Source organism: Mesorhizobium sp. 131-3-5, assembly GCF_016756575.1.
Taxonomy (GTDB): domain Bacteria; phylum Pseudomonadota; class Alphaproteobacteria; order Rhizobiales; family Rhizobiaceae; genus Mesorhizobium; species Mesorhizobium jarvisii.
Map to the genome: position 1 here is coordinate 460,993 of NZ_AP023255.1, position 193,779 is coordinate 654,771.

The 193,779-nt window shown below is 60.1% G+C and carries 150 protein-coding genes and 28 pseudogenes (1 of these 178 only partly in view); 106 read left to right on the forward strand and 72 right to left on the reverse strand.

Features of this window, described 5'->3' with window-relative positions:
- Positions 1–132, forward strand: a pseudogene (locus tag JG747_RS34690) (IS110 family transposase) (it extends 1,156 nt beyond the left edge of the window).
- Positions 133–323: 191 nt separating this feature from the next.
- Here JG747_RS34690 and JG747_RS34695 read toward each other — a convergent pair.
- Positions 324–1,013 (reverse strand): annotated as a pseudogene (locus JG747_RS34695) (leucine zipper domain-containing protein); the annotation flags it as partial.
- A 279-nt stretch (positions 1,014–1,292) separates the two neighbouring features.
- On the opposite strand from JG747_RS34695, the gene JG747_RS34700 reads away from it, so the two are divergent.
- Positions 1,293–2,024, forward strand: a complete 732-nt coding sequence (locus tag JG747_RS34700; RefSeq protein ID WP_244748464.1) for an XRE family transcriptional regulator — start codon at positions 1,293–1,295, stop codon at positions 2,022–2,024.
- Positions 2,025–2,633 (forward strand): RES family NAD+ phosphorylase, encoded by a 609-nt coding sequence (locus tag JG747_RS34705; RefSeq protein ID WP_019856492.1) that lies wholly within the window; start codon positions 2,025–2,027, stop codon positions 2,631–2,633. It begins immediately after the preceding gene.
- A gap of 63 nt (positions 2,634–2,696) precedes the next feature.
- Here the strand turns inward: JG747_RS34705 and JG747_RS37965 are convergent, their stop codons facing one another.
- From JG747_RS37965 to JG747_RS34715, 3 genes are all read right to left on the reverse strand, one after another.
- Positions 2,697–2,927 carry a DUF6527 family protein gene (locus tag JG747_RS37965; RefSeq protein WP_394811861.1) on the reverse strand — a complete coding sequence of 77 codons (231 nt, stop codon included), beginning with the start codon at positions 2,925–2,927 and terminating at the stop codon, positions 2,697–2,699.
- Between the two features lie 143 nt (positions 2,928–3,070).
- Entirely contained in the window at positions 3,071–4,330 is a 1,260-nt protein-coding gene (locus JG747_RS34710; protein WP_019856493.1) for a HesA/MoeB/ThiF family protein, read from the reverse strand.
- A 135-nt stretch (positions 4,331–4,465) separates the two neighbouring features.
- A complete protein-coding gene (locus JG747_RS34715) occupies positions 4,466–5,137 on the reverse strand; it encodes a multiubiquitin domain-containing protein (protein WP_199201287.1) in 672 nt (223 codons plus the stop codon).
- A 131-nt stretch (positions 5,138–5,268) separates the two neighbouring features.
- On the opposite strand from JG747_RS34715, the gene JG747_RS34720 reads away from it, so the two are divergent.
- The 4 genes from JG747_RS34720 to JG747_RS37395 all read left to right on the forward strand — a co-directional run bounded on the left by JG747_RS34720 (position 5,269) and on the right by JG747_RS37395 (position 9,150).
- On the forward strand, positions 5,269–5,862 hold the full coding sequence (locus JG747_RS34720; RefSeq protein WP_019856495.1) for a hypothetical protein: 594 nt from the start codon (positions 5,269–5,271) through the stop codon (positions 5,860–5,862).
- Positions 5,855–6,250, forward strand: a complete 396-nt coding sequence (locus tag JG747_RS34725; RefSeq protein ID WP_020628768.1) for a hypothetical protein — start codon at positions 5,855–5,857, stop codon at positions 6,248–6,250. The genes JG747_RS34720 and JG747_RS34725 overlap by 8 nt, the downstream gene beginning before the upstream one ends.
- Positions 6,251–6,338: 88 nt before the next feature.
- Entirely contained in the window at positions 6,339–7,775 is a 1,437-nt protein-coding gene (locus JG747_RS34730) for a hypothetical protein (protein ID WP_199201288.1), read from the forward strand.
- A 1,183-nt stretch (positions 7,776–8,958) separates the two neighbouring features.
- Positions 8,959–9,150, forward strand: a complete 192-nt coding sequence (locus JG747_RS37395; protein WP_109671438.1) for a hypothetical protein — start codon at positions 8,959–8,961, stop codon at positions 9,148–9,150.
- Positions 9,151–9,166: 16 nt separating this feature from the next.
- Here JG747_RS37395 and JG747_RS34735 read toward each other — a convergent pair whose 3' ends face one another.
- A complete protein-coding gene (locus JG747_RS34735; protein ID WP_199201289.1) occupies positions 9,167–9,346 on the reverse strand; it encodes a hypothetical protein in 180 nt (59 codons plus the stop codon).
- Between the two features lie 303 nt (positions 9,347–9,649).
- Between JG747_RS34735 and JG747_RS34740 the strand changes: the two genes are divergently transcribed.
- A complete protein-coding gene (locus JG747_RS34740; protein WP_244748465.1) occupies positions 9,650–10,282 on the forward strand; it encodes a ProQ/FINO family protein in 633 nt (210 codons plus the stop codon).
- 278 nt (positions 10,283–10,560) lie between these two features.
- Here the strand turns inward: JG747_RS34740 and JG747_RS34745 are convergent.
- Positions 10,561–11,009 (reverse strand): annotated as a pseudogene (locus tag JG747_RS34745) (Tn3 family transposase); the annotation flags it as partial.
- Between the two features lie 367 nt (positions 11,010–11,376).
- Between JG747_RS34745 and JG747_RS34750 the strand changes: the two are divergent.
- The 16 genes and pseudogenes from JG747_RS34750 to JG747_RS34820 form a co-directional block, all read left to right on the forward strand.
- On the forward strand, positions 11,377–11,550 hold the full coding sequence (locus JG747_RS34750; RefSeq protein ID WP_199201290.1) for a hypothetical protein: 174 nt from the start codon (positions 11,377–11,379) through the stop codon (positions 11,548–11,550).
- Between the two features lie 122 nt (positions 11,551–11,672).
- Positions 11,673–12,875, forward strand: a complete 1,203-nt coding sequence (locus tag JG747_RS34755) for a cytochrome P450 (RefSeq protein WP_199201291.1) — start codon at positions 11,673–11,675, stop codon at positions 12,873–12,875.
- A gap of 94 nt (positions 12,876–12,969) precedes the next feature.
- Positions 12,970–14,256: a cytochrome P450 gene (locus JG747_RS34760; RefSeq protein ID WP_199201292.1), complete on the forward strand. Its 1,287-nt coding sequence runs from the start codon at positions 12,970–12,972 to the stop codon at positions 14,254–14,256.
- Between the two features lies 1 nt (position 14,257).
- Positions 14,258–14,383, forward strand: a pseudogene (locus tag JG747_RS37710) (ferredoxin); the annotation flags it as partial.
- Between the two features lie 174 nt (positions 14,384–14,557).
- Positions 14,558–15,382: an SDR family oxidoreductase gene (locus JG747_RS34765; protein WP_342216827.1), complete on the forward strand. Its 825-nt coding sequence runs from the start codon at positions 14,558–14,560 to the stop codon at positions 15,380–15,382.
- Positions 15,382–16,725 carry a cytochrome P450 gene (locus JG747_RS34770; RefSeq protein WP_199201294.1) on the forward strand — a complete coding sequence of 448 codons (1,344 nt, stop codon included), beginning with the start codon at positions 15,382–15,384 and terminating at the stop codon, positions 16,723–16,725. The genes JG747_RS34765 and JG747_RS34770 overlap by 1 nt, the downstream gene beginning before the upstream one ends.
- 145 nt (positions 16,726–16,870) lie before the next feature.
- On the forward strand, positions 16,871–17,878 hold the full coding sequence (locus tag JG747_RS34775) for a polyprenyl synthetase family protein (protein WP_199201295.1): 1,008 nt from the start codon (positions 16,871–16,873) through the stop codon (positions 17,876–17,878).
- 307 nt (positions 17,879–18,185) lie between these two features.
- Positions 18,186–19,736 carry a hypothetical protein gene (locus JG747_RS34780; protein WP_199201296.1) on the forward strand — a complete coding sequence of 517 codons (1,551 nt, stop codon included), beginning with the start codon at positions 18,186–18,188 and terminating at the stop codon, positions 19,734–19,736.
- Positions 19,733–20,635 carry a terpene synthase family protein gene (locus tag JG747_RS34785; protein ID WP_199201297.1) on the forward strand — a complete coding sequence of 301 codons (903 nt, stop codon included), beginning with the start codon at positions 19,733–19,735 and terminating at the stop codon, positions 20,633–20,635. Before JG747_RS34780 ends, JG747_RS34785 begins: the two co-directional genes overlap by 4 nt.
- A gap of 85 nt (positions 20,636–20,720) precedes the next feature.
- Complete coding sequence (fni, locus tag JG747_RS34790) at positions 20,721–21,776, forward strand: type 2 isopentenyl-diphosphate Delta-isomerase (RefSeq protein ID WP_199201298.1); 1,056 nt, start codon at positions 20,721–20,723, stop codon at positions 21,774–21,776.
- A gap of 405 nt (positions 21,777–22,181) precedes the next feature.
- Complete coding sequence (locus JG747_RS34795) at positions 22,182–23,834, forward strand: MFS transporter (protein ID WP_199201299.1); 1,653 nt, start codon at positions 22,182–22,184, stop codon at positions 23,832–23,834.
- Between the two features lie 1,499 nt (positions 23,835–25,333).
- Positions 25,334–27,079 (forward strand): type IV secretion system ATPase VirD4, encoded by a 1,746-nt coding sequence (virD4, locus tag JG747_RS34800; protein ID WP_199201300.1) that lies wholly within the window; start codon positions 25,334–25,336, stop codon positions 27,077–27,079.
- A gap of 12 nt (positions 27,080–27,091) precedes the next feature.
- Positions 27,092–32,362, forward strand: a complete 5,271-nt coding sequence (locus tag JG747_RS34805; RefSeq protein WP_199201301.1) for a Ulp1 family isopeptidase — start codon at positions 27,092–27,094, stop codon at positions 32,360–32,362.
- 166 nt (positions 32,363–32,528) lie between these two features.
- Positions 32,529–34,095 (forward strand): annotated as a pseudogene (gene istA / locus JG747_RS34810) (IS21 family transposase).
- Complete coding sequence (istB, locus tag JG747_RS34815; RefSeq protein WP_199201302.1) at positions 34,028–34,756, forward strand: IS21-like element helper ATPase IstB; 729 nt, start codon at positions 34,028–34,030, stop codon at positions 34,754–34,756. Before istA ends, istB begins: the two are co-directional and overlap by 68 nt.
- Positions 34,757–34,983: 227 nt before the next feature.
- A pseudogene (locus tag JG747_RS34820) lies at positions 34,984–35,446 on the forward strand (IS66 family transposase); the annotation flags it as partial.
- 89 nt (positions 35,447–35,535) lie between these two features.
- Here JG747_RS34820 and JG747_RS34825 read toward each other — a convergent pair.
- Positions 35,536–36,261 (reverse strand): response regulator, encoded by a 726-nt coding sequence (locus JG747_RS34825; protein ID WP_027033428.1) that lies wholly within the window; start codon positions 36,259–36,261, stop codon positions 35,536–35,538.
- 1,302 nt (positions 36,262–37,563) lie between these two features.
- Between JG747_RS34825 and JG747_RS34830 the strand changes: the two genes are divergently transcribed.
- From JG747_RS34830 to virB11 (JG747_RS34880), 11 genes are read left to right on the forward strand one after another with little or no spacing between them, the layout of a single operon-like run.
- Positions 37,564–38,346, forward strand: a complete 783-nt coding sequence (locus JG747_RS34830) for a type IV secretion system lytic transglycosylase VirB1 (RefSeq protein WP_006329137.1) — start codon at positions 37,564–37,566, stop codon at positions 38,344–38,346.
- Between the two features lie 14 nt (positions 38,347–38,360).
- On the forward strand, positions 38,361–38,726 hold the full coding sequence (gene virB2, locus JG747_RS34835; protein WP_199201303.1) for a pilin major subunit VirB2: 366 nt from the start codon (positions 38,361–38,363) through the stop codon (positions 38,724–38,726).
- On the forward strand, positions 38,726–39,052 hold the full coding sequence (locus JG747_RS34840) for a type IV secretion system protein VirB3 (protein ID WP_006329140.1): 327 nt from the start codon (positions 38,726–38,728) through the stop codon (positions 39,050–39,052). Before virB2 ends, JG747_RS34840 begins: the two co-directional genes overlap by 1 nt.
- Positions 39,052–41,421: a VirB4 family type IV secretion/conjugal transfer ATPase gene (locus JG747_RS34845; RefSeq protein ID WP_199201304.1), complete on the forward strand. Its 2,370-nt coding sequence runs from the start codon at positions 39,052–39,054 to the stop codon at positions 41,419–41,421. Before JG747_RS34840 ends, JG747_RS34845 begins: the two co-directional genes overlap by 1 nt.
- Before the next feature lie 13 nt (positions 41,422–41,434).
- Positions 41,435–42,109, forward strand: coding sequence for a hypothetical protein (locus JG747_RS34850; RefSeq protein ID WP_006329143.1), 675 nt, complete (start codon positions 41,435–41,437; stop codon positions 42,107–42,109).
- A gap of 57 nt (positions 42,110–42,166) precedes the next feature.
- Positions 42,167–43,054, forward strand: coding sequence for a type IV secretion system protein (locus tag JG747_RS34855; protein WP_027056320.1), 888 nt, complete (start codon positions 42,167–42,169; stop codon positions 43,052–43,054).
- Between the two features lie 26 nt (positions 43,055–43,080).
- The gene (locus JG747_RS34860) at positions 43,081–43,239 is read left to right on the forward strand and encodes a type IV secretion system lipoprotein VirB7 (protein WP_199201305.1); all 159 of its coding nucleotides are present in this window, start codon (positions 43,081–43,083) and stop codon (positions 43,237–43,239) included.
- Positions 43,236–43,949, forward strand: a complete 714-nt coding sequence (locus tag JG747_RS34865) for a type IV secretion system protein VirB8 (RefSeq protein WP_006329145.1) — start codon at positions 43,236–43,238, stop codon at positions 43,947–43,949. Before JG747_RS34860 ends, JG747_RS34865 begins: the two co-directional genes overlap by 4 nt.
- Entirely contained in the window at positions 43,946–44,827 is an 882-nt protein-coding gene (locus tag JG747_RS34870; protein ID WP_006329153.1) for a TrbG/VirB9 family P-type conjugative transfer protein, read from the forward strand. Before JG747_RS34865 ends, JG747_RS34870 begins: the two co-directional genes overlap by 4 nt.
- Positions 44,824–45,963: a type IV secretion system protein VirB10 gene (virB10, locus tag JG747_RS34875; protein ID WP_199201587.1), complete on the forward strand. Its 1,140-nt coding sequence runs from the start codon at positions 44,824–44,826 to the stop codon at positions 45,961–45,963. Before JG747_RS34870 ends, virB10 (JG747_RS34875) begins: the two co-directional genes overlap by 4 nt.
- Entirely contained in the window at positions 45,947–46,987 is a 1,041-nt protein-coding gene (gene virB11 / locus JG747_RS34880; RefSeq protein ID WP_069091240.1) for a P-type DNA transfer ATPase VirB11, read from the forward strand. Before virB10 (JG747_RS34875) ends, virB11 (JG747_RS34880) begins: the two co-directional genes overlap by 17 nt.
- A 122-nt stretch (positions 46,988–47,109) precedes the next feature.
- Here the strand turns inward: virB11 (JG747_RS34880) and JG747_RS34885 are convergent, their stop codons facing one another.
- The 6 genes and pseudogenes from JG747_RS34885 to JG747_RS34910 form a co-directional block, all read right to left on the reverse strand.
- On the reverse strand, positions 47,110–49,629 hold the full coding sequence (locus JG747_RS34885; RefSeq protein WP_199201306.1) for an ATP-binding protein: 2,520 nt from the start codon (positions 49,627–49,629) through the stop codon (positions 47,110–47,112).
- Positions 49,630–50,613: 984 nt separating this feature from the next.
- Positions 50,614–51,224 (reverse strand): annotated as a pseudogene (locus tag JG747_RS34890) (ISKra4 family transposase); the annotation flags it as partial.
- Between the two features lie 220 nt (positions 51,225–51,444).
- Positions 51,445–52,332, reverse strand: a complete 888-nt coding sequence (locus tag JG747_RS34895) for a dihydrodipicolinate synthase family protein (RefSeq protein ID WP_167434266.1) — start codon at positions 52,330–52,332, stop codon at positions 51,445–51,447.
- Positions 52,333–52,350: 18 nt separating this feature from the next.
- Positions 52,351–52,989, reverse strand: coding sequence for a LysE family translocator (locus JG747_RS34900; protein ID WP_010914002.1), 639 nt, complete (start codon positions 52,987–52,989; stop codon positions 52,351–52,353).
- A gap of 84 nt (positions 52,990–53,073) precedes the next feature.
- Complete coding sequence (locus JG747_RS34905; RefSeq protein WP_199201307.1) at positions 53,074–53,763, reverse strand: B3/B4 domain-containing protein; 690 nt, start codon at positions 53,761–53,763, stop codon at positions 53,074–53,076.
- 398 nt (positions 53,764–54,161) lie between these two features.
- Positions 54,162–54,914, reverse strand: a complete 753-nt coding sequence (locus JG747_RS34910) for a carbonic anhydrase (RefSeq protein WP_199201308.1) — start codon at positions 54,912–54,914, stop codon at positions 54,162–54,164.
- Positions 54,915–55,595: 681 nt separating this feature from the next.
- Here JG747_RS34910 and JG747_RS34915 point away from each other — a divergent pair.
- Together JG747_RS34915 and glmS are read left to right on the forward strand one after the other, a co-directional pair.
- Positions 55,596–56,240: an acyl-homoserine-lactone synthase gene (locus tag JG747_RS34915; RefSeq protein WP_199201309.1), complete on the forward strand. Its 645-nt coding sequence runs from the start codon at positions 55,596–55,598 to the stop codon at positions 56,238–56,240.
- Between the two features lie 456 nt (positions 56,241–56,696).
- Complete coding sequence (gene glmS, locus JG747_RS34920; protein ID WP_199201310.1) at positions 56,697–58,520, forward strand: glutamine--fructose-6-phosphate transaminase (isomerizing); 1,824 nt, start codon at positions 56,697–56,699, stop codon at positions 58,518–58,520.
- A 395-nt stretch (positions 58,521–58,915) separates the two neighbouring features.
- Here glmS and JG747_RS34925 read toward each other — a convergent pair whose 3' ends face one another.
- A complete protein-coding gene (locus tag JG747_RS34925) occupies positions 58,916–59,110 on the reverse strand; it encodes a hypothetical protein (RefSeq protein WP_199201311.1) in 195 nt (64 codons plus the stop codon).
- A gap of 401 nt (positions 59,111–59,511) precedes the next feature.
- Complete coding sequence (locus tag JG747_RS34930) at positions 59,512–60,675, reverse strand: porin (RefSeq protein ID WP_199201312.1); 1,164 nt, start codon at positions 60,673–60,675, stop codon at positions 59,512–59,514.
- 1,333 nt (positions 60,676–62,008) lie between these two features.
- Here JG747_RS34930 and hemN (JG747_RS34935) point away from each other — a divergent pair.
- Positions 62,009–63,334: an oxygen-independent coproporphyrinogen III oxidase gene (gene hemN, locus JG747_RS34935; protein WP_199201313.1), complete on the forward strand. Its 1,326-nt coding sequence runs from the start codon at positions 62,009–62,011 to the stop codon at positions 63,332–63,334.
- Between the two features lies 1 nt (position 63,335).
- Here the strand turns inward: hemN (JG747_RS34935) and JG747_RS37970 are convergent, their stop codons facing one another.
- Complete coding sequence (locus JG747_RS37970) at positions 63,336–63,650, reverse strand: ZinT/AdcA family metal-binding protein (RefSeq protein ID WP_446720625.1); 315 nt, start codon at positions 63,648–63,650, stop codon at positions 63,336–63,338.
- 245 nt (positions 63,651–63,895) lie between these two features.
- Here JG747_RS37970 and JG747_RS34945 point away from each other — a divergent pair, with 245 nt between their 5' ends.
- From JG747_RS34945 to JG747_RS37720, 5 genes and pseudogenes are all read left to right on the forward strand, one after another.
- Positions 63,896–64,294, forward strand: coding sequence for a hypothetical protein (locus tag JG747_RS34945; RefSeq protein ID WP_199201316.1), 399 nt, complete (start codon positions 63,896–63,898; stop codon positions 64,292–64,294).
- Positions 64,285–64,674 (forward strand): hypothetical protein, encoded by a 390-nt coding sequence (locus tag JG747_RS34950; protein ID WP_199201317.1) that lies wholly within the window; start codon positions 64,285–64,287, stop codon positions 64,672–64,674. The genes JG747_RS34945 and JG747_RS34950 overlap by 10 nt, the downstream gene beginning before the upstream one ends.
- Positions 64,675–65,140: 466 nt before the next feature.
- Positions 65,141–65,524: pseudogene (locus tag JG747_RS34955) on the forward strand (TrbI/VirB10 family protein); the annotation flags it as partial.
- Between the two features lie 12 nt (positions 65,525–65,536).
- Positions 65,537–65,665 (forward strand): DUF2274 domain-containing protein, encoded by a 129-nt coding sequence (locus JG747_RS37715; RefSeq protein WP_342216820.1) that lies wholly within the window; start codon positions 65,537–65,539, stop codon positions 65,663–65,665.
- A gap of 13 nt (positions 65,666–65,678) precedes the next feature.
- Positions 65,679–65,807, forward strand: a pseudogene (locus JG747_RS37720) (DUF2274 domain-containing protein); the annotation flags it as partial.
- A 538-nt stretch (positions 65,808–66,345) separates the two neighbouring features.
- Here the strand turns inward: JG747_RS37720 and hemN (JG747_RS34965) are convergent.
- The gene (gene hemN / locus JG747_RS34965; protein WP_199201318.1) at positions 66,346–67,695 is read right to left on the reverse strand and encodes an oxygen-independent coproporphyrinogen III oxidase; all 1,350 of its coding nucleotides are present in this window, start codon (positions 67,693–67,695) and stop codon (positions 66,346–66,348) included.
- 157 nt (positions 67,696–67,852) lie between these two features.
- Between hemN (JG747_RS34965) and JG747_RS34970 the strand changes: the two genes are divergently transcribed.
- Positions 67,853–68,608 carry a Crp/Fnr family transcriptional regulator gene (locus tag JG747_RS34970; protein WP_136622685.1) on the forward strand — a complete coding sequence of 252 codons (756 nt, stop codon included), beginning with the start codon at positions 67,853–67,855 and terminating at the stop codon, positions 68,606–68,608.
- 3 nt (positions 68,609–68,611) lie between these two features.
- Here JG747_RS34970 and JG747_RS34975 read toward each other — a convergent pair whose 3' ends face one another.
- Positions 68,612–69,130, reverse strand: coding sequence for a hemerythrin domain-containing protein (locus JG747_RS34975; protein ID WP_006329234.1), 519 nt, complete (start codon positions 69,128–69,130; stop codon positions 68,612–68,614).
- Between the two features lie 150 nt (positions 69,131–69,280).
- Here JG747_RS34975 and ccoN point away from each other — a divergent pair, with 150 nt between their 5' ends.
- From ccoN to JG747_RS37410, 13 genes and pseudogenes are all read left to right on the forward strand, one after another.
- Positions 69,281–70,891: a cytochrome-c oxidase, cbb3-type subunit I gene (gene ccoN, locus JG747_RS34980; protein ID WP_199201320.1), complete on the forward strand. Its 1,611-nt coding sequence runs from the start codon at positions 69,281–69,283 to the stop codon at positions 70,889–70,891.
- Between the two features lie 11 nt (positions 70,892–70,902).
- Positions 70,903–71,634, forward strand: coding sequence for a cytochrome-c oxidase, cbb3-type subunit II (gene ccoO / locus JG747_RS34985; protein WP_027033461.1), 732 nt, complete (start codon positions 70,903–70,905; stop codon positions 71,632–71,634).
- A 10-nt stretch (positions 71,635–71,644) separates the two neighbouring features.
- On the forward strand, positions 71,645–71,794 hold the full coding sequence (locus JG747_RS34990) for a CcoQ/FixQ family Cbb3-type cytochrome c oxidase assembly chaperone (RefSeq protein ID WP_027033462.1): 150 nt from the start codon (positions 71,645–71,647) through the stop codon (positions 71,792–71,794).
- A gap of 2 nt (positions 71,795–71,796) precedes the next feature.
- Positions 71,797–72,660 (forward strand): cytochrome-c oxidase, cbb3-type subunit III, encoded by an 864-nt coding sequence (gene ccoP, locus JG747_RS34995; RefSeq protein WP_019856557.1) that lies wholly within the window; start codon positions 71,797–71,799, stop codon positions 72,658–72,660.
- Positions 72,661–72,863: 203 nt separating this feature from the next.
- Positions 72,864–74,429, forward strand: coding sequence for a cytochrome c oxidase accessory protein CcoG (ccoG, locus tag JG747_RS35000; RefSeq protein WP_436175218.1), 1,566 nt, complete (start codon positions 72,864–72,866; stop codon positions 74,427–74,429).
- Positions 74,426–74,923: a FixH family protein gene (locus JG747_RS35005; protein ID WP_069091264.1), complete on the forward strand. Its 498-nt coding sequence runs from the start codon at positions 74,426–74,428 to the stop codon at positions 74,921–74,923. The genes ccoG and JG747_RS35005 overlap by 4 nt, the downstream gene beginning before the upstream one ends.
- The gene (locus tag JG747_RS35010; protein WP_199201322.1) at positions 74,920–77,211 is read left to right on the forward strand and encodes a cation-translocating P-type ATPase; all 2,292 of its coding nucleotides are present in this window, start codon (positions 74,920–74,922) and stop codon (positions 77,209–77,211) included. The genes JG747_RS35005 and JG747_RS35010 overlap by 4 nt, the downstream gene beginning before the upstream one ends.
- Positions 77,208–77,363, forward strand: a complete 156-nt coding sequence (gene ccoS / locus JG747_RS35015) for a cbb3-type cytochrome oxidase assembly protein CcoS (RefSeq protein WP_136622694.1) — start codon at positions 77,208–77,210, stop codon at positions 77,361–77,363. The genes JG747_RS35010 and ccoS overlap by 4 nt, the downstream gene beginning before the upstream one ends.
- A gap of 20 nt (positions 77,364–77,383) precedes the next feature.
- A pseudogene (locus JG747_RS35020) lies at positions 77,384–77,648 on the forward strand (glutamate synthase-related protein); the annotation flags it as partial.
- 291 nt (positions 77,649–77,939) lie between these two features.
- A complete protein-coding gene (locus JG747_RS35025; protein WP_199201601.1) occupies positions 77,940–78,152 on the forward strand; it encodes a hypothetical protein in 213 nt (70 codons plus the stop codon).
- Positions 78,113–78,295, forward strand: a pseudogene (locus tag JG747_RS35030) (fumarylacetoacetate hydrolase family protein); the annotation flags it as partial. The gene JG747_RS35025 and the pseudogene JG747_RS35030, both read left to right, overlap by 40 nt.
- 4 nt (positions 78,296–78,299) lie before the next feature.
- Positions 78,300–78,900 (forward strand): annotated as a pseudogene (locus tag JG747_RS37405) (MBL fold metallo-hydrolase); the annotation flags it as partial.
- 43 nt (positions 78,901–78,943) lie between these two features.
- The gene (locus tag JG747_RS37410) at positions 78,944–79,213 is read left to right on the forward strand and encodes a type IV toxin-antitoxin system AbiEi family antitoxin domain-containing protein (protein WP_244748507.1); all 270 of its coding nucleotides are present in this window, start codon (positions 78,944–78,946) and stop codon (positions 79,211–79,213) included.
- A gap of 297 nt (positions 79,214–79,510) precedes the next feature.
- On the opposite strand, the gene JG747_RS35045 is transcribed toward JG747_RS37410, so the two are convergent.
- Both JG747_RS35045 and JG747_RS37415 read right to left on the reverse strand, forming a co-directional pair.
- A complete protein-coding gene (locus tag JG747_RS35045) occupies positions 79,511–80,698 on the reverse strand; it encodes a Fic family protein (RefSeq protein ID WP_199201324.1) in 1,188 nt (395 codons plus the stop codon).
- Positions 80,699–81,763: 1,065 nt separating this feature from the next.
- Positions 81,764–81,982: a hypothetical protein gene (locus JG747_RS37415; protein ID WP_244748511.1), complete on the reverse strand. Its 219-nt coding sequence runs from the start codon at positions 81,980–81,982 to the stop codon at positions 81,764–81,766.
- 452 nt (positions 81,983–82,434) lie between these two features.
- Between JG747_RS37415 and JG747_RS35055 the strand changes: the two genes are divergently transcribed.
- From JG747_RS35055 to JG747_RS35065, 3 genes and pseudogenes are all read left to right on the forward strand, one after another.
- Complete coding sequence (locus JG747_RS35055) at positions 82,435–82,890, forward strand: Lrp/AsnC family transcriptional regulator (protein ID WP_199201326.1); 456 nt, start codon at positions 82,435–82,437, stop codon at positions 82,888–82,890.
- 226 nt (positions 82,891–83,116) lie between these two features.
- Positions 83,117–84,077 (forward strand): annotated as a pseudogene (locus JG747_RS35060) (aminotransferase class IV).
- Between the two features lie 353 nt (positions 84,078–84,430).
- Positions 84,431–85,663: pseudogene (locus JG747_RS35065) on the forward strand (ISNCY family transposase); the annotation flags it as partial.
- Between the two features lie 430 nt (positions 85,664–86,093).
- Here the strand turns inward: JG747_RS35065 and JG747_RS35070 are convergent.
- Together JG747_RS35070 and JG747_RS35075 are read right to left on the reverse strand one after the other, a co-directional pair.
- Positions 86,094–86,552, reverse strand: a complete 459-nt coding sequence (locus tag JG747_RS35070; protein ID WP_199201327.1) for a hypothetical protein — start codon at positions 86,550–86,552, stop codon at positions 86,094–86,096.
- 57 nt (positions 86,553–86,609) lie between these two features.
- On the reverse strand, positions 86,610–87,212 hold the full coding sequence (locus tag JG747_RS35075; RefSeq protein WP_199201328.1) for a hypothetical protein: 603 nt from the start codon (positions 87,210–87,212) through the stop codon (positions 86,610–86,612).
- Positions 87,213–87,328: 116 nt separating this feature from the next.
- Here JG747_RS35075 and JG747_RS35080 point away from each other — a divergent pair, with 116 nt between their 5' ends.
- Positions 87,329–87,835, forward strand: a complete 507-nt coding sequence (locus tag JG747_RS35080) for a helix-turn-helix domain-containing protein (protein WP_244497654.1) — start codon at positions 87,329–87,331, stop codon at positions 87,833–87,835.
- Between the two features lie 90 nt (positions 87,836–87,925).
- Here JG747_RS35080 and JG747_RS37725 read toward each other — a convergent pair whose 3' ends face one another.
- From JG747_RS37725 to JG747_RS35090, 3 genes are all read right to left on the reverse strand, one after another.
- Positions 87,926–88,186 (reverse strand): ATP-binding protein, encoded by a 261-nt coding sequence (locus JG747_RS37725; RefSeq protein WP_342216821.1) that lies wholly within the window; start codon positions 88,184–88,186, stop codon positions 87,926–87,928.
- Positions 88,187–88,288: 102 nt separating this feature from the next.
- Positions 88,289–89,314 carry an RcgR family putative quorum lactone hydrolase gene (locus JG747_RS35085; RefSeq protein ID WP_199201329.1) on the reverse strand — a complete coding sequence of 342 codons (1,026 nt, stop codon included), beginning with the start codon at positions 89,312–89,314 and terminating at the stop codon, positions 88,289–88,291.
- Complete coding sequence (locus JG747_RS35090; protein WP_199201589.1) at positions 89,304–90,917, reverse strand: RcgA family putative transporter; 1,614 nt, start codon at positions 90,915–90,917, stop codon at positions 89,304–89,306. Before JG747_RS35090 ends, JG747_RS35085 begins: the two co-directional genes overlap by 11 nt.
- 338 nt (positions 90,918–91,255) lie before the next feature.
- Here JG747_RS35090 and JG747_RS35095 point away from each other — a divergent pair, with 338 nt between their 5' ends.
- Positions 91,256–91,600, forward strand: coding sequence for a hypothetical protein (locus JG747_RS35095; RefSeq protein ID WP_127415129.1), 345 nt, complete (start codon positions 91,256–91,258; stop codon positions 91,598–91,600).
- Here JG747_RS35095 and JG747_RS35100 read toward each other — a convergent pair.
- The 3 genes from JG747_RS35100 to JG747_RS35110 are packed head-to-tail and all read right to left on the reverse strand — an operon-like array spanning position 91,597 to position 92,905.
- Entirely contained in the window at positions 91,597–91,761 is a 165-nt protein-coding gene (locus tag JG747_RS35100) for a hypothetical protein (RefSeq protein WP_164753924.1), read from the reverse strand. The genes JG747_RS35095 and JG747_RS35100 overlap by 4 nt on opposite strands.
- Positions 91,758–92,306: a thermonuclease family protein gene (locus JG747_RS35105; RefSeq protein ID WP_095776128.1), complete on the reverse strand. Its 549-nt coding sequence runs from the start codon at positions 92,304–92,306 to the stop codon at positions 91,758–91,760. The genes JG747_RS35100 and JG747_RS35105 overlap by 4 nt, the downstream gene beginning before the upstream one ends.
- Positions 92,303–92,905 carry a hypothetical protein gene (locus JG747_RS35110; RefSeq protein ID WP_095776129.1) on the reverse strand — a complete coding sequence of 201 codons (603 nt, stop codon included), beginning with the start codon at positions 92,903–92,905 and terminating at the stop codon, positions 92,303–92,305. Before JG747_RS35110 ends, JG747_RS35105 begins: the two co-directional genes overlap by 4 nt.
- 87 nt (positions 92,906–92,992) lie before the next feature.
- On the opposite strand from JG747_RS35110, the gene JG747_RS35115 reads away from it, so the two are divergent.
- The 12 genes from JG747_RS35115 (at position 92,993) to JG747_RS35170 (ending at position 106,009) form a co-directional block, all read left to right on the forward strand.
- On the forward strand, positions 92,993–93,646 hold the full coding sequence (locus JG747_RS35115; protein ID WP_202362404.1) for a lytic transglycosylase domain-containing protein: 654 nt from the start codon (positions 92,993–92,995) through the stop codon (positions 93,644–93,646).
- A 12-nt stretch (positions 93,647–93,658) separates the two neighbouring features.
- Positions 93,659–93,973, forward strand: a complete 315-nt coding sequence (locus tag JG747_RS35120) for a TrbC/VirB2 family protein (protein ID WP_199201332.1) — start codon at positions 93,659–93,661, stop codon at positions 93,971–93,973.
- 3 nt (positions 93,974–93,976) lie between these two features.
- On the forward strand, positions 93,977–94,270 hold the full coding sequence (locus JG747_RS35125; protein WP_006339854.1) for a type IV secretion system protein VirB3: 294 nt from the start codon (positions 93,977–93,979) through the stop codon (positions 94,268–94,270).
- The gene (locus JG747_RS35130; RefSeq protein ID WP_199201333.1) at positions 94,267–96,669 is read left to right on the forward strand and encodes a VirB4 family type IV secretion system protein; all 2,403 of its coding nucleotides are present in this window, start codon (positions 94,267–94,269) and stop codon (positions 96,667–96,669) included. The genes JG747_RS35125 and JG747_RS35130 overlap by 4 nt, the downstream gene beginning before the upstream one ends.
- Positions 96,653–97,810: a transglycosylase SLT domain-containing protein gene (locus JG747_RS35135; protein WP_199201334.1), complete on the forward strand. Its 1,158-nt coding sequence runs from the start codon at positions 96,653–96,655 to the stop codon at positions 97,808–97,810. The genes JG747_RS35130 and JG747_RS35135 overlap by 17 nt, the downstream gene beginning before the upstream one ends.
- A gap of 9 nt (positions 97,811–97,819) precedes the next feature.
- The gene (locus tag JG747_RS35140) at positions 97,820–98,554 is read left to right on the forward strand and encodes a type IV secretion system protein (RefSeq protein WP_057143243.1); all 735 of its coding nucleotides are present in this window, start codon (positions 97,820–97,822) and stop codon (positions 98,552–98,554) included.
- Between the two features lie 182 nt (positions 98,555–98,736).
- Entirely contained in the window at positions 98,737–99,780 is a 1,044-nt protein-coding gene (locus tag JG747_RS35145) for a type IV secretion system protein (protein WP_199201335.1), read from the forward strand.
- An 83-nt stretch (positions 99,781–99,863) separates the two neighbouring features.
- Positions 99,864–100,571, forward strand: a complete 708-nt coding sequence (locus JG747_RS35150) for a virB8 family protein (RefSeq protein WP_199201336.1) — start codon at positions 99,864–99,866, stop codon at positions 100,569–100,571.
- A gap of 8 nt (positions 100,572–100,579) precedes the next feature.
- Complete coding sequence (locus tag JG747_RS35155) at positions 100,580–101,368, forward strand: TrbG/VirB9 family P-type conjugative transfer protein (protein WP_202362405.1); 789 nt, start codon at positions 100,580–100,582, stop codon at positions 101,366–101,368.
- A complete protein-coding gene (virB10, locus tag JG747_RS35160) occupies positions 101,365–102,828 on the forward strand; it encodes a type IV secretion system protein VirB10 (protein ID WP_199201338.1) in 1,464 nt (487 codons plus the stop codon). The genes JG747_RS35155 and virB10 (JG747_RS35160) overlap by 4 nt, the downstream gene beginning before the upstream one ends.
- Positions 102,825–103,850, forward strand: coding sequence for a P-type DNA transfer ATPase VirB11 (virB11, locus tag JG747_RS35165; protein WP_199201339.1), 1,026 nt, complete (start codon positions 102,825–102,827; stop codon positions 103,848–103,850). Before virB10 (JG747_RS35160) ends, virB11 (JG747_RS35165) begins: the two co-directional genes overlap by 4 nt.
- Positions 103,851–103,861: 11 nt before the next feature.
- Positions 103,862–106,009, forward strand: a complete 2,148-nt coding sequence (locus tag JG747_RS35170) for a type IV secretory system conjugative DNA transfer family protein (RefSeq protein WP_199201340.1) — start codon at positions 103,862–103,864, stop codon at positions 106,007–106,009.
- A 96-nt stretch (positions 106,010–106,105) separates the two neighbouring features.
- Here the strand turns inward: JG747_RS35170 and JG747_RS35175 are convergent.
- Positions 106,106–106,408: pseudogene (locus JG747_RS35175) on the reverse strand (LysE family translocator); the annotation flags it as partial.
- Positions 106,409–106,446: 38 nt separating this feature from the next.
- Positions 106,447–107,583: pseudogene (locus tag JG747_RS35180) on the reverse strand (trans-sulfuration enzyme family protein).
- Between the two features lie 87 nt (positions 107,584–107,670).
- Between JG747_RS35180 and JG747_RS35185 the strand changes: the two are divergent.
- A complete protein-coding gene (locus JG747_RS35185) occupies positions 107,671–108,336 on the forward strand; it encodes a helix-turn-helix domain-containing protein (RefSeq protein WP_199201342.1) in 666 nt (221 codons plus the stop codon).
- 28 nt (positions 108,337–108,364) lie between these two features.
- On the forward strand, positions 108,365–109,003 hold the full coding sequence (locus JG747_RS35190; RefSeq protein ID WP_199201343.1) for an FMN-binding negative transcriptional regulator: 639 nt from the start codon (positions 108,365–108,367) through the stop codon (positions 109,001–109,003).
- Positions 109,004–109,214: 211 nt separating this feature from the next.
- On the opposite strand, the gene JG747_RS35195 is transcribed toward JG747_RS35190, so the two are convergent.
- Positions 109,215–111,440 carry a relaxase/mobilization nuclease domain-containing protein gene (locus tag JG747_RS35195; protein WP_199201344.1) on the reverse strand — a complete coding sequence of 742 codons (2,226 nt, stop codon included), beginning with the start codon at positions 111,438–111,440 and terminating at the stop codon, positions 109,215–109,217.
- Complete coding sequence (locus tag JG747_RS35200) at positions 111,437–111,844, reverse strand: hypothetical protein (RefSeq protein WP_199201345.1); 408 nt, start codon at positions 111,842–111,844, stop codon at positions 111,437–111,439. Before JG747_RS35200 ends, JG747_RS35195 begins: the two co-directional genes overlap by 4 nt.
- Positions 111,845–112,339: 495 nt before the next feature.
- On the opposite strand from JG747_RS35200, the gene JG747_RS35205 reads away from it, so the two are divergent.
- On the forward strand, positions 112,340–113,020 hold the full coding sequence (locus JG747_RS35205; RefSeq protein WP_199201346.1) for a ParA family protein: 681 nt from the start codon (positions 112,340–112,342) through the stop codon (positions 113,018–113,020).
- The gene (locus tag JG747_RS35210) at positions 113,017–113,424 is read left to right on the forward strand and encodes a hypothetical protein (RefSeq protein WP_199201347.1); all 408 of its coding nucleotides are present in this window, start codon (positions 113,017–113,019) and stop codon (positions 113,422–113,424) included. Before JG747_RS35205 ends, JG747_RS35210 begins: the two co-directional genes overlap by 4 nt.
- 117 nt (positions 113,425–113,541) lie before the next feature.
- Here JG747_RS35210 and JG747_RS35215 read toward each other — a convergent pair whose 3' ends face one another.
- Entirely contained in the window at positions 113,542–113,883 is a 342-nt protein-coding gene (locus JG747_RS35215; RefSeq protein ID WP_199201348.1) for a hypothetical protein, read from the reverse strand.
- Positions 113,884–113,940: 57 nt separating this feature from the next.
- Positions 113,941–114,264, reverse strand: a complete 324-nt coding sequence (locus tag JG747_RS35220; RefSeq protein ID WP_006205585.1) for a DUF736 domain-containing protein — start codon at positions 114,262–114,264, stop codon at positions 113,941–113,943.
- A gap of 360 nt (positions 114,265–114,624) precedes the next feature.
- Between JG747_RS35220 and JG747_RS37975 the strand changes: the two genes are divergently transcribed.
- On the forward strand, positions 114,625–114,921 hold the full coding sequence (locus tag JG747_RS37975) for a DUF736 family protein (protein ID WP_446720631.1): 297 nt from the start codon (positions 114,625–114,627) through the stop codon (positions 114,919–114,921).
- 40 nt (positions 114,922–114,961) lie between these two features.
- On the opposite strand, the gene JG747_RS35230 is transcribed toward JG747_RS37975, so the two are convergent.
- Positions 114,962–115,495 carry a hypothetical protein gene (locus JG747_RS35230; RefSeq protein ID WP_199201349.1) on the reverse strand — a complete coding sequence of 178 codons (534 nt, stop codon included), beginning with the start codon at positions 115,493–115,495 and terminating at the stop codon, positions 114,962–114,964.
- A gap of 139 nt (positions 115,496–115,634) precedes the next feature.
- Here JG747_RS35230 and JG747_RS35235 point away from each other — a divergent pair, with 139 nt between their 5' ends.
- On the forward strand, positions 115,635–116,672 hold the full coding sequence (locus JG747_RS35235; RefSeq protein WP_199201350.1) for an IS110 family transposase: 1,038 nt from the start codon (positions 115,635–115,637) through the stop codon (positions 116,670–116,672).
- Positions 116,673–117,184: 512 nt separating this feature from the next.
- On the opposite strand, the gene JG747_RS35240 is transcribed toward JG747_RS35235, so the two are convergent.
- The 5 genes from JG747_RS35240 to JG747_RS35260 form a co-directional block, all read right to left on the reverse strand.
- Positions 117,185–117,604: a hypothetical protein gene (locus JG747_RS35240; protein WP_199201351.1), complete on the reverse strand. Its 420-nt coding sequence runs from the start codon at positions 117,602–117,604 to the stop codon at positions 117,185–117,187.
- Positions 117,594–117,854 (reverse strand): type II toxin-antitoxin system prevent-host-death family antitoxin, encoded by a 261-nt coding sequence (locus tag JG747_RS35245; RefSeq protein WP_057143280.1) that lies wholly within the window; start codon positions 117,852–117,854, stop codon positions 117,594–117,596. The genes JG747_RS35240 and JG747_RS35245 overlap by 11 nt, the downstream gene beginning before the upstream one ends.
- Positions 117,855–117,917: 63 nt before the next feature.
- Entirely contained in the window at positions 117,918–118,859 is a 942-nt protein-coding gene (locus JG747_RS35250) for a DUF2493 domain-containing protein (RefSeq protein WP_199201352.1), read from the reverse strand.
- 248 nt (positions 118,860–119,107) lie between these two features.
- Positions 119,108–120,151: a DUF7146 domain-containing protein gene (locus tag JG747_RS35255; RefSeq protein ID WP_199201353.1), complete on the reverse strand. Its 1,044-nt coding sequence runs from the start codon at positions 120,149–120,151 to the stop codon at positions 119,108–119,110.
- Between the two features lie 12 nt (positions 120,152–120,163).
- Positions 120,164–124,720, reverse strand: coding sequence for a strawberry notch family protein (locus JG747_RS35260; RefSeq protein ID WP_199201354.1), 4,557 nt, complete (start codon positions 124,718–124,720; stop codon positions 120,164–120,166).
- Between the two features lie 185 nt (positions 124,721–124,905).
- Between JG747_RS35260 and JG747_RS35265 the strand changes: the two genes are divergently transcribed.
- Complete coding sequence (locus JG747_RS35265; protein ID WP_199201355.1) at positions 124,906–126,099, forward strand: DUF1173 domain-containing protein; 1,194 nt, start codon at positions 124,906–124,908, stop codon at positions 126,097–126,099.
- A 36-nt stretch (positions 126,100–126,135) separates the two neighbouring features.
- On the opposite strand, the gene JG747_RS35270 is transcribed toward JG747_RS35265, so the two are convergent.
- Positions 126,136–126,819 (reverse strand): transposase, encoded by a 684-nt coding sequence (locus JG747_RS35270; protein WP_244748466.1) that lies wholly within the window; start codon positions 126,817–126,819, stop codon positions 126,136–126,138.
- A 468-nt stretch (positions 126,820–127,287) separates the two neighbouring features.
- On the opposite strand from JG747_RS35270, the gene JG747_RS35275 reads away from it, so the two are divergent.
- Positions 127,288–127,683 (forward strand): hypothetical protein, encoded by a 396-nt coding sequence (locus JG747_RS35275; RefSeq protein WP_199201356.1) that lies wholly within the window; start codon positions 127,288–127,290, stop codon positions 127,681–127,683.
- Positions 127,684–127,791: 108 nt separating this feature from the next.
- Here JG747_RS35275 and JG747_RS35280 read toward each other — a convergent pair whose 3' ends face one another.
- The 5 genes from JG747_RS35280 to JG747_RS37980 form a co-directional block, all read right to left on the reverse strand.
- Positions 127,792–128,472, reverse strand: coding sequence for a DUF1419 domain-containing protein (locus JG747_RS35280; RefSeq protein WP_342216823.1), 681 nt, complete (start codon positions 128,470–128,472; stop codon positions 127,792–127,794).
- A gap of 83 nt (positions 128,473–128,555) precedes the next feature.
- Positions 128,556–128,804 (reverse strand): hypothetical protein, encoded by a 249-nt coding sequence (locus tag JG747_RS35285; RefSeq protein WP_244748467.1) that lies wholly within the window; start codon positions 128,802–128,804, stop codon positions 128,556–128,558.
- 234 nt (positions 128,805–129,038) lie between these two features.
- Positions 129,039–131,189: a ParB/RepB/Spo0J family partition protein gene (locus JG747_RS35290; RefSeq protein WP_199201358.1), complete on the reverse strand. Its 2,151-nt coding sequence runs from the start codon at positions 131,187–131,189 to the stop codon at positions 129,039–129,041.
- Positions 131,190–131,408: 219 nt separating this feature from the next.
- A complete protein-coding gene (locus tag JG747_RS35295) occupies positions 131,409–132,605 on the reverse strand; it encodes a DUF932 domain-containing protein (protein WP_199201359.1) in 1,197 nt (398 codons plus the stop codon).
- Between the two features lie 176 nt (positions 132,606–132,781).
- A complete protein-coding gene (locus tag JG747_RS37980) occupies positions 132,782–133,090 on the reverse strand; it encodes a GGDEF domain-containing protein (protein ID WP_199201360.1) in 309 nt (102 codons plus the stop codon).
- A 296-nt stretch (positions 133,091–133,386) separates the two neighbouring features.
- On the opposite strand from JG747_RS37980, the gene JG747_RS37985 reads away from it, so the two are divergent.
- The 3 genes and pseudogenes from JG747_RS37985 (at position 133,387) to JG747_RS35305 (ending at position 134,659) form a co-directional block, all read left to right on the forward strand.
- Entirely contained in the window at positions 133,387–133,539 is a 153-nt protein-coding gene (locus tag JG747_RS37985) for a hypothetical protein (protein ID WP_446720632.1), read from the forward strand.
- Between the two features lie 70 nt (positions 133,540–133,609).
- A pseudogene (locus tag JG747_RS37425) lies at positions 133,610–133,872 on the forward strand (antitoxin Xre/MbcA/ParS-like domain-containing protein); the annotation flags it as partial.
- 325 nt (positions 133,873–134,197) lie between these two features.
- The gene (locus JG747_RS35305) at positions 134,198–134,659 is read left to right on the forward strand and encodes a phasin (protein ID WP_199201361.1); all 462 of its coding nucleotides are present in this window, start codon (positions 134,198–134,200) and stop codon (positions 134,657–134,659) included.
- Between the two features lie 159 nt (positions 134,660–134,818).
- On the opposite strand, the gene JG747_RS35310 is transcribed toward JG747_RS35305, so the two are convergent.
- From JG747_RS35310 to JG747_RS35325, 4 genes are all read right to left on the reverse strand, one after another.
- A complete protein-coding gene (locus tag JG747_RS35310) occupies positions 134,819–135,031 on the reverse strand; it encodes a hypothetical protein (protein ID WP_199201362.1) in 213 nt (70 codons plus the stop codon).
- Positions 135,032–135,095: 64 nt separating this feature from the next.
- Entirely contained in the window at positions 135,096–135,305 is a 210-nt protein-coding gene (locus JG747_RS35315; RefSeq protein WP_199201363.1) for a hypothetical protein, read from the reverse strand.
- 15 nt (positions 135,306–135,320) lie between these two features.
- Positions 135,321–135,554: a hypothetical protein gene (locus JG747_RS35320; RefSeq protein ID WP_199201364.1), complete on the reverse strand. Its 234-nt coding sequence runs from the start codon at positions 135,552–135,554 to the stop codon at positions 135,321–135,323.
- A gap of 224 nt (positions 135,555–135,778) precedes the next feature.
- Complete coding sequence (locus JG747_RS35325) at positions 135,779–135,964, reverse strand: hypothetical protein (RefSeq protein ID WP_199201365.1); 186 nt, start codon at positions 135,962–135,964, stop codon at positions 135,779–135,781.
- Positions 135,965–136,145: 181 nt separating this feature from the next.
- Between JG747_RS35325 and JG747_RS35330 the strand changes: the two genes are divergently transcribed.
- Together JG747_RS35330 and JG747_RS35335 are read left to right on the forward strand one after the other, a co-directional pair.
- Positions 136,146–137,597 carry a CYTH and CHAD domain-containing protein gene (locus JG747_RS35330; RefSeq protein ID WP_199201592.1) on the forward strand — a complete coding sequence of 484 codons (1,452 nt, stop codon included), beginning with the start codon at positions 136,146–136,148 and terminating at the stop codon, positions 137,595–137,597.
- 471 nt (positions 137,598–138,068) lie between these two features.
- A complete protein-coding gene (locus tag JG747_RS35335; protein ID WP_202362406.1) occupies positions 138,069–138,269 on the forward strand; it encodes a hypothetical protein in 201 nt (66 codons plus the stop codon).
- A 383-nt stretch (positions 138,270–138,652) separates the two neighbouring features.
- Here JG747_RS35335 and JG747_RS35340 read toward each other — a convergent pair whose 3' ends face one another.
- From JG747_RS35340 to JG747_RS35365, 6 genes and pseudogenes are all read right to left on the reverse strand, one after another.
- Positions 138,653–138,862 (reverse strand): hypothetical protein, encoded by a 210-nt coding sequence (locus tag JG747_RS35340; RefSeq protein ID WP_199201367.1) that lies wholly within the window; start codon positions 138,860–138,862, stop codon positions 138,653–138,655.
- Between the two features lie 163 nt (positions 138,863–139,025).
- Positions 139,026–139,737: pseudogene (gene scpB / locus JG747_RS35345) on the reverse strand (SMC-Scp complex subunit ScpB).
- 5 nt (positions 139,738–139,742) lie between these two features.
- Positions 139,743–140,153: a DUF1403 family protein gene (locus JG747_RS35350; RefSeq protein ID WP_274609731.1), complete on the reverse strand. Its 411-nt coding sequence runs from the start codon at positions 140,151–140,153 to the stop codon at positions 139,743–139,745.
- The gene (locus tag JG747_RS35355; RefSeq protein ID WP_446720626.1) at positions 140,110–140,445 is read right to left on the reverse strand and encodes a DUF2958 domain-containing protein; all 336 of its coding nucleotides are present in this window, start codon (positions 140,443–140,445) and stop codon (positions 140,110–140,112) included. Before JG747_RS35355 ends, JG747_RS35350 begins: the two co-directional genes overlap by 44 nt.
- 451 nt (positions 140,446–140,896) lie before the next feature.
- Positions 140,897–143,317, reverse strand: coding sequence for a bifunctional diguanylate cyclase/phosphodiesterase (locus JG747_RS35360; protein ID WP_199201368.1), 2,421 nt, complete (start codon positions 143,315–143,317; stop codon positions 140,897–140,899).
- A gap of 330 nt (positions 143,318–143,647) precedes the next feature.
- The gene (locus tag JG747_RS35365; protein ID WP_199201593.1) at positions 143,648–145,606 is read right to left on the reverse strand and encodes a putative bifunctional diguanylate cyclase/phosphodiesterase; all 1,959 of its coding nucleotides are present in this window, start codon (positions 145,604–145,606) and stop codon (positions 143,648–143,650) included.
- A gap of 821 nt (positions 145,607–146,427) precedes the next feature.
- Here JG747_RS35365 and JG747_RS37990 point away from each other — a divergent pair.
- Positions 146,428–147,650: pseudogene (locus tag JG747_RS37990) on the forward strand (DUF1173 domain-containing protein).
- Positions 147,651–148,547: 897 nt separating this feature from the next.
- On the opposite strand, the gene JG747_RS35375 reads toward JG747_RS37990, so the two are convergent.
- Positions 148,548–148,811, reverse strand: coding sequence for a DNA -binding domain-containing protein (locus JG747_RS35375; RefSeq protein WP_199201594.1), 264 nt, complete (start codon positions 148,809–148,811; stop codon positions 148,548–148,550).
- A gap of 493 nt (positions 148,812–149,304) precedes the next feature.
- Here JG747_RS35375 and groES point away from each other — a divergent pair, with 493 nt between their 5' ends.
- On the forward strand, positions 149,305–149,601 hold the full coding sequence (gene groES, locus JG747_RS35380) for a co-chaperone GroES (RefSeq protein ID WP_006333965.1): 297 nt from the start codon (positions 149,305–149,307) through the stop codon (positions 149,599–149,601).
- 65 nt (positions 149,602–149,666) lie between these two features.
- Positions 149,667–151,322: a chaperonin GroEL gene (groL, locus tag JG747_RS35385; RefSeq protein WP_199201369.1), complete on the forward strand. Its 1,656-nt coding sequence runs from the start codon at positions 149,667–149,669 to the stop codon at positions 151,320–151,322.
- Between the two features lie 599 nt (positions 151,323–151,921).
- On the opposite strand, the gene JG747_RS35390 is transcribed toward groL, so the two are convergent.
- From JG747_RS35390 to JG747_RS35395, 3 genes and pseudogenes are all read right to left on the reverse strand, one after another.
- Positions 151,922–152,599, reverse strand: coding sequence for a ProQ/FINO family protein (locus JG747_RS35390; RefSeq protein ID WP_244748468.1), 678 nt, complete (start codon positions 152,597–152,599; stop codon positions 151,922–151,924).
- A 478-nt stretch (positions 152,600–153,077) separates the two neighbouring features.
- A complete protein-coding gene (locus tag JG747_RS37440; protein ID WP_244748469.1) occupies positions 153,078–153,269 on the reverse strand; it encodes a hypothetical protein in 192 nt (63 codons plus the stop codon).
- A gap of 2,020 nt (positions 153,270–155,289) precedes the next feature.
- Positions 155,290–155,462, reverse strand: a pseudogene (locus JG747_RS35395) (Tn3 family transposase); the annotation flags it as partial.
- A gap of 466 nt (positions 155,463–155,928) precedes the next feature.
- On the opposite strand from JG747_RS35395, the gene JG747_RS35400 reads away from it, so the two are divergent.
- The 6 genes from JG747_RS35400 (at position 155,929) to JG747_RS35425 (ending at position 162,281) form a co-directional block, all read left to right on the forward strand.
- On the forward strand, positions 155,929–157,350 hold the full coding sequence (locus tag JG747_RS35400) for an alpha,alpha-trehalose-phosphate synthase (UDP-forming) (protein ID WP_244748470.1): 1,422 nt from the start codon (positions 155,929–155,931) through the stop codon (positions 157,348–157,350).
- 479 nt (positions 157,351–157,829) lie between these two features.
- Complete coding sequence (locus tag JG747_RS35405) at positions 157,830–158,783, forward strand: LysR family transcriptional regulator (RefSeq protein ID WP_244748471.1); 954 nt, start codon at positions 157,830–157,832, stop codon at positions 158,781–158,783.
- Positions 158,784–159,014: 231 nt separating this feature from the next.
- On the forward strand, positions 159,015–159,749 hold the full coding sequence (locus JG747_RS35410; protein WP_199201597.1) for a helix-turn-helix domain-containing protein: 735 nt from the start codon (positions 159,015–159,017) through the stop codon (positions 159,747–159,749).
- Between the two features lie 132 nt (positions 159,750–159,881).
- Positions 159,882–160,757, forward strand: a complete 876-nt coding sequence (locus JG747_RS35415) for a hypothetical protein (protein WP_199201371.1) — start codon at positions 159,882–159,884, stop codon at positions 160,755–160,757.
- 291 nt (positions 160,758–161,048) lie between these two features.
- The gene (locus tag JG747_RS35420; RefSeq protein WP_244748472.1) at positions 161,049–161,465 is read left to right on the forward strand and encodes a glutamate acetyltransferase; all 417 of its coding nucleotides are present in this window, start codon (positions 161,049–161,051) and stop codon (positions 161,463–161,465) included.
- 117 nt (positions 161,466–161,582) lie between these two features.
- On the forward strand, positions 161,583–162,281 hold the full coding sequence (locus JG747_RS35425; RefSeq protein ID WP_199201372.1) for a glycoside hydrolase domain-containing protein: 699 nt from the start codon (positions 161,583–161,585) through the stop codon (positions 162,279–162,281).
- A gap of 431 nt (positions 162,282–162,712) precedes the next feature.
- On the opposite strand, the gene JG747_RS35430 is transcribed toward JG747_RS35425, so the two are convergent.
- The 4 genes and pseudogenes from JG747_RS35430 to JG747_RS35445 form a co-directional block, all read right to left on the reverse strand.
- Entirely contained in the window at positions 162,713–163,753 is a 1,041-nt protein-coding gene (locus JG747_RS35430; RefSeq protein ID WP_199201373.1) for a type III secretion protein, read from the reverse strand.
- 504 nt (positions 163,754–164,257) lie between these two features.
- A pseudogene (locus JG747_RS35435) lies at positions 164,258–164,456 on the reverse strand (type IV secretory system conjugative DNA transfer family protein); the annotation flags it as partial.
- A gap of 925 nt (positions 164,457–165,381) precedes the next feature.
- Positions 165,382–165,651 (reverse strand): annotated as a pseudogene (locus tag JG747_RS35440) (OB-fold nucleic acid binding domain-containing protein); the annotation flags it as partial.
- A 306-nt stretch (positions 165,652–165,957) separates the two neighbouring features.
- The gene (locus JG747_RS35445; RefSeq protein WP_199201374.1) at positions 165,958–167,877 is read right to left on the reverse strand and encodes a potassium transporter Kup; all 1,920 of its coding nucleotides are present in this window, start codon (positions 167,875–167,877) and stop codon (positions 165,958–165,960) included.
- Positions 167,878–168,818: 941 nt separating this feature from the next.
- Here JG747_RS35445 and JG747_RS35450 point away from each other — a divergent pair.
- The 3 genes and pseudogenes from JG747_RS35450 to JG747_RS35460 all read left to right on the forward strand — a co-directional run.
- A pseudogene (locus JG747_RS35450) lies at positions 168,819–168,998 on the forward strand (IS110 family transposase); the annotation flags it as partial.
- 429 nt (positions 168,999–169,427) lie between these two features.
- On the forward strand, positions 169,428–170,093 hold the full coding sequence (locus JG747_RS35455) for a DUF6088 family protein (protein ID WP_199201376.1): 666 nt from the start codon (positions 169,428–169,430) through the stop codon (positions 170,091–170,093).
- Positions 170,090–171,132: pseudogene (locus JG747_RS35460) on the forward strand (nucleotidyl transferase AbiEii/AbiGii toxin family protein). Before JG747_RS35455 ends, JG747_RS35460 begins: the two are co-directional and overlap by 4 nt.
- Here JG747_RS35460 and JG747_RS35465 read toward each other — a convergent pair.
- Complete coding sequence (locus JG747_RS35465) at positions 171,091–171,558, reverse strand: GNAT family N-acetyltransferase (protein WP_199201377.1); 468 nt, start codon at positions 171,556–171,558, stop codon at positions 171,091–171,093. The pseudogene JG747_RS35460 and the gene JG747_RS35465 sit on opposite strands and share 42 nt — an antisense overlap.
- A gap of 421 nt (positions 171,559–171,979) precedes the next feature.
- Between JG747_RS35465 and JG747_RS35470 the strand changes: the two are divergent.
- Together JG747_RS35470 and JG747_RS37445 are read left to right on the forward strand one after the other, a co-directional pair.
- Positions 171,980–172,549 (forward strand): annotated as a pseudogene (locus JG747_RS35470) (type IV secretory system conjugative DNA transfer family protein); the annotation flags it as partial.
- 12 nt (positions 172,550–172,561) lie between these two features.
- Positions 172,562–177,880: a Ulp1 family isopeptidase gene (locus JG747_RS37445; protein ID WP_244748475.1), complete on the forward strand. Its 5,319-nt coding sequence runs from the start codon at positions 172,562–172,564 to the stop codon at positions 177,878–177,880.
- A 2-nt stretch (positions 177,881–177,882) separates the two neighbouring features.
- Here JG747_RS37445 and JG747_RS37995 read toward each other — a convergent pair.
- Positions 177,883–178,036: pseudogene (locus JG747_RS37995) on the reverse strand (ISKra4 family transposase); the annotation flags it as partial.
- Positions 178,037–178,172: 136 nt separating this feature from the next.
- Between JG747_RS37995 and JG747_RS35485 the strand changes: the two are divergent.
- Positions 178,173–178,571, forward strand: a complete 399-nt coding sequence (locus JG747_RS35485) for a hypothetical protein (protein WP_244748476.1) — start codon at positions 178,173–178,175, stop codon at positions 178,569–178,571.
- A gap of 18 nt (positions 178,572–178,589) precedes the next feature.
- Here the strand turns inward: JG747_RS35485 and JG747_RS35490 are convergent.
- From JG747_RS35490 to JG747_RS35500, 4 genes and pseudogenes are all read right to left on the reverse strand, one after another.
- A pseudogene (locus tag JG747_RS35490) lies at positions 178,590–178,958 on the reverse strand (DDE-type integrase/transposase/recombinase); the annotation flags it as partial.
- Between the two features lie 213 nt (positions 178,959–179,171).
- Positions 179,172–180,857, reverse strand: a complete 1,686-nt coding sequence (locus JG747_RS35495; protein WP_199201379.1) for an NAD(P)/FAD-dependent oxidoreductase — start codon at positions 180,855–180,857, stop codon at positions 179,172–179,174.
- 221 nt (positions 180,858–181,078) lie between these two features.
- Complete coding sequence (locus JG747_RS38000; RefSeq protein ID WP_446720633.1) at positions 181,079–181,192, reverse strand: hypothetical protein; 114 nt, start codon at positions 181,190–181,192, stop codon at positions 181,079–181,081.
- Between the two features lie 106 nt (positions 181,193–181,298).
- Positions 181,299–181,769, reverse strand: a pseudogene (locus tag JG747_RS35500) (IS630 family transposase); the annotation flags it as partial.
- A gap of 53 nt (positions 181,770–181,822) precedes the next feature.
- Between JG747_RS35500 and JG747_RS35505 the strand changes: the two are divergent.
- The 4 genes from JG747_RS35505 to JG747_RS35520 all read left to right on the forward strand — a co-directional run bounded on the left by JG747_RS35505 (position 181,823) and on the right by JG747_RS35520 (position 192,361).
- Complete coding sequence (locus tag JG747_RS35505; protein ID WP_274609726.1) at positions 181,823–182,179, forward strand: MFS transporter; 357 nt, start codon at positions 181,823–181,825, stop codon at positions 182,177–182,179.
- 450 nt (positions 182,180–182,629) lie between these two features.
- On the forward strand, positions 182,630–188,593 hold the full coding sequence (locus JG747_RS35510; protein WP_199201380.1) for a DUF3320 domain-containing protein: 5,964 nt from the start codon (positions 182,630–182,632) through the stop codon (positions 188,591–188,593).
- A 13-nt stretch (positions 188,594–188,606) separates the two neighbouring features.
- Entirely contained in the window at positions 188,607–189,731 is a 1,125-nt protein-coding gene (locus tag JG747_RS35515; protein ID WP_199201381.1) for a metallophosphoesterase family protein, read from the forward strand.
- Positions 189,728–192,361, forward strand: coding sequence for an AAA family ATPase (locus tag JG747_RS35520; RefSeq protein ID WP_199201382.1), 2,634 nt, complete (start codon positions 189,728–189,730; stop codon positions 192,359–192,361). Before JG747_RS35515 ends, JG747_RS35520 begins: the two co-directional genes overlap by 4 nt.
- Positions 192,362–192,382: 21 nt before the next feature.
- Here the strand turns inward: JG747_RS35520 and JG747_RS35525 are convergent, their stop codons facing one another.
- On the reverse strand, positions 192,383–192,760 hold the full coding sequence (locus JG747_RS35525) for a DUF5615 family PIN-like protein (RefSeq protein ID WP_126057625.1): 378 nt from the start codon (positions 192,758–192,760) through the stop codon (positions 192,383–192,385).
- 4 nt (positions 192,761–192,764) lie between these two features.
- On the reverse strand, positions 192,765–193,415 hold the full coding sequence (locus tag JG747_RS35530; RefSeq protein ID WP_199201383.1) for a DUF433 domain-containing protein: 651 nt from the start codon (positions 193,413–193,415) through the stop codon (positions 192,765–192,767).
- Positions 193,416–193,779 lie beyond the last annotated feature (364 nt).

Genomic DNA, 193,779 nt, shown 5'->3' on the forward strand with positions numbered 1-193,779 from the left:
TTACCGCCAAGATGGCGCGTGTCGTGCACGCCGTCGTCAAAGGTGGTTCCGACTACCGGCCCTTCGTTGAGGGGCGGGTGCCAGGTGGAAGAACCTCTGTCAGCTAGGGCCGTGAGGGCATCGCTTCGATGACCCTGTAGATAATGTTCGGGTCTTCCGCCTGGATCAGAAGCTCGTGTTGAGGACGGTGAGGGCCGCCTTCGTGCGTACCCTGTGTTTGCTATGGACGAGACCTTTTCCCTTGCCGGTGGAAGCCGCCTGGTTCGACGACTTGACCAACGTCACGCAGCAAGAGCATGCTGACGAACAGGGAGACCTTGACTGCAGGCTCCCTTTCCTTCCGCGCTTAGGACGTTGTCAGTCATGACGCGGGCTATCGCGACGCCGAGGCTGGCGTAGTAGGCGACCGCCGCCTTGAGGAAGGCGATGGCGCTTTCTTTTTTCTCATCGGGCAGTATCTGCGAGAAGGCGATGCGGGAGGCGTCGTCGATGCAGACATGGACGAACTCCCAACTGCTGCCGCGCGAGCTGGCATTGCCGGTGCGCTTGCCGGTAATGCGATGACCGATGCGCTCGAAACGACCGAGCTTCTTGATGTCGATATGGATCATCTCGCCGGGATGCTCGCGCTCGTAGTGTCGGATCGGCTCGGCCGGTTCGATATCCCGCAACCGCGACAGTCCGGCACGCTTGAGAACGCGGCTAACGGTGGCGGGCGAGACGCCGACCTCATGGGCGATGTGCTTGCCGGTCCAACGTTGCCGCCGCAGCGCCATGATGCGCTCGGCGATCAACGCAACGGTGGCCTGTGGCATATGGGTGGGCCGCGACGAGCGGTCGACCATGCCTTTGCTACCCTCGGCCCTGTAGCGCTCGACCCAACGAGCCACGATCTTGGCCGACACGCCATACGTCCGCGCCGCATCGGCTTTGGAAAAGGCGCCTTCTATCACCGAAAGCGCCATCTCCTCTCGACGCAGCGGCGTGAGACGGGCATTCTTGTGGATGTTCATTCGGACCCTCCGATGAGTGCTGAAGCTTGGTAACTCCAGTCTCCTCGGTTCGGTCCGAATGGACAACCTCCTGAAAGCTCACAGCTAGCTCCCCACGCGTGGCAGGGCAGTCTGTAGGATTTAGGGCCGGGAGCCGCGTGGGGCAGAGGCATTGTTCCAGCATCCTCCAAAACGAGCGCGCGGTCCGAACGGTCACACAACCCTAAAGAAGACTAGATCGATTCTTACGAACTTGACGAACTTGACGAAAGACGCCATATGGCATCCAAGAGGTACGATATGGTTCAAGCCAAAAACAAACAGAGCCGCAGCACCAAGAGGCCCAAACGAGCTTCTTCGCAAGAAACGCTCACGACCGCCTTCATGACAAGTGCGGGCGCGGCTCTGCCTAAGGGCACTGCCGGAGTTACCTTCCGTGCTCCACGTAACATTGTCGATGTGATCTCCAAGAAACCTGCTAAGATAAAGGCCCTTTTGGCTGGTTACGGCAGGGCGATGGCCGAAAGTCAGGCGGCGGGCCGAGCTGTCAGTTTCCGTGTCAACGTCGATCCGACGGGCGATACTACTGTCACCCGACTGACCAATATGCCGGCGGATGCCGCCCAAGATTTGACAGTAGCGCTCGATCAGGCGCGCGCGCGCGGCAAGATTCACGCAGCAGCAATCTTGGCTCAAGCGGACATGCTGAGCGCGGACAGGTTCGCGTCGCTGTTAGGTATCAGCCGAATGACCGTCAACACCAAACGTCAAAACGGTCGGGTGTTGGGTCTCGACGGCGCTAAGCGCGGCTTTCGCTTTCCTTCGTGGCAGCTCGGTGAGGACGGAAAGCCGTTTGAAGCGCTTCCAGGTCTCTTCGAGCGATTGGGTGGAGGGCCGTGGTCAGTATATCGTTTTCTCGTACAGTCGCATCCAGAACTCGATGGGCTGACGGGTCGTGAGGCATTGCGACGCGGCAAAACGGAGGAGGCGTTAGCCCTCGCCGACAGCATTGCCCATGGTACCTTCGCCTGAGTGCCGCGGCTCCATCCACCATCTGGGTTCGCGGCCGTTTCGCTCGATAGCGCGACAGTCGACGTCGGTCTGCAATTCGGGCGCATTCTGCTCACACGCTTCCGGGACCCGCTTGGATTTGGTAAAGGCCCAAGCCGATTTAGCGATCCTCGCCGTCGATCGCCCGATCGTCGCTTCGGTGTCGTCTATCTAGGCAGCAGCATAAAGGTCTGCTTCGTCGAGGCGGTGCTGCGCGACCAAGGCGATGGCCGGATCGGCGATCTCCTGTTGGACGAGTACGATCTTGCAGCACGCAGCTACGCGTTGGTCGAGGTCACCGCAGCGCTGTCACTCGTAGACTTCCGGGGCGACGGACCATTGAGAATGGGCATTCCCAGCGATGTAGCCCGAGGCTCGAGACAGAGTTTGGCACGCCGATGGTCGCTCGCCATATATGAGCACCCAGCTCGACCGGACGGAATAATTTATCCCTCACGTTTGAATGGTGAAACAAATCTGGCGATCTACGACCGCGCAATCCCGAAGCTTCATTCGATTAAGCATGGTCCACTTCTCCAGGAAACCGGGATCGCGACAATCCTGAGCGACCTGAAGGTCGGACTACAATGAGAACTCGAGATTAGATGCCGCGCCTACTTTTCAACGCGTATCTCTCCATTGTCGGCGGACTGGCTACGAACGTGGCCGAGTTCCATGTCGGGGGGGCTGCGCAATGCCACTGTCTCGAGCCCAAACGATACGACCGGCTCGAACAAAGAAATGTGCTCGACAGTCTTTCACTCGCCAAATCGACGGCTTGAGTGTAACCACACCAGCGCATCCCACTTCCGCCTTCCAGCTTGGCTTGTCGCGAGGGACCAAGCTCAGTTGGATGCGTGCGCGACATCCACATGGGCAAATCATAGCCGCCTGCCACGAATCTCGATCTTCACCCACAAGGTATATCCGGCGTTCCTTCAGTCGATCCGGCAAATCGTCTACGAATACCGCGCGGTAGCGCGGTAATAACCGATCGCCAAGGGACCGAAAAAGGCGTCGAATCCAGTTCAAGCAGCCTCCCTCTGTTCACTCAATTCGGCCCAATCGAGCAATGGCGTCACGTCGCCCCGACCGATGTGGCGTTCAAGGGCCAAACATGGGCTGCCGTCCTCAAGGTGCTCGAAGATACCGTGGCTCAAGGAAATCCGGTGGATCGCGTAGTCACTGTTCGGGTCGATGCGATAGGGGTGCAGTCGGGCGAGCAGCTCGTTAACGGCTAGGCTCGCAATCAACATATTCAGCTGGATAACCGCCGGCCGGTCTTCAGCCACACCTCGTATGTAGCCTTGTGCAAGTTGAGCCTGATACGCAGCACGGTCGGTGCGAAACAACCCAGCAGCGCGGACCTGCTCCATCGTATAGACGTTTCGGCTCAGCAAGCTGGATCCGCCAGGTTGCAGATAATGAACCGTGCCACAGACTTGATCGACGCTTCCTTGCCCATCGGCCTCAAGCTTTACGCCGAGATCGAAGTAGGGGAGGAGATAAAAAGTCGCCAGTTTGTTGAGCAGGTGCCGCCCATCAATGCTGTCCATACATCCAAACACAATGTCGCAACCTGCAATCGCGCGAACGACGTCCGGGTGGAACAAATCGGCGCAGTATGTCTCGACTTCGGTGCCAAGGCCGATTGAGCGGATTGCTTCCGCAAGAACATCCACTTTCGGTCGCGCCGCTGCGGCATCGGCCATAGTTGAGTTAAGAATGCGATTTAGGTTTTTGTCTTCGACGTGATCGGGGTCGACGAGAACGAGCCCTCCGACACAGTTTCGCGCAAGCTGCTCGACAACAGGGCTGCCGGTTCCAGAACATCCCACCACAGCAATCCGGAGTCGACGCAGTCGCGAGTAGGTGCCGGCGCCGAAGGCCTGGGCGACCCGCTTGCCAAAGGTCTCAACACAAGTTTCGCCATCAGAATACCAAAAGGAGAGGTCGTCTCCGACGACGTTCACATGAGAAAACGGTTCGAAATGACCTGCATCATCCACCACGCGACCGAAAATGCGGCCGTCATCCATCAATATCGCGCTGCCGTGCGGACCGCCATCGGTCCAGCTGTAGATGCTCGGGAATAGTTCCTTATCCGAAGCGTCATCGACGCTGGAAAATTGATCGTAGCCAAAATGGCCGTGTATCTTGACGACCGCCAAGTCGCGTTGCGCTGCTTCGTTGAGGAGCGGCTCAAGTTTGGCTGTTGACCAGGTTACGCGATCAGGTAGTCGAACACTGCATTGATCATATGGGATAGTAACGACCTTCTGGACCATCAGCCGATGACGGGATTGGCCCGCTCGGCGACCGCACAGCAACAGCGCGACGGCTTCACACCGGTCACTGGGAAAGAGATGCTGCACAAGTGCGTCCCTTTGAGCAGATGTAAGGGTAAGCGAAACAGCCATCGTTTAAGCTTTCGCAAGTTCACGTGACAGCCAGCTGTCGACGAGGCCAAAATGGGTGGAAAGATTGTCGACTCCCGGACGCCAGGGGTTAGCGGGCGTTCGATGGCGACTCCACCTCTGCCATACCTTTCCATCGAACGATTCTGCAGCGAGTGCGCCAATTGAGCGGCCGTCGCTCCGTTGCAGTTCTGGGTAAAAGTAGGCCATATCGATTTGCGCTTCGGGGTAGCCCGTGTCGATGCGCACGTTCACGTCCACTGCGCTTACATTGTAGCCAGGCGGCAATGGGTAACCGTAAATAACAACCCTAAGCACGCCCCCTTCTCTTACCAGTTCATAGCGAAGACCGGTTGCCACAAGCCACTCAACGTCCTCCGCCGGGAGGTCAAACTCCCGGCGGTCGGTACCCAGTCCTTCAGTTTGATCGAGCGGCAAGGTTACGAACCGTTCGACGCCAGGCTCGCGCAAGTCGACTTCCTTGTCGATCTCGATCCGCTCGGGCGCCCCGCGCTTGGGTTTGAAGTAGAGCGCGAAATGCTCCGGAGGCGACTTTCCGGCGAGAACCAACAGCTCACGGGCTGTTGGCTGCGCCTTATTGCTCTCGTAGTGTTCCTTGTCGATCTGGACCTTATAGGACTTCTTGTCCTTCACGTCCTTCTCATCATCATCGCTCATCGCGCAGCTCCTTGCTATTTTCTCTGCATCAGATGATGCTGACGGCGCTTCGTGTTGCAGACAGCAAAACGCCGCCAAATTTTTTTCAGGGCGGCTGTCCGAGACCCGCGGCTTCGTCAGCATAGGGAAACATGCGCACGCAAGCTAAGGTAGTATCTGAGGGCGACGAGGTCGCAACAAGCGATGAAGTCGCGCAAGCTTTGGCAGCGCTTGACATCACTGAAATCGCTCGCCTCAACCTGATTGCCAAGCTTCGGGCCCGTTATGCTCCCGGGTTCGAGTGGCGGGATTTGCTACATGACGCGATCGACAAGGCTCTGGATGGCACACGCAAATGGCCGCGTAGATTGCCCTTTCTTCTGTTTATGCGGGAGGTGATGAGAAGCCTCGCAAGCGAACACCGCCGCAAATGGCAGTTTGGACCGATTACCATTGAGGCCGATCTCCTGACACGCTCGGGTCAGGAATCGGTCCTCACGACAACTGCAAGTGACTGTCCTGGACCTGAACGGGATATCCACGCGCGTCAGATGATCAGCCAAATCTTGTCGCTTTTCGATGGGGACGCTGCGGCACTCGCAATCCTTGATGGCCTAGCCAAGGGACTTGAGCCGCATGAAATCCAGGCGCAAGCCGATCTAACGGCAAAGCAATATGCGTCGGCGCAGCGTCGAATCCGACGCTGTCTTGTCCGCGCATATCCGGAAGGAGTTGAGCATGAGTAATTTTGATCCTGCAGATCGCCTCGACGCGCTGTTGCGAGGCTGTGAGGACATTGTTGCTGGCACTGTCAATGGCGACATGACGGCGACTGCGCGAGGCGAGGCTGATGAAACCTCTTCTTTCATCGCAATGAGGCTAGCGCAGTTCAGATCCACCGTTTCACACGCATCGGTCGGGCACGCCCCAGCCTACCCCAAAGTAGCTGCGAGGCGCGCGGTTCCCCGTGACGCGGCTGGACGACGTCGGCTTCTCGGTCGCCTTATCGCTTCGCGACCTGAACTGCCGACGCGGATCAGCATGGCATTCAAGAGTCGAGAGCCGGAGGATGCCGAAATTGCAGAAATGCTGGATGAGTTGTTGCGCACGGACGACGGGTCAGCAATGGGATGAGCGAGCTGTTTAGGCGTTATTATTTCCAAGCCCGCGCTTTGCCGCGGGCTGTGGCGTTTGGGTATCGGTGGTTTGACGAGCCCACCCGATGACATCCGAGGTCGTCGTAATGAACAGCCTTGGCGTCGCGCTTGCCAGCGATAGTGCTGCGACAGTCAACAATGGCGAGGGTGACAAAGTCTTCAACTCTGCCGACAAGCTGTTCATGCTATCTAAGCGCCACCCTGTCGGAGTGATGGTTTATGACAACGCAGCCCTGCTTGGAGTGCCGTGGGAAACGATCATCAAGGTGTTTCGGCGGCAGCTCGGCAACTCCAGGTTTGCGACGTTAGAAGAATATGGCAGCGCGCTGATCGGCTTCCTTGATAGGAACGAAAGACTGTTTCCTGCGGCGTTGCAGGATCGTTTTTATCTTCGCTCAATTGAGACGCTTTTCGCATTACTTGAGAACCGCATCGAAGACGCAATCTACGCATCGTTCGTTGATGGCACCGATCCGCCGCCGGCCTCGAGTGACATCGCGCGACAGATCATCAATAAAGAGCGAAACAGCTGGAAGAGCGAGGCGGAGGCATCGTGTCTCGCTGAAGGTGTTGGAGCGCGCCTTACCGGTCGCTTCTCGGGCGAAATAAGCAAACGTATTGCGGCTGCGTTCGGTCCATTTCGGATCGATTCGGAGACCATGCAGGCGCTTTACGAACTGGCGAGGCTGATCGTCTCCAAGGAGAGAATTCCCAGCTTTTCGCTGAGCGGCATCGTGGTTGCAGGCTTCGGAGAAGATGAGCATTTCCCTGTGATGCAGTCTATGGAGATCGGCGACGTTTTCGAAGGTCGGCTCAAATATCGCTGCTGTGAGGTTCGAAGGATCGATTGCGATACGCCATCGGTTATTGTCCCTTTCGCTGATGGCGACATGGTCAACACCTTTCTCCATGGGATGAATCCCGGCTTTGAACTTCGTATGACGAAGGAGATTGCAGACCTCGTGACCAATCTGCCGGACGCCATCGTCGATGCGATCGCGGACTTGACTGATGAACAGCGCGCCAAGTGGAAAAGTCAGTTTCGTCCCGAAAGCAAAAAAGCCATCAAAAGCTTGATCCAAAAGTTGAATGAGCAGCGAGAAGAAAAACACCTCGGCCCTATCAAACAGGCGATTGCGAATATGCCGAAGGATGAGCTGGGTTTTGCAGCCGCGCGGCTAGTCAGCTTGAACTGGTTTCAAAAGCGCATGTCATTAAGCACCGAGACGGTCGGCGGACCGGTTGATGTTGCTGTTATCTCCAAGGGAGATGGCTTCATTTGGATCGACCGCAAGCACTATTTCCGACCGGAGCTGAACCAACATTTCTTCGACAACTATCACTTCGACCAGGAAACGAATGGAGCCTCACATGATCAAGGAGAAAAAGCCCGTAAGCACAAAAATGCCCGGACGCGAGAAAAATCTGACGGACGAAGTGCTGGACGAACTGATCGAGCGATATCCTCACCTCAAAGCCGCCCGCGACGCGATGCGGACTGAGGGAGTATCATGCAATGAATTCTCACAGGACGCGTTGGGTGTGTTCCGTCAGCGTTTCCGTGTTTGACAGGACGTCGTGAGCCGTAGGAGATACGGTTTCAACGACCACAATTAGGTGGTCTTGGAGACGGAATTCGCATGCCTTGGCGTCGGCGAGGGGAGACGTCAACACAGGAGGATCTGTGCTGGTGCAAACCTCTTAATGTTCGCGTTCTGTGCTTCTAAAGTCGCATAAAAGGGCATTATCGAATTGGGAGTGATGTCCCGAATAATTGGCATCGTCCAGTTGCCGCCCGGATAATCATTGGCGACGAACACCTCGACATGGTCGACACCCTAAGCTTCATCGGTGAATCATATTTAAGCGGCAAGGGATCCTTCCCGAAATCGAGCGGCAGCGCGGGTTTTGGCCGGCCGCATCGACTCGCCACGCCTCCGCTAGATCGAGCGGCGTAGCGCCTCCAACATTGAGTTCGCAGTGCCGCTGTCCTAGCCGGCGAAGGTCGTGTTCGTCATCCCCGCGGTTCCGGCGGCGATGCACCCACCGCTGGCCCTCATCTGATGCGCGCTTCGGCCTGCGGACAGCAGACAGCGAAGCCGCCACGGCCGCGAAAATCTCGCAATGTCGGCTCGATTCCAGGTCCCGTCCGCCACTTTTGCGGGGTGATCCGTGCAGGTGCCTGGCGTGGATCGTGCCAACCATCCCCTGACCGCATCATTGCCAGCGTCCTCCTTCAGCCGGCCGAGCCTCGCGACGCCGGATCGATCATAACGATACTCTTCGAAGAACATTCTCTTTGTAGCAAGCGTGACGGTCTGCGCTGTCTTACCGAGTTTCAGCCTTTGCCATCGCCTCCTGTCCTCCCTGCCGCGCGTCACTCTAACCTGCTCTCATCACCTCACCTCACGCGGGAAAGAGTGTCATTAACGTCATCCTGTGCGGGAAATGTCACAGCGATAAGACAGAACGCAGAAAAGCCATAGTGGCGTCCTGCCAAGCAACCCTATTGCAGAGTCCACCGGGCCCGCCGGCGACATAATCAAGGAGCTCTCGGATAGGACAAGCCGGTGTTTGGTTCTCCCGGGTCATCTGCGATTTAAATCAAATCCGTCTGTGGATATTGACGATTGCGTGACCCTCACCTCGTAGACGGCTAACGCGGGCGGCAACTGAGAGGGTCATATGACAAGCGATTTTTCCGCCGCGCGAGTGCATCTAGATCGAGCATATCATTACCTGCGAGGCGATGACCCGATCAGCCAGAGAGGGCGCGAAGCCTTGGATCTGCTAATTGAGGCAGTTGCCGTCGAGGAGTTCAAGCAGCCGAGCCAAAACGCGGAGGTGCTAATGTTTCCGATTGGGCGCCGCTTCTGAGGCCGAATATTGCCCGTCAAGGCATGAGCCGAGTCGGCAATCGAATGGGAGTCCGAAGCCTGTCGCCCACAACCTTCTGAATTTCGCTGCGCCTATTGTCATCGGCGGCAGCTATTCCGAAATGGCCGCCGCCCGGCAGTTCCGCCGCGCCCGCGCCAGGTGCCGGGTTGTGGCGGAACGCTTTTTTTTCAGCCATTCGCCTGCCTTCCTGTCCCAGGACGGCGTCGATCCGGCCGAGATCACGGAACGGTCGCCTGAGTAGCTTTCGCGCTACGCGACGCCCTGGTACGACGGAACGGCCGAACGGGTGAGAGGAGCCGCGACGGTTTCGGGTCCTACTCGCTGACGGCCCTCCGCGGAGGGCCGTCGAGTCTTTTTCGCTGCCGGCGTTTGATATGCGCTGCCAAGGGTCAATGAGCTGGCGGAGATATTGGAGAACAGCATTCCACCGACCCTGATGTATGGCTGTGAACTCTAACGGGACGGCTCGGCGTGATTGGTGCCGATCCTGCTCGGCTCACCAGGCACCTCGCGTGTCCGAATGAGGAGGTCTTTGCCCTGCGGAGCGAATGCTCATTTTTCCATAATCATTGCATATATCAGTGCTAGGAAGGTCCGAATTGGAAACGAAAACAATGGGGCGAGGCTTATGATGTTGAGCTGTAGCCGAGGCAAATCGCCTGCACAGCTTTTCCGCTATCTATCGGCCAAGTGGCCTGCGGCGTTCAATCCGAAAGCGCCCAGGCCGCTCAAGATCGGCATCCATCATGACATTCGGGTGCTCGACGGCGAACTGTCCGATGATGAATTGAGGAGAGCCCTGCTGGCGTATACCAAGATGGCCAAATACTTGGCGAGACTGGATGCCGGCGCCGCACGGGTCAATCTCGATGGCAAGCCGGCCGGCGTGGTCTCGGATGCGGACGCCGCGACCGCCAAGGCTTTGCTTTGCTCCCGCAAGGACAAACAAAAGGGCAAGCAAACGCCGGAGCCAAGGGTTGAGCCTCAAGCGCCACCCAAACCAAAACCGAAGCGAACCGCCGTGTTCAAGGCGAAGAATACGGCCGACAGCCCGACCGGCATAATCGTTGAGACGAAGCGTCGCCGGTCATTCCGAAAGCCGATGACTTGATCGCCGCTGAGCGATAGCTCGCGCCGACCGGGACAGCCCTCAGGGTCGGAGCACATGGCGCCCCGCGCCAATCCGAATTGCCGCGATCGCAATGGAGTTGCCGCATTCGCGCTGGCGAAACGGAGTGGTCGGTCAACCCTTCTTCGGGATGAACGAAGGCCGGAGGCTATTCCGATGGTCGTTCTGGCTACCGCTGCGACCGTGATATTTCGGGATGGCAGTCAGATCGATGCCGGCCCAGATTGACTGTGGCCATACTGCTGCTCAACCTCCTCTCAGTTGATAACGTTGGAAAGAATGGGAAGCAGATTGGGAAATTCAGCGCGCAGGCATGGCGGCGCCAGCTTCTGCTGGGCGATCGCCTTCAGGCGTGGCGGCAGGTGAACCCGAGCAGGCGGCAAAAAGCCACGCCGACGGCGGTCGAATATTGGCCCTGAATCTCGACGTTGGTGCAGTGTCGCAGAACGCCCTTGATCATCGCGGCGACCTCCGAAGACGAACAGCGCTTGAGCTGCGAGAAAATGCAGGTCGAGCCCTTTTCGACATGCCATTAGATCATCACGCCACGACCGCCATAGCGGACATGCCATTCCGTCATCAGGTTGCCGTCCCAAGCGCCGAACTTCTTGGAGTCCGACGCGCAGGCCGTCCCGGCTTCGCCCCAGATGGCGGTGTTGCGGATAGCCAGTGTTGTATTGGCAACGCGCCCGCAAGCCGCCTCGAGCGCGCCCCTTAGCAAGCACGTGAACCCTGAGCCAACCTCCTATGGGTCAATATAGGGTCAGGTGGCCTGCCATCATTCCAGGACAGGACAACTGACAAAGAAGGTGTCGCCTATCCGACACTCTTCTGTCGTCTTTGTTGGGTCCGCGACACCGGCCTATTTCGCCGAGCTCTTGTCTAGCCTCAGGCTAATCCGCTGAAAAGCAATCACAATGTTTTTCTTCTGCTGGGTCGCCAAATTGGCACGAGTTTTGAAACTCCTTCGTTGGGAGCCGGGAGCCGCGGACCGACCTTCATTTCGTGGATGACACCGCGATTGATGAAACGGAGAAAGAAAAGCAAAATGTCAAATCCGCATCAGATAACATTCTATGCAAGGGGGCCTCGGCGAAACCGCCCCGTACCCAAACAGGCTGCCGCCCTTGTCGACCCTTGCGCAGGAAATCTTGATGGCCGGCTGCGACTCAAAGGCCCACCACACTCGTCTTATCCTGAACTCGAAGGCGCAGGATAAAGTTCTGCATCTCGCCGCGCGGTATGCCTAGGCAGTTACACGTTGGCCGATCTTGATAATCGAGTCGGGCTACGCCGCGGAGGACGTCTACATGCCATCGTCATTCGCTGCCTGCAGCGCCTTCCGCCCTTCCATCGCTAGAGAAGTGCCACCATGTCCGAACAACCCTTGCCGACGCTGCCGATGTGGCGCGTCGACCACATCGAGCCCTCGCCTGAGATGTTGGCGCTACGCGCCAACGGTCCGATCCACCGCGTGCGCTTCCCCTCCGGGCACGAAGGCTGGTGGGTGACAGGCTACGACGAGGCCAAGGCGGCGCTGTCCGACGCGGCGTTCCGGCCGGCGGGAATGCCGCCGGCGGCATTCACCCCGGATTCGGTGATTCTCGGTTCGGCGGGGTGGCTGGTCTCGCACGAGGGGGGCGAGCATGCCCGGTTACGCACGATCGTGGCGCCGGCCTTCAGCAACCGCAGGGTGAAGGTGCTCGCGCAGCAGGTCGAGGCGATCGCCGCGCAGTTGTTCGAGACGCTGGCGGTCCAGCCCCAGCCCGCCGACCTGAGGCGCCACCTCTCCTTTCCGCTGCCGGCCATGGTCATCAGCGCGCTGATGGGCGTGCTCTACGAGGATCACGCCTTTTTCGCCGGGCTGTCCGACGAAGTGATGACGCACCAGCATGAAAGCGGCCCGCGCAGCGCGTCGCGCCTGGCCTGGGAAGAACTGCGCGCCTACATTCGCGGCAAGATGTGGGACAAGCGCCAGGATCCGGGCGACAACCTGCTGACGGATCTGCTCGCGGCGGTCGAGCAGGGCAATGCGACCGAGGAAGAGGCGATCGGCCTGGCGGCGGGCATGCTGGTGGCGGGGCACGAGAGCACCGTCGCGCAGATCGAATTCGGCCTGCTGGCCATGTTCCGCCATCCACAACAGCGCGAACGCCTAGTCGGCGATCCATCCCTGGTGGACAATGCGGTGGAGGAAATCCTGCGCATGTACCCGCCGGGCGCGGGCTGGGACGGCATCATGCGCTATCCGAGGACCGACGTGACTATCGCGGGCGTGCATATTCCCGCGGAGAGCAAGGTGCTGGTCGGCCTGCCGGCGACGTCGTTCGATCCGCGCCATTTCGACGACCCGGAAATCTTCGACATCGGACGCGACGAAAATCCGCACCTGACGTTCTCGCACGGGCCGCACTACTGCATCGGCATGGCGCTGGCCAGGCTGGAACTCAAGGTGGTGGTCGGCTCGATCTTCCAGCGCTTTCCCGCGCTGCGCCTGGCCGTGGCGCCCGAAGAACTGAAGTTGCGCAAGGAGATCATCACTGGCGGGTTCGAGGAGTTCCCGGTGCTCTGGTGACGCGCGGACGCCGCCCGGAATCGCGATCTTATCCGCAATTTGCCGGCGCGCCTAGCACGCGCCGGTCAGATCAGCCAGCCAACGGGTAACCAAGATGGACGTGCAAGAAACCAAGGCAGCATGCCGGGACGCCTTCGCCGAACTGGCGTCGCCAGCGTGCATCCACGACCCGTATCCGTTCATGCGGTGGTTGCGCGAGCACGATCCGGTGCATCGCGCGGCGTCGGGCCTCTTTCTGTTGAGCCGCCACGCCGACATCTACTGGGCACTCAAGGCCACGGGCGATGTGTTTCGGGGACCGGCGCCGGGCGAACTGGCGCGCTATTTCCCGCGCGCGGAGACCAGCCTGTCACTCAATCTCCTCGCGTCCACGCTAGCGATGAAGGATCCACCGACGCATACGCGTCTGCGCCGGCTGATCTCGCGCGATTTCACCATGCGCCAGATCGACAACCTGCGGCCGAGCATCGCGCGCATCGTCGCGGCGCGCCTGGACGGCATGGCGCCCGCGCTTGAGCGCGGGGAGGCGGTGGACCTGCATTGGGAATTCGCGCTGGCCTTGCCAATGCTGGTCTTCGCCGAACTGTTCGGCATGCCCCAGGATGACATGTACGGGCTCGCTGCCGGCATCGGCGCCATTCTGGAAGGCCTGAGCCCACACGCCAGCGATCCCCAGCTCGCCGCGGCGGACGCGGCCAGCGCCAGGGTGCAGGCCTACTTCGGCGATCTCATACAGCGCAAGCGCACCGATCCCCGCAACGACATCGTGTCGATGGTGGTCGGCGTACACGACGACGATGCCGACACGCTGTCGGATGCGGAGTTGATCAGCATGCTGTGGGGCATGCTGCTAGGCGGCTTCGCCACCACTGCTTCGACCATCGACCATGCGGTCCTGGCGATGCTCGCGTATCCCGAACAGCGGCACTTGCTGCAGGGAGACGCCGTAGGGGTGAAGGCATTCGTCGAAGAAGTCCTGCGCTGCGACGCGCCTGCCATGTTCAGCTCCATTCCGCGTATCGCCCAGCGCGACATCGAACTGGGCGGCGTGGTGATCCCGAAGAACGCGGACGTGCGCGTGCTCATCGCGGCCGGCAATCGCGACCCGGACGCCTTCGCCGATCCCGACCGCTTCAATCCCGCGCGGTTCTACGGCACCACTCCTGGCATGTCGACCGACGGGAAGATCATGCTGAGCTTCGGCCACGGCATCCACTTCTGCCTCGGTGCGCAACTGGCCCGGGTGCAGTTGGCCGAGAGCCTGCCGCGCATCCAAGCGCGCTTCCCCACACTGGCATTGGCCGAGCAGCCGACCCGGGAACCGTCCGCGTTCCTTAGGACGTTCCGCGCGCTGCCGGTGCGGCTGCATAAGGGGGGCTGAGATGCGCGTCGTGATCGACCAGGATCTATGCGGAACCACCGGGCAGTGTGTGCTGACGCTGCCGGGCATCTTTCGCCAGCGCGAACCGGACGGCGTGGCGGAAGTGTGCGTGGCGAAGGTCCCGCAGGCGCTGCACGCCGCCGCGCGGCTCGCGGCCAGCCAGTGTCCGGTCGCCGCCATTCGGGTCATCGAAAGCGACGCTGGCGAGCGCGCCAGCGCCGACCCTGCGCCTTCTCCGGCGCAGGCTGAGCGGCATGCCGCGAAAGACCAACGCAACCCAGGAGGACGGTTTGAAGGCAAGGTGGCCGTGGTGACCGGCGCCGGCGCCGGCATCGGCAAGGCATGCGCCCTCGCCATCGCGCGCGAGGGCGGCAGAGTGGTGGTGGCCGACATTGATGGCTCGGCGGCCATCGCCTGCACCGCGAAGATCGCGGCCGAAGCGGGCCACGCGCTGGCCCTGGCCATGGACATCGCCGATGCGCAGGCGGTGGCAGCGCTGTTCGAGACGGCGGAGCGGCACTTCGGTGGGGTCGACCTGCTGGTGAACAACGCGAGCGCCATGCATCTGACACCGCGCGACCGCACGATCCTCGACCTGGACCTGGCGGTCTGGGATCAGACCATGGCGACCAATCTGCGCGGCACGCTGCTCTGCTGCCGGCAGGCCATCCCACGAATGATCGCCCGCGGCGGTGGCGCGATCGTCAACATGTCGTCGTGCCAGGGGCTCAGCGGTGACACCGCGCAGACGTCCTACGCGGCGTCGAAGGCGGCGATGAACATGCTGTCGGCCTCGCTCGCCACCCAGTACGGTCATGCGCAGATCCGCTGCAACGCGGTTGCGCCGGGTCTCATCATGACCGAGCGTCTCCTCGCCAAGCTGGACGAGTGCATGCAACGGCATCTGAGCCGGCACCAACTCCTGCAGCGCGTCGGCCGCCCCGAGGACGTGGCCGCGCTGGTGGCGTTCCTGCTCTCCGACGATGCCGCGTTCATCACCGGCCAGGTCCTGTGCATCGACGGCGGCATGCTGGCGCATGTGCCGACGTACGCCGACGGTGGCAACAGCCGCGCCGCGCGGCCTGCCGGCGACACCGCCGAAGCGGCCGCGGCGCCGCGCTGCTGATGGACATGCTGCTCAACCCGCTGGACCGTCGGCACCGGCTGCGGGACGACATCCCGGTCGTGCCCGGCGCTTTCCCCCTGGTCGGACATCTTCCCGCCATCGTCTGCGACCTGCCGCGCCTGCTGCGGCGCGCGGAACGGACGTTGGGCAGCCACTTCTGGCTGGATTTCGGCCCTGCCGGACACCTGATGACCTGCGTGGATCCGGATGCGTTTGCACTGCTCCGGCACAAGGACGTGTCCTCGGCGCTGATCGAAGAGATCGCCCCCGAATTGCTTGGCGGAACGTTGGTCGCCCAGGACGGCGGCGCGCACCGGCAGGCGCGCGACGCGATCAAGGCGGCGTTCCTGCCCAAGGGGCTGACCCAGGCCGGCATCGGCAACTTGTTCGCGCCCGTCATCCAGGCGCGGGTGCAGGCGTGGCGCGACCGCGGCGACGTAACCATCCTGCGCGAGACCGGCGACCTGATGCTCAAGCTCATCTTCAGCCTCATGGGAATCCCAGCGCAGGACCTGCCGGGATGGCATCGCAAATACCGGCAACTGCTGCAGTTGATCGTCGCGCCCCCGGTCGACCTGCCCGGACTGCCCTTGCGGCGCGGCCGCGCCGCCCGCGACTGGATCGACGCGCAGTTGCGCCAGTTCGTCCGCGACGCGCGCGCCCATGCCGCGCGCACTGGGTTGATCAATGACATGGTGAGCGCCTTCGATCGCGGCGACGATGTGCTCTCCGACGACGTCCTGGTCGCCAATATCCGCCTGCTGCTGCTTGCCGGTCACGACACCACCGCCTCGACGATGGCCTGGATGGTGATCGAGCTGGCGCGGCAGCCTGGGCTGTGGGACGCCCTGGTCGAGGAGGCGCAACGCGTGGGCGCGGTGCCGACCCGGCACGCGGACCTGGCGCAGTGTCCGGTCGCCGAGGCGCTGTTCCGCGAGACGCTGCGCGTGCATCCGGCGACCACGCTCCTGCCGCGTCGCGCGCTGCAGGAATTGCAACTCGGCCAACGGCGCATTCCTGCGGGCACCCCTCTGTGCATCCCGCTGCTGCATTTCTCGACCTCTGCGCTGCTGCACGAGGCGCCTGATCAGTTCCGCCTGGCACGGTGGCTGCAACGCACGGAGCCGATCCGGCCGGTGGACATGCTGCAGTTCGGTACCGGCCCACACGTCTGCATCGGTTACCACCTGGTATGGCTGGAAATGGTGCAGTTCTGCATCGCCTTGGCACTGACCATGCACAAGGCCGGGGTGCGGCCGCGGTTGCTGAGCGCCGTCGAAAAAGGTCGGCGCTATTTCCCGACCGCACATCCGTCCATGAAAATCCGCATCGGATTCTCATGAGCTGGCATCGCATGCCCCGTGTGGCGAGGCAGCGGCGCCGGCGACCCGCAGCATTGCTCCACTCGGCGCGCGCGCTCGGTGCGACGCCGGCAACGCCGCGGCGGCTCGCCGCTCGCCGTGGCCGTCTCCTGTCAGGTACAAGGACATGAAAAACATCCAGACCGGTTCCACGCGACACGACGACCGAACTGGCGTTTCCGCGCTCGGCGGATTGGGCGCGCAGGCGCGCGGCGCATCCGGCAGGCTGCCGCCGGAGATCTGGACGCAGGACGGCGCAAAGCGGGTCGAACAGGCGCTGGCGCGTCTTCTCTGCGCCGAAGACGACGGTGAGACCGAGCTGATGGCGGCGATGCGCTACGCCAGCTTGCATGGCGGAAAGCGCACCCGCGCCTTGCTCTGTCTGGCTACCGGCGCACTGGCCGACACGCCGACGCACATGCTCGACGATGTCGGCGCCGCCATCGAGATGATGCACGCCTGTACCCTGGTCCACGACGACCTGCCCGCAATGGACGATGACGTGCTTCGCCGCGGCCTTCCGACCGTGCACGTCAAGTTCGGCGAAGCCACTGCGATCCTGGTCGGCGATGCGCTGCAGGCGCACGCCTTCCTGACCCTGGCGAACCTGGATGCGCCGGGCGACAACCGTATCGCGCTCGTGCGCGAACTGGCGCAGGCGGTGTCCGCCGAGGGTGCCGCAGGCGGGCAGGCCATGGATCTGTCGCTGGTCGGAAAGCACGTCGATCTGGACAGGATCGTGGCGATGCACCGGATGAAGAGCGGAGCGCTAGTGCGCGCGTCCGTTCGCATGGGCGCGCTATGCGCCATCGCGGAGGATGCCGCCCACGCTGCGCTGTACTGTGCGCTCGATCGCTACTCCGCCTGCTTCGGCCTGGCGTTGCAGGTGGTCGACGACATTCTCGACGCGACAGCGGATACCGCGACGTTGGGCAAGACCCCCGGCAAGGACGCGGCGGCGCAGAAGCCGACCTGTGCGTCCATCATGGGGCTGCAGGCAGCGCGCCAGTTCGCGCTGGATCTGTTGCGCGACGCCGGGGAGGCCATCGTCCCGCTAGGGCCGCGTGCGGAACGGTTGGCGCAGATGCTGCGGCGGGCCAACGCGTATCTGTTAAAGCACGCGCCATGCGCATGAGCGCGCCCGTCCGCATGGAGTCGCCCCTGTGCCGCTGCGATCGGCCGGCGGTAGCGGTGCATGCTGCACTGTGTCCGAATCCGCGGCACCGCTCGCAGCGGTTGCCCAGCACGGCCGCGGCGCACGCGGCGCGCTACGCGCAAGCCTATGCAGCGGACCGGCGCCAGCATCGGGGTGCGTCGCCGCGCCGGAGCAGGGCGGCCGTCCGGCGCTGCCCATGCGCCGGGCCGCGACGGGCCTGCGGCGACGTGCGCGGAGTCTGCCCGATCCTGGTTCCCGTCAACTGTCTGCAGAAGGAACATACCGCGTGAACGCGCTGTCCGAACAGATCCTTTCCGAATTGCGCCACCTGCTGATCGAGATGAGCGACGGCGGCAGCGTCGGTCCGTCCGTCTACGACACGGCGCGAGCTCTGCAGTTCCACGGCAACGTCGCCGGTCGGCAGGACGCATACGCGTGGCTCATCGCGCAACAACAGGCCGATGGCGGATGGGGAAGCGCGGACTTCCCGCTGTTCCGCCATGCGCCCACCTGGGCGGCGTTGCTGACATTGCAGCGTGCCGATCCTCTTCCCGGCGCTGCCGACGCAGTCCAGGCTGCAACCCGGTTCCTCGAGCGCCAGCCCGATCCCTACGCGCATTCGGTGCCGGAAGACGCGCCGATCGGCGCGGAGCTGATCCTGCCGCAGTTGTGCGGCGAGGCCGCATCCTTGCTGGGCGGCGTGGGGTTTCCGCGCCACAGGGCGCTGTTGCCGTTGCGGCAGGCGTGCCTTGTCAAGTTGGGGGCGGTGGCGACGTTGCCGAGCGGCCATCCGTTGCTGCACTCCTGGGAAGCCTGGGGAACGTCGCCGACCACCGCATGCCCGGACGACGACGGCAGCATTGGCATCAGTCCGGCGGCCACCGCCGCGTGGCGTGCGCACGCCGTAACACATGGGAGCACGCCGCAGGTCGGGCGCACCGACGCGTATCTGCAGGCGGCATCGCGGGCGACGCGCAGCGGCATCGAAGGTGTCGTTCCCAACGTCTGGCCGATCAATGTGTTCGAGCCATGCTGGTCGCTGTACACCCTGCATCTGGCCGGGCTGTTCGCGCATCCCGCGTTCGCCGATGCCGTGCGCGTGATCGTCGCGCAGCTCGACGCCCGCATGGGCGTGCGCGGTCTGGGCCCGGCCTTGCACTTCGCAGCCGATGCCGACGACACCTCAGTTGCGTTGTGCGTCCTGCGCCTTGCAGGTCGCGACCCGCCGGTCGATGCGTTGCGCGATTTCGAAATCGGCGAGCTATTCGTCACCTTCCCCGGCGAGCGCAATGCCTCGGTGTCGACCAACATCCATGCCCTGCATGCGTTGCGACTGTTGGGAAAGCCCGCCGCCGGCACCAGCGCCTACGTCGAGGCCAATCGCAACCCGCACGGTCTATGGGACAACGAAAAATGGCACGTTTCGTGGCTGTATCCCACCGCGCATGCGGTCGCTGCACTGGCGCAAGGCAAGCCCCATTGGCGCGACGAGCGCGCGCTGGCGGCGCTGCTGCAGGCGCAGCGCGATGACGGCGGCTGGGGCGCCGGTTGCGCGTCCTCATTTGAGGAAACCGCCTATGCGCTGTTCGCGTTGCACGTGATGGACGGGAGCGAAGAGCCGACAGGGCGCCGGCGCATCGCGCAGGCGGTGGCGCGTGCGCTGGAGTGGATGCTCGCTCGCCATGTGGCGCATGCATTGCCGCAGACGCCGCTGTGGATCGGCAAGGAACTGTATTGCCCCACCCGGGTCGTGCGCGTGGCCGAACTCGCCGCGTTGTGGCTGGCGCTTCGTTGGGGGCGGCGCGTCCTGGCCGAGGAAGCAGGAGCGGCGCTATGATCCAGACCGAAAGCGCGCTGCAGCAGGTGCTGGAGTGGGGGCGTTCCCTGACAGGGTTCGCCGACGAGCATGCCGTGGAAGCGGTCAGGGGCGGCCAGTACATCCTGCAGCGCATCCACCCGAGCCTGCACGACACCAGCGCCCGCACTGGCCGCGATCCGCAGGACGAAACGCTGATCGTGGCGTTCTATCGCGAACTGGCGCTGCTTTTCTGGCTCGACGATTGCAACGATCTTGGCCTGATCGCGCCGGAGGAACTCGCTGCGGTGGAGCAGGCGCTGGGGCAGGGCGTGCCGTGCGCGCTCCCCGGATTCGAGGGCTGCGCTGTGCTGCGCGCTTCGCTGGCCGCGCTCGCCTACGATCGTCGCGACTATGCTCAGCTTCTCGACGATACCCGGTGCTACTGCGGGGCGCTGCGCGCCGGACACGCGCAGGCGGCAGGGGCAGAACGCTGGTCCTACGCCGAGTACCTGCACAATGGCATCGATTCGATCGCCTACACGAACGTGTTCTGTTGCCTTTCGTTGCTGTGGGGGTTGGACATGGCGACCTTGCGTGCGCGTCCGGCGTTTCGCCGGGCCCTGCGGCTCATCTCCGCGATAGGGCGCCTCCAGAACGATCTGCATGGACGCGACAAGGACAGGTCGGCCGGCGAGGCCGACAACGCGGCGATCCTGCTGCGGCAGCGCTATCCGGCTATGCCTGTGGTGGAGTTCCTCAACGACGAGCTGGCCGGCCATACGCGCATGCTGCACCGGGTGATGGCGGAAGAACGCTTTCCCGCGCCGTGGGGACCGTTGATCGAGGCCATGGCGGCCATCCGCGCGCAGTACTACCAGACCTCGACCAGCCGCTACCGCAGCGACGCTGCGGGGGGAGGCCAGCGTGCGCCCGCCTGAACGGCGTGATGTGGCTGCGTGCGCACCGCTGCCGTCGGTCCGATCCGACGCAACGCCGTCCCCCGATGCGACGGATGGAGCGAGCATGAGCGATAGCGACAACGTCCCGAGCCGGCGCAAGGACGACCATCTGGACATCGTGCTGGATCGGCGAACGGCGCCGGCCACGGTCGCCGCCGGCTGGAAATACATCCGTTTCGAACACTGCGCATTGCCCGAGTTGGACCTGACGCAGATCGACCTGCGCGCCTCGCTGCTGGGCAAGACCATGCGCGCGCCGCTGCTGATCAGCTCCATGACCGGCGGCGTGCCACGCGCCGAGGCCATCAACCGGCATCTGAGCGAGGCAGCACAAGCCTTGGGGATCGCCATGTGCGTCGGTTCGCAGCGCGTGAGCCTGCAATCCCGCAACTCCCAGGGGCTGACGCGCGCGCTGCGCCGCATGGCCCCAGACATTCCCTTGCTGGCCAATATCGGCGCCGCGCAACTGCGCGAGGCCGACGGCCTGGACCTGGCGCGCCGGGCGGTGGATGCGCTGGAGGCCGATGGACTCATCGTCCATCTCAATGCGCTGCAGGAAGCGGTACAGCCGGAGGGCGACCGCGACTGGCGCGGCGTCCTGGCGCAGATCGCTCGCGCCGCGCGAAGCGTGGACGTGCCGATTGTGGCCAAGGAAGTGGGGTCGGGCCTGTCCGCCTCGGTGGCCTGCGCGCTCGTCAAGGCGGGCGTGGCGGTCATCGATGTCGCCGGCGCCGGCGGCACCAGTTGGGCCGCGGTGGAGGGCGAGCGCGCCCGCGATGCCGCCGACCGTGCAGTGGCGATGGCGTTCGCCGACTGGGGGATTCCGACCCCCGCCAGCGTGCAGGCGGTACGTCGGGCGCTGCCAACTGTGAAGCTGATCGCGTCGGGCGGGATCCGCGACGGCGTCGACGTGGCCAAGGCCATCCGCCTGGGCGCGGACATCGCCGGGCAGGCGGCCGGCGTGCTGCGCGCGGCGACGGTGTCCACCGAGGCGGTTGTCGCGCATTTCGAGATCGTCATCCGCCAGTTGGCCGTCGCGTGCTTCTGCACCGGCTCGGCTGATCTGGCGGCGTTGCGTCAGGCGCGCTTGCTGCCCTCGGCGCATCTGCCCCCCGGTTGATACCGGCGTCTCCCGCACGTGGCGGCGGGCGCCTAGCAAGCTGCTGAATACCTACGCCAAAGATAGACTACTGATCCACCTTGGCGAGGCGGTTCAATGCGCGAGAGCTCGTGGTCACCAGAAGGGAAGTCGATGCCCAGGACGTGGCTTGGTTGGAGACGCCAAGGATCGTCAAACTGACGATCCTTGTAACGTGGTCGGGGATCGACAACGACAGGATCGAACCGGTCTCGTCACGCATAGCGGAACGATCGCGCCAGAGGAAGCATTCGGTTCTGTCGCAGCATCGGCCAGGCAAAAATAACTTGCGTTGCGCAGATAAAATGCCCTGATCCTGCCATTCCTCCAGAGCAAGTGGGCGGGGAGAAATCTCATACAACTGGCAGCGAAGGGAGGCTCGGCCCAATGAGCGGGGTGGCGCGTGAAGAAGTTAATCCGGTGTCATCGGCAACGTTTGCGCCGCTCGAGAATTCAACTGTCCGTCCGATCTGGATTGCCACGCAGGTATCCAGTCTAGGGTGGCTGATTCAAATGGTTGCCATCAGTTGGCTGATGGCGACCATTTCGACATCGGATGTGATGGTCGCCTTGGTGCAGGCTTCGACAACCTTGCCCACATTCCTCCTGTCAATTATCGCCGGCGCCCTAGCCGACAATTACAGCCGCCGCAATCTCATGTTCGCTGGCTGGTGCGTGATAGCATTGTCCTCGACGATGCTGACTGTTCTTGCAGGTCTCGGAATTTTCAATCCATGGATGGTTCTTGCATTCAGCTGTTTGGCCGGAGTAGGCGCCGCTTTCACCGACCCCGCCTGGCACGCGTCGGTTGGCGATATCCTGCGAAAGCGCGATGTTCCGGCCGCCGTCACGCTTATCTCGGTCGGATATAACGCCGTCCGAAGCATCGGTCCCGCTCTCGGTGGCGTCGTCGTTGCTTCCTTTGGCCCTTTGACGGCTTTCGCAGTGGCGACGCTTACATATCTGATGCTGCTGTGGACCATAGGGCGCTGCAAATGGCATGTTCGCTCGTCACCGCTGCCGAGTGAACCATTAACCACGGCGATCCATGACGGAGCGCGCTTCACTGCCCTGTCATCCGAAATCAAGGCAGCAATTGCCCGCGGTGCCCTTTTTGGGCTGACGAGCATCTCTATACTAGCGCTCTTGCCTCTCGTCGCCCGCGATCAGCTGGGGGGAGGGCCAGTCGTTTACGGCATCCTGATGGCCGGCTTCGGGACCGGCGCCTTGTTCGCCGGCATCTGCAACAACATTCTGAGACGGAGGCTGTCCCAGGAACGTTTGACGACACTGTCGTGCATCGCCTGTGCGGCTTGTTGTCTATCGCTTGCTTTCACCCCCTCGGTGGCGGTGGCGGCTATCGCGCTGGCGCTCGGCGGCGCGGGCTGGGTCGTGACCTGGACCGGGCTGGACGTAAGCGTCCAGTTGGCGAGTCCAAGGTGGGTCGTTGGTCGCACGCTCTCGATCTATTATGCCCTTTCATCCGGCGGCATCGCGGCTGGCAGCTGGCTGTGGGGTACGGTGGCCGAGAGCTATTCGCTGAGCGCGGCTCTGGAGCTTTCAGGTGGCGCGCTGGTGCTGGTCGCTGGCACCGGCTTCCTGCTGCCCATCCGTCAATGGAAAGATTCCGATCAGGCTCCTCTTGGCTTCGAAACGCCTCAGGTTGCCCTGGATTTGAAGCCCCGAAGCGGGCCGATCGTCGCCAAGATCGAATATTCAATACCCGAAGCAAATGTCGAAGCGTTCCTGGAGCAGATGCGGGAACGGCGGCGAGTACAAAGCGGCGTTGGTGCGCGACACTGGAATCTCCAGCGCGACCTCCAGCAGCCTTCGCGTTGGACAGAAACCTTCCGCACCCCGACCTGGATGGACTACCTTCGCCTGAACCACCGCCTTACGGCAGCCGACAAGGAGTTGGACCAGCGTCTCCTCGCATTGCACCTGGGAGAGCTTCCTCCTCGAATCACGCTTGCGATCGAGCGGCCGACTGGAGCTGGCCGCAAGCGGGACCAATCGATGCGGTTCTTTTTCCGGCGTTGACATCCGTCCAGGCGTCCGCGCTGGTGAGACAGGATGGGTTGGAAACGAGCCAACGCTCTCACCATCCGTTTTGCAGATCGGCTTCGATCCATTCGGGTGGTTGCCGAGCCGGCATACTGGGCGGCTCAGACGTATCCTTGTCGGAGAGATTCCTCGGCACTCGAGCACTCTCTTATACGAGACGATCCTGATGCGTCACGCAAACGGTGAATCACGAACGCTCTCGCCGCAAACCCTTCCGCCCGGAAATCTGCCCCGGTTACGGCTCTCGGCGTATCCCAGAGTTGGGAGAAGCTTCTGACAGACTACAACTGTAACCTCATATCGGTTTAGCAGGTCAAGCGTCGGTGGTACCCTGATTGGGTAACTTAACGACTTTGGAGGCCGAGCAATGGATCGCGATAACAAACGGGCACGCGCAGCTGCAAGTTCATCCCAAGACGTGGGGAATCGCAGTACCCTCCGTGACCTTCCATACGGACCATTGACCGATGTTGCAGAACGGCTGGTAAGCGCTAACCCGCGCGATACAGCGCGAAATCTTGGGAACTTCAAAGAACTCGGGAGGCGAGAGCGCATAGCCGTTCGGGGCACTCAAACCGAGCCAGAAACTGACCTCGCGAGATTTGAAACGCGGACCAATCAGCTTGGACGATCAGCCGTCGATCTGGGGGACAGATTGACTGCCGGGTTGGGGCACACCCCGGATGAAGTAGCATTGGAGCAATTCAGAGCAGTCAGTAATGTGTCCCATTACCTTCGGCCAGAGACACAAGATAGTATTGTTAATCGCATTGGCAACATGGACCCACCTTCGCAAGCTATCGGAGCGCTTTACGCTGCGCAAAACTTCAGCAAGTTTAACGCTGAAAATAAAGCTCGCATTTTTGATCAGGCCGCTGAATTGGCTACCGATCCGGATGGCCACGTCAGGTCGACAGCATCCAATGCTATGTACGCCATGTATCACCAGTTAGATCCAAATCAACAGGCCCAAGCTCACTCAATTCCCGGCATGCATGACATCTTGCCGCAGATGCCTCCTCCGCGGCATGCAGCAGAGGAACGCAGTGCGGATCTGGACGCCCACATAGCAGGTATTGGGGCTGCAGTCCGTGATACAGTTGGCCCGCAAACCTCCCACGAACAGCTGCAGCGGGGTGGTCAAGTCGGCCGGGACATAAGCCACTCCTACAATCACGCCCGAGAGGATCTAATGGAGGCCAGGAGAAGCAGGGATCGCACCGGCCGTTGAGGTCTTGGCCATGGCAGTAACGCTTCCTCTCCCGAATTCCGTTCACGGCCTTGCCGTTTCCAATTCGCTGGCCGTCGACGTACCTGCTTCGTGAAACTTTCAAAATCCACGTCTGCCGGGTGGCGCGATGCAAGCATCGCACCACCCGCTGCGGCATCGATCTGTCGAGCGTCGGCATCGCGCGACCTCGGTTCGGTGTCTAAAGCAAGCGCAGCATCAGCACGGCTAATTCGGCCATGGAACAATGTCTTCTACAAAAACGACGTCCCCCAACATAGCCATTAGCATCGCGTGCTCACTCGCCTTGGGGTTCTGTGCGGCAAGTCTGTACGCAACCTTCCGCCACGGGGGTAGCGGCGAGGCTCTGATGGCGTTTGATGTCCGTGCCTTTTGGTTTGAGACGCCCTTCTATTTGGGTTTCGCAACCCCCGTTTTCTATCAGGGCGCGGCTATCGTGCTCTCGACATCCGCGGTTGTCTTGCTGATTCAGCAGTTCGTATTGCGCCGCAAGCTCGAACACCACGGGACCGCTCGTTGGGCTCGAGTGGATGAAATGCGACGCACGGGATATCTGCGACGATACCGTGGCGTGACAGGACCGGTCTTTGGGAAGACGAGTGGCCCTTCATGGCCTGGCTATTACCTGACCAATGGCGAGCAGCCTCACAGCCTCATCGTTGCGCCGACCCGCGCTGGCAAGGGTGTCGGCATAGTCATTCCAACGCTACTTACATTTAAAGGCTCTGTGATAGCTCTGGACGTCAAGGGGGAGCTCTTTGAGCTCACATCGAGGGCGCGTAAAGCCGCAGGCCACGAAGTGTTCAAATTCGCGCCACTGGATTCAGAGCGGCGCACAAACTGCTACAATCCACTGTTGGATCTCATAGCACTGCATCCACAGCAGCAATTCACCGAAGCCCGCCGCTTGGCCGCGAACCTGATTACGGCCAAGGGGGAGGGGGCGGAAGGTTTCGTCGCGGGCGCCCGAGATATCTTTGTCGCGGGGATCCTTGCCTGCATCGAGCGGGGCACGCCAACAATCGGCGCCGTCTATGATCTGTTCGCTCAGCCGGGGGAGAAGTTTAAGCTCTTCGCGCAGCTCGCCATGGAGACCCGGAACAAAGAGGCACAACGCATCTTCGACGACATGGCGGGGAACGACACGAAAATCCTAACCTCCTACACGTCCGTGCTCGGCGATGGCGGGCTCAACTTGTGGGCGGATCCGGCTGTCAAGGCGGCTACAAGTCGCTCGGACTTTTCGGTCTATGATCTTCGCCGTCGCAGAACGTGCATCTATCTTTGCGTTGGTCCGAACGACCTTGAGGTGATCGCGCCTTTGATACGCTTATTTTTTCAGCAAATCGTTTCAATTCTACAGCGGTCGCTGCCCCGCCAGGACGAAAAGCACGAGGTTCTCTTTCTGCTCGATGAGTTCAAGCACTTGGGGAAGCTGGAGGCGATCGAGACCGCAATTACGACTATCGCGGGCTACAAGGGGCGTTTCATGCTCATCATCCAAAGCCTTTCGGCACTAACGGGGGCTTATGGAGAGGCTGGTAAGCAGAATTTTCTCAGCAATACCGGACTGCAAGTGTTCATGGCCACGGCCGATGACGAGACTCCGAACTACATTTCCAAAGCCATCGGTGAATACACGTTTGAAGCCAAATCGATTTCCTACAGCCAGTCGCGAGCGTTCGACCGGAACATTCAGAATTCGTTTCAAGGTGCGCCGCTGCTGCGTCCCGAACAGGTTCGGCTGCTCAATGACGAGTACGAGATTGTTCTCATCAAAGGTCTGCCGCCATTGCAACTGAGGAAGGTGCGATATTTTTCGGACCGCATTCTGAAACGCATCTTTGAAAGCCAGACAGGCGCCCTCCCGGAGCCGGCGCCCTTGACGGAAGCAGAGGAGGGATTCTCCGCAGAATCTCGACTCGATGAGCCGCTGCGCGGATTGGCGCAAGACTTTGACGATACAGTTTGATGCGAGGCTAATGTGGACCAGCGAAAAAATCCATCCCGTGTAACAGCTTTGCCGCAGGTGGTGCAGGACGCCGGCTTGGAAGAGGATCAAGCGGTCCAGGCCAGGCAAGTGGGCGTTGAGCAGCACCTTGCCGAGGCCCGGAGGCTGTTCGATCAAGCTGACGAGTCGCCAACCAATCCAGAGGAGCTTCAGCGACTGGACCAGGGGTTCCGCGAAGTGCTTCAGCAATGGCAGGATGAGCAAGCCGCCTCGTCTTCTTTCAGCGCTGAGGTTCCCGAGGCGCTCCGGCCGCTGTTCGATGATCGAGCTCACCAGCCGCCAACCAATGCAGAGGAGCTTCTGCGACTGGAACAGGGGTTCCGCGAAGTGCTTCAGCAGCGGCAGGATGATCAAGCCGCCTCGTCTTCGCTCAGCAACCCAGGGATGCGTGCTGGACCGGAGGACCCCAATAGAAGCGTGTCGGACTCTTTCGCAACATCTGGGCACGCCGGAGTTCAGGCCCCCGCTCCGCCAGTCTTGGCTGCCAGCCAACAGCAGATCCGGCCCTCGCCGGATGCGCTTGACCAGGGCAACCACCTGCCACCCCAGGGGGGCATCATCAACAATGAACATTCCACACCGCTGTTGCGGCCAGCGAAGAGGCAGAGGGCCGTGGATAGGCCGCAAGCCGTCGCCATTCAGCAGCAGCCGAGCGAAATCGGCAATTCAGACGGCCGCATGCCGATGCAGCCCCCCATGCAGCAATTGGGTGAATTGCCATTGCAAGGGGTACCGGTTCAAGGGACAGGGTCCGAACACATCGGAAGGCTGCATGCGGGAGCCGCGCCCTCAGCAAGGTCCGAGGCGCCCCCGGCTGCGATCGAGGACTCCATAAACGTTTCGTTCGCCGTCCCCCAAGGGTTCTCCCATGGGACCCAACGCGTCCCAGACGCGATGCTCTCTTCCTTGGACCGCCCTGGCCCCTTGCCGGATGCTGGCCAAGCGCGGCAAGCGGGCTTTGAGCAGCACGTGGCCGAGCCGCGCCGAGCCGATCCTGTCGCGAGTGGCGCCCGTGCTTCCCGCTATCACCATCTGTCCGGCGAACACCGGGACCTTATTGATAGAGCGATCGCCCACTCCCAGGAAGAATATAGCGAGACCACGGCCCGAAAATACACGTTTGCACTTCGCCGGTTGGCGAATGATCTCAGCGCTCGTGGCCAAGCGACCGATCTAAGAGATCACAAATCCCTGGTCGATCACGTCGGTGCTTTCTTTCCGAAAGACGTTGATATGAAGAGCGCGTTGAAGGCCCTGCGTGCGTATCATGAGCCGGGCTATTCAGCGACTGCTGGCGGCCCTGCTGCCAGCTATCCCCATCTGTCCGCCGAACACCGGGACGTTATTGACAAGGCGATCGACCGCGCTGCGGCTCAGCAAAACCAGAGCGCGGACACGCTGCGAATATACTCGAATGCGCTTCGCCGATTGGCGAATGATCTCGGCGCTCGTGGCCAAGCGACTGATCTAAAAAATCACCAATCCCTGGTCGATCACCTCGATACTTTCTTTCCGAATGACCAGAACATTAAAACGGCGTTGAACGTCCTACGTGCGTATCATGATCCGGGCAATGCAGCGACTGGCTGGTGGCCAGCGGCGGTGCCGTCAAAGGCAGATGCGCGTATCCTGGAAAAATTAAGCAGTGACAGCGGGTTGGCCTTAAGCACCCGTGTCGTCTATGGTCGTCTTCTTCGCAGATTTTCTGAGGAGCTTGAGAGTCGGGGCCAGACGATCTCTGGGCTGGATCACAATTCGCGGACCGAACTCGCCGAGGCGTTGTTTCCAGGCAACAAGAAACTCCGCTTGGCGCTGCAGCGGGTTCACAATGCGGAGGTTCCCGAGGCCTTGCGGCCGCTGTTCGATAATCGAGCTCACAAGCCGCCAACCAATCCAGAGGAGCTTCTGCGACTGGAACAGGGGTTCCGCGAAGTGCTTCAGCAGCGGCAGGGTGATCAAGCCGCCTCATCTTTGTTCAGCAATCCAGGGATGCGTGCTGGACCGGAGGACCCCAACAGAAGCGTGTCGGACGCTTTCGCAACATCTGGGCACGCCGGAGTTCAGGCCGCCGCTCCGCCAGTCTTGGCTGCCAGCCAACAGCAGATCCGGCCCTGGCCGGATGCGTTTGACCAAGGCAACCACCTGCCACCCGAGCGGGTGATCATCAACAATGAACATGACACAGCGCTGTTGCGGCCAGCGGAGAGGCAGAGGGCCCTGAATACGCCGCAAGCCGCCGCCATTCAGCAGCCGCTGAGCGAAATCGGCAATTCAGGCGGCCGCGTGCCGATGCAGCCCCCCACGCAGCAGTTGGGTGAATTGCCATTGGAAGGGGTACCGGTTCAAGGGACAGGGTCCGAACACATCGGAAGGCTGCATGCGGAGGCCGCGCCCTCCGCAAGGGCTGAGGCACCCCCCGCTGCCATCGAGAACTCCATAAACGTCTCATTCGCCGTCCCCAAAGGCTTCTCCCATGGGACTCAACGCGTCCCAGACGCGATGCTCTCTTTCTTGGACCGCCCTGGTCCCTTGCCGGATGCTGGCCAAGCGCGGCAAGCGGGTTTTGAGCAGCACGTGGCCGAGCCGCGCCGAGCCGAACCTGTCGCGAGTGGCGCCCGTGCCACCGGCTATCGCCATTTGTCCGACGAACACCGCGACCTTATCGATAAGGCGATCGCCCACGCTGCGGCTCAGCAAAAATATAGCGAGAGCACGGTCCTAAAATACAGGTATGCACTTCGCCGATTGGCAAATGATCTCGGCGCTCGTGGCCAAGCGACTGATCTAAAAAATCACCAATCCCTGGTCGATCACCTCGATGCTTTCTTTCCGAAAAACGATGATATGAAGAGGGCGTTGAACGTCCTGCGTGCCTATCATGAGCCGGGCTATTCAGCGACTGTTGGTGCCCCGGCTAACCGCTATCCCCACTTGTCCGACGAACACCGGGACGTGATTGATAAGGCGATCGCCCATGCTGAGGCTCAGCAACACCATAGCGCGCCGACGCTCCGAATATACTCGAATGCGCTTCGCCGATTGGCGAATGATCTCGGTGCTCGTGGCCAAGCGACTGATCTAAAAAATCACCAATCCCTGGTCGATCACCTCAATACCTTCTTTCCGAAAGACACTGACATAAGGGATATAAGGCCGGCGTTGAACGTCCTGCGTGCGTATCATGAGCCGGGCTATTCAGCGACTGGCCGGTGGCCAGTGACGGTGCCTTCAAAGGCAGATGCGCATGTCTTGGAACAAGTGACCAGTGACAGCAGCTTGGCCCCAAGCACCCGTGTTGTCTATGGTCATAGTCTTCGCAGATTTTCTGAGGCGCTTGACAGGCGGGGCCGGACGATCTCTGGGCTGGATCATGATTCGCGGATCGAATTCGCCGAGGTGTTGTTTCCAGGCAACGATTATCTCCGCTGGGCGCTTGAACGGGTTCGCGATGCGAAGCCTGCGTCAGACAGGATCGTGGCGGACGCTTTGGCAGCGGCCGGCTCTGGGCACGCCGGAGTTGAGGCCGCCGCCCCGCCAGTCTTGGCTGCCAGCCAACAGCAGATCCGGCCCTGGCCGGATGCGCTCGACCAGGGCAACCTCCTGCCACCCGAGCGGTTCATCATCAACAATGAACATTCGACGGCGCCGTTGCGGCCGGCGGAGAGGCAGAGGGCCCTGAATACGCCGCAAGCCGCCGCCATTCAGCAGCAGCCGAGCGAAATCGGCAATTCAGGCGGCCGCGTACCGATGCAGCCCCCCATGCGGCAATTGGGTGAATTGCCATTGCAAGGGGTACCGGTTCAAGGGACAGGGTCCGAACACATCGGAAGGCTGCATGCGGGGGCCGCGCCCTCAGCAAGGTCCGAGGCGCCCCCGGCTGCGATCGAGGACTCCATAAATGTTTCGTTCGCCGTGCCCAAAGGCTTCTCCCATGGGACTCAACGCGTCCCAGAGGCGATGCTCTCTTCCTTGTACCATTATGGCCTCTTGCCGGACGCAGACAAGCCGGAATGGAACTACGAGATTAAAGGCCACGGCTACACCGCCCGGAGGCCAGAGGAGGGCAACGACGTTTGGCTCCTCCATCGCGGAGCGATAAGGGAAGCTGGAGCGGCAGCAGTACCGGCAAGGGCTCCGGGACCCGCCTTGCCAGCGACCGCCAGGCTCTCAGACACCCATCTCGGGGTTCCGTTGGTCGATCTGACCACCTCCTCCGATGCACACATCGAAGCCCTTCCGTCAGGCTCGTCCAATCTCCCCCGGGGGGCGGTGCTCGGGGCCACCGAACTGCTGGGCGACGAACATATCCAGAGGGATTACGAATTCCTCGAGCAGCTGCTGCAGCAGGCCGATCCAGCGCTCGCCGCCCGGACGCGGCTGGTCGATCCGTCGGTCTCCCATCTGCTGCGCCACATGGAGCAGCAAGACGCGCGAGGCACATTGCAGTCGATTTATAATCGAAACGCCGGCCCATCCGACTTCCTGTTCGTGCCAGTGAACGATGGGGTGGGTATTGACCGCGGCACCCATTGGTCGCTGCTCCTCGTAGATCGCCGCGATCCGGAAAGAGCGGTCGCCTATCACTACGACTCCATCCAGCAAAATGAACAGCGATACAACGACGCGCCTGCACGAAAGCTCGCTACAAGACTGGACGCGACCCTGGTAACACCCGACATGGCGCAGCAGAAAAACGCTGTTGACTGCGGCGTCTTCGTGGTGGACGGCACGCGCGAGCTGGTTCGTCGATTGGCGAACGAAGAGCGGCCAGACCAGCAGCTGCCGCTGCACCTCAACTACCTCGTCGCCGATCGGCAGGCGCTGCAAAACCGACTGAGAGAGGGGCGCTTGCCGCACGAGCTTGCCGCAAGCCCTGCCGAAGCTTTGGCAGCAGCCGGGTCGCAGGTGCAACACGCCGCCTTGCAAGAGCAGCAAGCCAGACAGGTCGCGCCAGCGCCGTTGGAACGGCACTTGGGCCAGACGCGCGAGGCCGAGGACAAGCTGACGAGTACACTGCACAGGAGCAACCGCGTGAACAGCGAGGGCGTCATCATCAACACTGAACGTTACACAGCGCCGTTGAGACCAGCGAAAAGGCAAAGGACTGACAATTCGCAAAGCCTCGCCATCGGGCGGCAGCCGAGCGAGGCAAACACAACGTCCATCGGCCAAGCCTCCGATCAAGCCCGAGCGGACCTCATGGCTTCCTTCAGAAGCAGAGAGCGCTCCGACGCTGGGCGTTGAGCTCGACGGCTAAGCAGAACAGCTCTTTTGGCGACGGAGAGGCTGATGCGTGTGAATCGGCGTGCAAAATTGACCCCATAAGCCGGGGAATCGGCGTCCAATTTTGACCCCCCTGATGCTTTGATTTGCGACCATCAGCTCGTCGTGGCGAGCGGATGGTGTGGGGATGAAGTCGGTGGATACGATTGCCCGGGTTCGGCGCGCCTTCCATGTGCAGGGATGGTCTCTCAAGCGGATTTGTCGCGAGCTGCATGTGTCGCGGAACACCGTCCGCAAGATTCTTAGATCCAATGAGACATCGTTCTCCTACGAACGCGAGCGGCAGCCCAAGCCGAAGATCGGTCCGTGGCAGGATCAGCTTGACGGGTTCTTGAATGGCAACCGTGGCAAGGCGGCGCGCGAGCAACTGACACTGATCCGGATTTACGAAGAGCTTTGCAGTCTCGGCTACGAGGGTGGCTATGACGCCGTCCGCCGCTACGCGAAGAGCTGGGCGAAGGCGCAGGGGTCGGCGACGGCGGACGCCTATGTGCCGCTGTTCTTCGCGCCGGGCGAGGCCTACCAGTTCGACTGGAGCCACGAGATCGTCCTGATCAACGGCGTGACGGTGACCGTGAAGGTCGCCCATGTCCGGCTCTGCCACAGCCGCATGATGTTCGTCAGAGCCTATCCGCGGGAGACGCAGGAGATGGTGTTCGACGCCCACGACAGGGCCTTTGCCTTCTTCGGCGGCGCCTGCACGCGCGGCATCTACGACAACATGAAGACGGCGGTGGAAACGATCTTTGTTGGCAAGGACCGCCAATACAATCGCCGCCTCCTGCAGATGTGCAGCCATTATCTGGTGCAGCCGGTCGCCTGCACGCCGGCGTCAGGCTGGGAGAAGGGTCAGGTCGAGAACCAGGTCGGGCTGGTGCGCGAGCGCTTCTTCACGCCCAGGCTGCGCTTCAAGACCTATGAGGAGCTGAACGCCTGGCTGCAGGACAAGTGCGTCGCCTACGCCAAGGCGCATCGTCACGTCGAGCAACCGGAACGAACGATCTGGAACGTGTTCGAGGAAGAGCGCGGCAAACTGGTCGAGTATCGCGGCCCCTTCGACGGATTCCACACGGTGCCGGCTTCGGTGTCGAAGACCTGCACGGTTCGCTTCGACACCAACAAATACTCGGTCCTGTCGACGGCCGTCGGCCGCCCGGTCGAGATCCATGCCTATGCCGACAGGATCGTCATCCGCCAGGACGGCGTGGTCGTCGCCGAACATGCCCGCTCCTTCGGGCGGAACGAGACGGTCTACGATCCCTGGCATTACGTCCCTGTACTTGCCCGCAAGCCCGGCGCGCTGCGCAATGGCGCGCCATTCCGGGACTGGGCTCTGCCACCAGCGATGGAGCGTATCCGACGCCGATTAAAAGCGGCGCATGACGGCGATCGGCAGATGGTGTCAATCCTGGCCACGGTGTTGACCGACGGCATTGATGCCGTGGAGGCTGCCTGCCAGGACGCGCTCGATCAGAATGTCTGCTCATCCGCCGTCATCATCAACATCCTGGCGCGGCAGCGCGATCCGGCGCCGGCAGTCACCATTCTCACCCCGGACGCTCTTCGCCTGCAGCACGAACCGCAAGCCGACTGCGCCCGCTACGACAGCCTCAGGAGGGCAAGCTGATGGAACGCACCCAGGTTCTGGAACTGATGGGCACGCTGAAGCTCTACGGGATGCGGGGCGCCTATGACGAGGTCATGGCGACAGGCATCAAGCGTCAGCATGAGCCGCCGAGGATCATCGGCGATCTGCTGTCGGCCGAGATCGCCGAGAAGCAGGCCCGCTCCATCAAATACCAGCTCACCGTCGCCAAGCTGCCGATCGCCAAGGACATCGATGAGTTCGACTTCGACGGCACGCCGGTCAATGAGGTGCTGGTCCGGGACCTTGCTAACGGCACCTTCGTCGCCGACCAGCGCAACGCCGTGCTCATCGGCGGCACCGGAACCGGCAAGTCGCATCTGGCAATCGCCATTGCCCGCTCCCTGATCCGCAACGGCTCACGTGGCCGCTTCTTCAACGTCGTCGATCTCGTCAACCGGCTCGAGACCGAGCACCGCGGCGGCAAGCAGGGCCGTATCGCCGACTACCTCACCCGGCTCGACTTCGTCGTGCTCGATGAACTCGGCTATCTGCCCTTTGCCCAGGCCGGCGGACAATTGCTCTTCCACTTGATCAGCAGGCTCTATGAACGGACCTCGATCATCGTCACCACCAACCTGGCGTTCGGAGAATGGCCCGCCGTCTTCGGCGACGCCAAGATGACGACAGCGCTGCTCGACCGTCTCACCCATCATTGCGAGATCATCGAGACCGGAAACGAATCCTGGCGCTTCAAGAACCGCGCCTGATCACCCCATCAAGCTGCCAGCGCCATCCGCGTTCGCCCGGGCTGCGCAACCCTGACCAGCTCCGCCCGGGCGAATGCTGACCGCCGCGCACTGCATAGGGGGTCAAAATTGGACGCCGATCGAGGGTCAGTTTTGGAAGCCGTTTGACATGATGCGATCTCCGGACCGGTAGCTCTCGCCGTAATTGATCAGACTGGCACTGTTGGAAGGCGATGTAGGCCTGGAACTCGCCGATCGCCAGCGAGGCGCTGAGACGATCGCCCACCTCAATAAGATCGAGGACGATATCCGCGGCCGATCGGCCGATGAAGGCCGTGCGACGCGTCGGGAAAATAGCCGCGCTATTGTCGCCATCTTGAACCTTGGCTGCGTGAAAGCTCGGCCTGATCGGTCAGAAGACCAAGGTTGCCGAGGCAATCCGCTACACGCTCTCACGCTGCGAAGGCCTCTCGCGCTTCGTTGACGACGGTCGCACCGAGATCGACAACAACACCGTCGAGCGCTCAATCCGTCCGCAAGAACGCGCTCTTCGCCCGCTCGAACCGCGGTGCCGAACACTGGGCAGTCATTGCGTCGCTGATCGAAAGCTGCAGGCTCAATGGTGTCGAGTCACTCGGTTATCTCGCCGACGTCCTCACCACCAGGATCGTCAACAGCCATCCCAGCCAGATCGACGAGATGCTGCCTTGGGTCCGACATCCAGGCGCCGAGCTAAAGGCCGCCAGAAAACACCGCCACGCTTCATCAGCCTCGTCAGCCAATCTCCAGAATAGCTCCTGTCACGCGGCCAAGGTGCCTCCGTAGCTAACGTCTACGTCAGCGTTGAAGAAATACCCTGCACCACGGCATGTCTTGACTAGCCTTGGATTGGCCGCATCAGCCTCCAGCTTTCGGCGCAAGCGCAAGATTAGGACATCGATACTTCGATCGTAGACCTCTTCTCCACGCACACGGCTCGCGAGCAAAAGCCGTTCTCTGGATAGGACATTGCGGGGGTTCTCCAGGAACGCGATCAGCAGGTTGAACTCACATGCGGTAAGCTTGACTTCGCCACGCTCCGCACAGATCAGTCGCCGCTGCTTGACGCTGAGCTTCCAGGCTCCGAACCGAAATGAGCGATGATCTTTCGTTCGCGGACTGGAAATGCGCTGGCGTAGCCCTACTCGAATGCGGGCCAAGAACTCGCGCAGCCCGAAAGGCTTGGGGATGAAATCGGTTGCGCCGAGCTCCAGCGCAACGACTTTTTCCGCCTCATCAAGCCGGTCGCCGCTGATCACTATGATGGGTAAATCCGATTTTGTCGCCAGGTTGCGGACGATGGCAAGCCCATCCTCCCGGCCTAGGTTGAGGTCAACAACCACGAGATCGACTGGCTCATGCGATAGAACGTAGTTAAACTGCTTGCTATCGTTGACTGCGGTCACCTTCAAGGCATGCATCATGAGATACTGGGAGATGAGGCGTCGCATTGCGGCATCATCGTCAATGACAAGAACATGTTTCAACGGCTCACCTTCAATCTTGAATCCCCTTGTCTAAAGCTGTTGCCGAGCAACCCTTGGGGCACCGACGCAGAACAGCTGCCCCTTGCTACCACTCGCGGGTGCGTGCGGCCAATGTGAGGCCGTTGCTCGGCCTGGTCTTTTCATCCACAGCGAATTGACCGCATCCAGGCAGCCGGTGGCCACCACACATCTGCAAGCGCCGGTGTGACCCTGCCGTGTGGTCCTTCGCTTATTCGCGAGCTCCGCCGTTGGTGCAGGCCTGCCAACACCACTTGATTACGACGGCACGGACGCTCGGTCGCTTGCCATGTCCTTGCATCTTCTTCGCGTTTCTGGCGCTTGCGGACCTGGATCACCTCGAAATCCTCCCGCTCGTGCGTGCGGCTCGGACGCGGTGGAGCAGCGCGGCGTTTGACTGATCGCAGAGGCGGTTGGCCGAAGAACGGCCGTGATTCGGTATAGTGACCTTGTGCCAACGGTATGTCTCCTGCCCAAGGCAGGTCATTGGGAGGTGGCCGGCGGCGCCAATCCTGTTCCGAGCGATCGGCAGGTCCGGTTGCGGTTACCTTGCGAGCTAACATTTCTCGGTTGAATGCAATACCTTTCCTTTTGAGCCTGTCACTGTACTTGTCGAGAGCGCTGTCGGACTGCGTCAATCCGCCTGCGGTTTCTGCCGATGGGACTGTGCGTGACCCACCAGTTCGCGGCGCGGCCGAACAGCTGAACCAGGTCTCGCACCAGGCCGGCTGCGCCGCCACGTCTTCCCAGTTGACCCTCGTCCCGCGTATTTGCGCCTCCGACGAGCTTCGCGGACGAACTCGCGGTTTCAACCAATGCCTGAGTATGCAGGGCGCATGGCTGTCTCTTGCAACAACGGCAGCATGTCGCAACATTGGGCATCTCGGCGCCCTAGTCGGTTCTCGCGTTCGATCGACCCAAGCTTCCGCAGCCTGAGATGAACCCGCCAAGCTCCCCATTTTGTCCTTCGGCCAGGCGCTGACACAAGATTCCATCACCGCCCATGCCAAGTCGCGGTTGACGCTGCAAGAGCAACGGACAGCCGGGACGGGCAATCCCGCGCTGGAATGATCCACCGCGATGGTCGAGATGTGCCGGCTGATCGCGCCCGCGCAACCCGCGCATGCGCAAGGTGCCCATGCACCCGGACACGAACAAGCTCTTTGCTTCAGTTGAAACCGAAAAAGCTGAACTTGAACATCACGCAGTAACAAACCTGCCCGATAAGCGCGTGCCGGACAGGGCCAGAACCGGTCCGGACGCTTCGAAAGGTAGGGGATAGGAATGTTTATTGCAGCTTGGCCGCTGGCCATCGCCCTGTTGACATCCATGTCATTCCCAGCCGAGCCCGCGCCACTTTCGCCCCGTGAATTCCACGGCCTGTCGCGCAAATGCGCTCCCTGGGTTGCGCCGTCCACGCTCGCCGCGATTGCCAAAATTGAAAGTGGCTTTGAAACGCTGGTGGCTCATGACAACACCACAGGTGAGCAGCTTCGCTGGATAGACCGCCTGGAAGCGACGCGGGGCATCAAGAACCGCCTCGAAGCACAACATTCTGTCGATGTCGGATTGATGCAGATAAACAGCAAGAACTTTTCCTTCCTCAATCTCACGCCGGAAAAGGCTTTCGAGCCCTGCGCCTCGCTATCGGCCGCCGCCCACTTGCTTGAAAGCCGGTATGCCGGCGGCACGACTGCTCCGGCGCAGCAACTGGCGCTTCGCCGTGCCATCTCGGCCTACAACACGGGCGACGTCACGCGTGGCTTCACCAACGGTTATGTACGCAAGGTCGAGTCGGCCGCAAAGGACATCGCGAGTCATCTCGAGCGAACGCTGGAGCCGACCGCTCCAGATGCGCCACACCTTGAGGCATCCGGTCGGAAAGCCGTGCCGGCTCTGCTCCAACAGAGCCAACAGGCCAATGGAAAGCAGCCCAAACAAAATTCTTGGGACATCTGGGGCTCGTATGAGTCAAACCGCTCCGGGGCCGATCCCTCCGGTCCGACAGGCAGCCAGGCTGCGGAAGAGCGGGAACCCTCGAACCCGAACAAACTCGTATTCGATTGAACCATGGAGATACAATGATGAAGCCATTCAAAATAATTCGTGCGCTTAAAACGCGTGTTCCTTCGCCTTTTTCCATGCTGCGCACGACGGCTGAATATGTACCGGCGGCTGCTGCAGGCGCCGCGTGGACGGTCTTCTCCATCGGGCCAGCCTCGGCTCAGGTGACCGGAGGGACGGATCCCGCCAAGATGGTCCAGAATATCTGCACCTTCATACTTGGCCCCTTCGGACAATCACTGGCCGTGCTCGGACTCGTGGCCATCGGCATCTCTTGGATGTTCGGTCGTGCTTCACTTGGCTTGGTTGCGGGTGTCGTTGGAGGGATCGTCATCATGTTCGGCGCAAGCTTCCTGGGCAAGGCGCTCATAGGCGGTGGCTGATGAGCGACCGGTTGGAAGTGAGCACCCTCTATGTGGCGGCGACACGTCCCGCACTGTTTCTGGGGGTGCCGCTGACGCTGGCCGGATTGCTGATGATGTTGGCTGGTCTCGTCATCATTGTCCTTCAAAACCCACTTTATGAAATCGTGCTCGTGCCACTCTGGTTCGGGGCACGGCTGGTGGTTGAGCGTGACTATAACGCCGCAAGCGTCGCGCTCCTCTATTTGCAGACGGCCGGCAGAAGCGTGGACGGGCCGGTCTGGGGTGGCGCGAGCGTCAGCGTCAATCCGATCAGAGTGCCGAAACGCGGAAGAGGAATGGTGTAATGTTTGGCGCCAGTGGCCGGACCGAGAGATCTGGCGAGATCTATCTTCCGTATGTCGGTCATCTCAGCGATCAGGTTGTCCTGCTGGAAGACGGATCGATCATGGCCATGGCACACGTGAACGGCCTGCCCTTTGATTTGGAAGACGCAGAGATGCGCAATTCGCGCTGCCGCGCGTTCAACACTCTTTTGCGCAACATCGCGGATGACAATGTCACGCTATACGCTCATCTTGTGCGAAACAACGATGTGCCGGAGCCGGCATCGCGCCAGTTTCAAAGTGCATTTGCTGGCAGTCTGAGCGAGGCCTATGAGCGCCATGTGCTGTCGGGCAAGCTCTTTCGCAACGATCACTTCCTCACTATCGTCGTGTCCCCCCGCACCGCAATCGGTAAGATCGGCTGGCGCATTGCCAAATCCCCCAGCCGGAATGACAACGATCTGGCCACACAACTGCGAAGCCTGGAGGACCTCTGGCAGATCATTGCTGGCTCACTCGGCGGTTACGGTCTGCGCCGGTTGGGTATTCGCGAGAAAGGCAACGTGCTCTTCACGGAAATTGGTGAGGCGCTTCGGCTGATAATGACTTGCCGGTTTCTTCCGGTTCCGATGGTTACCGGCTCGCTTGGCGCCTCGATCTACACTGATCGGGTCATCTGCGGGAAGCGGGCGCTTGAGATTCGAAGACCCGGGGATAGCTCCGTGGGATCATTGTTTTCGTTCCGTGAATATCCGGCGACGACGCGGCCAGGCATGCTAAATCCCTTACTGTCCGCCAACTTCCCGCTTGTCCTGAGCCAGAGCTTTTCCTTCCTCACTCGGCCACAAGCTCATGCGAAGCTTAGCCTTAAATCCAGCCAGATGACGAGCGCCGGCGACAAGGCTCTCACCCAGATCAATGAACTTGCCGAGGCAGAGGACGCACTGGCAAGCAACGAGTTCGTCATGGGTTCGCATCATCTGAGCCTGTGCGTCTATGGCGACAGCCTCAATAGCCTTGCCGATCGCGCAGCAAATGCGCGCGCAAGGCTGGCCGACACAGGCGCCGTTATCGTCCAAGAGGGTATCGGCATGGAGGCCGCGTACTGGTCCCAACTCCCGGGGAACAACAGGTGGCGCACGCGCCCCGGGGCGATCACCTCGTACAATTTTGCCGGGCTTGTCTCATTTGAGAACTTCCCCAGCGGTTCCAGCTCCGGCCACTGGGGCAAAGCTGTTGCGCGCTTTCGCACAAACGGTGGAACGTCTTTCGACTACATCCCCCATGAGAATGACGTCGGCATGACGGCGATATTCGGACCCGTCGGCAAAGGCAAGACGACGCTGATGACCTTTATCCTCGCGATGCTTGAGCAAAGCGTGGTCGATCGCAATGGCGCCATCGTCTTTTTCGATAAAGACCGGGGTGGTGAACTGCTGGTGCGAGCCACGGGAGGGACATACCTTGCGTTGCGCAGAGGCGCTCCGAGCGGCTTGGCCCCTCTGCGCGGACTGGACAACACCTCCGCCTCGTTGGATTTTCTGCGCGAATGGCTGATGGCCCTCATCGAGAGTGACGGCCGTGGTCCGATCTCGCCGGAGGAAAGCCGTCGACTGGAACGTGGCATTCTTCGTCAACTTTCGTTCGAACCCGCCATGCGCTCACTTGCGGGCCTGCGCGAATTCCTGCTGCACAGCCCCTCGGAGGGCGCGGGAGCACGGCTGCAGCGGTGGTGTAGAGGGAATGCGCTTGGATGGGCCTTTGACGGCGATGAGGACGAAGTCAGGCTGGATGCCTCCATTACCGGCTTCGACATGACGCAGCTCCTGGAATTTGAGGAGGTCTGTGCGCCGGCCGCCGCATATCTTCTGCACCGCGTGGGCGCTGTTGTCGATGGCCGTCGGTTCGTCATGAGCTGCGACGAATTTCGCTTCTATCTGCTCAACCCGCAGTTCTCGGCTGTTATCGACAAGTTCCTGCTCACCGTCCGCAAGAACAACGGCATGTTGATACTCGCAACGCAGCAGCCTGAACACGTGCTTGAATCGCCCCTTGGAGCCAGTCTCGTTGCACAATGCATGACCAAGATCTTCTACCCATCACCGACGGCCGACCGGGCCGCGTATGTCGATGGCTTGAAGTGCACCACGCAGGAGTTCGAGGCAATCCGCCAGGGAATGGCAATTGGCAGCCGCAAGTTTTTGCTCAAGCGCGAGAGCGGGAGTGTTGTTTGCGAATTCGATCTTGGCCAGATGCGCGAGTATGTAGCCGTACTCTCGGGGCGGGCCAACACCGTGCGCTTTGTCGACCAGCTTCGTGACCAGCACGGAGATGCCCCAAGCGGGTGGCTCGACAAGTTCATGACTCGTTACCACGAAATTCAAGACTGACGGAGGAATATTCATGAGATTTCCCACGCTTGCAGCAACGACGCTTGCCGCTTCCTTTCTGCTTAGCGGACAGGCCCGGGCGCAATTTGTCGTCATCGACCCGGCGGTAGTAACACAAGCGGGCTTAACAGCGGTTTCCACTGCGCAGATCCTGATAAAGTCAGCCCAGACGGTCGCTACGACGATGGAAATGGTGGAGATACTAAGGTCGTCATTCGGTGTCACGGGGCTGCTAAGTTCACTGAACCAAGGAAATCACTACCCGTCGGGCAATCAGCTTGAGAGGCAGATGTTTGAGGGTCAGGCGCCAACTTCGATTAAAGCGCGTGCAATTGCGGACAACCCAAACCGGAAAGTCGACGGCACGGATTCAGAAGCGAAACTGTTACAGGGACAAATCGCTGGTGCCATCAATGCCGCAGCTCTTGCGGCCGACACTCTGGGCGTAATGGACAAGCGCCTTAAGGCCAACGACAACACGCTTGGTCAGCTTTCCCGCTCGGGAAATATTGTGCAGGCCACCGTCACCAACGGTCTGGTCCTCAAGCAGATTCATGATGCGATTATCCAAAATGTCCAGGCCACGAGTCTGCTGACGATGGCCACTGCACAAGCGAGCCTTCACGCCGCAGAGGAGGCCGCGATGCAGCGTCGCGAACGCCAGGACACCGCCAGAATGTTTGAGTAGCGACGCTTAGTTCATCCGGCTCATCTGCGCTGATCAGGGGCAAATAAGGTTCACGCAATGGTTTTCAGAATTCCTGCGCCATTCACGGCCATACACGCGATCTTTCATGGGGCCTTTACGGTGGGGCTGCACAAAGTGATTGGAAACGTCCAAGAGGCGGTCAGTGCGCCTCTGGTTGCGTGCGTCACGCTCTGGATCATAATCCAAGGCTTTCTGGTCATGCGCGGTCAAGTCGACGCGCGCGGAGGTATCTCGCGCGTAGTCACGGTATCGATTGTCGTCGCCCTCATCCTAGGGCAGGCCAACTATCAGCTGTACATTGAATCGGTCTTCGACGACACGATTCCAAAGCTTGCCCACCAGATCAGCGGAAGCACCTTGCCCTTCATCGGTATCCCCCAGAAGCTCGACGTAATGTTCGCTGCAAGTCAGAGTGCCTTTCAGCGGATTGCTTCCGAAATTGGGCCAATGAATCAGCAGGACATACTTGCCTTCCAGGGAGCGCAATGGATTTTGTACGGCTCGCTCTGGACAGCGTTCGAGATCTATGATGCCGTTGGAATTCTGACGAAGGTGCTCCTGGCGATCGGCCCCCTCGTTCTTGTAGGCTATCTTTTTGATCACACTCGAGACATGGCTACCAGATGGATCGGGCAACTGCTCTCATACGGGCTGCTGCTTGTCCTCCTCAACATCGTTGCAACGATAGTTATCGCGGCCGAATCAGTCGCGCTGGGAGTCATGCTTGCGGTGATCAAATACAAGGGTACGACAGCAGCCAAGATCATCGGGCTTTACGAGCTCGATATGCTTTTCCTAGCTGGTGACGCCTTGATCGTCGCGCTTCCGACGATCGCCAGCAGCATAGCCGGCGGTTCTTGGGCAGGTGCGAACCAATCTCTTAGCAGCCTCAATCGCCGCATTGCCAAAACGGCAGGTGGTTAATCAATCGACAAGCGCGGTACCTCAACATGAAATACTATCTACTTTTGTCAATACTGGCTTTGGCGGCCTGCAAGACAACCGATAAGCTTGCCACCTGCTCGGGTTCGCCTTTCCAACTGAACGTGGGACAATGGGAAACCTCCCCTGAAGATCTTGAAGTCGAATGTGCGAAAGAGCCCAAGTGAAATTTCCTGAACATGCCCTTCTGGTGGAGAGAGAAACGCTAGCCGCCCACTATAAGAAGGTGGAAGCGTTTCAAACTTCACGAGCGAAGTCTGCGCGGCGCCTGTCAAAGGCCCTCATAGCCTTTGCGGCAGCGGCGGTCCTAGGAAATGTTGCGCAGGCATTTACCATCGCTGCCATGGTCCCGTTGGCCAAGCTCGTACCTGTGTTCCTCTGGGTACGCCCGGATGGAACAGTTGACAGCGAAGTGTCAGTCTCTCGACTGCCGGCAACCCAAGAGCGAGCCGTCATAAATGCTTCGCTGTGGGAATATGTACGCCTGCGCGAGAGCTACACAGCCGATTCCGCCCAATACGGCTATGACCTCGTATCCAGTTTCAGCGCACCGGCTGTGCGGCAGCAATATCAAGAGTTCTTCAATTATCCGAATCCCACCTCGCCGCAAGTCACAGTCGGCAAGCTCGGCAAGCTCGAAGTCGGGCATATTTCCTCAAACGACATCAGTCCGGACGTTCAACAGATCCGATACAAACGCACCCTTTCCATCGATGGGCAGATGCCGTTGGTGACCACCTGGACAGCAACCATCCGCTACGAGCGCCTGACAGATCTGCCTGCCCAATCAAGGCTCACCAATCCGGGAGGTCTACTCGTCACTTCCTATCAAACCTCGGAAGATAGCGTGTCGAACCTGGGTGACGTGCAGCCATGACAAAAAGAGCGTTTCTCGCACTGGCCTGTTCACTACTCTTAACGCTGGAGGCTTCCGCGGAAGACACCCCGCTTGCCGGCAAGCATGATGCGCGGATGCGCTACTTGGCTTACCGTCCCGACGAAGTGGTGCGCCTGTCGACCGCGGTGGGGGCAACGCTGGTCGTCACATTCGCGGCCAACGAGACCGTTGCAGCCGTGGCCGTTTCCAATAGCAAAGACCTGGCTGCGCTCCCACGCGCCAACTACCTGTTCTTCAAGGCCAGCCGGATCCTGCCGCCGCAGCCGGTCGTCGTTCTGGCCGACAGTGAGTCCGGTACCCGCAGATATGTCTTCAGCATTTCAACGAGAGCGATGCCAAAATTAGATGAGCAGCAACCTGACTTATACTACAGTGTGCAGTTCACCTATCCCGGTGATGAGGCCGCTGCTTTGAGACAGGCAGCAGAAAAGCGCTCGATTCTTGGTCAGGCCCGGGCAAAGGTGCTGCAGGAACAGAGGGTTCAGGATTTGTTGAATCGGCCCGGTACAACTGCCAGTTCCGACGAAAGCAATTTTCACTACGTCGCAAAGGGCGATCGATCGCTGGCGCCGCTGCAGGTTTTCGACAATGGCTTTACCACCGTATTTGGCTTCGCAAGCAATTCCCGTATACCCTCCCTCTACATTATCAATCCCGACGGCAAGGAAGCCGCTGCCAACTTCACAGTCAAAGGCGACTATGTTGAAGTATCCGCAGTCGCCCGGGAATGGCGTCTGAGAGATGGCAATACGGTATTGTCGATTTTCAACAGGGCATATGATCCTGTTGGACGAGCGCCGGGGACCGGTACAGTGAGACCCGACGTGTGGCGCGTTTTGAAAGGCTCGGGCCGATGAATGAAACCGGCCCACAGTCGGGACACGATGTAAATGCATCCGCATCGTTGGTCTCGGAGCCGGCCCGCCGGCATGTTTCGGGACCACAGAAATTGGCCGTCGCCGGTCTTGTTCTCATCTCATCTCTGTCGCTCATCTGGCTCGGAAGTCGTCCCAGCACACAAGACGAACCCTCTCAGCCAAACCCGCCAATTTCCCCCAACGCCGAGCCGTTCCGCCCCGTGCCTATTGAGCTTGCTCCCGAACCTCCAGCACCTGCAAAGGCGGCGCAGGCGGCAGATCCTGCGCCATCCACACCGCAACCCGCGGCAGCTGAACCGCCGCCCGAGGAATCACCAATTTTCGCCTACAGCAGCGGCAGTCAAAAGCCCGGCGTGGCTCAGCGGAGCGAAGACGACCACAAGGATGCTCCCGCGACCGCGGATGAGATCTCGATCGGTGGCGATCTGTCAGGCCGATTGAAGCCAGATATACAGGAGCCGAGCCGGGCCACACTTTTGCCGCACCCTGATCTCGTGATTACTCAGGGAACGATCATTCCTTGCCTTTTGCAAACGGCGGTCGACACAAATTTACCCGGCTATGTGAAGTGCGTCTTACCTAAAGACGTCCGCGGCGCCACCAACAATGTCGTGCTCTTGGATCGTGGGACGACCGTGATTGGCGAGATCCAGCACGGTCTCGAACAGGGGGATGCGCGTGTCTTCGTGCTGTGGACGCGCATCGAAACACCTGACCATGCCCTCGTTTCGATAGCATCGCCGGGTGCTGACGAGCTCGGCCGCTCCGGAGTGCCTGGCACGGTGGATAATCACTTCCGGGAACGCTTTGGCGGAGCAATGCTGATGAGCGTCCTTCAAGGCGCGTTCCAGGCGGCCGGTCAATACGCGGCGAGCTCTGGCGGAGGAAGCGGCATCAACAGCTTCCAGAGCAATGGCGGACAAGCCGTCGAGACGACACTGAGAGCGACGGTCAACATTCCGCCAACCCTGAAGAAAAACCAGGGAGATGCTGTATCCATCTTTGTGGCTCGCGACCTCGATTTCTCGGATGTATACGGTCTCACGGCAACTGTCGTGGCGCCAGCCCCCCAACATCGCCAACGCCGGAGAGACAACAATGCGATCGGAGGCTGACCCTCAATTGCGTTTGCTTCTCGACCCCGTTCTGAAATGGCTTGAGGAGCCGAGGACCGAAGAGGTCGCTATCAACCGGCCTGGGGAAGCGTTTGTGCGACAAGCCGGCGTCTTCACGAAACATCCGCTACCGCTAGGTTATAACGATCTGGAGGACATCGCGATTCTCGCTGGAGCGCTGCGCAAGCAAGATGTCGGACCGCAAAGCCCCCTCTGTGCGACTGAGCTGCCGAACGGAGAGCGGCTGCAGATCTGTTTGCCGCCCGCTGTTCCCTCAGGAACAGTAAGCCTGACGATACGGCGTCCTTCAAGTCGTGTGACCGAACTGAAGGAAGTTTCTTCTCGCTACGAATACTCACGTTGGAATCAATGGCGGTCACGAAAACAGCGCCAAGAGCGGCAGGACGAAACTATTCTTCAGCAATACGACGATGGTGACTTGGAGAAGTTTTTGCAAGCGTGTGTTTCGGGACGGCTCACGATGCTGCTTTGCGGACCTACTGGAAGCGGCAAAACGACAATGAGCAAGACTTTGATCAACGCTATACCCCCGCAAGAGAGACTGATAAGTATCGAGGACACGCTGGAGCTTGTAATCCCGCACGAGAACCATGTCCGGTTACTCTATCCAAAGGACCGAGCCGGCGTAGGTGCGGTGACAGCCGAGCAACTGCTGCAAGCGAGCTTGCGCATGCGCCCTGATCGAATATTGCTCGGCGAGATGCGCGATGATGCTGCATGGGCCTACCTTAGCGAAGTCGTCTCCGGCCATGCGGGATCAATATCAACGATCCATGGGGCTGATCCGGTCCAGGGCTTCAAAAAGCTCTTTTCCCTCGTCAAGAGCAGCCCGCAAGGAGCCGCTGTGGAAGATCGAACGCTTCTTGACATGCTGTCGGCTGCCGTTGACGTCATTGTGCCGTTCCACACCCAAGGTGACCTGTACGAGGTGGGAGAGGTATGGCTTGCCGCCGATGCCCGGCGACGGGGAGAGACAGTAACCGACCTCCTTAACAAGCACTAAGGCTAGAACAACGTCTCTGCATCGATAAGTCCATTGTGATGCGACGCGTCGTTTTGTTCTGCTTCGATGTCTTTTGCCAGGCCTTCTCACATTACTTGCATAGAATGAGCGCGTCGGCGGCATCACGCCATCATCATTATACGAATCGCATGCTCTATTGTCCTGGACGAGACCGGTCTCGCTAGCCGAAGGACGAAGGCCTGATTGTCAGATGTGACCGGCATGGGGTCGATGTCACCGATGACTATGAAAGGCACCGCCATGATGGTGGGGCATACGGGCTCGGCCCGTCCTCGCTCGAGGAAAGGCGTCTTCGCCAAAATCAGCAGGTCAGCTGCCTTCCCGCTCTCGATCCAGCCGCAAAGACTTTCGAAGGTCGCGAAGCCGATCGGCTCATAACCCAGCGCGGCGATATTGTCCTTGTGAATCTCCAACTCTGCTGGATCGGGCTCCACGACTGCAATGATTCCGCCGTTGGCCGGTGATCCGTTGTATGGGCCGAAAGTGACGTCAGCGCTGACTGGCTCCTCCTCGGAGGCTGGCAAGTAAATATCAAAGCGCGTACCTCGGCCAACAACCGAGCTGACGTCTAGGCATCCTGCGAGCGCGCACACCTGCCTGTCCACTGCAGCAAGACCCAGCCCGGTCCCGCCGACGCGAGAGCGTGTGGTAAAAAAAGGCTCAAAGACATGCGGAAGTACCGAACCTGCGATTCCTGGGCCATCGTCGCTGATGGAGAGCAGAACGTAATCTCCAGGTCTCAAGGTGCCCTGAGCCAACCGCTTTGTTTCGCAGATGCGGGTCCGAGAAACGCCAACCTCGACACGGCCGTCGTTCAAGACAGCCTCCGATGCGTTCTTGCACAGATTCATAAGGATCTGCTGTATCTCAGTTGGGCTGCCCTCGACAACCGTTTGCCACTCGTTGATCTTGAAATGCAACTGAACATCTGCACGAACTGTAATGCGCAGCAGTGGCGCAAAGTCCATTACAATTTCGGAGATATTGAAAGGCACTGCCACGCGCTTGCGTTTTTGGCTGAGTGCCAAAATCTGGTCAACGATCAGCTTGGCTCGGTGTCCAGCTAAGATGATTTGGTTGATGGAGTTTTGAATTCTCGAGGGCCGACGCACAAGACCTAGTGCGATCTCTGAAAATCCAATTATTGATCCTAAAATATTATTGAATTCATGTGTAGCGCCGCTTGCGATTGTGCCGACAGTCCTCAGCCTTTCCACATGCTCCCATCGATTCACCAGAAGGTCGCGTTCCGCATTTATACGCTGCATTTCAAGATGGTTGCTTAGACGCGCAATAGAACTGGCAAGAACCCGGAGGTCGTCGGCTGAAGGGAGTGAGCGATCTCCTTCAAAGACGAGGATGCAAACGGCAACCTGCTGACCGGAGGCGCTGCAACCAACAATTTGACAAACACCGGAAGAGCCTCTGGCGGTCCGAACCATTTCCGCCGCCGGGATGACGCGAAACACTGGCCGTCCGGCGCGGACAAGTGAAACGAGTTCATCAATAAGCGCGACGTTCCAGACGCGCATGCACGTGTTCGCCACAAAGTACTCGGTATGCCTGATGAGACTCGGATCCACCAGAGTAAGCGCGCATTGGTCCGCATCGAAAACGCGTTGAATGAGTCTAAGGGCTGCTTCGGTGGAACAGCGCGCCGAGGCATTCTTTGCTATACTATCGTTGAAGCGAGCTTCGATCGCGCTCAATTCCTCTTCAAGCTCCAACCTTTTTTCTAACCGGTTGGTCCGCAGATGCTGCCTGAACGCCCTAATGATCGCTGCCAAGCAAAGGCATATGGACACAGAGCCAAAGAAAAGCCACGTACGCTGCGCCTGCGCGCCGGCCAAACTGTAGCCTTTCAGATGCTCTCGCTCCAGTTCGGCAGCCTTGGAGAACGTGTCGAGGGATGCGATCTGATCGGCAGCTTGCTCCAAGCTCCATAAAGAAGACAGGACAGGGCGGAACCTGGCCACGACATCCGCGACAGCTCGGGCCTGGCCCGGAGTAAATCTTTCGAGAAGCTCCATCTGTGAGGCGAGGGTAAGCCCCGGTTCGACTGAAAACACGATCAGTTCGGAGAGTTCAAGCTTGCCGCCCTCAAGGCGGTCAATTGAACGAGCAAGATCTGCGAGAGAGCTTTGCATACGCTGATTATGCTTGACCAAGGCTGAGATGGCAGCCTGCGTGTTTTCGATCGAGTTTACGAGCTGCGCGAGCAATCTGGATTGCCCGGAGGCCTCATCGGGCGAAATCTCGAAATCGCGCTGCAAGTCTGCAAGATTCCTTTGCAATGCCTGTCCGGTAGAAGCAACCGAGTGGTCCACTTCCATGTCGGTCCGAGCACGGGCGACGTCGCGCTGGAGCAATGCATCGTTGATCTGAATCGTTCGCAGCTCGCTTATGACCGCGTCGTTGATCTTGGGGGCCTGCCTCTGCGTCCCGACCAAGAGCGCAATCGAGGCGGCTAAGGCGAGGACAAATGCTTTGTCGCCACTGAGCCATGTTTCCCAAGGAAACGGCGTTCGACCCGCAGCGCATGGGTTGCGAAAGTCTGACCTGAATTCTAGCTCCGCATCGGTTCGGTATGCGGCCGGATGCTGCTGGAACAGGAAAGCCATGTGTACCTCTCCCCTCATAAAGACGGCTTAGACACCGTCGCACTTTGCCCCCTTGGCCCCGCTGACCCTCCGTTGAATTTCGCGGCGATTAGACTTCGACCGTTCTGTTCCGAACTCTGGCCACTCGCGAGCTCGACGCGAACGTGGAAACTGAAGGCACGGCGTTACGGCACGTGAGAACGATCACTGGGCTATCGTGAATGCTGATTTGATAGTTGTTGAGAAGGGAAGGCACCAATGCCAGGCTGACACCGCGTGACGGATTCAATCGAGATTTGCCTGTTTTCGCGCGGCGAGTCGAACCACGCCGATGTTGAAGGTACCGTTGGGTCTCGTCATAATGACCGCAGGAACCGAATACTCGTGAGCCTTCGTTGCGTCAGTCCGCTCAAGCCATCACGCACGCGGCAGAGCTAACTTCCGGCAAGAGTTTCATAGCTGGGCCAACAAATTGCGCCCTATGCCTGACCAGAGTAAGCAGGACGTACGTACGATCGGCATGATCCCCGAGAGCGTTCGCACTGCATCTCTTATCCGGCGAAGGATAGCCCATTGAGCAGCTCACCATCGGTTATGAGATCGAGGCGACACACAAGGCGGGCAACCGGTCGCAGTATTCGGAACTGTCTTCCGAGAGATCATGGAGGGACAGACAAGCCGCACGCTGCAGCAGCCTGGGGATGACACCGGTCGGCCAGCCATTATGCCGCTAACCCGCTTGCGATCTCTGTGCATTGTATCTCCTGCGTGCAGCCCCTGCATTAAGCCAGCGTCGACGACCAGAGCCCACGTTCCACCAAACAAGGGTTAGCTTTCAAGAAGCTGATTGAACAAATTGATTGTTTGGATCGCACGCATCCGAACAATGGATGCAGCTAAATGCAGCGGCGGTTTTCGTTAGATGCGAGCGAGCGTCTCTTGGCAAGAACCACCGCGGGGCGCGGGCGAGGTGAGGGGCTGCACGCCAAGCGCGTCGGGACGGTCATCGAGGATCTGCGTGCGGGTTTGCAGCAGAAGATGTGCGCCGATCCTGCTCCACTGCATCTGCCATTTGTTGGCGACCCGCTTGGAACGGCGTTGACGGTGGCCTTGACGAGGGCCGAAGAGATGCGATCTCCGGACCGCTAACGCTCGCCGTAATTAATCAGGCTGGCACTGTTGGAGGCGATGTAGGCCTGGTGAACTCGCCGATGGCGGTCAGGAACTTGCGCATGTTCGGCTAGCCGTTTCGAGACCTTCCGCGTCGAATTGCAGGTCGGCGATTTCGTGACGGGCCCGATAGACGACAACATGCCAGAGATGCCATTTGATCCTGAGCAGAGTGTCGAGCAGGTCCTGTCCGGTCTGCTCGTCCTGGTTTTCGAGCCCTTGCACGAACTACCGAAGGACCCTGATGCGCACGGTGATATGGAGCCAGTCGGCGATTCTTCCCCACCGTCGGTGATGAAGGTGATATCCTGATTGGCTTGGACGGGCTGCTTCTTGAGATGGTCGAGAATGCGCCGTTGCGGCTCGCGATCATAGCCATAGACGAAACCGATGTAGCGCGGAGCACCCTCTTCAGGCAGCGAGCGGCCTACGATCAGCTCGAAATTCTACTTCTCGTTTGGTCGCGGATGAAAGTTCGATGCGGCTGCAGAACGCGTTTGCGACGGCCGCCCATCTTCCCGGCGCTACCGGAGCACAATAACGTTGCCAAAGCGCGACCAACCCGATCCAATTCTGCGCCGCCCAACTTCCATCTCGAACGGTGCGCGGAACGCCCGCGCGCCGGGGGCCTAACTAGCAGTTGCACTGGGCATGCCCTGTGCTCGGCTATTCGAGCTTCTCCAATGCCTGCCTAATGTCATCTCCGGCGTCCTCCGGCAACGGCAAAATAGGGCGCGGTGGCTGGACGTGCGCCAGACCGAGGTAGTCGGCGATGACGAACATAACGCGGAAGCTGCCGTAGCGTTTGAACAAGGTCCAGAGCGGCCCGAAAGCGCGGTTCAACCGAGTGGACTCCACCGCGTCGCCGGACTGCGCTGCACGCGTCAGCGCAAGCGCCGGGACCGCCAGCAGACCTGCTGCAACGCTGTACCAGGTGTCACATCCGGCAAGCAGGGCATCCGCCGCGCCCCAATCGCCGCTGTATCCGATTGTGAACGTGTCAGGCGTCATCGACCGCAAACGTGCCAGTTCCCCCGCGTAATCGTCATTCGCCGCCAGAGGCATTTTCACCGCGACGATGTTGGACACCTCTGACAGCCGGGCGATCAATGCGTCGCTGAATGTGAAGCGCGTGGTGCTTGGATTGTTATATATGCACAAAGGCAATTCCCCCGCCTCGGCCACCGCGACGAAGTGCTGGAAGACTTCGTCCTCGTTCAGGGGAACGTAGGACATCGGTGCCAGGAGCAGGCCGTCAGCGCCAGCGGATTTGGCATCGCGCGCCAGAGCCTGAGCTTCGTCGGTACGCAATGCACCCACACCCACGACAAGAGGCGTTTTGCCGCCGATGCATTCCACGGCAGCCTGAACGGCACGCTTGCGTTCTTCCCTGGTGAGGTAAGCATAACCGCCCGTGCTCCCCAGAAGGCCGATGGAGTCCGCTCCGGCGCGTTGAATACGCTCGAGAAAACGAGCCAGACCCTCGGTGTCGACATGCCCTTCCGCATCGGTTGGCGTAAGGGGGAACGCCGACAGGCCGCGAAACAAAGTCATCATCCATTCCTTTCGAAACTACATACGGGAAAGCAGCATACGCAGCCCGGCGAACGCGAAGAACATCGCCAACAGACTTTCGATCCAGCGGCGGCAACGGCGATACAGAGCCACCATAGGCGGTGTGGAGAAGACAATGGCGTAGCCGCAGAATATCGTGACACTTAGGATGGCGCAGCCACCCAATATCGCCGCGATGCTCTGCCACGATGAATTCGGGCCGATCCCCAGCGTGACGAGGGCGATCCACGCTAGCACGGATTTTGGGTTCGCCAAATGCATCAAGAGGCCCTTCCTATAGAGCTCACCCCGCGAAAGAGCGACTTGGTCGGTCGATGCGCGCACCGCCAGCTTCTCGTTCGACGTAAGCGCCGACCGTCCCGCCCTGAAGGCGAGGAATAGCAGGTAAAGCCCCCCGAAAACCTGCAGAACGAGCAGTGCCTGGGCGTACCTGGCCAACAGGGCGGAGATGCCGGTGGAGGCCATAAAACCCCAAAAGATCGAGCCGCTGACGACGCCGGAGGCGAGCATGAGCGCAGCACCTCTGCCGCGCGCCATCGCAACCCCCATAATGCGCATGTTGCTCGGGCCGGGGCTCCCTGCGGCAATGACATATGCAGCAAAGACGATGAGCAACTGATGGAGATCGACATTCATTCTCTCAGCCCTTGATAATCTCGATCGGATCGATCGCGCCGGATGCCCCGGGCGGCCATGGATCCGCTCGCTCGACCGGAAACCTCATCGGGCGATGGCAATTTCTTGGCTCGCGATTTTGCAGCCAGGCATCAAGGCATTCAGCCCTCCGACCATGGCATCCGTCGCCTCTGCCAATGCATCGTCCGGCATGGTCTCCAACGCCTCCAGTACGAACCACATCCGGCCTGTTAGGGTCTTCAGGCGGGTTCGAGTGCCCTGTCGCCAGTTCCAGCGTCGGCAGGTGACGCCAATGTCGTCGCGCCAGATGACCTCACCGGGCAAGGGAGGATCGTTGACCGCCTCTCCATTCATCATGGTGTCGAACGTCTCACTCCCGTCAGCGATCGTCAGGTGGGGTCTTCCGACATAGGCGTCAAAATTCTCTCCACCCACCGGGACTGCGTATTTCAGGCTGATGGCGTTGTAGAGATCGACGATCGGGTTGATCGTCGAAAGAGTGCCGTCTTTCAGAACCCGCTTTCTGAGGGCCTGGGCTGAGCACGGCGTACGGTTAGGCTTCGCGCCAAAGACGACGTAGGCGTCGGACCAACTCGCCAGATGAGCTTCTGCCCAAGCCGGGCCATCCGCCAACGCGCAATCGCAGGCTTCACCAAGCAATCGGGGATCGAAACATCCTTCTCCAGCTGAAGTGGCATCGACGTAGACGCTCACGGCTCTAAATCCCGATGCAATATTCTTAATTCGACCGTCGATGATGGGACCCTCAAACATCCAGGCAACTCCATCAGTTCGCGCGCAAGCAATCCATGACCGGCGCGACCAGTCACGATCGCTTCCCTGACTGCAAGCCAATATTGCAGTTTACTGGTCCAAACTAAACTGCCACTTTTGGAGATTTTAATTGGTCCAGTATAAGGAAGGTTCTCGCAGCACGGGAGCGACCCGTCGAATTTATCAATCCCTGATCAAGCAGATCCAGGCCGGAGTGTACGGGTGTCGGTGACGCCACCCAGTTCTCCGCAGCAAGCGGCCCACAAGTTCCCCATGATCCGGTCATGCTGTTGTGAACCCTAGGGCATTATGGTCGATGCCAGCGCCACCAGGGTGGCGTCGTACTGTTCGAAACCCCCCGATTGTTACCGCGGTTTTGCTTGACGCGCGCGATGACCTTAGCTGAGGCCTAGGATGAAGCGCCGATTGGAGGGACGGATCGACCGCGCGTTAGATGCGTAAAGCGTCGTAAACCGCTTGATGTCTGCGGTGTCGACCTCGACCGGTTCCATTGCAACCATCCACTCCACGTTTTCGGTGCAGGGCGGAGTCGTTAATGATCCCTCATAGGTCCAGTAGCCGAGCGAGGCCGGCAAAAGCCCGTTGGGATCGAACTCGTCAACTGCCATCTCCTCGCCGGGCCGGGCCGGAAAGACCTTGGCGAGACCGGCAAAGCTGATATTTGTCGCGCCAGGCGTAAGAAGGGCGCTCAGCACACCCAGAGTATCGCTCTTTGTGTCTTTATGGACAAAATGCGCTTCCATCGGGAAGCTCATGCCCGCCACGTGATGCTCGCTCGGCGCGTGGAAATGCAACTGTGCCAGTTGGTAGACGCGATCCCCGCGGGTCAAGGTGCTGCCTTCCGGCATGTTGATTTGAATGGTGTGGCCGTTGTTCACCATCCTGCCGCCGCCCTTGAGCCAACTGATGTCGATGCGCGGTATATCCGCCTTTACCGTGCCGGCGATGTCGATGGGTGACTGCTGCCTGCCCGCCGAACAGGCGAAATTTCTCGTGTCCAGATCGGCCCAATGCTCCGGCCCGACCGAGCCGCCATATCCCCAATGGGCGCTGGCCGCACGCGCGGTCTGGGCGCAGATCGGGCACACGCCCAGCGCGATGAATCCTCTAATCAGGGTACGACGATGCATATTGCCTCGCTCCTTGATGCGAACCTTATGTCCTTGCTTCCAATTGGTGCAGTCAAGGCACAGCCGCAAGGGCGGGCGTAGGTTGAGCCGCGCCACCAGCGTACACGCCAGCCAGTCCTCGTCGAACTGGTAAACTGGAAGAAGCGTCGCCGCCGGCGATCGTTGGAGGCTACGCTCGCCGGTCCTTGGAAATGGCTGGCGACGTGGCTCAGATTCACCGTGCTGCCGCTGATCAGGCCAACAACCAGCACAGCCGGCGTCGCCGGTCCGGCTGTTACTCGGCGGTATGTGGCGCGTAACGTTGAAGCGGGAGTGTCGGGCAGGCAGTGCATTGCAAAGGATCCCCTCTTTGGCGAGACGAATTCCTCCATTCCAACTGATTCCCGACCTCTCGGCCACCCACTGTGTAGCCTGCCCGCCACGCTCTCCAAGACCATAAAGGCATGGATAAAACTCGCGAATACGCCTTGGAAAGCAGGTCTCAAAGGCCAAGGGGACCTTCCATCTGGAAAATGCCAAGCAAAGCTCGCGTTCGGACGATCCATGCGGTTGCCAGGCTGGCTGCCTCCGGTCAGGCGAGATCCGGATCCTTCCGCGAGGATAGCTGTAAACGTCGACAGGCTGCATCGCTGTGCGCTTTGCCCTTCGATGGCGGGAACACAACCCGCACGGAGGCGACGAATGATTCAGCTGATCACACCTGGCCTCTACAGCGAATTCGCAGGCGAGCTCAAAGAGATGCACGGGCTCAGATATCGGGTTTTCAAGGAGAGGCTCGATTGGGAAGTTCAGACCGGAGGCGAAATGGAAACAGACACCTTTGACGACTTGAAGCCTGTCTATCTGCTGCTCAAGGGATCCGATTGGCGAATTCGTGGCTGCGTGCGCCTCTTGCCAACCACTGGGCCGACCATGTTGCGCGACACATTGCCGGCGCTGCTGGGTGAGGCTGTGGCGCCCGCGAGTCCCGACATATGGGAAAGCAGCCGTTTCGCGCTCGATTTGCCCCCATCAACGCCCAAGGCGGCAGGCGGCCTTGCCCAAGCAACCTACGAGCTCTTCGCCGGCATGATCGAATTCGGCTTGGCCAACAATCTCACCCGGATCGTGACGGTGACCGATACGCGTATGGAACGGATCCTTCGCCTCGCAACGTGGCCATTGTCGCGCATCGGAAAGCCGCAGCCCGTCGGCAAAACGGAGGCGGTGGCCGGGTTTCTCGAGATCTCTCACGCCAGCCTGTTGCGCATCCGCTGGAGGGGACGTCTGAATGGGCCGGTACTGTGGCAACCGATTCTCGGCCTGCCGCACGGCCCATGCGGATAGCCAAGACGTGATGCGTGGCCCCAGGGATCGGAAGAGGGTTTGCTTCTCGTCGCCGAAAGGCGTCATTGCGTCCGGCCTGGAGAAGCAAACCGAGGAATGATGCATGAAGCAGCGTCCGCACAATTGAACGGCGAGATCAAAGAGTGCGCTGGGGCTACCCATTAGCACTCGGCCCAAGTATTCCCCGTCTCCTCCGGCCGGCTTGCATGTTATTAACGCAGGTGAGGGCGCCGGCCATGATATGCGCAGCCCGTTGAAGGCGGAAGCGTACGCCCCGGTTCACATCACCCGCATTGGACTGAGGTTTAGTTCATCCATGGCGTGGATGATGGCTATCCCAACAATCAATTTTACCGAACTGACTGGATTCCATTAGAAGACTCTAACTGAGCGCATGCCGGGCGGTGTCCATCGTCTGCGTCGGCTAAGGCTGCCGGGAAGAATTCGGAGAAGAACATGTGCGGAATTGTTGGCATCGTTGGGCAACAGCCGGTGTCGGAACGCCTGGTCGACGCATTGAAGCGTCTGGAATACCGCGGCTATGATTCGGCCGGCATTGCGACGATCACCGAGGGCACCTTGCACCGCCGGCGCGCGGAGGGCAAACTCGTCAATCTCGAGAGGAGACTCAAGGAAGAGCCGCTGGGTGGTACCATCGGCATCGCCCACACCCGCTGGGCAACCCATGGGCCACCGACGGAACGCAATGCACACCCGCACTTCACGGATGGTGTGGCCGTTGTCCATAACGGCATCATCGAGAATTTCGCCGAACTGAAGGACGAATTGGCGGCGACGGGAGCCGAGTTCCAGACCGACACCGACACTGAGGTCCTTGCGCATCTCTTGGCACGGCACCGCCGGGAGGGCAGGAAGCGTGGTGAGGCGGTGCATGCCATGCTGAAAAGCGTCAGGGGTGCCTACGCGCTTGCCATCCTCTTTGAGGATGATCCGTCGACCATCATTGCGGCGCGCAATGGACCACCGCTGGCGATCGGTCACGGCGACGGCGAGATGTTCCTGGGCTCCGACGCGATCGCGCTTGCTCCATTCACGAATGAAATCACCTATCTCATCGACGGTGACTGGGCCGTTGTCGGCAGGACGGGCGCTGATATCTTTGATTACGACGGCCACCCCGTCGCGCGTCCGCGCCAGACCTCCGTGGCCGTGGCCACTCTGGCCAACAAGGGCAACCATCGCCACTTCATGGAGAAGGAAATCCTCGAGCAGCCCGAGGTCATCGCCGATGCGCTCGGTCATTATATCAATTTCATCGAAAATGGTGCCGATGCGGTTTTTGGCATCGACTTCGCCAAGATCCCGAGCTTGGCGATCTCTGCCTGCGGCACCGCATATCTCGCCGGGCTGATCGGAAAATACTGGTTCGAGCGCTATGCGCGCCTGCCGGTCGAAATAGATGTTGCATCCGAATTCCGGTATCGCGAGATTCCGTTGTCGCCGCAGTCTGCGGCTCTGTTCATTTCACAGTCGGGCGAAACCGCCGATACGCTGGCATCGCTGAGGTACTGCAAGCAGCTTGGGCTGAAAATTGGCGCTGTCGTCAATGCGCGCGAATCGACCATCGCTCGGGAGGCCGATGTGGTCTTCCCGATCCTTGCCGGCCCAGAGATCGGCGTCGCCTCCACCAAGGCCTTCACCTGCCAGCTAGCCGCTCTTGCCGCACTCGCCATCCACGCAGCCAAGGCCCGCGGAACCGTGACCGAAGATGAGGTGCAGGCGCTCGTCGAGAGCCTCACCGAAATGCCGCGCCTCATGAGGCAGGTACTGGACAGCATCCAGCCGGAGATTGAGCTTCTGTCGCGCGAACTGTCAAAGTGTCATCATGTCCTTTATCTCGGCCGTGGCACAAATTTCCCACTGGCGATGGAGGGTGCGCTGAAGCTCAAGGAGATTTCCTACATCCACGCCGAAGGCTATGCGGCGGGTGAATTGAAGCACGGTCCTATCGCATTGATAGACGAGAACATGCCAGTGATCGTCATCGCGCCACATGATCGCTTTTTCGACAAGACCCTCTCCAACATGCAGGAAGTGGCCGCCCGCGGAGGGCGCATTATCCTCATCACCGATGGAAAAGGGGCAGCCGCATCGAAACTCGATACGATGCACACGATCGTGCTGCCGGCCACCGACGAGATTATCGCGCCGATGATCTTCTCCCTGCCGATACAGCTTCTTGCGTACCACACGGCGCTCCTCATGGGCACAGATCTCGACCAGCCACGCAACCTGGCAAAATCAGTCACCGTCGAATGATGTGACGCCTTCATTAGTCGCAACGCTCGCCCATTCGGAAAAACTCCAAGCACTTCAACCGGCGCTCGAGCGCGCCGCTACCGTCTTGCCGTTATTTGCTGGAGCATGCCGTTTAGCGACGATTGGTTATCCCTTTGGCCTCCCCTCACGCTGCTTGGCTGTGCCTACGGGCAAACCCGGTCGAGAAAAGCATCGAATACGCAGCAATAGCGCTAACCACAAAGCGATCCTCCTGCCGCATGCGGATAAAACCCTTCGCTGTCCACTATTTCGTCCTCGCTCGATGATTGCGGCTCGCCGCGGTCTTCGTCGGTGAGACGGTTGCCCTTTGACTTTGCCAGGCGGCCAGCTGCGATGTGCGGGCTGTAGGAATCCCGTGTAACCTCGTTCTGGATCTAACGCTCACCGATAGGCCCGGCCAGTCGCAAGAGGACCTGGCGATGATCGGACACTTCCAGGAACCGCTCGATGGTTCGGTCGAGCGCGAGAATCATGAAATCGTGGCCGCACGGCACGAGATTGGGCGAGACAAAGACATGGTCGATCAGCGACTTGAAGGGCGCCTTGACGCAGGTGATTTGCTTGTCCAAAGCATCCTGCGCGGCGAGCGCGGTCAGGCCGGCGGCGGTCAGCGCGGTCTCCGGAAGTCAAGGTTGCATTGAGTCGCCGCCGATTCAGTCGTTATCGAAGCTGGGATACTGGGCGAGTTCGGCGATTGCTTCGGCGATCACGCGCCCACCCATCTGCCGGCGGCCTCCACCGTGTCGCCGGACTGCGCCGCACGCGTCAGCGCAAGCGCCGGGACCGCCAGCAAACCTGCCGCAACGCTTTACCAGCTGTCACATCCCGGCAAGCGGGGCATCGGCCGCGCCCTAATCGCAGCTGTATCCGATTGCAAACGTGTCAGGGCTTATCTGCCGCAGGCGTGGCAGGTCCCCCGCATAATCGTCATTCGCCGCCTGAGGCCACCGAGATGAAGCTCTTCCTCCCGTTAGAATGAACGTTCGAAACGGAGGATGCCGCCGACACTGCTCTTTTTGTTGGCATTAGCCCAGCTAATGGAAGGGTCGACCTTGCCGACGGCGAAGTCGCCGTAGCGGTCATAGTCGAGTTCGGCTGTAATTGTGAAATCTGCAAGAAACGCATAGGCAACGTTTGCAGCGACACCATAGTTCCTGAGCTGATCACCCGAGAGCTGAAGATTCAACGAAGTTGTCTCATTGAGCTTGTAAGTGGCGCCGGCCCAGAAAGCCCAGTTACCGCCCCAACTTTTGTAGAACCCGCGACCATGAGCGTCGATTGCGTTAGTGACGTCATCGTTGAGCTTGCCGCTGAAGCCGTAGCCGAACATTCCGAATAGCGAGAGTTGGTCGGTAACATAGACGTCGATGCGGACCTTGCCGGCGACCGATTCGTAGTTGCTATCATAAGCGACAACGCCGGTGATCGCGCCCCAGTGTTGTGTGTATTTCACTCCGCCGACTAGGTGCGGAACGTAGCTGTCGATGGTGCCGACCAGGCCCGAGCCTTCTTCGAGTGAAACCACAGCCGAAAAGCCGTTACCGGCGTCAAAGTAGTACTGAACCACATTAGTATCGAAGGCGCCGTGCGGGATAAGCATCTGATTGAGCACGTCGCCCGCGTAGCCAATAAACATGTCGAAGGCGGACCAGTCCTTGCCAACTCGGAGGCCACCAAGCTGAACCCAGGCAAAAGTCAACGTGATGCCTTGGCTGAAGGCATAGTATCGAGGACTGTCCGAACCGGAATAGGCGGTGTGCTTGCCGTATTTCATGCGGGTCTCGATGTAGGTCTGCAATGTACCGAGTTCGGTCTCTTGCCCGGTCCAAGTTTTGAATGTGAAGCGCGTGTTGTTTTGCCATATGCCCTGGGCCTCGCCAGTCTTCACATCCGTGGTTCTAGCTTGGTCATACGATACGACATCGCCGAGGCCGATGTCGTAACGGACATAGCCGCCGATGCGCAGGCAGGTCTCGGTGCCGGGGATGTAGTAGTAACCAGCGCCGTAAACGTCGCAGATCTTGACGTATTCAACGGGCTCAGGCTCGGCCAGGACGATGGCGTCGGCGGCTCGGGCACAGGAAACGGCGATCAGGGCCGCAGCTGAGCCGAGCAGGAGGCTCCTGATGTTCATTCTTGATCTCCGTTCAAATATTGAAGAAGGGGACGTCAACGAACGAGCCAGCCCTTCCTGTCCCCACAATCGAAAACGATGCACATCGCGCTGCGCCTATCGCAGTGTGACACACGGATCATAATAATTATTCAACAACAGGGGCGATGAAGCTGAATCATACTTTCACACGATAAGTTGTTGTTCTCATATCACCTGCTTGAAATGCCCGGGGAGGAATCAAACACTTCCGAGTCGATCGCCATGATTATCTCCGATAGCTGCGGGCGTACCGTCACAACGGCTTCGAAAATCACCCCGCAAGTGACGTGCCAACCTCACGACCAAGCTACGATTGACACTCAAGTTGCCGTCGGACCTTGGTTTGCGTTTCCTTTTTTGCTCTGAGGGTCAAGCTGAGCACGAAAAGCAAATGTTTCGGACATGGTTCGTCTGTTCGCTTCGCGACAGTATCGTTCAATGGCGATAGCTTTTGTTTGTTTTGAGCCTCGACATTGTTGACATCATGCGAGTGCACCGCTCGGTACGTCAGCCGAGATGCCCCACTGATGCCGACATGCCTAGGCGTAGGCGTCCTCGTTAGGCGAAGGGCCACACCTCGGCGGTGGCGAGGTGCACCAGCTTTCCAGTTAGTCCGGACAAAGTGGTTCCGAAAGGCGGGAAGGTCGAGACGAGCCGTTGTAAGCCCCTCTCTGAATCGGAAGCCGTGCATGGGCCATTTTTGTTTTTACGGAAGCACATGCGAATTCGCTCGATTGTCAGTTGCCAGCGATGCTTGAGTTGCGCTTCACTCCGGCGCTTTGCCGGGCCACAGGAGCGCGATTTGTCGGTGATCATGCGCCTGGCGTAGCGCTACTTTCTAAATTGGTTCATCAGGCTTGCAGCCTTGGCAGGGGCGGACCGGGACGGTCTCCTCGAGCACAATTCCCGCTCTGACAGACGGTGCGCCACAGTGCCGGCAATTAATACGACGAACTCATCGAGATGCCAGGTATCGCTACGTGACGCCGTCTTACGCACCAGCCGGCGAGCAAAAGTCTGGTCCCAACGCCGAATCGACTGGTCGGATGGGGCATGCTGCGTTCCATCGGACGCTGAAGGGAGGGGATAGGATAGGATAGTAGCACCAAACGGTGTGCGGGAAAGTCTCGACGGGAAACCCATGGCGCTTGTCGCTGACCAGCGCGTGCTCATACCATCGCTGTCCAGCCAAGGCTGAATGGGGCTATCGCTGCGAAATAATCGGGCCCAAAGCGGACCGGACTGATATAGCGCAAAGACACAGGAGAGCGCAGTGGTAAGGATGGAAGGCAACAACATGGGACGGTAACTGTTGCAGATCACAAAACATCGCGAAGCCCGCCTGCCTTGGTACACCATCTATCCGACTGTCGCGGAGTTCTCTGGGGCGGTCGGCGCCGACGCTTATGAGGAATGGCTCAGGAACCTACCGGCTAACGATCCGGCGTCACTCTACTTGCACGTTCCGTTCTGCCGATCAAAGTGCTGGTATTGCGGCTTCCCCACCACCATCACCCGCCATGATGCGCCGATCGTTAATTATCTGGCGGCGCTGCGTGACGAGATACTTTTGGTCTCGGAGCACGCGCCGCAGGCGCTGCCCGTGAGCGATGTGCATTTCGGCGGCGGAACGCCAACTCTCATGGGGCCAGTTGAGTTCCTCGCCCTGACGGAATTCCTGCGCCGCCACTTTGCGCTTGCGGAAACAGCTACGATCGCCGTCGAGATCGATCCACGCACGTTCACGGCCGATATGGCCGAAGCCTTGCAAGCAGCCGGCGTGAACCGCGCGAGCCTCGGCGTGCAGAGCTTCGATCCCATTGTTCAAAAAGCGATCAACCGGGTCCAGAGTGAGGCGCAGACGGCGGCTGCCGTCGAAATGCTGCGTCGGCATGGAGTGACAAGCATCAACTTCGACCTCATCTTTGGTCTCCCGCATCAAACGGTGCAGTCTTGCGTCGAGACCACGAGGGCGGCGGTCGCCATGCGCCCCAACCGGCTTGCGGTGTTCGGCTACTCGCACATTCCGTCCTTTATTAAGAATCAGCGCCTCATCGAGGAGGCATCGCTTCCGGGCAGCGCTGCCCGCGCCGAACAGGATGCGGCCATTGCCGTGACGCTGATTGCCGCCGGCTACCGAGAGATCGGGCTCGACCATTTCGCCTTGCCGGACGACGATCTCGCGCTGGCACAGAAAACCGGTCGCCTGCGGCGCAACTCGCTGGGCTACTCGGCCGACACCTGCAAAACCCTGATCGGTTTCGGCGCGTCGGCTATCGGGCGTGTCGGCGAGGGCTACGTCCAGAACGAGGTTACACGGGATTCCTACTGCCGGCACATCGCAGCTGGCCGTCTGGCGACGTCAAAGGGCTACCGTCTCACCGACGAAGACCGCGCGCGAGCCGCAATCATCGAGCGACTAATGTGCGATCTCGAGGCCGATGTGCCGGCAATCTGTGCCGCCCACGGATCTGATCCGATCCATTTTCTCGATTCAGCTGAACGCTTGGCGATGCTTGCCAAGGACGGGATTGTGGACATCGAAAAGGGTTTTGTCCGCGTACGGCGGCAGCATCGCTTTGCGATGCGCGTTGTCGCTGCCGCATTCGACGCTTTTCTCGACCGGGTTGCCCGCTGAGTCAGCCAACCAAGTGTGAGGAGGCCAAGGCGACGCCCATGCGGTTTCCTTTCTTCGAGGTCAGGATTTCACAGCCGTCGCCGGCGTAGCAGGCCTCAAGCGGCTTCCCGCCCTCGAAGAAAGCCACGGTGTCGCCATCGATCGTGATCCGCTGGAATTGGTGCGATAGCCGATCTCGTAGTAGGCGCGTACTCATCTGCGCTCTGGTCGCCGCTCTCCGCCTTATAAGCCATGACTGGATCGAGGGTTCCATCGTCAGGAAGGGATAGACCAACCGCCAATCCCGGATCCAAATTCGACAGGGCGTCGTCCTCAAATGTAGATCGGCTGGACCGCGGGATCGTGGCTATATGCGTGATCTTTCTCAGCTGCTTGATCGTGGATCTTGCCGCTCCCGCCGACGGCCACGATGTGGAAGGGCTTGCCCTCCACGGCGATCTCGCCGTTCCTGGTGAACGATCCCGCCGACACGATATAGGGCTTGAGGGTCGGTCACGACGATGTTGTCCCCTGCCGCGGCGATGCACGGCCGTGCCCGTCCATCGAATAGAGGTCGTGAGCTTGAGCGAGTTGGCGATCTTGCCAGCCACGAAGCTTGGCGTTCTGGCGACGCTCAACAAGGCTACCGCAGCAATGGAACGTGCTGCCAGAGAAGCCGAATCCGTTGAGGCGGGCGGCAAGCTGCGGCCGCGCGTGCAAATCTGTAGGGTCAGGGAACTATTGAAGGGCAGAAAGCCCACGCTTCCACCTGTCTATGACATTATCTCTGCCGCTGCCGCCCGGCAGGTGGCCGCCGGGGTTGCCAACGCGACAGGAAATACGGGACCCGCCGTCCTTCAAATATTCTTTCGCCGGCAGCGGACAGAAAGCCACGAACGATCAGTCGCCGACACCTGTGAACAAGCCGTGTGCGACATTGCAATCATCCATCTATTGGCTCAACTGCCCACATGGCCGTGAATGAACTGGATTTGTTGGTTTTCCAGATGGCAGTGGAAAGCGTCCGCTCACTCTGCTTGAGCTTCAATGACAAAGCGGCGGAGATAGCCGCGAGGAGCCGCGGAACCCTGCTTTTCGATGTGCGGATCGATGATGACGCCGAGGTCCAACGGCTCGCAGCCATCCGATATCGAGGCGGGCAGATTGGTGTGCTGGCGTTGGACAGACAAGGCCTTATTAGCCGCTACTGCGTCGTCGACGGTACCTTCTCCCGCTTCATTGCACCGTTGGAGAATTGGACCAGCATGCCGGTGTCAATGCAGGCCAAAATCGATGTCACTCACCATGCCGGCCTCTTCCTAGGCGCGTTGCGAAATGCCGGTCATATGCTTGGCAACTAGCGCTGGCGGAACGCGTCTGTGGATCTTTGCATCCGCCTGGGCGTTTGAGCCGGCGGCTCATCGAGGTTCTGCAGCGCGCGGATGTGCCACGGCCGGGGTGATAGCCGCCTCTGCCCAACAGATTGCCGGCGAGGGCTTGTCGGACAATGAATGTCGTCAATTCACCGTCCGAGAAATGGTGTCTGGCTCACAAGAAGCACAGCGAATTGAGACTGAAACGCAGTCCAGCTGGGAAACCCAGCGCGAAGGCCGGAAGGTAACTTATCTGCGATAGAGGCAACGGGAAGGCGCCTTCCACTTATAAGGCAGCGCCCAATATGTCGGTACTCGCCTGAGGAATTCCCATGGCAGGCAGGGCTACCTCGCGATCCGATCTCGATAGGCTTGTTGTACCTCAGACCGGGCTCGATGTTCAGAATTTCCTCAGCGGCTTGCCCGCACGCCCCCGCCAGCTCCCCGACCACGTGCTTTTGGGCAGAGGCGCGCATTGCTGGTCTGGCAGCGAATAATCCTGCCCGACGGTTGCTCGATCGAAATCGACAATCTGCCAGCGACGGATACTGCCGGCTATGCCGGGCTTGAGGACAAGGTCGATTTTCACACCTGGCAGCTGATCAAGGGAGTTGCTCTAGCGACGCTACTGGGCGTTGGTACCGAGTTGAGCTTTGGGAAAAACGAAAGCGACCTAGTTAAGGCGATCCGGGAATCCACTCAGCAAAACATCAGTCAAGCCGGCCAGCGCATCACCGAAAAGAACCTGAATTTTCAACCCACCATTATCGTCCGCCCCGGTTGGCCCCTACGCGTGATTGTACACAAGGATCTTGTGCTGCGCCCATACCCGACTTGAACAGGAGTAATCATGGCAGATCTGAAACTTGGAAATCTTCCAGACCGGACACCTTCGAAGATGACCATCACCGTTAGCGCGGACCTGAACCAAGCACAAGGACTATGCGGCGCTTTACCGCCAGACCTATGGCGAGTCTGAAACGGTAGCGGAACTCATACCTTTCATGCTGGCAGGGTTTCTGGAAGGTGACAGAGCGTTTGCCAAGGCCAGAAAGGAAAGCTTGCCTGCCGCCGGCATGTCAGAGAAATCGCGACGCGTGTCAGATTCAGATTCCGAGTAATCGAAGCATAAAGTTGGTCAATTGGCGCAGCCGCCCGGGTGCCTAATTTCCCGGCGGTCGCGGCCTACCGATCCGTCATGTAAGGCCTATGCGCGAACTTCGAGCAGCTGGAGGTCAAGTAATTGCCTGGGCGGCCCGGAAACCGCGAACAAGGCGCAGGGCGTGCTAGCCGCACTGATGCATGGTTTCAGACACGTGGGAACGCCGTGCGGTTGTTACTCAGAATGAGCTCATCTCAAAGGGGCATTCAAGAGCCGCAGCGCTGAGTAGCGGAAGCCGCAATGGGGTGCGTCGCTGACATTCAGTGAAAGACTGGGCCGAACAATCCAACCTGCTTGGGCGGATACGAAGTGGAGCCCTGCCTGCAGGGTTCCGGCCGGTCCCAGCCCTCTGCCATGCGACCCCCTTTGGGAAATACCCGCGTCGTCACAGCATCGTAAAGTGGCGCCATATGCACTATCGAATTGTTAGCTGCTGGTTTCGGCGATTTTGAGGAGGTTCGCGATCGACTGAAGACGGTGACGTTCGTCTGTGGCACTCAGACTGCCACTGAGTGCCTGGCCGTTCCACTTTCGAAATATTTGTCGAACTTCGCTGCAATGCTCCTTACAAAGGGACGACTTTCCGCCGATACGACATAACTGTCACCTTGGAGTTCAAGCGGTCGAGCAGGGTCGCCAATGGCGATGGAGCTTGCTTGGAAAAGAAGCTTTTGTCCGGCTTCCCCGAAGCGTTCCACCAGATCGGCTGCTGAAAAGCCGAAATCGCACATCAAGCGCTCGATGATCCAGCCGCGAACACGGTCATCTTCGGAAAACGCGATGCCGCGGACCGTGGCCAGATGTCCCCCCTCGACCATGCGTCCATATTCGGCTGTCGACGGCATGTTCTGCGAATAGCCCTGTCGAAACCGGCTGATCGATGACGGCCCGAGCCCGATCAGTGTTTCGCAGCGATCCTCGGTGTAGCCCTGGAAATTGCGGCGGATTGTTCCCGCGCGAGCCGAGACTGCAAGCGCATCATCCGGCTTGGCGAAATGGTCTATTCCAATCGCCTCGTATCCGGCGCCCATGATCAGACGGGCGGCAATTTGCCACTGAGCGAACCGTTCGGCCGGACCCGGCAACCATGCCTCGTCGATCATAGTCTGATGCTTCTTGAACCAGGGCACATGCGCGTAGCCGAACAGCGCCATCCGGTCCGGCTCCAGAGTCAGCGCCTGCGCCACGGTGGAACAGACGCTCTCCCTGGTCTGATGCGGCAGGCCGTAAAGCAAATCGAGGTTCACGGACCCTACGCCGCGAGAGCGAATGCCGTCGACAACCGCCTTGGTCTGCAAAAAGCTCTGCTCGCGGTTGATCGCCTTCTGCACCTTCGGATCGAAATCCTGAACGCCGAGGCTTGCCCGCGCCATGCCGATCTCGGCAAGTGTATCAAGGCGGGCTTCGTCCATGTCGTTGGGTTCGATTTCGACGCTGATCTTCGCATCGGCAAGAAAATCGAAGCTATCCCGCAGGACAGTTCCCAAGGCTATCATATCCTCGGGCTTCAGCATGGTCGGGGAGCCGCCGCCGAAATGCACGGCGCGGACATGGGCCTTGCCGCCGACAAGACCGGCGACAGTCGCGATCTCCGCGTGAAGCGAGCGGAGATACGAAGCCACCGGCTCGTAGCGGCGGGTCTGCTTTGTATGGCACGCACAGAACCAGCACAGCCGGTCGCAATAAGGGATGTGCAGGTAGAGCGAGACCTCGTCACCGCTTTCGAGCGCCTTCAACCAGCTTCGATAGACATCGACGTCGACGCCAGGATGGAAATGCGGCGCGGTCGGGTAACTGGTATAACGCGGGACGTTCTCGCCAAGCCTGGCAGCTAATTCCGGTCTCATTTGGTGGTCCGCCGTTTTTGCCTCGCCGGAAGTCTGGACGCGTCGAAGAGCCAAAGCCCTGATTTCGGTCAGCCTCCAGCACGGACAAACTGCCGCAAGGATTTCTCTGCCATCGCTTGCTATCCTGCCGAAACTTGGGATCGGTAGCGCGAGCGTAATGACAGTACGGCAAGACATTCACAGTTCCGGCATTCCCGTTCTTTGCCTGTCTTGCGCAGCACGACATCGCGGCGTCTGCGGTGCGCTCGATCCAAACCATTTGGTTGGGCTCGCCAAAACTTCGTCGCGGCACAAGCTCGAGCCGGGGGTCGAACTGATCGCCGACGCCGAGGCCGTCGACAGCTATTCAAACTTGCTTTCAGGCGTTGTGAAGCTGACGAAGTGCCTTTCGGACGGCCGCCAGCAGATTGTCGGTCTTCGGTTCGCACCGGATTTTCTGGGACGGCCCTTCAAGGTGAAAAGCACGATCAATGTGGAAGCGGCAACCTCCGTCTCGCTGTGCTCGTTTCCGAAGGCGGCCGTTGAACGGATAATGAAGGAATCACCGGGACTCGAGCATCGCCTGCTCAAGCAGACGCTGGACGAACTCGACGAGGCACTTGAATGGATGGTGACTCTCGGGCGCAAGACCGCACCGGAGAAGGTGGCGAGCTTTCTCCTCATGATCGCCCGGAATATGGATTCCAGTATCGACCCGGCGGCTGGGTCGGCATGCTTCGATCTGCCGCTGACACGTGCCGACATCTCTGATTTCCTTGGACTGACGAACGAGACCGTGAGCCGCCAGCTTACGCGATTGCGGGCTGACGGCGTGATCCGGATCGAGAACAAACGCCATGTAACGGTCGACAGCATGAGCCGGCTGGAGCAGCGCTGCGGCGGCCGAGGCGCGCGGCAACCGGCCTTTGAATGAGACCTAAGCGTCGGGGCCTTCGTCGCTTATTACGATCCGCGGCAGGACATGCTCGCGTTCGAAAGCGATGTGTCGCCGCAAGCCTTCGAAGAAGCCGCGTAGCATGAATCCGACAGCTTCCGCGCTCTCTATCGGATCACCATGACCGATCGCTAGGAGCGTTTCGGCCACCTCGCCAGCGAAGCATTGATCCTCAAGGTGCTCGATGCGCAACCGGCTGGTAGAGGCAAGTTTGGCCTCGGCCGGAGTCAAGTGCGCCTCATACGCAGGGAAAATCACCCTCTCCTCAAACCCATGAATGTCACGGAGCAGCGGAACGATCTTCTTGGCCGTTCCAAGACATTTGAGGCGGTCGACGTTCGGCAGTGCATCGGCAATGCTTTCCAGCGAGAAGCAGAGCTCCAGCTTTTCCCGATGGGCAAGCTTCATGACCTCGCCCGGAATCGCCTCTGTGCCGGCCTGGCGCGAGAAAGCCGCACTTGTCCATGAGCGGGTTGGCCCGTGCTGCGTTTCCTTGTTCAAATCGCCACCTTCTGATTGCCCCGAACTCGATGCTGCCCGAAGCAAAATCGTGCGGCTCTGACATGGATCAGGGCGAGCAGGCGGCAACTACGGAATTAATGCACCGCGGATTTGGCGTCCGCGCATTGGAATCCTGGTCGGGGACATGTCATGAAATTCGGCACGGAGATCGTCGTTCTAAGCCTGTTTGCTTTTGCGGCCCTGGTGGCTGCCGGCTTCGGCGTAGAAGGACCTTTTCGCCAGCATATGGGGGTTTTGTTCTTCGCCGTGGCTGGCTTTACCGCGATCCTGCTGCGCAACACAGATTTCAAGCCGGCGGCTCCGATCGACACCTCCGCCTACATGGATGGCCCGATCCGCTACGGAGCCATTGCAACGGTATTCTGGGGCGTCGTCGGCATGCTCGTCGGTGTGATCATTGCCCTGCAGCTGGCATACCCTCACCTCAATATCCAACCCTGGTTCAATTTCGGCCGTTTGCGGCCGCTGCACACATCCGGCGTCGTCTTCGCCTTCGGCGGCAACGCTTTGCTTTGCACGTCTCTCTATGTCGTGCAGCGCACGTGCCGCGCCCGGCTGTTTGGCGGCAAACTGGCCTGGTTTGTGTTCTGGGGTTACCAGCTGTTCATCGTCATGGCCGCGACCGGCTACCTGCTCGGCATCACCGAAGCCCGCGAATACGCCGAACCCGAATGGTATGTGGATCTCTGGCTGACCATCGTCTGGGTCGCCTATCTCATCCTGTTCCTCGGCACGATCCTGAAGCGCAAGGAACCGCATATCTACGTCGCCAACTGGTTCTACCTGTCCTTCATCGTGACAATCGCGATGCTGCATGTGGTCAACAATCTGTCGATGCCGGCCTCCTTCCTCGGCTCGAAGAGCTACTCCGCCTTCTCCGGCGTCCAGGACGCCTTGACGCAATGGTGGTATGGCCACAACGCCGTCGGTTTCTTCCTCACCGCCGGGTTCCTCGGCATGATGTATTATTTCGTGCCAAAGCAGGCGAACCGGCCAGTCTATTCCTACCGCCTGTCGATCGTCCACTTCTGGGCGATCATCTTTCTCTACATCTGGGCCGGCCCGCATCACTTGCATTACACCGCCTTACCCGACTGGGCGCAGACGCTCGGCATGGCGTTCTCGATCATGCTGTGGATGCCGTCATGGGGCGGTATGATCAATGGCCTGATGACGCTGTCTGGCGCCTGGGACAAGCTGCGCACCGATCCGATCATCCGCATGATGGTGATGGCAGTCGCCTTCTACGGCATGTCGACCTTCGAAGGTCCGATTATGTCGATCAGAACGGTCAATTCGCTGTCGCACTACACGGACTGGACCATCGGCCATGTCCATTCCGGCGCGCTCGGCTGGGTTGGCATGATCTCGTTCGGCGCAATCTACTACATGGTGCCGAAACTGTGGAACCGTGAACGTCTCTATTCGCTGCGGCTCGTCACCTGGCACTTCTGGCTGGCGACGCTCGGAATCGTCGTCTACGCCGCGGTGATGTGGGTTTCCGGCATCATGCAGGGCCTGATGTGGCGCGAGTACGACGAGCAGGGTTTCCTCGTCTACTCCTTCGCCGAAACCGTCGCCGCCATGCATCCCTTCTACGTCATGCGTGCCATCGGCGGTGCGATGTACCTCACCGGCGCCCTGCTCATGGCCTGGAACGTGACCATGACCATTCTTGGCCACCAGCGCGAAGAGCAACCAATGCCAGGTTCCGAGCCCGCCCTCCGGCCTGCCGAATAGGGAGCCAGACAATGGGCTTGATGGACAAACACGCGATCATCGAGAAGAACGCCACGCTTCTTCTCGTTGGCTCTCTTCTTGTCGTGACCGTCGGCGGCATCGTCGAGATTGCGCCGCTTTTCTATCTCGACAACACGATCGAGAAAGTCGAAGGCATGCGGCCCTACTCGCCACTGGAACTCGCCGGACGCAACATCTATGTGCGCGAGGGCTGCTACCTCTGCCACAGCCAGATGATCAGGCCTTTCCGGGACGAGGTCGAGCGCTACGGCCACTACAGCCTGGCCGCCGAGTCCATGTACGACCACCCCTTCCAGTGGGGCTCGAAGCGCACCGGCCCTGACCTTGCTCGAGTCGGCAACCGCTATTCCAACGAATGGCACGTTCAGCACCTTATGGATCCACGTTCGGTGGTGCCGGAATCTATCATGCCTCGCTATGCCTTCCTGAAGGACGCGCCGATCGAGGTGAAGGACTTCTCGACGCATCTGGTTGCGAACGCGCGTGTTGGCGTCCCGTACTCCGATGAGATGATCGCGCACGCCAATGCCGATCTGATGGTCCAGGCCGACCCGAATGCCGATGCCTCCGGCGTCGAGAAACGCTATCCGAAAGCCAAAGTCGGTGATCTGGACGGCAATCCGCAGCAGGTGACCGAGATGGATGCCCTCGTCGCCTATCTGCAAATGCTGGGAACACTGGTCGATTTCAAGACCTATGACGATGCAGCCGGCTACCGCTGAGGGGGACGCAATGAGCTATAATTTGATGCGGGAATTCGCGGACAGCTGGGGTCTGCTTGCCATGGCGCTCTTCTTCGTCGGCTGCATTGCCTTTGCCTTGCGTCCCGGCGGCAAAACACAGGCCGATCAAGCCGCCCAGATTCCACTCAAGGACGACTGATCATGAGCAGCGAGCATATCGACGAAGTCTCGGGCATCTCAACGACCGGTCATGAATGGGACGGGATAAGGGAGCTCAACAACCCATTGCCCCGATGGTGGGTGATAACCTTCTACATCACCGTCGCTTGGGCGGTGGCTTATACAATTGCGTATCCGGCTTGGCCGATGCTGTCTTCCGCGACCAAGGGTGTGCTTGGCTATTCCAGCCGCAACGCTGTCAAGATTGAGCTGGCGGCTGCCGAAGCCGCCAAGGGCAAATATGTCGCGGCCATCCAGCAGAAGACCGTATCCGAGATTGCAGCCGACGACGCGCTGCGTGAATTCGCGGTAGCGGCCGGCGGAGCTACCTTCAAGGTCAATTGCGTGCAATGCCACGGCTCGGGCGCCCAAGGGTCGAAGGGCTTTCCAAACCTGAACGACGATGACTGGCTGTGGGGCGGCACGACCGAGCAGATCCAGCAAACGATCGCGCACGGCATCCGTTTCGCATCCGACCCGGATACTCGGCAGTCGGAAATGCCCCCCTTCGGTGACATCATCACGCCCGAACAGATCGCACAGGTCGGTGCCTATGTCGCCAGCCTCTCGGGCAAGGTCCAGGATGCAAGTCTTATCGAGCCCGGCGCCAAGGTATTCGCGGAAAACTGCGTCGCCTGTCATGGCGATAATGCGAAAGGCAACAAAGAGCTCGGCGCGCCCAATCTGACCGATGCGATCTGGCTCTACGCACCCGGCGAGACAGCCATCGCCGTCCAAGTCCGCGCGCCGAAGCACGGTGTCATGCCGGCCTGGATCGGGCGTCTCGGCGAGACCAAGGTTAAGGAACTTGCGGTTTATGTCCATTCGCTTGGCGGCGGAGAATAGGAACGGAAGCCTATTCTCGGCCCTCCCCGCCAAGCGACGGGGCCCGGCACGAGTCGGGCCCCGACACCATTCCGGCATGCGGCGATTGACCTGCAGCAAGGCGGCGCGGCCCACACGGCGAAGCGGGCTCACTGCAGACCGGACGTCTGTCGAAGCAGACAAGTCCGTCGCACAACGATGTCATAGGCCGCGCGCGAGTGGAGATGCACGTGCTGGATAAAACGCAGATGGAGCGGCTCGAGGCAAAAGCGGTCAACTCCGCCAAGACACGACAGCCGCTCTATGCTCCGCGCAAGAAAATCTTCCCTAAACGCGCCTCGGGCAGCTTTCGCCGCTTCAAATGGCTGGTGATGGCGATCACGCTGGGCATCTATTATCTGATGCCCTGGTTGCGCTGGGATCGAGGTCCGTTTGCTCCTGATCAGGCCGTGCTGATCGATCTTGCCAACCGCCGTTTCTACGTCTTCTTCATCGAGATATGGCCGCAGGAATTCTACTATGTCGCCGGCCTTCTGATGATGGCCGGCATCGGCCTCTTCCTGATCACGTCCACCGTCGGCCGCGCCTGGTGCGGCTATACCTGCCCGCAGACGGTATGGGTCGATCTTTTCCTAGTTGTCGAGCGGGCGATCGAAGGCGATCGCAACGCTCGCATGAAGCTCGACGCCGGCCGATGGACCGCGCGCAAACTGGTGCTGCGTGTGTCGAAACACGCCATCTGGCTGGTCATAGCGGCAGCTACCGGCGGCGCCTGGATCCTCTATTTCGCCGATGCGCCGACGCTGATCGGCGACGTATTCAACGGCACCGCCGCTTCGGTCGCCTACGTCACCATCGCGGTGCTGACGGCGACCACCTACACGTTCGGCGGGCTGATGCGCGAGCAAGTCTGCACCTACATGTGCCCGTGGCCGCGCATCCAGGCTGCCATGCTCGACGAGAATTCGCTCACTGTGACCTACAATGACTGGCGTGGCGAACCTCGTTCGCGGCACGCCAAGAAGGTCCAGGCTGCGGGGCAGCCGGTCGGTGACTGCGTCGACTGCAATGCCTGTGTCGCAGTCTGCCCGATGGGGATCGACATTCGCGACGGCCAGCAACTCGAATGCATCACTTGCGCGCTGTGCCTTGATGCCTGCGACGGCGTCATGAACAAGCTCGGCAAGGAGCGCGGGCTGATCTCCTATGCGACGCTGTCCGACTACAACGCCAACATGGCGGTGGCGACCGCAGGCGGCTCCGGTCCCGTGAAACCTTCACTCGTCAGAACGGCCGACAGCACATTCTCCGCCAGGTTGGCGCATTTCCATATTCGCAAGATCTTCCGGCCGAGGACCTTCTTCTACATGGGCGCGTGGACGGCGGTCGGGCTTGCCTTGATCTATTCGCTGCTGACGCGCGACCGACTCGAGATCAACGTCCTGCACGACCGCAATCCGCAATTCGTGACCCTGTCCGACGGCTCGATCCGCAACGGTTACACCGTCAAGCTGCTTAACATGATCCCCGAGCCAAGGACGATCGTCGTCACGATGCAGGGCTTGCAGGGAGCCGAAATGAGCGTCGTCGGCAGTGATCTGCCGGCAGCTCGCTTCTTCGCCATCGCGGTCGAACCCGACCGGCTGAACATGCTGAAGGTCTTCGTGCGCCAGCCAGCGGGTGAGGTTCGGCACGCTGCACAAACCTTCAAGTTCCGCGTCGAGGACAGAGCGAGCTTCGAATCGGACGAATACACCGCCACCTTCAACGCCCCGGAGATCGCCAGATGAGCACCAATACGCAAAAGACGCGTGAGTTCACCGGCAGGCACATGCTGCTCACCATTCTCGGCTTTTTCGGCGTGATCATCGCGGTCAATCTCACGATGGCGACACTCGCCAGCACGAGCTGGACCGGCCTTGTCGTCGAGAACACCTATGTGGCCAGCCAGCAATTCAACAAAAAGGCCGAGGAAGGGCGCGCGCAGGCGGCACTCGGCTGGACCGGCAAACTGACGATCGCTCGGGGTGAGGTCCGCTACAGCTTGAGCGATACCACCGGCAAGCCGGTCCCCTTGCATGGCGTCAAGGTGCTGTTTCGCCATCCCGCATACGAGAAAGAGGACAAGTCCGTTACGCTCGCCCTCGCCTCCGGCGAGGAATTCGCGGCGCGGCACATGCCGAAGGACGGCGTCTGGATCGTCGAAGTCGACGCCGATGCCGGCCTGGCGCAACCCTATCGCGACGTCCGCAGGATCATGATTTCGCAAGGAGCGCTGCAATGAGCTGCTGTGCACCCGGCGCGGAACAGGCAATGGATCTGACCGGTACCACATCGGTCCTGCCATCTGGCCAGGAGATCAGGTTGGCGAGCCGCTTGGTTGGCGATGGTCTTCGCCAGACCGACCTTTCAGTACCGACGGTTCATTGCGCAGCCTGCATCCAGGCGATCGAGACGGCGCTGGCAAAGCTCGACAATGTCGAAGACGCGCGTGTCAACTTGTCGACGAAACGGGTGTCGGTCCGGTGGCGCGGCGAGGAGGTTCCATCATTCGTCGCCGCGCTTGGACGGCTGGGCTATGACGCGCACCTGTTCGATCCAGAGGCTGCCGGCAAGGACAAGACGCTCTCGGAACTGATCCGCGCCGTCGCCGTTGCCGGCTTTGCCGCGGGCAACATCATGCTGCTTTCGGTCTCGGTCTGGTCCGGCGCCGAAGGTGCTACCCGCGACCTGTTTCACTGGGTCTCTGCATTGATCGCCATCCCGGCGCTCACCTTTGCCGGCGGCATCTTCTTCCGCTCGGCCTGGAATGCACTGCGCCACGGCCGCATGAACATGGACGTGCCGATCGCGGTTGGGGTGTCGCTCGCTTATGCCATGAGCCTCTACGAGACGATCAATCATGGCGATCACGCCTATTTCGACGCCTCGGTTTCGTTGCTGTTTTTCCTGTTGATCGGCCGCACCCTGGATCACGTCATGCGCGAACGGGCACGGACCGCCGTGAAAGGCCTGTCCCAGTTGGCCGCACGTGGCGCCATGGTGCTGCGCGGCGATGGCGCGCGCGACTACCTGCCGGTTGGCGAGATCGAACCGGGCATGCACCTTCTGGTCGCCGCAGGCGAAAGGGTCCCTGTCGACGGCCGGATCATTCGGGGCGCGTCGGATCTCGACTGCTCGCTGGTTTCTGGCGAGAGCACACCAAAAACCGTGACGTCCGGGCAACAGGTTCAGGCCGGCACGCTCAACCTTACCGGCCCCCTGACCATCGAAGCGACCGCTGCGGCAAAGGACTCCTTCCTGGCGGAAATGGTCCGGCTGATGGAAGCCGCCGAAGGTGGTCGTGCGCACTATCGGCGGATCGCCGACCGTGTCTCGGCGCTCTATGCGCCGGTGGTCCATCTCACCGCCTTCGTGACGTTCCTTGGCTGGATGGCGGTAACCGGCGACTGGCACCGGGCAGTGACGATCGCGATCGCCGTTCTCATCATCACATGCCCGTGCGCGCTCGGCCTCGCCGTGCCGATCGTGCAGGTGGTGGCGGCGCGGCGCCTGTTCGAAAACGGCATCATGGTCAAGGACGGTTCGGCCATGGAACGCCTGGCCGCGATTGATACGGCGGTGTTCGACAAGACCGGCACACTGACGCTCGGACAGCCCAGGCTGGTCAACGCGTCGACCATCGATCCGGCGATGCTGGCGATCGCAGCCGACATGGCGGCGCACTCCCGTCACCCGTTCTCGAAGGCCATCGCCGCATTCGCGGGTTTTGCCGGCCAGCCGAAGCTGGAAGCCGTCAGCGAGCACCCGGGTCTCGGCATCGAAGCCACGACCGCGGACAGCACCTGGCGTCTTGGCCGGCGCGGCTGGGCCGGATGGAAAGCCCGGACCGGTGGCGAAGGCAAGTATGGCGGCTATGGCGGGACGGTGCTTTCGAAGAATGGGAGGATCGTCGCCTCCTTCACGTTCGAGGACGCTACGCGCGCCGACGCCAAGGCGGCGGTCGGACAATTGAAGGATGCCGGCGTGTCGGTCGAAATGCTGTCGGGCGATACCCCGGACGCTTGTGGCGATGTCGCAAGAATATTGGGCATCGACCGTTTTGTTTCGGCGCTGCTGCCGTCCGAGAAGGCTGAGCGGATCGAAGTGCTGACCAAGGCCGGCCACAAGGTCCTGATGGTGGGCGACGGGCTCAACGACACGCCAGCGCTGGGCGCGGCGCACGTCTCGATCGCTCCAGCCACCGCCGCCGATATCGGCCGCAACGCCGCCGATTTCGTGTTCCTGCGTGAAAGCCTTTCGGCAGTACCCCTTGCGCTGGACGTCTCGCGGAAGGCAGGGCGGCTGATCCGCCAGAACATAGCCATCGCGATCATCTACAACGCTGTTGCCGTGCCGATCGCCATTCTGGGGCATGTCACGCCGTTGATCGCCGCGATCGCGATGTCGGCCTCATCACTGCTTGTCATTGGCAATGCATCGAGGCTGCAAAGTTTTGTGCCAGACGAGCCAAGGAGAACTGCTCCGCCAGACAGGCGCCCCCACACTGGCACATTGGCGCAACCCTCATGACAATCCTGGTTTATCTCATACCTGTTGCTCTGTTGGCGGGCGGGCTTGGACTGTCTGGCTTCCTGTGGGCCTTGAGGTCTGGTCAATACGAGGATCTCGACGGAGCGGCCGAGCGTATCCTCATTGACCGGAACGAGCGGCCGGAACGCTGATTCAAGCCGCGTGCAGACGGTTACGTCGGGCACTGCCAACTGTGAAGCTGATCGCGTCGGGCGGGATCCGCGACGGCGTCGATGTGGCCAAGGCCATCCGCCTGGGCGCGGACATCGCCGGGCAGGCGGCCGGCGTGCCGCGCGCGGCGACGGTGTCCACCGAGGCGGTTGTCGCGCATTTCGAGATCGTCATCCGCCTGTTGGCCGTCGCCTGCTTCTGCACCGGCTCGGCTGATCTGGCTTCAGGCGCGCTTGTTGCCCTCGGCGCATCTGCCCGCCGGTTGATGCCGGCATCGCCCGCACGTGGCGGCGGGCGCCTCGGCTAACAGGGTAATTAGACGGCCTCATGTACTCAGGCGTGATCTGTAGAGCAGACGGTTCGTCTATTCTCACCTATTCGACGACTGTCTTACAGTTCAGCCGTGGGCGGCTAAGACACGTTTGTTCGAAAACCGACGTGGGCGGGGCCGTGCCCATGTTTTCCCGTCTTTCAAGGAAGGTCCGCAAAACCTCTGTTGGCATGCCGGTTGCAAGGACCGTAAAGGACCCGCACGACCACGGCGGTCTAGCAGTAGCATGGCCGGCGAAGTTGGAAATCGCGTTGGCCGAAACGGCAAGTGCGCTGGTGCCGATGGCGATATGGAGGATGGAAACGCCGACGACGTAAAGCAGGAGCGGCGCGGCAAGGATCGAGCCGCCGCCGCCCAGAAGAACAAGCTCGGCGATGGGCGGGCAAACCTGTCTGTTAAGGCGGCGTCCGCTATTCCTGCATTGCCGAGATCCGCATGATCGAGACTATCGAGCAGGGTGCGGCAAAGGCACCTTTCATGCGATTCGGCGACACGGTCCGCATCGAGATGAGAGACAAGGCCGGCGACTCGATCTTCGGCGCGATTGAGCAGACGGTGACGCAACACAACAAGGAAGCCTGAGACCATGGCCAAGCAATTCGCATCTGTCGGAGATGTGGCAGAGAAAAAGATCTCCTTCACCGAGATCGGCCGCGACCTGTGGGCCTTCACCGCCGAGGGCGACCCGAACACTGGTGTCATCATCGGCGACAAATCGGTGATGGTGATCGACGCCCAGGCCACGCCGCGGCTGGCCGGCAAGGTGATCGAGAAGGTCAGGACCCTCACCGACAAGCCGATCAACTATGTCGTGCTTGACGCACTATCACGCTGTGCGGGTTCTCGGCGCTTCGGCCTATGGCGCGCAGCAGACGATCATGTCGGAGAAGGCGCGCGCCATGGTCGCCGAGCGCGGGCCTGAGGACTGGAACTCCGAGTTCGGCCGGTTTCCGCGCCTCTTCCAGGGCCACGAGTCGATCCCCGGCCTGACCTGGCCAACGCTGACCTTCAACGACCGGTTAACGCTCTATATGGGCAAACGGCGGGTGGACCTTGAATTCCTTGGTCGCGCGCATACGGCAGGCGACATCGTCGCCTTCGTGCCCGACGCCAACGTCATGTTCACCGGCGACATCGTCGAGTACCATTCGGCCTGCTATTGCGGCGACGGCCATTTCGCCGACTGGTGGCGCCATCTCCTTCGAGCATGCCGACCAGCTTCTACAGGGTATGACGACGCTCTCGCCAAGGCGCATGGAGCAACTCTTGCGCAAATGCACGAGCGTCAAATTATGCAGACTGTTCTATTGGATGGCCGAGCGCCATTCCTACGCATGGCTGAAGAAGCTCCCCAAACCCGAAGCGCTCGACGAGCTTGGCCTTGGCAGGGGCAACAGAGTGCTGGTCGGAGGCGGCAGACTCGATACAAAATACCGCATAACGGTCCCGGAGGAGATGTGGGCGCGGCCAGCCCTTACTACAATCAAGTCCGGCTCCTAACGCGTGTCTTGCCGCTCGTTGCGGCGGAGACGTGTTTCGCCCTCAGAGGCGGAATCCGATCCGAGAAGATTTCGCTTTGTTTCCAAATAGTTGTGATTTGCGCAGCGGCAGCGCTAACCAACATAGGTACCAAAATATTTCTGTGGATTGTTTCGGTTCCCAATATCTATCCATCCTGCGCCCAATCGAACGGAGGTTTAAGCTTGCGGACCACGAACTCACCGAGCGCCCGAGCCGCGGCTGGACTCGCTTGAGTGACAAGGGCATCGGCAACACTATAGGCGCAGTTATGCAACGCTAAGTTTCCGGAAATAGCTTAGGAAACAGTTCGTCCAACGTGTCGACCGGGAAGCGTAGCGATACCGGTCCTTTCGGGGTATCGGACGCAAGCAGGCCAAGCTCGAGCACCTCGGTAAACACGCGGCGGGCCGTACGTTCCGGCAAGCCAGCGATACGTGAGGCCTCACCGCGATCGAACTCGCCGCGCAGAAGCGCCTCCTCGAGCAGCCGGAAAGCTTCTGGCTTCAGGTCGTAGCGTTGAACGAACCGCTGCAGACGCCGGGCAAGTTGGTTCAAATCGAACAGGCTGGACATGAAACTGACCTGATCGATGCATACGCGTAGAAACCATAAGGTAAAATCCGCCAGCGCCCGCATAGAAAGATTACCGCGGCCGTCGCGATCGCCTTGGCGTGGCATGTCGGCGTGATCCATCATGCGTTTATAGTCGCCGCGGCTTTCCAGACCCCGCGCCAGGCCTCGGGAAATCGACCACAGCCCGTGCGCGGCAATTCCTGCCTCATGGGCCATGGCGTGACTCATCAAGCGGCTGACGCGTCCATTGCCGTCAGGGAAGGGATGAATGTAATTGAACCGATGATGCGCGGCCGGAATCGCCAATATCCTAGCCGCTTTGCCCGTACGTTGGAAGCGGTACCGGCTAGCGAAATGCTCCATGAACGCTTCAACGCGATCGCTTGACGGCGGCTGGTGGCGGCCGACAGTGACATCATGTTCGGGCTGTGATCGCCACCGACCCGGAACCATCAAGAATTCTCTGTCTGCGCCGCGAATGCGCAACATCGCCTCATCGGCGTCACGGTAGAATTCCGCATGCAGCCAGCGCAAAAAATCAAGCGAAGCCGGTTCTGGGAGCTGACCCTCTGCGGCCAGGCAATCGATTTCCCCCTGCAGTCGAACATGGGCCGCGGCTTCCACCTGCAGGTTGCGTCGTTCCTGGTCTTTGTCGAATTCGCCGGCGAGGGCGCGTTCGATGTCGCGGGGGCGCGTGTTGTGGCCCTCGATCAGGTTGCTGTAATAGGTGTTCATGATGCGCACGAGATCCGCCAGGTTCGCGGCCGTGCGCGGATGCAGCTTGGCGCCGAGAACCGCCGAGCTTGCTGACAGCTCAGCCAGCGCGTCGGAGATAGGCTCCGCAACGTCTTCCAGGCGCGCCGGCTCGATGCGCTGTACGGTCTCTTCCATAATTGGCCGATGTTAGATCGCGCTAAGTACGTATATGTCAACAGAAATTTTAGCTGAGCGCCCATAACTGGCCGATCATTTGGCCGATGTTTAGCGCTACCTCAGCTTCACCGAGACGGTTGATCGACGACGCCAATGCCGATGCCGATGATGGCCGATATTCGCTATGCTTAGCGCATTGATAGCATGTACAAATTTGCGATCGGTAGGTCGATTTGGCCGATCGCTTGGCCGAACTTCGCCGGTCGCGCTGACTAGGATATACGACCAGGAAAATATAGGCGACTCCAAATGATTCTCCAGAGATTGCGGAGGCACGCGACGCTGCGACCAGGCTGCGCGAGGACTCGAACGAGGCAGCCCAATATCTGCTGAGCTCTGCGAGCGCGTGTGGAAACCCGATGCGGGCCGCCAGGTTCTCACGTTTGCGTTTGAGCGCGATCCATTCGCTCTCAAATCGCAACTGGCGTCTTTGACGCTGGATTTGAACCCACAATAAGTACGCGCCGACAAGAGCAAATACGCCTGTAAGCAACGTCTGCCAGTCATAGGCGCGCCGATGAACGGATTATGGAATTTCGGTAGCGGCTCCGCGCAGCGCTCGAACAGGCTCTGGGCAAGCGCGTTTTCGCAAGTTCGGCAGATTCACGCTATACAACCTCTGTCTTCTGCTCACGCGATACAGCTAGGCAGCGTGGGCAGTTCAGTCACCAATTCTGCGAAGCGTCAGACATGCGACGGCTCGCCGGCAATATATTCACCGGCGTTGGATGCCGGCTGGCGTAGCTCCGTTGCGTCGGACCACCAGGCTTGATCTCCGGTCTCTGCCTCCAGCAACCTGAGCAAAGCGCGATTGGCGGGATCGCGCAGAAACACCCGATAGCCTTCGGCAATCTCCGTAGGCAATCGGGTCGCGTTAGCGAGGCTGAGCAAAAGGGCCGAGCTGACGCGGATCGTAGCTGCAGACCGGATTGTCCGATGTGAGGAAAGGCGTGCTTGTCCTGTTGTGGAGCACCTCGAAGCCGAGGCGGAAACAGAGGTCGCCGAAATCCTTGAACTCACCTTTCATTGCCAGCAGGGTTGACGCCTATCGGCACGGCGCTCGAGCGGCGGAGGAAGGACGCCGAGTTCTTCGCCGATCTTGTGCTCGCAGCGAATTTTGGCCTCGATCATCAGCGCGTGCCGATCGCGCGTCGCCGGAACACGCGCGCGCAAGATCGTTTGCATGCCGAGCACGTTGAAGGAGATGGCGGCCGACAGGCGGCGTGCCGCGAGCGCCCGCACCGTTTTCCGGCCATCCGGTCTCGATGGTGTTCCACAGGTCCTCGAAACAATGGTTTTCCTGACATTCCAAAGGACGCTAGTTTGTCCACAACGAACCGAGCCGTTTCATGCACAGCGAAATCCAGCTCTGGGTTTTGATGAAGATGCCTGCGCCAGACTGTGACTTCGTCGGCCAGGTGATAAAACTCTTCGACTGAGTGCATACTGAATCCATTCATCGACGTCTTACGTCCGTCGCTGGGCCAAGTGGTTGGCATCATGTGCAGAAATTTGCCGCAAGCGTTTGGAATAGTTTGGGCAAAATTTGCAGTGAAAAGAAATGGCCGCGTTTCCGCGAGGATTGCAATGATAGCACCCTAGGATTGAGCTAGCATTTCATTGAGCGTCCGATCTTGCAACGGCCGTTTCGAATCGATAACGCCACATCGGGGTTTCGCATCTAGGGTTTTGGTATGATAGATGATCTTGACCGGCGGATACTCGGCGCCCTTCAAAGGAACAACAGGCTGTCGTTCTCCGAGCTTGCGGACCTCGTGGGTTCGTCTGCCGCTTCATGCATGCGCCGTGTCAATAAGCTCCGCGCAGACGGAATCATCACCGCTGATATCTCCTTAGTCGACGCCAAGGCGCTCGGGAAGTCGCTGACCGTGGTCGTGACAGTGGAACTCGATCGTGAGCGTTTAGACCTTGTTGACGACTTCAAGCGGGCTATGAGGGCGGCAAAAGAAGTCACTCAATGCTATATGGTCACAGGCGATGCCGACTTCGTTCTTATTGTAGCGGTGGAGGACGTCGAGGCCTTCGACGTTTTTGTAAAGACCAAACTCTACACAAATCCCAATGTCCGCAAATTCAAGAGCATGATTGCCCTAGATCGGGTGAAGTTTGAGCCACGGGTGCTAGTGTAGCCCTTTAACGTTTCCCTCACTTCGATCCCGTTTTTGAAGCGTTCATTGCGGCGGAGGCGCCACTTTGATCGCAATCAATCCATCGAAGTCTGCGATTTAATTGTATCGGCGGCCGTACCCAAAGGCGGGCACGCGCGGTGTGCTGCCGTTTCGGAGCCGCTGGGGCAGTTTCGCGGCGGCGATTCGTGACCGCTTGTGCGGGATTGCAAGATTGGAGAACTAGGGAATGACAATTGCTGCGGCCGAACCTGCAACGGCTCTCCCAGCCATAGAGCAACGGCACCGGGATCTACGACATTATCCTCATGGCATAGCCTTCATGGATAGGTCAGTACCTGCCGATGTCCGAAGCCAAAGTGTCCGTCCTGGACTGGGGTTTTTTGCATTCCGATGCCACCTACGATACCGTTCATCTATGGGACGGAAGGTTCTTCAGGCTGGACCTGCACCTGGACCGGTTCTTCCGCGGGATGGAAAAGCTCCGCATGAAGGTTCCCTACGACCGTAGTGAGATCGAGAAAATCCTGTCTACCTGCGTGGCGCTATCCGGGCACAAGTCGGCGTATGTGGAAATGGTCTGCACGCGAGGTGGCTCGCCCACCTTTAGCCGTGACCCACGCCAGTCGGAGAACAGGTTCATCGCATTCGCGGTGCCTTTCGGGTCGGTTGCCAGCAAGGAGCAGCTGGAGCGCGGCCTGCATGTCGCAATCAGCAACACCGTTCGGATCCCGCCCAAGTCGATCGATCCGACCATCAAGAACTATCACTGGCTCGATCTGGTGAAGGGACTGTTCGACGCGTACGACTACGGTGCCGAAACGGCATTGATCGTCGACATCAATGACAACATTGCCGAAGGGCCTGGCTTCAACGTTTTCACCGTCAAGGACGGCCGCTTGAAGACCCCGGCTTATGGCGTTCTTGCCGGCATTACCCGGCAGACCGTATTCGACCTATGCGATGAATTGGGCCTCTCCGTCAGCGCCGGCGACATTGATCGCGACGAATTGAAGGGCGCCGATGAGGTTTTCATCACGTCTACAGCGGGTGGGATCATGCCGGTGTCCAAGATTGACGAGACGGTTCTAGGCAACGGCAAGGTTGGCGCTCTAACACGCCAGCTGACCGACCTGTATTGGGAGAAGCATGCCGATCCGGCATGGTCGACCGCGGTAAATTACGCATAGTACGGCGATATATTGTCGAGCGTTCCTCCCCAGTGCGGGAGGGCTGTGCTGCCTTGAGTCTGCCGATGACCGACGCTTTCATTTCCCATCTCTCGAACGAACTGGCCGGCCTGAAGGCGGGGGGCCTGTACAAATCCGAGCGGGTGACGGGCCGCTACGCTCCTCTATTGAGGAGCTCCGCTTCGCGGCCCGCAACCACCTCATTCAACGCTGCGAATGCGTCGACGAAGCAGTCTTCCTCCGGAAGAAAGGAAGCCGATGCGCAGATACGCTCGCGGCCTGGGACTGCAACACTTCTGAAACTGCCGGCAAGTTCCATAAGATAGATTATGCGACTTTCACCAACGCATAGACAGGCCGATGGTGCTTCCGGACTGCGCCACAAGGCGCGCGGCCGACGCTCGAACCGTCAGATTGTCGACGGCGTTCGGGACTTCACTCTATCGCTCATCCAAGAACACTATCTGGACTTCGGCCCGACGCTTGCGGCTGAGAAGCTGGCTGAGGATCATGGTGTCACCGTATCGCGTGAGACGGTTCGCAAATGGATGGCTGAGGCCGGAATCTGGCTGTCGCGTAAGCAGCGCCGGACATTCCATCAGCCGCGCTTGCGCCGCGAAGCCTATGGCGAGTTGGTGCAGATCGACGGCAGCGAGCATCGATGGTTCGAGGAGCGGGGCGGTCCATGCACCCTGCTCGTCTTCATCGATGACGCGACCGGCAAGCTTCAGCAGCTGCGCTTCGTGAAGTCGGAGAGCACGTTCAGTTACTTCGAGGCCTTGGATCTTTATCTGAAGGCGCACGGCTGCCCAGTGGCATTCTATTCCGACAAGCACACGGTGTTTCGGGTGGCGAAGGCCGAGGCTCGTGCCGGCCGCGGCATGACCCAATTCGGCCGAGCCTTGTCCGAGCTCAACATCGAGATCCTGTGCGCCAATTCGAGCCAGGCCAAGGGCCGGGTCGAACGTGTCAATCGCACGCTGCAGGACCGGCTTGTGAAGGAACTGCGTCTTGCTGGCATCTCAGATATCGAAGAAGCCAACGCTTTTCTGCCGGCATTCACGACCAGCTTCAACGACAAGTTTGCGAAGATCCCTACCCGGCCGGACAATCTGCATCGTGTCTTGAACATGCCGGCCGATCGACTCCGCGACCTTCTCTGCAAACGCGAGCAGCGCTATGTCGGCCAGCAATTGTCTTTCTCCTACGAACGCAAGCAGATCATGCTGGAGAAGAACGATATCTCATGCGGCCTGGTCGGCAGATATGTCGATATTTACGAGTTCGCCGACGGTCGCCTGGATATTCGGTGGAAGGCATGCTCCCTGCCCTACACTGTCTTCGACAAAGAGCAGCGCGTCACCCACGCCGCGGTCACCGAGAACAAGCGGCTTGGCGAGGTTCTGTCCTGGATCAAGAGCCAGCAAGATGAGGCTCGGCCCGCGCCGAAGATTAAGACGAACAGCGAACAGACTGGCTATCAGAAGCGCGACAGGAAGCCGGGGCGTAGGAAGGATTTCATGAATGATCCTGCTGTCATCGCGCGTCGACAACAAGCGCTGGCAAGGCTGGATGCTGCCGAGTGAAGTCAGCTCTCAAAGCTAAAGCCGATGGAGATCTACTGGATCGCCCCCGATCGGGCTGCGCAACCCCCACCAGCTGACGCCCGATCGGGCGCTGGCGTCGCAGCCGGCAGCACCGGATTGCGACATTTCTACTTTGCTGGCGGCGCGACATTCGAACTTGGTTGCAACATCACCAGTGTAAGTTAATATTTCTTAACACCGCGAAGTATTTATAATACTTTACCCCGGTCTTTCCAATTGTAATCGACAGAAATACGATCAGTTTCCACAGTCAAGCCTACTCCAAGCCTCAGATCAACAGATCGATGTTAATGGCCCCATCTCACCGCCTGATCAAAACTTGGCGGGCGACTATGGCCTCTTCTCAACCGCCGGCGTCCCAGGTCAGACCATATCGGCCTTCGCTCGCTCGCCACCCCTCTCGGTGCACTCACTTGTGCGGCATACAATACACGCCCTCGGATTCCATCAGTACCGCGCCACCCTTCAACTCGCTCAGTGCGCCGACCCACGCTTGCGAATAAGTGCGGCTGGCATCCACCGCCGTCAGCCAAAGAACGCGATTGTCGGCCAGTTCCACTCTAACTTCCTGCTGCAAAGGGCTCCCGTGCACGGTCTGTTGATAGTGGCGTTTGATCCTGACATTGCTGGCCGGGAACTCAGCTTCGTTGCTACCGTAGTTCAGCACAAATCCGGTGTGGTCCTCAGCCACCGAGCAACTGCCATCGCGCTCACACACGATTTTGGCAGCGGTCTTGCAGTCCCATTTCAGTGAAGCGGGCCACATAGGATTGTCTACGTTTGATCGGGGCTTGTCGCTCTGACCAGCCGCCGTCAACACAGCGCCTGTGTTCAAAATCACCGTGGACAGGAGAAGCACCTTGAACACTACAAACCTCCGTGAATTGTGACCCTCATAGTGCCTCGTCCTGCTCGATCGCCTGGCTTAGCGCATGTTGAGATTGAACCAGCTTTTCTGGCGCACGCCGTTCGCGTCATCATACTCGATGAACCAGGGCTTTCCGCGCATCGGTCGAGGGAGGGTGTAGTAGGTGGGGCCATTACCAAGGGAATGCCCTCGATCGTTTCCCGCAGGCTGGATTGTTGCCGCAACCACCTTACCGTCGATTTCGATTTGGACCGGACGTGATCCGTCTCGATGATGCCCGCCGAGGGCGTTGTTTTTGAAAACAACGGGCAAGGAGAGCCTGTCGGCCGCGATGCGGCAGATGTTCCGTTCTTGACCTAAGCCCGGCCGATCGGATTCGGAGCTGCCAACTGCTTGCCAGCCAGACGGACAATCCTCATACTTCTCAAATCTCGCCGCGCTGGAGTTGGCTTGCGGACAGGTCGGCCAATTAAAACCCGGGGCTTCCATCGCCGCAATCAACTTGTAAATTGGCGGGTGGCACGAGGGGGTGCCTTGCCAGTCGCCGGAAAGACATAGGAGGACCTGACAGCCCCATTCCGACGCTTTCGATTGGGATGGAAGAGCTGCGGCGCCCGCGATGGCGACGGCACCCCCTAGTAGGAATTTGAGTATGGTCATAGCCTTTCCTCGCTACAGATTTGACAGTTTACTATGGACGATCGGCGCGAAAAAGGACAGGTCGAAAAGGCAGGTTTGTGCGACTACATCGATTTATGAAACGAGACGACGGAGGCGTGGTCGACAACCCGTTGCGCGCCAACATTGCACTAACGCTTGAGCGGGAGAGAGCCAGACGCGGCCTAACCCATATGCACATGGCCGAACTGTTTCGGACCCCCGAGGGCGAAAAACTGGCCTATCGAACCTACATTCAGACTGTGCGTCACAAAAACAATGTCACATTGACGACGCTGCAGATCATGGCAAACGGCTTGCAACTGTCTTTTGCATCACTGCTCGCCGGCGGCAAGAAAGTTCCGGAATGGGCGCATCGGTTGGACGACAATGCGATTCGCAAGCGGCTGGCGCACATCATCGATTTTGAGCGACAACGACGTACTTTGCACCGCTATGAGATGGCCGAACTAATCGGCGTGGCGGAGGCGACATTCACGAAACTGGAACGCGCGAGCGGCAATATCAGCGTGGACACGATTGCGGCGATCGCCAAGGCGTTGAAACTTGATCCAGCGACCTTCCTCTTTTCCGAAAAGATGCCGCCTGGCGGAGCCGACATCTAGCCGCCTGACGAGTGTTCCTAAAGGGCCTGTAATACGCCCCCAGCCGGCGACCGCTCCCATGCCCCTGCCCGTCAGGCCCAGCGGCCGACTTTAGACTAGCACCCCCGCCGCGGCTGTCGAGCCGCTGCTGTCATCGTCGGCTGCTACCCTGTTGCAGCGGCGGGGATGATAAGGGACTACATGGACGACTGTGCCGGCGTCGGGAATTCTGCTGATGAAGAGCTTCCTCTTGAGGGTCGAAACCATATGAGAACAAGCCGTCAAACCTAGCCCGGTGTGATTGCCGGCGCGTGTAGAGTAGAAGGGTGTCGTGACTTTTGCCGGTGTCACGCCTGCGCCGTTGTCGGCCAATTCCAGGGGTCGGTTCCGGTAGGGGGCGACCCAGATTCATCACTTTAGTGTCGTGATGCCCACCAGAGAATTTGCTGGTGAACTGACCGGCCAACGCCAAACTCATGCTTGCCGGGCAGACTTGTCAGCACGCGACAGAAACCGCTTCAAGCTCAAACCGGCCAACAAAATGTATGGCGGCATGGCGAGCGAATAATGACCACAGTTTAATTCCAAAATATTTGGCCTAGCTCCGGCGTCCTTCAGCCTCTGCATGAACCTCTCCGATAGCTCTGGCAACACCACTTTGTCTCTCTTAGCCAACACAACGTGAAGACCGAGATCAGGCCGTGCCAAACTATCTGCGTAATTCTCCAAGTTAAGTGGACCCCAAGCCCTTCTGAGCTCGGTCAGCTTAATCGCTGGCTCGAGACTAGCACGTATCAATCGTGTCGCGCGACCCGCCCAAACCATATCCGCTAGACTCCCCGCCGTGAGAAACAACGAGGCTTTCGACACAGCCGAGTCGTGCGCCGCGAGAAGGCCCGCAACCCAGGAGCCTAAGCTCATACCGAGAACTGAAATGTCTCGATAGCCTTCGATCTTCAACCAACGTATGAGCTTTCGCCCATCTAACACTGCCTGCCTTACAGATTGAATCGTTCGACCGAGATTAGGGCTAAGCATATAGTCAGCGTGCGCGGAGCCGGGACGGCTGCGCTCGAAGTGATAAGGCATAGCGATCTCGACAACCGTGATGCCACGTTGCGAGAAAAAGTTGGCGATCTGACGATTCCGGAAGGTTGCATTCCAATGGTGAAAAATCACCATCGCCTGATCGAACGACCCGCTTTCTGTGATTTTCGCCGAGACGACATTGTTCTGTTCGATATCAGTAGATATGTCCGATGGAAATTTGAGCCACCCATCTAGCCTTTCAAACCCCTGAACACTCACATTCGGGTCATCGAAAAAGGCTGGATCAGCCACGGCTTGGTCCGCAAGGGCACAGAATTCCTCGATACTTGTTATCTTATCCGCACCTGGAAAGGCGCGTTCCGCGTCAAGGGCGAAATCGGTTGACTTCTTCCCTTCCTCACCGCGTCGCGCCCGCCGCTCATCCCAATGATCAAGCCAACTATGATACACTCTGATTGTTTCCCAACTTAATCGCTTGCCGTCGCCCCAACCCTGGATCAAACAAGCCATATATTGCGAACAGCACTCCAACGCCCAGAAGGATCGAAAAGCCAGCAAATGCATCGATCAGCAAGTAGCTAGCCACGAGTAACGCTACGATCGCTGACATCTTCCACAAAGACATACGAAACCGAGGTTCGACACCTACACGGATGGAGCCGTACAGAAATACAGCACAGGTCGAAATAGCGATGAGAAGGCTACTATAATGGGTCGGCCTACGGTAGCTGATCACGGCGGTCACATCATTTCGCCCATAGAAGGCGGAAGACATATCGCCGACCAACCACGCCACAATATTCTCCCCACGCGATGTCAGGTAAGCACTCTGGAGCTTCATGACTATGGCGATCAGAAGACCCAAAACAGTACACCGAAAAATCGCACGCATAACTCTGAGGCTGGCTTCATGTAAGCCGTATTGATAATCCACCTCGGGCGAATTACTCGCTGCCTTTCCAATTCTCCAAAGATCATGGATCACTGTATAAAGCAAAATTAGACCTACGAAGAACAGATAAAAACATAGGCACATGTATAGGTAAGCGAGCCCCGTGAACACGATCGCTTCCGGCACCGATATAATGTCAGGGCGCACAATCGCTAACGAGCCCCAGTCCGTCGCATAGCTGCCACCACCTTTGAGCAACGGGATTAAAGACACGCCGATCCACTGAAAAAGACCGGCGAATACCACACAAATCAAAAGAACCGCCCAATATGAATACGAAGAAGCTTGTACGCTGCGCGCCCAGGCATCGTCGCTTTCCATCTTGTCGCCCTGCGCTACAAGCTTTGGGCGGCCTTCATCTTTCCAAAAGGTCACCAGCTCTGTCACGAAGGCAAAAAACAGTGGCAAAAATACCATGAAGACGAATGTCCAATTCGCTGTCCAAAGAAACCCAACCTGCTTGACGACGCCATCCGCCCGACCATATGTCACGCTGTGAATCCCCGTAAGATACGACAAAAACCCAAGAGCGGTGACACCCGCAAACACCGACGCCGGTAAATTCAGGGGAGATCCGCGACTAAAAAACGCCTCCGATTTTCTCGCCAAACTAAAACGCCGGCTCGGCCCTTTGGGGTCAGTATCCCGTGTCAGCACTGCTGGGGAGTCTGTCTCGTCGTCGAAGGTCGCCGTCAGTGCCGTATCTGGAATCTCCTGTGTAACGCTGCTTCCGGCTCTCTTCCATCCTCGTCTCTTGATCGATAGCCGCGATTGCGCCGCACTAAGCTCCATCTGCCATTCGCTAGTTGCGACCGGATCATCGCATCCGAGAATCCTCGCCAGCCAACGAATGTTGGCAGTGCTAATACCCTTCTCGTTCTCTTGAAACCAAAGCTGCACCGTTCGTAGATCGACCCCAACCCGGTTGGAATCAATCTGTGAAATCGCCTCTGCAAGGAGCTCGGGCGTCCATGGGCCGGCAGGAAACCCGTCTTTGCCCAGTAGTCGACCCGCGCCCGCCGCCGCCAATCGTTTGAATAATTCTTTGAAATCACTCCCGTCTCTGGGCGGAGGGAGAAATAACTTTCCGTTCTTAAACAACAACTTATAGGCTCTAGTTTCGTTCCGCTTCGCTAGGCTTCGTATCTTATCGTGCCTTCGTGCTCAATCAACGCTTTTATCAACTGGATTTGGCCGGCACGGGAGACGATCGATGACTGGTGACCCGCTGGAGAGGCTGCACACGGTTGTTGCGGGGGAGATGTTTCGCAAACCGCCGGCCAAGGCACTGAGCTGCCCGGATCGGTCGCGACCGCATGAGCGAAAAGTAGGGGAAGCCAGGGCTTCGGGAGTCTGAGAAGCAGAGGGATGAAGCCATCCCTATTTTTCTCGCCTCCCCAGGTATCAATTACGAATTGTCATGAGCGTGGAGCCAATCGATGCCCATTCAAGTGGTCTGTAACAACGGAGTGGTGGAAGAGGCCGACGGGGTCCCGAATCTGATCGCGGCGCATCGTCAGGCAGTCGCCATGGTTGAACGTCTCGGCAAGCGATGGATGGGGGCAGAAGGGCCGGACGCGACCCTGACCGGCCGGCGATTGGATTCGGTCATGGCGGAAGAGGTTATCGCGCGTCGGCGCGCGGCCGCTGCGCCGGTGGCCGATGTCGTTGAGATGAAAATGAAGGCAGCTTATTTCTGTCGGTTGTTGGGGAACGACTGGTGCGAGATTGACGTCGACGATATGCGCGCGTTGCTCGGTTCTTTCGCGAAACTGCAGGCCTAGGAGAAGAGCGCTGAAATCCATGAGGCCACGGTATTCCAGGCCGCATAGAGCCCTGCAGGCACCAAGATGATTGCCAAGAACGCCGCGGCTCCGCCAATAGCGCCGTCACCGCGTCCTTCCACGGGATAGTAATATTTGTGCGCCTCATCGTCGTGCTTCATTCTTGTCTCTCCGATCGCTTATTTAGCAGCAGCTGAACAGGGTGCTGAAACGTCGTGCCCCACAAACCTGCACGTTTCATCTTAGCGTTGATTTCCGCGACGAGGTAGTTCTCATTGACGGCTTTGCCCTTTGCTGTCGTTGCGGCAAACGCGTATCCGGTCGCTATGAGCGCGGTGCCGACGTCGATTGTGTCGCCATTCAGCTGCGCACCGCAGACGACAAAGGCCGCCTTGTCGAGGGCGTAGCCGATTGGCTGGCATGTCACCGCCGCGCTATCGAACAGTGCTGCCAGATGCGCCAGCGAGATGTTCCCGCAATCGAGTTTGTTCCCATTTGGCTGTTCAGCCGACGTGCCGCGAAGACATGACTGCACGCCATAGAGGCGGAAAAGATGGTCGCCGTCACGCCAGGTATCTCCAGTCAGCAGTTGAGCCGATTTCGATACCGCGAAGGGCGTTTGCGCAGCAGATTCGGATGCATCCTGGGCCTGTGCCGATGCGCACAAACCAAAAGCGGCCAGCACTGCAAAGCGCGCCTGTTTCATTCCTGGAACTGTCCACCGAGGTCGGCGGAGTGCTCCAGATCGGGGCGCAGCGACTTGCCGTCCTTGTTGCGTCCGATTGCGGCCATGCCGAAGAAAACCATTTCGTCATCGTCGTAGGCGACGTTGTACGGGTCGTTTGTATTGCCCGCACCCACGAGAGAAAAACACGACACGGCGTCGGGTTCCCCCTTCCTGCTCTGCAGCACAAGCGTTTTGCAAAGCACGACAGAAGCACGATGGTTGTAGATTCCTTCTTCATAGTCCTGCGCGGCCTTCGTGCAGTCCCACGCCTGCGTCTTGTAGGTAATCTTTGGATTTGGGCAGGCGGCAAGGCCGCGCAGTCGATAGGCCACGCCGTTGATGACGCGCTCGGTCGCCGACGACGCCTTAACCGGCGAACTGAGGGTCGCCGCGTCGCGCTGAAAGAGCGCGCCTTTGGCATCGTAGCGCTCATAGACGAACACCTTCTCGCCCGGCTTGGCAAACTGGAGCAGGTAGTGTTCCGACGGCTGCGCGAAGGCATTTGGAGCGTCGGCGCCGGCAGCATAAGCTGCGGTGCCCTGGAGCAGCAAAGCCGTGCAAAGGGCAATCTGTTTCATCGAAATCCGTCCCTGCGGTGCATATGGTGTTGACACTTTACTAGGGCTGCGTGTAGCCATAGTAAAGTGTTAAATTTTGGCGACAGTATGAACACTCGAACAGCTCTTCTGCTCACCCTGTGTGCCGCTACAATGCCCTTGGAAGCGCACGGCCGGGATCTGGCATCAGACCGCGTCGCGGTCGCCTTTGCAACGCCGGCGCAAGCCCTTACCTCAGTCGGGGCGCAGAGGCCTGGGGCGTGCAAGACCGGAAACCGTACTGAAGTCGTCGAACTTGTGCGTTCAGTCGCGCTGGACGAAGGCTTCGACGCCGATCTGGCCGAGGCGATCGCATGGGCTGAAAGCGATCTCGGCGCCAATCAGGGTCCGTCCAAGGCCGGAGCCCTTGGGATCATGCAGTTGATGCCGGGCACGGCGGCCGATCTCGGCGTGAGCGACCGTTGCGATACGCAGGTGATTGTTCGGGCTGGCCTGCGCTATCTGAAGTCCCTTTATGACGAGTTCCAGGATCCGCTGCTGATGCTGGCGGCTTATAACGCCGGGCCCAACAGCGTCTACAAGGCGCAGGGCATTCCGGTGAATCCGGAGACGGCTGAATACATCGTGAAGATCCTCAACCGCTGGAAGTTCGGCGGTGTCGTGAAGAAGTCCGCCCTAGCCAAATCCGAAATGCTCGCGGCCGCTCCGCCAGCAAGCGAGGACGCCTGGCAGGATGGTCACGTCATGGATTTCAGCAACTGAAAGGAGCCAAGGGTGGAATACAGGAAAGCGGGCAAATTTGCCCTGAAACTGGGCTTGGCCTCGGCGGTCGGAATAGCTCTCGCGCCGGCCACTGCGTACGCCCAATCGGCGGCACCAGTCGAAAACGTGCTGGAGTGGTTCGTCGGCGTTCTGCAGGGCAACATAGCGCGCTCATTCGCCATCATCGCGGTCTGTTTTCTCGGCTTCCTCGCCATGACGGGCCGGCTGGCGTGGATGATGGCTTTTTCCATCATCATTGGCATCGCTCTGATCTTCGGCGCTGCCCAGCTGGTGGATGCGGTTCGCGCCACCGCGGGAGGCAGCTGAGCCATGGACGACGAGGAAGTCTATGTCGAGCCGGTCAGCCTGCCCCTGACACGCCCCCCGATGAAATGGGGGGTGCGCTATGAAGTTTTTGCACTGAACGGCATCCTTGCGGTGATCGGCTTTATCGCCACGAGCAGCTTCATGCTGGGTCTTGGCGTGTTCGGCGTGGTGCATCTGGTCAGTGCCTATCTGTGCCAGCGCGATCCCTACATCTTTCATATTTTCGAGCGGCGCGTCTCCAAACGCGGAGCCGTGGCGAACCTCACTTTCTGGGGGGCGAGGAGCTATTCGCCATGAGCCTCGACGCGGACCTGAAATTTGGCCGTGAGCGCCGCCGCGAAAAGCCGGCTGCGATGCACATCCCCTACCTTCGCCATGTCGATGACAATCTGATCGTGACGAAGAGCGGCTTTCTGGTCGGCGCCATCCGGCTCAGCGGCTTGCCATTCCAGACGATGGACCAGGCCGAGTTGAACAGCCGAATGTTCAACCGCAACACCACGTTCCGCAATCTTTCGACCTCTCGGTTTGCGGTCTACACAACGATCATCCGCCGTCACGTGACCCCGGAAATCGAAGGCGACTTTGACAATCCTTTCGTGGCCGAGCTCGACGCCCGCTACATGGACGAGCTTGGCTTGAAAAACCTTTTCGTCAACGAGGCGTATCTGACGGTCATACGGCGCCCGATGGTCGGCCGGGTCGGCTGGGTGGACAAGGCGCTCAATGCATTCCGTATCAGCACCGCTGGCGAAGAAACCCGCGAAGAGGCAATAGCCGAACTGCATGACATCCTCGACGGCATGGTCAAGGATTTCAGCGCATATGGGGGACGTCTTCTCGGTGTCGTGAAGCGCCGCGACAGCTTCTTTTCCGAGCCCGCCGAATTTCTGGCGAAAATCCTCGCCGGTGGTGGCGACGTGGAAATGCCTTTGCCGCGCATGTCCCTTGGCGATGCGCTGGCGACGCGGCAGCTGTTTTTCGGCAAGTCGGCGCTGGAACTTCGCGGTCCGGACCAAGCCAAGCTCGGCGCCATGGTGTCAATCAAGGAATATCCGCCGTTCACCGCGCCGGGTTCTTTGGACGGTCTGTTGCGACTGCCGCATGAGTTTGTCCTGACGCAGAGTTTCGCGATCGAAGACCGTGTCACGGCGATGCGCAGGATCAACACTATCGCCAACCAGGTCGAGGGTTCCGACGAGGCGGGCACGACGGTCGAGGTCTCCGTCCACGACGGTGCCGACAAGCTGGCTGGCGGCGAAGTCGTATTCGGACAACATCACATGAGCGTTATGGCATTGGCGCCGGACATGACTGGTCTCAATCGTGCGCTATCCGACATCACGGCCGAACTTTCGCGCATGTCGATCGTGCCGGTCCGCGAGACACTGAACACGGAACTGGCCTTCTGGGCGCAGTTGCCGGGAAATTTCAGCTACATCGCGCGACGTGCGTTGATCTCGTCGCTGAATTTCGCCGGCCTTTTTTCCGGACACAATTTCCCGTCCGGCCAACGTGACCGGCTGCATTGGAAACGGCCCATCGCCTTGCTCGAGACGACCAGCCAGACAGCCTACTATTTCAATTTCCACGTACACGATGTCGGGCACTTCACGGTGTTCGGCCCGACCGGCTCGGGCAAGACCGTGGTGCTGTCGTTCCTGATGGCGCAGGCCATGCGCATCATGCCGCGGCCGCGATGTGTTTATTTCGACTACATGCGCGGCGCCGAGATCTTCGTTCGGGCGCTCGGCGGTCGTTACGAGGTGATGGAACCCTCTCAGCCGACCGGGTTCGCGCCATTGCAGCTTGATGACACGGCGGAAAACCGTTCTTTCCTGGAAGATTTACTCCTCTACATTCTGACGCCGGAAGGCGGCGCGCTTGATGTGGCCGAGATGCGCGTCATCAACGCGGCCGTCGACATGATCTACAAGATACCGCGCGAACAGCGGACCTTCGACCTGCTGCCGGAAGTGCTGCGGGGCTCGCTGATGCCTGGCATGAATGATCTGGCGGCGCGGATACAACCCTGGCTCGACCCGAAGGACAAGGGCTGGCTTTTCAACAATCCCGTCGATCTGGTCGATTTCTCGAAACCCGTTGTCGGGTTCGACATGACGAAGATCCTGGGCGACCGAAAGCTGCGCTCGGCGGCGTTGCTCTACATCTTCCATCGTCTCGAGGACGTCATCGACGGCTCGCCGATCATGCTTTTCCTCGATGAAGGCTGGAAGCTGCTGGACGACGAGGTTTTCGCCGCTTTCATCAATGAGACGCTGAAGACCATTCGTCGCCGCAACGGCGTGGTCGGCTTTGGCACGCAGACAGCGGAAGACGTCGTCAACTCCTCCATCTCGTCGTCACTGATCGAGCAAACGAAGACCAACATTTTCTTCCCCAACCCCAAGGCGAGCAAAGAATCCTACGTGGAGCGCTTCTCGCTGACAGCGAAGGAATTCGAGTTCGTGCGCCGAACCGCGAAGGAAACACGCACCTTCCTCGTCAAGCACGACAGCGACTCGATCGTAGCGAAGCTCGATTTGTCGGCGATGCCCGATCTTATCAAGGTCTTGTCCTCGAACGAAGCCAACAGCAAGGAATGCGCACGGCTCCGGGAAACCTTCGGCGACGAGCCGCAGATGTGGTTGCCGTACTTCTGCGGATGGGAGGACGAGCATGACGAAGCGGCTTAGCAGCTTTTGTCTGGCCGTGGCTCTCGCGACAGCGGAAAGCATGACCGTGGCTGTCGCCCAGATCGCGGTCATCGACGGGCCGAACCTCGACAAGCGGCAAGAGGACGAGCAGCACAGCACGAAGTCGGATGAGGCCAAGAAGGACGAAACCGACAAGAAGAAAAGCGTCGTCTGCACCTATTCGAACAAATACCGCTCACAGATGTTTCGCCGATCCCCGGCCGAAGCGTTGCAGCGCGACGCGGGCAACGTGAAGATGATCCGCTACTATGCGCAAAAATATGGCGTGCCCGAAGGCCTGGCGCTGTCCGTTGCCTATCAGGAATCGCGCTTCGATACATGCGCCGGGAGCCACACCGGCGTCAAAGGCGTGATGCAGCTGACCAAGGGCACTGGCAAGTCCATGGGACTCGACCGCGACGTGAACGAGCAGAATGTCGAAGGCGGCGTCAAATATCTCGGAATGGGCGTGAAGCAATGCGGCGCGACGAGTTACAGCTGTCTCGCCTCCTTCTACAACGGATCGAACGCAGGCGAGCAGAACCAATGGGCCGGCGGCGTCGGCCGCTGGAACAGCTACTTCAACGACTATGTATCGAGCGGCAAGGCTCCCGCCGCCGCGCCGCCACCATTCTCGATCGTAACGGCCGACGGCGCCGGCGGCACGGCTCAGGAAGCGGCCATGGGCACGGTGAGGAAGGCGGCTGGCGGCCTTGATGCAAGCTCATCGCAGATGGGCGCCAACAATGCTGCAATCGACGCGCTGGCGGGCAACGTTGGCCAGGTTACCGAATACAAGGATGCGTGGGAGCTGAACTCGTCGGCTCGTGGGATCAACGCCGATGTCACCAACCAGTACCTCGCCCAGGTGGGGGATTTTACGACGTTGCTGGGCCAACTTCTATCGTTGCAGAATGTTCAGGCATCGCAGTCGTCCAAGCTGGTGCAACAGCCGAACAGCGGCTCTCCAAACCCGTTCTCTTGTGATCCCGCGGAATTGGAGCGGTTGAGGATCGATCGCGGCCGGTGGCTACCATGCGCACTTGAGAACGCGGCGGCAAGCTCGGCCGACAGCAGCTCGATGACCATCACCACAGACCCTGCTGGCGCTGCCAGCGTGATCAATTCTCTACAGCAATAGGAGGCTGACATGAAGACATTCGCGATTGCTGCCAGTCTGGCGCTTTGGGCAAGCACGGCCCACGCACAGATTGCCGTCATTGATGGCGCCAATCTCGATGTCGCCCGCAAGAATGCGGACAACACCAACTCCATCATGGATTCGAACAAGGATATCCTGAAAAAGAGCGAGGAGATCCTGCAGGCTCTCAGCGGCAGTCGTGATGGTTCGCTCGGCATCGGACAAATGGGTCTTGGCGGCAACATGTCGATTGCCCAGGCTCCCTCGTTCGGATCGATCCTGAACGGCGGTGCGCTTTCGTTTGGTGGCCTTTCGCCCGAAATCCAGAAAATCGCCGGCGCCGTCATCAATGGGCTGCAGCTGGTGAAGCAGCTCCAGCAGATTGCTGGCAAGGAGACAAGCGCCGTCAACACAGCCTATGGCGGCAGCGTCAACGTGGCCTCGCTGCTAAGCGCGCTGACTTCGCAGGCCTCGCAGGGCGTCACCCAGCGCCAACAGTCCCTCCAGTCCGCGAGTGGGCAGATCGGGCAGTCGCAGGACGTGAAGGGATCGGTGGACCAGAATACCCGAATGCAGCTGGAAAACGCGCGCGCGGTCAACGAATTGATCGGTGTCCAGAACGGCGCGGTCGCTGCCCTGAATGAGAAGCTGAAGGGGGACCTTCTTCGTCAGAGCCAGGTGCAGAAGATGATGACGCCGCGCAACGTCAATCCGTTCGCGGAATTTGGCAAGAGCGGAGGCTAGCGCTTGTCGAGGCGAGTGCTGCGCATATGCGCTGTAATTGGGCTCGGCGCAGTGCTGTTTGGATGCGCAAATCGCGAACGGAAAGCGCCGTGCGGGCCTTTGGCGTATGCCCGCACCGACGAATGCGGCGCGCTAAAACCGGTCAATTCAACGCCGTTCGCCAGCATCATTGACGAGGATCCATGAACGGTCTCGCCGCAAGCATTCTGGGTGGCATTGACAACATCGGTGAGGACTTCGTCCGCACCGTCTATATGCAGTTGGGCAATGCGATGGGCAACGTCTTCACCCTCATGCTGACCCTCTATATCGTGTGGTGGGGCTATTCGATCCTGAGCGGGCGGGAGTCGATCTCGCCGCTCGAGGCGGCCTATCGCCTCGGTCGCGCCGTCATTATCTATCTGCTGCTGACTGGATGGGGCACATTCTCCGCGACGATCTACCAGCTTGTTCAAAGCATTCCAGATGAGGTCGGCAAGGTCATCGTCGGCGCCGTGTCGAGAGCCACTGGGAGTCAGCTCAACGACCAGGCGGCAATTCCAGCACTTATCGACAACCTCTACCAAGGGGCGCAGGACGTCGCCAATCAGGTCTATAGCGGATCCTTCTACGACATTTTTGGCGCGCTCTTGTCGCTGCTCGTCCTGCTGTCGGCCATCATCTTCGCAGCGCTTGCCATTGCCGCGATCATCGCCGCCAAATTGATGTTGTTCATTACGCTGGCCTTGGCGCCGATATGGATCATTCTTTGGCTTTACCGCTGGTCCTCGCGCATGAGCGAAGGCTTCCTTTCGCTCACCACCTTTCTCATGATCCAGCAAATCCTGATCTATGGCTTTCTCGGTTTCTACTTCTCGCTCGTTAATGCGGCGCTGAACACCGCCACATCAGGCGGAGCGACCATGGACAGCAAAATGTCGCTGGTGCTGCCCCTGGTGCTGGTGACGATCATCGGCATCTACGTTCTCATGCAGATACCCTCGATTGCTTCGATCCTGAATGGCGGCGGGTATCTCAGCACCGTGGGCGCATACAACCCTTATAGAAACTTCGGCACAAACGCCGTGCGCTACTCCGGCGCGCGATGGGCCGCAGGCCGCGCCGCTCGGGGCGCCCGGCAGCTCGCGACAAATAGTTTTCGATCTTCGCGAGCAGCAAGGGCCGATGCCGCAACCCGGTCCGCCATCCAGCAAGGTGCGCGCGATAACTCCAGGCCTCTGGCCTAGGACACAAGAACTATCACGGACCGCGGCTCTCGATCGGATCGAGACCGTCGCGTAAACGAGGCAATACTAAAGTGTCAATCTCAATGGAAACACCTGCTAGCAGCAGCCGCGAGCTTGTCGACAGACGCTATTACAGGGCGGGCGCGACCTGGGAAGACGACACGCACAGGTCAATGCGCCGATCGCGCACATTGGCCTGGATCGTCAGCGGCATTTCAGGGCTGGTTGCGGTGCTGTCGCTGTTGGCGCTCGTGCTGATCCTGCCGCTCCGGCAGTTCGAACCGTATGTTGTCGAGGTCGACAAATCGACGGGCTACCTCGAGATCATGCGCGCGCTCAAACCTGGAGACTTGTCACAGAACGAAGCCGTCACGGCGGCAAATCTCGTCCGCTATATTCGTGCTCGCGAAACATACGATTCCCGTGAACTAAAACAGAATTACGACCTGGCGCAGCTCTACTCCACCGACGCGGCGTCCAAGGATTTGACGTGGCTTTACACGCCAGCAAATCCGCAATCGCTCGACAAGATCTATGGCCGCAATGTCACCGTGGCGGTCGAGATCAAGTCGGTTTCCCTGCTCAATCGCAACACGGCCTCGGTGCGCTTTGCCACGACGACGCGGCGGGACAATTCGTCCACGGCCGACAATTGGGTGGCGGTGATAAAATTCCGTTACACCTCGACGCCGCTCAAGAACGAATGGCGTTTCGACAACCCGTTGGGATTTCAGGTCACGGATTACCGCCGCGACCAGGAATCGGCGCCGGCCGCGGGGAGCCTGCAATGAGATGGCGCGTGAGACTCGCCCTGGCGACCGCCCTTCTGCTCGGGACGATCCACGGCGCCGCCGCACGCGATAGCCGCATCCGATATGTCACCTTCAACAACGACGACGTGACCACGGTGCGCGCCGCTCTCGGTATTTCAACCATGGTCGAACTCAGTCCGACCGAAGTCATCGAAACTGTCTCCGCCGGCGACACGAAGGGGTGGTCGATCATTCCCAAACGTGGATCCAGATTCTTGTTCGTCAAGCCGCTGGAGCGCGATGCGTGGACCAATGTCAACGTTGTCACCAACCGTCGTGTCTACTCGTTGCTACTGCAGGGGACTGACAATGATCGCGACCGGGCATCCTTCCAGGTCCGGTTCAAATACCCGGACGAGGATATCAACGCGCGCCTGCTCTCGCAGGCCAAGGAGAGCGCCGCCGATCCGGATTTGAAGGACCTGAACTATGCCGATCTCAACTACGACTATGCCTACAAAGGCGACGACAGCTTGAAGCCGCGCACCGTGTTCGACGACGGCACCAAGGTGTTTCTGGAGTTCAAGGGTGACATTCCGGCGATTTTCGTGGTCGACGACAAGCGCCATGAGTCGCTGGTCAACGTTGGCACGCAGGGCAAATACACCGTCATCGACAAGGTGGCACGGCAATTCACCTTGCGAGCCGATGGCAAGACGCTCTGCCTCTACAACCGCGCTCGACCCAACGCTATCGATCCAGTCGAGCAGGTCTACGGTCCAACGAAACTGACAGGCGGTTCCACCTTGTTCGGGTCCAGCGGGGGGCGGGAATGACGCAGATCGACTATAACCAACTGGACGGCAGCCCGACGGTCGCGCGCCGCGGTGCGGGCGTGGGAACCAGGATCGCCCTGGTCGGCCTCGGCGTGGTGCTGGTGGGCGCGCTGATATGGCTGAACTGGCCTCGGGAGCCGGTATCGCGCGATCTTCGCAGCGATGGCCAGGAAAACTTCAACCCGCCGGAGTTTCGCCCGCCGGCGTTGAACGAGCCGCCTCAACCGGCCGACGGCACGATCGACCAGATTGTTGTGCCGCCACCGGCCGCCGACCAGAGTGGCACGCAGCAAGCCGATAATGTCGATCAGACCGTGCAGGAGGGTGCGGATCTCGATGCGCAGCGGCGCGCGCTGGAGGCACAAATGGCGGCCGAGGAAGCTCGCCGCAAGGCCGAGGCGGAAGAAGCCCGCCGCAAGGCCGCGGCTGAGGACGAGGCTCGCCGCAAGGCTGAGGCGGCGGAGCACGAAAAGGCCGTGTGGGAACGCCTGCGCTCGAACCAGATGGTGACGAACGACGAAACCGGATCGACGAATGCCGGCGCTCAGGCGGCACAGGTCGAAATCGCGCCCGACGGTCAGATCGTCCCGGTCCCCGGCGCCGACAGTGATCCCAACAAGGCGTTCCTGGCGCAGTCCGAGGCAAGTTCTTCCGGCATCGTCAAGGCCAGGGTCTTCCGGCGTACCGACGCGTTGATCCCTGAAGGAACGATCCTTCGCGGCTATTTGGAAACCGCTGTTAACACCGACCTTCCCGGCGCAGTGCGCGCTGTCGTGCGTGAGGATGTCTTTTCGCTGGACGGCAGGCGGGTCCTCATTCCAAAAGGCTCGCGCTTGACCGGAGAATACCGCTCGGGGCTCGCGCGCGGTCAAAAGCGTGTGTTCATCGTCTGGAACAGGGTCATTCGCTCGGACGGCATTTCCGTCGATATCAAGTCGCCCGGTGCAGATGCACTCGGCCGCGGCGGCATGGGCGGCCGTGTCGATACGCATTGGGTTGAACGGTACGGCAACGCCATCATGCTTTCGGTCGTTGGCGGCGTCTCTGAATATCTGTCCTCGCTCGGCGACAGCAGCCAGGATGGACAACAGCGCCAGGTGTCGACGGTCGATCCCGTAACCGGTGAGACGACGACCGTAACTTATGGTGGCAATGGCTCGCAGCGCGACGCCCGCGGCATCGCGTTCGATAAGTCATCGACCGCCCTGCAGCAACTCGCGCAAGAGGCGTTTCGCGACACCCAGAACATTGGCCCGACAGTCTATGTGGACCAGGGCACATCGGTCGTCGTGCTGGTGCGGCGAGATCTCGATTTCTCGGATCTGTACGCCGATCCCGTTCAGGAAGAAGTTGCACGAATGAAGGCTGGTGGGCGGCCGAAGGCCGCGATCGATCCGACGCCTCTTTACGCGACGCCAAAGGATCATTTTTATTCCGGCTATGGGAGCCCGGTGAAATGAACGCCCTGCATCCTCTCCCCGACCCTTGGGCAAGAGCCCCGGTCCTGCGCGCGCATCTGGAGCCAGTATGGTCCTATTTGAACGAAGACTCGGTTTCCGAGATTGCGATCAACAGGCCAGGTGAATTGTTCATCGAACGCCTCGGCGCCAAGGAAATGGAGCACGTCGTCAAGCGCGAGGTCACGCCCGGCTGGATTAGGCATATCTCGACGGGTGTCGCCTCGGCGACAAATCAGGTCATCAACGAAGAAAAGCCGGTCCTGTCGGCTGCCCTACCCTCAGGTGAGCGCATCCAATGCATCTTGCCGCCCGCGGCTCCCGAAGGCGGGGCTATCTCTATCCGCAAGCAGGTCATCATGGATATGAGCCTTGATGCCTACAAGGATCTCGGCGCCTTCGAGAACACGGCGATGGGCGCCGGCTTGGCGCTTTCAACCGAAGAAAAGCGACTTGTCGAGATGTTGCAGGACACGTCGCCGATGGAGTTCCTGCAGTATGCAGTGCGCAACCGCGTCTCGATCGTCGTTTCAGGCGGCACGTCGACCGGCAAGACGACGTTCTTGAATGCACTCCTGAAGGAGATCCCGCCTCATGAACGGATCATCACGATCGAAGACACCCGCGAACTGAGGCTGCCGGCTCCCAACAACGTCACGCTGATAGCCTCGAAGGGCGACCAGGGCCTTGCCAAAGTCTCCGCGCAACAGCTTCTCGAAGCCTCGCTTCGCATGCGACCCGACCGTTTGTTGTTGGGCGAGTTACGCGGCGCCGAAACCTTCGCGTTCCTCCAGGCGATCAACACCGGCCATCCTGGTTCGCTCACCACCGTTCATGCCAATTCCGCCCGCTCCGCCTACGAGCGGCTGGCGCTCATGGTCATGCAGGGCAGCTCGGGCCTCTCACGCAGCGAAATCCTCGACTACCTGCGCGAGGTCATTCCGGTGGTCGTCCAGATGGTCCGTACCGAAGGCGGCCGGCGCGGCATCAGCGAGATCAAGTTCACCAAGGCGGAGACAATCTAACGGGGACACCTATGCAGAAAGTCGCAACAGCAATTTTCATGGTGCTCATGGCGATGGCCATGGGCGCCCTGCTCTTCACGGTCGCCTATGTCGCGACAGATTGGTACCGGACTGGCTCCCACGTCCTGTTTGACCAGCTGAACGCCAATCCCTTGCCGGTTGTTCGTCTGGCCTGGGCTGACGTGACTGCAAGAAATTTTGACCGGGTGCAATACGCCATTGCGGCGGGATTTGTTGGGTTTCTCTTGCCACTTGTCAGCTTGTTTCTCATGCGTCCGAGAAAGCGCAATGACTCTCGCTTCATGACTATGAGCGACATATCGAAAACCGGCCTTACGAAAGTGGGCGGCGTCTTCGTCGGTCGAGCTGGCGGCAAGCTCGCCGAAATTCTGTCGCCCAGGCGCGATCAGCGCTCCGGCAAAATCCACTTGACGCAGCGCAAGCTGATTGGTGGCAAGAAATTGTGGATTGATGGCGATGATATCGGCGGCTTCGTGATAGGGCCGCCGCGCTCCGGTAAGGGTACGTCTCTCATCATCCCGAACGCCTTGACCTGGCCGCATTCGCTGGTGGTTCTCGATCTGCGGGGCGAGACCTATGCGGCGACTGCTGGTTACCGTTCGACCATGAGCCGCGTGGTGCGTTTCGCGCCGGCTGATCCGGACGGAAATACCGCATGCTACAATCCGATGGACTTCATCTCGCTGGACTCAGCACAGCGCGACATCGACCTTCGCAACATCGCTGCGGCATTGTTTCCGCGCCCCCCTTCGAACGCGGATCCCTACTGGGTTAACGATGCCCGCCTCCTTTTTACCGGCATCGCGTCCTTCGTCATGGAATCGCATGCGATCCCGAATGAGAAGAAGACCTTTGCCACAATCCTCGAGATCATGAACGGCGCCGAGCAGCCGCTCCTCGAATTCATCGGCTCGCTGCGCGAGGAACGCCGCCGCGAATGTTCGCATTTTACGCTGCAAACCCTGTTGCCCTATTTTGAAATGTCTGAGCGGCAGTTTTCCGGAATCTACGCCGGCGTGCGGACCGGCATGGCCCCCTTTCTCAACGAGCGCCTGATGCGAGCTACCTCGCGCAGCACGTTCGATATTCGCAATCTGAAGCGCGACCGGATCTCTCTTTATCTCGACGTACGGCGCGAGCAGATCACGTCGCTTGGACCGTTGTTCAACGTCCTGATCACGCAGATGATGAACTTCATGTCGGAAACTATCCCGCGTGCGGACGAGCATCCGGTGCTTGTGCTGCTCGACGAGTTCCAGAACCTCGGCAAGCTCGAAAACGTGACCGAAATGGCGAGCGTGCTCGGCGGCAACGGCGTTTCCATGTGGTTTTTCGTGCAGTCGCTGAAGGCCGTAGACGAGATCTATCGCCAGGAAGGACGCAAGACGCTCATCAACGCCGCTCGCGTGCAGATCTTTTTCGGTGCGCAGGACGCGGACGATCTGCGCTATGTTTCCGAGCAGCTCGGCGAAACGTCGGACGTGCAAAAGGACGTGACGCGCACCAAGGCAACATTGTTCGACACCTATTACACGCGCTCGGAACACCGCAAGGAAGTACGGCGGCCGCTGATGCGGCCAGATGAAATCCGTACGCTCGACAAGAACAAGGTCATCATATTGCCGCGCGGTGAACTGCCGATCCTCGGTACCCGCAATTTCTATTTCGCCGACGGCCAGCTCGCCAAACGCGCGTTCCTGCCCCTGCCCGCCTCTAACGACGCTTCGCGCACGAAAAGCCCTGCATTGGACGCTTCCGCGGCGGTTCCATCTCCTGTTGTCCCGACGATTGTGCCGACAGCACCGGCGTACCGCTCCGGTCTCCTGCAAGCCCGCCTGCGACGCGGCGCGACATTTGCCGCAAAAGCAGGCCGCATAGCACCGACTCCAGGCCGGCGCGCAATAGCAAAAGAACGACTGAAAGCGACAGACGCTGCAGCTGTGCCAGCCTATGCCGCCGTTGATTTTTCCGCTTTGGCGGCCAAAGCGGTCACAACACGTATAGCGCCCGACAAAGAAGCGGCGGTTGCGGCCATCCTGAACAAGGTGCGGTCTCTGCGCGCCAACGCAGCCGACACCGAGACTTTCGATCGAAATCTCAGCATCGTCGAAGATGCTTTGCCTGATCTAGTCGATTAGCCGAGAATCTACGGCGATCGCCGACCACGAGCCTCGCCAGCGGCATGTAAACAAGCCGGCCACCGGCCGGTTGGCCATAGTGGTGGCACTGTCGGGCTTGTCGGGTGTCAAAGCTCCCCGCGCCGCCTTGAACGCAAGAGAGAGCAGATAACAGCCCCCTAGAATTTTCAGAACGACGAGAGCCTGGGCATAGCTGGCTAGAAGGGCGGAACCGCCGGTGGCGGCCATGACGCCCCAGAAAACCGAGCCGGTGACAACGCCGGCGGCCAGAGCGAGGGCAGCCTGGCGGCCTTGATGCATCGCCGTTCCCATGATCCGCATGGTGCTCGGGCCCGGGCTGCCGGCTGCGATAACGTAGGCGGCAGAGACGAGTAAGAGAGGGCTTAGGTTATGGCCCATCACAGATCCTTGCCCGACGAAGGCCATCTGGTCTTGCTTTACACATTGAGGCTTGCGCCTAGAGCCTGCATCAGGTCGTCGATAATGTCCTGAGGGTGCTCGAGCCCCACGGACATTCGCAGCAATCCGCCCGGCGCTTTGGACTTTGCACCCTCAACGGATGCGCGATGCTCGATCAGGGAGTGCGTCCCGCCAAGGCTTGTCGCCCGCACGACAAGCTTGAGGCGGGCGGCCACCGCCATCGCAGCATCGGCTCCACCTTCGACGATAAAGGAAAGCATCGCGCCGTAACCGCTCATTTGCCGCGTAGCCAGATCGTATCCCCGATCATCTTGCAAGCCAGGAAAGAGCACTTTCTCGACGCGTGGATGGGACGCCAAGGCCTCCGCAACCTTCTAGGCGCCTTCGCAATGAGTGCGCATGCGTATCGGCAATGTCTGCAGCCCCCGCAACGCCAACCAACAGTCGAAGGGTGCTGCGACGCTGCCCTTGTGTTTCTGGACCATCCGTAGCGGCCGTCCGAGTGGCGACGCGTGCGGGACAACAACGACGCCCGCCATCAGATCCGAGTGGCCGCCAATGTACTTTGTCGCCGAGTGCATGACCGCATCCGCCCCAAGTTCAAGCGGCCGCTGCAGCACAGGCGTGGCCCAGGTATTGTCGACCACCGCCAAGGCACCCGCGTCATGCGCGATTTTGCAGATGGCCGAAATGTCGACAACGCGGATCATCGGGTTCGACGGCGTCTCGACCCAGACGAGGCCAGTCGGCTTTGAGGTGACCGCGGGGCGTACCGCATCGAGATCGCGCATATCGACGGCGGCGAAGTCGAAGCGAGACCCGATATCGGTTTCGTCAATCAACGAGCGAATGCCAAAATACATATCGTCGGGAAGGACGATCCGTCCCGTCGAGGGATGGCTTTCAAAGACCGCAGCGATTGCAGCCATGCCCGACGCAAAGGCTATTCCTTCATGTCCTCCCTCGAGCGCGGCCATCGCCTTCTCGAATGCATTGCGCGTCGGATTTGCATCGCGAATGTACTCGAACCCAAAAGGAAACGAGCCGTCGGCACCGCGCTCGAAGGTCGTGCTGGTATGAAGCGGTAATGAAACTGCGCCGCTGGATGGATCGACAGCTCGACCGCTATGGATTGCCTTCGTTTCAAAGCGCACTGGCCAATTCCTTTTTTAAGGCGCGGTTGCAATTTTGCGCCGGTCATTATATTGACCGTAAGCGATGAGAAAACCCAAGTCAATATAATGACCGAGACCACCACACCTTTGGAGACCGAGCACGAGCTTGGCCAGGCGATCGCTACCCGGATCCAGAATCTGAGACGCGACCAAAACCTGACCCTCGATCGATTGGCCAAATTGACCGGCCTGTCGAAAGGGACGGTTGTAGCGCTTGAACAGGGTAAGGCAAACCCGAGTATCGGCATCCTTTGCCGTCTGGCGGCGGCGTTCTCGCTCTCCGTTGCCGATCTGCTGAACGACGCACCTTCCACAGCACCCGACCACCCGATCGAACGGAGTATTTCCAGGACGCTTTGGACGAGCGCCAAAGGCAGCCACGCAAAACTTCACACATCGACCTCGGGACGCACGATGTTCGAACTTTGGAGCTGGATGCTCATGCCGGGTGATGTATTTGCCGCCGATGCGCACAGTCCCGATACCCGCGAACTGCTCTCGGTTACCCAAGGCTCGCTCAAGGTCAGGGTGGGGAGCCACGAGATCATTCTAGATGCAGGCGAGAGTGCGCGCCTCGTTACCGATCAACCCCACTCTTATGCTGCGGCATCCGACGTGCCCGCCCACTTCTCGATGGCCGTTCTCGAGCGCGGCGGACAGCGGGTTCCGACATCCTCTCCGCCGGCAGCGACGTCCCCCTGGCTGTTGCTCCAAGACCTCGCTGACCACTGACAACTGCCCTTCAATAGGAGATTCCCCCTTGTACGTTCCTCCGCATTTCGCCGTACCCGATCAGAACGCCCTCTTCGATCTTATCGAAAAACACCCGTTTGGTATTCTGATCACCCACAGCAATGGCTCCCTCGACGCGAACCATATCCCCTTCGAGCTGGATCGCTCAAAGGGCGACAAGGGCGTCCTCAATTGCCATGTCGCTCGCAAAAATCCTGTCTGGGAGGAAGTCGCCAATGGCGACGAAGTCCTCGTCGTCTTCCGAGCGGTCGACGCTTACATCTCGCCGAACTGGTATCCCAGCAAGCACGAATTCCATAAGCAGGTGCCGACCTGGAACTATCTCGTGGCCCACGCCCATGGTCGCATCACTGTTCGTGATGATGAGCGCTATGTGCGCCGCAACGTCGCGAAGCTTACTCACATGCAGGAGGCCAACCAGCCAGCCCCGTGGAAGATGGGCGACGCACCGAAGGATTTCATAGACACGATGACAAAAGCGATCGTGGCCTTGGAGATCGAGATCACCAGCCTGGTTGGAAAATTCAAACTCAGTCAGAACAAGGAGCTGCGCGACATCCAGAACGCCGGGGAGACGCTGATTGCGCAAGGCGCTGATGAGTTGGGACAGGCGATGCTCGCGGCTGCAGCGGCCAAATCCGAATAGCAGCTATCTTGTCCCGACAAAGCACAGGTGCTGGATTTCCCAACGGGTGACCTTGAGAGACAAATGCTTCGGCACGCTTGAAACGGGACCAGCATCTGACTGCCCCGCAATGAGATGCGTGGCTATCGATCCTGGACCTCGGAGGCACGAACGAGCCTCGGCGACTTTGTCCCTGCGCTCTCCCGCGCCTTAAAGGGCCGGCGATCTTTGTTTAGCGCTCGTAATCGTTATCGTTCGAGCGCTGTGTCTTGCGGTCCTGCTCTTCCGCCTGCTGAGCCTTCTGCTTTTTGGCATCCTTCTGCTTGGCTCTCATCTCCTGTTCGGTGCCGGTGCTCGGCTGCTCCGGCTGGCTGGGATCGTCCCGAGTTGGAAGGGCTCGCCCTCGCGCCTCGCGCTCGGGGATCGGCTCGCCACTGCCACCACCACGACGCTGTTGCTGCCGCTCGAATTGCAGCCGCGCGAGACGGTCGTGCATCTTGTCGTTGACCTCTTCACGATACTGTTCGAACTGTCCTTGATGCGCCGGCGGCAGCGTCTCGCGCATATTGTCGAGAGCCTGATTGACGCGGGCCATCTGACGCCGCATTTCCAATGGGGTTTGCGCCATGTTCAAATCTCCTATCAGTGCATTCAATTCTCTCATACCGGGATGGGACAGGAAAGACTTCTGCCCCGATTGATCAGCTCCGCGACCCGCGGCAGGACCTGGTTGCCCCTCCCCTGTCCGATCGCGACGGAACTGCAGAAAATTGTTGCCGATCGACTCCGCTGCCGTGAGAGCCTGACCGACTATGCCCGCGGTCCGCATCGTCGTCACAGTCTTTTGCCATGCGGCAGCGATTGCATCGCCGTTAACGACAAGGGATTGTCCATCCAAAAGGCGTTGCCGCTTGGCCTCCACCCGCTCGATCGTTTTCGCGCTGACCTGGTAGCGCGGATCGCTCTGGGCCCGGCTGTATGCTCCGGCATGCTCCTTCGTGAATGGCCGCGTCGTCGCATGATCCATGCGCCGCGTCGCCACCATCGCGATGCCGTTCTCGCGTGCTTTTTCCGCAAAGGTCTCGCGCCAGGCTGCGAGATCTGGCTTGTAGAATTTCAGGCGCTCACCGTCGGCTGACCGCGCCTGCACCATCGCATGGATATGGACGTGCTTGGTGTCCTTGTGATGCGCCAGGACGAACTTGTATCCTGGCGCTCGCTCGTCCATCACGGCGCGCGCCGCGGCCATGACGGCGTTGGCATCGGTGCCGGCCTTTGCGGAGAAAAGCAGGTGATAGGCATTGCGGCGCTCACGTCCCGAAAACTGCGGGCGCCATTGTTCATAGACCGAAGCCGCCGCCTTGGCGGGGTTCCTCGCGCCCCGAATTGGCTCGTCGTTCGCAGTGCGGACGTCTTTGTTTGTACGGATGAACTTTTGCAAAAAGTATTTCGCCTTGGGTTCGCGGCTCACGGCCGCCGTTACCTCTGCCTTGGCGACCACCCCCGCCGCGCCCATGGCCTCGAACAACCGCGCCTCGATCTTGTCGAGAGCCTTACTGCGCGAATTCTCCCGACCACCGGCAAGCGCCTTGGCGAGCGGTCCTGCCCGCTCATCGGTGTGCGCGTAAACCTGCACCGCCTGACCATCCTGTGCATAGATGAACGCTTTTCCGCCGAAGGCCTTGTTCAAGGCCTCGCTCAAGGCGGCATCGGTGACCTCGCCGGCGAGCTCGAACCGAACCTCCAAGAAATTGGTGTTTTCCAAGGGCGGTTCGAACGTCTCGCAAAACTTTTCCAGGAACGTCTTTCGTGCGCCGCCTGTCGCGAGGACCTGCCCGTCCTCGTCAAAAATCTCGATGTCGTGTTTCTCGCCTTTTTCGTCCTCGCGCTTTCCAATGTAATTGAGCAGCCGAGCGGCTGCTTCCTTGGTCGATGGCGGATTCGGCATGACCTTGAACACAGCAGGCTGCGCGCCCGCCGCATAGCCTGCCCGTGCCGCCACGGCCCGCGCCTGATAGGCGACCCGCGCCGCTCGGCCTGTACCGCTCGGGCGACCAGCACCACGGCCGCCGCCGCCGCCGCGCCGCTTCCAGTCTTCCTCCTCCTCTTCCGGCCGGAAACCGGCGAGCGTGGCGCCATAGACCATGATCGGCGCGCTAGAGGTCGCAGCAGCCGTCGCGGATTTCGCAGCACCGCTGGAGACGGAGCCTCCTCCTGTCCCTCCCGGCGACGAACGAGGGGCGTTCCTGCGCCCACCTTGCGTCGAGCCGGCTTGTCCTTGCCCGAGGCGTCCACCGCCACCGGTCCGCTCATAACTCTTCATCGGCTGAAATTCACCGGCCTCGCGTCGGGCGCTCGTCGCGGACTTGTCGTCGTCCAGGTCCTCGCGCTTCACGCCGGACCCGCCTCGAAGGTAGCGTTCGATTTCGGCCGCGTAGCCAGCAAGACGACCGCTCATGGCCTGGCCTCCCTCGCCTTGCGAGACTCGACGGTCATCGTTTTCAGTTCATCGCGAAACTGCCGCACAAGGTCGCCCACCGCGATCAGCGCCTGCTCAAGATCCTCATCGTGGGCAACACGGCCGTCGTTCATGGCGCGCACGGCCTGATTGAAATTGATGGCGACACGCCGCAGCTGATCGGTCATGTCCAAGATCGCCGGCCCCAACGCCTCTGACGCGATAGGTAGATGCCCGACCTCTGCCCGCACGAGACGCCGGACGACCTCGCTGACGGTAACGCCGTCCCGCGCCGCAATGGCTTTGAGGTTGGCCAGCTCGTCAGCCGAAAATCGGATGTGCGTCACCTCGCCGTAGCGTCGTGACGCGCTCTTCACCGCTGCTTTCTGGGCGTCTGCATCCATCTCTCAAGCCCGCTTGCGGGCGCTAAGGCCCGCCAGGGCCGCGCCGCCTATTTTGTGTGTATCACAAAATAGGCTATCCTGCCAATAGAAAGGGAGGAAAGGGGCGCGTCTTCTCACCAGCCTCTCACCAGCCCAGTTGTCAGCGGCAGCAGCGCGGGCGAAATGTTCCCATCGTGATTTGATGCGATGTGTCTATGATGCGTTGGCGACTTGTATCCATGTTAACATGGATACAACGGGCCCTATGCGCAGCCGGCAAAGCTTAGTCGGAAATGCGCAGTCGATGGGCCACCGGACCTTCTTTTCTGACGAAAGCAGCTGCGCAAAAACTGCATCTTTAGCGAGCCCTTATCTGTGCGCGCCTGGGTTGCCAAACCAGGCTTCCCCGTCGACTATGTCATGATGTTTCGACCGTGATTTTGTTTCATGTGTCCATGATGACTTGTCTCCATGTTAACATGGAGACAAGGAGACAACGCCGGGAAGGAGGCCCCCATGATCATCTCCGCTGCGATCCCCAAGGGCGGCACTGGCAAATCGACGATGCTGCGTGCCCTCGCATCCGTCGCGCTGCATAGGGGCTATTCGGTCACTCTCATCGACGGCGACCGGCGGCAGAACATGAACCGCTGGTTCCAGATGCTGGGCGAAGCTGGCAATCGTCCTGACAGGCTCCAGATGGTGAGCGCGATGACCCCGCAGGAAATCCTTCGCGCGGCAGCCACTCACAACGGTGAACGCTCGGTCGTCTTGATCGATACGGAAGGCACCACAAACGATAACCTCATGGCCGGGCTCTTCGCCGCCGATATCGTCGTCGTGCCGGTCTATTTTGCCCTCGACGATGTGACCGCCGCCATCCAGATCACCGACCACTACATCCCGCTGGCGGTCGAGAGCCGGGGGAGACCGCTGCCTGCGATATTCGTGCTGACCAAGCAGACCATCATCGATGGCAGGGCGCGAGCCCTGACCGAACTGCGCGCCATCATCCAGGCCAACGGCACGCCGATTGCAGAACACGTCCTGCACAATCGCGTTGCCTACCGTGACCTCCAGACCGGGCAGACCCTTTACAGCCCCGATGTGCCCGATGCGAAGGCGATTGCCGAGAGTGAAGGGGTCTTTGACGACCTTCTGCAAACCTTCATCGAAGCCACAAGGAACGCGGCATGAGCGAAGAAACCGCACCGAAACCCGGTGACGACAAGAAAGCCCGCATGATGAAGGCGATCTCCACGCAGCCGCCGGCGCTGCCCAGCATGTTCATCCCACCGAAGGCCGAGCCGTCAGGGTACAAGGAGCAAGCTGCGCCACAGATGCAGGTACCGACAAAGCCGCCCCCGGCAGTCGGGCCCGATTTCCGCCAGCTGCTGCGGCAGGGTCAGAAAAAGGACCCCATCGCCGGAAAGAAGATTCGCGAGGAGGAGATGATCCGCTGCGGCTACTACCTGACGGCTGCGGAGCAGCGGCAGTTCAAGTTGCTGGCGATCAGCAACGGGCACAGCATGACCGAACTGCTGCGAAAGGCTGTCCAGGACTATATCCGCATTTATAAGCACAAACTGCCGAAGGAATAATCGGCGGTTTGGAGTCGCTGTCTCTTGCTGTAGCGGGTGATGTTCGTGGCTCTTTTGCGACGCGCAAAAAAAGGGCCCGCGACGGAACACTCCGTCGCGGGCCCTGAGACGTGTTGCCTACTTGGGTTGGTTGAGGTGTTTCAGCACCTGGCCGAGGATTGCGTTTTGCACCGGACGCCCGCTGGCTGCCGCTTTGTCGTCGGCCAGCTTTGCGGCCAGTTTGGGCGACAGCGGCATGAAGTCGTAGCCGTGTGAGATGGCAGCGCGGTGAAGATCCTCAAGCGTTTCGAAAGCGCGATCGTGGGTGCCGAGCCAAAGACCGGGCTCGTCGGTTTCTTCGTGCGGGAACGCTTGAAGGAAGTAGGTTCGAAGTGGCGGGTCGTAGCCGATGACAGCGTCTGGGTCCGAGCGGCCCTGTCCGGTGACGGTGCCAGTGACAGTGATGGTGTAGCGGCTCATTGCAACCTCCTTTTGCCGGTGGGGAGCCGGCCCCTTGCGGGGCCGGCCACCGATGCCTCACTGGGGGTTGTTCCAGAGGATGACCTTCTTGTTTTCCTCGCCGCCGGGGGCGGGAGCGAGGTTGCCGAAGATCACGCCGATCTCGGGGGCTTCCAGCTTGACCGAGAGGTACTCCTCTCCCGAACGCTGGGAGATGCGGTGCCAGCCGGCTCCGATCTCGAAGCCCGTGCGCTTGTTGACGATCCGGTAGTCGGGGGCGTCCTCGCGCGACTTGTTGGTGTTCGGAATGAGGGTGATCGGGGCATTGACCCGGAGCGTGGCAAAGACGCCTTCCATCGAGCCGTCGGCCTTGGTGGTGAGGTTTGCGATCGTGGTGGCCATGGTAGTTCTCCTTCGGTTGCATCGGGACCATTCCCGATGGCGCCAAAGGAGAGGGCCGTCCTGCTGCGGTCATCTCGGCGAAAATTCTGGAAAATTCTATTTGCCGAAGAATTGCGGGCAGGCCCTTCGCCTGCCCGCAGACCAAAAACAGAAATCGAATTTTCCTGAATATTCGCCGAGTGTACCCCCAACGGGGGGTTGACCGCACAAAGCAGGCGGTCGTCTACAAAGGCGACATGAAACGGGAATGGCCCCGGATGCGGCAGATGGACAAGAACCCAGGCCGCCATCGCTTGACCGCCGACGCAACGCTGCCGGATCGCAGGAACATGCTGCAGCCTCTCGGGTCATGTCGTCGGCATTGCCAACACATCGAACAGCAGCCCGGCGCGTGACCTCCTTGCGTGTTCGGAATGGCGGCATAGCGGTTTCGAGATCGGAGCCGGCTGGCAGCGAACTTCACGCCCCTCGGGACGATACCGCGCAGTCAGGTTGGATGACCCGGCAAGCCAGGATGTTGTTCGGCAGGCTTGCACCCGCTTCAGAGGCGAGACGGGTCAAGATGATCATCCGCACAACGCCCGGCGCTCTGCGCGTGGAAAAGGGGCCGGCTCCGCCCGCTCATACAAGTGGATTAGGCGGCGAGGAGCCGGATGAACATAAGGACCCCGCCGGGCTGTCGGCTGGACCGCATCCATCATCCTGGCAACGCCAGACGCTCGTCCGGCATCATGCGGGCTTCGACCTGGCGGCGAATGTCCGGACCGGCATGGCGGAGCATGGCGCACCAGTCCTTCACATTGTATGTCGTCGCCATCCGGCCCCTGGTCAGATCGTAAATCACGCACGGCTTGTTCGCGATGGCGAGCCGAAACACGTTGACGGCCGTACCGGGTGATGCGCCGTCCCAGACCATCATGCCAAAGTCGGCGCGCTGCGCCATCTCCCGGTCCTTGGCGGCGTGGAACCAGTGCTCGTGAACTCCTTCAGGAGAAGGAACATGGTAGGCGGCCCAGTCGCCGAGATTGTTGCGGGGTTCCTTGTCGGCATGGAAGACGCCGACATGCTCATACTTGTACCCGGCGAGCAGGCCCTGCGCCTCGGCATCGGCTCCAGGCGCGTCGCCAACCAGCACGCCATGCTCGGCAGCAACGATTGCGCCGATGCGAGCGATGGCAGGTTCCGGCAGCTCGAATATCTCGCGTGATCCACCTATGAATATCATCGACATGGTGACTTTCCTTCTCTCCAGCGTCCCCCGCCCCGCGCTAGCCGCCCTCTCCCGCGGGCCCTGCGCGAGATGGGGTAATCGGTCGTCAGCGCCAGCACCTGCTAGTGTTTCTGCCGATTCCCCAAGACAGGAGCCTGGTATGCGCAAAGTAGTAGGACTCGATATCTCCCTGAATAAAACTTCTATCTGCATTCTTGAGCTTGACGGCACAATCGTCTGGCAAGGGAAGGTGGATAGCGAACCTGGTCCCATCATCGACAAACTCACCGCTTGGCAGGTCGACATTGACAAGGTCGGGCTGGAAGCCTGCCCCTTGTCTGAGTGGTTGCATCGTCATTTGACGGAAGCAGGCTTTACGGCTGTTTGCGTTGAGACGAACCATGCTCAGCGGTTTCTTTCCACGCGGCCCGTCAAAACGGACAAGAATGATGCTCGCGGCCTCGCCGAAATGATGCGCATCGGACATTATAGAGCCGTCCATGTGAAATCATTCGAAGCGCAGATGGTGAGAACAACACTTCAGGCGCGGCGGCAAATCGTGGCGGCCTTGCTTCAAATTCAGGGCACGATCCGCGGGCTCCTACGAATGCACGGGCTGAAGATGGGAACGACGCATCACAGCAAGTTTTCTGAACGCGTACGCGAATTGCTTGCCGAAAAGCCGGCTTTGGAGATCGCGATCGGGCCGCTTCTGCGATCGGCTGAACAACTCGGAAACGAACGGAAAGAGATGGACAAGGTCCTCCAACGCGCAGCTCGACGTGACGACGTCTGCTTGCGGCTGATGACGATCCCCGGCGTAGGTCCCATCACAAGCCTTGCTTACCGAGCGACAGTTGATGATCCCGCTCGCATCTCTTCATCGAAGGCAGCAGGAGCGCTCCTTGGTCTGACCCCTCGGATTTATCAGTCTGGAGAAATCGATAGAGCAGGCCGGATCAGTCGAGCCGGCGACGGGATGATGCGCCATTTGCTTTACGAAGCTGCATCGGCCCTGATGACCCGGATCGGTAAACAGTCACGGCTTCGCTCCTGGGGAATCGCAATCGCGCGCCGTCGCGGTCTAAAAAAGGCAACTGTTGCGGTCGCGCGAAAACTCGCGGTCATCATGCACCGTATTTGGATATCCGGGAGCCGGTTCGAGCCGGGGGATGAGGTGCAGATACCGGCGACATAGCCGATACCCTTCGCACTCTCAACCTTGCGCTAAAACCCAGCCTGGACGACGGGAAAGCCAGTCCGTGACGATCCTAGCGGCACATTGCGATGTAAACCGCGCCCCTGCGAGATTGGACGGCTGACCCTCGTAGCCCATCATGGGGCCGCGCTTAGCGACGGACCCCGAACAGAAGAGAGATCCAGGATGCGGTTAGAACCGCGCAAATCGAACGGCAACCGAAACAACCCTTTTAAGAGGTCATGCCCTTGATCTGACCATTGACTAGGTACCACCGATTACAGAAGAAGGGATCGTCACCCGAAGGCCGAGACGGCCAAGCCGGCTCGGGGAGCGGCGGGACGCCGCGACTAGAGCCCGACCGGCCGCAGGCCGGCGCGCCCGGACCTTGCCGCTGCCGGAGGCGCTACGCGCATCTGGCTAGTGGCGCTTCGCGCTTGGAGCTAGTTGTCTTTGTCAGCCCGCCAGAGGCTCACGCCCTGGATCGAGCGCATGGCCGCAAAAAGAGAACGTCAATCCAGACGGCTGACGCGGCGGCCCTCGCTGCGCGCTTCGATAAAGGCGCCTGCGATCTTCATCATGAATGCCTTGCTGAAACGACCGAGGGGCTTGCCGTCGGATTCGATGTACCAGGAGCGTTCGGCAATATCGTAGTTGTATTCGTCAACCACGATCCAGCAGCGTTTGAGATCGGTCAGACCGGCGCGGCGGCACTCGATAGCGGAGACTTCCAAACCGACCCGATCACTGGTCGGTGGCTGGGTGGTTATCGCCAGGAGCGCGAGATGGGTCAGGCCATCTCTTGCGCCGCGGACAGTGATGACGACGCAGGTCGGCCGGCTCTTGCGGCCTTCCGTTTCGCCGCGCTCGTGTTGCCATGCCCAAAGATACGGGTAGGAGATCACCTGACCAGGCAGAAATCTACCGCTCATCATCGTATCCTTCCCCGCGCGCCAAGCGGTCGATCTCGGCGGCGAAGAGTTCCGTGTGTTCCTCCGGCATCTCGGAGACATGATATGCGCGGCGGGGATCGCCGCCGATGCGCATCCGTTCGTAGTGCTCGTAGCTCATCAGCACGAACCGGGGTTTCCGGTGCTTGGTGAGAATAACGGGTTCGCGGCTGGCAACGTCGGTGACGTCGCCTACCTGCTTGTTGAGATCCCCCGTCGTGAACTGGCGCATGGCTGGACTCCTTGATCAGTCTCCATATTATCTGGATTTTCTGGATTTGCAAGAAAACGGCGCTCACGCGCCGCCCTCCGCGAACCGCCAGACGGGAATGCCCAGCCGACGCGCCTTGTCGGCAAGGTTGTCGGTGATGCCGGAGCCGGGAAAGACGATCAGGCCGTAGGGCACCACCGAGAGAAGCTGGTCGTTGCGGCGGAACGGAGCGGCCTTGGCGTGCCGGTTCCAGTCCGGCTTGAAGGCGATCTGGGTGACCTTGCGGTTCTCGGCCCAGCAGGCGGCGATGCGTTCGGCGCCGCGCGGGCTGCCGCCGTGGAGCAGGACCATGTCCGGGTGCTTCTCGCGGGCCTTGTCGAGCGCCTCCCAAATCCTGTCGTGCTCGTTGCAGTCGAGACCGCCAGCGAAGGCGATCTTGGTGCCGGCCGGGACCAGCACCTCGGTTTCGGCGCGACGGCGTGCCGCGAGGAAGTCGCGGGAGTCGATCACCGCCGCGGTCATCGCCTGATGGGAAACCTTGGAGCCGGTGCGCGGCCGCCATGCTGAGCCCGTCTGTGCCTCGTAGAGGTCGGCCGCCTCGTCGCGCATGATTTCCAGAACGTTGCGGCGCTCGATGTAGGTGATGCCCTCGGCCGTGAGCCGTTCCAGCTCGACGGACTTCACCTCCGAGCCGTCCTGCTCGTTCTGGCTCGAGCGCTGGGCGTCCTCGTTACGGTCGAGGCTGCGGGCGACGCGCTCGGCGGCGCGGTGGAAGACGTTTGCGAAGGACCAGAGCAGGTCGTCGAGGTCGGGTTCGAGCCTGGTGTCGCCGAGCATGCCGGCGAAGGTCTCGACGATCCCGGCGAGGCCGGCCCGGATCACTTCGTCGTCGGGAAGTGGCCGAGGATCAGGTTCGTCCTGATGCGGGCGATGGCCGTACATCTGCAGTTCGAGGATGACGCGGTCAGTCGGCGAGGAGGCGTGGTAGGGCTCGTAGGCGTCGTCGAGAGGAAGGTCGTAGGTCATGGCGGTGTCTCCGTCGGTTGTGGCCGCGCCTATCGCGGCCTGACAGCGCATCCCGGCCGCGCGCCGGGCGCGGCCGCACCGAAGGCCGGAGCGCGAGCGGAGGACGGCGAAGCCGTTGCGGCCGTGACCGGGGGGTGGCAGGGGTCGCCTCTCAGGCAGGCCGCTGGCGCGGCCTCTCCGGTGGACCGCCGCCATGCCTGCAGGCTATCCGGCGACGTCGCGCCGGCCCGCGTGCCGGCCCGACCCATTCATCCGGGTGGCAGGAAGCGACGGGCATCCTCCGGGACAAGCTGGTCGCTGAGCCATGCCGCGAGATGGGCCGGGCCGAGATGACGCAGATCGTCATTGAAGTCGCCGAGCTGCGGCCGCAACACCAAGGCGAGAATCCCGGCCTCGGCTGCCCGCTGGCTGAGACGCTCGATGCCGTGCCGGCCGGCGGCGTCGGCATCGGCTGCGATGTAGAGGCGACGGCAGCCAGGCGGCAAGATCAGGCCGGCGAGGTGATTGGCCGAAGTGGCGGCGGCAACCGGCAGCGCCGGCATCACCACCTTAAGCGACGCCATCGTCTCGAACCCCTCGCCGGCGGCCATGACCGGGGCGAGCGCACCGGGCTCAAGGCCAAGCCAGATGGCGTTGCCCAGGAGATGACCCAGAGAGCGGCGTGGATCGGCGAGTTGCGCCTTGCCCTGACCCGAGGGATCAAGCCAGGTGCGTTGCAGGCCGGTGATCTGCCCGTCGAAGCTGGTGACAGCGGCGATGAGGGCGGGAAGGGTCCGCGTCTCGCCGGTCACGAAATCCCGGTAGTAGCAGCCGGGATGGAAGCGCAGCGCACGCTCATGCACGGAGAGCAGAATGCCGCGGCCGGCCAGATAGCGTTCGGCCAGCGTGCCGGCGATCGGCTGCGACATGCCGAACAGGCGACGAGCCGCTTCGGGGGAGCCGCGTATCGCGGCAGGCTGGCGCTGCGCGCCCGGGTCTTGGGCCTGCGGTCGCGGCATGGCGAGGAACCGACGCGCTTCATCCGCGACGTCGCGGAACTCGATGAGGCCGCAGCTTTCTCGGATGACATCGAGCAGATCGCCATGTTCACCGTTTTGCTCATCGACCCACTTCCCCGCAGGCCCTTTGGCGTTGCCGTTCAGCCGCACGTGCATGGAGCGGCCGCGCGTGTTGCGGACATCACCGACGATCCAGTAATTGCCGGAGCGATGACCGTTGGAGAGATATTCGCGGCACACCGCCTCGGCATCTTCGCCAAGACGGCGTGCCAGCTCGGAGGCTGAGCCGGTCATGATCGCCTCCCATCACCGTGCCGCAGTGCGGTCGGTGACCCCGATCAGCGTGTGGCGATCGAGAAGTGAGGCAAGGATGGCGGAGCCTTGCGCGCCGGTCGGGATGAACAGCCTCAACTTCCAGGAGATGATTTCGGAGATCAGCCCCAGCGCCTTCAGCCGCGGGACCATCGCGTCGGTAAAGCCGATCAGCTCGACGCGGTAGTCGTTCATGACGCGACTGCGCCGCAGGATCATGCCGTCGGCAAGCTGCAACCCGATCCGGCCCTCGATCAGGCCGGTCCACGCCTCGTCCGGAGCGAGGGTCGGCACATCGTCGAGACCGAGATTGCGCAACAGGGTCGCGATCAGCGTTGGCGCGATGTGACGCCCGATGATGCGTTCGCCGGCATCGGTCTGGATCCGGTAGACTTGACAATCATGGTCCGGCAGCCGCCGCCAGATCGGCAGCAGCAGACCCGTCACGATGTGGAACGTGCTGGTGGTGAACTCCGGGACGGCGGCGACTTCTGCCTGCCACAGATCGCAGAACAGTTTTCGGTCGGCCGGTTGCCAGTGGGTTTCGGCAAGGGCGTCGAGGCCGAAGCGCAACTCGTCCGTCGGCCGAAGCAGGCGCACGCGGTGCTCTATCGCCCCGTCATCGAGCATCAGGCTCGCGGTCGGTAGTTGGATCGCCGCGCGGCTCGATCGCGTGTTGACCAGCAGGACCGATTGCGGCTCCGCCCGGACGATGGCCAGCGCGTCGACGAGGCCGAGCGGCCGGACACGGTCCTTGCGCGCGACGGTTAGCACGTGCGACTGCGCGCCCGAGACCGGATGCGTGTAGACGGTGCGACGATCGGTGACGACGATGCTCTCCGCCGCAATCGTCTCTAGGCCTTTGTCATAGGAGCCGGCAGCGATCGCGCCCTCGACCTTCGCCGTCATCAGTTGCTCGAACACTTCGAACAGCAGGTTCTGGGTCTCGATGCGCAGCGCCAGCAGGCGGTTGAGCCAGGTCGTGATCGGCGGCAGCTCGTCGCGCAACCCGCCCTCGTCGGTCGTCAGCGACAGACCGGTGACGGTCTCGAAGGTCGTCAGCGAGCAGCCTTCGATCTTCCCCTGGTGCAGCAGCCAGTAGAACTGGCGTAAAGCTGCGCGGGCGTAGGGGCTTTCGAGATTGTCCTCGGACCGGAAGAGCCCTGCCCCGCCGGTTTGGCGCTGGCCGCGCGTGATGGCGCCGAGTGTGTCCAGCCGTCGTGCGATCGTCGACAGAAAACGCTTGCCGGCCTTCACATTGGCGGCCATCGGCCGGAATAAGGGCGGTTGCTTCTGATTAGTGCGGTGCGTCCGTCCGAGACCCTGGATGGCGTTGTCGGCGCGCCAGCCGGCTTCGAGCAGATAGTGCTTGCGCAGCCTCTGGTTCCTGACCCCGAGATCGGCGTGGTAGGAGCGGCCTGTGCCGCCGGCGTCGGAGAAGATCAGTACGCTTTTGTCGTCATCCATGAAACTCTGGGTCTCGGCGAGATTGGCTGAGCCAGGGCGGTTTTCCACGGCCAGCCGCTCGATGCCGTCGCGGCCGGTCTTCTTCAGGATGCGGCGCGACCGGCCGGTCACCTCGGCGACGGTGTCGGTGCCAAAGTGGTGGATGATCTGGTCGAGCGCGCTGCCGACCGGCGGCAGCGATGCGAGTTTTTCGACCATCTCGTCGCGCCGGCGAACGGCCTCGCGGCATTGAACCGGATTGCCATCTTCGTCGTGGACAGGCCGCGAATAGACGTTCCCTTCCGCGTCCGAATATTCCTCGAACAATTGGGTTGGGAAGGAGTGCATCAAGTAGCCGCCGACGTACTCGCGCGGCGTGATGTCGACATGCAGGTCCGACCACTCCTCGGTCGGGATTTCGGCCAGCCGTCGTTCCATCAGCGCCTCGCCGGTCGAGACGATCTGCACGACCGCCGAATGACCGTCGGCGCGGTCCTGCTCTATCGCGCCGATCAGGGTCGGCGTCATCATCGAGGTGATGAGATGGCTGAAGAAGCGCTGCTTGGTGCTCTCAAAGGCTGAACGCGCCGCCGATTTTGCGTCGCGGTTCAGCGTGCCGGCCTTGCTGGTGATGTTGGTCGCCTCGAGTGCAGCGGTCAGGTTGTTGTGAATGACCTGGAATGCATCGGCATAGGCGTTGTAGATGCGGATCTGTTCGTCGCTCAATGCATGCTCGAGCAGGTCGTATTCGACCCCGTCATAAGAGAGCGACCGCGCCGCATAGATGCCGAGCGATTTGAGATCGCGGGCGAGCACTTCCATCGCCGCGACACCGCCATCCTCAATCGCGGCGACGAATTCGGCGCGGTTGGCGAATGGAAAATCCTCGCTGCCCCAGATGCCGAGACGCTGCGCATAGGCCAGGTTCTCGACCGCGGTCGCACCGGTGGCCGAAACATAGACGATGCGGGCGTCGGGCAGCGCGTGCTGCAGACGCAGGCCAGCCCTGCCCTGCTGCGAGGGAGCCACGTCACCGCGCTCGCCTTTGCCGCCAGCGGCGTTGGCCATGGCGTGCGCCTCGTCGAAGACGATGACGCCATCGAACGATTTTTTCGCCCCCGACGGGTTTTCTCCAATTCCTGTCTGGCCTTCGGCCCTTCCCGCCGAGTTTTCTCTGTTCCCCGTCGGGCCTTCGTCCCTCCTCGCCTCTTGTCCGACCCAGTCGAGGATCTGAGCGATCCGGGATTTCCTGCCCTCCCGTTCCTGCGAGCGGAGCGTCGCATAGGTCGTGAACAGGATGCCCTCGGCAAGGCGGATCGGCGTGCCCTGCCGATAGCGCGACAGCGGCTGGACGAGAAGTTTTTCCTGACCAAGTGCCGCCCAATCGCGCTGGGCATCTTCCAGTAGCTTGTCCGACTTGGAAATCCAGATCGCACGGCGGCGCCCCTGCAGCCAATTGTCGAGTATGATGCCTGCGACTTGCCGTCCCTTGCCGCAGCCGGTTCCATCGCCCAAAAACCATCCACGGCGGAAGCGGACAGCGTTCGCAGCCCCTTCTGGTGCGGCCGAGACGACCTCGCAGGTCTCGTCAACCGTCCAGGCGCCGGCGAGATGGCCGCAATGGGCTTCGCCGGCATAGATGACGCTTTCGAGCTGGGCGTCCGACAGCAGGCCCTCGTCGATGATCGCATCAGGAAGAAGCGGCCGATAGGAAGGTTTTGGCGGCGCGACGGCGGCCATTGCGGCTGACTGCACGAGCGGCGTCGGATGCGGCTTTGCGCGGGGAATATCGATCGACTGGAGCGCGTAGGGCTCGTAGATCGTGTCGGTGAGCCGGCCGCTCTGCTGCGGCATCCAGTCGCGCAATTCATAGGCGAGGGGGACCGCCGGTGTGCTGTTTGCCATGTCCTGGCGAGTGGGCTTCGCCCGCGCGATCGGACGGACCGATTGGATGGTCTTCGGAGCAGCCGAGACAGCCAGGGGTGCGATCCTCGCCCGCGATCGGGCGCCCATACGCATGGCGGCATTGCGCAGGATGCCGCTGGACAATGCACCGATCGAGTCCGGGAAGCCGCCCGGTGTCCGGGGCGGCAGCGCGGAGATCCAGGAGAGCAGCGTCCCGACATCCATAGCCTTGCCGGGCGACGGGACGAAGCCGGTCGGGTCGCTAGCAGGAACTTTGTCGATGATGGTCAAGCGGGTCTCGGCCGTTGTCCCATGGCGGGCGTAGACACGGCCGTCGATTGCTGCGGTGAAGATGACGGTGCTCTGCTCCTGCAGCCGTTCGAAGGCGGGCCGCCATTTGGGGTTTTCGGGAGACAGTTCGGTGCCGGTGATGGCGACCAGGCGCCCGCCGGCGCGCAGGCGCGCGAATGCGGAAGAGAGATGCCGCCATGCCGCATCGGCGACATGCCCGTCGACATAAGCGCCGACGCTGAAGGGTGGATTCATCAGCACGACAGACGGCTTCATAGCCGCGTCGAGAAGATCGTCGATATGGGCGGCGTCGTGCCGCGAGACCGGGAACCGTGGAAACAGCAGGCCGAGGAGATCGGCCCGCGTCGCGGCAAGCTCGTTGAGGGCGATCGAGGCGCGCGTCATCTCGGCATGGACAGCGAGCAGACCGGTGCCGGCGGAGGGTTCGAGAACGAGGTCGCAAGATGCGATCGCCGCGGCGTGCGCCGTGACGAAAGCCAGCGGCAAGGGCGTGGAGAGCTGCTGCATGGCCTGGCTCTCGTCGGAGCGCCGCGTATGGGTGGGAAGAAGTTCCGCGATGCGCGTCATCATCGCCAGCATTGCCTGGGACGTGCTCGACCGGGACAGGATCGCCGAACCGAACCGGCGCAGAAACAGCACCTGGGCCACTTCGAGCGCCTCATAGGCGTCCTTCCACACCCAGAACCCTTGCGCATCGCTGCCGCCAAAACTTGTCGTCATGGCGGTGCGCAGTGCGGGGGTGGTGACAGGCTCGCCCTGCTCGAGGAAAGGCAGAAGCCGCATTGCCGCCTTATAAATCGCCTGGGCGATGTTGACGGCGTCTTGTGCCGGCGCGACGAGGGAAGCGGCCGTCCGGGCGACGATCGATGTGGGCGAAACGATGTTCATGGAGATGTCCTTCGCGAGAGGGAGAGCGGCCCTCACGCCGGCACTCTCTCCGCGCCAGCCGGGCCGCACTTCTCCCGGCTCCCCTCTGCCTCTAGCGCTGATGCAACAAACGGGTTGCGCTCTGCGCAAAGCCATGACTTGAATGCCGGACAGGGATGCGGCGGCGACCTGGAGCTGTGGAGGTGATGCGACGGTTCAAAATTGGCAGTGCGGTCTATGAGGAGGGAGCGCCTGACCTGCAGGCGGCGCTGGCGAACGCCTATGCCCGCACCGAGCGTCCGCTATGCCTGTGCCGCGAGCCGGGCTGCCCGATGTACATCGCCCGCATCGGCGATCTCCATCTGATCAAGCGCATGCCGTTGAGCGGCGGTGGGCATGATCCGTCCTGCGATTCATATGAATCACCTTACGAATTGTCCGGCCTGGGCGCCTTGATGGGCAGCGCGATACAGCTCGATCCGCAAAGCGGCCTGGCGGCCCTCAAGTTGGACTTCAGCCTGTCGAAGACAGGGAGCCGGGCCGCATCCGTGCCTGCAGGGCAAAGTTCCGCCAGTCTAACCGCCGATCCCAGGAGGATGTCGCTGCGTGGCCTCCTTCATTTTCTCTGGCACGAAGCGGAATTGACGGTCTGGACATCCCGCTGGGCTGGCAAGCGACATTGGTGGAATGTCCGCTGGCATCTGCTCGAGGCTGCCGGGCAAATGACGGTGAGGGGCGGCCCGCTCGCGGATATCCTGTTCGTGCCCGAGCCATTTCGCGCTGAGAACAAGCAAGCCATTGAGCACCGTCGCAACGCGGTTCTCGGCACGGCGCTCCCGCCGAAATCCGGCCCCCGAAAACTGCTCGTCCTGGTCGGCGAGGTGAAAGAGATTGTTCCTGCTCGTTCCGGTCAGAAACTTGTCATCAGGCATTTGCCCGGTTTTCCCTTCATGATCGACGATGCATTGCATCGCCGCTTGCAGGCGCGTTTTGAAAAAGAATTGTCCCTTTGGGCAGCGGATTCCAGCTCGCATCTCATGACGATCGCGACGTTCGGACTGAACCCGGCCGGCCTCGCCATTGTCGAGGAGATTGCGTTGATGGTGGTCTCCGAGAACTGGATTCCTTACGAGACGGTCCCGGAGAAAAGGCTCGTCGATGGGCTCGCCTGCCTTCGCGAGAAGAGCGTGAAGGGATTGCGCTTTGACCTGCAACCCGACCAGCCGATCGCCAATGCGTTGCTTCAGAACAGGGACGACCCGATAGCGCTCTTTGTCGTTCCGGCCGGAGCGGACGAAAACTACGAAGCGTCGCTCGACGAAATGATCGCCGCGCGACCGGAGATCGGCTCTTGGGTGTGGCGGGTCGGCGAAGGCGATATGCCGCCGCTACCCCTTTGAGCGTCGGGCGGAATTTCCAACGTGGCTCAGTATGTCTTACGCAAGGCCCAGCTTGTTCTTGAGCTCGGCATTTTCCTTGCGCAGACGGTCGGCAAGCAGGTTCTTGAGGCGCTTGTTTTCTTCTTCGAGCGCGACAAGATCACGGAGATCGCCGCTGTCCGAAGCGGGCGCCACAGCCCTCTTCCAATAATAGTAGGTCTGCTCCGATATGCCGGCCTGGCCGACCGCAATCTTGCTGGTCGCACCGCCAGCGATCGACTTCTCGATCTGGGCGAGCTTCTGGGCGCGTTCTTTCTCAGAGTAGGTCTTCCGGGCGGTCTTCACTGCCACCGCAGGTTCGGCCGCCTGGGGCGCAGGTTTCGCTCCGTTCTTGCGGACCGGCTTTACGAGCTCTGACTTCGCTTTCTTTGCTCGCGGAACTTTCTTCTTCGATTCAGGCACTTCCACTTTGGCTGGCGCTACTGTCGTCTGAACAGTCTGAGCGTCCTGAAAATCGGCCATCATATACTCCGCTTGTGGTTTATCCCCTTCTTCAGCATCAAGTGGTCTTATACTGAAGTCAATGACCTCCGAATTTGGGAGCGGAGCAGCATAGCCCGGCTGCGTCATCTCCGTGGCAATCTTGGACAGGTCGAGATCGCCCCAGATCGAATGGCTTGGCTTCTGCTTACCGCGCCTCTGTTTCAGTTCCACGATAAATGGCCGGATCTGGCGCTTCATAGTCCCTTCCTTGATGTGAGGACGACTTGCAAGCCAAGTCGCTGTTTCGCGTTAGCGAGTATCCTGCGCCTAGGCATCTTATCGCTCTTGCAGAGCTTTATTGGAGAAGGCAAGCGACGAGCAAGCGAGATTCCACTGATCTCGGGGACTGGCTCGATCACCGCGACGCAAACAGTCTATTGCGAGCCGAGGGCTCATTTGACGCGACCTCCAGAGCGCATCCATGCCCGCCATCCATAGGCGCCACTTCGCTCGATCCACCGGCAGCTGAAAAATTTCGACACGCTGACAAGGCTCGCATGCTCCAGGTTCGGTAAAGAACCCCTCCCCGCATCGAGCGCCGCCCACGCCATCATTCGTTGCCGGCGGGCAAACGCACAAGGGACTAACAGCCGCCGGCATCCGATGGACTGTGCACAACCGGCTGCATCGATTGCAATCCTGATTTTCTTGGGTGCAAATCTTCTCATGGCGGCGGATGAGCTGGACGCGATTGTTTTCGGGATGGCAGTCGAAAGCGTTCGTGCGCTTCCTCTTGGATTCACGGAAAAAGTCGCAGAAATTGCCATCAGAAGCCACGGCGTCCTGATTTTTGATTTGCGCATCGATGGCGACTTTGAAATGCAGCGGATCGCCGCCGTCCGATATCCAAGCAACCAGACAGGCATTCTTGCGCTGGACAAGCAGGGCGCGGCCATCAGCCATTTCATGGTCAATGGCACTTTCTCCAGCTTTATCGCTCCGTTGGAGGACTGGAACACTCTGCCGCTGCCGATGCAGGCCAGAACGAGTATCGCCGGCCCGGCCAGCCTCTTCATCGGCGCCTTGCGCAATGCCGGATACATCCCGCGCGGCAGGTCCTGATCCGAAGTATTGTTCGGCGATCATATCGTCGAGCCAGTCCGATGCCCGCCCATTTCAGTGGAGAAGGTGGACCATGCTATAGGGACGTTTCGCTTCCGAGCGGCGCTCTCAGGGATAACCTCTATCGTCGCCTCCCTTCTTGGAGCTCTGGCTTGATCTCGCGGAGGACAGGAGCTCGTCAATCTCGAGATCCGACAGATCATCGAGCCGCTTGAAGACAGCATCATGCCTTCCGGCGTTAACGAGAATTGTGCGTTTACCGCGATGTTCGGCCCACCCGGTCTCGGGCTCTGCATTGCGGGGGATCCCCCTGAGTTCGACAGGAGTTATGTTCCAGATCGCCTCGAGCTTTTCCTCGCGAGTCATGCTGTCGCTCGCGCCGGTCTCGTGGGCGATAATGGCGGCTCGCATCTTGTCTGGGGACTGCCGATCCGTGAGGTCGCAAAAGCCGTGGAACCAGCATTCGCGGCCTCGGATCCGGATCGCGAAGAATACGCTGGTCACGTTGCCGGCCTTGAACTCCGACATGCCGAACATGCCGGTGCGCATGAAGAGCGGCGGCAGCAAATCGAGCATGAAGTGGTATTCTGACGCGGGAATCTGGAACCACTCGCCTGAATAGGGTGTGCCGGAAAGCGGATCGATGCCGGGTGTGTCTTTGTGTCGGCTGAACAGTTGGAACATCTGCTCGCGGGTGGCGACGCCGTCGAGCACCTTCCTGAAGGGTGGATGTGAGGTCATGGGGCTCTCCTGAACGCAGGTAGGCCACGCGCGGCATGACCGCGTCATCGCAACTCCGTGATGGTGTTGTGGGTGTCGACTGTTCGACCTTGCGGTCGGCGCGTACATCAGCGTCGATGGGGCTTGCGGATTCAGGCGGCGCGGTGATTGGAGGAACGCAAAGCGTCTCGACCAACCCCGGTGATGGCACGGACAGCCGCCGCGAGCGCCGGAATGTCCTCAAGCATACCAAGTGCGACGAAATGATTGGCTCCGCCGGTGTAGTCCTTGCGCCCCTTGCAGGTGCGTATCAGGATGCCGTGACCTGAGGACATTCCGAACTGGCCGACCTGGATGTAGGCGCGTTCATGGTGCAGGGTAATCTCACCGGAAACGGCCATGCCCGCCCTGTTTGAGCGCAGGTCAAAGCTTCCCTGCGGCAGGGCAAAGTTCGGTTCGTGTGGAAGCGTCTCTTCTGCTGCTCGTCATAGGAGCAGCTTCTGTTCCAATCGAACATGTGAACCTCCATGAAACGAAAGCGCCCGGGCGCACCATGGCGATCCCGGGCTTGAGAGTGAGTTGCAACTGGAACGGGTCCGGCGGAGGTGCCGGACCCGTTCGGAGCGGGAGCCTGATTATTCGGCGGCCTGCAGCTGGTCCGTTTCGTCGCCGTCGAATGTCACCGGCTTGTCGGAGGACTGATCCGCATCGTCGGCAAGGAAGGCCGGCAGCTCGGCGGCATCGCCGTCAAGAGCCGCCTCGTCCGACATGTTGCCGGGGACCGCGTCACCAGCATCGGCAGCCACTTGATCGACCTCGAGGCGCAGCGGCTCGGGCAGCCAGTTCGATCCTTCGAGAAGACGGGCGGCTTCGCGGGCCATGATGTCCTTCTTCATGTGGTCGATCAGCTGCGCGGAGTCTGCGCCACGGGCTTCACGGACAGCCTGCAGGATCCGCGCTTTGGTAAGTCGCCCGAGGAACTCGACAGTAGGCGTCCAGCCGGCGTCGACCATGTCGAACTGGAGCGAGCGTGCAAGCACGTCTGCATGATCGAGCGCCTTCACTCGCCTGTTCCAGGGTTCGACCACCGCATTGAGGGTCAGCGAGATGCAATGCGCGAACAGCGCCTTTCGGCTCGCTTCGTCGAGACCGAGGAGGAAGTCCCACAGGGCTTCCGCTTCATCGGGCAAGTCGCGGTCCCAGGCTTCGTGCCGCTCGGCGATCTCCTTGGCCCAGGATGTCTCGGCAAGCCCGTCGACCTGGCTGAAGCTGGCGCTCTTCAGGCTGATCTCCAGGCACGTGTCCGGCGCGAAGCGATAGAAAACCTGCAGGACGAAGGCATGGAGTGCGGCGACGAAGGCGATGTCGACGTCACCGGCGAGTGCGTTGCGCAGTGCCAGCGTCCGCTGCGCGGTCAGGTCGAAGACGAGCCGATCGGGCAGTGGCTTGATGCCGTCGTCCTCGCCGTCGTCGCCAGAGGCGTCGTTCACCAGCTTGCCGTTGACGACAACACCGTCGCAATCGTCGTCGCCATTGGAGCGGGTTCCGCCGGCAGCGCCTCCTTCCTCGCCCTCATCGACATCGCCGGTTTCGGTCCGCGGCTCGTCCTCGGACCGCACGAAACCGGCGTCGACCTGGAGCTTGCCATTCGCGGCAAGGGTAACGAACACACCGGCAGTGGCCTTCTGGGCGGGATCGTAGCTTTGAGGACGATCATCGATCGCATCGAGATCAGAACCCAGCTGGTCGAGCTTCGCCTCGATTGCTTCGTCGGCATCCTCGGCCTTGGCATAGTCCGCATCCAGCTTGTCATATTCAGCCTTCAACGCATCGTAGCGTGCGATCTCTTCGGCGCTGAGCTCCTGCGCCTCGGCGTAGATGCGCCGCATGCCGGAGGTGTGGCCATAGGGAAAGCTGATCGCCGCCTCGGCCCATTTCCAGCCTTCGGCGCGGATCGCGTCGGCATCCACCTTCAGCCTGTCGAAGACAAGCTGCTCGAGGAGTGCGGCATCCTGGTACCAGCCGCCGGAATCCTGCTCGAACAGGTCGCGCAGGATGACGCCGCCGGCCGCCTCATAGGCGTCGGCACCGACATAGACGGCCCGGCGATCATCGGCCCGCACCGTCGTCTCCGTCAGCAGGCGTCTGATGTAATATGGTTCCTGCATGTGCGAACTGGAAATCCGCTCCCAGACCTGCTCCTGGCGCGCGTGATCGTCCGAGATCGAAAACGCCATGAGCTGTTCGAGACGGATTTCGTCCTTCTCGTAGAGATCGAGAAGTTTCGGCGACACCGAGGCCAGCCGCAGACGCTGTCTCACTGTGGCCGGCGACACGAAAAAGCGGGCGCCGATCTCGTCCGGATCGAGGCCCTGGTCGCTGAGTGTCTTGAAGGCCCGAAACTGGTCGAGCGGGTGCAGGTCGGCGCGCCGCAGGTTTTCGGCAAGCGAATCCTCCTCGGCCGAGGTCTCCTGCCCGCGGTTGACGATGCAGGGGATCGGCTCGTTCTTCGCCAGGCGCTTTTGCTTGATGAGGATGCCGAGCGCGAGATAACGCCGGCCGCCGGCGGGTACCTCGAACGTGCCGGTCTCCTCGCCCTCGCCTTCGAGCACGGGACGGACGTTCAGGCTCTGGATCAGCTTTCGCCGTCCGATGTCTTCGGCCAGCTGCTCGATCGACACCCCGTCCTTGATGCGCCGGACATTTTTCTGCGACAGCATCAGCTTGTCATAGGGAATATTCTCCGCAGCGTTCATCGCGATCTTCTGAATGGCGTTCTTTGCCATGGTCAGGTTCTCCATGACGGGCGGCCCGGGGCCTCTCCCCGAACCTCCAAGCCCGTCAAAAACCCTCCCCTCCCCCCTCTGCCTCCAGGCCTCGCGCCCCTTGGCCCCGGCTCGCGGATCTCACGCGACCGAGCAGCCCGGCGGGCCGCGCTGGGATTGATGGAGACGGCGCGGAGGCGAGGCCGGCGACGAGAGTTTTCGCTGCCGGTCTCCGCAGGATCAGGCGGCGAAATCGAGAAGCTTCTTGGCCTTGCCCTCCATTTCCAGGCGAACATCCTGATGCGGCTTGTCGCGCGCGATCCGCGTGATGCCCTGCACGAAATCGAATATAGATTCTGGCGGTCTGCCTTCCTCCAAGAGAACAGTATCGATGATCTTCGTGGTCTCGGACTTGGAGAAGCCCCGCTTGCGCAGGAAGCCCTGTCGGTCTTCGTCGTCTCGGGCAACGATCCGTTGCCGCGCCGTCTTGATGCCGTTGACGAACGGCATGGGCGAGGAATCGGCAAACTGGATCAGGGCCGGCTCGGCTTCCAGGGCGAAACGGGAGGCCGCGTATTTTGAATGGCGGATGGTGATTTCCTCGAAATCTTCCACGCCCCACAGATTGCGATTCTGACAAACCGCGCGCAGATAGAAGCTGGCGATCCCGAGGGTGCGCGCTCCGACTTCGGAATTCCAGCAATAGAAACCGCGAAAATAGAGATCCGGTTCCCCATTCGGCAGCCGCCCGGCCTCGATCGGGTTCAGATCGTCGACGAGGAACACGAAGATATCGCGATCAGACGCGTAGAGCGTCGTGGTGTCGTTGGAGATGTCGACGTGCGGATTGTAGATTCCCGTTGACCAGTCGAGCACGCCGGGCACTTTCCAGCGCGTGTCGCCGGTACCGTTGCCGGCGATCTTTTGCACGGCGTCCACCAGCTCTGAGTCAAATATTCTGCCGTAATCAGGGCCTGTTACCGCCCGCAACTCGAGGCGTCCGTTCTCGATTTCCAGCGTCTTCACCTGCTCAGCACGGTGGTTGAGGAGACCATGCTGAAGGTTGATCGCCGCCAGCGGAGCCGGAAGCTGACGCAGATAGGTGGCCGGCGCGCCGACCAGGCTGGCGAGTTGGCCAAAACTCCAATGCGTGGGAGCAACAGGCGCACGCGCATCGGGCAGCATTAGCCTCAGGCGCTCGGGATCGTCACGGCTGGCCTCGACGCGGATCAGCTCACTTTCAACGATGCGGGTCTTGCTACGTTCGGACCGCCGTTTCACCGAATTGTGGAGATCGGTAAGCGACAGGTATCGCTCGTCCGCCGGCCGGTTGAACCATTCTGAGGACACGCGGCCGATGCGCTGGCCGCGGCTGACGTCGACCTTGTAACCGGCATGCTCGGTGCGCTTGGGCGTATGAATTTCCATCTGGGTCATGGGTGTCGCTCCTCGGCGGGCGCCGGAAGACTCTCTCCCGGACCTTTACCCGCCACCGCCACCCGCCCGCCCTCCTCCTCTGCCTTCACCCGCGCGCCACTAGAAGCCGCCCCACTGTCGGTGCAAACAGCCTGCCGGGTGCATTTTCCGCCGCCCCCACGCGACCGGCTACGGTGTCACGACCCGCAACTTGGCTGCTTCATAGTCGAACGAAACGCGGTTCCGCACCCGCGTTGTTTCGCTTCAAAAAGGCAGCGTCCGGCAGTGCGCAGGACATCCTGAGTGTCTGCATCGCGAGCGATCTCTGCGCCTCCGATGCTGACAGTCACCTTCACGCCGTCTTGTTGCCCTTTGACCCGAGGAAGGCCTTCAATAAGCCGACGGATGTTCTCCGCAATCGTACCGGCCTGCTCTTTGCGCACGCCGCGTAACAAGACGCCGAACTCTTCCCCGCCAAGCCGTCCAACCGAGTCGCCTGACCGCACGTCACCGTTGGTGTTCCGGGATTTCTAAGATCTTAGAGCCGACAAGCATGCTTCCTAGAAAGCCTAGGCAATCCAGGACAAGATCATGTCGAGTGGAACTGGCTCAACGTCGAAGCAGACTTGAAGCCGGCCAAGGTTACTTATCTGGCGCGATCCCTCCCCTGGGCCGTCAATTCGCTGTAGCCGCTTTGCCGCCTGCGTGGCGTTCAAGTCGATCATGAATGACCCAGACGGTATAAAAGGGATTGATGCAGCGCGGCTTCTCACTGGACGCAGAAGCGCTCGTTTCCGCCAGCATGATCGCCGAGAGCGTCGCTGCCGCGCTTCCCTTCCTGCCACAGCCTCAGTGGCTCGCGCTCGGCTCGTTCAGAGGCGATTGCCCGCGCTCACCTCCAGTTCTTCGGCATGATGGCGAAAAGGATCTCCCGCTGCGATTCGGGTGCGTCTGATTGCGCCTGTGAAAGCACCGCACCGACGGATGGGAAGCCTGTATCCAGACACATTGCCGATCGCGCCTCCGACCTCCAGGTGGTGCTCATCGAAGACTGGGCCGGTGAGGTTGCCGGGTCGACCTATCTGGAGGAGAAATTCCGCATCCCTCGCTCGACGCTGCATCGCTGGCAGCGGCGCAGGGCGAAGTTGTGGCGCTGCGCAAGGGCGGTCGCAAACATGTCTTCCCGCTCGCCCAGTTGGTCGACGGTCGGCCAGCCATGGGCATAAGCGAGGTGTTGGCGGCGATTAGCAATCCGAGACTGGCCTGGTTCTGGTTGACCCGGCCCTCTCCAGACTCGACAAGGCATACAAGGGCTGCAGTCGACCCTTCTCTGCCCTTCGTTCGGAGAACATCTAACGGCAGGCTTGACCCGAAGCAGACCGTGGCTGCGAATCGCGTGAGAGTCGTCAAACGGGTCGCAACGGGACATTTGGAGTGCCGGGGCGCCAAGGAATCCCGGCTCTGTGGTCATGTCCTCGCTGATCTCCATTCGCGCAGCACCGGGGCAGCCCGCTCGCGCAAATTCATGGCAGCTTCATAAATCCGTTGCGGCGATTTCGTAGATGAAGGAGGCGGCTTTGCTTTGCGGTCGCCCCTGGAAAAGGATGGAAAGAATGTCCAAGATCACCGGCAAGACTGAAACGATCGAGAACGTCGAATTCCCTACCGTCGACCCGTCCAAGGTTGCCGGCCAAATCCGCGCTGTCGCCGATCAAAGCGTTGAGCAGTCGAAGGAAGTATTTTCCAAATTGAGCTCGGACGCCGAAACGACTCAAGGGGCTTTCGAGTCGACCTTTGAAATGGCCAAGACCACCGGCAACGAGATGCTCCTGCAGACGATTGCCGCTCTGCAAGCCAATGCCGAAGCCGGCTTCACGCTCCTCGAAGCACTGGTTGCCGTGAAGTCGCCGTCCGAGTTTTTCGAACTGCAGACCGCATTCCTGCGCAAACAGATCGAGAAGTCCGCCGAGCAGGCCAAGGCCATTCAGGCATTGATGTTGAGAGCTAGCGAGGACGTATCCAAGCCGATCAAGGATGCCTTTGACAAGGCTTTGAAGGAACGCAAGGCCGCCTGATTGCTTCATGCAACCGAGACCGGAGGACAGTTCTCTACGCTCAGGAACCTGGCGCCGGTCTTCTTCCATCTGGTCGGACGGCTTTGCCTGCCCGACCGCATCGCAATGACGTCGGCCTCACGGTTTTCGGCGCTTCTTGTCCTCTAGGTCCGGTGGGCATTAGTCGCGGTTCTCCCCGCTGTAGCGGACAAGCCGCGCGATTTGTTCATGCAATAAGGTGGTTCGCGGCAAGTCGGAGAATGCACCGCTTGTCGCCGTCTCGACAATCGCGCAGCGCACCGCTTCGGGGATCTCCTGCCAATGCACCAACGTCGCGGCAGCAAGATGCTGTAGCGGTATCTGAACGTCCTTCTCGAAGGATCTCGACGGCACGCTGCTTTCTCCAATGCATTGCGATAACGCGTATAGGAGTTCGGCCTATCGCGCGACGCCTGTTTCATTCGCTGGTTTCGAGGTTTCTCAGCCCGTCCGCAATAAGTTGCAGAGTGGCGATCAAGCGCTTGTATTCCTCGATGATATCGGGAGAGAAACGCGCCAACTGAACGGCATCGCCCCAATCGTGTGACGCTTCCCATTCGATCATGTCGCGGCAAATCTCAATCTGTTGCTCGCGGATTGCTATTCGGTCGGCATTGGTTGGGCGCAAGCGCCATGCTCCTGATCAAGAGCCGCCGTCTAGACGCTCGGCTATGGCGAAGGCCTGTAGGTTCTTGACCTTTCCGTGGTCTTGGTCGGCATTGGCGATAATCGAGAAGAACGCCGCGCGGGCGATGTCTTTCTTTGACGCGTTCGGGTGCTCTTTCCGTGCCGCCTTGATCAATTGCTTGGGCGTCATATCCGGCGTCACGATCCGCATCAGAGCGTCGCTGATCGCCTGCAATTCGGTCGCATCCATTAGGAGACACTCCGTCGCTTGGCTCCCCACTAGCAAGTCTAGCAGAGCGCCTTTATTAGCTGAAGCTAAATTCACGCTCATGAGGCGCCTCGCCAGCGCGCGTTCCGGCTGGCCCGCTGTCTAATACGGGCGAAGCGGCCCTTCGCTGACATAACCAGCCAGGCCGGTCAGTGCCGCTCCGCAATGAGGCGGAGAGACAGAAAGAAGAAGCCGCGCCGAGAATTTCAGTCTTCCTTCAAATCTTCGGCTTCATCTTTGAGCCTGGGCCAGTCGGCACCATGCTTACGCAACAAATCGCGCGCTTGTTTCGGCGAGACGTCGGTAACTTCCGTCAGGTGCTCCACCTCCAGCTCTTGCCCCTTCACCACGCGGCTCGCCTGCTTCTCTTCTTTCTTTTCCTTGGTAGCCATCTCTGTGTCCTTCTCCCGCATCCCAGGATCAACGAGGACTGAGAAGTGTGGTTCCGTCCCGCGCATTATGGTCGCCGGTTCGAGGTCTGGCCGCAGTTGCTCGAGGCGGGCGGTTGTTTGTGACAGTCTTGTGGCGCATCATCGGTGGAGTCCTGTGAAGCGACGCTGCGCCGAGGACATCATGCAGGAAACGGAACTGAAGCTCGAACTCTCCCAGTCGGGTGCGGGGTCGCTCCTCAAGAAAAATCCGTTCGGATGCTCGCCCACCATTCTTCAGCACAGATCCATCTATTTCGACACCCCCGAGTGGGATCTGTCCAAGCGCGGCCTGTCGTTTCGCATTCGGCAATCGGGAAATGAACGGATACAAACCGTCAAGGCCGGCGACGGCGCCGCGGTCGGATCGTTCACACGCCAGGAATGGGAGCGACCGGTTGCTGGCGATACACCGATACTTGACGATCCGCAGGTCCAGGACCTGCTTGCAGGGGCTGGCCCAAGCCTCGCGCCTGTGTTCGAGGTTCACGTCAAACGGTATTCCTGGAATGTGATGGATGGCGACGCTACGATCGAAGTTGCTTTGGATCTTGGCAAGGTCGTTGCAGCCGATCGCGAGGCGCCGCTATGCGAGATCGAGTTGGAAAAGAAGGCGGGCTCACCGACAGCGCTGTTTGCGCTCGCCCGGAAAGTCGACTTGATCACACCGGCGCATCTCGGGGTGCTGAGCAAAGCGGAACGGGGCTATCGTCTACTTGGCTCGGCGCCCGGTGCTGTGAACGCGGCTTCGACCCCACTCACGTCCGAGATGAGCGCGGCAACGGCTTTCGCGCGCATCGCAGCGGCCTGTCTCAAACAGTTTCGTCTCAATGAAACGGCGCTGGGCTGGTCCCGCGATGCCGAGGTCCTGCACCAGGCTCGCGTGTCGCTGCGACGGCTCCGCTCGCTGTGCTCGATGTGCAAGTCGCTGTTCGACGACAGCCGTTTCGACCGCCTGCGCGAAGAATTGACATGGCTCGCTTCGGAATTTGGCGATGCGCGCAATATCGACGTGATGATCTACCGCACTTCGAGCGAGGCTCTTTCAAGCCGTCTTCAAGACGCGCGCGACGACGCCTATGCGGCGGTCGAAGCATCGCTCTCCTCGGTGCGCGCCCGCTCGTTGATGATCGATGCCGCCGAGTGGATTTCCATCAGGGACTGGCGAACCGACCAAACGGACACAACCTGGCACGAGCAGTCATCACGGGATTTCGCCTCCGGTGTATTTGATAAACTTTGGAAAAAGGTGGCGAAAGGCGGCAATAATCTCGTCGATGCCAATGACGAGACTCGCCATGAAGTGCGCATCGCCGCAAAGAAGCTGCGCTATGCGGCGGAGTTCTTCGAGCCGCTTTACGAGAGCAAGGCGGAAGCCAAACGCCATCGATGGTTCATCGAGGCGATGAAGGGCCTGCAGGATCAGCTCGGCAGCCTAAACGATATCGCCACCGCGCCCGATATGTTGGCAGCGCTGGAGCTTTCGGATGTGGCTGGTGCGAAGGATCTCTTCAGCACCGAAGACAAGTTCAAGCTTCTTGAGGACGCCGAGGAAGCGCATGACGCCTTTGTCAACACGAGGCGCTTCTGGCGTTGAGGCAGCATGCAGAACCACAGGGACCGACGAAGTTCCAGCACCTCTTGCCAGCAGGCGACGCGGAGGCGGATCGCGCGGACGGGAGAGAAGTCGTGACGGTTGTTTTTGGGCTTGATGCAGTGCTCGAGCCGGCCGGTGCCGGCACCTGCCCCGGCTACGCATGGAACCGAGTTCCCAGCATAACCGTAACACCACGACCCGATGGCTAAACGCTGGCGACGGGCTTTAGTCGTGGATGAGGTAAGGCAGCTACATCCCCAAGGAATCGACCGCTTACAGGGTTGATTCGAGATGAGCGGAACCCGACAATTTACGACCGGATTTGCAAATCGCTTGAGACCGGGCAGTTGGTGGCAGAATAATGGGCTGGGAGGGCGGCTCTGTGCTACTCTCAGGATATTTGACTAACCGGCCCTCACGAAACCTTCATGAACGACGGCTAATATGCTCCCTTGGGAAGCCTTATCGTTGGTGGACGAAGACAATCCGCGCCGTGATGCCTACCGCCTTGAGCGTGTCGTAGATGATCATGCCATAGCAATAGCAATCTTCTATTCGGCGGGAGAGGCAAGCATCGTTATGAGCCATTTGGGCAAGGGTTACCGTGTGATGCTTGGCGACAGGCAAGTCTGGCCTGATGAGGCCCATTTAGCGGTTCGAATTCAATTTTGAACGGATTGCGTTGATAGCTTTCACGATAGCGTCCGCAGTTTGCCTATCGAGCGCAACATCCAAGCGGCCTTCCGTCGTCTGGATTGAGAGGATGCCGAGAACTTCTTCTTCTCATCGGTGACCGTCCCGACATGAATTTCGTTCGGCACGAAAGGTGCCTTTCCCATCCGGTTCATTGGGTGCACGCGTCACTTGGGCAGCTGCGACAATCGCGCAACCCGGCAATGCGTTCAAGCGGGCTTAGCTCGCCGCTGCGGCGCTGTCATCCGCCGCTCAATGACATTTGACAGAACCTCGATGCGCTGCTCGCGTTCGCTCATCACAATCAGTCCCGACCTGGAATCTCCGGCGCTGCCGAAAGGGTCGCGGCCTGCTACGCGCGCCTATCGTTGCCGGTGTCCCATCGGCGAGGACGTTGACAAATCTGTCAACGTTCTCGGCGTATCCGCTGCCTCGAATGGCTCGCGGACAAGCCTGCCGGCTGGTTGACGGCAGATGAGGACGATGCTGTTGCCCGGCGGCGTCAACTCGTCCTGGCTGCAGGCGGCCATGATCGGTTGATCGCGCACTTCGCGGATTTCATGGAGAAGCATCAAGGATCGCCGAGGTCTGGGCGATCACCCCCGACCGGCGCTGACCTTGCGACTCTGCTCGAGGCCTATTCGCGCGCCACTGACGGTGGGATCAGAACGAAGCACCACTTGATTTTGCGATCCTGCGTGGATAGAATCCCGCCCATCCTTGGCGAACAGCATGCTACTCATCACCGGCGACGCCTGCATCCTCCCCGTCATTGGAAAACCCCGGCATGATGTCGCCCGCCAGCAGCTTCTCCTTCGACAGCAGACCTGCATCCTCGAGCGCTTCGATTTCGGGGAGGTCGCGCAGTGTGTCGAACCCGAACTGCAGCGAGGAATGCTTTGGTCGTAACGTAGGTGTATGGCGCGCCTGGGGTCGGGCTGCGTGGGCCTGAGGCGATCAGGCCGAAGCCGCGCAAATTGCCGATCAGGTCGCGGCTGATTTCCTTGCCAAAGAAGGAGGACAGCTCGGCGCGGGTGATTGGCTGGAAGTAGGCGATCGTCAACAGCACGAGTACCTCCGACTGCGAGAGGTCTATCTTGCGCTCGCTGGCGCCGACGGCGGTGCGGATGGCGTCGGCATAGGCCGGCCGCGTCAGATGCTTCCAGCCGCCGGCGACGGCGACCAGATCATAGGGCCGGCCGCGGAGTTCCTCGCGGATATCGTCGATGAGGAGATCGATGCTGCAGCTCTTGCCGACGATCCGGGCAAGCGTGTCGCGGCTGACAGGCTCACTGGCAGCAAAAATGGTCGCCTCAACGCGATGCATCCATTCGCGCCAGCGTGCTTCCGGTGGCAGGTGATCCAGCTCGCGATCAAACAAATGGTCATTTGGCCGGCTGTCGCCTCCCGGTCCCCTCTTTCGTCGCCTAGTCTCACTCTCCGCCATGATTGTCAGATCCCGTAGATGCGGAAGGTCGATCGACCGGACAATTCGCGGACGGCGCCAAGTTCGACCAGCCGGTCGAACAGGCGGCGCAGGCCACGGTCGCTCATGCCTGCGATCTTTTCCGAGGCGACGATCGCATCGTCCGACAGGAGCTTTTCGACAACGGCGTCCGCGGCCTTGGCCCTGAGTTTTGGCGCGACGGCAAGCAGCCGGTCCGCCCGGCGCTCGAACTCCACGAAAAGATCGATGGCTCGCAGCGCGGCGCGCGCCTGAGCCACGAGCAGGCCCTGCACCCTAACGGCGCTTCTGGCAACGCAAATGCGAACAAACCGCCGCCCCTGTCGACATCGCTTTATGTCCGGTAAGCTTGCCTTATCGGCGCTCTTGCTCCGCCGTGTTCGGCGGAAGCTTGGAATGGGGTTGCCAAGGGCTTCTGCCGTCGCAGAGCCGCTCGGCTTCGGTGATGTGGCCGGCGCTGCACGCTGCTTGGGCGCAAACGGAGAGCGGAAAGCGCGCCTTGAACCCGAGGTCGCGCTCAATGCCGAGGCCAAGCCGCCCCTTGACGCTTGCAAGCTCGGCGAGGCTGACGCTGCCGAGTTCGGGGAAGCCTAAGCCGAGGTCGCACGGGCCGAACAGGGTGTCGCCGTCGGCGTCGATTTGGGTGAGAAGCCAGGTTGCTGACCCGGAACAGTTTTGCCACTGGGACATGGTCGGTGGCATTAGCAATGGCGTATTGTATATCGTCAACCGGTGCCATGTTTCGCTTCCGAGCCCCCCGGTCAGCCCGGCGCGTGCTGACCTACCCCGCTAGAGGGCCGGTCCATCCCAAATTGGCGCAGGTGACTTAGCGTCAAGACTCAGCTAAGGGTGCTGCGTACACTCCCAGCTAGCCGGCGTCCATTTCAGGCAACCTCCACCAAACGGCGCCGGCCCTTTTTCCTATTCGTCCCGCCAGATCTCCCAACGCCGAGTGCCGGAGGCAGATCGTGTGCTGCTCCGGTTGGGTGGAATAGCTCTGCGCTCATCGCACTCGCGGCTCTTGCACTGCTGGCATCGAACCTTTCCCTCACCTCATTGATCGTGACCTTGCCGATCACCTCCCGCAGCTCGAGCGGCTTGTAGCAGCGCGTGACGTTGCAGCGTGCGACCCGCTGCCGCATTAAGCCGCGCTGTTCTTGATCACGCGCAGTTCGTGGTTCCCCAGCCGCCGGGAAGCGGCTGTCCTACCATTGCCGATCGTGTGCTGAGCGAAGTCGGAAATCGGGCAAGGTCGGCCGAGAAGATAACCCTGGATCGCATCACAGGCTTCTCCACGAAGGAAGGTCAATTCCGCGTCCGTTTCGACGCCCTCTGCCAAGACGGGGAGCTTGAGGCCCCGGGCGAGGCCAAAGACAGCACGCATGACGGCAGCCGCCTCGACGCTGCTATCGACCGCCCGCACTAGAGACCGGTCGACTTTGATCTTGTCGAACGGGAAGGCCCGCAAATTCGACAGCGACGAGTACCCGGTGCCAAAATCATCCATTGCGATTTGGACCCCAAGGCTTTTGAGCTGGCGCAGCGCGGCGAGCGCGCGCCCCATGTCCTTGATCAGGCAAGTTTCGGTAATTTCCAGCTCGAGGCGGAATGGATCGAGACCGGTCTCTTTCAGCACTGCGCCGACCAACTCGGACAAATTCCCGCCATGGAGTTGCATGGCCGAAACGTTGACGCTGATTGCTAGCGGTTGTTGCCAGCTTGCCGCCTCGGCGCAGGCGGTCCGCAGCACCCATTCACCGATCTTTAGAATGGCGCCACACTCTTCAGCGATCGGGATGAACACCGCCGGCGGAACGGCGCCGCGTTCAGGATGATCCCACCGGAGCAGCGCTTCGAAACCGAAGACCTCGTTGGACACGAGTTGCGCCTGCGGTTGATAGACGAGGCGGAGTTCCTTGCGCGAGATCGCGTGACGGATGTCGTGCTCGAACTGACGGCGATCGCGCAGATGCTCACCCATGGCCGGCTCAAAAACGCAATAAAGGCCACGCCCCTGCATTTTGGCCTCATAGAGCGCAGCATCGGCATGGCTCAAAAGCGTCTCCCGATCGGGTGCATCGTTCGGGAATACGGCGATGCCGATGCTGGTGCCGATGGTGACGCCGGCGGGCAGGTTGCCGCCTGTGTCGTTGAATGCGTCCAGGATGGCCTCAGCAGTGCGCGTCGCATAGCCCGCGCTCGGCAGACCGGGAACAATCACAGCGAACTCGTCGCCGCCCAAGCGCGCAACCATTTGCCCGGGCTTAAGGACGCCCCTGATCTTCTCGGCCACACACTGCAGCACGGCGTCTCCGACAAGGTGGCCGAAGAGGTCGTTGATCTCCTTGAAGCGGTCGAGATCGAGGAAGAGCACGGCAAGGCACCGCTCAGTGTCGAGATGTGCCGTAAGCTCGGCCTCCAGCTTTTCGTTGAAGCTCGTGCGGTTCGGAAGCTTGGTCAAGGGATCGTGGTGGGCAAGGAAGTGAATTTCCTCCTCCGCCCGCTTGCGCCCGCGGATATCGCGCACGGCAAACACCTGATGCGGCTTGCCGGCATAGAGGATGCTGTGCCGGATCAGCTCCGCCGGGACCATGCTGCCATCCGTCGCGCGGAGCCCCACCTCAAGCGGCGTTTGCGCAGCGCCCGTGAACTCGCCTTGGGAAACGGTGGGAAAGAAGGACGCGAGCGGGCGTCCGACCGGCTGAGAGCCGTCGACGCAGGCAAGCGCGGCGAAACTGCGATTGGCTGCCACGATCTCGGTTTCGTTGCACACGATCAGCCCCTCGACGGCCGCGTCGGCCAGCTCCTGCATACGCGCTGCCTCGCCAGCGCGACGGAGATCGCGCACATCGAGGGCGAGGCCGATGATGGCCAAAAGGATGATGAGGATCGAAACGAGGGCTACGCCAGCCGCCATCCAGTCCGCGGGCAACGCCGTTGCGGAAAGAACAATGCGCGGGTCTGGCATGATTGCCGCCGCGGCCATCGCGGTGAAATGGTGGCTGCAAATCGCTACCGTCAACACGAGGGCACCGAGCGCCTTCCATTTGAGCGTGTTGGAGTGAAGGGCAACCGGCAATGCGGCCGCGCCGAACAGCCCGCCAAGAATGATTGAGGCGGCGACGAGCGGCACATCCCACACGACGCGGCCCGCGATCTCGAATGCGGCCATGCCAGTGTAGTGCATCACCGCGATGCCGCCTCCGACGATAGCACCGCCGATCCAGCGTCCATGTGGAACGCGTGGCGAGATGCCGATCGTGAGACCCGTGCCGGTCAAAGCGATCGCGGCCAGCAACGACATGATCGTCAAGGCGATGTTGTAGCCGCTCGGTACGGCGGGCTGGAAGGCCAACATAGCTATGAAATGCGTCGCCCAGATGCCGAAGCCGGTGGCGACCGCGGCGACGGCTAGCCAGATCCGTCGCATCTCGCTTTCACTGCGCCCGACATGGTGGAGGAGGTTCACGGCCGTGAAGGAAGCCAGGGCGCAAATGAAGGCGGCCAGCGCAACCAGACGCAAATCATGCTGCGTCGCAATGCAAGTGTAGACTTTCAACATGCTCTTCCCCCAGGCAGGATGATCACCCCGTTGGGGAGAAATCTACGCCCAAAACTTGAATAAAGCGCTTAAGCGGCAAATCCGCTTTGAATCATCTCGTCTCTCAAATCCGGTCATCTCTTGCGCCCTCAAAGGCGATTACGCGGCCTAGGCAAGGTTCGTCTTCTTCCCGAGCCGGGCGCAATTCCGGCCGTGATCGCGAAATCTCGACGCAATGCCTTCTCGATGTGTCGCGCCAGCGTCACATACGTGGGCGACGGCCAAGGCGGCCGTTCTCATCGAGATAGGAGGTAACCAGACCATCGCCGGTTAAGATGCCGGTCCTGCTATTCAAACACCTAGCTCCTGACCAAACTGCTTCGCAGCAATGCCAGGAATGTCGTCAATCCGGTCAGGTTTCCCGATTAAATAGCCTTGAGCTTCATCACATCCGACGCGGCGCAGGTAGTCGAGCTGGTCGAGAGTTTCCACGCCTTCGGCTGTCACCTCAATTCGAAGCTCATGCGCCAACTCAATCAACGATCTTACAATGGCGGCGCAATCCGCATCGGCCAGCATATCCTGGACAAAAGATCGGTCGATCTTGAGCCGCGAAAGAGGCAATTTACGGAGGTAAGTGAGGGATGAATAGCCGGTGCCAAAATCGTCAAGAGCAACTGTCACAGATAATGAACTTAACGACTGTAATAACGAAATCGTTTCTTCAAAATTCGAAATCAGCACCGTTTCTGTGATCTCGACCTCGAGTCTTCGGGGCTCCAAACCGGCTTCAGCCAAGGCCGCTACAATTCCATCCAGCAAGGCCTTGTTCTTAAGCTGCATTACCGACAAGTTGACGGATACCCGCAAGTCGCGCGGCCAGCGCGCCGCTGCCAAACAAGCTGTTTTGACGACCCAGTGTCCGATGGCGTGAATCAAACCCGTTTCTTCAGCGATGGATATGAACTCCGACGGAGGGATAGGGCCAAGGGTCGGATGCTGCCACCGCAGAAGTGCTTCAAAACCTCGGATGCGATCGCTCCCGAGGTCGAGAAAGGGTTGAAATGCGAGCCAAAGCTGGTCATTGGCCAGCGCAGATGGGAGATCGCGTGCAAGGGCATGGCGCCTTGCAGCAGCTTCATCGTCGCCTGGGCTGAAAAACTGGATGGAGCCCGCCCCCGGCGTCTTGGCCCTGTATAGCGCGGTGTCGACGCACCGCAGGAGTTGGTTGGTATCCAAACCGTCAGCGGGGGCCAAAGCGATACCTATAGAGGCCCTGCAATATATTTCGCGCTTTTCGATCAAGAACGGCGCGCACATGGCATCTACGATCTGTTTGGCCAAGGACCTGATCTGATCTGGCCTGATATCGCGCGTAGCAATTATTGCAAATTCGCCGCCCTCCAATCTGGCAATGCCATCGCTCTCCCGCGTCGATCTCCGAAGTCTCGCAGCCACTTCGACCAAAAGGGCATCCGCCATGGCTCGGCCAAAGCGATCATTCACCTCGGCAAAATTGTTAAGATCGAACAAAAGCAACGCACAGTGCTGGTCAAACTGCTTTGCGTCCACCAACGCGTTCTCCAGCCGCTCGTTGAAGCTGAACCGGTTTGGCAGTCTCGTCAGAACATCCCTGCGAATGGCATTTTCGCTTTCCGCCTGCAGAATAAAGCGCTGGGTAAATTCGAAGGCGTGAGCAAGCACGGCATGAAACAGCGTGATGGCGTAACTCACCATCAGGATTGCGACGGGCAGGTTGACCGCGTCTTTCACCCACACGATCGCCACCGCTGAACCGACGAAGATCGGTAGTGTATACGCGATGGCCGCAATAGGAATCGTGTAAAAGGAAGCGGCGCCGCCTGCGATCATCCCCGCGCTCAGGCAGGTAATGACGACCTGGGCGGCACTTGTTGCCCCGCTGAAGAACAGAACGGGAAGTGCTCCCCACCAGGTGCCGAACAAGAAGGCGTTCCGCACCAGGTTTTGCGTTGTCCGGCGAGACACCGATCTTGGTTTGACGGACTGAAATGATGATCTCGCTCTTAGGCCGACGAAACCAGCGGCGACGATGATCACACTCGCCCAGAGGATGGCTTTGGTTTGGTCAGGCGAGCCCCAAAACGCCATGACAAAAGTGGCCGCATTGAGGATGTTCGCAACCATGGCAAGAAGCGTGTTGCGAAGCACGATACTGACCTGCTCCGCCCTGATACGGCCGGCAAGTGGTTCGATCGTCGAGGGCCCGCCAAAAACACGCAGGTCTCCCGCCAACAGGTCACCGAGCCTTGCGGCTGACAGACGCTGCATCACTCTTTCACTCCCGCCCTAGAGTAGTAGCTGCGTGTTGATCTCCTAGCACCGAACAATTCGGAAAAAGTAAATTTCGACGGCAAATTTGGACAGCCCAGTTGGGGAAACCAAAGGGCTCCGGAATTCGAAGATAGTGAAAGACACGATGCTCCCTATCCGGGATGTCGCGACGCAAGCCTAGGAATTCTGCCTCAAGTCTGTTGCCGGCCTCCGTGAAGGACTTGGCCTTGTTGCATTCTGAGACTCACGTTGCCCTAATCCGATCGCTGGTTCACGGCCGCGATGTCCTATCTATCTGCGTCCCCACAAAGGGGCCGCCCGGTAGCCGTTCCTGGTTGGAGCGTGGCTGTCGCGACACAACGAATGCGCGCGCGGGGGCACTTCAATCTTCGAGGCCGTCACCGGCGCCCGTCATCCGAGGATACGCCCTGAAGCAGGGGCGTCGCCTTCCTTGTCATCAGCATCGCGCCGGCCCGCGCGGAAGCCAGACTGAGCCGGTCCCGTGTGCGCCGGTAATCTCTCCCAGGCAAGGGCGGCGCCCGTCCTCACATGCCGGAACCGACACCTGCGCTCCGGCGTCCTGCCATTGTCGATAGGTGTCCATAGGCCATCGCTGTAACCGTTGACGATGGCTGCGACCCGCAGCGCCACGGTGTTGATGCCGCGGCAGCGCCTGCCTGATGCGACGTTGGTCGCTGGTTTCCGTTTTGGAACCACGACGCGCCCCAATCACCTGCATCTTCTTCGATTGCAGCGATGATCTCGGCGGTGATGCGCGTGTATGCCGTGGCAAACAGCCCGTTTTCGATGGCAAAAGCATGACTCAATGGGCATGGGGATGCGGCGGCGTCCGGAGGAACGGAGGGCCGCCTGATCTACAGGCTGCGCTTGCGGATGCATACCGCAGAAAGCTGCGACCGCTTTGCTTGTGCAAAGAGCCCTGCCCGGCGATGTATATTGCGCAGGTTGGCGACCAATACATGGTCAAGCGGATGCCGCTGTCGGGTGGCAGCCATGATCCGTCCTGTTCCTCTTACGAGCCGCCCGACGAACTGTCCGGCCTCGGCGTGCTGATGGGCAGCGCTATCCAGGTCGATTCCGAGAGCGGCATGGCCGCGCTGATGCTGGACTTTCGGCTGTCGAAGGTCGGCACGCGATCTGTGCCGGCAGCTGGCGCCGTAGGCTCGAACAGCGTGGTCGGAGACACCAGGAAACTCTCGCTGCGAGGCCTGCTCCATTACCTCTGGCACGAAGCGGAGCTGACGGTCTGGACGTCACGATGGGCTGGCAAACGGCATTGGTGGAATATCCGTTGGCACCTCGTCGAGGCCGCTGGCCAGATGACGGTCAAGGGCGAGCGCCGAGCGAAATCCTGTTCGTGCCCGAGCCGTTCCGGTCCGCCGATAAAATCGCGATCGAGCAAAGGCGCGGGCAGGCGCTTGCACCTGCGCTGCCCCCGAAGAGCGGCCCCAGAAAGCTGATGATCCTGGTCGGCGAGGTCAAGGAGTTCAGCCCGGCTCGGGGCGGTCACAAGTTGATCGTCAAGCACATGCCGGGGTTCGTGTTCCTGTTGGATGAGAGTCTTCATCGTCGGCTTCAAACCCGCTTTGAAACCAAGATGGCACTCTGGAGCGCGGATGAGGCATCGCATCTAGTCGCGATTGCCACCTTCGGGTTGACCCCGGCGGTGCTGGCGGTGATCGAGGAAATGGCCATCATGGTCGTGGCGGAGAATTGGGTGCCTTACGAGTCCGCCTATGAAAAGAAGCTGGTCGACGCCCTTGCAAGGACCAGGAAGCGAAGCATGAAAGGACTGCGCTACAATCTACCATTGGACAGGCCAACCGCGACGGCGATATTGCAGACACAGCCGCGGCCGGTTGGCCTTCATATCGTCCCCCCGTCTTCCGATGGCACATATGAGGAAACGCTGAGCGAACTGATCGCGTCGCGACCGGAGTTCGATTCCTGGATCTGGCGGACGGCCGATAGTGAGATGCCGACTTTGCCTGGTCAGCAAGACGGTGGGCCCGTCATATGAGGCACCGTTCGCGGCCGGTATTTCAGGTACGCTGGTATTATCATCCAATTCGCTCGTCTGAGCGGATATTCCCGGCAAATGATGTATCCGCCCTGGACCACAGAGCGGGTTGCAGTGCGGACGTGCAGGCGATCCCTTCCGGTTCGCAAGTTGGGCGGGTACGCCGTGTTCGTAGCCGCTGATGAGCTTCATCGCCTCTGGCGCGCAACAAAAGGGCCGGGCTTGCAGCACCCGGCCAAGCAAGAGGGCAAAAACCTCCAGAGGGGAACGCGCCGGACGCAATGGGAGGAGAACGCCCGACGCACAACGGCATATAGGTCAGCAAGGATGACATCTCAACGACATGCCAGTAGACCACGAGGCCTGATCATCTTGGTGCACTGAAGCTTGCGAGCCCGGGCGTTTGCCAAAAACCTCATTTCACGTTGCTTTCGGAATTACAAAAGCTCAAGACGGCATGGCTGCATATATCGGTTCCGGCGCCTAGCAGCCGAAACGATTTCCGGGGCGAACGCGTATTAGTAATAGTTTATGACGATACTTATGCTGCCGAGACATTTATTGCCTTCCGCCACAACCATTACTATGTCGCGAGGCTTCGCCTGCTGCCTTCAAGCCAACCGGAGAATTTCATGACAGAAGAAGCCGAGCACAGCCTCAGAACACGGCTTCATCTTCTCCGCCTTAGCTGCGCCGGCCAGGTATGACGAGCGGCCGCCGCTGACCTGCATGGCCACGCCAGACGCATCGGCGCAGCGAACATTCTGCCTGTACGAGCAGCGGAGTTTGACAATGAATAGACGTATCCCGCAGGCCCGGATGTCATGCCATTCTTGTGGCGGACGGCCGTGATCACGTCTGAACAAGCAGCGTGTGTCGCCGCCCGTTCACCCTTATTTACGCGAACAACTCCTTGTAACCGGTGGTCATCATCCAGTTCGCCCGATCGAGATGGCTTCTCGCGGCTTTCCGCGCGCGCACCGGCTCTTCCGCCGGATCGATGCCGAGGATGACCTGCGCCATCTCCTCATAACTGGCATCGTCGGCGGAGGCGTCCAGGAACCTCAAGTAGGTCTTGAAGTGCTCCTTGTCGTAGGCGGTTAGGCTTTCCGACCAGGGGACTTCATCTTTAAGACCTGGTTCAACGTCTGTGTATTTCATCACGATATCGGGCTCCGGAAACTGGTCGAAGATTTCGCTTCGACAGGCTACCCGGACCGAGGGGAATATCATCCTCAAGGCGACATTCCGATCATCGTCGGCAAGAGCCCGCTCGAAGCGAGAAACGCTCCTTTGGCGATGCAACCCGAGGTTAGGGATGAATTGCAAAAAGCTCAAGACTGTTCGGCTCGCCGTCGATTCCGGCCGACTGCTCGGCCGTTAATTTCACATAATTTCACATTCCAAATAAGACACAAAAGTCGGCCCAGAGCTGCCGGCCGAAACGCGCTAAGGCATTGGGATGCGCCGCAATGGGGGCCAGGCTTCCGGGCCGATTCCAAATCTTTTGGCTCTTCGGCCGTCCGCTCATCCGTCTTGACCAGGACGAACCTACAGCCTATCTCACCGCCACGTTAGCACTCCCCACTGGCGAGTGCTAACCCAGGCTTCGGCAACGAAGAACCGTTCAACCTCCGCACCAGGGATATCCAAAATGGCAAAGTCGAAGTTCCGCCCGCTTCATGACCGCGTGGTCGTTCGCCGGGTCGAATCCGAATCCAAGACCGCCGGCGGGATCATCATCCCGGATACGGCGAAGGAAAAGCCGCAGGAAGGCGAGATCATCGCTGTCGGCTCGGGCGCCCGCGACGAAGCTGGCAAGCTCGTCCCGCTGGACGTCAAGGCCGGCGACCGCATCCTGTTCGGCAAGTGGTCGGGCACCGAAGTCAAGCTCAATGGCGAAGACCTTCTGATCATGAAGGAAGCCGACATCATGGGCATCATCGGCTAACACGCCGCTGCCTTTCATCCGTACCATCCAATCTGAATTTCGGGCGAAATGCCCAGGAGTACAAAATGGCTGCCAAAGACGTAAAATTCTCCCGTGACGCCCGCGAGCGCATGCTGCGCGGTGTCAACATCCTCGCCGACGCGGTGAAGGTGACGCTCGGTCCCAAGGGCCGCAACGTCGTCATCGACAAGTCGTTCGGCGCCCCGCGCATCACCAAGGACGGCGTCACCGTCGCCAAGGAAATCGAGCTTGAAGACAAGTTCGAAAACATGGGCGCGCAGATGGTCCGCGAAGTTGCTTCGAAGACCAACGACATCGCCGGCGACGGCACCACGACCGCGACCGTTCTGGCGCAGTCGATCGTCCAGGAAGGCCACAAGGCTGTTGCTGCCGGCATGAACCCGATGGACCTGAAGCGCGGCATCGACCTCGCGGTTAGCGACGTCGTCTCGACGCTGATCAAGAACGCCACGAAGATCAAGACCTCGGAAGAGGTTGCCCAGGTCGGCACAATCGCCGGCAATGGCGACGAGTCGGTCGGCAAGATGATCGCAGAAGCGATGCAGAAGGTCGGCAACGAAGGCGTCATCACGGTTGAGGAAGCCAAGACCGCCGAGACCGAACTCGAAGTCGTCGAAGGCATGCAGTTCGACCGCGGCTACCTCTCGCCCTACTTCGTCACCAACGCCGACAAGATGGTTGCCGATCTCGAGGACGCCTACATCCTGCTCCACGAGAAGAAGCTCTCCAACCTGCAGGCGATGCTGCCGGTTCTCGAAGCCGTCGTGCAGACCTCCAAGCCGCTGCTCATCATCTCGGAAGACGTCGAAGGCGAGGCCCTGGCCACGCTGGTCGTCAACAAGCTGCGTGGCGGTCTGAAGATCGCCGCCGTCAAGGCGCCGGGCTTCGGTGATCGCCGCAAGGCCATGCTGGAAGACATCGCCATCCTCACCGGTGGCCAGGTCATCTCGGAAGACCTCGGCATCAAGCTCGAGAACGTCGGCCTTGACATGCTCGGCCGCGCCAAGAAGGTGTCGATCTCCAGGGAGAACACCACCATCGTAGACGGTGCCGGCAAGAAGGAAGAGATCCAGGGCCGCGTCGCCCAGATCAAGCAGCAGATCGAAGAGACCACCTCGGACTACGACAAGGAGAAGCTGCAGGAACGTCTGGCCAAGCTGGCGGGCGGCGTTGCCGTCATCCGCGTCGGCGGTGCGACCGAGATCGAAGTCAAGGAAAAGAAGGACCGCGTCGATGACGCCCTCAACGCGACCCGTGCGGCCGTCGAAGAAGGCATCGTTCCCGGCGGCGGCGTCGCTCTGCTGCGCGCTTCGCTGAGCATCAAGGCTGTCGGCGTCAACTCCGACCAGACCGCCGGCATCAACATCGTGCGTCGCGCGCTGCAGGCCCCGGCCCGCCAGATCGCGGCCAACGCCGGTGCGGAAGCATCGATCGTTGCCGGCAAGATCCTCGAGAACAAGGGCGCGACCTTCGGCTACAACGCCCAGACCGGCGAATATGGCGACATGATCGCCATGGGTATCGTCGATCCGGTCAAGGTCGTTCGCACGGCTCTCCAGGACGCGGCCTCGGTCGCCGGCCTGCTGGTCACCACCGAAGCCATGATCGCGGAGGCTCCGAAGAAGGAGGCGGCTGGCGGCGGCATGCCTGCCGGCATGGCTGGCGGCGGCATGGGTGGTATGGGCGGCATGGATTTCTAAGGTCCACGCACCTCAACAATCTCGAGGGCGGCAGCGATGCCGCCCTTTTCCTTGAAGTCGGATCCGGCCGGAAATGTTCGGCGCGTACACCGACCGTATGGCCGTAGTAGCGCTGGTCGTGAAAGCTGGACTAGAAGCGAGCGCGGGCACGGATACGGCGGAGAGCCGCTGGCGTCGGGGCTTCGAAGACAATCAACGATTCGAACCCTTTCATGAGTATGAGGGAGCGGTGGCGAAAACGTGCAATCGGCCTAGATAATGTTCGCACCTCCCCAAGTCGCCGAGAGCATGAGGCAGCAGCGGCCCCTTGCCGTCGAGATCAAACAGAAGCGTGGGCTCGTGAAGCGGCCACAGTCAATCTGGGGGGCATCGACCTAACTGCCATCCCGAACGATAGAGGTCGCGGCGGTGGCCAGAACGACCCTCGGAATAGCCTCCGGCCTTCGTTCATCCCGAAGAAGGGTTGACCGACCACTCCGTTTCGCCAGCGCGAATGCGGCAACTCCATTGCGATCGCGGCAATTCGGATTGGCGCAGGGCGCCATGTGCTCCGACCCTGAGGGCTGTCCCGGTCGGCGCGAGCTATCGCTCAGCGGCGATCAAGTCATCGGCTTTCGGAATGACCGGCGACGCTTCGTCTCAACGATTATGCCGGTCGGGCTGTCGGCCGTATTCTTCGCCTTGAACACGGCGGTTCGCTTCGGTTTTGGTTTGGGTGGCGCTTGAGGCTCAACCCTTGGCTCCGGCGTTTGCTTGCCCTTTTGTTTGTCCTTGCGGGAGCAAAGCAAAGCCTTGGCGGTCGCGGCGTCCGCATCCGAGACCACGCCGGCCGGCTTGCCATCGAGATCAATCCGTGCGGCGCCGGCATCCAGTCTCGCCAAGTATTTGGCCATCTTGGTATACGCCAGCAGGGCTCTCCTCAATTCATCATCAGACAGTTCGCCGTCAAGCACGCGAATGTCATGATGGATGCCGATCTTGAGCGGCCTGGGCGCTTTCGGATTGAAGGCCGTCGGCCACTTGGCCGACAGATAGCGGAAAAGCTGTGCAGGCGATTTGCCTCGGCTACGGCTCAACATCATAAGCCTCGCCCCATTGTTTTCGTTTCCAATTCGGACCTTCCTAGCACTGATATATGCAATGATTATGGAAAAATGGGCATTCGCCCCGCAGCGCAAAGCAGCGGTCTCATTCGGACAGACGAAGTGCCTGGTGGACCGAGCAGGATCGGCAGCAACCCACGCCGAACCGTCCCGATAGAGTTCACAGTCATACATCAGGGTCCGTGGAACGCTGTTTCCCCATATCTCAGCCAGCCCATTGACCTTGGCAGCGCATCTGAAACGCCGGCAGCGACAACTCGACGGCTCTCCGCGGAGGCCGTCGGGTAGTAGGAGCCGAAACCGTCGCGGCTCCTCACCCGTTCGGCCGTTCCGTCGTACAAGGGGGTCGCGTAGCGCGAAAGCTGCTCAGGCGACCGTTCCTGGTCTCGGCCGGATCGACGCCGTCCTGGGACAGGAAGGCAGGCAAATGGCTGGAAAAAGCGTTCGGCCGCAACCCGGCGTCGATCACCAGGAACCTAGCGCGGGCGCGGCGGAACTGCTGGGCGGCGGTCATTCCGGAATAGCTGCCGCCGATGACAATAGGCGCAGCGAAATTCCGAAGTTTGTGAGCGATAGGCCTCGGACTCCCATTCGATTGCCGACTCGGCTCATGCCTTGACGGGCGTTCATGATTGCCACCTTGGAGATCGCCTCAGAAGCGACGCCCAATCGGAAACATTAGCACGTCCGCGTTTTGGCTCGGCTGCTTGAACTCCTCGCCGGCAACTGCCTCAATTAGCAAATCCAAGGCTTCGCGCCCCCTCCGGCTCATCGGGTCATCACCTCGCAGATAATGATACGCTCGATCTAGATGCACTCGCGCGGCGGAAAAATCGCTTGTCATTTTACCCTCTCAGTTGCCGCCCGCGTTAGCCGTCTACGAGGTGAGGGTCGCGCAATCGTCAATATCCTTAGACGAATTTGATTTAAATCGAAGATGATCCGGGAGTAACCAAACACCGGTTGTATGCGAGAGCCCCTGATTGCGTCACCCTGGCCCGGTTGACTCTGCAATAGGGTTACCACAAGCCTTGCCAATGTGTCCCCAGCATCATCCATAAGCCGTCCCGAGTTTCTGACCTGTCGAGCCATGGCACGCGCAGGCTTGCGGCGGCAATCAGCCGGATGGCGAAGATCGCGGCGAAGGCGGCAGCAAATCGGAAGCAGACTCCCGTTTGTGCGGTCGGGCATTGATTCCTAGATAGGAAATTCCGCCATTACATCTCGCTGATGGGACAGCTTGCGAACGCAAATGCAGCGCGCCCTCGTGACTGACACCCTAAACGGCGAAATCGTCATCCAGTGACCCATGAACGCAATAACGCCGGCACATTGTCCGGGACATATGGGTTAGTCCCGGCGCCAAGAGACCTATGTGGTCGCTCTTCTCGCCGAATAGAAGCTGAGGAATGCCGCGCAGTTAACGGCTCGTTAATCATGCGGGGCGTAGCCAAGAAGCGTCACATCACCTACCCAATCACATGTGACCTTAAAGACCCGGCACCCAGATTGTGCCGAGTCTTTTTGTTAGGGTAGCCTGATCCAATTGAGCGGGTCAGGAATAATGTCGCAGTGCGGGGATCAGGAAGCTTCTTAGGCCGGTCACCGACTTCATAAAGCCGACTGGAACTGCAACCACTTGACTAGGAATGCCCTCCGAGCTTGACGGTGTCAGGCCCGGAACGCGCCGTGCCAGTCCCTGACCGACAGCGGATTGCGACATGCAACTTCTCCACACCGGAGGTAACCGTGGCGAAAGTGCCGGCGCGTGAGCGCGAGGGAAGGCTGGTTAAAGAGCCGGCCCGCTTGCAGGAATCGAACTCATGGCTGACCGAAGCCTCCGCATCCTCGAGGCCCATTGCTTGGCGGACGCCATTATGGCGTTCTGCGTTCTGTCTTATCGCTGTGCCATTTGCCGCACAGGATGCCCGTAACGACATTGTTTCCCGCGTGAGGTGAAGCGATGCGAGCAGGGTAGAGTGACGCGCAGCAGGGAGGGCAGGAGGCCCTAGCAAAGGCTGAAACTCGGTGAGAAATGATCCACCGGCACCTGCACGGATCACCTCGCAAAAGTGGAGGGTGGGACCTGGAATCAAGCTGACATTGCGAGATTTCGCGGCCATGGCGGCTTCGCTGTTTGCTGTCCGCGGGGGCGAGGCGCATTAGATGGGCCAGCGGCGGATGCACGCGAACCGCGGGGATGACGAACACGACCTTCGCTGGCTAGGACTGCGGCACCGCGAACCCAATGTTGGAGGCTCTACGCCGCTCGATCTGGCGAGGCGCGGCGGTCGATGCGGCCCGCAGAACCCGCGCTACCGCGAGGCGCTGCCATCTCGACATAGGAGCTGCTGACTTGCAGAACACTGCACTATCTGCGAACGAACGCATCGCGACATGCCCCCCTGTAACCGCTTTCGCGCTGTTCTTGATTGACCAGGCGCAGTTCGACGCAGGGCGGCTAGCGCTCGGCCGATGTGTCGGGCGCCAGCAAAGTTGAAATGTTGCATGGCCGTGGGGACGGCCACAACGAGAGAGCCCGATCGGGCGTCACCTGGTCGGGATTGCCAGCCCGACCAGGTACCGTTCAGTCAGGCACCCCTCGGCTTAGAGAGCCGCCGCTATGAACTAGCTTCGTTGGCCGGGGCCGGCTGCAGCGGGATCGCTAAGCATCGTGACGACGTCAGCGATAGGATTCTTGTCACTCTCCGTCAGCCGCAGATCGACGTCCGCGAACGGCGCACCCGACTTCCGGTAGGGACGCCTGAGTGGGTGCTTGCTCAGGCCGGGTGGAACCGGCGGCCTGCCGGGTTTGCGACCGCGTTTCACATAGCCGTTGCTCTGAGCGCCATCAAGGACGACCGGGCCTGAGATCGCCGGCGCAATGCGGGACTCGAATAGCATTCGATCATGGAGAGCGACCGCTCGACGCGGCCGAGTTCCCGAAGAGTTTGCCCAGTTGGCTTTCCTTCCGGTGATGCCGAGAGCTTCTTCAAATCGTCGAGGGCACAACCGCACCGGTGTTGATCGATGCCCGCCAGATGAAGGTCGATTTCCAGCTTGCGCAGGAAGGCAATCCGTTCGGTCAGCCGGCCAGGTTTGAGGCACCAGGCGCATCCGCCGCCGATCGCAGCCAATGAAAGCGTGTCTGGCCAAATGGTCGGGGTCGCGGCGTTGTATTTCGGCTTTGACCGACACCCAACCCACGCCGACGGTTACAAGAGCGCGGGCGGGGAAAATTGGGAGGTTGATGCGCTCATCGCGAGCCGGGGGCGCCGGTCTGCCAAACTAGTGGTCGTAGGGAATCGGGTCCACGCTCTCGGTTAAAAACTTAGGAGAAACATGATCCAAAAACCGAAGCTTTGCGAGATCAGTTCCTGTCCCGCTTAGTGCCTATTTGTGTGCGCTATTCTACCATACGCCTAATGAGATTGTCCCACCTGATGACCGTCACTAACTTGGCAGAGATCGAAGCCAAAAGCTGACAGGCAACAGGAGTGACCATGAAAAACATTATGAGTGTTGGGGACGGTGGAGACGGCAGACTGGTCATTGTCTCCAACAGGGTTGCGTTGCCCGACGAGCACGGGTCACTGCCCCCGGGCGGGATGGCCATTGCGCTGAACGCCGCGCTCCAGCAACGAGGCGGGCTTTGGATGGGCTGGTCGGGGAAGGTGAAAACCGAGAAGAACCAGGTGTCACCGACCATGCAGGAGGCCAACGGCATCACCTATGCCCTTGCGGATCTCTCGCAGAAGGATCTGGACGAATATTACTACGGCTTCGCCAACAGGGTTCTTTGGCCGGTCTTCCACTGCCGTGTCGACCTCGCCGAATACAACGACGCTAGAAAGTCAGGATACTACCGCGTCAACCGACTCTTCGCAGAGTCTTTGATGCCGCTCCACCGCGAGGACGACGTCATATGGGTGCAGGATTATCACCTGATCCCTCTAGGGAAAGAACTGCGCGAACGCGGCTGCCGCAACCGGATCGGCTTTTTCCTGCACATACCATGGCCGCCGGCGGACATCCTCGCCACCGTGCCGCTCTGCGAAGAATTACTGGAAGCGCTTTCGTTCTATGACCTTGTCGGCTTTCAAACCGACGACGATCTTGACAACTTCGCCGAATGTCTACGCCGCCGAAACTTAGGGCGTCTCATGAAAGACCGTAGCTGCCTGGTCAAAGGGCGGGAGTTTCGCTGCGGGGTTTTTCCAATCGGTATCGACACGGCCAAGTTCGAGAGCCTCGCAGAGCTAGCGACGCGCGACGGGGATCTGCAGGAAGCTTACAAGAGGACTGCTGGCTGTGACGTCGCCATTGGTGTCGACCGATTGGATTATTCCAAGGGCATCGATCAGCGCATCGTGGCGTTTCGCCATTTCCTTGATCGTAACAGCCATCGCGTCCGCAAGACGCTACTGCTGCAGATTACCCCGAAATCCCGCGGGGAAATACCGGCCTATCTGGCGCTGCAAAAGCGCATCGCCGAACTGGTGGGAAGTGTCAATGGGGAACTTGGAACCATCGATTGGGTACCAGTACACTACACCAATCGTTCCCATGGCCCGCTGCAACTGGCCGGCCTCTATCGACTGGCACGCGTTGGCCTGGTGACGCCGCTCCGCGACGGCATGAATCTGGTGGCGAAGGAATACGTGGCTGCGCAAGACCCAAGCAATCCAGGCGTCCTCGTGCTCTCGCAATTTGCCGGCGCCGCTGGCGAATTGGAGGGAGCGGTGCTTGTCAATCCCTATGACCCAGAGGCTGTGGCGGTCTCCACGGAACAGGCATTTCGCATGTCGCCAGACGAACGGAAAGACCGTTGGAAGGCAATGAAGCACAGTCTCATCGGGCATGATGTCTATCGATGGTGCGACGGCTTTCTCGCCAAGCTCGAGGCGGCGGACTTGCCAGCATGAGGCTGATCGCGACCAATTGAATCAGGGCAGCATTCCGGCCTCGCCGAGGCGTGGTTAATGTGCTGTGGTGGATGGCGATGACCGCAGGCCAACCACCCAGTTGGGTTGTAGCCGATTATGCTGGCACGGGAGCGAAGAACTCGCGGCTGCGGTCACACATCAAACTAGTTTGGCCGATCCGCGCAAGAGGGCTCTCGTCCTCGGCTCCGTCGGCGTCGAGTATTCGACTGTCATCGCTTCGCTGACGAGACCCCGTGTATTGAATATGTCGACCACCAGGTTGGCGACATTGCTGATGGGCTAAGCAGCATCGACCTACACCGCACGCCAGATCTCAAGACGTAGCGTGAGCACATTCCACATTAAAACAAGAGGAAAAAGACATGGGTGAGCTCTCTTGCAGTCGGCAGCTTTCTTCAAACACGCGTGAGCGGCCACGACCGATAGTCGAGGGCGCTCGCGCCCCACGGCCACAGCAAATGTTGGCATCCATTGACCTGAATTTACTGGTGTCTCTTGAGGCGCTGCTGGAGCACCGCAACGTCACGCATGCGGCTCGGCACGTGCGCTTGAGCCAACCGTCGATGAGCCGAGCGTTGACAAGGCTGCGTGGCATTTTCAATGACGACCTCTTGGTTCGCGGCTCGGGCGGCTTGGTCCCGACGCCGCAGGCCGAACGGTTGGCCCGAATGCTGCCGCCGGTGTTGGATGCGCTCCGCGGGATCGTGAACCGCCAGGGGGAATGGCGATCAAAGAAGATAATGGCGATACCCGACCACCAAGCCCTGATCTTGCTGCCGCCTCTCCTACCCCTGCTGCGCGAGCACGCGCCTAATCTCGACATCGTCACCGGCTCCTTTCTAACTGGCGCGCTCCGGCGGCTTGAACAAGGTGAGATCGATCTGGCCGTTGGGCAGACCGGTGGCACGCCACCGGGCTTCTTTCGGCGCAGGCTCTATACTGATCGCTTCGCCTGCCTGCTACGTTGCGACCACCCAGCCCTGGCGCAGGAATGGACGATCGAGGCCTTCGCTGCCCTGCGCCACGCTGCCGTTGACTCGGATTCGAAGGGCGGCTTCGGACGGGTGCATGACGATCTGGCAAATTTACACCTCCGAGATCGCGATCCGGTGCTGGTTTCCAACCTCTTGACGGCCGCTGTCGCCATCGCGGCGACTGATCTGGTGCTGATTGTACCACACCGCGTCGCGACACGGATCGCCGCCTTGCTCCCCCTGGCGATTGTCGATCCGCCGGTGGAACTATCGCCTTACGAGGTTGGGCTGATTTGGCACGAGCGTTGCCATCGCGACCCAGAACATCACTGGCTGCGCCACAAGATTGCCGCCGCAGCGGCGGCGGGAACAGAGTTGGCGCGTCCATCGACAATGAGAGGGCAAACGGCTGATGCTTCGCCAAGGGAAGAAGCGTGATGCGATCGAGGTCTGGCACTATCTTCAGGACCGAGCCAGTTGATTACTCCCCTCGTCCATCGGACGTGATGCTGGTTCCGCTGTCCCAACTCAGTGAAACCGACGCGCGCTGACTTCGAGCGAGCATCTGCTGTGAAGAAGGTATTCACACTTACAGCCAACTACACAACCCAAGACCCTCCTTCTTCGACCGCCGTTCGGCCGCGTCAAGGCCTTCGCAGGCAGGGTGTGGTGCATGCATCGATTCTGGCCGCGTATCTTGGCCCGGACCCTTTGGCAGGTAAGTGTTTGGCACAAATTGCGAGTTCTCGGATCTTCGGCAATCTGCCCAACGAAGCGCGGCAGATCGATATCCTTGAGCACCGTTTGTTGCGGTTGGGGCACTGCGCGCAAATCGTCATCATCGATTGCCGCGAACCGGAGCAACATGGGTACGGTCATGCGAAGCTCTCTTCCGGGCTGGTGCAACTAGCCCTGGTTTCCGAAGACAGGCTGGACCGAGAGGCGGTTTTCTCCGACGGGTATTCCGATTACCTGTTGTGGCCACTGATCGAGCAGGAAGTTGTAAGCAGACTGATCGCCTGCGTCGCCCAGATCGCGCGGCGTTCTGCACCGCTATTCTTCTCAGCCGACCCCCTCGTTCAGAAGGCGTGCGATCTGCTGGCACAGCGAGTCGATCAGCAGATCGCCCTCAGCGAACTGGCGCGCATAGCCGGGACTAACAAGACAACGCTCGTCAACCGCTTCGAGGCTGCCTTTGGCTGCGGGCCTATGACCTGGCTACGGCACTATCGGATGATGGAGGCTGCCGCCCGCTTGCGAAGCGGGCATGAAAGCGTGGCCGAGGTCGCTGAATCCTTAGGCTACGAAAACAGCAACAATTTCTCCACGGCGTTCAAGGCGATCCATGGGCTCTCGCCGCTGCGCTATCGCAAAATGGCGGCGCGCAGAGAAAGGTCTGCCTGACGCAAAGGTGGGGATCGAAACAAACTGGTATACAGCCAGTGAAGACACGCAAAGATTACCTGATACTCAAGCGTTTACCCGCTCCAGGCACTTTGCGGCTTTTACAGCAACGCTCAGAAAAGGAAGATAAGCATGTTGAACGCGGTCGCAGCGCATTTTCAAGGGCATGAACAGAGCTATTCGGACAAGAACTATGAGGCGGCGAGCACGTTTTTCGGCGCCAAGTCCCTTCTTTTGGCCCAGCCAGGTGCTGCGCGCCCCAGTGACGACACGATCGCCAACGATCAAGGAACAGTACAGTTTCACCTCATTGGTCAGAAACCCGATGACCCGGCGTACAGCGGCATCATGAAAGAAAATCAGGACAACCTTCTCGCTATAGGAGGACTCATTCACGACTACATGCATACCCATTATCCTAAGGTTGATGCGGAAAAACTTGACATCAACACCTGGACGAATGTTGTGGGCAACATTCCCGACCTTTCGATGGGAGGGCAAAAACAGAAAGGTTACTCAAACAAGTTTGCTGGCACCTCCGTCTCAGCCACGTTCCTCTCCTTGATCGCGAAGGCGATGGTCACTGACGGGGCGTCTCTGCTAACGGATTTCGAGTCCTTCCTCACTGAGATGGGCAACCTGACCTTCAGTGCCAACAGCAAATCGCAGCAGTACAAGGCTCTGACATGCACCTACCAAAGCTACCTTCTCGATAACGGGGCAGGCGGATATTACGACTACGGAGCAATTGTTCTGCGACAAGTCAAGTTCAATGAGTACTTCCTTGATCTGAAATCTTCTTGTGCGTCGACACGATACGTCAACGTCGACATAAGTTATAACGAGGTCACCAATATCGTTCAGACTCGCCGGATCCGCAACGGCGGCCCCGATTACAAAAACTTCCAGGAGATCGTGAATAAGAACGCGACCGAGCAGTTTATGAATGCCAAGAACTTCTTTAACGGCGGCTCGACCCCACAACAAGACATCACGCCCCAGGTCTGATCCTCATGATTGGTCTCGAAAGCAGCAGCGCACCAACCCACGGTGTCCATTCGAAGAAACCTCGCCGGCGTCATAGATCAGGTCCGGCTGACAGCGGTGCCGACGAACTCCGGCCCTGCTTCTATAAGAAACCAACTATGAACTCGATCGCAGAAACAACTGCGGGCCTCTTCCTGGTAATCGGCGTCCAGAGCAGCGGCCCCCTCGAAGCGGAGAGGATTTGCTCAGGCTTGATCCGAAACTGTCCGAAGGCTCAATTCTGAACTTGGATCCTAGTAGTGGCAGAATGCCATGCAAATGGTGCCGAACCAGGTGGAGGCCGCCACGGCTTCGACGACCCTGAACCGCACGATGGCCGTTGCGGATTTGCCAAGTACCCTCGCGTCAATTTGCGCCGATGCTGTCGACGACGACAAAGCAGGCGTCGATCTGGCGAAGCCCATCAGTGTCTATCTGAGCAGATACGGCGAACCGACTGCATTCAATTGCTTCATCCTGGATCAATCCGACTCCGCGAAAATCTATTTATCTTTAACCTGCCTTGCCGTTTTCGATGGTGGAAGCCCTGGCAGTTTCGCCGTCACCTCAACATTGCTGAAGGCGTGCCTGAATCTGTCAAACAAGGATACGCTGTCCACTATCGCGCAGGTTTTCGGCCGCTTCGGGCCGCCGAGCGACTCACCTTACTACCTGCGCGTCTTGCTCTGATCCGTATGCCAGACGTTACATTCAGCCAGAAGGAGCAGCACGCTCGTTGAATATGTGAATACCGCAGATTTCGTCAGCGGAGCGAAGTCGGCGGTGCCCTTTGTAGCGGGAAAGCCCATGCCCTATCATGAAGACTTCGCGAAGGCGGACGGATGGTCCGCAGCGGATGTCAGCGTCAGTCTCAACAATGCGGCAGGCCGGAAATTTCTCACTTTCTTGCGAAGATCGGCGGTGACCACGGTCATTCGGTATTACGCGAGTTCCGCGAGGCCAAAAACCATCACATCAGTGGAGGCCAAACTACTTTCTGGGCACGGTTTCGGAATTCTACCGATTTTCCAGGACAGCAGCCGCCATATTTCCAATTTCTCGAGCTCGATCGGTACTGCAAATGCAAGGAGTGCTATGGGGTTCGCAAAGCGCGTCGGCCAGCCGAAAGATAGAGGCAGTACGATTTTTTTCGCCGTCGATTTGGACTATCCGGCTACGCAGATCGATGGCCCTATCCTCGCCTACTTCCACGCGATTAAAGAGGAGATCAACGGCACTTTCGTAGTCGGCGCGTATGGTAGCGGTGCCGTGCTCTCAAAATTATTGGCGGAGGGACTGATCACGGTTCCATGGATATCTATGTCGCCACTGTTTCTTGGAACCGAGCAGTTCTTTTATTCCAACCGATGGTCGATGCGGCAGGTACCTCCAGAGGTTGCCCATGCCTCCTCTGGGGTGGGCTATGACCGCAATATCGTTCGGGTTCCTCGGAGGGAGATCGGGGCCTTCCAAGTTGATGAGTCGGGCGAAGGCTCGCTGGCCTAGGATGGCGAGGGACTCCGGCTCGTAGGCGCGGCAAGCTGAAAACGTTGTCGCGTTTATGTTCGTAGAGGTCTCCGACGTCAACGGCGAGTGTAAGGTTGTTCGCGGTATCTCGCAAATCGTCTCTCCACGCGCTCGCCCCGCTACAATCGAGCGGTGCGGCCGCCATCATCATCCCCGGAAGTACCTGCAGCGCCGTCCACCCACGCCCAACCGGCGGCCGACATTGGGCACCAGTACCACGCCGACGTCGTGCGATGTCGCCGCTCGACAGATCGATGCCGGAGCGGGTGGTGTGATGCTTGGTCGCACCACCCGGCAGACGTGTTTCTGAAAGTTACCCTAAGGCAGGTACATCAACGGCCAGCGCATTGGAAACGGCAACGCTGTGAACGGAATTCGGGGAGAAGGCGTCACTTACCATGGCCGAGACCTCAACGGCCGGAGCGATCTCTGCTTCTGGAGGCAGCCATTAGATCCTCGCGGGCGTGATTATAGGGGTGACTTAGGGACTGCCCGATTTCACCACCCCGCCGCAGCTGTTGACGGGAGGTTTGCGGGCCTACTGTATCACGGACTGAAGCCGCAATACCTGCTATGTGGTCGTCCAAATTCGCATTCCGTTCCTCTACTGCATGCCGCGGCGGAGGCATGTGCGGCAAGATATCTTGCATGCCGGGAACTGCGTGAGCTTGGGCCTGTTGATTTGCGTCGAACTGGTGATACACCGCCAATTCCGGCGGCGCGACAGGAGGCCGGGGCAGCGAGTCCAGTTGGTTGGCGGCCACCAGAACTGATTCCACTGCGTCTTGGTGCGTGCGCGAGGAAGGATCCATTCCGTAGGCTTCCTGAATCATCAGTGATGCGATTTCCCTTTGTTGGCCTTCAGGAATACGGGACAATGCGTTGCGTACACTATCGGCGAACTCGGGTGAGATCACCTGTACTTCTGCATATTTCTTCCACGATACGGGTGCGTTTTGCTTCCGGCGCAAATCGTTGGCAGTTTGTTCATTTGTGTCCGGATGCGCGAACGGAATCAACCCCTCAACACGGTTTTTCAGGAATTCGGCGGTGCTTTTGTCCATCGACCAATGACCTTCCTTGACCGGCACTCCGCTCCATGCGCTGTCCTTCAACCGAACAGCGGGACCGTTGGCCCAGGCATCCATAACCACGGTCGACCTCGGGTCGCGGCTTCCGCGCCGCAGTTCGTTCCAAATGTGACCCGTCTTGACTGGGATCTCATCACCTTGGTCGGTTATCTCTTTCATTGACACGGAAGCACTAGAGGTCATACTCCGCTCGTCGGCCGCCATGTGTGGGGCGTGGACGATAGCGGAAAGGGGAGCGGTCTGATTGCAGCACGCCGCTCCCATGACTACGGCCACTGCAACCTTAATGTTGTCGTCTGCTCCCATCATTGCAACCGACGATCCGATGCTGTTGTGGCCGTGAGAGGGAATGTCGTCCACCTTAACGTTTCCCCGGCCATGCTTGAGCAGCAGGCGGACGTCGTGAACTGTTTGCCCCGCTGTCGCGAGTCTTATCGGGCTGGTGACATCGTCACCGACGACACACGCTCCCATATGATAGGCGGCCTGCTGGATCTGATGTGGCTCCAGAGGCGCATCTCCGCCCCGTCGCAACCTGTCGGCAGGCGTGCCTAGGGAGACCCTCAGCGCTGATATGCTGCTCTCAAAGCCCGACGCCGTGGATTCTCGCGGCGACTGTCGAGTCGATCCGGAGGATTTGGAGATGCAAATTCCCATAGCCGTTCACCTGTAGTGGAGTTTGTGATCGCCGAGGGACGGGATACGCGAGACGGGCGCTTAACCGTCAGTGTCATCTGGATGACTCATGCTAGGCGGGTTGGCTTACGACAAGCTGACGGGCACCGTAGACTTAACGCTGTGAAAACGGGCACCGTACGTTAACCGGGCATCGATCAAAATGTGGGATCTGGCGGCATGACCATTCGGAGTCTCGTCATCGGCAGTGGCCATGAACACTTGCAGGCCGGTATTGCCGAGAAAATTCTGCTTGCCAGCCTCGCCTTATCAGTGCCGAGAGGCTCTGGATGATGAGCCTGAAGCGACCCTTGTAGCCCGCGATGGTCGTAATTGCGGTCTCGATCGCCTCCAGCTTACCCAAGTGCTTGAATTCATAGAGCACAAAGAAGTGCAACGTCCTGAACTGCACGTCGCGGTTGCCTCTCGGCGGATTTGAAGCTCCCGAGATCGCTTGCTGTATCGCGCGGGTTAGCCGTTACTAACCGTTCTGCAACATGGTCAATGGCCCGTCTGGAAGGCCGAGGTGATTACGGCGTTCCTCGGCCCTCCTCCCGTCGCGGGATGAACTTCCAGCTGCACGTGTCCGTTTGCTATCGCGATCCATTGCTCAGCTTCCAAAGTCATTTCTGTACCCCATGAGGTTACCACCCAAGCATGATCTGCTAAACCAATATGGTGTTACACTTGTAGTCTCGCAGAGGCTTCTCCCAGCTCTCTGGGTCACGCCGAGAGCAAACCAGATCAAATTTTCCGGGCGGAGGGGTTTGCGGCGAGCGCGTTCGTGATTCACCATTTGCGGACGCTACCACCGACTGATTGGCTTGAAGGCCTGTCGCTTGCTCAGCTCCGCGGGCCGTTTGCTGCGCTGATCGGCATAGTGCGCGGTCTTCAAGGCCGGGTCGAGAGCCTTGAGATCGAGAACCAGGCGCTGCGCGCCGAGATCCAGACCCTCATGGATCGCCCTCCGGACAAGCCGACCAAGCCGACCAAGCCGACCAAGCCGTCGGAATGGGCAACGCAGCCGGCATCTGGCAAGGGGAAGCGACGCCGTCGCGGCGCAAAGCGCGACGGCGGTCGCGTGAGCCGCGAGGTGACGGTTGCGGTGAGCGCTCCTGCGGGCTCACGCTTCAAGGGATACGAGACGATCCTGGTGCGCGATCTGGTTCTGTCGGACGTGATGCGCTATCGCCGGGAGTGCTGGGAGACACCGAGCGGCGAGAGGCTCGTGGCGCCGCTGCCGGCGGGGATTGTTGGCGGCTGGGCGCGAACCTGCGCCGCTTCATCCTGGCCTGTCACATTCAGCGGCAGGTGTGGGCGACGAGATGCACCACCTCCCCTTCTCGCTGGATACGACCGCGTACGCCGAGCATGGCCGACGAGAGAAGCACGCGTCGGAATTTCTCGAAGATCTTGACCCAGACGACGATGTTTCCCGCGCCCGTCTCAACCTCCATGGTGAGGAACATGAAGCCTCTGGCCGAGCCCGGCCGCTGCCGGACCAGCACCAGGCCGGCGGCCTCGAGCCAGCTTCTGTCTCGCGCCTGCATGGCTTCCTGACAGGTCACGATGCGGCGCCGGTTAGGCGGCACGCCGATTTTGGTAACGCTTGCCTGTGAACTGAAAGATTGAAGGTCGGACTTGCGGCACATCGATTACGTTCAAATGAATAAGTTGCTGCCCGGCGAGGTCGTTTCAGTGCATCTCGACTGGTGGGTCGGCAAGACAATGGGGAACGGGAATGATCGCAGGCGTAAAGGGACGGCTTTGGGGCCGGAAGCTTCGGGCCTGGAACACGACCCCAGTTGGGCGCAAGCATCGTGGCCTCCGCCCGGTCAGGCATTCACCGGCTCGGAAAATGCCAATTGATTCTGCTCAACCGGACATGCCTAAACGGCCACCTGCGTCCCGATCTCGACCACACGTCCGGTCGGGATCTGGAAATACTCCGTCGCATCGGCTGCCGTGCGCGCCAGTCCGATGAACAGCTTGTCCTGCCACACCGGCATGCCGGAATTGGGCGACGCCTTGAGCGAGCGCCGCGACAGGAAGAAGGACGTGGTCATGATATCAAACTTCCAGCCCTGCTTGCGGCAGATCGCCAGCGCACGCGGAATGTTGGGCTGTTCCATATAGCCGAAGGTCAGCGTCACCCGCATGAACAGCTCGTTGACGATTTCCATCTTGACCCGCTCGCTGTCCGCGACCACCGGCTGCGGCGCCGTCACTACCGAAAGGATGACGTTCTGCTCGTGCAGCACCTTGTAGTGCTTCAGGCTGTGCATCAGCGCGGTCGGCGCGCTGAGCGGATCGCTGGTCAGGAACACCGCAGTGCCCGACACCAGATGCGGCTTCTTCTTCAGCAGATTGCCGGCAAGGAAATCCAGCGGGATCTCGTTCCGGCGCGTCTTTTCGAACAAATAGCGGGTGCCGCGGATCCAGGTCCACATGGTGAGCACAATAACTGCGGCAATGGCAAGCGAGGACCAGCCCCCTTCAAACACCTTGACTATGTTGGCCGCAAAGAAGCCGGTATCGACGAAGGCGAACAACGCCATCAAGGAGACCGCGACGCCGACCGGCCACTTCCAGATGCGCGTCATCACAATAAAAAGCAGTATGTTCGTCACCAGCATGTTGCCGGTTACCGAAATACCGTAGGCCGAGGCCAGTCTGCTCGATTCACCGAAGCCGACCACCAGCAGCATCACCACCAGCGCCAGCAGCAGGTTGACGCGCGGCAGGTAGATTTGGCCCGACTGTTTTTCCGACGTATGCAGGATCACGAAACGCGGCAGCATGTTGAGCTGCACCGCTTGTCTGGTCAGCGAGAAGGCGCCGGAGATCACCGCCTGGCTGGCGATCACAGTCGCCGCCGTCGCCAGCACCACCATCGGGATAAGCATCCAGCCTTCGTTCATCTCGAAGAAGGGATGACCGACGACACCGCCATTCGCCAGCACGAAGGCACCTTGCCCGACATAGTTGAGCAACAGGCAAGGAAACACGATTGCCAGCCAGGCAAGCACGATCGGCTTGCGCCCGAAATGGCCGAGGTCGGCATAGAGCGCCTCAGCGCCGGTGACGGCGAGAAAAACCGCACCAACCGTGACGAAGGCGACTTCGGGCGAGTTGACCAGGAACGACACGATGTAATGCGGGCTGATGGCCAGCAGGATTTCCGGGTCGTCCATGATGTGGTTGAGGCCAGAAAGGCCGATGGCCAGGAACCACAGCGCGGTAACGGGCCCGAACACCAATCCTACGCCGCCGGTGCCAAACCGCTGTACCGCAAACACGATCGCCAGGATGGCCAGTGTCAGCGGCACCACATAGGGCTGGAATGTCGGCGTGACGACATTCATACCTTCGACCGCCGACAGTACCGAGATTGCCGGCGTAATCACTGCGTCGCCGAAAAAAAGCGCCGCGCCGACGATGCCGATGCCGAGGATCACCGCCGAGCGGGTCGGGAAACTGTTGCGCGCCAGCGCGACAAGCGACAGCACTCCGCCCTCGCCTCGATTGTCGGCGCGGAGCACGAACATGATGTATTTGATCGTCACGGTGATCGTCAGCGACCAGATGATCAGCGACAGCACGCCGAGGATGTCGCCACGGTTGGCGACGTTGCCACCGGCTGATGCATGCAACGCTTCGCGGAATGCATAGATCGGGCTCGTGCCGATATCGCCGTAAACGACACCGAGTGCCCCCAGCATCAGAACCTTGGTGCTGTGCTGTTCAATCTCAGAATGGCTCGATTGTTCGACGGGTTCTGCCTCACTACCAGTATTGGCAAGGGCCATGGGCGACACTCCGGTAAGCGCGCGGTGCTCTACGCTTGCTGCACTGCAATATCAAGTGCCGCAACGTAATGTCTGCCGGCATCGCCTATCGTTGCTCGCCTTGGCAGACTCGCCAGCCCTCGGCCACAGTGCCCCCCGCGATGCGACCGATGGCGACCAGGGTGTCGGGGCGCATAAGGATGGCGGTTTCCTGATGCCGTTGCTCCAGTGTGATCGCACCGTTGCTGCGTAAGCTATTTACATGCTCGATCCCAGCGAGACGTGGCCAACTCGAACGCAGGGCCAAGCCGCTCACCGGCCGCACTTTGCGGCGCAGATAACGATTCGATCTCCGCGGCGAGATGCTGGTTGAAGAAGCCACCAAGCTTGTCGAAGGGCACACGGTCGTAATATCGACATGCCAGCACCCGAACCCAGACAAGCTCCTTCGGCTTCGCTGCTCGCGCCACGAACAACCCGATCTTCTCTGCGAAGGGGGCGCCGTAATCCTTCAGGTCGAAGCCAAACGGGAGCGTGACGTATACTACACAGGCGAAGGGCTAGGAGGCGGGTTCGGTGAGGAACGGCATGGTGTCCACGCCGTCTCCTGGAAAGACAGAGGAATGCGGATGGTTCTCGAAAAGGCCGGCGGCGGCCTCGATGGCGGAGAAGATTTCGAGCTCGCAGTTGTCGCTGTTAGTAACCGATATGATAATGACGGTGCCATCCGATCCCCGCTGGAGATGAGTGATTTTCGGCGTATGGTGCGACCATCGGCACAGGGGCACCCGGGAGCACGCCAAGTGCGGGCAGGCCGATGTATTCGATGAGCTGCCAGCTCGCGTTAGTAGCTGGCCGCCCCTGCGACCTGCCCTTGCGCCGAGAGCGCGGATCCGTAGGTGTCGCGTCGCCCGCCGGCTCCCGACTGTTTGAGGAGAGGGAGCCGATGAGACGTGATTGGAATGGACATCCACCGCACCTTTGCGGACGTGGTGGTTTGGGAAGATGGCCGGCTGCGCCATCACGGACGGGTCGACATGACCCGCTCGGGACTGGAAGGGTTCGGCCGCAGTTTGCGACGGACCAATGAGATTGTCGTTGAGGCTACGGCCAACGCCATGGCGGTGGTGTCGCTTGCCAGTTAATTATGAGAATGCGAGCCAATGATTCAGATAGTTGGGAGACAACTTAATTTGAGAATGTAACCCGCCTCCCGGGAGAATCCTGTCAATCGTCGCCACTCCGAACGGCAAACCGTGCGGATGCGCGCATTTCCACCTTCGAAGCGCGCGATGCGTTCTCGAAGCTCGGAAATGGCAGCAGGGGGCGCCGATACACTCATCTGACCCTTGAAACGCGGAAAGCCTGTGCTATGTTCTATATTTGTTCTCGTCTTGGCAAGAGTCAACCGAGATGATGTCGTGCCCCGCGGAAGGAGGCATTCGATGCTCGGGCCATATCCTTTCTATGCGAAAATTTTGGAGTTTTGGGCGCCACGGAGTGTCCGAAAATTGTAGCATATTTCGGACTTACAACTTGCCTTTGTCCGAAAATTGTAGCATATTTCGGACATGTCCATAGCTGAGCCCGATACCGATCTTCGCTCGCGCCTGCTTGCCCGCATTGAGTCCAAACCCGACGATGTCTGGACCCCCGGCGACTTCGCCGATCTCGGCGCGCGCGCCGCCGTGGACAAAACCCTGCAGCGCCTGGCAGCCGCCGGGGAGCTGCGCCGGATCGACCGAGGCCTCTATGATCGGCCGCGCACGAACAACCTGACTGGCCGCGCCACCGTGCCGGACTATCGCGCTGTGATCCGCGCCGTCACGCGCCGCGATCGGGCGCGCGCCGTCATCGATGGTATGACGGCCGCCAACGACCTCGGCCTGACGACCGCCGTCCCCGCCCGAATAGAAGTGCTGGTCGATGCGCGGCTGAAGCCAATCAAGCTCGGCACGCAGGAAATCCACTTCAAATACGCTGCCCCTAGCCGCCTCTATTGGGCGGATCGGCCGGGAATGCGGGTCGTCCAGGCCTTGCATTGGATGCAGGACATGCTGACCCAGAAGGGCGAACGGAAGCGTATCCAGGCGACGTTGCGCCGCCTGTTTGCCGACCCCAAGCACGGCGAGGCCATTCGCGAGGATTTGCGCGCCGGTCTCTCCGCCGTGCCGATCTGGATGCAGGAGTTCCTCCGCGAAATCCTGAGGGCGGACCCGCACGAGGCGAAGCCATGAGTACCAATGCTTACCGCCAGATCATCGCGGCATCCCCACGTGACCGGCTCGACCTGTTCCTCGCCACGGCCAATCGGATCGGAGCTCCGGTGGGCAATGTCGAAAAGGACTTCTGGGTCTGCTGGACCCTCAATTCGCTCTACCACGAACGCCCTGCGGGGGAGCCACGGCTCCTTTTCAAGGGCGGGACGTCGCTGTCAAAAGGCTATGGCCTCATCCAGCGTTTTCCGAGGACGTCGACGTTGCCGTTTTCCGCGACGATCTCGACGAGGCTGCCTCCGTCGAAGAGCTTGAGGGACTGTCGAACAAGAAGCGCCGCGCCGAGCTCGACGCCATTCGGGACGCCTGCCGTGCGTATATCGCAGGCCCGCTACGAGACTTCCTCACCGCTCAACTTGCCGACACTACGAACGGCGCCGGACGGGTGGAGTTCGACAAAGCCGATGCCGATGGTCAGACCCTGCTGCTCTGGTATCCCGAGGTCGAGCCGCGTGATGGCGCCTATGTGCGACCGGCCATACGCCTCGAGTCCGGGGCGAAATCGGCGCTCGCTCCCAATCGCCCCATCGCGATCACGCCCTATATCGCGGGGGAAGCGGCAGGCATTGATCTCACCGTCGCCAATGTGACCACGATCGAGGCGACCCGCACCTTTTGGGACAAGGTGGTGATCGCCCATGGATTGCGCCGCTGGTACGAGCGGCGCGGCGAACTGCGACAGGAAGGCCAGCGGGTGTCTCGGCACTTTTATGACCTGCACTGTCTTCTCGGATCCGAGACCGGAAAGGCCGCGCTCGGCGATCTCGATCTTGGCGCCGATTGCGTGCGGCACGCACGAATGTTTTTCGACCGTCCCGACTATGACCTCGCCTCAGCAGTTCCGGGCAGCTTCGCGATCGCGCCCGCTCCAAAGATGGTGGACGCGCTCACGCGCGATTATGCCAATACGGCGGCCATGATCTTCGGCACTCCGCCGAGTTTCGATGACATTCTGGAATCAGCACGACAGATTGAGCAGGACATCAACACCCATTCCTAGTCGCCTGGCCACGTCGCCGTGCGAGCGTAGACTTTTACCACGTATATAGAGATTCACCCTGTCCTTCTGCTCGCTAGACGGCCACGATTTACCAACCTGATAAAAGCCATGCCTCTCATGAAGAAGGCGGGCGCCGATATTCTTGGATTGAATGGTCGCGAAAAGGCCGTGACCGTCGGCAGCAGCTAAGATCGCCGAAGTGAGAAGGTCGCCAAGGCGGATCCGGCGGTGCGCTTCGACAACATATAGCCAACCAACCTCGCCGAGATATTCGTCGTCGGCAAGTTCGACTCCCGAGTCCTTTTCGATGGTTCGTTGATGGACTCGATTGTTCTTCACCGCGTTAGTTCCCACCGGTTCGCCGTCGACAGTAAGGAATGCGAGATAGTGCGCACTCGCGACTCGCGACGCGCTCCGGGAGGCCATCAGACGGGGATGTCACGTTGTCTGCATATACACGCGTTGAGACCTGCAGCCGCTGATGTCAGCTGACCATGGCCACGGCTCTCGGCGTGACCCAGAGCGCTGGGAGAAGCCTCTGCGAGACTACAAGTGTAACACCATATTGGTTTAGCAGATCAAGCTTGGGTGGTAGCCTCATGGGCTAGAGAAAGGCCTTGGAGGCTGAGCAATGGATCGCGATAGCAAACGGACACGTGCAGCTGGAAGTTCATCCCGCGACGGGAGGAGGGCCGAGGAGCGCCGCAACTTGACCTTCCAGACGGGCCACTGACCAATGTTGCGGAACGGTTAGTAACCTCTAACCCGCGCGATACAGCACGCGATCTTGGGAGCTTCAAACCCGCCGAGAGGCAAGCGCGACGTGCAGTTCAGGACGTTGCACTTCTTTCTGCTCGATGAATTCAAGCACTTGGGTAAGCTGGAGGCGATCGAGACCGCAATTACGACTATCGCGGGCTACAAGGGGCGTTTCATGCTCATCATCCAAAGCCTTTCGGCACTAACGGGGGCTTATGGAGAGGCTGGTAAGCAGAATTTTCTCAGCAATACCGGACTGCAAGTGTTCATGGCCACGGCCGATGACGAGACTCCGAACTACATTTCCAAAGCCATCGGTGAATACACGTTTGAAGCCAAATCGATTTCCTACAGCCAGTCGCGAGCGTTCGACCGGAACATTCAGAATTCGTTTCAAGGTGCGCCGCTGCTGCGTCCCGAACAGGTTCGGCTGCTCAATGACGAGTACGAGATTGTTCTCATCAAAGGTCTGCCGCCATTGCAACTGAGGAAGGTGCGATATTTTTCGGACCGCATTCTGAAACGCATCTTTGAAAGCCAGACAGGCGCCCTCCCGGAGCCGGCGCCCTTGACGGAAGCAGAGGAGGGATTCTCCGCAGAATCTCGACTCGATGAGCCGCTGCGCGGATTGGCGCAAGACTTTGACGATACAGTTTGATGCGAGGCTAATGTGGACCAGCGAAAAAATCCATCCCGTGTAACAGCTTTGCCGCAGGTGGTGCAGGACGCCGGCTTGGAAGAGGATCAAGCGGTCCAGGCCAGGCAAGTGGGCGTTGAGCAGCACCTTGCCGAGGCCCGGAGGCTGTTCGATCAAGCTGACGAGTCGCCAACCAATCCAGAGGAGCTTCAGCGACTGGACCAGGGGTTCCGCGAAGTGCTTCAGCAATGGCAGGATGAGCAAGCCGCCTCGTCTTCTTTCAGCGCTGAGGTTCCCGAGGCGCTCCGGCCGCTGTTCGATGATCGAGCTCACCAGCCGCCAACCAATGCAGAGGAGCTTCTGCGACTGGAACAGGGGTTCCGCGAAGTGCTTCAGCAGCGGCAGGATGATCAAGCCGCCTCGTCTTCGCTCAGCAACCCAGGGATGCGTGCTGGACCGGAGGACCCCAATAGAAGCGTGTCGGACTCTTTCGCAACATCTGGGCACGCCGGAGTTCAGGCCCCCGCTCCGCCAGTCTTGGCTGCCAGCCAACAGCAGATCCGGCCCTCGCCGGATGCGCTTGACCAGGGCAACCACCTGCCACCCCAGGGGGGCATCATCAACAATGAACATTCCACACCGCTGTTGCGGCCAGCGAAGAGGCAGAGGGCCGTGGATAGGCCGCAAGCCGTCGCCATTCAGCAGCAGCCGAGCGAAATCGGCAATTCAGACGGCCGCATGCCGATGCAGCCCCCCATGCAGCAATTGGGTGAATTGCCATTGCAAGGGGTACCGGTTCAAGGGACAGGGTCCGAACACATCGGAAGGCTGCATGCGGGAGCCGCGCCCTCAGCAAGGTCCGAGGCGCCCCCGGCTGCGATCGAGGACTCCATAAACGTTTCGTTCGCCGTCCCCCAAGGGTTCTCCCATGGGACCCAACGCGTCCCAGACGCGATGCTCTCTTCCTTGGACCGCCCTGGCCCCTTGCCGGATGCTGGCCAAGCGCGGCAAGCGGGCTTTGAGCAGCACGTGGCCGAGCCGCGCCGAGCCGATCCTGTCGCGAGTGGCGCCCGTGCTACCCGCTATCCCCATCTGTCCGACGAACACCGGGACGTTATTGATAAGGCGATCGCCCACGCTGCGGTTCAGAAAAAATATAGCGAGAGCACGGTCCGAAATTACACGTCTGCACTTCGCCGATTGGCGAATGATCTCGGCGCTCTTGGCCAAGGGACCGATCTAAAAAATCACCAATCCCTGGTCGATCACGTCGATGCTTTCTTGCCGAAAGACGGTGATATAAAGACGGCGTTGAACGTCCTGCGTGCGTATCATGAGCCGCCAGCGCCGGTGCCCTCAAAGGCAGACGCGCATATCATAGAACAAGTGACCAGTGACAGCAGCTTGGCCTCAAGCAGCCGTGCCGAGTATGTTCGTACTCTTCGCAGATTTTCTGAGGCGCTTGAGAGTCAGAGCCTGACGATCTCTGGGCTGGATCATGATTCGCGGATCGACTTCGCCAAGAGGTTGTTTCCAGACAGCCGCAATCTCATCTTTGCGTTGCAACGGGTTCGCGATGCGGAGTCCGCCTCACCTGGCGCCCGTGCTACCGCCTATCCCCATCTGTCCGACGAACACCGGGACGTTATTGATAAGGCGATCGCCCACGCTGCGGCTCAGCAAAAATATAGCGAGAGCACGCTCCGAAGATACTCGCATTCACTTCGCCAGTTGGCGAATGATCTCGGCGCTCGTGGCCAAGCGTCTGATCTAAAAAATCACCAATCCCTGGTCGATCACGTCGATGCTTTCTTTCCGAAATATAATCATATAAAGACGGCGTTGAACGTCCTCCGTGCGTTTCATGAGCCGGGCTATTCAGCGACTGGCCGGCGGCCGGACGCGCATATCTTAGAACAAGTGACCAGTGACAGCAGGTTGGCCTCGAGCAGCCGTGTTGTCTATGCTCGTAGTCTTCGCAGATTTTCTAAGGCGCTTGAGAGTCGGGGCCAGACGATCTCTGGGCTGGATCACGATTCGCGGATCAAATTCGCCGAGACGTTGTTTCCAGGCAACCGCAATCTCCTCTCCGCGCTGCAACGGGTTCGCGATGCGGAGCCCGTGTCAGACAGAAGCGTGGCCGACGCGTTCGCAGCGACCGGCTCTGGGCACGCCGGAGTTGAGGCCGCCGCCCCGCCAGTGTTAGCTGCCAGCCAACAGCAGATCCGGCCCTCGCCGGATGCGCTTGACCAGGGCAACCACCTGCCGCCCGAGCGGCTGATCATCAACAATGAACATGACACAGCGCTGTTGTGGCCAGCGGAGAGGCAGAGGGTCCTGAATACGCCGCAAGCCGCCGCCATTCAGCAGCCGCTGAGCGAAATCGGCAATTCAGGCGGCCGCGTGCCGATGCAGCCCCCCACGCAGCAGTTGGGTGAATTGCCATTGGAAGGGGTACCGGTTCAAGGGACAGGGTCCGAACACATCGGAAGGCTGCATGCGGAGGCCGCGCCCTCCGCAAGGTCTGAGAAGCCCCCCGCTGCGATCGAGGACTCCATAAACGTCTCATTCGCCGTCCCCAAAGGCTTCTCCCATGGGAGTCAACGCGTCCCAGACGCGATGCTCTCTTCCTTGGACCGCCATGACCCCTTGCCGGATGCGGGCCAGGCCCGGCAAGTGGGCTTTGAGCAGCACGTGGCCGAGCCGCGCCGAGCCGATCCTGTCGCGAGTGGCGCCCGTGCTACCCGCTATCCCCATCTGTCCGACGAACACCAGGACGTTATTGATAAGGCGATCGCCCACGCTAAGGCTCAGCAACACCATAGCGCGGCGACGCTCCGAATGTACAAGTATGCACTTCGCCGATTGGCGAATGATCTCGGCGCTCGCGGCCAAGCGACTGATATAAAAAATCACCAATCCCTGGTCGATCACGTCGATGCTTTCTTTCCGAAAAACGATTATTTGAAGAAGGCTTTGAACGTCCTGCGTGCGTATCATGAGCCGGACTATTCAGCGACTGCCCGGCCGGCAGTGCCGTCAAAGGCAGACGCGCGTATCCTGGAAAAATTAAGCAGTGACAGCGGGTTGGCCTTAAGCACCCGTGTCGTCTATGGTCGTCTTCTTCGCAGATTTTCTGAGGAGCTTGAGAGTCGGGGCCAGACGATCTCTGGGCTGGATCACAATTCGCGGACCGAACTCGCCGAGGTGTTGTTTCCAGGCAACAAGAAACTCCGCTTGGCGCTGCAGCGGGTTCACAATGCGGAGGTTCCCGAGGCCTTGCGGCCGCTGTTCGATAATCGAGCTCACAAGCCGCCAACCAATCCAGAGGAGCTTCTGCGACTGGAACAGGGGTTCCGCGAAGTGCTTGAGCAGCGGCAGGATGATCAAGCCACCTCGCCTTCTTTCAGCGCGGAGGTTCCCGAGGCGCTCCGGCCGCTGTTCGATGATCGAGCTCACCAGCCGCCAACCAATGCAGAGGAGCTTCTGCGACTGGAACAGGGGTTCCGCGAAGTGCTTCAGCAGCGGCAGGATGATCAAGCCGCCTCGTCTTCGCTCAGCAATCCAGGGATGCGTGCTGGACCGGAGGATCCCAACAGAAGCGTGTCGGACGCTTTCGCAACATCTGGGCACGCCGGAGTTCAGGCCGCCGCCCCGCCAGTGTTAGCTGCCAGCCAACAGCAGATCCGGCCCTGGCCGGATGCGCTCGACCAGGGCAACCTCCTGCCACCCGAGCGGTTCATCATCAACAATGAACATTCGACGGCGCCGTTGCGGCCGGCGGAGAGGCAGGGGACTAATAATCCGCAAAGCATCGCCATTCAGCAGCCGCCGAGCGAAGGCGGCCGCGTGCCGATGCAGCCCCCCATGCAGCAGTTGGGTGGATTGCCATTGGCAGGGGTACCCGTTCAAGGCCCAGGGTCCGAACACATTGGAAGCCTGCATGCGGAGGCCGCGCCCTTTGCAAGGTCTGAGGCACCCCCCGCTGCCATCGAGAACTCCATAAACGTCTCATTCGCCGTGCCCAAAGGCTTCTCCCATGGGACTCAACTCGTCCCAGAGGCGATGCTCTCTTCCTTGTACCATTATGGCCTCTTGCCGGACGCGGACAAGCCGGAATGGAACTACGAGATTAAAGGCCACGGCTACACCGCCCGAAGGCCAGAGGAGGGCAACGACGTTTGGCTCCTCCATCGCGGAGCGATAAGGGAAGCTGGAGCGGCAGCAGTACCGGCAAGGGCTCCGGGACCCGCCTTGCCAGCGACCGCCAGGCTCTCAGACACCCATCTCGGGGTTCCGTTGGTCGATCTGACCACCTCCTCCGATGCACACATCGAAGCCCTTCCGTCAGGCTCGTCCAATCTCCCCCGGGGGGCGGTGCTCGGGGCCACCGAACTGCTGGGCGACGAACATATCCAGAGGGATTACGAATTCCTCGAGCAGCTGCTGCAGCAGGCCGATCCAGCGCTCGCCGCCCGGACGCGGCTGGTCGATCCGTCGGTCTCCCATCTGCTGCGCCACATGGAGCAGCAAGACGCGCGAGGCACATTGCAGTCGATTTATAATCGAAACGCCGGCCCATCCGACTTCCTGTTCGTGCCAGTGAACGATGGGGTGGGTATTGACCGCGGCACCCATTGGTCGCTGCTCCTCGTAGATCGCCGCGATCCGGAAAGAGCGGTCGCCTATCACTACGACTCCATCCAGCAAAATGAACAGCGATACAACGACGCGCCTGCACGAAAGCTCGCTACAAGACTGGACGCGACCCTGGTAACACCCGACATGGCGCAGCAGAAAAACGCTGTTGACTGCGGCGTCTTCGTGGTGGACGGCACGCGCGAGCTGGTTCGTCGATTGGCGAACGAAGAGCGGCCAGACCAGCAGCTGCCGCTGCACCTCAACTACCTCGTCGCCGATCGGCAGGCGCTGCAAAACCGACTGAGAGAGGGGCGCTTGCCGCACGAGCTTGCCGCAAGCCCTGCCGAAGCTTTGGCAGCAGCCGGGTCGCAGGTGCAACACGCCGCCTTGCAAGAGCAGCAAGCCAGACAGGTCGCGCCAGCGCCGTTGGAACGGCACTTGGGCCAGACGCGCGAGGCCGAGGACAAGCTGACGAGTACACTGCACAGGAGCAACCGCGTGAACAGCGAGGGCGTCATCATCAACACTGAACGTTACACAGCGCCGTTGAGACCAGCGAAAAGGCAAAGGACTGACAATTCGCAAAGCCTCGCCATCGGGCGGCAGCCGAGCGAGGCAAACACAACGTCCATCGGCCAAGCCTCCGATCAAGCCCGAGCGGACCTCATGGCTTCCTTCAGAAGCAGAGAGCGCTCCGACGCTGGGCGTTGAGCTCGACGGCTAAGCAGAACAGCTCTTTTGGCGACGGAGAGGCTGATGCGATCTCCGGACCGGTAGCTCTCGCCGAAATTGATCAGACTGGCACTGTTGGAAGGCGATGTAGGCCTGGAACTCGCCGATGGCGGTCAGGAATTTGCGCATGTTCGGCTAGCTTAAACAGGGTCAGGGCCCAACACAAATCGCCCGCGATCTCGGCGTCTCACGCGGTACTGTCTATCAGGTGAGGAAGGGCAGGCTCATAACCCGTCTGACGCCAGCGACATGCGAAGAGATCCAGACCCGCATGCTCGAGGTCTGCCAGAAGATCGCTGAGGACCACGGCTTGGTCATCGAGGGTGCAGGATGGCGCGGCACGGATACCGGCTTCTCCTTCGAGCCCGTGTTCCGCGTCAGCATTCCCGCTCCCGACGGCACCGCATTCAATCTCGAAAAAGACAGGTTCGAGTTCTTGGCAGAGCACTTCGGATTGGCCCCTTCGGACTTCGGACGCGAGTTCCGCACCGGAAGCGAACGGTTCCGGATCACCGGCATCGATCCAAAGCGGCCACGCTACCCGATCTCAGCTGAGCGAATTCCCGACCGTAGAGGCTTCAAATTTGCCGCCGAAAACGTCGCCATGCTCCTCCAAGCCAAGGAGAACAAGCCGGGGGGATGTCACGTTGTCTGCATATACACGCGTTGAGACCTGCAGCCGCTGATGTCAGCTGACCATGGCCACGGCTTTCCATTCCGCCATGGCCTGCAGGCGGTGAATATGTGTAGCGAGAGCGGAGCGTTTTGAGCGGGGCGGGTCGAAGAGATTGCGCAGAGCCGAGAAGATCGAAACGAAGCGTTGCAGTCCTGGTGATCGGAAGCCTTGCATAATCCGCTCCCGTTTTCGCAGTGGCACATGCGAATTCTCGGCACGGTTGTTCAATCCCTTATGTGACCGATGCTCGACATCCGGCATCACCTGTCGCCTGGCTGCTCCATAGGAGCGCAGCTTGTCGGTGATCATGCGCTTCGGCGCGACGCCTTGCTTCTTCAGCAGCCGCGTCAGCAAGCGCTTGGCCGCTTTGGTGTTGCGGCGGTTCCAGAACCGATGCTACTGCATCCCGCGCCTGTCAGCGCAGGAAATCCCATCCTAACCGGTCGACCATGGATTTTTGCGCCCTAAAGTGCCGATTCCCTGATATCCAACGCCGAAGTTTTCCCGGCCAGTATTTGATTGCAAATCTCCTCGAGTGTGGACGTTGCAAACGTTTAAGAAGCCATTTCTAAAGAACGCTAAATTTACCGGTTCTCAATATCGATAAGCGGAATTCATCGAATCAATAGGGTTACCGCTCAAGAGCTGGCCGCCACTGCTGCGGATAACAGCACATGCGGCATTCAAGCCCGTTTGTACCGCGCCCTCGACCCACCCGCCGGTAAAGGAGCATCCACATCCTGCGAGATACAAGCCCGTGTCTTCTTCCGGTCTTTTTGCGGTAGCGAATTGGAAAAATAACCGTTCTGAATAGATGTCTTCACCAGGATAATTGAGCTTGAAGGCACCTACTGAATATGGATCCATCAGCCAATCGTGCTGCAGGACATGACGTTCATAGTCACCGTTAGCCGGGACTAGATGACGGGCGAAATCAGGGGAAATGTTGGCCAGATCATCGACCAGACGCTGGCACCGTTCCTTTTTGTCCAGAATGGAAAGCATTTTGTTAGCATCATCTTCCCATGTATAACTTAACAGCACCACGCCCTTACCATCCGGATCATCTGGCTGATAGTCTAGGCAGTAGACCCCTCTGGCAAGGCCATCTGACAAGATGGTTGTCGGCGAGCCCTTTTTTAACCAGAACTTGTTTTCCGTCAGCATAAACAGCTTGGAAGAGCCGGTAAGGTGAGTTTCTCTGACCGCTCGCAAAACTTCGTTAGTAAGAAAGGTTCCATCCGCCGTGAGACGATGGGCCAGCTCCATAGCTCGATTGCTGGTAGTGACGATGACGCGGTCAAAAGGCACGACCTGCCCTCCTGCGCATGTCACGAGAATCTGACCGCCCTGTTTGTAAATACGGCTTACATGACCGTAGCGGACACGCTGCCGCAAACTCACACCGTTAAGCTCCTGTTCAGCCAACCGTTTCACCAACAGGGAGATCCCTCCCATAATCAGGCGCTGATCGTCCTCGTACCCGTTAATTACAAGACGCAGTATCTCAGTAAACGCGGCTTGGTACACAGGTAAAAAGCCTCCAGATCCAATCCCCAGCGATCCGAAAAGCTCAAAATCTTCCGGCCTTTTCCAAGGTACGCGCCCTGGTGGCTGCGGTCCGGTAAAGATGGTGACGAGGGCCGAATAGAAGGAGATGTCGCGAAACGAATCTAGCCAGGCCTGCCATGCGTCACGAGCTTGGTCAAAGCGATGCGACCGAAGCAAAGTTGTGATCTTCGCCGGTGCGGGCAGTTGAATCCCTTCGTGCACGTAACCGTCGCCCATCAATGCCTGCCATCCTTGATGAACGCGCCTAAACAGTGGCGGCGGAGACTCGCCGGCCTGCCATAAATGACGCGCACCTCGATAGTGCACCTCGGTATCCACGATGCCCGGATCAGGGAAGGAAGCTGCGGTATCTATCCTCAATTTGTCCAGATAATGGAACAGGCAGGTCGCGCTGGCAGGAAAGCGCATAGCGCCCATCTCGGCAATGAGATGCGGTTCGCGCGGGTCGAAGATTTGTGACCAAGCCCGCCCACCCATACGATCCCGCGCCTCAAATAGCACGATGTCCGTTATTCCGGCGCGCAAAAGTTCAGTCGCCGCCACCAAGCCACTGATGCCGGCGCCCACAATGCCAACCCGCGGGCGCCGGCTGTTTTGAGCAAAGCTCCCAATACCACCTTCAGACTCGCTCAATCGCAAGAACGGTCCATAATCATACAGAAGATCGATACTCGGCAATGAATTCCTTGCGATGGTATCGTTCAGCATATCGCTCTCCGGTGATAGCTATATTTCTTGAGATCTAGTGTGGCTGCCGTCAGAGTGCCTCCCCCCGTTAAATTGGAACGCCATAGCCACAGCATAACAATTGATACTCACCGGAGGCGCAGCTAACGGTGTGTATTACTAGAGAGCTTGCCAGATTCTGTACTTCGCGACAATGATCACTGCAAACGCGTCTCGTTAATCGAAGACGATTGACGCGATATTTATTTGGATAAGAATGGATTTCCCAGCCGAAATCCATAGAGTTCCTCTCCTATAGGGACTTCGCACTCCTGCCACCGAGCATGTTCCAAATACTCGTGCGCGATATCCTCTATTAGTGCTTACTAACGGTCCATATTGTCTATTTCTTTATATCACTCAATTCCCACTAATTGAATTAATATTACGTTTCATATGTAATATAATACGCCTCCTCACTGATCAGAACCCATTTGTCCATTCTCTTCGGCCGATGGACATGATGCGCCAAGGCTGGTTTTTCGAGCTTGCGCCAAGCATCGCAGCAATGGGCGACGATATCGTCATAGGATTTGACGATGCGGTTCGACAGCCAGTTTTCGCGCATGACGAGCCAGAGGTTTTCGGCCGGGCTGAGCTCCGGTGATTTCGGCGGCAGTGGCAGGATGGTGATATTCGTGGGCACGACGAGGTTGTTGGACATGTGCCACCCGGCCTGATCCATGATGAGGATGGCATGCGCGTCATCGGCCACATGGCGGGATTTTTCGGCCAGATGCTGGGTCATGGCGTATGTGTCACACCAGGGCATGACCAGCGCTGCCACCTTGCCGAGCTTGGGGCAGATCGCGCCGAAGATGTAGGCTGATCGGCTTCGCTGGTCGTGCGGTGCCGAAGGTTGCGACGCTTTGCCCAGCGGCGGGTGCTGACGGTTGCGGTGTTCATGACATCGGGTCTATGCCGCAAATCCCTGAACGCGAGTTAAGTTGATAACGCCCTGGACCGTCGTCCTTGCATCAAGCGCCGGCACGGTCATCGAATGGTACACTTCTATCTTTACGGAAGTCTGGCGATTTTCTTCTCAACGCTCTTCTACCCTGCCAATGAACCGACGGCAGCTGTTCAGCGTCGCAACATTTGCCACAGGCTTCCTCGTGCGCCCATTGGGAGCCCTGCTGTTCGGCAGCATCGGCGACCGCGTCGGACGCAAGAGCACGCTCTTGATGACGCTCATTCTGATGGGCATTGCGACCGCGCTCGTCGGCGTCTTGCCAACCTTTGAGACCGCAGGATATTTCGCGCCGATCGCTCTTGTGCTGGGCGCCACGTGTCTTGCGTCTTGACGCTTGCCACCTGGACAGGGCTTCCGGCGTCACCCTCAGGGTCGACAAGTGAATGACCTGACGGCAGGAGAACAGCGGCGCTCTTGCCAAAACACCTGGCTGCAGCAGGCTGCAACAGCGCCAAGATCGTGCGTGAACGCGATGTCGATGTGCCGTCCAGAATTATCTGTCTCTGTCCGGAATTATGCCGGGCTTCGGAGGTCGAGTGCGGTATTGTGCGCACCCATCGCAAACCGTGGATCTACGCAGCGAGCGGCACTCACTCGATAAGGGTTACCAAACCTGTTCCTGTGGGTTACCAATCCGCGTGTTGGGTGGCGTTAGGTTTCAGGGCCGCACGGAGGCAGTTCCAATCTTAGGGCCGCTTAATAACTAACGGCAGAGAATGCCGAGAATTCACTTTCAAATTCTGGCCGCAAAGTTCTATGTGAATGAAATAGGGGATGGGGCATGGAAACGAGTTCGGACACTGGCGACGCCGCCGGTATATCAGCCGCGCCCGTGATGGAAGTCGTGGCTGACATCGCCGCCAGCTTTACATACGCATCCTTCCAAAATGCCATTCCGGTGATCCGGTCTATCTCTCTCAATAACCCAACGCAGCAGGGCTTCGAAAAATGCACTCTCGAGCTGACATCGAACCCCCCTTTTTTGCGCGCCAAAAGCTGGACAATTGATCGGATCGTTGCTGGCGACCGGCTTCCCTTAAGCGATCGAAAAATCGATCTCGACGCCGGCTATCTGGCCGGTCTCAACGAGGCTGAGCGTGGGGAGATAACGTTGCGCCTGACCTCAGGAGGCGCAGTGCTGGCCGAGCAGCGCGTTGCGGTGCGCCTGCTTGCCCGCGACGAATGGGGAGGCGTCGTCGATATGGCGCAATTGCTCGCCGCATTCGTCATGCCGAACGACCCGGCGATCGCAGGACTGCTGCGTTCCGCAGCGGAGCGGCTCGCAGCGCATGGTCATGCCTCCAGCCTTGATGGCTATCAAAGCGGCAATCCGCAACGCGCATTCATGCTGGCGGCCGCAATTTATTCGGCCGTTGCCGGCCTATCCCTGCATTATGCAGAGCCTCCTGCAAGCTTCGAAAGCCGGGGCCAAAAAATTCGACGTCCCTCAATTATTACGGCAGAAAAGCTGGCAACCTGTCTCGATACCAGTCTGTTATTCGCGTCCGCCCTGGAGGCGACGGGCCTGCATCCCGTCGTTTTGATGTTTCAGGGACACGCGGCCGTCGGCGTCTGGATGACACAAAGGACGCTCGCCAACGCCATTGAACCCGATGCCATGGAGGTCCGCAAGGCGCTGGCATCGCGCGAACTGATCGTGTTTGAGACGACAGGTGTGACGCATCGGCCGGCCATGACACTGGAGGCTGCTCAACACGCAATCGAACAGCGGCTCGATGAAACGCAGGTAGCCACCTTTGTCGCAGCCATCGATATACGCCGCTCGCGTAGTGGCGGCATCACACCGCTTGCTTCGCATGAACCGATGCGCCGCAGCGTGGATGCAGAGGTGGCAACCGAAATCGCGTTGCCGTTGCCAGCCGCACCGGCCGTGGTAGCCCTGCCGGTCGAGATCGTCGAGGTAAAGCCGACGACAGCGGCCGGACGGATCGACCGCTGGCAGAAAAAGCTCCTCGATTTGACACTGCGGAACCGCCTGCTCAATTTTCCGGACTCCAAGAAGACAATTCCGTTTCTTTGTACTGATGTCGGCTACCTCGAGGACCGCCTAATGGCAGGCGCTTCGATCCGGCTGATTTCGCTGCCCGAACAGAATCCACTGGGCGAGCGGGATGCTGCCCTCTATCGCGAGGTGCACGGACGTGACCTCCAGCGTGGCTTTGCCGCGGAAGCGCTTCTGCGCGACGAGCTCCCGTCGACGCTCGATGGGCGTCAATTGGAATCCCGGCTGATCGATCTTTACCGGCAAGTGCGCAACGATTTTGCCGAGGGCGGCGCGAATACGCTCTTCCTGGCGGTCGGCTTCCTGCGCTGGAAGAAGAAGGCCGAGGACGAGCGCAGCTATCGCGCACCATTGCTGCTCGTACCGGTCAAAATCGAGCGCCGCAGCGCAACATCGCATTTTACCTTGCGCTTCCATGAAGATGAACCGCGATTCAACGCAACCTTGTTGCAGTTTCTCGAACGCGACTTCGAGCTCAAACTGCCACAGTTTTCCGGTGAGCTGCCCGAGGACGAAAGCGGCGTTGATGTGCCGCGTCTGCTAAGTCTCATGCGCCAGGCAGTGCGCGACGTCCCCGGCATGGAGGTGGTGGACGAGACGGCGCTCTCAACCTTCTCTTTCGCCAAGTTTCTCATGTGGAAGGATCTGGTCGAGCGCACTGATGCGCTGCGCGAAAACCGTGTCGTGCGCCATCTGATCGACACGCCGGAGATAGCGTTCGAGGGCAATGGCGCATCATTCCGGAACGAGCGCGAACTCGACCGGCACTATGCCCCGTCCGACATCGTTTCGCTGCTGCCGGCCGACTCCTCACAGACCGCCGCAAGTCTTGCCGCCGCTGAGGGCCGAGACTTTGTCATCATCGGCCCTCCCGGCACTGGCAAGAGCCAGACCATTGCCAATATGATTGCCAACTGCCTTTCAGTTGGCAAAACCGTGCTGTTTGTGGCCGAGAAGACGGCGGCGCTCGATGTGGTGTATCGCCGCCTGCGCGAACATGGCCTGGGCGCGCATTGTCTCGAACTCCATTCCAGCAAGGCGGACCGACGCAACTTTCTCAACCAGCTCAGGATCAGCTGGGAAAGCGGCGCGCGCGTGGACGCAGCAGAGTGGATTGCGATCAACGAGCGGCTTCGCGTCCGTCGGGACGAACTGAATGCCTATGTCGATGCGCTGCATCGGCGCCATGTCAATGGCCTCACGCCCTATCTGGCGCTTGGCATCGCTCTCAAGAACAAGCAACAGCACGCTCCGGTATTGTCATGGCCATCGCGCGATAGCCATGACGAGGCAAGCCGGCTGGCGCTGGAGCATATTGCCGCCGAAACAGGTGTCGCGTTTCATTCAGTGGAGATGCGGTCGGTCTTGCGTCTCATAGATGTCACCGAGTGGACGTCAGGCTGGCAGGACAATTTGCTCCAAGGGGCAAAGACCCTCAAGAGTGCGTCCGAGGTTCTAGCGACCGCACTCGACGCCTTCCTGGTGAGCATCGGCCTGCGCGCCAAAGGCGACGCGTCAAAAGCGGAGCTCGAAGCGCTGCGAAAACTAGCAGGGGCATTCCAGGACAGTGCCGGCCATGACGTCAGCATTGTCTTTGATCGAGATTTCGCCCAGTTGCGGGGAGCCCTCGCCACTCTCAATGAGGCAATCGGAGACTATCGCAAGTCTCGCAAGGACCTGTCGGCCCGCTATGACGGGGCTGCCGTTGCGCGCATACGGGTGGAGGACATAGAGCAGCAATGGCAACAGGCCGCTTCTGCATTCTGGCCAAACAGTCAGTTGGGCAAACGCAAAGTCCAGAAGCTGCTTCAAGGCTATGTCACAGAGGGGGTAGCCGATCCTCAGCACGACTTGCCGCTGTTGCGCGTGATGCAGGACCGCCGGGCCACTGTCGAAGCCAACATCCTATCTGGGAAGCCGATCGGATTTGCCGCACTTGATACCGACACCCACCGTATCGATCACATACTCTCGATCGCCGAAAGGCTTCGACAGACGCTACGCCTGCCCGGCCTTGGCACGGAGGATCTCAAAGCGCTCCTCCAAGCAACCGCCCCGAGCCTGCGAAGCGGTGCAGCAGATAGCACGATGCGCCATGGGGCAGCCCGCTTCCTTGCGGCTTCTGCAGCATTTGAGGCTGCCAAGACTCAATTTGCGATCCCTGCTGGAAAGACGCCTTCTTGGGCAGAACATGATAACCCGCTGACCGAATTGACGACTGCGATGGGAGACTTGCTCGACGCCCGTCATCTTCTGCGGGACTGGACTTCGTGGTGCGGCATTCGTCGCAGGGCTGTCAGTCAGAATCTGGGAGCGTTGGTCGACGATATCGAGGCGGGTCTAGTGCGACCAGCTGAAGCTCAATCCGCGTTCCGCCTGGCCTATGTACGCTGGTGGCTGCCGGCCACGCTGGATGCCGATCCGGTGCTGCGGAATTTCCGTCGCTTCCAGCACGAGCACGCTATCGAAGATTTCCGGGAAATCGACGATCTTGTCCGCGCTCAAGCAAGCCTTCGCGTCATCAGTGCCATCGCTCATGGTTTGCCGGCTGTGCAAAGCGTCCCGCGCAATTCCGAGTTGGGCCTGTTGCGCCATCAGATGGAATTGCAGCGGCCCAGCAGGTCGATCCGCGAGATGATCGGGGCTATGCCATCGAGCTTTGCCAAGCTCGCCCCCTGCATGCTGATGTCGCCGCTTTCAATCGCTCAATACCTACCTCCCGACAAGGCGCTTTTCGACGTGGTCATTTTCGACGAAGCATCGCAGATCACCACCTGGGACGCTGTCGGTGCTATCGCGCGAGCCCATCAAACCATTATCGTAGGCGATCCCAAGCAGTTGCCGCCCACCAATTTCTTTGGCCGCAACGAGGAGGACGAGGAAGTCGTCGAGCACGAAAAGGATCTTGAGAGCATTCTCGACGAAGCCAAAGCGGCCGGCATCCCGGTACGTGACCTGCGCTGGCATTATCGTAGCCGCAATGAGTCGCTGATCGCCTTTTCCAACCATCACTACTATCAGAACCGGCTCATCACATTCCCTTCGCCAACGGTGGAAGATCGGGCAGTACAGCTGCGAAAAATCACGACCGGCATCTATGACCGCGGCAAAAGCCGCACCAATCGAATCGAAGCCCAAGCGGTAACCGACGAGGCGGTCAGCAGGATGCGGCGTTGGCTGGCCCTACCGGAAAAGGACCGGCCCACGCTGGGGGTCATCACTTTCAACGCGCAACAGCAGTCGCTCATCCTCGACCTTTTCGACAAGGCGCGACAGACAGAGCCGGAGCTTGAATGGTTCTTTGCCGACGAGCGTATTGAACCCGCCATCGTCAAGAATCTGGAAAATGTCCAGGGCGACGAGCGTGACATAATCCTGTTTTCGATCACCTTTTCGCAAGATAATGCCGGCAAGCGCAGCATGGATTTCGGCGCGCTGAATCGGGACGGCGGCGAACGCCGGCTGAATGTCGCGGTGACGCGTGCGCGGCAGGAACTGATCGTATTTTCAGGTTTTGCCGCCGACCAGATCGACCCCAACCGAACCAAAGCGATCGGCGTACAGCATCTCAAAGCCTTCCTCGATTTTGCCGAACGCGGCGCTGTGGCATTGCCAGCGCAGGAACGCGGATCGGTCGGAGCCCTGGAATCCCCTTTCGAGGAGGCCGTCGCTGCCGAGCTTGAGAAGCGCGGATGGACCATCGTCCCTCAAGTCGGCATTTCTGGCTTTCGAGTGGATATAGGGATCCGGCATCCCGATCTCGCCGGCGCCTATCTGGCTGGGGTCGAATGCGACGGCGCGACCTATCACAGTTCTGCCACGGCGCGAGATCGAGACAAGGTCCGCGAGCAGGTCCTGCGCGGCCTCGGGTGGAACATTGTCCGGGTATGGTCAACCGATTGGTGGTTTGATCTCGAAGGCTGCACCGAGAGGCTTCATGCCAGGCTGGCCGCGCTGCTCGAGGAAAGCCGTCGCAAACAGGCTGAACAACAGGAAAGTGAAGCCGCGATCCATTGGGACATGGGGCATAAGGTCGACCCCATGGACCAATTGCCAGCCGAAGACCTAGCATCGGCCGGCGAACCGGAACATCCGTCGATAAAATCAGAGCCAGACTTTGTCGTCGTTCCCCTAGCGACGGGAGAGCGCCTATCGGTATCTGCAGCAATGTTGCCTGCGGCCGCGCATTCGACGCATGATTCCGTACCGACGGGCGGCCGTTATCGCCTGACTGATCTAACCAGATTTTCCACCAGCCCGGATCAGTTTTATGACTTCGTCTACCGAGGCACGCTGCGGTCCATGGTCGACGCGGTGATCGAACAGGAAGGACCTCTGCGAGAAGACGTCCTTGCGCAGCGCATCGCACGGGCGCATGGCTGGCTCAGAACGGGCAACAAGATTCGGGAGCGGATCGACCTGCATCTGCGCGAGTTCGATAGAACTGAAGAATCCAGCGGCAGCTTCCTATGGAAGAGAGGGACGGTTGTCGACCTGCTTGACTATCGGATGCCGTTCGATGCCGATGCCCGCCGGTCCATTGCCGACATTCCAATCGCCGAGCTGGCCGCTGTCGTCGTTGCGAACGAGGACATTCTGGAACAGTCCGACCCCGCTCTCGACCTTGCACGTCTGCTCGGCGTCGAGCGACTTGCGGCGATATCACGCTCCCGGCTGGATGAAGCCATCGATCGCGCCCGGCGCTACCTGGCATCGACATAGTCTCGGAGACTCCATGTTTCGTTTCATCCACAGCTCCGATCTTCATATCGGCAAGCGGTTCGGCAACATGCCGGAGGATCTGCGCGGGCGACTCCGTGAAGCGCGCCATAGCGCGATCAGCCGGCTGGCAGAACAGGCACGGGTCCATGGTGCATCCACCATACTTCTGGCCGGCGATACGTTCGATACCGAAACGCCCACTCCAGCGATGTTGCGGCAGGCCATGGCCGAGATGAGCCAGAGCGCGCCTCTGCGCTGGATATTGCTGCCTGGCAACCATGATTCCCTGTTAGCTGATCAATTGTGGAGTGCAGCGGACAGCGTTGTGCCGGACAATGTCCTGCTGGCGACGCGGCCCGAAGTCTCGACCATTGCCGCGGACGTGGCGCTGCTGCCTGCACCGTGTACGACCCGCCGGCCCGGGCGCGACCTTACCGAGTGGATGGACAGCGCCGCAACGCCGCAAGGCGCCATCCGGCTTGGGCTTGCTCATGGCGCCATTCAGGCCTTTTCCGAGGATTCCGCAGCGTCCGACATCATCGCGCCAGATCGCGCGGCCAAGGCCGGTCTCGATTACCTGGCGCTGGGCGACTGGCACGGCCCAGTCGCCATCAATGAGCGCAGCCGTTATAGCGGTGCGCCCGAACCTGACCGTTTCAAACATGACACACCCGGCCAGGCTCTTGTCGTTTCCATTGCCGGGCCCGGCGCCATGCCGGAGATTGCGGCGGTCGAGACGGCCAGCTTTTCCTGGAAAACCGCTCCCCTGCATCTGCTGTCTGGTGACGACAGCTCGGCGGCGTTTGAAGCGTTGCTTCCACCGGTACATCTGCGGCGCCAGACCTTGCTGCGAATTGCCGCGTCTGGCCGGGTGCGGTTAAGTGGGCGAACCGCCCTTCAAGCGGCGATCGCGGCAGCCGCGCCCGACTTCGCTTATCTGGAGCTGGACGGGGACGGGCTCGCGACCGACTGCGAAAGTGGCGACTTGGATCGGATCGACCGCTCTGGTGCCCTTCGCGAGGCAGCGCAGGCACTGTTGGATGAAAGTAGTGACGAAACCCGGTCGGCTGTGGAACGCGACATATCGCGAGAAGCACTGGTTCGGCTGTTCAGCTATTGCGAGGCGATCGGATCATGAAACTTACGGCCCTTCGGCTCCACAACGTCAAACGGTTCGCTGGGCAAGGCGTCGCCATCGAGAACATAGGCGACGGCGTCAACGTGCTTTGCGCAGTCAATGAATTCGGCAAATCAACCTTCTTCGAAGCACTCCATGCACTCTTTTTCCAACCCCATACGGGGACGCCCGAAGGCGTGAGACTGCTACGGCCTTATAGTGGGGGCAATCCGGTGGTGGAGGCCGACATCAGCACTTCAGAAGGACGCTATCGGCTTACCAAGCAGTTTTATGGAGGCAAGCTGGCCAGCGTTATCGACCTCGATCGGGGGCGACTGTTGGCTCAAGCGGACGAGGCCGAAGGGTTTATCGGCAAACTAATCCATGGCGGAACCGCAGGGCCGGCAGGATTGCTCTGGGTTCGCCAAGGGGTCACCGGCAGCGAAAAGCGCAGCAAGAGCGAGGAGGATGGCGAAAAACGCGTGCGCGAAAGCCTATTGTCCTCGGTTCAGGGGGAAGTTGAAGCCCTGACCGGCGGGCGGCGCATGGCCGAAATCACCGCGGCGTGCGAGGAAGAGCTCTATAGCCTGGTCACGTCAACGCTGCGTCCCAAGAGTGGTGGTCTCTATGCGGCAGCGCTCGACGAGCGTGACAAGCTGCTGAAAGACGAGCAGCGTCTCAGCGCCGAAGTCACCGGTCTGCGCGATGCGCTCGACAAGCGGCGCATGGCGTTGGCGCGTCTGTCGGAGCTTGAAAACCCCGAAGAAGGCGCCACCCGGCGGGAAGCCATCTCGGCCGCGGAAGCCGCAGTCGAGGCCGCCAAATCGCACAGCGAAGCCTTGAAAGCCGCCGAGGCGGAAGCTGCCCTTGCCGCAATTCACCACGACGCGGCGCAGCAGGCCCTCGATAGTTTTCGGACCGCGCTCAAACGAGCCACGGATTTGCGCCAGCAGTCGATTATTGCGCAGCATCGCCGCACTGAGGTTCTCGATCGTCGCGCTTCAGCCATCGCCGAAAACGAACAGGCGATGGCCGAGGTTCAAGCAGCTGAACTGGAAGAGCGCCAAGCTCGCGAATTGCTCGCGCGGCTGGATGCGACCCTTTTGGCGTGTGACGCTGCCGAACAACTGGCCGGCTCGGACAACCGGTTGAAACAAGCCGAAGTCGCCAGAACCCAGATCGAAGATGGAGAGGCAGCACTGGCGATGCTGGCGGTGCCGGAACAGGCTGTCGAGCAACTGCAGGCGCTCGAAATCGAGATCGCCAGCCTTCGTGCAGCTCACCTGGCAACCCTGCCGACGCTATGCATGGAATACCGGGACGCCGCCGCCGATTTGGTGACGATCGATGCCAAGCCCTTGCTCCATGCAGAAGACCAAAGCTTTGCTGGCACCGTGCGCCTGGATATTGCCGGCATCGGAGCCTTGACCCTGCGATCGAATCGGCCGCAGCAGGCCGACCGGACCATCGAAGACGCCGAAGCGAAGCACCGCAGCCTACTTGCGTCCCTCGGTGTCGACAGCCTCAGGACGGCACGCCAGCGCCTGGTGGAAGCGCGCGACAAGGCTACCGAACTGGGCTTGGCGCGTCAGCGACTTGCCGATCTCGCGCCTAAGGGGATACAGCAATTGCACGAGGAGCTTGCTCGTCTGAGTGCCCTCGGGGCCGGGGACCTCGAACTCAAAGTCGATCCGCAACAGATCCGGCAGCATCATGCCGCAACCGAGCAGCGTGTGGCGACAATACGCAACAGCGTGCGCGAGGCCTTGCCTTTGCGCAGCCATGCCGACGGGGCTGTCATGGCCGCGGAGACGGCTTATGTCACCATCCAGGCGGAACTAACCAGCCTCGAGGTCATATTGGGACCCCATGCAGCGCGCGAGGAAAAGGAGCGCTTGCTGCTCACCGAGGCCACCGCACGACAAAAGCTGCGCGAAGCCGCCGGAATGCGCGCTGCTCCCCTGCGCGACGGCGCTCACGATCTCACCAGCGCCGAAGCCGTTCTGCGCCGCGCCCGTTCGGTTCAGGATGCCGCCACCCAGGAGGCAAGTCAGTTGCGTGTAACCCTGGCCGATCTCAATGGCCATATTCGCACTCGGTCCGAGGACGCGGTGGAAGAAGCTTTGCGCGAGGCCACAGAAAAATTGGAAATCGCTGGAGAGCGAGCGAGACGCTTCGAATTCGAAAAAGCCGTCCTCGACCGGCTGCGCACGACGCTGGTCGCTGCGCGCTCGACGGCACGCGATCTTTATCTGAAGCCGGTCATGTCCGAGCTGCGACCGCTGCTTGGATTGCTATTCGATGACATCTCCATAGTGTTCGACGAGAACACACTGTTGCCGCAGACCGTTCGCCGCAATGGTCAGGACGAGGATGTCGATAGGTTGAGTGGCGGCATGCGAGAACAGCTTTCGGTTCTGACCCGTCTGGCCTTCGCCCGTTTGCTTGCCCGCGACGGCCGACCCACACCGGTTATCCTGGATGACGCTTTGGTTTATTCCGATGACGACCGCATCGAGCGCATGTTCGACGCTTTGCATCGTCAATCACACGATCAGCAGATTCTCGTTTTCTCCTGCCGCCAACGCGCGTTCGCAAAACTCGGCGGTAACATTTTGCAGATGAGCGACTGGCAACCGGGTCGGTCATAAGCGGAGATCGCGCAGCCTCAGCTAGGGCGACGGCAGATCGTATCGTGTTACGATTGCAATGCCGTTTTCGATCTCGATTTCGATAACCTCATTAATCAGGAATTCCTCTGGGCCAAGATCCTCGAGGAGAGCATCGAAGAGCTCTCTCTGTTTTTCAGGCCCGACCTGAGGGACGACGATGATCAGGCCGGCGTGAACCGGTTCTTTGGCATAGAGCTTCCTGAAGTCCTTAGCATTGTTGGTGACGAAGGTGAAATCCTCATCGATAATGAGGGGCATGAGGTCCCAGTCGGTTTCGCCGCTTAGCCCAAGCCAGTTGACGTGGTTTGCTTCATGTCCGCGTTCTTGGGCTACCGCAACCAGAGACGTGTGCAGGCACTCATCGATCAGAAACCTCACGAGGTCACACGCGTCTTGACCTAGCCGACGGACGTGGGTCGCCCTTCAAGACCACGCGCTTCGACGACTTTATTTTCACGCCCTGCTCGACCAGCTTCTTAGGTCGCCCACGAACTGGGTGCGCGGCGACCCATATCCTGGCGAGCTCAATCACGCGCGGCGTTAGCTTCGGATATCCCTCCAGAACCTCCGCTTCATCTGCGCCCTGCGCTAGCATCGTCGTGATCATACGAACAGGGATGCGGGTTCCTTTGAAGACAGGCTCTCCACCCATCACCCCTTTAACGCGGCCGATGGCGGCCTCCGCTTCATCAAGATCCACGATGCGCGCTTTGAGCTGTTTACGTGCCTCGGCGACGTCGACGATCAGCAGGTCGTCGGCCCTTACGGTCTTGGCCCTTGGGGCAGCTTTGATTTCCTCGAACAGGCGGTAGCGACGATCAGCGGGCAATGTCGCACCCACGCCATACCAAAGCTTGAGCCGCAGCAAATCCTCGCCGGTCAATGCCCGTCGGACGACCCCACCGATGCGCCGAGCAGTGCTTGGCACAGTATCGACAATGCGTTTGTCGATCGCATTGTGTACCGCCTTGATTCCGATCCCGCTGACGGCGGCTGCCTCTGCGGGAGTGTAGATGCGAGCAAGTGCGCCCATTATTCTTCTCCTTGTAAAGAATAATATAGGCCCTTTGACCCCCTCCGTAAAGGCACGCGTCTTTGGAATGACGGCGGTTAGCAAAGGCGGTGGTGAGCCAAGAGGCCTCACAAACCCGTGAGGCTCGAGATGGCAGACTCGGCGCAGTATAATTGTGCTAACTGTCGAATTTGCAGTTGGCGACAAACGACACACGAGTTCGTCGCTGGCTTTTAACTCTGCGAAAGGCGCGTCTTCGAGCGCTTTGAAACCCTTCACCCAACGGGATCGGGACCAGCTGCAGGCCATCTGTATCAAGCTTTGGACCAAAACCGTTTCCAAAGAGATCGGCGCTTTGTCGTGTTCCTCTTGAGCTCACAACGGT

Bases quoted from the DNA above. Each gene is read 5' to 3' on its own strand.
- JG747_RS34700 (WP_244748464.1), top strand. From the start codon at position 1,293: ATGGTTCAAGCCAAAAACAAACAGAGCCGCAGCACCAAGAGGCCCAAA.
- JG747_RS37965 (WP_394811861.1), bottom strand. From the start codon at position 2,927: ATGATTTGCCCATGTGGATGTCGCGCACGCATCCAACTGAGCTTGGTC.
- JG747_RS34710 (WP_019856493.1), bottom strand. From the start codon at position 4,330: ATGGTCCAGAAGGTCGTTACTATCCCATATGATCAATGCAGTGTTCGA.
- JG747_RS34715 (WP_199201287.1), bottom strand. From the start codon at position 5,137: ATGAGCGATGATGATGAGAAGGACGTGAAGGACAAGAAGTCCTATAAG.
- JG747_RS34720 (WP_019856495.1), top strand. From the start codon at position 5,269: ATGCGCACGCAAGCTAAGGTAGTATCTGAGGGCGACGAGGTCGCAACA.
- JG747_RS34725 (WP_020628768.1), top strand. From the start codon at position 5,855: ATGAGTAATTTTGATCCTGCAGATCGCCTCGACGCGCTGTTGCGAGGC.
- JG747_RS34730 (WP_199201288.1), top strand. From the start codon at position 6,339: ATGACATCCGAGGTCGTCGTAATGAACAGCCTTGGCGTCGCGCTTGCC.
- JG747_RS37395 (WP_109671438.1), top strand. From the start codon at position 8,959: ATGACAAGCGATTTTTCCGCCGCGCGAGTGCATCTAGATCGAGCATAT.
- JG747_RS34735 (WP_199201289.1), bottom strand. From the start codon at position 9,346: ATGGCTGAAAAAAAAGCGTTCCGCCACAACCCGGCACCTGGCGCGGGC.
- JG747_RS34750 (WP_199201290.1), top strand. From the start codon at position 11,377: ATGCAAGGGGGCCTCGGCGAAACCGCCCCGTACCCAAACAGGCTGCCG.
- JG747_RS34755 (WP_199201291.1), top strand. From the start codon at position 11,673: ATGTCCGAACAACCCTTGCCGACGCTGCCGATGTGGCGCGTCGACCAC.
- JG747_RS34760 (WP_199201292.1), top strand. From the start codon at position 12,970: ATGGACGTGCAAGAAACCAAGGCAGCATGCCGGGACGCCTTCGCCGAA.
- JG747_RS34770 (WP_199201294.1), top strand. From the start codon at position 15,382: ATGGACATGCTGCTCAACCCGCTGGACCGTCGGCACCGGCTGCGGGAC.
- JG747_RS34775 (WP_199201295.1), top strand. From the start codon at position 16,871: ATGAAAAACATCCAGACCGGTTCCACGCGACACGACGACCGAACTGGC.
- JG747_RS34785 (WP_199201297.1), top strand. From the start codon at position 19,733: ATGATCCAGACCGAAAGCGCGCTGCAGCAGGTGCTGGAGTGGGGGCGT.
- fni (WP_199201298.1), top strand. From the start codon at position 20,721: ATGAGCGATAGCGACAACGTCCCGAGCCGGCGCAAGGACGACCATCTG.
- JG747_RS34795 (WP_199201299.1), top strand. From the start codon at position 22,182: ATGAGCGGGGTGGCGCGTGAAGAAGTTAATCCGGTGTCATCGGCAACG.
- virD4 (WP_199201300.1), top strand. From the start codon at position 25,334: ATGTCTTCTACAAAAACGACGTCCCCCAACATAGCCATTAGCATCGCG.
- istB (WP_199201302.1), top strand. From the start codon at position 34,028: ATGGAACGCACCCAGGTTCTGGAACTGATGGGCACGCTGAAGCTCTAC.
- JG747_RS34830 (WP_006329137.1), top strand. From the start codon at position 37,564: ATGTTTATTGCAGCTTGGCCGCTGGCCATCGCCCTGTTGACATCCATG.
- virB2 (WP_199201303.1), top strand. From the start codon at position 38,361: ATGATGAAGCCATTCAAAATAATTCGTGCGCTTAAAACGCGTGTTCCT.
- JG747_RS34840 (WP_006329140.1), top strand. From the start codon at position 38,726: ATGAGCGACCGGTTGGAAGTGAGCACCCTCTATGTGGCGGCGACACGT.
- JG747_RS34845 (WP_199201304.1), top strand. From the start codon at position 39,052: ATGTTTGGCGCCAGTGGCCGGACCGAGAGATCTGGCGAGATCTATCTT.
- JG747_RS34850 (WP_006329143.1), top strand. From the start codon at position 41,435: ATGAGATTTCCCACGCTTGCAGCAACGACGCTTGCCGCTTCCTTTCTG.
- JG747_RS34855 (WP_027056320.1), top strand. From the start codon at position 42,167: ATGGTTTTCAGAATTCCTGCGCCATTCACGGCCATACACGCGATCTTT.
- JG747_RS34860 (WP_199201305.1), top strand. From the start codon at position 43,081: ATGAAATACTATCTACTTTTGTCAATACTGGCTTTGGCGGCCTGCAAG.
- JG747_RS34870 (WP_006329153.1), top strand. From the start codon at position 43,946: ATGACAAAAAGAGCGTTTCTCGCACTGGCCTGTTCACTACTCTTAACG.
- virB10 (WP_199201587.1), top strand. From the start codon at position 44,824: ATGAATGAAACCGGCCCACAGTCGGGACACGATGTAAATGCATCCGCA.
- virB11 (WP_069091240.1), top strand. From the start codon at position 45,947: ATGCGATCGGAGGCTGACCCTCAATTGCGTTTGCTTCTCGACCCCGTT.
- JG747_RS34885 (WP_199201306.1), bottom strand. From the start codon at position 49,629: ATGGCTTTCCTGTTCCAGCAGCATCCGGCCGCATACCGAACCGATGCG.
- JG747_RS34895 (WP_167434266.1), bottom strand. From the start codon at position 52,332: ATGACTTTGTTTCGCGGCCTGTCGGCGTTCCCCCTTACGCCAACCGAT.
- JG747_RS34900 (WP_010914002.1), bottom strand. From the start codon at position 52,989: ATGAATGTCGATCTCCATCAGTTGCTCATCGTCTTTGCTGCATATGTC.
- JG747_RS34905 (WP_199201307.1), bottom strand. From the start codon at position 53,763: ATGTTTGAGGGTCCCATCATCGACGGTCGAATTAAGAATATTGCATCG.
- JG747_RS34910 (WP_199201308.1), bottom strand. From the start codon at position 54,914: ATGCATCGTCGTACCCTGATTAGAGGATTCATCGCGCTGGGCGTGTGC.
- JG747_RS34915 (WP_199201309.1), top strand. From the start codon at position 55,596: ATGATTCAGCTGATCACACCTGGCCTCTACAGCGAATTCGCAGGCGAG.
- glmS (WP_199201310.1), top strand. From the start codon at position 56,697: ATGTGCGGAATTGTTGGCATCGTTGGGCAACAGCCGGTGTCGGAACGC.
- JG747_RS34930 (WP_199201312.1), bottom strand. From the start codon at position 60,675: ATGAACATCAGGAGCCTCCTGCTCGGCTCAGCTGCGGCCCTGATCGCC.
- JG747_RS34950 (WP_199201317.1), top strand. From the start codon at position 64,285: ATGGCCGTGAATGAACTGGATTTGTTGGTTTTCCAGATGGCAGTGGAA.
- JG747_RS37715 (WP_342216820.1), top strand. From the start codon at position 65,537: ATGGCAGATCTGAAACTTGGAAATCTTCCAGACCGGACACCTTCGAAG.
- hemN (WP_199201318.1), bottom strand. From the start codon at position 67,695: ATGAGACCGGAATTAGCTGCCAGGCTTGGCGAGAACGTCCCGCGTTAT.
- JG747_RS34970 (WP_136622685.1), top strand. From the start codon at position 67,853: ATGACAGTACGGCAAGACATTCACAGTTCCGGCATTCCCGTTCTTTGC.
- ccoN (WP_199201320.1), top strand. From the start codon at position 69,281: ATGAAATTCGGCACGGAGATCGTCGTTCTAAGCCTGTTTGCTTTTGCG.
- ccoO (WP_027033461.1), top strand. From the start codon at position 70,903: ATGGGCTTGATGGACAAACACGCGATCATCGAGAAGAACGCCACGCTT.
- JG747_RS34990 (WP_027033462.1), top strand. From the start codon at position 71,645: ATGAGCTATAATTTGATGCGGGAATTCGCGGACAGCTGGGGTCTGCTT.
- ccoP (WP_019856557.1), top strand. From the start codon at position 71,797: ATGAGCAGCGAGCATATCGACGAAGTCTCGGGCATCTCAACGACCGGT.
- ccoG (WP_436175218.1), top strand. From the start codon at position 72,864: ATGCACGTGCTGGATAAAACGCAGATGGAGCGGCTCGAGGCAAAAGCG.
- JG747_RS35005 (WP_069091264.1), top strand. From the start codon at position 74,426: ATGAGCACCAATACGCAAAAGACGCGTGAGTTCACCGGCAGGCACATG.
- JG747_RS35010 (WP_199201322.1), top strand. From the start codon at position 74,920: ATGAGCTGCTGTGCACCCGGCGCGGAACAGGCAATGGATCTGACCGGT.
- ccoS (WP_136622694.1), top strand. From the start codon at position 77,208: ATGACAATCCTGGTTTATCTCATACCTGTTGCTCTGTTGGCGGGCGGG.
- JG747_RS35025 (WP_199201601.1), top strand. From the start codon at position 77,940: ATGGCCGGCGAAGTTGGAAATCGCGTTGGCCGAAACGGCAAGTGCGCT.
- JG747_RS37410 (WP_244748507.1), top strand. From the start codon at position 78,944: ATGACGACGCTCTCGCCAAGGCGCATGGAGCAACTCTTGCGCAAATGC.
- JG747_RS35045 (WP_199201324.1), bottom strand. From the start codon at position 80,698: ATGGAAGAGACCGTACAGCGCATCGAGCCGGCGCGCCTGGAAGACGTT.
- JG747_RS35055 (WP_199201326.1), top strand. From the start codon at position 82,435: ATGATAGATGATCTTGACCGGCGGATACTCGGCGCCCTTCAAAGGAAC.
- JG747_RS35075 (WP_199201328.1), bottom strand. From the start codon at position 87,212: ATGACCATACTCAAATTCCTACTAGGGGGTGCCGTCGCCATCGCGGGC.
- JG747_RS35095 (WP_127415129.1), top strand. From the start codon at position 91,256: ATGCCCATTCAAGTGGTCTGTAACAACGGAGTGGTGGAAGAGGCCGAC.
- JG747_RS35100 (WP_164753924.1), bottom strand. From the start codon at position 91,761: ATGAAGCACGACGATGAGGCGCACAAATATTACTATCCCGTGGAAGGA.
- JG747_RS35105 (WP_095776128.1), bottom strand. From the start codon at position 92,306: ATGAAACAGGCGCGCTTTGCAGTGCTGGCCGCTTTTGGTTTGTGCGCA.
- JG747_RS35110 (WP_095776129.1), bottom strand. From the start codon at position 92,905: ATGAAACAGATTGCCCTTTGCACGGCTTTGCTGCTCCAGGGCACCGCA.
- JG747_RS35115 (WP_202362404.1), top strand. From the start codon at position 92,993: ATGAACACTCGAACAGCTCTTCTGCTCACCCTGTGTGCCGCTACAATG.
- JG747_RS35125 (WP_006339854.1), top strand. From the start codon at position 93,977: ATGGACGACGAGGAAGTCTATGTCGAGCCGGTCAGCCTGCCCCTGACA.
- JG747_RS35130 (WP_199201333.1), top strand. From the start codon at position 94,267: ATGAGCCTCGACGCGGACCTGAAATTTGGCCGTGAGCGCCGCCGCGAA.
- JG747_RS35135 (WP_199201334.1), top strand. From the start codon at position 96,653: ATGACGAAGCGGCTTAGCAGCTTTTGTCTGGCCGTGGCTCTCGCGACA.
- JG747_RS35140 (WP_057143243.1), top strand. From the start codon at position 97,820: ATGAAGACATTCGCGATTGCTGCCAGTCTGGCGCTTTGGGCAAGCACG.
- JG747_RS35145 (WP_199201335.1), top strand. From the start codon at position 98,737: ATGAACGGTCTCGCCGCAAGCATTCTGGGTGGCATTGACAACATCGGT.
- JG747_RS35150 (WP_199201336.1), top strand. From the start codon at position 99,864: ATGGAAACACCTGCTAGCAGCAGCCGCGAGCTTGTCGACAGACGCTAT.
- virB10 (WP_199201338.1), top strand. From the start codon at position 101,365: ATGACGCAGATCGACTATAACCAACTGGACGGCAGCCCGACGGTCGCG.
- virB11 (WP_199201339.1), top strand. From the start codon at position 102,825: ATGAACGCCCTGCATCCTCTCCCCGACCCTTGGGCAAGAGCCCCGGTC.
- JG747_RS35170 (WP_199201340.1), top strand. From the start codon at position 103,862: ATGCAGAAAGTCGCAACAGCAATTTTCATGGTGCTCATGGCGATGGCC.
- JG747_RS35185 (WP_199201342.1), top strand. From the start codon at position 107,671: ATGACCGAGACCACCACACCTTTGGAGACCGAGCACGAGCTTGGCCAG.
- JG747_RS35195 (WP_199201344.1), bottom strand. From the start codon at position 111,440: ATGAGCGGTCGTCTTGCTGGCTACGCGGCCGAAATCGAACGCTACCTT.
- JG747_RS35200 (WP_199201345.1), bottom strand. From the start codon at position 111,844: ATGGATGCAGACGCCCAGAAAGCAGCGGTGAAGAGCGCGTCACGACGC.
- JG747_RS35205 (WP_199201346.1), top strand. From the start codon at position 112,340: ATGATCATCTCCGCTGCGATCCCCAAGGGCGGCACTGGCAAATCGACG.
- JG747_RS35210 (WP_199201347.1), top strand. From the start codon at position 113,017: ATGAGCGAAGAAACCGCACCGAAACCCGGTGACGACAAGAAAGCCCGC.
- JG747_RS35215 (WP_199201348.1), bottom strand. From the start codon at position 113,883: ATGAGCCGCTACACCATCACTGTCACTGGCACCGTCACCGGACAGGGC.
- JG747_RS35220 (WP_006205585.1), bottom strand. From the start codon at position 114,264: ATGGCCACCACGATCGCAAACCTCACCACCAAGGCCGACGGCTCGATG.
- JG747_RS35230 (WP_199201349.1), bottom strand. From the start codon at position 115,495: ATGTCGATGATATTCATAGGTGGATCACGCGAGATATTCGAGCTGCCG.
- JG747_RS35235 (WP_199201350.1), top strand. From the start codon at position 115,635: ATGCGCAAAGTAGTAGGACTCGATATCTCCCTGAATAAAACTTCTATC.
- JG747_RS35240 (WP_199201351.1), bottom strand. From the start codon at position 117,604: ATGAGCGGTAGATTTCTGCCTGGTCAGGTGATCTCCTACCCGTATCTT.
- JG747_RS35245 (WP_057143280.1), bottom strand. From the start codon at position 117,854: ATGCGCCAGTTCACGACGGGGGATCTCAACAAGCAGGTAGGCGACGTC.
- JG747_RS35250 (WP_199201352.1), bottom strand. From the start codon at position 118,859: ATGACCTACGACCTTCCTCTCGACGACGCCTACGAGCCCTACCACGCC.
- JG747_RS35255 (WP_199201353.1), bottom strand. From the start codon at position 120,151: ATGACCGGCTCAGCCTCCGAGCTGGCACGCCGTCTTGGCGAAGATGCC.
- JG747_RS35260 (WP_199201354.1), bottom strand. From the start codon at position 124,720: ATGAACATCGTTTCGCCCACATCGATCGTCGCCCGGACGGCCGCTTCC.
- JG747_RS35265 (WP_199201355.1), top strand. From the start codon at position 124,906: ATGCGACGGTTCAAAATTGGCAGTGCGGTCTATGAGGAGGGAGCGCCT.
- JG747_RS35270 (WP_244748466.1), bottom strand. From the start codon at position 126,819: ATGAAGCGCCAGATCCGGCCATTTATCGTGGAACTGAAACAGAGGCGC.
- JG747_RS35275 (WP_199201356.1), top strand. From the start codon at position 127,288: ATGGCGGCGGATGAGCTGGACGCGATTGTTTTCGGGATGGCAGTCGAA.
- JG747_RS35280 (WP_342216823.1), bottom strand. From the start codon at position 128,472: ATGACGCGGTCATGCCGCGCGTGGCCTACCTGCGTTCAGGAGAGCCCC.
- JG747_RS35285 (WP_244748467.1), bottom strand. From the start codon at position 128,804: ATGGCCGTTTCCGGTGAGATTACCCTGCACCATGAACGCGCCTACATC.
- JG747_RS35290 (WP_199201358.1), bottom strand. From the start codon at position 131,189: ATGGCAAAGAACGCCATTCAGAAGATCGCGATGAACGCTGCGGAGAAT.
- JG747_RS35295 (WP_199201359.1), bottom strand. From the start codon at position 132,605: ATGACCCAGATGGAAATTCATACGCCCAAGCGCACCGAGCATGCCGGT.
- JG747_RS37985 (WP_446720632.1), top strand. From the start codon at position 133,387: ATGATCGCCGAGAGCGTCGCTGCCGCGCTTCCCTTCCTGCCACAGCCT.
- JG747_RS35305 (WP_199201361.1), top strand. From the start codon at position 134,198: ATGTCCAAGATCACCGGCAAGACTGAAACGATCGAGAACGTCGAATTC.
- JG747_RS35320 (WP_199201364.1), bottom strand. From the start codon at position 135,554: ATGGATGCGACCGAATTGCAGGCGATCAGCGACGCTCTGATGCGGATC.
- JG747_RS35325 (WP_199201365.1), bottom strand. From the start codon at position 135,964: ATGGCTACCAAGGAAAAGAAAGAAGAGAAGCAGGCGAGCCGCGTGGTG.
- JG747_RS35330 (WP_199201592.1), top strand. From the start codon at position 136,146: ATGCAGGAAACGGAACTGAAGCTCGAACTCTCCCAGTCGGGTGCGGGG.
- JG747_RS35340 (WP_199201367.1), bottom strand. From the start codon at position 138,862: ATGCTTCTCCATGAAATCCGCGAAGTGCGCGATCAACCGATCATGGCC.
- JG747_RS35355 (WP_446720626.1), bottom strand. From the start codon at position 140,445: ATGTCCCAGTGGCAAAACTGTTCCGGGTCAGCAACCTGGCTTCTCACC.
- JG747_RS35360 (WP_199201368.1), bottom strand. From the start codon at position 143,317: ATGTTGAAAGTCTACACTTGCATTGCGACGCAGCATGATTTGCGTCTG.
- JG747_RS35365 (WP_199201593.1), bottom strand. From the start codon at position 145,606: ATGCAGCGTCTGTCAGCCGCAAGGCTCGGTGACCTGTTGGCGGGAGAC.
- JG747_RS35375 (WP_199201594.1), bottom strand. From the start codon at position 148,811: ATGAAATACACAGACGTTGAACCAGGTCTTAAAGATGAAGTCCCCTGG.
- groES (WP_006333965.1), top strand. From the start codon at position 149,305: ATGGCAAAGTCGAAGTTCCGCCCGCTTCATGACCGCGTGGTCGTTCGC.
- groL (WP_199201369.1), top strand. From the start codon at position 149,667: ATGGCTGCCAAAGACGTAAAATTCTCCCGTGACGCCCGCGAGCGCATG.
- JG747_RS35390 (WP_244748468.1), bottom strand. From the start codon at position 152,599: ATGTATGACTGTGAACTCTATCGGGACGGTTCGGCGTGGGTTGCTGCC.
- JG747_RS37440 (WP_244748469.1), bottom strand. From the start codon at position 153,269: ATGACAAGCGATTTTTCCGCCGCGCGAGTGCATCTAGATCGAGCGTAT.
- JG747_RS35400 (WP_244748470.1), top strand. From the start codon at position 155,929: ATGAAAAACATTATGAGTGTTGGGGACGGTGGAGACGGCAGACTGGTC.
- JG747_RS35405 (WP_244748471.1), top strand. From the start codon at position 157,830: ATGTTGGCATCCATTGACCTGAATTTACTGGTGTCTCTTGAGGCGCTG.
- JG747_RS35415 (WP_199201371.1), top strand. From the start codon at position 159,882: ATGTTGAACGCGGTCGCAGCGCATTTTCAAGGGCATGAACAGAGCTAT.
- JG747_RS35420 (WP_244748472.1), top strand. From the start codon at position 161,049: ATGCAAATGGTGCCGAACCAGGTGGAGGCCGCCACGGCTTCGACGACC.
- JG747_RS35425 (WP_199201372.1), top strand. From the start codon at position 161,583: ATGCCCTATCATGAAGACTTCGCGAAGGCGGACGGATGGTCCGCAGCG.
- JG747_RS35445 (WP_199201374.1), bottom strand. From the start codon at position 167,877: ATGGCCCTTGCCAATACTGGTAGTGAGGCAGAACCCGTCGAACAATCG.
- JG747_RS35455 (WP_199201376.1), top strand. From the start codon at position 169,428: ATGTCCATAGCTGAGCCCGATACCGATCTTCGCTCGCGCCTGCTTGCC.
- JG747_RS35465 (WP_199201377.1), bottom strand. From the start codon at position 171,558: ATGGCCTCCCGGAGCGCGTCGCGAGTCGCGAGTGCGCACTATCTCGCA.
- JG747_RS35485 (WP_244748476.1), top strand. From the start codon at position 178,173: ATGCTCGAGGTCTGCCAGAAGATCGCTGAGGACCACGGCTTGGTCATC.
- JG747_RS35495 (WP_199201379.1), bottom strand. From the start codon at position 180,857: ATGCTGAACGATACCATCGCAAGGAATTCATTGCCGAGTATCGATCTT.
- JG747_RS35510 (WP_199201380.1), top strand. From the start codon at position 182,630: ATGGAAACGAGTTCGGACACTGGCGACGCCGCCGGTATATCAGCCGCG.
- JG747_RS35515 (WP_199201381.1), top strand. From the start codon at position 188,607: ATGTTTCGTTTCATCCACAGCTCCGATCTTCATATCGGCAAGCGGTTC.
- JG747_RS35520 (WP_199201382.1), top strand. From the start codon at position 189,728: ATGAAACTTACGGCCCTTCGGCTCCACAACGTCAAACGGTTCGCTGGG.
- JG747_RS35530 (WP_199201383.1), bottom strand. From the start codon at position 193,415: ATGGGCGCACTTGCTCGCATCTACACTCCCGCAGAGGCAGCCGCCGTC.